Source organism: Xylanibacter ruminicola (assembly GCF_900142525.1).
Classification (GTDB): domain Bacteria; phylum Bacteroidota; class Bacteroidia; order Bacteroidales; family Bacteroidaceae; genus Prevotella; species Prevotella ruminicola_A.
Window position 1 is genome coordinate 57,672 of record NZ_FRBD01000004.1, and the last position, 183,186, is coordinate 240,857.

Genomic DNA, 183,186 nt, shown 5'->3' on the forward strand with positions numbered 1-183,186 from the left:
TCAGCATCTGTGCGTCTTCCTTCAGCACAACAGTAATGTTAGTCTTACCAGCAACCTTGATTGACTGTGGTACGTAACCAACATAAGAGATGTTCAGAGTAGCGTTTGAAGCTGCCTGAATTTGGAAATTACCATTGAAGTCGGTAATTGCACCAATATTAGTACCCTGTACTTTTACAGTAGCACCGATAACTGGTTCACCAGCTTCATCATTCACCGTTCCCTTAACCAAGCTCTGAGCCAGCGCTCCCATTGGGAACAAACAGAGCAGGAACAGTGCCATTAACGGCTTTTGCAGTGATTTAAAATTCCACATAATTAATTTAATTAGTTAGATAATTGTAATATATTTGGCTGAAATTTATCATATTTAAGCGTTAAGTTTCCACAAACTTGCGCGTTATTGGTTCGAAATCGGTTGCAAATATATTATAATTTTAACTTAAATACTTTATTTTTTGTAACGTAGAGTTTACCAAATCACCAAAAAGCCTTAAAATGTTACATATCGCAAACTCCTGGTTACATTTCGTAAACAATATTCTCTGAACGATTTATCTTTTTTTTAACTATGCTATGGTTTTACGCTCTATAACAACTACAACGTGGCGAAGGCATAACTTCTTTTTTTCATAAAATTATATTTCCCGATTAAACGTTTTGCAAATTAATCACTCTAATAAATGATATGTATGTACGAACTGACAGTATTACTATATTTATAATAAACCATCGCCAATGAAGAAGATTTATCTTTCATTACTCATGTCTGTGCCTCTGATATCGATGGCACAGAATCCGGTCATCCGCGATCAATTCTCGGCCGACCCGACAGCACGCGTTTTTAACGACCGTGTGTATCTCTACCCATCGCACGACATCGTACCTCCTGCCGGACAACGCCAGGACTGGTTCTGCATGGAAGACTATCATGTGTTCTCATCAGAGAATCTGACCGACTGGACAGACCACGGTGTCATCATTACCCAGAACAAAGTGCCCTGGGTGAGACCTAACTCCTACTCTATGTGGGCGCCCGACTGCGTTTACAGAAACGGAAAGTACTACTTCTATTTCCCATCTACTCCTGATGGACCAATGCGCGGCTTCGGAATCGGCGTTGCCATTGCCGACAGCCCAACAGGCCCCTTCATTCCAGAATCAGAACCTATCAAAGGCATCAACGGCATCGACCCATGCGTGCTTCAAGCATCCGACGGCAACGCATACATCTTCTGGGGTGCCGGCCGTTGTGCTAAACTCAAGCCCAACATGAAAGAGCTGGCCGACGACACACCAAAAGAAAAGGTGAAATGGGGCGACCGCGAATTTGAGATGTATGGCGTGAACTGTCTGAAAGACCTGCCTAACCGCCAAGCTGAAGGCCCATTCGCCTTCGAATACAACGGCAACTACTACCTTACTTATCCTTACGTACGTGAGAACACCGAAGTTCTGGGATACGCTATGAGTAAGAACCCTATGGGCCCCTACGAATACAAGGGTCTCATCATGGCCGAGCATGCTAACGGCTGCTGGACTAATCATCACAGCATCGTCAACTACAAGGGTCAGTGGTATCTGTTCTATCATCACAACGACTTCTCGCCACGCGATGACAAACGCCGCTCGGTATGCATCGAGAAGTTATACTTCAATGCCGACGGTACCATCAAAGAGGTGAAGCCCACCATGCGTGGCGTAGGTATCAACAAAGCTACAGAGCGCATTGAAATCGACCGCTACAGTGCAGCCAGCAACGATGTTACCACATCACTGATTGACACGGTTAACACCTTCCGCAGCTTCCAGGCCACACTGCCAGTGAAAGGCAGCTGGATTAAATACAACGACGTAGACTTCAACTGTCTGACAGAAGGTTACCTCATTGTAAATGCAAAAGCTACAGGAAATACCAAACTCTACATACGCGAGAAGAACGCCAAGGGAAAGATTCTGGCCAAGGTGGATATGACCGTTAAGCCAGAGACACCTGCAGGCATGCCGGCCATGTTCCGTCGCGACTTCAGCAACCAGTGGCTCACACTGACAGCGCCACTGGAGTACGCACTAAAGGGCGTTACCGATCTGGTTATCACCTGCGAGGGTGATGCAGGCGTTAGCGTAGACTGGATTCAGTTCAAGAACCGTCCTAAGTACTTCTCACCTGCCACAGCCACTCCTGCCAAGCCCGACGAGGAAGGATTTATCCGCCGCTGGATGCTGCTGGAGCCTATCGACAAGCCTAACAGCGGTAACACCGTATTTACCGACTCTTATCTGCGCGAGCACTTCAACATGCAGTACTTCAAGGGTCAGCAGACCATTCTGCCTAAGGACGGCCAGAAAGTAAAGGTATCATTCCAGCGCGAAGAGGTACCTGCCGGTTTCGGACGTAGCTTCGGTCAGCCTCAGGAGCCAGCTAAACCCAAAATAGTTACTGTAAATCAGACACTTACCTGGCATGCACTCGACAGCGAGAACATGAACGTCAAGCTGTTCCGCTTTGCCGAGAAATGGGGCCAGCAGGTTTATGGTGTGCTCTTCTGGGCAGTCACCATCATCGACTGCGACGAAGATATCGAGAACGTACGTCTGGCAGTAGGCTCTAACTCTGCCTCTATGTGGTGGCTCAATGGCCAGGAGGCACTTCTGCTCTCAGGCGACCGCCGTATGGTAAAGGATGATGCCATGTCACCACGTCTCACACTGAAGAAGGGACGTAACATCCTGCGTGGCGCCATCATCAACGGCCCAGGCATGAGCGACTTCTGCGTACGCTTCCTCGACGAGAACGGAAACCCTGTTACTAATTACAAAGTAGTCAAGAATTGATAATTATGAAAAAACTTCATACAATACTGGCGGCGCTTGCTGTTTCTGCAGCCGCTAACGCGCAGATTGGCGCACCATACATCCACGATCCCTCGACCATCGCCGAGTGTGATGGCAAATACTACACCTTCGGCACTGGTAGCGGAGGTCTTATCTCGGCAGACGGCTGGAGCTGGAACAGCGGTGCCGACCGTCCTGGTGGCGGTGCTGCCCCCGATGTTCTCAAGATAGGCGATCGCTACCTCTGTATCTATGGCGCCACGGGTGGTGGACTGGGCGGCGGACATGCTGGCCGCATCCTCACCATGTGGAACAAGACACTCGACCCTAAGTCGCCCGACTTCAAGTGGAGCGAGGCAGTAGAGGTTTGCGCATCCGACGGTATGGAAGACCAGGACGCCATCGACCCAGGTCTCTTGTTAGACCCGACAACAGGACGACTGTGGGTAAGCTACGGCACCTATTTCGGTACTATCCGCCTGATTGAGCTCGACCCCAAGACCGGATTCCGCAAGAAGGGCAACAAAGAGAAGGACATCGCCATCGACTGTGAGGCCAGCGACCTGATGTACCGCGATGGCTGGTACTATCTGCTGGGCACACACGGCACATGCTGCGATGGTGTGAACTCTACCTATAACATCGTGGTAGGCCGTTCACGTAGCGTAGAAGGCCCCTATCTCGACAATGTGGGACGCGACATGTTCCATGGCGGCGGAAAGATGGTTGTAGCCGCTGAAAAGCGCGCCTGCGGAGCCGGACACTTCGGACGCTTCATCATCGACGAGGGCGTAGAAGTGATGTCATTCCACTGGGAGGCTGACTTCGAGAAGAGCGGTCGCTCTGTATTGGCAGTACGTCCTATCGTTTGGAAGAACGGCTGGCCCGTAGCTGGCGACGACTTCAAGGGCGGCAACTTCGCTATTGAGTCAGAGCGCCGTGGCTATGCCTTGGAGCTCACCGTTGACTTTGTTCGCATGCAGCAGGAGCGCCAGGGATGGTTCAACCGCGAGCAGATGCAGCAGCCAGTAAAGCCTGTTGCCAACCAGACACTGGCCGAGGTTATCGACACATGGCCAAAGGGCAATATCCCAGCCCGTATCGGCGACTACATGTATCGTCCTCACCAGCGCTGGACCATCACACCTGTCGATGCAGCTGGCGGCTATCTCAGCAATCCGTACTTCAAGATTACCATCGAGGGTACTGAGCGCGCACTCGCTGCCACAGCCGACAAGGAGGTAACCACTGTTCCTGCCTACACCGGCGCCGACGAGCAGCTCTGGCGTATTGAGCAGCTGACAGACGGCACCTACCGTATCATGCCTAAGGCCATCCCTGGTCAGCAGGGTGTCAACAAGGAGCTGTGCCTCTATTCTGCAGGCGACTCTACCCCCACCCTCGCCAAATACGACTTCAACAGCGACAATTCCAAGTGGAATTTCAAAAAGCACTAAAATATCAAATCCCTGCCGCTTTTGGCAGGGATTATTTTTTTTTACCTTTCCTTCACCCAGTAAACCCAACCGCGGGTTTTGCGCTCGCTCTCGAAGCGGTATTCGGGACGGCTCAGGAACTGACCAATCTTTACCAGAGTGCCTTCGTCGGGCTGGTAGGCGCCTTTGAAGCTCTGCTTCAGGCGGTCGGAGATTTCCTTGACTGATAGCCATGTGCCGTTCTCCGGATTTTCCTTGGGATGGCCAAGTGGCTTCTCAAATAGCGATAGCAACATCTCGCCAAGTCCGTTCATCTTCTGATAGCGCTGGTTGTGACGCATCAGGGCAGCCTCTTCTTCCTTGGTCAGGAAATAGCGCTCGCGAAGCTGTTCCACCTCGTATTTCAGCTGGGCATACAGCTGATTGTAGTCGATAGGTGTCTCAAAGTCGATGTCGCCATCTACCATCACACAGATAAAACGTCGCGAACCCGTTGGGTCAACCAGTGGCATCAGCTCGTTGGTAGTACCGATAAACGACGCATAGCGGCGATGGCTGGAGTAGGCGGTGCCATAAGGCGGACGATACTTCAGTTCGCTCGTCGACACCAGGTATTTTAGCAGAATCTGCTGGCGCTGGGTAATCTTATCAAACTCGTCGAGGTTGATAAGGGCAAACGAGGTGAGACCCAGGTTCAGGTCGTGCTCGTTCTTGAAGTTGATGCGGTCGTTATAGTACTCACGCTGCTCCCTCGGTAGCAGGATGCGACAGAAGCTGGATTTGCCACAGCCCTGTCGGCCTATCAATAGCGGTACGAGCGCATTACCCGTCAACTGACCCTTTCCTTTCCACATGGCCACCATCGACCGCATCCAGATATGGAACAGATGAGGCCACTCCTCATAATCGGTCTTGATTCTACGAGCCAGCGCCTCTACGCGATCCTTGCCGTCCCAACGGGGCAGATGCTCCAGAAAATCGTCCATAGGGTCGTAGAGTGTGATGTCGTTGGAGTTGACATACCGCATGATGTCCTTGTCCCAACACTTGATACCTTGCGACAGAGCGTTGATGGTGATAGAGTTACGCGCTTCGGTAGTCAGATCCTGGAACGAGAATCCCAGTCCCGTCTTCATGCGATACTCAGCCACACCTCGCATCACATTCTTACGCAGTTCGTAATTGGTATTCAGGAAGATGTCTATCTTCATCATCAGTAACGTCTCCTGTGGGATGTTCTTCAGCGGACGGACCATGTTCTTGCGCTTGTAGTACTGTCGCTCGTGCTCCTCGCGATAGGCATTCTCAAAGATTTTCTTCACCACGTCGGGCTGTTTACCAAGCGACAGAGAGTACAGCGCCTGCCTCTGTGCGAAGGCCATATCCAGGCCCGACTCGCGGCAATAGCCTGCCAATCGCGTTAGTATCAGTTCATGGCGCCCTTCTTCTTCGGTTATTCCTTCTACGTCATCGTAGGCTTTGGATAGATTGTACTCGTAAATCAAGCACATCGAGTGGTAACGGTTGCGCCCTGGAACAATCTCGTCGGGCAACTCGTCCTTGGGTTGCAAGGGCTTCAATGCCTGCTCCACGCTGGTGGTATCGGTATAGAATGGCTGAGCAGCGGGATTATAAAACAGACCTGCATCGGCACCCAGATAGCAGGTACGCTCCAAGTGGGGCTCCAGCTTGTCGATGGTCACACCTAGTTGGGCGTTATACACCAGTCGGGCCTTTTCATATAGATTAAGGTGGAAGCGCTTGATGTCATCTTCGCCTTCAGGTAGGCCGCCGCCAAACAATTCCCCTCTACACACTATCTTCACACTCCGCCCACTGGCCCCGACAAAAGCCAGCAATGTCTGTGGCATCAATGCCGCACCCTGACGGATGGCCACTGCTTCGTCATAGCTCACCAGATTGTTGACTTCGAGTAGTACCATGCCGGTATACGACTTACGTATACGCTGATGATTGCGGTTCTCAAGTTCTGAGGCAAAGCACACACGTGGCAGCTTGTCGGTAAAGTTGTTGGCACCGTCTACACTGCCGTCGTCACGTCTTTTGAGTTCAGTGTATAGCGATATGTTGCTTACCTGTAGCACCTCATTTCTAAACTCACACCCTTGTATCATTCTTACGACTTCAGATAGTTCCAACCCTCTGAGCGTTTCAGAGTTGCGATAGTTCTTAACGATTGTAATCTTCTGCATTTTTTTGCGATCTTAATTGGTTTGTTTATTGCGACTGCAAAGATAATAAAAAAAAAGCCGAATTCCAAATTTTCTAATGAGAAAATCAATAAATTACGGCCAACTATTCATAAAAACGTTCTATGTTGTTGAGTATCAGCATTTTAACACTATGAATAGTTGGCACCAACTATTCATACACTATTCATGGTGATTGGTGAATATGTATTTTATATGACATAATTAGTATGAGTAAATAGCGATAAAATGGTTGTTTCCAACAGTTATATTAATGGGTTACATATCGTCACATCGGCGGTGACACTATGTCACGACCATGGTTACAGAGTGTCACTCCGAAAGTTACTACTACGTAACTGACTCATCTTCAATGCGATAATGACTATTGAACAGGTGCAAGATGACGTCTGAACGGCCGTTTATGAATAGTTATATGCTGAAAAGGAGGCACTATTCATATGCTAAACCATTGATAATAAGCTGTTTACACGTAATATGAATAGTTGAAGCACTTTTTTGTATTTTTTTTGAGAAGAAATTTTGTAATTTGATAAAAAATGAGTACATCCGTCAGGCCGCCCGCAAATGCGGTTGGAAAGAACCGTTGGAGTTCAATGGCTACGTTGACGATTACCTATGGTAAGAATCACGGGGCGTGAATCACAAAAAATCCTCCATATCGCTATGGAGGATTCAATCTTCTATTTTATTATTCAGAACTCAAGAATGAGCGTCTGGCGGGGCTTGAGCTCCTGATTCTTCGACAGGTCGAAATAGCGGTTGGTCAGGATGTCCTTGGCCTTGAGGGTCTTGCCAATGACCTCGGCATAGCGCGACACATCGAAGGTGGCGGGCTTTGAGGTGCCATTCAGAATGGTGAGCGCAGTCTTACCCTGATACTGGCGGGCGATGACATAGATGCCGTTGAACGGGGTGAACTGCGTTTGCTTGCCCTTGATGATGACATCGTTACCCTGGCGCCAGTGGAGCAGACGAGAGAGCCAAGAGAACATGGCCTGCTCTGACTTTGAGCGTCCTTCCTTGGTAAAGCAGTTGTGTGTATCGCCAGGGAATCCGCCTGGGAAGTCCTTACGCACGTTGCCATCGGTCTTCTCCTTAGTACCGTTCATCAACACCTCGGTACCATAATAGAGCTGAGGGATACGATTCACGGTGAGCAACAGGGCCAGCGCCTGCTTCAAGGCGAGTGTATCCTTGCCATTACCCAGGAAACGGTCGGTATCGTGATTCTCGATGAATGCCATCACACTCGATGGATTGGGATACAGATAATCGTAGACAAACGAGTTGTAGAGGCGATTGAGACCATTCCACCAGCCATCGGTCTCCTCGTTCTTAGCCTGATTGAGCTTGTCGAAGAAGCTGAAGTCCATGACGGTCTTAAGATAGGTGTTGGTTAATGGGTGTTGGGTGTTGGTGGATGGTGTGATTTTTGAATCCTTCTGCCAAGCAGCGGTATAGGCAGGTTCTGTAACCCAAGTTTCACCAACAGTGTTGAAGTTGGGATACTCCACATCAAGCTCCTTCATCCACTGAGCCATCGCATCGGCATAGGCATAAGGATAGGTATCCATGCGGATGCCGTCGATACCCACGGTCTCAATCCACCAGATAGAGTTCTGAATGAGATAGCGCATCAAGTGTGGATTATGCTGATTCAGGTCGGGCATAGAAGGCACAAACCATCCCTCAACAGTCTCTTTCAGATCAATCTCCGAAGCGTAAGGATCAACCACTGGAGTGAGTTTGTAGCTGGTCTGCAGATAAGCCGACTTTGCAGGCTCAGAACCATCGGCATTGGCTGTAAAGCCAGTCATAGGATCACGGCCGCTCTGCTTCTCTGTGAGCCATTCTGGCGTATTAAGCCAGTCTTTGCTGGGCATATCCTGAGTCCAAGGGTGCTCGAAACCACTGTGGTTGAAAATCATATCCATCACAATCTTCAGTCCCTTCTTATGAGCCTCATCGCAGAGCAGCTTATACTCCTCGTTTGAACCAAAGCGGGGGTCTACCTTATAATAATTGGTGGTAGCATAGCCGTGATAGGTTGAGAAGCCGTTCTTTGAGTCAGGCGAGTCGTTCTCGAGAACGGGGGTAAACCAGAGGGCTGTAACGCCCAGCTCCTTGAAGTAGTCGAGATGCTCGCGGATACCATTCAAATCGCCACCATGACGCAGACTGGGCTTTGAGCGATCCTCAACATAGTTACGCATACCCTTGATCTGCTTGGGGTGATTGGCACCCTGGGCAAAACGGTCGGGCATCAGCATATAGAGCACATCGGCATTGGTAAAGCCCATACGCTTGTCGCCGCTCATCTCGCGCAGCTTGAGCTGGTATTGTACCTTGGTTTTGCCAAAGTTCAGTGTCATAGTACCTGGCTGAGCACCACGCAGATTCATGTAAACGAGCAGATAGTTGGGCGAATCGAGGCGCACCAGACTGTCGATGACCACTCCGGGATAATCGGTTGTTACACTTGCAACATCGCGGATGCCTTTACCGTACACCATCAACTGCACCTGCGGATTTTTCATGCCTACATACCAGTCGGTGGGTTCGATACGGTCAATAACGGTCTTTTTTGCTGCACTCATTGATAAAACGTTTGCCATCAAGATGGCGGTTACTAATAAAATTCGTTTCATTTTTGTTCTTAGTTTATTCTCTGTTCTCTGCTGCAAAGGTAGGGATTTTTCTGACACGTTGTTCTCATCAGAAATGAAATCCCACCGATGGCAGTGGCAAACGATTGCACAATCCTATCCTTTGTACTCTGTAGGCGTAACACCAAACTGTTTCTTAAACACTACCGAGAAGTGGCTCTGCGTGCTGAATCCCGTCATATCGGCTATCTCGGCCACCGTATGCTTACCGCCCTTCAGCAGCTCGGCAGCACGATTCAGCTTATAAGTACGGAAGAAGCTACTTGGTGTCTCGCCCGTCAAGCCCTTGATCTTGTAATACAGCTTGGTGCGCGATATATAGAGCATCTTGGTGATGCGCGTCACATCCAGTTCAGAGTTAGACAGCTCTTCCTCCATCAGCTTATACAGTTCTTCCATAAAATGCTTATCCTGCTCCGACAGGGCATTATCCACACCTTCGTCTTCGGTAGTAGTGGCCTTGGCGAGCAACTTGCGCACACGGTCGCGATTCTTGAGCTGCGACTGGATAAGGGCAGAGAGCACGGCAGGCTCGAACGGCTTGGTAACGTAGGCATCGGCACCCACATTCAGACCCTCTACCTGATTCTCGGCTGTGATCTTTGCCGTTACCAGAATCACGGGGATATGACTCAGCTGGATATCCTGCTTGATCTCCTGACACAGCTGGTAGCCATCCTTACCAGGCATAGCCACATCGCTCAGCACAATGTTGGGTTCTTCGGCCCGCATCTCCTCTAAGGCCGTATCGGCATCGAGACAGGTTATCAGGCGATAGTCGTTCGAGAAGAGCAGACGCATGTAGTTGATGATTTCGGTATCGTCGTCGACGATGAGAATGGTGGGACGATTGTCGTCTGTTGGCAATTGAACATTCTTGGACAAGCCAAGCGGCGAAGCCGAGCGGACCATTGAACATTGAACATTCACTGCCTGCGGTGTGTCGATAATGCGGTAGTCGGCGATGCCGTCGCCTTCCAGTGGGCGGCGTTCTTCTTGGGTATAGGCCTGTTCATTCATTGGGTAGACCAGTGTGAACACGGCACCAGTACCTTCCTGGCGGTTGCCGGCTGTCAGACTGCCGTGATGCAGTTCGGCCAGTCGGCGCGAATAGTACAGGCCAATGCCTGTTCCCCAGTTCACAACAGCCTTGGTTTGATTATCCAGCTGGTAATAGCGTTTAAAGATATTCTCGCACTGCTCTTCAGGTATTCCCTTACCTGTATCTGCAACACTCACCTTTACCTTATTATCTACTACATCCAACTGCACATCAATCCTACCCCCGCGTGGTGTGAACTTCAGAGCATTCGACAACAGATTGGTTACTATCTTCTCCAGTTTGTCGCCATCAGTCCATGCCATCAGCTGGTCTTCCATACCAAAGCGGTTCAGCGTCAGTCCTTTCTCTTTGACATTAAACTCGAACGTATCACAGATGTCGTTCATCAGTTTCACCACATCTATCTGTTCCACACTTAGGCGTAGACTGTCGTTCTCCAGCTTATTAAAGTCCATCAACTGGTTCACAAGCTTAAACATGCGCTGGATGCTACGCTGGGCAATACTGAGCAGACTACGTTCTTCGCCATCAATAGAATCGCTCTTAGCCAACTGTCCCACAGGACCGGCAATCATCGTCAATGGTGTACGGAACTCATGCGCGATATTGGCAAAGAAACTCATATTCATCTGGTTGGTACGCAGTTCCTGTTCCTTCTCCATCTGTGCCTGACGGGCAGCACGGCGTGCAGCCACCACACGACGAGCATTGCGATAGAGATAGTAGGCAATAGCTGCTGCCAAAGTCAGATAGATGAGCCATGCCCACCACGAGAACGCCGGCGCTGGTTCAACAATCACACTTATCTTGCGCTCATCGCTGGTTGCTTCGTCACTGGCACTGTCGGATGTACGTACTCGGAACGTATAGTGCCCCGATGGCAGATTGGCATAGCCGGCAGCATGACGGCTGCCCGCATCTATCCAGTCACTGTCAAATCCATCAAGTTTATAATAATAATGTACACGCTCGTATTCGCCAAAGTCAAGGGCCGTATAAGAAATGCTGAAACTATTCTGACTATGTTCCAGGCGAATTTCACTACAACTGTCGAGCATGGCATCTATAGGACCGTCAGCCATAGGACGAACCAGCTGATTGTGGATCTTCAAATCACAAAACTTCAGTGGGAGCTTACGCAGCGTGTCTATCTCGGCAGGGTTGAACATGGTTACACCATCTGATCCGCCAAACACCAGACTACCGTTAGGCAATCGGCACGAAGCACGGTCGCAGAACTCATCGCCAGCCAGTCCGTCGGCCTTATACAGTGCCGTGATGCTACCTGTCTTAGCATCCAGTCGGTTCAGTCCTTTCATAGTGCTTATCCACAGATTGCCTTGCTGATCTTCCTCAATGGCCCCAACATCCGAACACGACAGTCCTGCTATGCGTTTCATCTGATTGGTCTGAAGGTTGTAGCACAGCAGACCGTTGCTTACTGTACCTATCCACACGTTGCCGTGCTTATCCTGATGCATGTCGGTAGGGATATACACACTCTTACGGATGCATCGCTGCATATCGGGAATCTCCTGCTGACTCAGTTTCCCTGTCTTCGGGTCCATTTTCATGATCTGCTGATAGAAAGCCGAAATGAGCATAGTGCCATCGTTAAGTTTCAGCAGCGATGGGATAAAAGTAAAGTCCACATTGAACGCCTGTTTAGCTTCAGGCTGATTAGCACCTGGTCGGAAGGCCACGATGTAGGTGGAACTGGTTGATGCCCACACTGTTCCATCGTCAGTCTGTTCAAAATCCATCGTTGCCCACACAGGCCACTGGCTCAATATGTTCAGTCGGGCACCATCGTACTGGCATTTCATCACGATGTTAGTGGTAGACAGCCACAACAGCCCATCGCGATCGCAGAACAGATGGGTAATAGCATTCTTCTTCTCACCAGCAGGCAGGCCAGCAATGTCTATCCGCTCGGCTTTCTGGGTGGTTGAGTGATACACAAACAGTCCTTTCCTCAGTGTTGATACCCATAGATTCTCTTGTTTGTCCATTGCTACAGCAAGAACCGATGAGTTCTCTATCACACGGTTAAGATAGTTGTCGCTGCCGCCGAATTTCTCTTTATAGTAATAATCGGCAAATATACCCTTATCGTATGTGCCTAACCATATATTCTTACGCGAATCCTGGAATATCTTAGTAACGTATGCATCGGGCACAGGCAATGTAAAATTGGCATCGTCCTGACCACGCAGCGTATGGGTCAGCAGATTCAATTCAAACAGACCGTTGCGCGATGTGCTCAGAAGTATGGTGTTGTTCTCTAGCAGACAGGCAGCCTGTAGCACACTGCCATGGGCTGTAAGCCTATCCATCATCTCGCTACTCAGTGGGATGGGCTGTTGCGATTTTGTATCAAACAGCAGCAGTGTACCATTACCCGATGCCAATATCAGCCCATTAGGCAACAGTTCAAAGAAGTATAATCCAAGGTGTTTATGATCCTTTATTTCCTTTTTGAGTTTAAACGTCTCACCACTATATATCAGCAGATTGTCAGAACCGGCCAACAGGATGTCGTCGGCAGCATCAATAAAACAGTCGCCCCACGACTGATTGGTCATGGTGCGGTTTATCTTAGACAGAAAAATGTTATGTTGCTCGTCATACTGAAGCAACTCCATCCCATTATATACAAACAAACGTCCTTTTTTATCCATCAACAGTTTCCGGACGTTGCGGTTACCCGTCTGCATAGGTACATTTTCAAAGTTGTCATACTTGGTATACCGGCACACACCATTGACAGTGGCCACCCACAAGCGCCCCTTCTTATCACACAACAGACTCTGTATCTGATTGTCGGGCAGTCCTAATGAGTCGTATGTACAGAAATATTGGTGATACTCATGTCCGTCGTATCGGTTCAGTCCACGGAACGTACCGATCCACAACTGTCCGGCAGCGTCCTCAGCCATACACTGCACACGGGAGTTCGACAATTCCTGAGCCACTACAAGATCATGTTCTTCGTCTTTATCACGGTTAGCTTTAGGTGTACCCTGATGATGACACGAGATAACCATCATAGCACAAACCACTGAAGCAAAGATTGATAAAAAAGGTTTCATTTTAGTCAATATTGTTGTAATTTGCTGCAAAGATAAGAAAAAAGTAAAAAAGTAAAGGAGTAAAAAGGTAAAAAAGTAAAAAGTATAAAGGCAAAAAGATAAAAAATGAACGAATAAGACAACTTTTAAACAAAATGAAAAACAACCATAGCGATTTGAACAAAGCGAAAAAACGAAAAACAGAATAAAAAAACATATTTTAATAATTAGTTATACTTTTGCAGCCGAGATTTTGAAACCAAATATTTATTCTAACATTAACTCAAAACAATTAAAACTCAATGAAAAAGAGCAGTATTCTATTGATGTTGATGGCATTGTTTATGTCACTTACATCTTTTGCCCAAGGAATTAAGGGCACTGTGATCGACGAAAACGGAGAGCCAGTCATTGGCGCCACCGTTGCCGAAAAGAGTAATCCAAAAAATGCTACCATCACCGACTTTGATGGTAACTTCACGGTTAACGTCAATGCGGGTAAGATTATTCAGATTACCTACATCGGTTACGAGACACAGGAAGCAGCCGCTAAAAACGGCATGACCATCAAACTTAGACCCGACAACAAGGTACTCGACGAAGTGGTTGTTGTAGGTTACGGTGTACAGAAGAAGAGTTCTGTTACTGGTGCCATCTCTCAGGTAAAGCCCGAGGATATGGAGAACCGCACCATTGCCAACGCACAACAGGCTTTGCAGGGTAAAACCTCTGGTGTGCAGATTATCCAGTCGAGTGCAGCCCCTGGTTCTTCACCAACCATACGCGTACGCGGTTATTCCTCTAATTCAAGCTCAGAACCACTGTTCGTTGTCGATGGTGTGCGTCTGGGTGATATCAGCGGTATCGACCCAAGCACCATCGCATCAATGGAAATCCTGAAGGATGCTGCCTCTGCCGCTATCTACGGTGCCGAGGCTGGTAACGGTGTAGTACTTATCACCACTAAGAAAGGTAAGCCCGGACAGGGAAAGATCTCTTACGATTTCATGTTTACCGACGAGAGTCTGGCTCGCATCCCAAAGATGCTGAACTCTGAGCAGTATATCCAGTACATGGACGAGGGTAACATCTTTACAAAGGATTATCTGCTTAAGAACTGGGACGGCGTGACCAATACAGCCTGGACCGATGTTGCTTTCAATCACGGTCACATGCAGAAGCACGCCCTTTCATTCACTGGTGGTAACGAACGTGGCAACTACTACCTCTCGCTCGCATACCTTAATAATAATGGTATTGTTAAGGGCGACGCTGATGTGTACAAACGCCTCACAGCTACCATTAACTCTGAATATAAGATTAAGGACTGGTTGAAGGTAGGAACCACCAACCAGATTGAGAAATACGATGTACGCTCTGTATCTTCAAACAACGAGTACGGATCACTGCTCACATCCATCCTGATGCTTGATCCTCTTACTCCCGACACATACACAGCCGAGAACCTGCCTTACCAGATGGTAAATGCACAGGCCAACGGCAAACAGTTGCTTCAGGACGAGAATGGAAACTACTATGCTGTTTCTAAGTTCTATGCCGGCGAACAGTATCACCCAATGATTATGCGTGACAACGGTCTGTCAAAGAATCAGGGATTCAATATCAACGGTTCTATCTATGGTGACTTCACACCTGCAAAGGGACTCACCATCACTTCTCGTTTCGGTTATCGCTTGGCAGGTTCAAACAATAGCAGTACCAGTCTGCCATTCTATGGCAACGGAGTACAGAGCCGCGATTTCCTCGACTTCAGCGCAGGTTCTTCTACCTCTATCTACTATCAGTGGGAGAACTTTGCAAACTATATGAAGACCTTTGGCGGACACACCGTTACAGCCATGGTTGGTATGTCGTTCCAGAAGTCAACAAGCAATAATGTAAATGGCTCACTGACTGCCAATGGCGAAGATGCCCTGAAGAAGAACGACCCACTGTTCTACTATCTGAACTATGCCAACGCATCGGCTACCAAGGGCGTAAGCGGTGAGACTAACGAGAGCACCAAATACTCATACTTCGGCCGTCTCTCTTACGACTTCATGGGCCGTTACCTGCTGCAGGCTTCGCTGCGTGCTGATGCTGCCGACCTGTCGAAGCTCTCTAAGAAAACCCGTTGGGGTTACTTCCCTGCTGTATCAGTAGGTTGGACTCTGAGCGAGGAGAAATTCTTTGCACCTCTCAAGAGCTGGTTCGACAGTCTGAAGTTCCGTGCCAGCTGGGGTCAGAATGGTAGTCTCTCTGCATTGGGCGGCTATAGCTACAGCACCGACATGGCACTGGGCGGACTCTATCCTTTCTCTTCAGGCATCAACTACACACAGGCCGCTGCCCCATCAACCATGGGTAACGACGATCTGAAGTGGGAGACCTCTGAGCAGCTGAACTTCGGTTTCGATGGCATTCTGCTGGGTGGTCGCATGACCTTCGGTGTCGACTACTTCATTAAGAAGACCAAGGACCTGCTGGTATGGGGTACCACACCTTCACTCATCATCGGCGGCAGCACTTCACCTATGAATGCCGGTAACGTAGAAAACAAGGGTTTCGAGTTTGAACTTGGCTGGCGCGACCACATCGGCGATTTCAACTACAGCATCCGTGGTAACCTCTCTACCCTGAGCAATAAGGTAACATACATCGATCCATCTATCACGCGTTTGAGCGGTAGCAACTTCCATACTTACACCATTACCTATTTCGAGAAGGGCTATCCTGTTTACTACTTCCGCGGCTATAAGTTTGCCGGTATCGACAGTGAAACCGGAAATCCTTTGTTCGAGGATCTGGATGACGACGGCAAAGTATCTGACGGCGACCTGACCTGCATTGGTGACGCCATCCCCGACTTCACCTATGGTATCACCCTCACAGCTGCCTATAAGGGCATCGACATGACTGTATTCGGAACAGGTTCATACGGCAATCAGATTTTCAACTGTATCAACCGTCCTGACTACGCAGCTTCAAACCGTCTGAAAGAAGTGTTCTACGATAACCGTTGGACTGCTGAGAACAAGAACGGTACAGTGCCTCGCGCAGGTGCTAACGATATGGACAAGTACGCTTGCTCAAGCGCCATGGTTTACGATGGCAGCTTCTTCAAGATCAAGCAGATTCAGCTGGGATACACACTGCCCAAGAGCCTGATCAATAAGGTCTTCCTGAGCCACGCCCGTATCTATGCTTCACTCGACGACTTCTTCACCTTCTCAAAGTATCCAGGCTTCGATCCTGAGGCTGCTACCAACGCTACCTCGGGTATGGGTATCGACAAGGGCGGCTATCCTACCTCGAAGAAAGTTGTACTTGGTTTGAACATCGAATTCTAAAGAAAGGGTAAAAAAGTAAAAAGGTAAAAAAGTAAAAGAATACAATTATGAAAAAGAATCTATTATATATCGCCATGTTGGCCATTTCATCGCTCAGCTTCAGCAGCTGCGACAGCGAGCTCGACATTGCCAAGCACGGCAACCTGGGAAGCATGGAAGACTTCTACACCAACGACGAAAACACCATGCAGGCCACCTCTTCACTCTATCTGCAGATGCGCAGTCTTCACTACAACTGGTTTATGACCAAGAACTGCCTGTCGGACGATGTCTGGACTGGTGGCGGTTCACGCGGCGACAATGCCGAAATGGAGAAACTCAACGAGTACACCTTCGGCACCGACCACGGCATGATCCAGGGACTTTACTCTGGTCTCTATGGCGTCATCTACAAAGCTAATCTGATTATCGACAGGACACAGGGCGATACACCTGTTATGAAACGTGCCATCAACGAGGCCAAGGTGTTCCGTGCATGGGCTTCGTTCGAGCTGGTAACACTCTTTGGCACAGCCCCTGTTGTGGATCACCTGCTGGAGCCAGGCGAGTATCGCTTAGCCAACAGCGACCCTGCTGAGATGTGGGCACTCATCGAGAGTGATCTGAACGATGCCATCAACAGTGGTACCCTGCCCTCAAAGAGCGACGTGAACGATGCCGAGGGTGGTATCCGTATCACCAAAGAGACTGCTCAGGCATTCTTAGGCAAGGCTTATCTCTTTGAAGGTAAGAACAGTGAGGCTGCTGCCATGCTCGACAATGTGATCAACTCTGGTAAATATGCCCTCTATCAGGGCGAGTACGATGCTCAGTTCCATGCTGCAGCCAATAACAACTGCGAGTCGGTATTCGAACTGCAGAAGCGTAATGATTCAGAGCAGATGTGGAACCAGTTTGATATGTACTTGCTGATGCAGGGCTGGCGTACCGACAAGGTGAACTACAGTGGTCAGGCTGCTGCTGTGATTGCTCAGGGTACCTACGGATTCATGAACCCACGCAAGTCGCTCTACGATGCTTTCGTGGCTTGGGAAGGTGCCAACGGCTACCGTCTCAACAAGACCATGATGACCTACGACCAGCTGAAGGCCTTTGGTGTTACTATCCAGACAGGTGCCTTGGTATATGGTTGCGAGGGATACTTTATGTGGAAAAACCAGTCGTTGAAGGAAGACTGCGTTGTTGACCAGTCGTTCTTCCAGGGTGTTCAGTTCACCAACCTGAAGATTATGCGCTATGCTGAGGTTCTGCTGTTGGCTGCCGAGGCTCATCTGCAGGCTGGCAACACCAGCAAGGCACTCGATTATATCAATCAGATCCGTACTCGCGCCAAGGAGACTCCTCTGACAAGCGTTTCACTGGATGATATCAAAACCGAGAAGCGTCTGGAGCTCTGCAATGAGAGCGTACGCTTCCAGGATCTGGTTCGCTGGGGCGATGCAGAGACAGCACTTGGTCAGCAGGGTAAGGAAGTGCCCGCCTTCGGCACCGAGGGTACACAGTGGCCTTACAAAAACCAGAACTACGGTTTCAAGAGCAAGCACAAGCTTCTACCTATCCCTCTGAAGGAGATTGAACTCAATCCTAACATGACTCAGAATGCAGAATGGTAATTCTACAAAGCAAAAATGTAAGAATGTAAAAATGTAATAATGAAGTAATTATGAAAAAGTTTAGATATATCATAATGTTGCTGGCGATTATCGGCTTCACTGCCTGCGACAGCGACTCAATCGAAGGTCTGAAGGGTGAATTCAGCGATATTACCTTCTGCAACTTCAACTCGGGCAATGTTCTGCCCACAGAGAAAATCGGCAAAGGCATCAAGGCCCTCAACGTCCAGTTGGCCGACGCAACAGGCAATAACCTTTCGCTCCGCTTCGGTAGCAAGGAGTGGATTCTTGGCGAAGGCACATTCCTGGCTGTTTCTGAAGTAAGTGCTGACGGCACATACTCTGGAACAATCAATGGCGCTGCTATCAACGAGGGTAACATAGACGTCAGCTTTGTTGACGGAACCTACTTCATCAGCGGCCTGGTTAAGACCGCCGACGGTAAGCAGTATAAGCCATACTACAAGGGCGAACTGACCTTCATCGTAGGCGAGGACGATCCAGAGCCAAGCGGCTATACCATGAGCATCCAGACCAGCACTGTTGAGATAATGGACTGGACAACATGGCAGACAACATCTTACCCAGACGTAACCAAGTACTCTATCACCATCTGTGATCCTAACGGCGCACAGGTAGCTTACTTCGATGTTATCAACGGCAACGACAAGAAGGCCGACCAGCTCACTGGTAATTACTCTATCGTTAGCGACGCTCACGATGCAATGCAGATAAGCGCTGGTTACTCACTGCCTGACTACGGTATGGCTGGAGGTTCAAGCTTTGTAGATGCAGCAGGAGCTACTCAGTACCTCACTGGTGGCGGTACTGTAGAGATTACCACAGCTACAGGTATCGACGGCAGCACACTCTACTCGTTCAAGGGCACAGGTGTTGGTACAACCGACATCACTGGTGCTACCGGTAGCGGTTCATTCAACATTATGTTCGTATCATTCGTTGATGTTAAGGGTACTATTGTAAGAGACATGGTTATTGACAGCCAGATTCTTGGCACTCAGATGAAGTATTCTATCTACCTGCCAGAGGGATGGGACGGTCAGACCACTATGCCAGTCATCTACCTGCTACATGGCGCTGGTGACGATCAGAACTCTTGGCTCGACAAAGGTAACATGGCTGCACTCACAAGTACTGCCATCGAGAATGGCGAACTTGGCAAGGTAGCAGTTGTAACTCCCGATGCTCAGCTTACATTCTACTGCAACGAGTACGAGAATTATTTCTTCGAGGAGCTTGTTCCTGCTATCGAGGGTATGTTCAACGTAGGTAAGGACAAGTCAAAGCGCGCTGTCGGCGGTTTGTCGATGGGTGGTTTCGGAACTCTCTACTATGCTGTTAAGCATCCTGAGATGTTCTGCTGCGCTTACGCTATGAGCCCAGCCGTTTATATCGACGGCATGCCAAACCTGTTCGAGCTCTATCCTGCTGCCAATATAGCAGAACTGCCCGACCTTACTCAAGAGGTAGGCACAGAGGACGCAGTTGTTTATTCTATGAATCCTTGGTTGGCAGGCACTATCCAGCCTCTCGGTCTGGCTAACTATGAGTACATCGAGCGCCCAGGTGTTCACGACTGGAAGTTCTGGAAGGAGTGCTATCCCAAATTTTTGACTAAACTTGGTAAATATTTTAAATAAATGTTGTATATTTGCAGCGGACAACAGGATTTATAGGGAAAAAATCCTTATGTCCTGTAGTCCGTTACTAAAAAAATAATAATAATGAAGAAACTAGTAGTGGTGGCTGCCCTCTGCCTGATGGGTATGGCAGCCCACGCTCAGCAGAACCTGAGCTGGGGACAGGGCCCACAGGTGGCCTCACCCGACATTCATGCCGACAACAGTGTAACATTCAACCTGATTGCCCCCGACGCAAAGAAGGTGCAGATAACCGGCGACATGCTGCCTACCAAGAAGGTAGAGTTTGCAGGTAACACCTACGACACTCCAGGCATCGTTGATTTGGTTAAGAACGATAAGGGTGTGTGGAGCTTTACCACAGAGCCACTGAAGCCCGAGCTTTATACCTATAATATGATTGTAGACGGTGTGAAGATCATCGACCCACTGAACGTTTACAACATCCGCGACATCAACAATCTATTCAGTGTACTGCTGATTGGTGGCGACCAGCGCACCGATCTGTACAAGGTAAACAAGGTGGCTCACGGCACCGTGAGCAAGGTGTGGTACGAGAGTCCTACAGCCGGACTTACCCGTCGACTCACCGTCTACACACCTGCTGGCTACGAGACCAGTGGTAAGGATTATCCCGTATTCTACCTGCTGCACGGTATCGGTGGCGACGAGAACGCTTGGAGCGAACTGGGTCGTGCTACACAGATTATGGACAACCTGATAGCTCAGGGTAAGGCCGAGCCTATGATCCTGGTGATGACCAACGGCAACATTTCGCAGGAGGCTTGCCCAGGCGAAACCAGCGAGGGCTTCAAGGTGCCAACCATGATGCTGCCAAAGACCATGGAGGGTAGCTTCGAGACAGCCTTCCCCGATGTGGTGAAGTTTATCGAGAAGACCTATCGCGTGAAGAAAGACAAGGCTCACCGCGCTATCGCAGGTCTGTCGATGGGTGGTTTCCACAGCCTCTTTATCAGCATCAACAATCCTGACATGTTCGGTTACGTAGGTCTGTTCTCAGCAGCTGTCGACCAGCAACAGCCTAACGGTGGATTCCCCAACATCTATGCCGACCGCAATGCTAAGATCGACAAGCTGTTCAGTAAGAACCCCAAGCTGTTCTGGATTGGTATCGGCAAGACCGACTTCCTGATCAAGAACAACAACGATCTGCGCGCTTATCTCGACTCTAAGAAGCACAAGTACACCTACATGGAGACCGATGGTGGTCACATCTGGCGCAACTGGCGTATCTATCTTTCAGAGTTCACTCCGTTATTATTTAAATAAGGAATGGAAAGGAAGTTAAAGGGAAGTTAAAAGGTAGTTAAAAGGACAATAGTCTGCTATCCCCCACCAGTAAAGGTAATGTCCCTTTAACTTCCCAATAACTTCTTTTTAACTTCCCTTTAACTTCTATAAAACAATGAAGAAATCTTTTATTTTATTAGCCTCAGCCGCACTCGTTGTTGGCTGCGCTACAGCCGACAAACAAGGCCCCAAGAACACCATCAACCAGGAAGAAGTGATGTCGAAGCTCACACTCGAAGACAAGGCTCACTTCGTGATTGGAACCGGCATGGCAGGCTTCTCGGGCAATGATGCCGTTATCGGTGCTACCCGCAGTCTGGTGCCTGGTGCCGCTGGTACCACCTACCCCCTCGACACACTGGGAATACCTGCCGTAGTGCTGGCCGACGGTCCTGCCGGACTACGTATCGACGCTAAGCGTCAGGGCGACTCAGCTACCTACTACTGCACCCACTTCCCCATAGGAACCTTGCTGGCCTCAACCTGGAACACCCAACTCATTGAGCAGGTGGGTCAGGCTATTGGTGAGGAGGTAAAGGAGTATGGTGCCGACGTGCTGCTGGCTCCTGCACTCAATATTATGCGTAACCCCTTGTGCGGACGTAACTTCGAGTACTACTCTGAGGATCCTGTTGTGGCAGGAAAGAGTGCTGCTGCCTACATCACCGGCGTTCAGAAGAACGACGTTGGTACCAGCATCAAGCACTTTGCTGCTAACAACCAGGAGACCAACCGCATGAACAACGATGCACACATCTCTCAGCGTGCGCTGCGCGAAATCTACCTGAAAGGTTTCGAGATTGCCATCAAGGAAAGCGCACCTTGGACCGTGATGACATCGTATAACTACATTAACGGTGTTTACACATCAGAGAGTAAAGACCTTGTTACCACCATCCTGCGCGATGAGTGGGGCTATCAGGGAACCGTGATGACCGACTGGTTTGGCGGTAAGGATGGCGCCAAGCAGATGTGGGCCGGTAACGACATGCTGCAGCCTGGTAAGGCCGAGCAATTCGACAGCATCGTTGCAGGCGTTAAGAGCGGCAAGTTGGCTGAGGCCGACCTCGACCGTAGCGTTCAGCGCATACTGAACCTTGTTGAGAAGAGCCCACGCTATCAGGGTTACAAGTACTCTAACAAGCCCGACCTCAAGGCTCACGCTGCCGTTACCCGCCAGAGTGCTGCCGAGGGTATGGTGCTGATGAAGAACAACCAGGCACTGCCATTTGCCAAGAACATCAAGAATGTGGCACTTTATGGCAACACCTCTTACGATTTCATTGCTGGCGGTACTGGTTCTGGTAATGTAAACCACGCTTACGTTGTTTCTCTGCTCGACGGACTGAAGAATGGTGGCTACACCGTGTCGGACGAACTGAAGAACGCTTATACCACCTACGCAGCCGACTGCAAGAAGGCCATCGAGGCCGAGATTGAGGCTGCCGCCAAGAAGGATCCCAAGAACGCCATGCTGCTGCGCTTCATGCCACGCCCACTGCCTGCCGAGAAGCAGTTCAGTGCCGACGAGCTGACCAAGCAGGCTGAGACAGCCGATGTGGCTGTGATTACCCTCGGCCGCATCTCGGGTGAGTTCATGGACCGTAAGGCTGCCGACTTCAACCTAAGCGATTCAGAGCGCCAGCTGCTGCAGCAGGTTTGCGATGTATATCACAAGGCAGGCAAGCAGGTAGTAGTACTGCTCAACATCGGCGGTGTCATCGAGACTGCCTCTTGGAAAGATCTGCCCGATGCCATCCTCTGTGCTTGGCAGGCAGGTCAGGAAGGCGGTAACAGCGTTGTCGACGTACTCAGCGGCAAGCAGTCGCCAAGCGGCAAGTTCACCATGACATGGCCCGTGAAGTTCACCGATGCCTACTCATCAAAGAACTTCCCCATCGACCAGGATCCAAAGATAGACATGACCAACCAGGGTCAGAAGGGTAACGTAAAGAACGTAGACTATACCGACTACGAGGAGGATATCTACGTAGGTTACCGCTACTTCGACTCGTTCGATGTGCCCGTCAGCTATCCATTCGGCTATGGTCTGAGCTACACCACATTCGAGTATAGCGATGCCAAGATTGCTGAGAAGGGCGATGCTTACGAGATCAGCGTTACCATTAAGAATACTGGTAAGCAGGAAGGCAAGGAGGTTGTAGAGCTCTACATCTCGGCTCCCGACAACAAGGCTGCCAACAAGCCCGCCAAGGAGCTGAAGGCCTACGCCAAGACCAAGCTGCTGGCTCCTGATGAGACTGAGACCGTGACTATGACTGTGAAGGCTGCCGACCTGGCATCGTTCGACGAAGCCGCTTCAGCCTGGGTTGTAGCCGCTGGCGAGTACCAGTTCCTGGTAGGAGCCTCAGCACAGGACATCAAGGCCACACTCAAGGCTAATGCCAAGACTCAGCAGACCAAGGTTAACAACGTGATGAAGCCACAGGTACAGATGAACCTGTTGAGCAGATAAAACCTTTTTTACCGAATTTGACTAACTAACCAACCGTCCCTTTTTTACACAAAAGTACACAAAAGGGACGGTTCTTTTTGTGTACTCGACAAAAAGTTGTAACTTTGCAGCCGTATGAAGATATTTGCTATTGGCATGAACTATGCCGCACACAACCAGGAGCTGCACGGAACAGTGAAACGTCCCGACGAGCCAGTAATATTTACCAAAGCTGATTCGGCCATTCTGAATCAGGGTAAACCGTTCTTTATCCCCGACCATCTGGGCCGTATCGACTACGAGACCGAGGTGGTGGTGCGCATCTGCCGACTGGGAAAGAATATCAGCGAGCGATTTGCTCACCGCTACTACGATGCCGTGACCGTGGGTATCGACTTTACCGCCCGCGACCTGCAGCGAAAGGCCAGCGAGGCCGGTCAGCCCTGGACCATCTGCAAGGGTTTCGACGGCTCGGCAGCCATCGGCGAGTGGGTGCCCAAGGAGAAATTCATCGACCTGCAGGCTCTGCACTTCCACCTGGACATCAACGGACAGACCGTACAGGAGGGGTGCACCAGCGACATGCTATACAAAATCGACGAAATCATAGCCTACATTTCTAAGTTCTTTACGCTGAAAACCGGCGACATACTATACACCGGCACCCCTGTCGGCGTAGGACCGGTAAAGATTGACGACCACCTGGAGGGCTGGCTCGAAGAGCGCAAAGTGCTGGAGTTTAATTGCAAATAGAGGTGAGAGATATGATGATACAATAATTCTCGAGTTTTTTCGTTTTAATGATGTGAGGATTATTGGTAGACTAATCATGGCTCTGCTCCTGATAACCTTTGGTCTGGCGGCCAAGGCTGAGGGGCGGTATGCGGAACACTCTGTGCTCCGCGAGGGGAATTGGGCTAAGATACGTGTGCCAGAGAGCGGATTCTATCAGCTATCAGACGCACTTATAAAGAAGGCCGGATTCAGTAATCCGAGCAAGGTTAAGATTTACGGCTACGGCGGCGCACTGCAACCCGAGAAGCTTACAGGCGATTATCTTACAGCTACCGACGACCTGAAGGAGGTTCCCACATGCACCATCGGCGGCAAGCGAATATTTTATGCACAAGGCCCAGTAACATGGAGCGACCAGACATCGATGGAACGCACACGCAACCCTTATTCTGACTACGGCTACTACTTCCTGACGGAGGCTGACGGCGAGCCGTTGACTACCGACAGCGCCACCATTGTAGGCGGGAACTATCCTGCCAACAACGACTATCACCACCTGTACGAGGTGGATAACTACTCGTGGTTCCACGGCGGGCGAAACCTGTTCGACAAAACGCTGTTCACCATCGGCACGCCACAGGTGTACACACTGAAAGCCAGCGGCACCAATGGTACCATAGGCATAGCCCTGACGGCCGATGCCGACTACGAGGCCACCATCGAAGTGAACGACTCTATTGTGGCCACCATCAGCAAGAAGGTGTCGCTCGATGCCTATACCAAGGCCGACGAAGAGCTATACCAATACCAGCTCACAGGAAAACTGAAAACTGAAAACTGCATCCGCATCACCCAGACAGCAGGCGGCAACATGCGTCTGGACTACATCGACCTACAACACGACACGCCCACACCGCTAGATTTCGGCACGCTACCCGAGCCCGAATACGTGTATCAGATAACCAACCAAGACCACCACGCCGACACAGCCGTCGACATGGTGATCATCATCCCCACATCGCAACAAACGCTGGCACAGGCCGAGCGACTGAAGGCACACCACGAGCAGCACGACGGGCTATCAGTAAGGATAGTACCTGCCGACGAGCTGTTCAACGAGTATAGCAGCGGAACGCCCGACGCCACAGCCTACCGCCGCTACATGAAGATGCTGTACGACCGCGCCAGCACCGACAGCGAGAAGCCGCGCTACCTGCTGCTGTTTGGCGACGGCGGATGGGACAACCGTATGAACACCAGCGACTGGAGCGGCTACAGCCCCGACGACTACCTGCTGTGCTACGAGAGCGAGAACTCGTTCAGCCAGGTAAACTGCTACGTGAGTGACGACTTCTATTGTCTGCTCGACGACGGAGAGATGATACAGGAAGGCAACAGCTACAAGGGACAGCCCGATGTAGCCGTGGGCCGACTGCCAATACGGACTGCCGACGATGCCGAGGCGCTGGTCAACAAGATTATCAGCTACGCGAACAACGAGTATGCCGGCAGCTGGCAGAACGAGATATGCATGATGGGCGACGACGGCAACCAGAACTCGCACATGAAGACTGCCAACAAGGTAGCCACCCTGATAGAACAGGACTATCCCAACTACAACGTGAAGAAGATATACTGGGATGCCTACCAGCGCACATCATCGTCGACAGGCTACAGCTATCCCGACGTGACACGCCTCATCAAGCAGCAGATGCAGAGCGGCGCCCTGATGATGAACTACTGCGGCCACGGTGCTGCCTACGCCATGAGTCATGAGCTGGTGATGAAAACAGCCGACTTCGAGACATCGCAGACCAACTATCTGCCACTGTGGATGACCGCCTCGTGCGACATCATGCCGTTTGACGGACAGGAAGACAACATCGGCGAAACGGTGATGCTGAACCGCAAAGGCGGCGGCATTGCCTTCTTCGGCACCACACGCACCGTCTACGCCACCTACAACGAGGTGATGAATCTGGCCTTTACCCGCTACGTGCTCACACCCGGCATAGCGATAGGTGAGGCTGTACGACTGGCCAAATGCGAACTGGTGAGCAAGAGCACCGACCTGACGCCCAACAAGTTGCAATACACGCTGCTGGGCGACCCTGCCCTGCAGTTGACCATACCCAGACAGGAGATTGTGGTAGACAGCATCAACGGCGTGTCGACTGCCCAGAACGTGAAGCTGGCAGCAGGATCGGTGGTAAGAATAGCCGGACATATTGTGAACAACGACGATGTTGATACCGATTTCAACGGTGTGGTTACGCTGTCGGTCCGCGATGCCGAAGAAACCATCACCTGCCGACAGAACGACACGTCGGAAACCGACGAGCCATTTGTGTATAAAGACCGCACCAAGACGCTGTTTCAAGGCTCCGACAGCGTGGCCGACGGCAGATTCAGCATCACCTTTGCCATTCCAAAGGATATCAGCTACACCGACGGCAGCGGACTGATGACGCTCTACGCTGTGAGCAGCGACAAGACGCTGACAGCCAGCGGCGAGAACGAGAGCTTTGAGCTGATAGGCAGTCAAGCGGCACTTACCGACTCCATCGGCCCATCCATCTACTGCTACCTGAACTCAAAATCGTTTAAGAACGGCGACAAGGTGAACCCAACACCCTATTTCAGGGCAGAACTCTACGACGATAGCGGCATCAACACATCGGGCAGCAGCATCGGTCACGATCTGGAGCTGGTTATCGATGGCGACCCAACCAAGACATACAACCTGAACGATTACTTTGAGTTCGACTTCGGCGACTATCGTTCGGGCAGCTTGGGATTCAGTATACCAGAGCTCAGCGTGGGCACTCACAAGCTACAGTTCAGGGCGTGGGATATCCTGAACAACTCGTCGACCGCCGAACTGGTGTTCGAGGTTACCGAGGAAGCCATCGCCGAGTTTAACGTGGTGTGCAGCAGCAATCCTGCACACGGCAACGCCCAGTTCGTCATCACCCACAACCGCATCGGCAGCGAGCTCAAGGTGATGCTGGATGTTTACGACACGGGCGGTCGTCAGGTATGGCGCCAGACGGAGACCGTGGTTCCCACCAGCGACACAGTAACCGTCGACTGGAATCTAAGTGTGGCTGGCGGCAGTAGACTGCACACGGGACTATATCTGTGCCGGTTCAGCCTGAACGATGGCAACACCAAAACCGTTAAATTACTGATTAAGAGCAATAATTAAAGCCCGAAAACGTTATAAGAATATGATGACAGAAAACAGTAAACATACGATCAGGTGGGCGATGGTGGTACTATTCACTATGCACTATTCACTATGCACTATCTCTGCCCAAGACGAAAAGACCATCATGTTCAACCCCGTAGAGCATGCAGTGATATCGCAGACCATAGCTCCCGATGCCCGTGGAGCCGGTATGGGCGATGTAGGTGTGGCCACCGATCCCGATGTGAACTCGCAGTACTGGAACCCAGCCAAATACCCGTTCTGCATCAGTCGTGCCGGCATAGCCTTGAACTACACGCCCTGGCTGCGACAATTGGTGAACGATATCGACCTGGCCTACCTGGCCGGTTACTACCGTATTGGCGACTATTCGGCCATCTCGGGTTCGCTGCGCTACTTCTCGCTGGGCGAGGTGATTGCCGATGAAGGCATGACAGTGAAACCCTACGAGATGTCGATAGACGTGGCCTACTCGATGATGCTGAGCGAGAAACTCTCGTTGGCAGCGGGACTGCGCTGGATTTACAGCGACCTGCGCTACGACTACAAAGAAGACTCGAAACCAGCCTCGGCCTTTGCCGCCGACCTGGCTATGTATTATAATAATTACGTGATGCTGGGCAGTCGTGAGTGCCAGTTGGGCATCGGTCTGAACCTGTCGAACATCGGTAGCAAGATTTCATTCTACGGCGACGACGAGAGCCAGTTCCTGCCTGCCAACATGCGACTGGGTGCATCGCTGATGGTGCCTATCGACGAGTACAACCGCTTTTCTATCTCGGCCGACGCCAACAAGCTGCTGGTGCCCACCGTGCCCCGACAGAATGAGGGCGAGTCGAATAGCGAATATCAGGATCGCGTTCGCCAGGAATATAGCGATATCAGCGCCATCAGCGGTATCTTTAAGAGTTTTACCGATGCACCTGGCGGATTCAGCGAGGAGCTAAAGGAGATACAGTGGAGCGTGGGAGCCGAGTACGTGTACCACGACCAGTTCTCGTTGCGCGCCGGCTATCACCATCAGGACGAGTCGAAGGGCAACCTGAAGTACTTTACCGTGGGTGGCGGCTTCAGGATGAACGTCTTTTCGCTCGATGTGGGTTACGTTATCTCAACAGCCCGCAGCAACCCGCTCGACCAGACACTGCGATTCTCGCTCACATTCGACATGGACGGCATTAAGGACCTGTTTAAGAGGTAGTTTCTTCGTGCTCAATTAAAAGCTAAAAAAGTTAAAAGGTAAAAATATGAAGATTAGAGTTGGAATGGGCTATGATGTCCATCAGTTAGTAGAGGGCCGCGACCTGTGGATGGGCGGCATTAAAATTGAACATAGTAAGGGACTGCTGGGCCACAGCGATGCCGACGTGCTATTGCACGCCATCTGCGATGCACTGCTGGGAGCTGCCAATATGCGCGATATAGGCTACCACTTTCCTGATACAGCCGAGTTTACCGACGGTATGGACAGCAAGGTGATACTGAAAAAGACCATCGAGCTGATAGCCGCCAAAGGCTACAAGCTGGTAAACATCGATGCCACCATCTGTGCCGAGCGCCCCAAGATGAATCCACACATTCCCGAAATGAAGGCTTGTATGGCAAAGGTCATCGGCTGCGACGAGGATGATATCTCTATCAAAGCCACTACTACCGAGAAACTCGGCTTCACCGGTCGCGAGGAAGGTATCTCGGCTTATGCTGTGGTGCTGATTGAAAAAGCATAGGACATAAAAGAGCAATGCCACAACCCTCACGAGCTGTGGCATTACAAAAGCCTATGTTTAACTAAAAATCCTTTTCATTAAAAAAGAAATTTTCAGCCCAACAGGACCAAAAATTTGAAAGTTTAAAAGGGAGCTTCACAGCGACCTCCAGTTATCCCACTGTTGAAAACTTTCTTTTACCAATAACTAAAAACCTAAAACTATAAATATTACTACTAACCTAAAACAATCTAATCTATTAACCTTTTGACGATGCAAAGGTACGACGATTTTCTGAATCCTCCAAATATTTTCGCAGAATAAGTGTATATTTTAACATTATTATTGACTTATATCAAACAGTTGTGGACGCACACAACAAATATTTACGTATTTTTACTTGGTTTTAACAAAACTTGTTGTACCTTTGGGCTACGCCCTAAAGTACTCCCGTTCGAGAAAACTCAAAGAATATTTGGTTTTCTTCTCACTTATTCGTACCTTTGCAGCATCAATAATAAACGATGAAGATACTCATAGTAAATACAAGCGAGCGAACAGGCGGTGCGGCCGTTGCAGCCAACCGTCTGATGAAAGCTCTGATCAATAACGGCGTCAAGGCTAAGATGCTGGTACGCGAAAAGGAGACCGACACGCTGACTGTGGCCGAACTGCCCAAGTCGCCCCTGAACCGCTGGCACTTTCTGTGGGAGCGCCTGGTGGTGTTCTGCCATCTGCACTTCAGCAAGCGCCACCTGTTTGAGATAGACATAGCCAATGCCGGCACCGACATCACCAAGCTGCGTGAGTTCGAAGAGGCCGACATCATACACCTGCATTGGATCAACCAAGGCATGCTGTCGCTCAGCAATATCCGCAAGATACTGCGCAGCGGCAAGCCCGTGGTATGGACCATGCACGACATCTGGCCCGCCACAGGCATCTGCCACGTTACGCTGAACTGCCGCCGGTTTACCAACGGCTGCAGCAACTGCCGACTGCTGCCGGGCAACGGCTCGAGCCACGATCTGGCCTACCAGACCTGGCAGAAGAAGCTGGCTATGGTGCGCGATGAGAACATCTACTACGTGGCCTGCAGCCGATGGCTGGAGCTGGAGGCTAAGAAGAGCGCCCTGCTCAGCGGACAGAAGATAACCAGCGTGCCCAACTGCATCGACACGCACGTATATAAGAAAGGTAACAAGCAGGAAGCGCGCCAGCGACTGGGACTGCCTGCCGACAAGAAACTGATACTCTTTGCCTCGCAACGCGTAACCAACGAGAACAAGGGCATGAGCTATCTGATAGAGGCCTGCCAGCAGCTGGCCAAGGCCGATAGCGAGAAGCCGGGCGTAGTCATCTTGGGCGGTCATGCCGAGGAGGTGGTGGCACAGTTGCCACTCGAGGCTTATCCTCTAGGCTACGTCAACGATGAGCACCGCATCGTAGATGTGTATAATGCTGTCGACGTGTTTGTGCTGCCGTCGCTATCCGAGAACCTACCCAACACCATTATGGAATCGATGGCCTGCGGTGTGCCTTGCGTGGGATTCAGAGTGGGCGGCATACCCGAGGAGATAGACCACAAGAAGAACGGCTATGTGGCCGAATATCGCGATGCAGCCGATTTGGCTCGCGGCATCAGTTGGATTCTGAGCGAGGCCGACTACCGCGCACTGAGCGAGGCTGCCATCCACAAGGTGGCGCACAGCTACTCGCAGCAGAGCGTGGCCATGAAGTATCTCGACGTGTATCACCAGGCTATGGCCTTTAAACACTACCACCTATGATACGCATCACCTACGTTACCATCACCTATAACGCCGCCCAGGTGCTGCAGCGCACACTCGACAGCGTGCTCAGCCAGGACTATCCTAACATTGTTCACCTGATCATCGACGGTGCATCGACCGACGACACACTGAAGCTGGTAGACGATTACATCGCCCGATCGAATGCGGCCGAGAACGGCCACCGCATACAGGTAACCTCAGAGCCCGACAAAGGCATCTACGATGCCATGAACAAGGGTCTGCGCTCGCTCGATGGCGACTACGTGTGCTACCTGAACGCCGGCGACTTCCTGCCCGCGCCCGACACCGTGAGCAAGATAGCACAGCAGGTTGAAAATGTTCAATGTCCCGCCGTGCTCTACGGCGATACCGACATCGTAGATGGCGAGGGCCGGTTCCTGCGCCACCGCCGTCTGGCTCCGCCCGAGAACCTCACGTGGCGCTCGTTCCGCCAAGGCATGCTGGTGTGTCATCAGGCCTTCTACGCCCGCACCGACTTTGCCATCGCCACACCCTACGATATGCAGTACCGCTACTCGGCCGATGTAGACTGGTGCATCCGCGTGATGAAAGCAGCCCAGAAGGAGAATGTGCCCCTGCTGAACCTACACATGGTAGTAGCCAACTATACCGAAGAGGGACAAACAACACTCCACCACCGCGAATCGCTCTGGGAGCGATATCGAGTGATGGAGCATCATTACGGACGCGTGCAAACCTTCCTACTACACTGTTGGTTTGCCGTCCGCTCTTTTCTTAAACACTAACTACTTACTAACCAACTAATTAACAACGTACTTTTGTTTGTCTACTATATACATGCCTTTGGCCAGACCGTCGAGGGCATCTTTTCCCCTCTTCACCGTGCGCACCAGTCGCCCGTCGATGGTATAAACCTTCACCACGTCATCCGCCTGCGGCATCATCTTAACAGGGCTGATACCAGTATGAGTCTTATTGATTTTGTTAACCGAGAACTTACCGTTCACCATATCGCCTATTTCGTAGAAGGTATCCTCGCTCAACGGACCGATATCTACCGTCTGGGGTTTACCATTACCCTGATTGAAGATGATGTTGAACGAATAGTCCTGGGTATTTACATCGAACTCATGATAATACCACATCTGTCCGTCAATCTCCTTGGTGGCAGTAATGACTGTGCCGGGCCAATTACCCAACAGCTGGGTGTTACTACCATCGTTAGCCCATGAGTAGAAATATACTGGTGTGCTCCAATTGGGATCCTTCAGATATATGGCAGCCTTGTGAGCCACAAACGGCTTGATGACATACTGACGACTGATGATGTTCTTAACCACGCCATCGATAAGCAAGCCCACCTTCAGGGTGCAGCTCTCGCTGATGGTGATGGCGGTAGCGCTGTTAACCTTGGTGCTGCTAGCCGTTGGATCACTGCCATCGAGAGTATACACCAGCTGTGCATTGGCATTTGCCGATACAGCTGTGAGCGTGTTTTCCTGAGCCTCGGTATAAGTGCCTTCTGCCAGGCTTACCCATGGCGTCTCGGTGCTCTTACTCAGATAGTAAGCATACTTTGTGCCGCTCAGTATCTTCACATAATTATCGTCCTCTAGTGTTCCACTTCCCAGTATCGCATAGAGTTTACCGTTGCTACCGGTGGTTTCTAGCTTGTAGAATGTGCTTGTGCTAGCCTTCTGCTCCCAACTGCTCTGATTGCTGATGCCAGCAGCCTTACGAGCTTTAATCATCTGCTTAATCTCGTTCTTATAACTCTTCCAGTGCAGCAGGAATACGCAGGGTGTGCCAGGCATAGCCATCAACCACGCATTGGCTGCCTCAACATTCTTTGTAATAGGGTCTTTGGTGTAACCGGTAACATTACCGCGATCCTGCATGTCGTGGTTCTCTACAAAGGTTACTGCATAGCGCGAATAGCCCGTCTCGGTGGCCAGTCCACCATTAGCCAGCTTGCTCCAGTTGTTGCCGTTACAAGCGTCGCGTGCCGAGTAGCGGAAGGCGAAGTCGAATGTAGCACTCTGCACCACATCGTTTTTCTTCTGCTGGTTAATCACGCTCTTAAGCGTCGACTTGTTGCCATCCCAGTATTCACCTACCGAGAATGTTGGGTTCGCATCGTAGTTATAATCAGCCAGATAACTGCGCTTAAAGCCCTTGGTCATATCGTAGCGGAAGCCTGCATAACCCAGGTCGTTGAGCAGATACTTAAGATACACCTTAATGATGTTCTGTACATTCTCGCTGCTGTGATCCAGATCTCGACATCCGCCCCAGTCTTCGCACGTATTATGATTCTCGTTATTTCCTAGCGTATATCCATTTTCAGCAGCCCATTCTGCTGTTGACTTCTGTTTATTTCCGTTTTTATCATATATATTATCATCATCGTTTCCACAGATGTCGGTAGACAGCATCTGGTAGGTCACGCCATTGTAGGTCTCAGCGGGATAGTCTACCCACGATCCGTTCACGCCTAGATTATTGCGATGGTTTACCACCACATCGGCAATAATGCCCACGTTTCTGTCCTTAAACGCCTTGATCATACTGCGCAACTGAGCTTCGGTACCAAACGAGCTGTTCTGGTCGAAGTAGTACACTGGGGTATAACCCATCTGATTGTACGTTGAGTTGCAGTTACCACTCTGTGGCACCCATATCAGGTCGAAATAGCCCGACAGCTCGTCGGCCTGACTCTCCAGGTTTGTCCACTGTGTGTCAACAAACGAGTCCCAAGAGAAACCTTGCAGCATAACGCCTTTGTAGTTTTCGGGCCAGCCCTGCGCCATCGATATGATAGTTACCAGGCAGAACATCAATGTGGAGTAAAATCTTCTCATACGCTTTTAGTTATCTATATTTATTTTGGTGCAAAGATACGTAAAAAGCCGTCTGGTTATTCTCCAAACGGCTTAAAATCTATATGCTATATTGCGCAATCGGTTGCATTTACGCTAAAACTTCTCTATGCGATACTCAAAAGGCTTGAGGGTGATGGTTTCTCCCAGTTTCTTCCAATCGCCAGGAACGGCAACAGTCTTAGCCTCGTTACGCACATTAACAAGAATCAGGAATCGCTCAGCATCATCAGCCTTCTCGAAAACAAGCACATCGTTGTCGGGATATGTAGTCAACTTGCCTTTGCGCAGGGCAGGATGCTCATTGTAGAGACTTATCAGATGCTGATGCAAGTTACTCTGTGTAATCGGTTGCATCAGCTCACTTACTATTTTATGTTTCCGGCCCTAGAACTTATGTTTACGCACCGTGTACATATGTTTTAGGACTGTGAACATATGTTTATCGCCCGTAAACATAAAATACATAATAGTCTAATAGCATTTTGTATATAGATAGAAAACAAAAAAACAAGCGGACCGCTATTATTAACGGCCCGTTTGAATTTTTTGTGTTATAGAAGTACTGATTACTCTACTGTGCAGTAAATCTTGTCTGAATTAGTGCGGCATGGATAGAGCTTGATGGTAGAACCAGCTACACCAATGTTCTTTCCACCTCCAACAAGATCGTTCAGGATTGTAGAAGGCTCTACAGAATCATTTGATCCGAGGTTGATGTCCCAAGCATTGTTTGCTGTGAACTTCCAACCATTGGCTGTTACAGCAACACCAGTAATGGTGTAGCATAAATTAGCAGCATCCCATGTCATCTGCATAGCATCGTCAGCATTGTTCCAACCATTGAAGTCGCCAACCAGATTCATGTTGTTGATCTTCTCGCCTGTAATTTTGCCAGATGCAGCATCTACAGTCAGATAATACAGACCAGGATCATCGCAATAGATGTTGGTATCTGTGCCAGCACCATTGTTCAGGAAATCAGGAACTTCGATAAAGTTACTCCAGTTGTACTCGCCACCATCCCAGCTACGCTCCTTGGTGAACTTGAAGCCGCCATCAAGATATACATAACCAGTGTAAATACCGTCGAAGTTTGGTGAGTGCAGAGCAGCAGCCGATGCTGGTGCCCAACCCTGAGCGTTACCTGGTACATAGATATACTCTGTGAAGTTGAGCTTCTCAATCTTATAGGTATACTCCATCATGTTGATGGTTATACGATAGATACCTTCTTCCTCAATTTTACCTGCCTGTGGGTTATCGGTGGTAAGGAGTCCTTCCATACTTGTATCGCCATCAACAGCAACACCAACAACACCGTCTTCGCCAGTCTTCCAGAAGTCACCTTCATAGTTATTCTTAGGAATAATCTTCCAATACTGGTTGGCAGCAGTTGTCTTTAATACAATCTGGAACTCAGGATTATCGTATACATTACCATCGCCAAGATGTGTGAGTGCAAGAGCACCCTCCTTATTCCAACCGGCAAAGTCGCCTGTAATATAATAAGCCTCATCGATGAATGGAGCAACTGGCAGAGCCTTTACCTGGAATACATCCGAAGTGGTCTTGACTGTAGTTGAACCATTGCTGAACCATGTGCTAACAGTTGCATCGAAAGCGCGCTCTGATGGAGCCTTACCATAAGTAGCGTATACATAGTTAACAAAATCGTCTTTCGAGATAGTACCGTCAGCAGCCAGATCGAAGGTCTTTCCGCCCAGGGTGATCACATAACGATCTTCACGTACAAATGAGGCATCTGTTGTGGTAGGAGCAGTGATACCGCAAACCTTAACTGTGGTTTGATCTTCGGCGAAATCAGCAAACTTGATGACGTCGACAGTCGAAATGCTTCCCTTACCAAAGCTTACCTGATCAGGTTGAGCAATAACCTGTGGAGATGCCCAGTCTTTGTAGTCGTCGGTACATGCTACTACCGACGCTACAAATGCTATTCCGAATAATATCTTCTTAATCATAATAATCTTCCTTAATAATTACTTTTTAATAAAGCGGATATAACCCGTGATATCGTTGAAGAGAATCAAATAGTTACCCTTCTCAGGAACCTTCAGGTTGGCACCACCGTTAACACCATAAGCATACATACCTTCTGAATACTCAACAAATGTACCACCCTTGTTGAACTCCCATGAGTCTATCTGCTTAATCTTCACTTCATCGCCAGCTTCGAATTCCTGCTCGATATACCAGTCGTGGTTCTCCCATCCAGTAGAACAAGGCTTCATTTCTGTATCGCCCCATTTGTTGAACGAACCAGCGATAGCCATTCCATCGAATACAGGAGCACTGCCTTCGTACTTCTTGATAGTGAGAGCAGTGGTATTAGCCTTATCTTCAACCCCAGCCAACTCATCGGTCTTCAGAGTTACTACATAAACACCTGGCTCATCGACTGTTATGTTACCAGAACCACCATCGTTCTTCACGAAACCACCATCGTTCTGTCCAATCTGAACGTCCCAAGAAGCAGGATCCTGCTTGAGTTTAAATCCATTGCCGCCCAGATAACCAATCCACTGGATGGTACCCTGACCAGTCTTCTTGTCGTACTTATTGTCCTCAATAGTCTGCAAAGGAATTATGCACTTACCATAATCGCCACCCCAAGAACCATCGGCAATATCGCCACCGATAAGCCACCAGATTTCAGGATCAGCTTCCTTCAACTGAATGTAATATGGAACGGTGCTGATGTTAATTACATTTGAGTAAATCTCGTTATACTCGCGGAAAGAGGCATCCTTGATAACAGACTTAACGCGGATAGAAAGATCGAGAATCGAAGGAACCGTAGTCTCTGACCAACCACAAAGCTGAACCAAAGAACGGTCGATAGTCTCTGTGCTCACTACCACATCAGCACCACTATTATAGGTCTGATCTAATGTAAAGAAGTCGGCACCGGTATTATCCTCGACATTGGCATCGAAAGCCTTTGTAAAGGCTCCTGTTGGCGAAATCTCAACAGTATAGATAGGAACCATAGCCGAATTGAAATTATTGTAAGGAGTGGGCTGCGACCAAGTAAGTGTCACAGACTTTGTATTCTCCAGCTCTACAGTGCCGTTGATATCAATATCATTGAGCACGAACTCCTGGGGCTGAGTGAGTGTTGGGTTCGACTCGTTATCATCCTTACAAGATGTAAGGAAGGTAAGTCCCAGAGCAGTCAGCAGTAATGTTGATTTGAATATTGTCTTCATAATCATATAATCATTTAAATATTCACTTTTATTTCTTTATCAATAGCCAGCATTCTGCACAAGATTTGGATTAGCATTCATATCCTCTGCAGGAATGGCAAAGAGATTAAGATATGCAGCAAAACCGGCACCATTCTGCGAACCAGCTTTCCAATCCCAAAGATACTGGCTGCTCTTATCGCCACCAAAGTATCCGTAGCGGATGAGGTCGGTACGACGGAATCCCTCGAAATAGAGCTCGCGTGAACGCTCGTCAAGCACCTGATCGGTAGTATAGCTGTTGCTAGTTGTAGTATTAGCACGCTCACGAAGTGCGTTGATATAACCAGTACCAGTAGCAGTGGTGGTACCACCATTAATACGTGCATCAGCCTCAGCTGCTATGAGGTAAGCCTCGGCAGAACGCATCAGGAAGAAATCTGTATCAATAAACTTAGAATTGTGTGCACTACCTCCACTCGCATAAGTATTGCGATACTTACCTACTGAGTAGCCAGAAGTAAACTCGGTTGGCTTATCAACAACGAGAGTACGGTCGATACCAAAGAAGAGTGCGCGGTCGTCGCCTGCAGCTTCAGCCATTTCGCTGATAGTAGCGGCAGGAGCATCGCCAGCAGGGAAGAACTTGGCAAGCAGCTGACTTCTTGCACGGTTACCAGCCCAGAACTCACTTGTTCCATAATCGGAATTAGTATCCATATCCGATTTCCAAGTAGATGCAACCAGGAACAAAGATGTACAATATGCTGTGGTCTTTTTACCATCCTGAAGCAGAGGAAGAATAGCCTCCTGCGATGCACCATTGCTACCATTATCGCCCATAAACAGCATCTGGTAAGCACTCCAGCCATTCATGCTAGAAGTCCAAAGTTTGTGAGGTCCATTGATGACCTTCTCGGCATAGGTCTTGGCATCAGCCCAACGAGCCGTACCTGTGTATACCTCAGCATTGAGATACAAACGAGCCAGCAGCAGATTAGCAGCATCCTGATCGGCACGGCCATAATTTGCATCAGTGTCCTTACGAGCAGCAGGAGTCATCATCTGATCCTTCACCTCAAGCAGTTCGCTCTCGATCCACTTGAACAGTTCGGCACGCTGAATCTGCTCAGGAGATGTTGCCATCAAAGCTGTAGCAAAAGGTACATTGCCAAAGCAGTCCATCAGGTGATAATAGAAGAGGGCGCGCAAGAAACGGATTTCGGCTACATGAGCAGCATCCGCATCGCCACAAACTTCCAGATAGTGGTTACAATAAGTAATACCTGTATACAAACGATAATAGAATCCTTGCAACATTGGATGAGAAGCATTCCACTGATTGAAATTGAATGCGGGGATACCGGGGTCACCCCATGCACAGATAGCTTCATCTGTAGTGAGTTCGTTTGCATTGAACAACTGGCGTACGAAACCGGCAGTACCACCATCGAGACCATCGATATCGCAGTCACCATCGGCACCAGTCTGTCCCTGCAAGGCCATTTGAGCATAGCACTTTGTGAAAAGAGCAGCCTCATCGGGAACCATAGTCTTACTAGGGTCGATTGGAGTCACATCCAGATCTTTTGTGCAAGAACTCAATCCTACTGCAGCAATCAAAGCTGCGGCTGGAATTATATTTTTAAAATATTTTAAGTTCATAATCTTAATCCTTTAAACTTTTTTTGTTTTAAACCCTGTTTGCTCTTTAGAAATTGAGGTTCAGACCCACCAGGAATGTAAGAGGACGAGGATACATATTGTTGTCAATACCACCTGAAACCTCAGGATCAATACCCTTGTACTTAGTAATGGTGAATACATTGGTAGCTGAAGCGTAAACACGTCCGCCAATACCAAAGAGTTTATCGAAAGAGTAACCCAGTGTAATGTTGTCACACTTCAGGAACGAAGCATTGTGAACAAAGTAGTCTGAGAGAGCATGGTCATAAGTAGTCCAGTTGCGCACGATAGCACCTGGTATAGTGTTCTGCAGATAACCGAACGAAGAGTCAAAGCGCTTAGCTGTGTTAGAATAGCCAGCCTCCTTATCCCAATATACATAGTTGTCGAAGCTTGCACGCAAACCGAAACCGAGGTCCCACTGCTTATACTGTACACGTGAGCTCAAACCAGCTATATAAGGTGCTGCAGGACTCTTGTAGAAATAACGGTCAGAGTCGTTGATAACACCATCGGCATTACGATCGACATAAACGCCCTCAAGAGGAATTCCGTTGGCATCGTAAACCTGCTGGTATACATAGAACGAGCTTGCGGGATGACCAACAGAATGAGCCTGACAGTCGTTACCTGTACCAGCAGAAATATGACCAGTCAGAACAATTGATGACTCGCCGGTAAGTTCTGTGATCTGATTCTTATTATATGTGAAGTTAGCGGTAACCTCCCACTGCCAATCCTTGCTTACGATTGGGCGAACGGTGACAGCTGCCTCAAAACCCTTATTCTCGAGAGAACCGATGTTAGAACGCACCTTATTGCGGAAGTTAGAACCTGCTGATACATATGCATCGTTAATCAGGTCGGTGGTCTTACGATAGTAGTAATCCAAGCTACCGCTCAAACGATTGTTGAATAAGCTAAAGTCAAGACCGATGTTTGAAGTTGTGGTTGTCTCCCACTTCAAATCTGAATTATAGGCATCTGGACGATACATCAGACCTTCGTCGTTAACACCAACGATTGGATAACGTCCATCCTTATTGGTAGTATTTACATTATAAGTAGCGAAATAGTTGTAGTCGCCAATACCTTCCTGCTGACCAGTCTTACCCCATCCGAGACGGAGCTTCAACTCGTCCATCCATTTTACGTTCTTCAGGAAAGCCTCCTCGTTGATCTTCCAACCCAGAGCTACTGATGGGAATGTTGCCCAATGCTCCTTGAAGCGGCTAGAACCATCACGACGAACGGTGAATGTCAACATGTAACGATCCCATGCAATATAGTTGGCACGGCCGAAGAAGCTGACAAGGTAGTTCTCTGACTTCCAGATACTTGTTTTAGCGTTGTAAGGCAGACCTGCTGCTGCAACTTGTGAACCATCCTCATTGGTGATAGTCTGACCGGTTGTCATTGGATAAAGGCCTGCATAGTAAGAGTCGCCCCAATATTTATTGTGACTCCACTCGTAACCAACCATGACATCGAAATGCTGAGTCTTCAGGAAGTCCTTATAGTACTGAGCATAGGCAGACAGAGTCAAATTGTACTTCTTCTCATATGAATAGCCACTGTTGCCATAGTAGAAATTAGATGGACCCCACTTCTCATAGTCGGTCTTCTGCTTACCGTTAGCCCAGTCACCGCTCAGATTGGCATGGAGGCGAAGATCTTCGAACCCATGAACCTGATAGTCAACCTCTACATTACCCATATAATCGTAAGAGTTTGCACGATCGTTCTTCTCATAAAGACGAGATAATGGGTTTGCTACAGATTTACTGTTCCACTGAGTAGGATAGGTATCGTCTATCAACGATGCACCTGAATCCAGCCACTGCCAATAACCACCATAGTTCTTATACTTTTCGTCAGAAGAGTAGATAGGCTGAGTTGGATCCATGCGTGTTGCGTCGCCAATAGCATCCCCATTAGCATAACGGTTGTGAGCATACATGAACTTACCATTGATATTGAACTTCAGGTGATCCTGTAAGAAAGAAGGATTCAATGTCAGGCTGGCAGTTGTACGCTGGAAGTTAGAGGTCTTCAGAATACCATTCTGGTTGGTATAACCTACGCTGAAGCGGTATGGCATATTCTTGAAGCCACCCTGAACAGTGATGTTGTGGTCGGTAGAAATAGCGCCACGGAACAACTCATCCTGCCAGTTGGTATTTGCAGTGCCAAGAAGAGATGCAGCCTCAGAATCCTCACCATAATATGACTTGATGAATGCACGGTATGCATCGCCATCAAGAACATCAATAGTCTTCTTCTTAACCGAATAAGAAACGTTACCATTGTAGCTTACCTGTGGAGCCATGTTGCCACGACCCTTCTTGGTAGTGATAATGATAACACCGTTAGAACCACGGCTACCATAAATAGCGGTGGCCGAAGCATCCTTCAGAACTGTAAACGACTCGATATCGTTAGGGTTAACCATGGTCAGAGGGTTAGCAGCACCCTTAATACCCTGGTTATCCATAGCAAGACCATCGATAACGATCAATGGGTCGTTACTTGCATTCAGTGACGAACCACCACGAATACGGATTGTAGCGCCACCACCAGGAATACCACCACCTGTGGTAACATTTACACCGGCAATCTTACCCTGGATCATGTCCTGAGCATTGGTAATCAAACCGTGGTTTTTCTCATCTGGTTTAATAGCTGTTACAGAACCCGTCAAGTCGGATTTCCTAGCGCGGCCGTAACCGATTACAACAACGTTCTCAAGAACCTGAGCATCGTCTTGCAGAGTTACAACTACATTTGGAGCAGCCTTCACCTTGGCATCTTGATAGCCAACGTAAGAAATAGTGATGCCTGCACCCTGATTTGCCTTCAGCGTGAAATTACCGTCGAAGTCAGTGATGGTAGCGGTCTGTGTGCCGTCTACGCGTACTGTTGCGCCGATAATGGGTTCGCCTGTAGCATCTTTCACATGGCCTTTAACGTCAATCTGAGCAAAGGCACTTACCGATAGGAACAAGCCCAAAATAAGGCCCAGCATCCTAAGCGGAAATTGAATGTTTACCTGCTTCATCATTACATTTTAAAATTAGAGTTAATTTGTTATTGTTATATCGTTTTAAGCTTTTATAGAGCTTGAATTTACAGTTTTATCGGTGCAAAGATAATTGAGTTTTTGTTACGTTATTCTATTTTTTGTTACTTTTTGTTTATTTAGCCATGCAAACGTTTGCACACCATTTAAGGGGCCACACATCAGAAAAAACAGAAAATATTTGGTACTTATTACAATTTGCACTATCTTTGCACACAGATAATTAAAGACCGATGGAAGAGAAAGCGCCAATGACAATGAAGGATATAGCACGGGAGTTCGGTATTTCCGTGGCTACGGTGTCGCGTGCACTCAAGGATTCGCCCCGCATCAGCGAAGAGCGCAGAAAGGCTATCCAGCAGTACGCGCGCGAACATAACTTTTATCCCAACGCCATTGGCGAGGCGCTACGCCACAGCCGCGTGATGCCACAAAGACTGATAGGCGTGATAGTGCCCGAGTTTACGCACTACTATTTTTCATCTATCCTAACCGGCATTGAGGAAACAGCCAGAGCCCGAGGCTTCCACATCATGGTGGCGCTGAGCGGCGAGCAGTATGAGCGCGAGGCACAGATATGCGAGAACTTCCACCGATACAAGGTGTGCGGCGTGATTGTATCGCAAGCCAAGGACACCAAGAACTACGATCACTATCAGAAGCTGATAGACGCAGGCATACCCATGGTGTTCTACGATAGAATATGTACGGGCGTGAATGCCAGCCGAGTGGTGGTAGACGACTACATGGGTGCCATGAACGCCGTGAACTACCTGATAGAGTCGGGCTGCAAACGCATTGCCTTCTACGGCAGTCCGATGCAGCTGGAGATATCGAAAAACCGATTTAACGGATACAAGGATGCGCTGCTGAAACACGGCATGAAGATAGACGAGAGCATAGTGACGGTATGCGACAATCGCGACGCAGCCGAAGAGCTGACACCCAAGCTGATGGCGACCGACAATCCGCCCGACGGATACTTTGCCGTGAACGACGATACAGCCATCGGCATACTATACACGCTGAAGCATGCTGGCATCAAAGTGCCCGAAGAGGTGCAGATATGCGGATTTACCAACGGACAGCGCGCCGTGGCCTGCGACCCGATGCTGACCACCGTAGAACAGCGAGGCCACAAAGTGGGCGAAGAGGCAGCCACCATCCTGATGGATAAGGTAGAAGGGCTGTCGCCACTCGAAAAGATAGAGAAACGAGTGGTGAGAACGAGGCTTGTGGTTCGTGGAACAACGAAGTAGTTAAGAGTTAAGAGTTAAGAATTAAGAAAATAATAGAACTATGAAACAAAAACCGGATTTATCGTTTTGGAGTTTATGGAATCTGAGTTTCGGATTCTTTGGCGTACAGATAGCCTACGCCCTTCAGAGTGCTAACATTTCACGTATATTCCGTACGCTGGGTGCCGACCCCCACTCGCTGAGTTTCTTCTGGATTCTGCCACCGCTGATGGGAATCCTGGTGCAGCCCATCGTGGGAACACTGAGCGACAGAACATGGACGCGCTTCGGCCGACGTATACCTTACTTATTTATAGGAGCACTGACGGCTGTGGCTGTGATGTGCCTGCTGCCCAATGCGGGATCGCTGGGACTGAGCATATCGATGGTGATGATATTCGGCCTCATCATGCTGATGCTGCTCGACACCAGTATCAACATGGCCATGCAGCCATTCAAGATGATGGTGGGCGACATGGTGAACGAGAAGCAGAAGGGTAAGGCCTACTCTATCCAGTCGTTTCTGTGTAATGCAGGTAGCGTGGCAGGATTCCTGTTCCCGTTTATCTTTGCATGGATAGGACTGAAGAACGTGGCTCCCGAGGGCGTAGTGCCCGACACGGTGATCTGGTCGTTCTACATTGGCGCAGCCATCCTGATACTCTGCGTGATCTACACCACCATGAAGGTGAAGGAATGGCCACCACAGGAGTATGCCGAATATAACCCCGTATCGGAAGAGAAAGACGACTCGGCCAACTGGTTCGTACTGCTCAAGAACGCCCCATCGGCCTTCTGGCGCATCGGACTCGTGCAGTTCTTCTGCTGGGCTGCATTCCTCTATATGTGGACCTATGTGGTTGACGCCGTATCGCTGACCGTATGGGATACAGCCGATTCGACCACTGCCGAATATCAGGAGGCAGGCAACTGGACCGGTGTGCTCTATGCCATACAGGCCATGAGCGCAGTAGCGTGGGCAGCACTGATACCTAGATTCAAGAACATCAAGACTGCCTACACCATCAGCTTGCTTATCGGCGGTCTGGGCTTTGCGCTCGTTCCGTTCTGTCCTGGACAGTATCTGCAAATCATCCCATTCCTGCTGATAGGTTGTGCCTGGGCTGCCATGCTGGCATGTCCGTTCACACTGGTTACCAACGCGCTGCAGGGCTACGGACACATGGGCGCCTATCTGGGACTCTTCAACGGCACCATCTGCGTGCCACAGATAGTAGCAGCCTTGCTGGGTGGCACCGTACTCACCCTCGTAGGCAGTAACCAGGCATACATGATGATTGTGGCAGGCGTCCTACTTGTAGCAGGTGCTTTCTGTGTATTTGGAATCAAAACTAAAGAGTGAATCTATTTACGACGGATCCCTACCTTGATATGGGCTGGCGACGCTGATAGTCGTAGAGAGTCAGGCGGCGCAGATGGTAGTAAGCCAGCCAGTAGTTCTGCAAAGAGGCTATCTGGTTCTGGCGAGCCGTCTGCCAATGACTCTGGGCTATCGACAGGCTATAGGCATCGGCCTGGGCCTTGATAAAGCGCTGCAGCGTCTGAGCATAGGCGTCCTCGGCGATGGTGAGGGCCTTACCGGCAGTCTCCACGATATCCTGACGCTCGTTGAAATCGGCTACGGTAAGAGCTACATCAAGCTCAGTATCGCGAGCAGCCTCCTGTTCGGCACGCTCTGTGGCCTCAACAGTGCTACGAGCAGCCAGATAAGCATTCTTACGCTTACCCCAGTCTTTCAAAGGAACAGACAGGGTGAGGGTAGCCATATCCTGAGACAGCAGATGACGATAGGCATCGGCAAAACGATCGGCCACCTGGTTAAGACCAATGCTGGCATCCAGACTTACACTGAAGTTCTTCTCGACACGGGCGCGTTCGGCATCACGACGGGCCTCAGCCACTGCCTCGCGTGAGCTGAGGTATTGCGGATTATTCTCACGAGCATACTGAATGGCTTCTTTGGCGTCGATTTGAAGATTCTGCATAACGGCAGGAATAATCAGTTCGATAACAGTATTACGTTCCATCCCCAAGTAAGTAGCCAGATCCTGAGAAGCACGGCTACGACCAATACGGGCATTGGCAAGTGTGGTTCGGGCGTTAGTCTTTTGTAGCTCCAGGATGCTGAGCTCGGCCTTTGAGATACTAGCGATGCGGTATCGGCGTTCGGCGATAGAATAGATGGTATCACATGAGGAAAGATACTCCTCGGCCATACGCAGCTGCTCCTGAGCCAAAGCAAGGGTAAAGAACTTTTCGACAACCTCCTCGCTGGTTGTCTCAACATTATATACCAAGCTCTTTTCGGCCAGCGTCAGCTTCATGGGCTCTATCTGGCGGTCCCACTTCAGCGGGTTGAAGAACAACAAATCCTGCTTATAACCTACCTTGATAGGCACACTCATAAACTGTGTCTGGTTGTCATCGCCAAAAGTGCGCAGATAGCCCAATTGGGTTGATCCATAGAACTCTCCACCCCAGCTCTCCATGATCTGAGTGGCATGGATGCCTGCCTGAGAGTAGAACATGCGCTGCTGGCGATACACATCAAGGTCTTCGTCGGAGATGTAACGCTGAGTCATATATCGCTGATACGACACAGGCGTTGACTCCAACGAGAACTGAGGCTTGCGCGAAGCCTGCCATGAGAGATACTGATAGCGCGAAGCATCGTAAACGCTCTGGTACTTCTGCGCCGCCAACGAACTGTCGGTAGCCAACTGCACCGTACGATCAAGATCGAGCACAACGCGCTGCTGGGCCATTGATAATTCTTCGCCTTGCGAAGCGGCATAGCCGAGCGGACAATTGACAATTGACAATTGAACAGCCGCCAGAAGAATAAGGAATCGCTTAGTCATCATATCGCCAAGAATTCTTATTTTTTTAACTGAATTGTAACGTTCATACCATCGAACAGTGTGGTGGCATTGGCTATACGGGCACGCAGCGTAACGGCACCCTGCTGATCAACTACAGGATTGATCTCGCTGACAGAAGCCTCGTAGCGGGCATTGTTATCAGCCACAGGTACCACTACTACTCCTGTACCTATCTTATATTTAGAAAGGTCGGCCTCCATCACGCGGAACTCAACGGCCATGTTGCCCGATGCAATAACGCGACACACTGGCTGACCTGCCTGAGCCAATTGGTGAGCCTGCACAGCAACATTGGCTACAACACCATCGAATGGGGCTGTCAGCACACCGCTACGCAACTCATGCTGTGCAGCAGCAAGTTGGTTCTTGGCTGATGCCAACTGGCTTATTGACAGGGCATGGCCCGATTTAACATCAGCATTATGCTTTACACTGGCAGGAATAGAGGCATCTTTATCAGGATCGTATCCCTGAGAGATGATGACATCCTGCATCTGCAAACGCGCCTGCTCTATCTGCAACTGTGCCTGTTCGATGGCACGCTGCTGCTGAGCAATGGCATTGCGAAGTTTAAACTGGTCTAACTGTGCCAAGACTTGTCCACGACGAACCTGCTGACCATTCTTTACCAACACGCGTTCGATGGGCAGAGCCGTCTCGAAAGCAAGGTCGGCATAACGCTCTGCAACAACCTTTCCCATCACATTAGTTCCTCCCGACAACGGAGTAGCCAAGGTTGCCTGTATAGAATCGGCAGTTTTTGCTGAATCAACAACATTACTTGCTACAGATGCTTCTGAGGCAGTCTGCTCAGACTGGTTGTTATGGCAGCCCAACAAAATGGCCGATGCAGCCAATATCATTATTGTTTGTCTATTCATATTCATCATGATTGTCTTCTAAATATTTATTCTAAATCTGTCTCTGGGCCATCTCAAAGAAAATGCCCTTGCGCTCCATCAGTTCTTCGAAAGTACCTTCCTCGGCAATATGCCCCTTATCAAGCACGATGATGCGGTCGCAATGGCGGATGGTGCTCAGTCGGTGGGCAATGACCACACGGGTACACTTAAGACTATCGAGATTATCACTAACAGCTTTCTGCGAGATGTTATCGAGTGCCGACGTAGCTTCATCGAAGAAGATGATGCTAGGCTTAGAAATGAGCGCCCTCGCAATAAGGATACGCTGTTTCTGTCCGCCACTGAATCCGCCGCCACCTTCGCTCACCACAGTATGGAGGCCCATTGGCATGCGCTTAACATCTTCCTCCAGACAGGCCATACGCAATGCATCCCAGGCATCATCGTGGGTGGCCCATGGCGCGGTGATGGTAATGTTATGGAACAAGTCGCCAGTAAACAGACTACCACTCTGCAAACAGCAACCGATCTTTCGACGGAGCGAAGCCTTATCGACCTTCGACAAATCGAAGTTGTCGTAATAGATACCACCACTAAGAGGCTCCTCGAATCCTAGCATCAATCGCATCAGGGTACTTTTACCACAGCCCGACTTTCCAACTATTCCCACATATTCACCAGGTTTAATCTTTAGCGAAAGATCGTTAAGAATCAGCGGTCCGTCTTCCTGATAGCGGAATGAGAGACCAGACACCTCGATGCTACCGAACAGATTGACTACCTGCGGCGCCTTTTCTTCCATCTCAGGCACAGCCTCGAGTATTGGTCTCACACTCTCCAAGAGAGGTTTAATCTGCGCCAAGCTAGGAATAGCAAGATTAAGCTGAGCCATTGAAGCTATTATCATGCCAAAGGCAGAACTAAAAGCGATATAATCGGAGGTTGACACCCCGTTAGAAAGCGTACTCCAGAATATCAGCATAGAACCACCTAATCCCAGGAATGCAGTCAACGCAGGATATAGACGGCCCTTGAAATGAGGATTATATATATAACGCGTTGCATCGCCGTAGAAGTCGAGCCAGCGGGCAAAGGCGCGGTTCTCACTGCCAGTAAGCTTCAGTTTCTGTATGCCTGCAAAAAGGTTATACTCCAAACCACTTAGTCCAGCCGTTTTCCGGATATACTTCTGAAGTACGTCTACAGTGCGACGATAATTAAGAAATAACACCACCCCCTGAGCAATGATGATGCCCAAGGCCGGCCAAAGAAGTTTGCCACCATAGATATACACCTGTATAAGGTAGATGACGCTAAGCGCTGCAGACAGCAGTGGACCAACCATAGTCTCGTTGACCAACGAACATAATACGGAAACATTATTGAGTTTGGCCGTTAGCTCACCACTTGAGTTCTTACTGAAAAACGTTGGAGAAAGCAGGAACGTGCGAGCCATGATTGCATTCTGAACATGCATCTCAACGATATGCTGTATTCTTATAATATATAGGTTACGAGTAAGCGTAAGCAGCAATGTACCGATAGTGGCACCAATTAGCAAACCTGTGATAGGCAACAAATCGGCAGCATCGCCAGTAGGAATCACGGTATCAAATATAAGTTTGTTTGCCATAGGCGTAAACATACCGAGCAGAATTACTACCAAGGCACACGCACCAAGCAACAAGGCATTAGGACCAGAGACCACACTCCATGTAAAGGAAATAAGGTCTTTCAGCTTCAAAGGCTTCAGCGGTAATGCCTTTGTAAAGGTGATAGCCTTAGGCTTCAGTTCTTCGGCCATCTCGCGATGACCAACCCTACGTATGGTACCATCCTGCATTCGATACTGGTAGCCAAGACCAGTCTTTGTAGGAGTAAGTGCCACAAGGCGCCCATCCTTAGCATAGCCTAAAAGCGGACCTACACACTCACGCCACCATTCACCAGTAAGATGAATGTCGCGCATCATGATGCCACGTGGACGGAGAATACCTGTGAGTTGCTCTTCGGGCGTCAGAAGATCATATTCATCCAACTCATAGTCGGTGATACCAAGAGCCTCCAGCACCTGACGCAGCGCACTCTCATTGTCCTGAGGCACAACACGCTTACCACCCAGCAATCCAAGTCGTTGGGAGGTTTTCTCGTTAACCTCGGCCAATGCAGCGCTCTCAGCTGCACGTCGTTTATTTATCTGGTTGAGATATATTGCCATAGATTATCAATATTCGTTATTCACTCCTCATCAAATCTCTGTAGAATCCTTCCACATTAATGAGTTCCTCATGACGGCCTCGCTGTAGAATCTTACCCTGATCCATCACGATAATCTCATCACAATCGCGTATGGTAGAGAGGCGGTGAGCCACAATAATCTGAGTGGGCCCCATGCCGCGTATACGCTTCATTACCTCATCTTCGGTCTTTGGGTCAAGGGCACTGGTTGCCTCGTCCATGATGAGCACAGCTGGCTCCTTAGCTAATGCAGTGGCTATTTCCATGCGTTGTCTCTGTCCGCCAGAGAAGTTCTGACCGCCTTTGACTATCTTGGTAGCAAAGCCCTCGGGACGAGTAACGATGTCGGCACGTATCTGAGCATCATTACAAGCCATCATGATAGCAAATTCTTCGATACTTGTATCCCACATTCGAATGTTCTGTGCCACGGTATCGTCGAAAAGCACAACATTCTGGTCGATGACAGCTACAGAGTTGGTGAGTTCCTCGCTCGAAATGCTCTCAATAGGACGACCATCGAATAGGATTTCGCCACTCCAAGGCTTATACAAGCCTGAGATAAGTTTTGCCAATGTACTCTTACCACAACCCGAAGTACCTACAAAGGCTACACTATGGCCTGGCTCGATTTTAAGATTGAAATCCTCAATAAGAGGCGGTTGCAATGGAGAGTAACCAAAAGTAACATTCTTCAGCTCCAACAATCCGGTTAGCTTTCCTTTCATCACTTCTCCTTTATGATCTCTATGATCCTCAGGATATTTCATCACGTCTTCTACACGCTCCATCTGAGAGCGCATCTCGACAATCGTCTGCGATGCATTCACAATGGCATTTACAGGTTCAAGGAATGAGCCCATAAATCCTTGGAACGCCATCAGCATACCAACAGTCAGTTCGCCTTGCAATATAAAATAAGCACCAAGCACCAGCACTGCCATATTAACCAATCCTGTAGCCAGGACAGGAAGCAGAGCCATCTTAGTCTGTTCCTTGTCGGCATTGCCGTTCACATTGAACTTGTGAGCCCACAAACCACTCCAATATTTAAAGAAACCCGTTTCGGCTCCAGCAGCCTTAATGCTTTCCATGTTGTCGATACAAGATATCGTAGCAGAAAAGTACCGACCCTCACTCTGCTCCATCGATCGGACAAGATTGATACGCTTGGTTGAAAAATATTGTACCAAACCAAGGTTTACCATAGCAGCTACTATACCTATAATCGTGAGCCAACATGAGTAACTGAACATCAGGAAAAGGTAAAGTACCAAAAGACCTACATTGATGATCTGTGGGGCAAGCACTTCAACAAGCGAGTGGGTAATCTTTTCGTTAAGATGCATACGTTGCTGAAGGTCGCCTACATTTCGCATCGCAAAAAATGACATCGGCAGACGCAACAGATGATGCAGGTATTCTCTATTTCCCTTCAAGGCCAAAGCACCAGCCACACGCTTAACATAACGGCTCTGCAACAGTACTACAATGAACTGATAGATGGCCAGAGTAGCCATTCCTGTAAAGAACCAACTAGCCCAGTCGGCATTCTTTCCTGAAAGAATTTCGTCGAGGAAGATACGGGTGAACAATGGTGTGAGAAGTGCCACGAAGGCCGCCATCAGGGCAAAAGTGAAAGAAAGCCAGAAAGCCTCACCAGCTCCCATGAGATTACGACGGATGTATGAAAGAATGCTTGTATGCTCGCCGCCCTTCTCAAAGTTTTCAGAAGGCTCGAAGGTGAGACAAACACCTGTAAAATGCTTACGGAACTCCTCCATAGGCCACTTTACAGGACCTACACCTGGATCGTTAATACATGCACGGCCCTTACGGTCAAAACCACGGAACACCACAAAATGTTCAAAATTCCAATGGATGATGGCCGGCTGCTTACCATCAAGGGCTTCAGGACTCATGCGGAAACCCTTAGCATTGAGACCATAATTCCTTGCTGCACGGAGTATCGATTTAGCCGACGATCCATCGCGACTTACGCCACACGCAGCACGTACCTGCTCCAGGGGCAGCCACTTGCCGAAGTGCGCCAATATCATGGTAAGTGAAGCTGCTCCACACTCCACCGCCTCCATCTGCATTACCTGTGGTACCTTGGCAACTTTGTTTCTACTCATAGTCGATCAATTTCCACTGATAGTTTCTATGGCATTATCTACTGCTCCTACAAGCACTCGCCATACGGCTTTCTTACGTGTTATTATCTGGATATTACAAAGGGCTCCATTACCTACTGTAATTTCACGACTCTTCTCACGGCTCCATACAAGGCCACCATCCTGATCTTCAAGCACAACACGCACCTCATACATCGGTTGTCCATCGGGAACGAACGATGCCAAAGGATCGAGCTTGATACGGCTGATGATTTCCTGACGAGTGGTGGGATAGTATTCGATACCTACAACCTTACCATAGGCATAACCCCAGTTCTCACGCTCCAAATTGGCAGGAGTGGCCTGAACCTGCTGACCTATCTTCAGTTTGTGCAGGTCGTTGTAGGTAACATAGCAAAGCATCTCACGTCCTGTCATCTGCCTATCTTGTGGCAACAGCCATGCCAAAGGTTGACCGGCCTTAAACTCTGTACCTAACGGAAGCGTCTGGATAACAACACCATTACGGGGAACCTGAACGGAGGTTGTAGACAGGGTATTGCGAATCTCCATAATAGGCGTACCATTTGAAACTGTGGTACCATGAGTAAGCAACACTCTACTTACGACCCCATCGTAAGGAACGCTAACAGGTGCAGCTTCGCCAAATGGGAAAACCACGCCTTGGGCCGTTACTTTATAATTGATGGTACCAAACACACACCAATAGCCAACGACTACTATCATTGCCACCATGGCGCCAAGTACCAAACGGAGTTTAGGAGATGCCACGCGGGGCATCTCTTCGGCCTCACTGTGATCATCCAGTGCCTCAAGGGCCTCCTTATTGAATATTTCTGCCATTATTATCTATTAAAATCGGTGCTTACGAATTTGGATCTCAAAATTTTCTAGTATTTGGTCCTCTTTTTCCACCAGTCACTACTTCAAGTTCATCGGAAAGCTCTCTATTCTCCTTTTCCAGCGAATGATTCTCACGCTTCAGTCGATCGTTCTCGACTGCAGATTCGGTAATACGATTGTGCAACAAACTGTTATACACGATTAGCACAAGTACCACTATAGCCACTAGGCCTGTGATAATAATGATAAGCAACGTATCCATTTTGAATTATTTAGGTATAAAGAGTTAATAAATTCCTGCACGGCGCATTTTATTGCGCAATCTCTCATTCTCATCAATAAACTTGCCAAGCGCGGCATTTTTATCGCTAAGTCGCCATCTGAGATAGATGATGACTGCTACCAACACCAACACAACCACTATGATAGCGGCTGCAAGGGCTACGGTGATGATCAGGTTTACTTCCATAAGTTTCTAATTTTGGTGCAAATATACAGTAAATATTTATAATTAATGTGCCATAGATACAATTCTTTGTGCCAATTTTGCAAAAATTGCTAAATAATGAGGCTACTTTAGGTATTGCAGGCCACTTTTCGATAGTCGGAGGGTGACATGCTATAGGTATCGTTAAACAGTCGATAGAATGTGCGACGCGACAAACCGCACAGTTCAGCGATAAGTGCCACAGAGTGATCTGTAGTGGCCAATAGGTTAGCAGCATGACGCAAACGATAACCATTGATGAAATCGGCAGGCGTCAGATTTGAACACTCACGCAGAGCATCGTAAATATAGGTACGATTGGTACCAATCAGGCTGGCCAACGTATCCTGGTTCATCTCAGGATCTGTAAAGATATCTGGATTCTTCATCAAGTCACATATCTGGCGATAGAGCTGCTGGTTGAAAGAAAGGACAGACTCGGGCGTTGCCTCCAGCTTCTCAATCACCTGCTGTTTCTCGTGTTCACGCTGCTCAATTTCTTCATATAGTTTCCTGTTCTTAGCCGTCAACATCTTGTTATAGCTGTATGCCCGATAGAGCAACACAGCAAACAAAGCAATGATGAGCAAAGCAGAAATCAATAAGATTCTATGAACACGCGTCTCGACCATCGACTTTTCTAAAGCCAACTCATTTTCATGTGTCTGATAAATAATGGCCAATTCGGCTGCGTCGTTCTTTTTCTGCCAAACCAAAGCCGAATCAATAGCCTCACACATATCTACGCCCAACTTCAACGCCTTGTCATGACGCCCGGCCTTTACATTTGCCATATAACGTGAAGCAAGACGATAACTGATATTATCGAAATTCATTTTCACGTTGTCATCTGATGCGTAAGAGCTATCCACCTGTTCATAACAGTCGGCAGCCTCGCTGTAACGGCCAGCTGCCATTAGGTAATCAATAGCCTCTTCTATACCAAAGAGGTTTATGATGCGACTTTGGGGGATGGCATTGTAGATAGCAGCAGCCTCAACCGAATGTCCTGTTGACTGCAAGAGCATGGCCTGCTGCAGAGCCAGGTGACCTTTATATTCTTCGATAAGAGCCGAATCGCCATGCTGCTCATAGATGGCAAACTCCCGTTTGGATCGTTCAAACCAAGTACGGGCTTCGTCATACTTCTTCTGTTCTAAGAAATAAGAGAAGATATTTCCATCGATAATCACCAGATTTAATTCGCCACATCCCTCACCACCATAAGCCTTACTTGCAACCTCATAAGCTTTATAATAGGTTTTCGTGGCCTCTTTATGCTGATGAAGTTCTGCATGGCAAAATGCAATCTGCATCAAAACAGACCATTTATATTCAGCAGGGAAATCCTTGTTGAGGTCAGCCACTTTCATCATGTCTGTGCATACCAACAATGATCCTTCCATATCCAAACGCATTCCCAGCAGAGCAGAATAACGGTAACCAGCTTCAGCATAGGTATTCCAATCCTGAGCCGGATTCGACTTTAACGCCTCGTATGATTTCTTATAATAGAGTTCTCCTAAACGTTTCTTATCTGTGGAGAAGTCGTATGCATTTCCGCGTAATAGATCTGCACGGGCCGTGGTGATAGCACCTACATGTTCCAGGCTATCGGTCAACGCTAGAGCACGCTCTTTGTTGTGAGCTTTAATAGCAGAGTAGACGGCATCCGCAACATCATTGTCATTCTTACCAGAGCTGCTATCTGTACAAGCAACAATGGAAAGTAGAGTAGTAATAATCAGATAGTTAATGTATTGTTTCATGTTTCTAATATAGTAGTAACAAACCTGCTCCCCCCGCATAACATATCATACGAATGGGATTAATCTTAAGGTAGCCCGTGCCAAAGGCGGTGGCAATCAGAAGAGCACAGCTGATAAAGAACTGCCAGGGATTCTCAAAAGGAGTTGAGAAATTCTCCTTGTTACAGAGCAACAGTGTAGCAGCTGCAAGAAGACCAACGACAGCAGGACGCAAACCAGTAAATATGGATTGTACTAACGGGGTGTTCATGTACTTCATAAACATCCGGCTAATAAGTATCATCAGTATCAATGATGGCAGTACCAAGGCAAAAGTAGCTGTAACCGAACCAAGAACAGCCATCAGATGTCCATAGCCGGCATTGTGGATAGCAGTATAACCACAGTAAGTAGCAGAGTTGATACCGATAGGTCCTGGAGTCATCTGCGAGATAGCCACAATGTCGGTAAATTCAGAGGTAGAAAGCCAATGATGTGCCTCAACCGTCTCGTGCTGAATCAGCGACAGCATGCCATAGCCACCTCCAAAACCAAAGAGGCCTATCTCGAAGAACGTAACAAATAGACTCAGGAATATCATGACTCTGTGGGTTTAATATACATACCGTAGAGATAGCCAGCAAGACCAGCTACCAATATAATATAAATAGGTGAAACGCCGAGTGCCCAAATAGCTATGGCACAAACAAGAGGAATCCAGACTGTGTACCTGTTAAGTTTGGCCCGTTGACCCAAACGGAACGTTGGTACAGCAATCAGAGCCACCACCGCAGGACGAATGCCTCGGAAGATGGCTGCAACTATTTTGTTTTCCTTAAACTGACTGAAGAAGATAGCGATGGCCAGGATAATCAAGAACGATGGCAGGGCTGTGCCAAGCGTGGTACAGATGGCACCACGCGTCTTGCGCAGCTTATAGCCGATAAAGGTAGCAATATTGATGGCGAATACACCAGGACAACTCTGGGCAATGGCAATCAGGTCGAGCATCTCGTCCTTCGATACCCATTGTTTCCTATTTACCACCTCTTCCTCTATCAAAGGTATCATGGCATATCCACCACCAAGGGTGAATATGCCAATCTTAAAGAATGTCTTAAATGAATCCCAATAGATATTCATTTTCTCATTCTTTCATTATTTCATTTTTTCCTCAACCCACTTACGTGCATTAACAAATGCCTCAATCCAAGGAGTTACCTCATCCTGACGACGGTCAGCAGGATACCAAGCATTCTGCCAAGGGAATACGGCACGCTCCAAGTGAGGCATCATGCAGAGATGACGACCATCCTGAGAGCAGATACCAGCTACGTTGTAGTCAGAACCGTTAGGATTAGCAGGATAGCCTGCGTAGTTGTACTTGGCAATCACGTTGTAAGCGCTCTCAGCCTCAGGCAATGAGAACTTGCCCTCTCCGTGAGCTACCCACAGACCGAGCTTGTTGCCGCTCAGCGAGCCGAACATCACGCTGTTGTTCTGAGGAATGCTCAGAGAGATGAACTCACTCTCGAACTTGTGCGAATCGTTGTGCAGCATCTTAGCACCCTTAGCACCAGTCAGACCGAGCTCAACCATCAGCTGACAACCGTTACAGATACCCAGTGAGAGGGTGTCCTTGCGGGCATAGAACTTATCGAGGGCCTCCTTAGCCTTAGGATTGAAGAGGAAAGCACCAGCCCAACCCTTAGCAGAGCCAAGTACGTCGGAGTTAGAGAATCCACCGCAGAACACAATCATGTTGATGTCCTCGAGGGTCTCACGACCAGAAATCAGGTCGGTCATCATCACATCCTTCACGTCGAAGCCGGCCAGGTAGAGGCAGTAAGCCATCTCGCGCTCACCATTGGTACCCTTCTCACGGATGATGGCAGCCTTGGGAGATTGACCATTGACCATTGACGATTGACCATTCTTCCAGCGGTCTGGGTTGAGACCATACTGGGCCAACTTACCAGTGAAGTCCTTGTTGAACTTCATCTCCAGAGGCTGCTTCTTATAGTTCTCGAAACGCTCCTTAGCCTTGCCATTGAAGCTCTGCTTGCGATCCAGCAGATAAGAAGTCTTGTACCAAACATCGCGGAGGGCGTCGATGTCGAAGCTAGTAGAACAAGTCTCACTAGTCTGACTAGACGTACTAGGATAAACAACCACGATTTCGCGGCTGTCCTCCACGGGATAACCAATCTTGGCAAAGCCAACACCCTGTTCCTCCATGAAGTCCTTGAACTCCTGCTTGTGCTCGTCGCTCACCTCGATGACAACGCCTGGGTTCTCAGCGAAGAGAGCCTTCACAACATCGCCATCCTTGCAGATGTCGTGCAGGTTGATATGCATACCGCCTTTCTGGTTGGCGAAGCACATCTCGAGCAGAGTAGTAATCAAACCACCAGCCGAGATATCGTGACCAGCCATAATCCAGCCCTTCTCAATCATCTGCTGAACAGCCATAAAGGCATCAGCGAAGTACTCAGCATTCTTAACTGTAGGCACATCGTCGCCCACCTTACCCAGACTCTGGGCAAAGGCAGAACCACCGAGGTGCTGCTCGTCGAACGAGAAGTCGATATGATAGAGTGATGCGTTCTTATCGTTAACCAATACTGGTGATACCACCTTCTTGATATCAGAAACCTCACCACCAGCAGATACAATCACAGTTCCTGGAGAGATAATCTTCTCTCCGTTAGGATACTGCTGACTCAAAGACAGCGAGTCCTTACCTGTAGGCACGTTGATGTGCAGGTCGCAACAGAAGTCACTCAGAGCCTTCACACCAGCATAGAGACGGGCATCCTCACCCTCCTGAGAGCGGCAAGGCCACATCCAGTTGGCAGAGAGACTCAGAGAATCCATACCCTCAGCCAATGGAGCCCATACAATATTAGTAAGAGCCTCAGCTACAGAGAGTACAGAACCAGCAGCAGGATCAGCCAGACCAGCCTGAGGCGCATGACCCAGAGCAGTGGCGATACCCTTCTTGCCACGATAGTCGAGAGCTACAACACCACAGTCGCTCAAAGGCAACTGGATCTCACCCTGGCACTGCTGACGGGCAATTTTTCCGGTTACAGAACGGTCGACCTTGTTGGTGAGCCAGTCCTTACAAGCTACTGCCTCCAATTGGAGAACTCTTTCTAGATATCCTAGAATGTCTAGATTATCTAGAGAATATTCTACATTCTTATAATGACGCTCTACAGTATTATCCTTCATGATGGTCTTTGGCGAGTGACCAAACATCTGAGCCACATCGAGGTCGAATGGCTTCACACCATCGCCCTGCTTGAACGAGAAGTGAGCATCACCAGTAGTCTCACCTACTACATATAGTGGAGCACGCTCACGCTCGGCAATCTTACGTACATGTTCGATATGCTTTTCGTCGATAAGCAGACCCATACGCTCCTGACTTTCATTGGCAATAATCTCCTTACTTGAAAGAGTCTTGTCGCCAATAGGCAGCTTGGTCATATCAATCTCACCACCACACTCCTCAACAAGCTCTGATAGACAGTTAAGGTGACCAGCTGAACCATGGTCGTGGATAGAAACAACAGGGTTTACATCCTCCTCGCAAAGCGCACGAACCAAGTTGTAGGCACGCTTCTGCATCTCAGGGTTGGCACGCTGAACAGCGTTCAGCTCGATACCATTGCTATAACGACCAGTATCTACTGATGATACAGAACCACCACCAAGACCGATGCGGTAGTTATCACCACCTACAACGACTACCTTGTTACCCTTCTGAGGCTCCTTCTTCAGACAGTCGCGCTTAGTGCCGTAACCTACGCCACCAGCCAACATGATCACCTTATCGTAAGCATACTTGGTATCGTTGGGCTCCTGATGCTCGAAGGTCAGTACAGAACCACAGATCAGTGGCTGACCGAACTTGTTTCCGAAGTCTGATGCACCATTAGAAGCCTTAATCAGGATCTGCTCTGGTGTCTGATACAGCCACTGGCGAACGGGCAGGATATCCTCCCAATCACGAGTCAGCTTATCGTCGTCGGTCAGACGTGGATAAGCTGTCATATAGACAGCAGTACCAGCGATAGGCCATGAACCTACGCCACCACCCATACGGTCACGGATCTCACCACCAGTACCTGTTGCAGCACCATTGAAAGGCTCTACGGTAGTTGGGAAGTTATGTGTCTCAGCCTTCAGCGAGATAACACTCTCGATATCCTTTATCTGGAAATAATCACTTGTGCTCTGATCCTTTGGAGCAAACTGCTCTACAACAGGACCCTGTGCAAAGGCTACATTATCCTTATAGGCAGAAAGAATCTTGTTCTGGTTCTCCTGTGTAGTCTTTTTAATCATAGCGAAGAGCGAACTCTCCATCTCCTTACCATCGATGATGAAAGTACCACCGAAGATCTTGTGACGGCAGTGCTCAGAGTTAATCTGTGCAAAACCGAAGATTTCAGAATCAGTAAGAGGACGTCCGTTCTTCTTCTCAAGTCCGTGCAGATATTCTATCTCCTCAGGACTCAGTGCAAGACCCTCCTTTTCATTATACTCTTCCAGATTATCCACATACTTGATAGGTTCAGGCTTGATGTTAATAGTAAAAATATCCTGGTTCAAACCTGTATACATGCGCTGTAGCATCTCGTCGTGCTCAGCATCCTTACTAGCAGCGGGAAAGTATTCTTCAATACGCAAGATGCCGCTGAGTCCCATATTCTGAGTTATCTCAACGGCATTTGTCGACCAAGGGGTCACCATTTCGCGGCGTGGGCCAACGAAGAATCCGTCTAACGTCTGGGCATCCAGCAGTGTAGCACCGCCGTAAAGCCAGCTTAACTCATTAATTTCCTGTTCACTAAGTGTGTGATCAACCTCAGTGGCAATCACCGATTTCTGTGGGGTCTGAAAGAAGCGTATCATACCTTATTTATTTTATATTTCCAATTTTGCGTGCAAAGGTACTATTTTTTATCTTAACTAACAAATATAATTACCAAAACATTTGGAACTTAATAACTTTAATAAAAAAGAAGTTACGTTTCTCAGGTGTTGAAACGTAACTTCTTCGGGAAATTCTCAAGAGAATTTATGCAAGAGGAATAACTACCTTCTCCTCCTGGTAGTAGTCTTCTTCTTTGTAGCAGTAGTTGCAGGCTTTGGTGTATTGTCAACGTATGGAATCTGATTCATCAGAACCCACGCCGACTCATATACGAAGTTCTTAAGACTTGCAGGATAATCAGCAGACTCATTAAGGAACTTCTTCACCTCGATCTTTGCCTCTTCACTCCTGTGCGGAGTAATAAGCGTATGCGTCCAACGTTGCGGGAATGCAAGACTGTTAGTCTTCTGAATCTCAGGCAAAGCCTTAAGTCCCTCAACGATATACACATTGCTCTGTGGCTCGAACACGTCTGAGTTCAACAGACGCAAGGCATTAAGAGCCCAAGACTCATTAACACGGTTCTCAGCCTTCAGCAAACTACGGAACACCTCTTCACGCGCATTGGCATTCGGATGAGTAGCCTTACTAACGAAATCGAATTCCTGTCGCAATTCATCGTTACCAGAAGTAATCAGGCGATTACGCTCTTTTTCAAGAATTTGGTCACGACGTTCAGGACGTGTGACAGCCAGACGATAGGCAATGGCCATATAGTCGTGCTCATCCAGCACCTCCTCGTTATGGCGATCAAGTATGGTCTGCAGTTTATCCAATACCTCGGGTGAAATGGCACTTGTACCAAGCTTGCGCAGGACAAACTGGCGGCACTCTTTTGTCCTATTCTCACCCAGCAGGTCCATAATAACCAGTTCAAGGGTATATCTCTGCTGCAAAGTAAGATCAGAGGCAATCTTATGCATCTGGTTGATGGCTGTTTCCATAATCAGAGGATTCTTTTCCCTACCCAAGAAGCGGAACAGCTCACCAAAGTGCGAAGGCGCCAACTTGCCCTGCAGATAGTTATCATGAATCAGATTAAGCAATGTATAACGATTAATATCGTTGCGAGTGGTAATCAATTTTGTTGGCAGATTCTTAACGTAACTGTCAGCAAGTGTGAAACGTCCGTAACCACGACCATCCTGATTAGGAATAATAAAATCAGGGACGCCACCCTTATACTTGAATGTCATGGTGGGTTGCTGCATATCCACCTTCATAATCTGTGCAATACCCATATTATTAATCACCTTCAGTTCAAACTTCTGGCGCCAGCATAGTCCACGACCATATGGGTCACTCTGAGAGACAATTACCTGACCGTCTTTATATGTGCAAGTGATAACGGGCATACCCTTTTGCTTTACCCACACATCACTAAACTGACGAATACCAGCAGCGGGGGCCTGTTTGTCAAGGATATCAACAATCTGATTCCAGCTAATGTTACCCATATAATGGTCGCGCAAACACTGCTGAAGACCTTTTTGCATAGCCTCGGCACCCATCTCGTCTTCCATCATACGCATCATGACAGGGCCTTTGCAATAGTTGATATTATCGTACCACAGAATAGGATCGCGAGGATTGTCAACCTCCCATGCTATGGGATGAGTCCCCTCGGTGCGGTCCAAGGCAATAGCATTCTGCATATAGCTGTTCATAAAGCTCACTTCAACCTCCTCCTTCTTATATTGGCTGCGCGTAATCTTCGATGCCATGAAGTTAGCCAGCACCTCCTTAGCCCAAGGCTCGTCAATAGCGGTAATATTACCAAACCAGATATGCGATGTCTCGTGGGAAATAACCTCTGTACGCTTCAGGAGTTCTTCTTTCAGAGGCTTCTTACCAAGGAAAATAGTCTTATCGCTAAAAGCAATCGTGCCACGACGCTCAACTCCACCAAGATCAAGACTTGGCAGAATAAATATCACACACTCTTTCTCATATGGATTTCCTATTCCTGTGTAGCCCTCCATCCACTTCATAGCCTTTGCCACCTCTGTGAACACCTCATCAATCTGGGCCACTTTGTTAGGATCAGTCTCAGAATATAGCACGCGCAAATTGCGCCCATCAGTATTCGATGTCTTTTCGAACAGCTTACCAGTAACAAAACAATAATCGATAGGAGCTAGCTTTTCTGCCATGTCAACTGTTACAGACTTCCACCCCGCAGGAGTGTTGATAGTTGTCTGATATTGTCCGCGCATTTCATTATCATCGAAACATGGGAAGAGCGCACGTCCTTCATCTGCCTGAACCTGAGTAAAAACAACATCTCCGCTATGGGTCAATGCCTTATCCTGACTTGTAAAGTTGACAGAGATTCTGTTTGTTCCCAGCTTAAACATCTTGCCAGGAATAATAATCTGATCGTTTTCAATTTTCACCTTAGCTTTCTTGCCTTTGCCTTTATTAGCTTTATAGACCAGCACATCACCAGGAGTTCCCTGAAAATCAAGTACAACATTCTGTTTTGTCTTGATATCGAAGGTAATAGTAGCATTTCCTGTAACTTTCTCCGATTGCTTTTCTGGAATATTAAATGTCAGTTGATATAATATTCCACTAATATTTCCTTTGCGGTTATCATTCTGAGCATTTATACCAAGCGCAACTAAACTTAAAATCAATACAAATATACCTTTGGCTGTTTTCATGAGACACATAATTAATTGTTTCCGCTTGCAAATATAGCAAAATTTCTGTAAACAGCCATCATTATCGCCATATTTTTATGTTTGGAGGGCAAAAAAGATGCATGCGTTTACCTGTTGACGGATGAACGAAAGCTATTGATTCTGCCTGAAGATACAGTCTGTCTGCCTTATGACCATAGAGTTCATCGCCTACAATAGGGCATCCCAATCCCTTCTGATGTGCGCAATGCATTCTGAGCTGATGAGTGCGACCAGTGTGAGGATAAAGTGCCAACAAGGTGACGCTCCGCCCCTCCCACTCTGCAGTTTGCTGAACTCTGTATTCAGTTATAGCACGCTTTCCACCTTCAAAGTCGACAATCTGACGCGGACGGTTGAGCGGGTCGCTGCTAAGCGGCAAGTCGATAACGCCATGTTCGTTTTCAACTTTCCCCTCAACCACAGCCAGATATTTCTTTTTAATGGTACGAGCAGCAAACTGGTCTTGCAGATGATGATACGCCTCAGCATGCTTTGCCACAAGCATCATACCAGATGTAAGCAGATCCAATCGATGAGGAAGCATGGATTCGGGCCATCGTTCCTTTGCCCAAGTAGCCACAGAGTAATCATCTGCTTTACCAGGAACACTCAGCATCCCAGAAGGTTTATATACTGCAGCAATGGCATCATCCTCATAAATGATTTCCACGCCTTGATGCAAGAAACCATGGGTTTCCGGATCAGGATCTACATCCAATCCTTGCAGCATCCATGTAAGTACGGGCTTACATTTCCCCCTGCATGCCGGGTAAAACTCACCGTGATGACGTATCTCACTTTGCGGAGATGGTCCCCACCAGAACTCGGCCATACACACAGGCTTCAGATGGTTCTGATAGGCATATTGCAAGAGTTTAGGAGCACAGCAATCGCCAGTACCACCAGGTGGTAATGGAAATTTCTTCTGTATCTTGGGACTTTGATGATAGTCGTGCCAGATTTCAACAAGATCCCGCTCTTCGCCATTACCATTCAGCATGCGATACTGCCTAAACAGCCACAATTGAAGATCCTGCGACATTTGGCGGGGAAGGTGTTGTGTGGTAGGTGTTAAGTGATGGTTAATTTCAGAAATTTCTCTTTCCTTCTGCTTGAAATAGCCATCTGGTTGTTGTGCATCAAATACTGGAGGCACAAAATACTCCCAATCGTTCCGCCCTTCAAGTAATCCCGAATAAGCTGCCAGAAATCCCAACTTTGCTATTGTTGTGTCGGATTTGCCGCTCGGCTCTGCCGCTTGGCTTGTCCAAGAATCCGACTCAACCACAAGTACCCCAAACATTTTTCCCTCTGAAGGATTTATCCGCTCAATCTCGTGTTTCAACTCCTCACAAGCCAAGAGGCAGAGTGGATGTGGCTCATAGCAGAAAGGCCAGGTAAACCATTCTGGTTTAGCTATGTCGGTATGCAGTGGGTGAAGCCTCATAGAAGATCGAGGCATTTCTCTACTGGGATGCCACGATTCTTATCGTCGGTATCCTTATAGCGTTCAATCATGCGGAACACGGTATCCATAGCTGTACGAGTGCAAACCTTAAGACTCTCGCCATTCAGCAGATGACCAATCAATACGGCAGAGAAGATGTCGCCAGTTCCATGAAACAGTCCTGGAATCTCGTGGTATTCCAAATGGAAATAGCTATCATCAAAGTGGTTATAACCTACTACAGCATTTCGTCCATCTACCTTACAACTGGTTATCAAGGCCGACTTGGTGCCTATCTTACGCAGACAATCCAGCAAGTCACCAGCCTCTTCCCAACTAATGCCCTCCATCTTTATCGGAGTATTTGTAAGATAGCAAGCCTCAGTATAGTTCGGGAACGTAAGATGTGCCACAGATACCATCTCGCGCATCAGTTCTACCTGGCGTTCAGTCATGCCATTATACAGGCGGCCACCATCTCCAAGAATAGGATCTACAAAAACCGTTGTTCCCTGTTCGCCCTGTTCTCTGCAGTAGCCAGCCACCAGTTTGGCTTGTTCTTCGCTGAACATCAAACCCGTACAGATGGCATCGAAACCAAATCCCAGCTCTTTCCATACAGGCAGGGTACCGCGGATGTATTCGGTGGTGTCTTGGATGTTAAACTTACCGTAGTCAAGGGTATTAGACACAAGTGCTGTAGGCAGACTATATGTAGGAATGCCCAAGTAAGACAGGATAGGCAACATGGCTCCCATGCCCACTTTGCCGTAGCCTGCAATGTCGTTAATTAACAATATCTGTTTCATTTCGGCTGCAAAGTTACTACTTTTTTATATAAGGTGGTAAGAGTTTCGAAGTTTTTTTGTAATTTTGCCGCTGTTTATGGAAAAACTGCAGGATTCGCCTATATTGGCGCTACAAAAACAACGGCAGTTACTTCAGATTGAGTACGAAGCCGAGAAGGAAGCCTTCCGCCAGCAGACAGAGAACATGGGACTGCAACGGAAGGTGAAACGTGGTGACGTATGGTACCCCTTAACCATAGGAAAGAGCTATTTTAATTCTCTGAACCAAAGGGTGATAGAGGTCTTCCGCGAAACCGATGAAGAGATAGAGCATAATTTTGAATATGGCAAGCCCGTCGTTTTTTTTAGTGTTGATGGCGATAAAATCAGCTATTTCAAGATGACGGCCAGCGTGAGCTATGTGGATGGTAACAGGATGGTGATAAGCGTGCCCGATAACGGCCTTATCGACGTACAGACAGCCGCTAATGTCGGTGTACAGCTATTCTTCGACGAGACGAGCTATAAGATGATGTTCAACGCCCTCGACAAGGTAATTAATGCCAAAGGACGTTTGGGTTATCTGCGCGACTTGTTCTACAATAGGGTCAAGGCAGAGACATTTAGTTTCAGCTCGCTCCATTTCCCCTACCTCAATGCCACACAAGAGGATGCCGTGAACAAGGTGTTGAGAGCCAAAGATGTGGCCATCGTTCACGGACCTCCAGGAACAGGCAAGACTACAACACTCGTTGAAGCCATATACGAAACACTACGACGTGAAAGTCAGGTACTAGTTTGTGCACAGAGCAACATGGCTGTCGACTGGATATCAGAAAAGCTGGTCGACCGTGGAGTTAACGTGTTAAGAATAGGTAACCCTACACGTGTAAACGACAAAATGCTATCGTTTACCTACGAACGCCGTTTCGAAGCCCATCCCGACTACGAGATGCTTTGGGCATTAAGAAAGGCCATCCGTGAGGTCAGGGCTAACCGCAAAAAGGGCGATCAGAAGTTCCACCAAAAGGTAGAACGACTGAAAGAACGCGCCACCGAATTAGAGTTACGTATCAAGAACGAACTATTTAGTGAGGCGCGTGTCATCGCCTGTACACTTGTGGGCTCAGCTAACCGACTGCTTGACGGGCAGAGGTTCAGCACCTTATTTATCGACGAGGCTGCACAAGCACTCGAAGCAGCATGCTGGATACCTATTCGCAGGGTTTCGAGAGTAATTCTGGCTGGCGACCATTGTCAGCTGCCCCCTACCGTTAAGAGCTACGAAGCCTTGAAGGCCGGTCTTGGCAAGACGCTGATGGAACGTATCGTAGAGAATAAGCCCGAGGTGGTAACACTACTCAAGATGCAGTATCGTATGAACGAGGATATTATGCGATTCTCGAGCGACTGGTTCTACAATAACCAGGTAGAGAGTTCGCCAGATGTAAAGTTCCGCAGCATTCTTGACCTTGACGTGCCAATGACATGGATTGACACATCACAGTTTGTCTTCCCCGAGGACAGTGGTATCTCATTCAAAGAGGAGTTTATAGGCGAAAGCTTTGGTCGCATCAACAAGGCCGAGGCCGAACTCACATTGCTGGCCCTGCAGCAGTATTTCGAGAAGATAGGCAAGGAGCGTATCCTTGAAGAGCGCATCGACGTGGGCGTCATCTCACCATACAGAGCACAAGTGCAGTATCTGCGCCAACAGCTTAAGAAACGTGAGTTTTTCAAACCCTTCAAAGGCCTCATCAGCATCAATACCGTCGACGGTTTCCAAGGACAGGAACGCGACATCATCATGATTTCGCTGGTGCGTGCCAACGACGACGGACAGATAGGATTCCTACGAGATCTGCGACGTATGAATGTGGCTATCACTCGTGCCAAAATGAAACTCATCATTCTTGGCGATGCTTCCACACTTACCCGACATCCATTCTATAAGAAGCTGTACGAATACATCGACGCTCTTTAAAAAAACTTAATAAATGTTTGTGAGTTTCGTTTTTTTGTCGTAATTTTGCACCATGATAAAGATAAAAAGAGTAGAGACCAAACGAGAACTGAAACAGTTTATACAGTTCTATTACGACCTTTACAGAGGTTGCGACAGTGCTGTACCATTTATCTTTTTAGACGAGATGGCAACTCTGCGTCGCGACAAGAACCCTTCATTCGAATGCTGTGAAGCAGAATATTTCCTTGCCTTTAAGGACGGTAAGATAGCTGGACGCGTGGCAGCTATCATCAACCACCGTGCCAACGAACGTTGGAATTGCAGACAGGTAAGATTCGGATGGTTCGACTTTATCGATGATCCGGAAGTAAGTAAAGCCTTGATTAAGGCAGTTGAAGATTGGGGCAAAGCCAAAAGCATGACCGAGATTGCTGGTCCTTTAGGCTTTATCGATACCGATCGCGAAGGCATGCTTATTGATGGGTTCGACCAGTTGGCCACCATGTACATCAACTACAACTATCCTTACTACCCCCAGCACATGGAGCAGATGGGCGGATTCTACAAGGATAACGACTATGTGGAGTGCAAAGTAAAAGTGCCCGAACAGGTTCCTGAAAAGTTTGCAAAGATAACCCAGATGGTTCGCGACCGTTATGGTCTGAGAGTGCATAAGTTCACCCGCAAGGAACTTGTAAGCGATGGTTGGGGCCGCGAGGTGTTCCACCTGCTCAATGCCACCTATAAGGATCTGTACGGATTCTCAGAACTATCTCAGCGCCAGATAGATAAACTTGTTAACGATTATATTAAGATAGCCGACCTGAATCTTGTTACCGGTATCATGGATGGCGACAAGATGGTGGGTTTTGGCGTAACCTTCCCTTCGTTCTCTCGCACGCTGCAACGCACTCGCGACGGCAGATTCCTGCCCTTTGGCTGGTGGGAATTGCTCAAGACGCTTAAATGGCATAATACCGATACTGTCGATTTGTTGCTGATTGGCGTTCTGCCCGAATATCGCGGCAAGGGTGCTAATGCTCTTATCTTCGACGATTTGATCCGCCAGTTCCAGCGCTACGGTTTTAAATGGGCAGAAACAGGACCACAGATGGAGTCGAACGAAGGCGTACTCTCACAATGGCAATATTTAGATGCCACTATTCATCGCCGTCATCGTTGTTATCGTAAAAAGCTTTGATTATGGATATGACTTGGGAATTTGTATTGCGCATCTTTGTGGCAGCCCTTCTTGGTGGTGCCATCGGTCTTGAACGTGAGTATCGCGCCAAGGAAGCTGGATTGCGCACCCACTTCCTTGTGGCCTTAGGCTCAGCCCTGTTTATGGTAGTATCTGCCTATGGTTTCGAAGGAGCCATGCACACCCCAGAGCACCGTTGGGATGTATCGCGTGTAGCCGCCCAAGTCGTTTCAGGTATCGGTTTCATTGGTGCCGGTACCATCATCTTCCATAAGAGTGAGAATGTGGTGCGCGGACTTACCACAGCAGCAGGCCTTTGGGTTACTGCTGCCATCGGACTGGCCTGCGGAGGTGGAATGTATATCCTCTCCATCGCATCTACATTTCTGGTTCTTGTAGGCTTAGAGGCCTTCAACTTCATCCTTCGCAAGTTCGACCGCCATCGCGGAGCCAATAACATTTAAAAACTTATAACTATGAAACGAATCTTATTTATCTGTATCGCAGTATTGTGTGCAGTTAATATCCGCGCACAGGTAAAAATCAATGTTGACTCTTTCAATGAAGCCATTGAACAGTTCAACCAGACCAAGGACAACAACAAGAAAAAGTGGGGCAAGAACCTGCTTGATCTGAACAAGAAGTCTCCTACAATCACATACAAGTTCGAATTCCCAATCGAACCAGAAGGCACCAAACTCGACATAGAAAAGGTAAAGACAGCTATAGCCGCCTTTATTGAGGCCAAGCCCTATCAGCGCCAGATTGCAGTAGACTGGACCGATAATCAGATAACACTTGTCGATGCTTTTGGTGAAGTAGCATCACGTAAGGGTTATGGCGGCAAGACCTTCGATATGTACGTTCAGGCCGCAGCACGCATTGATATCACAGCAGAAGCCAACAAGTTTACACTTGCAATGACTATTGATAGGTATTACTATTCAAACACCTTCAAGAGCATTGAGGATTGCTATTGGACATACATCAATCGCACAGCCCCATTTGTTTCTGTAAACAAACAAGAAGACGCCATCTACACCGATGCCTACATCTCAACCTGTTCAAGATGTTTCAACGAAGTTTCTGAGTTCATCACCCTCCTGATGCTAGCCTACGACGAAACCCCAGAAGAGGAGGGTTGATATTCAAGCAAAAGTTGTTTTTATAATATAGGAAAGCCATAGACATCGTAGTCTATGGCTTTTTCGTTGGGAGTATAATAATGTGCATTGAAATTTATTCCCAGTAGGGGAATCAATTGTTCTTCGACAAGCGAAGCGGCAAAGCCGAGCGCCCTTACTAGGAACATTTCTGTTCCTTCTGATGTAGTTTCTTTGGTATTAAAAATATGTTTTTAAAAAGTTTGATAGAAAAATCCCTCCATCTCTCAAGAAATTGTTCGAAACGCCTGTATTTAAAGGCATTTCGAGAGATTTCTTGAGAGATGAGAGTTTTTCTGTTAATTTCTTTTTTTATTATAGACCTATGCATCTTTATGCATTACAAATGCACATATTAGATGTTGTCGCATTGCAAATGCGACAGAACGGGAAAGTAATAACCCCTCGCGATTGGCGAGGGGTTATTACTTTTTACTTGAAAATCTTCTGGGCGAACATGGTGAGGTAGATACGCCAGTTGCGCCAGATGTGGCCGCCATCGGTCTCTACATACTCGTACTTGTAACCCTTGCTGTCCCAGTAGTTGCGCAGGTCAACTGTGCTCTGATAAAGGAAGTCGGTCTTACCCATACCCATCCAATAGAGCTTGGGCTTGCTGCCAAACAGTTTGGCACTCTGCTGTGCGAAGTTAGGATCCTTCTTAATCTGCTCAGCAAACGAATCCTGATAACCGCCATTAGACAGGTGCAGACCAGCTGAGAACAGTCCGAAGTAGTCGAACTTGTTAGGATAGAGCAGACTTACGTGGAAGGTGTGACCACCACCCATTGACAGACCGCAGATGGCACGATGAGAGCGATCCTTGAGCGTGCGGTAGTTGGCATCAACATAGTTTACGATGTCCATGAAGCTCTCTGGAATAGAGGCTGCAGCAGGAGCTGTAGGTCCAGTACCGCCATCGCGGAAACCAGGAGTGTACATACCCCATGACCACTCGCCAGGAGCAGCCTGACAGTTAGGATTACCATTAGGCATAACCACGATCATAGGCTTAGCCTTACCTGTAGCAATCAGGTTGTCGAGAATCTGTGCAGCGCGTCCGAGCTCGCTCCAAGCGTTCTCATCGCCACCAGCACCATGAAGCAGATACAATACAGGATACTTACCACCCTTGTCGTAACCAGCAGGTGTATAGATGGTCATACGACGCTGCATCTTGAGCGTTGGGCTGTTGTACCAAACCTTAGAAAGGTTTCCGTGAGGCACCTCGTTTACCTTATACAGGTCGCCCTTATCGCCCTTCTGATCGCTAACAATAAAGATATTGGTAAAAGAAACGATATCACGGTTTACATAAATGTTAGCAGGATCCTTTACACCTGTCATACCATCGATATTAAAGGTGTAGCTGTACATCTCAGGAGCCAACTTATCGGTAGTATAGCTCCATACGCCATTCTTACCCTCCTTGAGCTGGGCTACTCCTGGAGCATCGTACTTGCCATAACCAGGAATCTCGATGGGCTGAGTAGGCAGGAAGTCGCCAGTAACCTCAACCTTTACTGCCTTAGGAGCAAAGAGGTTGAATGTAACGGTACCGTCTTTGTTAATAACAGGAGATTGAACACTGGCACTATTGAAGAGTTTCTCCTGTGCCTGAGCGCCAGCACAGCACATAGCTGCGAGCGCCAAAGTCATAATAGTTTTTTTCATAAAATATTGGTATAAATAATTATTATTACTTGAATAATCGTTGAGCCAATTGATGCAGGTTGTTACGCCATGTGTACCAAGTATGTCCGCCTGGAGCGGTATAGTACTCGTATTTGATGCCAGCTGCATCGAAGAGTTTCAGGGTGGCCAACCCATTCTGGTAGGCAATATCCTCAGGATCGCCCTGAGTGAACACCAGTTGGCGGACATTCTTCTTAATGCCTGGAGCAGCCTTGTTCAGGCGCTGGCGATAGCCCTCGAACTGCTCTTTCTGAGCGGGGAACCAACCTGCGCTGAGCACCCAGAAGTACTCGAACTTATCGTTATCGTTCAGGATGGCCTCCATGGTTTCCATACCTCCCATAGAGAGTCCGGCCATAGCGCGATGAGCCTTACCTGTGAGCACACGATAATTATCCTCGATATAAGGAATAATGCTGGTAACCAAGTCCTGCTCAAACAGGGGAACTTCGTCCATCATATTCTTTACAGGAATAGAGCCGTTGGGCATCACAACCACCATGGGTTTCATCTTGCCTTCAGCCAGTAGATTGTCAAGAATATTACAAGCGCAGCCTACTCCTGGCCAAGAGGCATCGTTATCGCCACCACCATGAATCAGATAGAGCACGGGCAGTTTATCGGCACTTTTCTCATAGCCTGCAGGCGTCCAAACATGCAGGCGGCGCAGGGCATTAAGAGGTTTGCTGAAATAATAGCGCTGAGCCAGTGCTCCATGGGGAACATCCTGACGCATATCGTAGAACTGCTTACCATCGCCGATATTGGCGAGAGCTGATGTCTCGGCAGAGAGCGCACCCTTTGGATCCTGCACTTTTACGCCATCAACGGTGAAGTTATAGCGATAAACGCCATCCTTCAGGTCGCTGATAACTGCAGTCCACACACCGTTATCGGCCTTAGTAAACTGCAGAGGCTTGCCCCAAGGCATAGCGTCGCCACCAAAGCCCACCTGCTTGGCGTTAGGCGCATAGATACTGAAAGCAACCTTACCACCACCTAGATTACGAACTGGCTGGAGTGTGTCATTTGGAGTTGGCTGCATCTGCCACTGTGCCATCATAGGCACAGAGCAGCATGCAAGCACTAATATCGAAAAAAATTGTTTCATTATCGCTTAAGCAAATTAAGTTTTACATTGGGTTTCATCACGTTGTTCACCTTCTTGGTCCAGGCCTTTACTTTAGCAGTAGCCTTGGCCTCAACATCGTTGGCTGATGAACAAATCATGAAGGTATAGACACCAGCATCGGTCTTCCAGGCAGAAGCCTTCTCGTTGAACGAAGCAAGATCTTCAGTCTTTACCTGCATGGTGATGGTCTCTGTCTGACCAGGCTGCAACAGCTTGGTCTTAGCATAGTTGCGGAGCTCTTTTTCGGGCTTATTTGCCTTCTTGCTGTTTGGTGCAGCAACAAACAGCTCAACTACATTGCGACCAGCCTTGCTACCAGTATTCTTCACATCAACCTTAACTGTGAACACGCCATTGGCCTCAGTAACCTTCAGGTTATCGTAACCAAAAGTGGTATAACTGAGTCCGAAGCCAAATGGATATGCAACAGACTTACCGAAGCTATCGAAATAGCGGTAACCTACATAGATATCCTCCTCGTAGTTGGTATAGTCGATATTGGCCTGTGGCTTGCGCTCCTTAGGAGCCTGATCCTTGTTATAACCCCACATGAACATAGCACCAAGTGTCTTGTCATCAACATTGCTGGGGAAGTTCTTATCAGCATAGGCATCGCCATATTTATTCTGGAAGGTCATAGGCAATTTTCCACTTGGGTTCACCTTGCCTGAGAGTACATCAGCCAAGCTGAAACCACTCTCCTGACCGCCCTGCCAAGTACAAACCAAAGCGTCAATCTGATTCTGCCAAGAGGCCACATCGATAGGACTGCAGATGTCGAGCAACACAACTACCTGCTTGCCCTTAGCATGATAAGCCTCGCTAACGGCCTTAATCAACTGCTTCTCACCTTCCTTCAGATAGAAGTCGGCCTCACTACGATCGGCAGCCTCACCGCTCTTACGACCCAATGAGATGATAGCTACATCGCTACCCTCAATAGCTGCATTGAGCTCATCGGCAGTAAACTGCTTCTCGTCAGCACGTGCTGGTGGCATCAATGAGAATGGGGGTCGCCCATTGGGGAACAGACGCTTCTCCTCAGCAGCTATATGCTGGGTATAGGTACGAATCAAGGGCTTGTACACCTCGTAACCAGCAGAGCGCATTCCCTCAACCAGAGATACGGTATAGTGGCCAACTGATGTTCCACCAAAACCAGAACCACCTGAGATCCAATCGTAGCTGGTGCATCCAAACAGAGCAACGCGTTTACCTGCGAGAGGCAGAATGCCACTATTCTTCAGCAGTACGATACCATCGGCACCAACCTCGCGCACCACCTGAGCATGAGCTTTCAGGTCAGGCTCGTTGCTATACTTATAACCCTTGAAATTATGAGTCTTTACTACATATTCCAATATACGCTTCACATTGGCATCGAGCACCTCCATGGGCAATTTGCCGCTTTTGGCAGCCTCGTAGATAGCCTTATACTGCTTGTCCTGACCAGGCTGCAGCATATCGTTACCAGCCAACATAGCTGCAACGGCATCATCGCCTGCATTCCAGTCGCTAACAAACATACCCTTCCATCCCCACTCGTCGCGAACGATAGTGGTAAGCAGCTCACCATTCTGAACTGCATAAGGGCCATTCAGCTTGTTATACGATGTCATGATGGTCCAAGGATCACTCTCCTTCACCATAATCTCGAAAGCCTTGAGATAAATCTCACGCAGCGCACGCTGAGAGACCTGCGAGATATTGTTATTACGGTTTGTTTCCTGGTTGTTAGCCACAAAGTGCTTGGGGCATGCTGCCGTACCTTCGCTCTGCACACCTTTTACATAGTCTGCAGCAATAGTTCCTGAGAGATATGGATCTTCAGAGTAATACTCGTGGTTACGGCCACACAGCGGATTACGGATCAGGTTCATGGCTGGAGAAAGAATCCAGTCGAGTCCGAATTCTCGAACCTCATTACCAATGCCCTTACCCACCTTGAAAGCAGCCTCGCGATCCCATGTTGAAGCCAGCGTCATAGAAGCCACGAAATCAGTAGGATAATAATCATGATGATCCCACGCACGTGTAGCACTCATACGCAAGCCCTGCTGAGAGTCAGCACAATAGGTTTCAGGAATACCAAGGCGATTAACAGAGAAAGTACTGCCTGCAGTACCAGGAAATTTAGCTTCATCGTTAAAATGCATGCCGCGTCCCAGCACCATATGACATTTTTCTTCGAGGGTCATCGCCTTAACCACCTCGTCGATATTTTCTGCCCTAAGCTGCTGGGCCGACACGCCAAGGCTGCAGCTGAACGACATTGCCACAGCCATTACAACCAAACTAATCTGATGAAACGAAATCTTCATTGTTTAAATTATACTTTTTAGTTATTACAAATTCTGGTTTGTGGGTGCAAAATTACGCATACCACATCAAACCTTCTTTCTGCTGTGTTCGTTTAATTTTCGCTGTTGTTCAAAAAAAACGCCCCGTTTTCCGATTCGTTCAAAACCTTTCCAATATGTTCAAGAAAGCAGGGATTTAAGCTCCCTGCCTTCTATATTAAACATGCATAAATTTCAAGGTCTTGGCATGCTCCAGCATATTATCTGCAAGAGCCATATTCGACTCGCTTTCGCCATTAATGGTATCGTAGACAAACCATAAGCCAGCACGTCCACCTCCACTTTTCAAAACATGAACCAGGCTAAGATACAACAAGCCAATTGTTTCAGAGAGGATGTCCAGATCGGTTACTGCCAATTGCGACAAAGCCAATTGATAGGCATCTTCACTATTCTCGTCGATAAAGCGCTGAACATCGCCAAGAGTCTGCAGCCTGAATGTCTCAAGAATAGGAAGGTAAGGCATTAACGATACTGGGAACAATTCGGCCTGATTCACTGCAGCAATACGCTGATTGAGGCGATCGAACGGATGCAACTCCAAATAACTGCGGAAGGAATCTGTTGACAAGGGTACATCGTCCAGTTTTCCGTCCTTGACTAATGTCTGAACCTGTCGGCGATATTCAGCCATCGTTGTACGCAGACGACTGAACTCATCGTCAGCAAGTTCAAGCATACCTGCCAGTCTGCTGAACTGTCGTCTGTATTCAGGTGGCAGTTTTACCGCCCCCTTATATCCAATATCGTGCTCAATAGCCGACCAGACATGTTGCAATGCTGTACGTACCTGTATCTCAAAGGGGATACCACAAAGTGGACCCTCCTTTAAATGACAGATAAAGTGTATCGAGTTATAACCAAAACTGGTTAACTCGTGCAGTTTTCGTTTGTCTACAGAATTACCCCAATCTATAACAAACTGCCTCTTCATGATGGCAGCCACCTTGTCAACATCATCGGTATAGAAAGTGATAATGCGCAGGCCTACCAAATCGGTGATATCCTCCAGACTCTGATATTTCTCACCTTTGCGCTCTAACTTTCCAATGAGCGATTGCTCTGTTTTTACACGGTGCTCGATAGAATTCAACTCTATCCCCTGTTTATGAAGGACTTCGCACAACTGGTCATAGACCTTAAGCTGAAGTTCCTCCAACTGAGGGAGGTATTTCTGGTACTCCCTCACCAGCTCCTGGCAATGTGGTGACAGGTGGTTCATGTTATTGGGTATTTTATTTATAATAGTTTTTTGATTTCTGCCTCAACATCCTTTATCTGCGCAGCACGCTTTACAAGATTGTTGCCGCGGTCGATAATAAAGAAATCAGGAACAGCCTGGATATTATACATCACAAGGCGTGAAGAGTTGATACCATCCTCATCGCGAACGCTAATCCAAGGCAGAGCAGCAGTCTGTTGCTTCCAGAAGTGCTCGTCTGAATCCAGACTAACCTGGAAGATTTCAAGTCCCAGAGAGTGATATTTGTTATAAAGCTCACGCAGAGTGATAATACGAGCAGGAGAATCGTCCATAGCAAAAACATGGAAGTCGAGCAATACCACCTGACCCTTCAAGTCGGTAAGATGACGCTGAACACCCTTATTATCAAGCAGGGCGATATCAAGTACGCCTGCCTCATTGACTTTGCTGGCATCTACCTGAATATCAGCATTCTGCGCTGCAACAATACGCTGATTCTTCATGCCCTCGATAGCAATGTTATGCAGGTTCTGTCCACGCTCAGCATGTGGGTAATAGGTATCCCAGCTGGTAGCAACGGCAGCAAACGCTTTGATATCCTCCTTGTTATTACGAGGATTAAAGATCAGATAGTTGCCAATAGCCTGGAACAGAGCAAAATATGCGTATGCCTTATAAGGCTCTTTGTAGATATAATTACGCTTAACCTCATCCTTATATGCATCGATAAGGGTCTGTATGCTGTCATTAGCCTTCACAATACCCAGTTCGGTGTTGCCCTGCAAAGCAATAGCCTTAGCCTGAAGATCCATCTGCTTAAGAGCCAACTCACGAATCTTATCGCAGTTGTCTGAACCACTTACAGTATAGTTCGACGCCATACCTGGATACTGGCCCTTAATCTGAACTGTTTCAGTAGAATCAATACTTACATTGATAATCTGATCAGCGATACGAAGGCGATAGAATTCAGGAGCCAGATTAGCGGCCTCACTGAATGAGAAATCACCATCATCATCCAACTTCACAGAGTCTAAAACATTTATGCCTTCGAGACCTACATTCTCGAAATAAAGCACAGAATCCTTGGCGCCAGAAATCTGGCCCTCAACGGTAAACTTATTGTTGTTGCACGAGGCAACTGATAATGCAGCAAAGACTACGGCTGCGGCTTTATAGATATGTTTCATTTTTAATTAGAATTTACGTTTTGCGGGTGCAAAGATATAACTTTTTTCATAAAAAACGAAAAATATTCACTATTTCTTCGTTTATTAATATAATTATGTGTAACTTTGCGCCTGTTTTTTATATATTAGATGTTTTATACAAGATGAACGTAATTACGAAGACCCTTCAATTGGCTGATGGAAGAACCATCACCATTGAAACCGGGAAAGTGGCAAAACAGACCGATGGTGCTGTCATGTTGAAGATGAACAACACCGTACTACTAGCCACTGTTTGTGCCGCAAAAGATGCAGTTCCCGGAACAGATTTTATGCCTTTGCAGGTAGATTATCGTGAACAGTACAGCGCAGCCGGACGTTTCCCCGGCGGATTTACCAAGCGTGAAGGCAAAGCCAGTGACAACGAAATCCTGACATCAAGATTGGTGGACCGTGTACTCCGTCCACTCTTCCCCTCAAACTATCACGCAGAGGTTTTTGTTAACGTCATGCTGTTCTCAGCAGATGGTGTTGACCAGCCCGATGCTTTGGCAGGTTTTGCTGCCTCTGCAGCTTTGGCTTGCTCAGACATTCCTTTCGAGTGTCCTATCAGTGAGGTTCGTGTAGCTCGTATCAACGGTGAGTACGTTATCGATCCTACCTTCGAGCAGATGAAGGAGGCCGATATGGACATCATGGTTGGTGCTTCGGCAGAGAACATCATGATGGTAGAGGGTGAGATGAAAGAGGTGTCAGAACAGGATATGATTGGCGCCCTCAAGGCTGCTATGGAGGCTATCAAGCCTATGTGCGAACTCCAGGCCGAGCTCTCAAAGGAGCTGGGTAAGGACGTTAAGCGTGAGTACGATCACGAGGTTAACGACGAGGAGCTGCGCGAGCAGATGAACAAGGAGCTGTATCAGCCCGCCTATGATGTTACAAAGCAGGCTCTCGAGAAGCAGCAGCGTGCTGAGGCTTTCGAGAAAATCCTGACCGACTTCAAGGAGAAGTATGCTGCTGAGCATGCTGACCTGACTGAGGACGAGATGGAAGAGAAGTATGCTATGATGGATCGCTACTACCACGATGTAGAGCGTGACGCTATGCGTCGTTGCATCCTCGACGAGGGTATCCGCCTCGATGGTCGTAAGACTGACGAGATCCGTCCTATCTGGTGCGAGGTTTCTCCTCTGCCAATGCCTCACGGAAGCTCTATCTTCACTCGTGGTGAGACACAGTCACTCTCTACATGTACCCTTGGTACTAAGCTTGACGAGAAGCTGGTTGACGACGTGCTTGAGCACGGATATCAGCGCTTCCTGTTGCACTATAACTTCCCACCATTCTGTACTGGTGAGGCTAAGGCTCAGCGCGGCGTAGGCCGTCGTGAGATTGGTCACGGTCACCTGGCATGGCGCGGTCTGAAGGGTCAGATTCCTGAGGACTTCCCTTACACCGTACGTCTGGTTTCTCAGATCCTCGAGTCTAACGGTTCTTCTTCAATGGCTACTGTATGTGCTGGTACACTCGCCCTGATGGACGCTGGTGTTCCTATGAAGAAGCCTGTTTCAGGTATTGCAATGGGTCTGATTAAGAATCCTGGTGAAGATAAGTATGCAGTATTGAGCGATATCCTTGGCGACGAGGACCACCTGGGTGATATGGACTTCAAGACCACTGGTACTAAGGACGGTCTGACAGCTACACAGATGGATATCAAGTGCGACGGTCTGAGCTTCGACATTCTAGAGAAGGCTCTGATGCAGGCTAAGGCTGGTCGTGAGCACATCCTGAAGTGCCTCACCGATACTATCGCTGAGCCACGTGCAGAGATGAAGCCACAGGTTCCACGTATCGTACAGCTCGAGATTCCTAAGGAGTTCATCGGCGCTGTGATTGGCCCTGGCGGTAAGATTATCCAGCAGATGCAGGAGGATACTGGTGCTACCATCACTATCGACGAGGTTGACGGTGTAGGTAAGGTTCAGGTATCAGCTCCTAACAAGGACAGCATCGATGCAGCTATCGGCAAGATCAAGGCTATCGTAGCTATTCCTGAGGTTGGCGAGGTTTACGACGGTGTAGTTCGCTCTATCATGCCTTATGGCTGCTTCGTAGAGATCATGCCTGGCAAGGATGGACTGCTGCACATCTCTGAGATTGACTGGAAGCGCCTTGAAACTGTCGAGGAGGCTGGCATCAAGGAGGGCGACCATATCCAGGTTAAGCTGCTCGAGATCGATCCAAAGACAGGTAAGTACAAGCTCTCTCATCGTGTACTGATTGAGAAGCCAGCTGATTATGTTGAGCGTCCAGCTCGTGGTGAGCGTCGTGAGCGCCCTGAGCGTAATGGCGAGCGCCGTGACCGTCGTCCAGACCGTGGCGATCGTCGCAATGGTGAGCGTCGTGAGCGCCCTGAGCGTGGCGAGCATCGTCCACGTCCTGAGCAGCAGGAAGCTCCAAAAGAGAACCAGGAGCCTAAGGACTTCAGCGACTCATTAGACAACATGGATTTCTAAGAAAGAAATCTTAAAAATAAAGAAAAGCGTTAAATTTCTCTAAATTTAGCGCTTTTTCTTTTGCGCGTACATTATATAATAAAAATAGTTAGTACCTTTGCACACCGATTTAGGGGAGAGACTTAGAATCCCCGTGAAATGTTGTGTGAATAGCGGTGTCTTTGGCCGGGCATGGCGGTTCGTGAATCAGCGTTTCTGCGCAAGTTAGACTGACAACCGGGAGTTAGACCCTGGGAGTGAGTTTATGCGCTTACATATTATATAATAAGTTAAACTGTTTTTTAGTAGTAAAATTTAAAAATGAACACTTTGAGTTACAAGACACTTTCTGTAAACAAGGAAACAGCAAAGAAGGAGTGGGTGGTAATCGATGCCACAGACCAGGTTGTTGGTCGTCTCGCTTCAAAGGTAGCTAAGCTGATCCGCGGAAAGTACAAGCCAACTTTCACTCCACACGTTGATTGTGGTGACAATGTAATCCTTATCAACGCCGATAAGGTAGTTTTCACTGGTAAGAAAGAGACCGATAAGGTTTATACCCGCTACACAGGTTATCCTGGTGGCCAGCGCTTCAACACTCCAGCTGAGCTTCGCAAGAAGAACGGTGGTGTTGACAAGATGCTTCGTCACGCCGTTAAGGGTATGCTGCCAAAGGGTCCTCTGGGCCGCAGCCTGCTGAACAACCTCTTCATCTACGAGGGAACCGAGCATCCACATGCCGCTCAGCAGCCAAAGACTATTGATATTAACCAGTATAAATAATAAGGAAAGATGGAAGTAATTAACGCAATAGGTCGTCGTAAGAGCTCTGTAGCCCGTGTATATGTAACTGAGGGTACTGGCAAGATTACGATCAACAAGAAAGATTTAGAGGTATATTTCCCATCAGCAATCCTGCAGTACGTGGTTAAGCAGCCACTTGCACTGCTCGAAGTAGCTGAGAAGTATGACATCAAGGCAAACCTCGACGGTGGTGGTTTCACTGGTCAGAGCCAGGCTCTGCGTCTCGCAATCGCTCGCGCTCTCGTGAAGATCAACGAAGAGGATAAGAAGAAGCTGAAGGATGCAGGATTCATGACACGTGATAGCCGTGAGGTTGAGCGTAAGAAGCCAGGTCGTCCAAAGGCACGTCGTCGCTTCCAGTTCAGTAAGCGTTAATTCCATTGAACATTGACCATTGAACATTATATAGTGAGATGTTTATGGTTAATTCATGGAAAACTGAACAGTTTAGTATCTAAACCGAGAAGATTCTTGAGGGACTATTTGAATGGTCAATGTTCAATGACTACCTCTCGGCTGATTCTAACAAAAAGAATTAAAAAGAAAGTAAACAATTTAAAGGAATTAAGAAAATGTCAAGAACAAATTTTGAACAGTTGCTGCAGGCTGGCTGTCATTTCGGTCACCTGAAGCGCAAGTGGAACCCAGCAATGGCTCCATACATCTATACCGAGCGTAACGGTATTCATATCATCGACCTGCATAAGACAGTAGCCAAGGTTGACGAGGCTGCCGATGCACTGAAGCAGATTGCCAAGAGTGGCAAGAAAATTCTGTTCGTCGCTACTAAAAAACAGACAAAGGAAGTGATTGCTGAGAAGGCTGCAAGCATCAACATGCCATACGTTATCGAGCGTTGGCCAGGTGGTATGCTTACCAACTTCCCTACAATCCGTAAGGCCGTTAAGAAAATGGCGAACATCGATCGTCTGATGCAGGATGGTACCTACTCTAACCTCTCTAAGCGCGAGCTGCTGCAGATCACACGTCAGCGTGCTAAGCTGGAGAAGAACCTGGGTTCTATCGCTGATCTGACCCGTCTGCCAAGCGCACTCTTCGTTGTAGACGTAATGAAGGAGAACATTGCCGTTCGCGAGGCTAACCGTCTGGGTATCCCCGTATTCGGAATCGTTGACACCAACTCTGATCCTAACAATATCGACTTCGTTATCCCTGCTAACGACGATGCTAAGGACTCTGTAGAGGCTATCCTGAATGCCTGCTGCACCGCTATCGCCGAGGGTATCGAGGAGCGTAAGGTAGAGAAGGCAGACGAGAAGGCTGCTGATGCTCAGGCTGAGGGCGAAGAGGCTAAGCCAAAGCGTGCTCCACGCAAGGCTCGCAAGGACGCTGAGCCAAAGGCTGAAGAGGCTGCCGCTGAGTAATTAAGAATTAATAATTAAGAATTAAGAAATAATTATGGCAATTTCAATTGACGATATCAAGAAGCTTCGCGCTATGACTGGTGCTGGTCTGGCTGACGTAAAGAAGGCTCTGACCGAGGCTGAGGGCGACTTCGACAAGGCCAAGGAGCTTCTCCGTGAGCGTGGCCTCGCTATCGCTGCTAAGCGTAGCGACCGTGAGACATCTAATGGTTGTGTACTCGTAAAGAGCGTTGATGGCTTCGCTGCTATGATCGCCCTGAAGTGCGAGACCGACTTCGTAGCTAACGGTGCCGATTTCATCGCTCTTACTCAGAGCATCCTCGACGCTGCTATCGCTGCTAAGGCTAAGGATGTTGAGGCTGTTAAGGAGCTCACTCTGGCTGACGGTCAGAAGGTTCAGGATGCTGTTACACAGCGCTCTGGTATCACTGGTGAGAAGATGGAGCTTGATGGCTACCTGACTCTCGAGGGTGAGAACATCGAGGTTTACGACCACATGGGTAAGCACACTCTGTGCACCATGGTTCAGACCAACAAGCCCGCTGCTGAGGAGGGTCACAAGGTTGCTATGCAGGTAGCTGCCATGAAGCCAGTAGCTCTGAACGCAGAGAGCGTTGACCAGAAGATTCTGGACGAGGAGTACAAGACAGCTGTTGAGAAGTCTAAGCTCGAGCAGGTTGAGAAGTACGTTGAGGTAGTTCTGAAGAAGGCTGGTATCAATCCTAACCTCGTTGACTCTGAGGATCACATCGAAAGCAACATGGCTAAGGGCTGGCTGACACAGGAGCAGGCCGACGAGGCTCGCAAGCTGAAGGAGCAGGCAGCTGCTGAGAAGGCTGCTACTCTGAACATGAACATGATCGAGAACATCGCTAAGGGTCGTGTTCAGAAGTTCCTGAAGGAGAACTGTCTGGTTGATCAGGAGTTCCAGTTCGGTGATGGCGACAAGGCTACTGTTTCTCAGTGGCTCGCTAAGCAGGACAAGGATCTGAAGATCGTTGCTTTCCAGCGCTTCACACTCGTAGCTGATTAATACAAAGCTATATAGTTAAGGTCGGCATTGCGCAAGCAGTGCCGATTTTTTTGTGCCAACATGCTATAGTTACAATTCTTTTTCGTATATTTGCAGCGTAAAATCCAAAACAAATGAGAAAAGTAATAGGAATAGGAGAAACAATCCTTGACATCATCTTCAGAGACGAGCAGCCCGTAGGAGCCGTTCCTGGAGGTTCTATGTTCAATGGGCTCATCTCGCTGGGTCGCACAGGCCTGAACGCCTCGTTTATCAGCGAGACGGGCGATGACCGTGTGGGCAAGCGCATTATCAGTTTTATGGAAGAGAACCATGTTGATGCATCGAACATCAGTGTATATCCAGAGGCGAAATCGCCTATATCACTGGCTTTCCTGAACGAGAAAAACGATGCCGAATACATATTCTATAAAGACCATCCGCACGACCGTCTGGAGTTTGTTACTCCTGATATCAATCCTGATGATATCGTGATGTTTGGCTCGTTCTATGCCATCAATCCCGTTATCCGTCCACAGATGCAGGCATTCCTTGAGTATGCCCATCAGAAGGGGGCTATACTCTACTACGATGTCAACTATCGTGCATCGCACAAGAACGAGGTGGTAAAGGTTACAGCCAATATCCTTGAGAACTTTGAGCTGGCCGATATCATTCGTGGTAGTTCGGAGGACTTTGAAGTGCTGTTCAATAAGAAAGATGCAGATAGTGTATATCGTGCACAGATCGACTTCTACTGCAAGAATTTCATCTACACTCAGGGTGGAGAACCTATTGAGTTCAGAGCCAAGGGCGGCCTTGCCAAGCAGTATGCCGTACCTGACACCAAGACCGTTAGCACCATTGGTGCTGGCGACAATTTTAATGCCGGCTTTGTATATGGCCTCATCAAGTATGGCGTAACGCGCGATATGCTCGACGAGGGCGTAGCCGAGGACGTTTGGGATGCTGTTATCGGCGAGGCCAACCAGTATGCAGCCAATGTGTGTGCCAGCATTAACAACAGCGTTGACCTTGACTTTGCAGGGCAGAAGCAGCATGAACTGGAGGTGGCCCTGAAGAATATGGAAGAGAACAATTAATATCTATAAATATGATAAGTGATACCATTAAGTACATCGGTGTCGACGATCTTGACATTGATCTGTTTGAGAGTCAGTATGTGGTGCCTGAGGGCATGAGTTATAATTCTTATCTCATTGAAGATGAGAAGATTGCAGTCATGGATACTGCCGACCGCCGTAAGGGCGAAGAGTGGAAGGCTAACCTGAAGGCCGCACTCAATGGACGCCAGCCTGATTATCTGGTGGCACACCACATGGAGCCAGACCACTCGGCACTTATTGCCTGGATGTTGGAGACCTATCCTAACCTGCAGCTGGTATGTAGCGCCCAGGCAGTGAAGATGCTGTCAAACTTCTTCGAGGGTTTCAACTTCGAAGGTCGTGTGCTGACTGTCAAGGAGGGCGATACTCTCTCGCTGGGACATCATGAATTGAAGTTTATTGGGGCTGCGATGATACACTGGCCAGAGGTCATCATGAGCTACGACAGCTTGGACAAAGTACTCTTCTCTGCTGATGCATTCGGCAAATTCGGAGCCTTGGTCAATGAGACTGACGACTGGGCCTGCGAGGCACGTCGCTACTATTTTAATATCTGCGGCAAGTATGGCACACAGGTACAGATGGTAATGAAGAAGTTGGCTGCACTTGATGTTCAGGCCATTTGTCCGCTACACGGTCCTGTGCTCAAGGGCGAACAGTTGGCTGCTGCCATCAAACTATACGATACTTGGAGCAAGTACGAGCCTGAGAGCGAGGGTATCCTGATAGCCTACGCCAGCATTCATGGTGGCACAGCTGCTGCTGCTGAGCGTCTGGGTGAGATACTGCGCGAGAAAGGCGCTCCAAAAGTAGTGGTAAGCGACCTGAGCCGCGACGATATGGCCGAAGTCATCGAAGATGCTTTCCGCTATCCTACCGTCGTAGTGGCTGCATCGAGCTACGATGCAGGTGTATTCCCTGTGATGCACGATTTCCTCTATCACCTGCAGATCAAAAACTATCAGAAGCGCCGCTTCGGTATCGTTGAGAACGGCAGTTGGGCACCAACAGCAGGCAAGGTGATGCGCTCGATGATAGAGGGACTGAAGGACTGCGAAATCGTGGAGCCGATGGTAACTATCCGCTCTCGAATGAAGGCTGCCGACGAAGTCATGCTGGAGCAGCTGGCCGACAGTCTGCTAAAATAAATATATGATTATATCAGACGGCTGATTTCTTCCAAGGAATCAGCCGTTTTTATATATTGCTGCCACTCACCACGAATCATCCCTTTCTGCTGCAAATCGTTAAGCAGCGCAATCAGCTGATTCCAGCATCCCCCCATATTATAAAGAATGACAGACTTGTGGTGATAGCCAATAGTGGCTGAAGCCGCAACAGTAAACACCTCGTCGAGCGTTCCAAGACCACCTGGCAGGGCGATAAACACATCGCTCTGGTCCATCATCAGCTGCTTACGGTCAGTCAAGTTATCGCAAGGGATCTCCACATCCACATAATCACTCATGCGCCCACTCTCCTCAACCTTCATCGGAACAACACCTATCGTATGTCCACCTGCTCCTTTCGTAGCCTTAGCTAAACACTCCATCAAACCCTGGTTCACACCACCATACACGATGGTGTGACCATTTTCAACCGCCCACTTACCAAGTTCTTCAGTCAAAGCGAAAAACTCAGGGTCAATCTGATTATTGGCGGAACAAAAAACACATATCTTCATACTGATTGCAAAGATAGCAAATAAAATAGAAATACCAAGAAAAAAACAAAAAAGCAGATAAGGAACGTCTCACGACGCCCCTTATCCTATCCATTATATTATCTAACTTAAATATGAATTTTGTCCAAATCTCCTATTCTACAATGATCCCTCTAGGATTAACATCAATAATATACTTTTCATATTTCTAGTTCTTATTTACATCTGCTAGGGATGTAATCTTCAATTGTTTAGCTATTTCATCTTCTTTAAAAGGTGTTCGGATATGCACAACCTTCTCTCTAAATGGTAGCAGATCGAAATAGTTGTCTGTGAAATCATTATCGATTCCATCTAAAGAAAGGAAAACGCCCCTTGCGACTTTATCGGTCTTTAGTACAACATCATACCCATCACCTACTTTGACAATTTGTGAAGATATTGATGGCTTAAAGAAGTTAACATCTTTGGGTGGGCAAAGATAATAGACATTCTTATACACTTTATCACAAGTAAAAGATGCTTCAATTACCACATCTTTTCTATCCAAAGCCATTAAAGTCCCATCAACGGGAAAGTTCAGAACATCTTGAGAGGCATTAGCAGAAACACAAACATTTTTCTCTATTCTATTTACCTCATTACCATTCATATCAAGTATCATTATAGAAACTTTTCCATTTAGAGCTTTAAGTCTATCGTTGACAATATAGACATGCAACTGTCCGTCGGGCTTTTCAATAGGTGATATCAACACATCATTAAACGCATTACGACTCATATAATGTGCTGCTTTCCAACGGCCATAGTAGTCACGTGTAGACCAAGAGGCAACTGGCCAACAATCATTTATCTGCCAGAACAGAGTTCCCCAACAATAGCCTTTTTCTCTGCGATGAGACTCTATGGCGGTCTTCATTGCATCTCCTTGCATCAGTTGTCCAACATATAAAAGAGACTCAAAATTTTTAGGACGATGATATTCGTTCAACAGATAGGTCTCTATCAAATGATTAGCATGAGAACCACCTCGCTGATGAGACATCATCACTTCCGAATAAATATCCCAATCGGAACTTTTTCCCGCAAACAATTTGACTGATTCAAATTCAGGAAAACTTTGCATGCCATATTCACTGCAAAAGCGGAAACGAGTATTATTATACTCTGTAATTGGTTTCTTTGCATGCCAAACAGACCAATAATGATAGTCTCCATTCGTTTCGTTGCTACCATGCCCATATCCTCCGAAAGGTGACGAAGGCCAATAACATGTTTCTGGTGAATACTGTTCCACAACGTCCGGAAGCGTTTTATAAAACAAATCCTCAAACTCTTTCCATATCTTTTCTGCGTACTTTGGATTCTGGCTTTCATAGTTACGCTTCCACCCCCAATTATACCATCCGTCCTGACACTCATTATTGCCACACCACAATGCAATACAAGAATGATTTCTAAGACGCTTCACATTATCTATGGCCTCTTGTCTGACATTCTCAAGAAAATCCCCTGAAGCTGGATAAAGACTACATGCAAACATAAAATCCTGCCAAACCAAAATACCATTAGCATCACAAAGATCATAAAAACGATCATCTTCATACACGCCTCCACCCCATACACGGAGCATATTCATATTAACATTCACAGCATCATTGATGACTTTCTGATAGACATCATCTGTAACACGAGGAAGAAAATTATCATTTGGTATATAATTAGCTCCCTTAGCAAACACACGTATTCCATTCAGTTCAAAACAGAATTCCTGCCCTATGCTGTCGTTAGCTGTTAACAGTCTCAGGGAACGTACTCCTATTTTCTGTATTTTATAATCACTTGTAACATCAGTTCTGACTTCTGTCTTAAAACCGTAAAGATGAGGATCGCCTAGACCATTACTCCACCATAGTTTAGGATTCTTAATTGAAAAATCCAACTGTATTCTATTCAAGCCTTTTCTGAGCGAAACCTTCTTATTTATATACTTTTTATTTGTGTCGGTATCTATCGTTCGTACAGCAGCGACATAGTCTGAATCAGAAATCACCTCAATAGTTTGTCGTATCTGTGCTACATATTTGTTAACCTTAAGTTGCTGTGTATGAACATCGGTAATCCTAACTCCATCCCAAGCCTGCAAATAAACTTTTCGCCAAATACCTGAAGTAACCAGACGAGGCCCCCAGTCCCATCCATAATGATAGCCAGCTTTACGGGCAAAAACGCTAATTTTTCTATCCATAAGGCCACCATTCTGTGATTGATCATTCATGGCTTCATAGTGATATGGAATTGCCTCCCATTTGGGCATATCCACCTTGACTGGCGAGTGGAAGTAAACCCTAAGCAGATTATTCTCTAAACGCAACAAACTACGCACATCAGCGTTCCAGCGTCTGAACATATTATCGGCCTTTATTATCAAAGAGTCATTCAAATATACATCGGCATAAGTATCAAGCCCTTCGAACTCAATCTGAATGTTAGTCTTCTTGAGAATTTTTTCATCCACGTTAAAGGTTGTCTGATAAACCCAGTCTTCCTTGTCTACCCATTGTACACCTCTTTCATTTAAACCAACAAAAGGGTCCTCGATAATACCATTTGCCAACAAATCTGTATGCACAGTACCAGGGACTGTCGCAGGATACCAGTTTTCTCCTCTTGCTTGTTTAAATTGCCACCCATGACAGATCTCTATGGAATGTGCAAAGATACTGTTTACTGTCATCGTCATAAACGATAGGAATAGTATTTTTAATAAATCATTCATTTCTTAGAACATTAATAATCAAAATCAGTAAATACAAAGAGTGACTCGCCTGGCATATCGAGATCCGTGCCATTTGCAAAATACAACTCGGGTATAACCTTTGCAGGTTCGAGCACACATTCATCCTTGATATTCAGTTTGTGCTCAGCAAAAACGAACTGCTTACACGGAGCCAAATAATCAAAACCTTGAATATGAACTGTTTGTGCTTTTTTTGTAGGATTGAGCACGGCTAGCATTGTTTTGCCATCGTGCTTTACTTTGAGAGCCTTCACCATGGTGTTGCCTTTGACAGACGAAGCATAGACATCACATCCTGTTGGCATGTATCGGCAGAGAAGGCTCCACGCAAAGAACCATGGACGGATGGCTTCACCGTCGGCGCCGAAATACTCCTCACCAAGAATGTTCCAAAATCCCCACATCTTCAGTTGATCACCTTTATCACCAGCAGCATGCATGGCATCATCGAGCATCCATGCCACTGAGCCCGAATAACCAGCATTGGCAGTCTGTATGACAGCATCTGCCATATCTGTTCCATACATATAGTCGAAGATAAACATTTGCGAGTCTTCGGTTGATGCAAACGGACGGGCTGCAGCCCGACGTAGCATCTCCTGCTGATAGAGAGAATCTTGAGGTTCAACGAACTTCAGTCCAATTTCGCCCATGATAATCTTTCGGCCAGAAGGAGTGGCATCTCTGTAAGCCTTGATGATCTGGCTATACTCACCACTATTCACAGTACATTTTGAAGGATAGGTATGGATGTCGAAGAGTCCAAATTCGAGCTCTCTGTTGGCCCTCTCAAGCCATGTAACCTCATCTGGAGTCCATATGGCAACGTCTGGACCGACGAGAGTGACCTTAGACAGCATCTTATTTTTCTTCAAACGGTTGTAGAAACATAGGGTGATGTCATGCCAGAGCGCATAGTTGCCCTCGGTAGTTGACCAGAAGCCATTTGGCTCGTTAATCATATTGTAATACTTGATGCAAGTGTAGCCCTTTTCCTCGATGAGCCAAGTAACATAGTCGGCAGCCAATTCCACTTTCTTTTTGTCATACTCAGGGATTTTTGCATCAGCCAGTCCCCATCCCCAATCACCGAACACAACTATCACTCCACGACTCTGGCAATAATCGAGGATATGTTTAATCTGGTCGAAGTTGCCTTCAGGAAAGAGTTGGTTGTCGAGTATAAGACTTGACGTATTATGGACCACACGCATGAGTTGTGGACGCATAAAATCCAAACGGCGATATATTTTCTGCCAATCTTGTTCGCTAATCTGCAGTTTCACGCTGCCATAATCCAACTGATACGGATCCCACTGTACACCATTACCTATATAACCAGAATTGGTTACCTCCTGGCTAAAGGTCACTGTAGTGACTTTATCTTCAGGTTGTACCGCCAAAAGATAATTGCATGTGAAAATCAGAGATGCTACCAAACAAAACATTTTTTTCTTCATAAACATATTACATTCTATTTGTCAGAACAAGAGACTGTTATTTTGTATTCATCTGAAAAAAGAAATCAAAGAAGAAGTGATGCCGAAGCAGTGGATTATTTTAATGAAACAAAGCCGTTGCAAAGTCACGCAATTGCTCTCTCCAGAATTGCCATTCATGACCATGCTCACTATGATGGAACACATAGTTGATGCCTTTCCTGTCGAGCAGTTGACAGAACTCCTTGTGCCCTTCCCACCGTGTGTCCTTTGTGCCACACGAAATCCAAAGCAGTGAAAGCATAGAATTCACTCTTGCAGAGTCATCAATACTTACCACACCATATTTAGAATAGTCCCAAGAAGAGTCGCTCAGTAGACCAGAACAGAATTCACCTATCGCGGAGAACAACTCAAGATGACGCATACCAATGACAAAAGCCTGTCCGCCACCCATTGAAAGACCAGCTATAGCACGCCACTTGCGGTCGGTAAGTACACGATAGCGGTTTTCAACGAGCGGTATAACATCTTTGAGGAGTTCTTCCTCCAATGCCGCCATACCCTCTACATTACTCCCGCCTGCCCAGGAACCGTCGGTAAGACCATTGGTCATAACAACAATCATCGGCCGAGCCTTACCCTCTATAATAAGGTTGTCCATAATTGCATCAGCCGATGCAGAACGAATCCAACTACTCTCGTCGTCACCTCCACCATGCCGGAGATACAGTACCGGCAGTCTAATTTCCGGATTTTCATAATACGCAGCAGGGATGTATACATATATCTTTCTACGCTGAGAAAGTGGGGTCGAAATATAACTGATTACATCGACCTCACTGCCCGCATAGACATACTGATCGAAACGAGGAACAGATGCACATACTTCAACAATGCTTCCATACACTTCTGTGCCAAATTTAACTTTAGGATTCTTATAATCTAATACCTTCAAACCATCTATCTCGAACTTGTATTCATAGATGCCCGGAGACACAGGACCGATTGTTGTTTCCCAGTCACCTTCAGCGTTCTTGTGCATATTGACAATCTTTGCATCCCACTCACCAAATACAAGTTTTACTTCCTTGGCATTGGGGGCGGGTGTACGAAAAGTAATGTGTCCATCTGCAGTCACCACAGGCGAATAATTCTGCGTTTCAGGCGACCACCAACCTTCTGTTGAGAATGCCTGTCCATTTATTGAGACATATGAAAACAGAAAAAGTAAAAGGACGAAAAGTTTTTTTTCCATTTTTTTAACGCTTTGAATATTATCACTTTGACTATTTGTTCCATTCCAATGTCACGACACTGCCACTCTCCACCGGAATCTCGCAGTACTTACCATGATATCTAACCCATACCGATTCAGAAAAAGAATGGGTGTTGGCAACAACAAGAACGATTCTTCCGTCGGGAGTTTCAAATGCCACATTAGGCAACACCCCCGAATGCTCGTACTCGACAGCACGCATTGTTCCTACCGACTGTTCGTCCTCAAAAAGGATGGTACCTTTGTCGGTTGGTGACGTACTTGAGATGCGATAGGAACCTGCAGGCACAAACTCAGAGGCGTGGGCCAAACCGTAGAATGCAATGTTCCTGTGCCACTTGTCGCCTGCTATGGTAACAGCACCATGACAGAAAGGACAACCACCATTATCAGTATGCGGACCAGCATCAGTGTCAGCTGCAAGATTCCAAAGAATAACGTTGGTCGACCAATTGCGCACAACATTCACCACTACTCTCTCTACCACAGGCGCTATAGTGGCAGTAGCACTGCCAGAACGATCTATAATCATTTGTTCTGTGAAGAAGATGTCTTTGTCGGGACGCATCTCATGAACAGTTGTCATGCCAGAGTGGTCGCCCATGTATTGATGGAAAGCAACACCAGAGGCATACTGCGATGCTTTCGAATTACTGAGTATGGTGAGAGGATAGTCGGGACGGTCACAGTTATGGTCGAACAATACAATATCAGTTGTGATACCATTTTTGCGAAACTGAGGCCCGAGATAGTCAGCAATAAACTCGGCCTGTTCCTGAGGAGTCCATGCCATACTGGGAGTGTTGCGAGAATTAAGAGGTTCGTTCTGAATTGTAAGTGCAGAAATCGTTATGCCATGCTTAGCCATTTCCTGAATGTATCTGACGAAATAACGGGCATAGACATCGTAGCATTCCTTTCGCAGCTTGCCACCCTGCACTTCGTTATTTGTCTTCATCCATGTTGGGGCAGACCATGGTGATGCCAATATTTCGATGTCAGGGTTGACAGCCAGTATCTCCTTCATAACAGGAACAACATCATTCAAGTCCTGAGCCAGCGAGAAATTCTTTAGCTTCCAGTCACTCTTGTCACGAGGCATATCGTCGTAAGAGAATACAAACGAGTTCATATCAGAGGCTCCAATTGTCAAACGAATATAACTGATGCCAGCCTGCCCCACTCCATTGCCAAAGAGCGAGAGGATAAGATCGTGACGGGCTTCGGCACTCATTGCCATCATCAGTTCAGCACTGCCGCCAGTGAGAGCATATCCGAAACCACGCATTTTCTGGAAGTGCAGTCGTTCATCGACGGTGATGGGTACACATCGGTCGGTCGACTTGTCAGAGAATGAATATACCTGAGGTCTAGGAGCAACACATGACCGACCGTCAGGAGTTGTCTCCCAAACTTTCAAGTTTTGAGCGATTGCTACTGCTGACAGTTGTAAGCAACCTGTCAAACAAAGTATCTTTACCAAAGTTTTCTTCATGAATATATTTTTACTAAACTATTCAATAACAAAGACTTTCTCTGCATAAGGTTTTACGTAAGTGCTGATTGTGCCTTCAAACTTTCTTCCCTTACCCCATACAGCCTTCTCGATATTTAATTCGCGAAGTGTACCACAGGCTTCAACCTGTACCTTCTTCATGGCACGCTTTGAGTCATTGAAGAGATAAACATAAGTCTTCGTTCCACACTTTACGGCAAATGCCTGACCATTGTCAGCACATACCTCGCAGGGCACAAAACGACCTTTACCGCTTTCTATCATTTCCTTATTGACCAAGGCTGGAGCACGGAAAAAGCGCTGCATATTGCGATTGTCGAAATATTCCCACCACCAGCTCATAGGGGTTACTGGGGTTGGCGAAAACAAGCCATACCACAGACCACGACGGAAATCCACATCCATACCATCTGCAAAATCATCGAAATTCTTCGACCAGTCCCACTCGTAACCAAATTCGCCTATAATATAAGGTTTTCCAAATTTCTGAGTATAGTCCTTGATAGTAGTTGGGATGACTGATGTTTGGTTATAGATATGCTTCTGGTTAATATCCATATCTGTAATGGAGTTAAGCCCTTCCAGATCACGGTGTGAGATTGACGTTGTGACAATATGTTTGAAAGCATCAATGCTCTTGATATAACGAGCCATTTGAGCATGCCAGTCAACAATATCCTTTGCAGGGATAGGATGTTTACTATCGCGATACTGGATGTTGTCAATTTCATTAAAAAACTCCCACATTGCTATGGCCTCACTGTAGCCCCAACGAGCTACGATGTAGCGCAGACGGTTACGATGAGCGGCCATTGCTTTTTCGCTTACAAAGAATTCGCTATTGGTGTGTGCTTCGCCGGCTCCGATGCAGAGCATAATCTTTATACCGAGTTTTTCACATAACTCAATAGTCTCGTCCATACGTTTAACTGCGCTAGGGTTGATGTAACCATCACATACCTCATAGCGAATATTGTTGAAGTGGTCTTTCCTGTCTATCGGGAAATTCCAACTACACATCCATATACGAGCAAAATTTCCACCGTTTTCAGCGAACTTCGGTAGCATTGCCGGATAGTTAAACCTGTCGTGCTGTTCGTGCAACTTTTTGAAATACTTAGAGTCATCATTCGCTCTTGACTCCCAACAGAGATTCTCACCTATACCACGGAAAGGTGTTCCATCATCATAACGCAGGCTCCAATTGTCGGCAATATGTAGAATACCGTGACCATTACTTTCTTTCACATTAAGTTTGTAAGATTGTGAGACAGATTCCATCCCCGGCTGAGTATAACGCATTATATAGGTGTGCTGGCCTGCGGCTTGTGGCGTGTATCTTACAGCCCAATGGCTCGTCTTGCCAGATTCACCTTCTACAAAAAATGCAGGCACTACACTGTTTTTGCCATTCGGTGCAGTCACAATCATATCAAGACGTGCCTCTTCCTGTCTGTAAGGATTGGCCCACTCACCTTTCAACTCCACGTCTATATCCATACGCTCATAGAGAGCGCAGGACATAGATTGCGGATTTACCTTTATAATCTGGGCATCGGTTGTCAGAAACGTAAGAAGACAAACAGTCAACAATAATATATATCTCATCATAACAGACTATCAATATTTAGGATTTTGTTCCAATGTGCCGTTAGAGTTCTCTATCTCTGAACGGAGCAGTGGCAAATAATAATTTCTCTCATAGAACACACGTGAGGCAACATCGACAACAGAATACGAGTATACTTCACCCGATTTATTGATCTTCACACCTTTCACTGGCTGATTCAATATGGTCATCGCGTCATTCCAGCGCAATAAGTCCCAATAACGATGATCCTCAAAGGCAAGTTCTATCTGTCGTTCATGCTTGACTGCTTGGCGGAATGCCTCGATGGACGATACGTCGACTGCAGGAAGACTAACTGAAGCCCTGTCGCGCACCTTCTGCAGTGCATCCTTTGCCGACATAACATATCCGTCAGGAGCATTCATAGGACCAAAAGCCTCATTCATGGCCTCAGCATAATTGAGAAGGATTTCTGCATAGCGGAAAGCCACCCAGTTATGCTGGGCTGTTTGCCCCTGAATCAGATTCAACCCATCAGTAAGAAACTTCTTAAGGTAGTAACCTGTAGGACTTGCGTTGGCATTAGCCATATCATCGGTTTCACCAGGAGCCTGTGATATGGTTCGTCCGTTCCACAAGCTACCATTGACTACAACAGAAGCTGCAAGGCGTGGGTCACGGTTTGCATAAGGATTGCTTGGATCAGGCTCGCCTATGTATTCATACTGGCTTACGAGGTTCTCTGTCGGACAAACACCACTCTTACCACCAGGGGTGGCGATTGGATAGTTAGCCTGTTCAAGACTGTTTGATGCAGCTCTGCGAACCAGATAGATTGTTTCCGGACTTGTGAGCGATGTTTCACCATTGAAATAGTTCTCATAACTTGAGTCCAGTTCATAGTGGATATCACTATTTGCAAGAAATTCATTAGCAGCCTGTGCGGCACGCATCCATTTAACATTGTCGCCTGTAGGATTATGCAATGGACTAGCAGCATAGAGCAATACGCGTGACTTTATAGCCAATGCTGCCCCCAAAGTGAAACGACCTTCACGGTCGGCATAGTTATTCCAATCTTTAGCCAGTTTATCCTTCCAAGTGTCAATCTCTTTTACAATATACTCGACACACTCATCGTACGAAGAACGGCTGATCATCTGACGATCATTTTGTGACATAGTCTGCTCGACGATAGGCATACCCCCATACATCTTTATTAGTTCGGCATAATAGTAGGCTCTTGCAATATGCGCCTCTGCTATATACCAATCGAGTGAGAGCAAATCGCGTTTGTAATTTTCCGCGTCAGTCACTAAGTTACGGTTCAGTTCAAGTAATGCTTTACCTTTGCCATCAGCTACATAATCGAGGAAGTAATTCGCAGCACGTATACCTTCATAGCAATTGGTATAGAAATAGGACAGAGGATTAACATTGGTATTGACCATTCCTTTGTTAAAGTAGATGACATTCGAAGCGGCTGATGCCTGCTGAGCCTCGTCAGAGGCTGATGCAAAAATATTACCGTCAATTGCTGAATAGCCATAGTGTATTGGTGAATAGAATGCATTGGCAAAAGCCCAGATGCTACCTCTGTCAGTAGCCAAAGTCTCATTGGTTTGGTTTGTATCAAGACTTGTGTCGAGGAAGTCTTCACACGACGACATTGAGAAAATCAATGCAATCGCAATAATAATATGATGTTTCATCTTTTTCATAATAGTTTTAGAATGTTATACTTACTCCTGCATTAAATGACTTCATCATAGGATAACAACTTGCTACATTCTCAGGATCGATGTTATAGTCTTTTAATAGCGAACTGATCGTAAAAAGATTGTTTGCGTTAAAATAAACACGCAGGTTTCCGATACCAACTTTTTTCAACATCTCTGAACTGAAGTTATATCCAAGTTCTACTGTACGAAGTTTGAGATAAGAAGCATCTTTCACCCAGAATGAACTGAGTTGGTAGTTGTTCTCATTGCTCTGTGTTGTCAGACGAGGATAGGTGGCATTTGCACGGTTATCGATACCCTCAGTAGGATAATATGCCCATGCACCCTTTGCTATGTCAAAGGCATTGCCATTGTCCACAAATGCCACGACCTGATCCCAGTTGTCAAGCAGGTTGGCAGATACACCGGCAGTTCCTTGAAACAGGACTTCAAGGTCGAAACCTTTATAACCCACCTTGCCACCAAAACTGTAATACCACTCAGGATATTCTGAACGGCCTATTGCCGTAACATCATTCTGGTCTATCACGTTGTTGCCATCAAGGTCCTTGTACTTGAGATCACCAGGCTGTACTGCTCCAAACGCAGGAGTAATACCTCCAAGGAGATTGCCATTTGCATCGAAATCGGTAATGTCGTAGAATCCATCTGCAACAAGACCAATGAGAGTACCATAGGCACGGCCAGTCTTTGCACTGAAGGCATTGGCTGTAGGTACCTCCTGCATATCATCTATTCGATTCTTGTTGTACGACATCATACCATTTACACGATAGTCCACATCTCCACATTTACCGGTATAGACTGCAGAAAGATCAACACCATAGCTTGTCATCTTGCCGAGATTTGAGAAATAGTATTGTTTGCCATAGTACCCCATGAGGGAGTTGTCAATGGTCAGAATGTCGTAGCGCTTGTCAAGATAAGCATCTACAGTGAGTTCGAGTCCATGAAACAACGTTGCATCAATGCCAAAATTATACTTCATACTCTTTTCCGCATGTGCCTTCTCGTTAGGAATGAACATTGGCACGTACGTAGTCTGCCAGTTGCCCTGGTTCTTTCCTGTGTAGAATGAGCCGATGAAACTGTATGTAAAGAAGTCCTTGAAGAGGTAGCGACCTGATGTATTGAAACTTGAGAGGGCCTCTGTAGTAGACGACTCTGACGAGCCAGTAAGACCTGCTGATGCACGTATCTTTAGATAATTGACAACATCATTATCCTTAAGACTATTCTCTTCACTGGCAACCCATGCAAGCGATAGTGCAGGATATGTACTCCAACGATTGCCCTTAGCATAAGCATCATTACCAAAACGAGAGAAAGCCAATTCTACAATATATCGGTGATCGTATTCATAATGAGCAAAACCATATAGATTCAGCGTGTTGTACTTGTAACGGTACGAGTCGTGACTTTCGCCTTTGTATGAAGACACATTCCAATTAAGCATTGCTGAGAAAGCATGTTTGGCGAATGTACGGTCATAACCGGCTGTGAATTGATACTGCTTCCAGTCTTGCAATCCGTTCGAGCCATAACCGCTGGCTGTGAGAGATGTCGTTTCGTCAGTAGTAGTAGTGGCACCTTGATACCAACGAGCATAGTTGCGTGTCTTGCTATAGGCGCTGAGCGTGTAGTTATAGAATGAAACCGACTGCTTCAGATACAAGCCCGGCGTCACCATATCCAAACGCTCACGTACCGAGAAGTTAGTCTGCAGCGTACGGGCTTTGGATGACTGCCATCCCAAGGCATTTATTGAGCCATATGGGTTGTTTGGATAGATAGCTGTACCTGAATAGTTACCTTCCTCCACATTATCGTATATCTGGTATATGTTTGAAGGATATCGTGAGAGGTCGGTAAAGAGCTGAGATATGGAGTAGTTGGGACGTTTTATATTCTCAATACGTCCACCCATATCAAGTTTCACGTCAAATATGTCAAGGACATTAAAATCAAGGTTAGCACGAACATTATATTTCGCATATCCCAGATTCTTAGTCTGGTCTGTATTCGGAACATTCAGTATACCTGAATTGTTCAGGTATCCCAAATCGATATTGTAGCGTGCATTCTTCGAACCTCCATTGAATACGATATCACCTTCCAGAAACTGACCACTACTTTTCAGCGCCTCGTCATACCAGTCAATATTTATGCCATTCCCATTCTTATAAGCAGCCAACTGATCAACAGAGTAGACTGGTGACCATATCATTCCATTGTCGTTTGATACTGCTTGGTTATAGAGCGAAGCATAGTCGTAGGAATTAAGTGGCTTATTGGTCTGCGTAGGCATTTGTACCCCCATGCGTAGACGTGCGTTGATGGTTGCCATACCAATCTTTCCACGCTTGGTCTTGATTTCAATCACACCATTGGCACCTTTCTCACCATAAATGGCAAGTGCAGCAGCATCCTTGAGTACAGAGACACTTTCTATCTCTGAAGGAGAAAGCCCCGACAAATACTGGGTGGTAACCTCAAATCCATCAACAAAGACTTTTGCTGTATTCCAACTGCCAATGCCAAAGCTACCCATGCCACGTACCAGATACTGAGCATTGTTCGCTCCTATTTCTCCTGTACCTTCCTTAACGATCAACCCCGATAGTTTACCCACTAGGGTATTAGTGAAGTTTGATGTAACGGTTTTATATAGATCGTCACCAGTCACGGAAGATGTTGAAGTGGTCGTGACATTCTCAGCCTTCGACTCTTCTGATGGAGTGTCGTTTTGGGCTTTGAGAGTTACTGGGGCAAATGGCAGCAAACCTATGGCAACAGTTATAATTTTCTTTTTCATATCATTTGACTTTTTTTTATTTCAAATTTCCAATTCTCAATTTGAATTAATATCCAGGGTTCTGAGTAATTGTTCCCTTATTGATTTCCGACTGGGGGAATGGTTCCAGATACATGGCAGGACTCCAGAAAGATGTATATGCCACCGCATCCCAATAGGTCTCAATCCAACTTGCGGCGTAAGGCCATATTGCTTCATCAGTGTCCTTGATGTTGAACTGAAGCATACGCATCTCACCACCACAGATGCCTTTGTCGATGTCAGCGCGTTTCCAGTGCTTCACATCGAAGTAACGATGATTCTCTTGGAAGAATTCTATGGCATCTTCACGCTGAATAATCGAACGAAGCTTGATTTGATTTGTTTCTGTAATTGCAGGCAAACCTGCACGGTTGTGCACTGCATTGAGATACTTCAGAGCATTCTGCGAGTCGTCAATCTCGTTGTAGGCCTCAGCAAGATTCATGTAGGTTTCTGCCAGACGAAAGATAGGGACCTCCAGCCAAAGTCGTGAACCAGCTTTGTAATAAAACTTTGTTCTCTCACCACAACCTTTATCACCATCAATGGCATTTGGGAACACATCACCTTTTCCCTTGTCGGCAGCATAACCACCACGGTTCCAACCTTGATTCTGCCAGTTGTACTCGCCAGGGTTGTTCATAGCATCGTGTCCTCCCCACTTGATATCAGCCAATGCACGGGCTTCAAGTTTGGCTACATTACTCATCCAATCAGAACCACTACGTGGCGAAGATTCACCCACCTTTGGCCAATCTATATCGGTGCCATCAGCAGCATAGTAATTCTCGATAAAATTTGTCAGGACACCACTACAGTCAGTGTCGTAACGGTTAGAAGTCTGATAGTTTGAACAGTTCATGAAATTCACCATAGGGTCATTACCAGCATTTCTGTCATTTTTGTATGCTAAAATAATCTCACGGTTTCCTGGTGTTGACGCAGCTGTAGCATAGTCATCGAAAGCATTTGGATTTGGATGTCCTTCTCCAGCACCACCAGTATTGATGAGTTCCACACCATTCGATTTAGCCCAGTTAAGCACGGCGAGGTTAGCCTCAATAGCCTGCTGCCAACGCTGTTTGTCGGCACTCCCAAAGCAAATGAGGTTATTCAAATCGCCATTGTCAAGATAAGGAGTGCTGCTGTTGAACAATGGACGGGCTGCGAAAAGTAATGCACGAGCCTTGATGGCGAGAACAGCTCCTTTTGTCATACGGCCAGTGTTGGCTCCGTCCCACTTATCCGGAACAAGAGCGTAAGCCTCGTCGCAGAGTTCGAGAATGTAATCGAGCGTACCCTGCAATGACTCACGACCTGCAGTAAGATCATCGCTTGCCACGAACGATTTCTCAACGCGGGGCACACCACCATAGCGGTAAAACATTCCCATGTAACGGTAAGCGATAAGAGCAGTTACCTCACCTTTGATGCTTGCCTTCTCTGCATCACTCATGTCAGGTACGTTATCGATATTCTCTTTTACAAGGAAACACTGGCGGATGAACTTCCAGTTATTGCCATAGTGGTCAGCACCGGCATCCGAACCGTCTGTGCCATTCACCGACAGACCTTGCTGCACGATATTGTAACTGCCATGCCAACTGTAACCACGACCTACCTCTCCAGAAATAGCTCCCAAAGTACAGTGGCCTATGCCCATACCACCAGGCCAACCATGACGCAGCACATTGTCGTAGCATGTCATCAAGGCAGAAAAAGCATTCTTACTCGAACCATAAACGGCCTCTTGGTCTACGGTTCCTGTAGTATCAGGCTTTTCTAAAAACTCACTGCATGAGGTAAACACCAAAGTTGAAACAATGAGTAGACTTTTTATATTTATTTTCATATTTTGAATCTCCTATTTTTTAGAAACGGAAGCTAAGACCTATAGTGACCACCTTTGTCAGAGGATAGATGTAAGCACTTCCATCAGTTGTTTCTGGATCAATACCATAATCAGAAAGGGCATTCTTGAATGTGTATACGTTATTAGCATTAGCATATACACGCAAACCTTCTATTATCCGAGTCTTCTTTGAAAGATCGAACGTGTAGCCGACCTCAATATTCTTCAATTTGAAGTGGTTTGTTGACTTCACCCAGTAGTCACTCTGCAGGTAGTTGTTGTGACCGGATGTTGCGTCGTAGGTAGCACGTGGATAAGTTATCTCCTCACCTGCAAGATATTTCTCTTGCGTCCAACGCCCATCATACTGCCACTTCCAGGCATTACCTGCCGATTTGAAGAATGGGATGGTGTAACCGCTGCTCAAATAGTACGAACCATTAAGACTACCAGTGAAAAGCAAACGCAGGTCAAAGCCCTTGTATGCTATTTGCGCCTTGAAACCGAAGTGATACTCCGCATAGTTTGGTTTGCCGATAGGTGCACGGTCGTTCTGATCTATCTTACCATCACCGTCGAGATCCTTGTAACGAATGTCACCAAGGGTTGCCGCATTACCTGTATAGGTGTTGTAAGGACGGGCATCGAGTTCTTCTTGAGTGTTGAAGAGTCCATCGCTCTGCAGACCGAAACGCTGACCGATAGCATGGCCTGTCTCGTTCATCCATGGGTAAGGGTTGGAAGCCTCAGCCTTGTAGATAATCTTATTTTTAGCATAGCTGATGTTACCACTGATAGTGTAGAGCAGTTTGCCTCTGCTCTCCGTCCAGTTGACAACAGCCTCGAAACCATGGTTCTCGGTGATTCCCACATTTGCAGGAGGAACATCGCCCATTGACACACCATATATGGCTGGGATGGTTCCGAGAGTAGTAAGGATGTTGTCACGCTTCTCGTAGAACCAGTCATAGTCAATAGAGAGGCGGTTCTTGAAGAACTTTGTCTCTACACCTACATCATACTTGCGGGCGCGTTCCCATGTGATATCAGGATTACCCAGACTACCTTCAACAGCTCCAGCGAAATATGTATTTTGTACCGAACCATTGCTATTGCCAAGGTAATATCCGTTTTGGTTCAGGTTATAGGTATTAGGCAGATAGTAGTAGCGACGACTTCCGCCTAGTTGGTCGTTACCCACCTCTCCGTAAGAAGCACGAATCTTCATGAAGGTGAGGATGTCGTTTTCAGGGAAGAACTTCTCAGCTGTTGGTACCCAACCGATAGACAGCGCAGGGAAAAGGCCGAATCGCTTACCTTCACGAAACTGCTCTGTTCCGTTGTAACCGGCGTTTATCTCTGCCATATATTTATTGTCATAGTTATAAGTTACACGTCCCACAAAACCCATGATTCCAGATGGCACATGGTAGGAATCGTTTGGCATGGTATATTTTGAAGCCTTGCCAAGGAACAATGCTCCTACATTGTGCTTGCCAAACGAGCCTGACCAGTCTACACTAGCATCGACATATATCTTATTCCAGTTGGAATATCCGTAAGACTCGAAATTGCCACCTCCCATTGATCCTCCAAAGAAGTCGAAGATATTTGGATTTTCTGCATTACGCTGAATAGTGTATGAAGGAATGGACGGGGTGAATTTCACCAATCGGTTGTAGTTGTCCTGGTATGACACTGTGGCGTGCGCATTCAGTCCTGGCAGCAGGTAGTCCATGTTGTAGTTCAGACGGATGCTGTTGTCGAGCAAGCTATTAAAGATTGTATGCGAACCGCTGACAAGCAAGTTGTAGACAGCATTCTGGTTGCCGATGCTGCTATTCGTCTTTGATGCAAGAGGATTCTGTTCCGAACCAGCAATACCAGAGAAACCATTGATAAGATGATTGTCTACAATACCTGGACAGGTAAATGGGGTGCTGTCGTAGATGTACTGCATAATAATCTTATAGCGGCCCGACATATCATAAGGTTCGGCATTGTTGCCGGGGCCTGTGGTCTCACCAAACTGCCCAGCAGAATTTATGGAGAGAGTAAGGTTCTTGGCAATGTTAATATCAAAGTTACTACGGAAATTGTAGCGGTTGAAGACAGACTGCGTGCTTGCTCCATAATAAGATACTGAATTGGTTATACCCTCCTGACGGAAATAACCGAACGATACGAAGTACTTCACTCTGTCCGTACCACCCGACACGTTAATGTTGGCCTGATACTGAGGTGCAGCCCTGTTGAACTGCTCCTTATACAGATCGTGCGAACCATAGTAGATGGCTGGCGATGCATTGAGCGCAGCCTTCTGCTCAGGTGTGAGATTCATGGCCTCTACCTCCTGAGGGGTGAAGTCACGATTGTTTTTGAATTTCCACAGGTCATAGTCATCATATATATAAGCTGAGAGCGACTCCTTGCCAGGGAAACCATTCTGCTCATTGCGGATAGCTTCATTACGGAAGAGTGCATACTCGTATGATGTCACTCCCTTCTGGAGTGTTGTTGCCTTTGTCACACCGTAACTGGCTGAGAAATTGATACTCGGCTTGCCTGTTGTACCACGCTTTGTGGTGACGATAATTACACCATTAGCACCACGCACACCGTATACTGCAGTAGAAGAGGCATCCTTCAGAATACTGATACCCTGGATTTCATTGGCATCCATCGCGTTGAACTCGGCCATGGCTTGCTCCGATGACTGTTCCACCCCATCGATGATTATGAGTGGTGCACTCGAACCATAGGTCGAAATACCACGGATATGCAGGTTTGCATCGTTGCGACCAGGCTCACCAGAGCTCTGCAGACCCGATACGCCTGCCGCAACACCAAGAAGTGCTGTAGACACGTTTGCTACAGGCGAAGCAAGCACTTCGCTACCATTGATAGACGAGATGGCACCTGTCACATTCACCTTCTTCTGTTTGGCAAAGGCAGTGACAACAACCTCGTCCATCAGATTTGCATCAGGAAGAAGAGTTACATTGACTATCTGCTGCTTGGCTGTAACAGACTTCTCAGTAGTCTTATAGCCAACATAGCTAAACTCCAACACAATAGTTGATTCTGGAACACTAAGGTTATAGCGTCCATCCAAATCAGTTATCGAAGCATTAGTCGTTCCTTTCTGGATGACGGTAGCACCAATAAGAGGCTCTCCGTTCTCATCCAGAACAAGACCACTGACAGCCCTTGTTTGCGCCATAATTGCCGAAGACAAAGTTCCCAAAAATAAAAGAACTATTGTCGGCAGGATTGTCTTAAGTGTTTTGTTCATAATGTTATTTTGTTTTTATTTTATTCTTATATTTTCTGGTAATGAGTACATATCAGACAGATCATTGCTGAAGAACGTGCGTTTGTCCGAATACATCTTTCTGAAGTTGTCTTCTGAAGGATGACTTGGATAGACACTGAAGTAGTGCTTGTCAGACTCATTATTTCCAACATACTTATTACGCCACATTACAACCATCGAGATGCGTTTGTCTTGTGCCGGCTCAAGTATTGAATAGGTCCAATAGTCAGCACGGGTGAACGACTCTACGCCGTCTTCTGTCACACCACATGGTTTACGCTTCATCAAAGAAATCTCAGTGGCAATACGAAGGTAATTCGAGAATGCAGCCGGATTCTCGCCATGATAGCAGTCCATGCCTATGAAGTCCACGAATTCATCGCCTGGCCAACGGTAGAGCAAACGGTTGCGAATAGTCTGGTCATCATACCAGCTGTCCAACTGTGGCGATACTGCATAGAGAAGGTTATGCACTCCCTTTGTGTCACGCAGGTATTTCACCATCATCTGCCAGAGCTCTATGAACTCGGTCTCCGTGGTGCACGACGACCCCCACCATGACCATCCCTGAGTGTGCTCGTGGAGCGGACGAAAAATCACTGGCACGAGGTCTCCCTTGGAGTCTTTGAGGTTCAAACAGAAATCAGCTAATCGGTCGAGCCATGTAAGGAACTTCTCACGTGTGGGGTTGGCAGGGGTCAGAATGCTCTTCACCACATCCTTGCGAGAATTATCCCAAGAGTCTCCGCCAGTAAGCGGGTTGTTCAGGTGAGCACAAGCCATGATGACTTCTCCTCGTTCTCTTGCTTCAAGGATCACTCTGCGTCTGATGGCATTTTCTTCACTTCCGTGACGGTCGTCCATGATAGAAGCAAAATCTACGCTGAACACTCCCGGATAGTCTCCGCAAACGGCTTTCGTGTCTGAACCGCCTGGTTCGTTGTACCAGTAGCGACCATACCACAAATCGTCGTGATGTCCAAACATAAAACCTTTGTCTGCAATGGTCCAGAGGTTGGCAAACAGAGCCTTGGTCTGTATTGTGGCTTGCTTGTCCACTATCGACAGTTCTTCTACTGGATTCGGATTTCCATTCTGAACAATTTGCACAGATTTCGTATAATAGCGATCATTTTTGTCACTTACAGTTATAGTTGCCGAACGTGAGTTTTTTGTCAGGTTGGTTTCCACATCAAACGGAACCATTGTAGCCTTTGGTGCAACGCCTTCCCTTTGCTTCAGCCAGTCAGCATCGACCGTAACAATATAATCGAAGTTGGTTTCAACCTTTAGCTCTATCTGCGTCGCACTTGCATCAAGGGGTATGGCTGGACTGACAGAAAGATTCAGGAAACGTGTATCAGAAGGCTCAGGCGCCAGACTTGAATCGCTTGCACAACTGCAACTGCCTATACCAAGCATTACTATGACAAGCGATATCATAATACTAAACAAGAAATGTTTCATATCCTGTTATTTTGCCAATTCACCATGCCCTTCTACTGGATTATCCGAACTTTTATGCATCATCCAGAAAGTATTGTGGATGTTGTCGACCATCCAACGAGTGTCTGGCCAGTTCCAGTCAATCACTTCCTCCGTCACATGTTCACGCATAAATGCACAGTCACCAATTGTGATATCCTTAGTACTGAAGGTATAGGTGCCAGCTGGAAGGAACTTCACCACATACAATTCATTGGCATAGTCGGTGTCGTCAATCGCATACACATGAATGTTTCCATCTGAATCCTTTGCCCAGCGGCTTGCGCCAGCAGGGAAGATACGGTAGAAGGCATTCACATCATTCGTATTGTTGTAGACATAGTTGGCATACGCTCCATTATCACCAGCAAGGTTCACAGTCGTGCCACGAGTCAGACCTGTCTCTGGGTCAGCGTCTGTCAGCATGAAACTGAGTGTGTTGTCCATCTCGTCGTTGTGAGTATAGCCCTCTCCCCAGTGCCAGCTCTTATCCATATCAGTCGACATGACGATAGCGTCAGTCCATCCACCAATGATAACCATTGAACTTTGAGGCGCACTTGCATCCAGAATTCCTGGAATAGGAGCGTGGATATAGGTACCTTCCAATGGGTCGGTAAATTGCTCATAATCCACTGTGTAAACACGTGTCTCACCATTGTAGGCGGTAACAGTTAGCTTAGCGCTACCACTGCTCAGATCGATATAGTCTCCTGCGTTAACAGACGATTCTGGGCAGAATTCGCTCTGTGGGAACTTGAAATCTACAGCATCGACCTTCACCTTCGACATGTCAAGTCCACCAGTGATCAGACTCACATGGATAGTTCCTACCCCATCATCACGCCTATCATTAGTAATGACGGCATTACCTATTTGTGACTCAAGACGGAAATTCACTGGCGTTCGTTCCCTTGTCCATGGATCGACCAATGACTCCGTGTTGCGTTCATCTTCCGAGCATGCCGTAAACGCACATACCCCCAAGAACACATACACAAACAATTTTAGTCTTTTTCTTGACAAAATCGACTCCATTGTTAGGTTTTTAATTCTTTTCATTTTAAATTGTTTTACGTTTATATTTTAATTGGTCAAGTGCCCCTCACCCGGGTTTTGAGTTGGCAAACTTTCACGATGCAAAGGTATATATATCTTTGCACAATTTGATGATAATAATTGTTCTTTGATTATACTTTTTTGAATGCTACATAATTTAACATTCCTTCCAGGACTCAAAGCCTGCATTCATCAGATTTCAGGTAATCCAAAAGGTCATTTAACGGACAGGTTGCTAAACCAATATTCATATCGGCAGCACCATAATAAACATACAACATGCCATCTACCACAACGTTTCCTGTAGGGAAAACACATCCGTTATACAGTCCATGTAGCTCATAATCACACTCTGGCTCCAAGATAGGCTGTGGAGTTCTCGCAATCATCCTCAAAGGATTATTGGCATCAAGCAGTACTGCTCCTACACGATAATATCCGCATCCACCATGTTCAACACCATGATAGAGCATCAGCCAACCATCTTCTGTTAAAATAGGAGGGGTGCTACCTCCTATCTTCTCCTCCCAAGCCCCCTCTTTTCCTGTCATCAAGAGATGACTCTCTTTGGTTTCCCAATCAAGGAGATCGTCAGAGAACTTAACCCAGATAGAGGGATACTTAACGCCATATTTTTCGCCAACATATTGCTTGGGGCGATGCAGCATGACATATTGTCCATTTACTTTATCAGGAAACAATATGACGTCGCGATCATCCAATACTGGCGAAGTGAGTCGACCTAAACGTCTATAAGTTACAAAATCGCTGGTAACGGCGAGGGCTGTACCTCCTAAATTCTGAGATATAGCAAGAGGAGCATGACGTCCACACTCTGGAAGCAGAACGACATCGTGAGCAAATTTCCAGTATTGTCCTGGCGAATAAGGACGAAAAGCATAAGTGATGTAGAAATCATCATCAAACTTCACAATACGCGGATCTTCTACGCAGCCACTATCATAGCCATCATTGCTGGGGCCAAAGGCATAATAATCAGAAACACGCTGAAAATTAACACCATCTTTACTGGTAGCAAGCCCAAAACGGATGACATGTTGCTCGTCGTTTCCTGCTGCTCGATACAGCATATAGAATGTACCCTTATCATATATCACGCCAGGGTTACAAGTTATTAGCGACTCCCAATCATTGTGCGCATCAGGTGTCAAAATAGGGTTCTTATCTGATTTTCTCAGTTTCATACTTCGTTTTTTTTAATTGAGTTATGCAAAAATAATCAGGATAGCAATACAGCTTACCACCAACAGTAATGCTATATTAAAATAATTAATATACCAGGGCTTGGAATATGCCACAGAAAGTTCATGTCGAAAATCCTGCAGAGAAAAAGTAGTATCCTGCAGTTTGGCGCTATCAGGTTTGGCAAAGCATAAGCTTGACAGATAAGTGACTAAAGCACTCGACACAAAAAGGAATGGAACAATCAACAGGAAATGCAGGTCTCCAAATATGTCTTTTTTAAACACAAGCATCAAGACTGCAATAGCCAAGCCAGCCAACAGACCGATAAAGGCACCTGTGCCATTAGTCCGCTTGCTGAAGATTCCTAAAAGGAATGTAGCAACAATAGGAGGGGCTATATACGACAGCATCTCTTGATAGTATTTCAGCAGAGAGCCGAACTTGCCAATTTGCGGAGCCCATAATGCAGCAATCAATACTATAACACAAGCTACAATCTTTCCAACAGCCACAAGTTGTCTGGACGAAGCACCCGTTCTGACCTTGGCATAGAAATCCATCGTAAAAAGTGTAGATGTGGAATTAAGGATTGCACTCAAAGTTGAGGTGAGGGCAGATAGAAGGGCGGCCAACATCATGCCAAGCAATCCTGTGGGCACCAGCTGCATCACCATATTCGGATAAACCATATCAGGCTTCTCTAAACCAGGAAACAGGTCACGAGAAATCAAGCCGGGAACAGCTATGATAAAGAGCGTTGACAACGTAAGAAAACCTGCAAAGAATACTCCTTTGCGCCCCTGATCAATTGTTCTGGAACTCAACACACGCTGAACCAACGTCTGATTGTTTGCCCAGAAATAGAGTCCGAGTATTGGCATTCCAACAATAAGTCCAGGCCATGGTGTCGAATTGTCATCAATCGGACGGATCAGCTTTGCTAACATATCGTTGCTGGCATACAACTGATATAGATAATCACTTCCACGCTCAAAGCAGAAAAATGTCAGCATGATTGATCCCAAGATAAGGATAACGGCCTGAATCAATTCTGTGTTAATAGCAGAAGACAATCCTCCAGGAATTGTATACGATGCACAAATCAGGGCAAAAACGATAATAATCATCTGCAAATCGGCATCTGGAAAGATCAACTTGATGATAAGAGCTGCTGCATAAAGCGCCCCTGCGGCATCAAGGAATATATTGCCGATGATGCATATCGCTGAAAAATAATATCTGGAACGACTGTCAAAACGCTTCTCAAGAAACTCGGGTATGGTAAATATGTGAGATTTGATATAGAGTGGCAACAAGAAAATGGCAAAGAACACCATAACCAATACGCCTGTAAGATTATAGTTGAAGACAGCAAGTCCTGTTGAATACGAATCACCAGACTGCCCAATCAACGTGTTGCTGGAGATACTTGCAGCAAACAAGGAGAGACCAACAACCCACCAAGGCATACTTCTGCCTGCCAAGAAGTATGATTGCGAATCGTTGCTTTTAGCATTTTTGAGGCCCCACCATACAATGGCTGCCATATAACATACAACGATGATGATATCTATCCAACTAATTGTAAAATGATTCACGTTCTACTAACAAAATTATAGTTATTCACTTATTCGGTTGCAAAATTAGGTATTAATTTGCAATTCTTGATATTAATTCCTGCTCAATAGTTGTACTTTTTTGAACTAATTATTGTTTTATCGCAGATAATTCATAAATTTGCAACAGAAAATTCAAAAAACTATCATCATATGCTGAAAGATTTCCAAAAAGAGATTATCCCTATTGCCGATGAAGACTTATTCATAGTTCTGAATCATCCTGACGCACAATTCGATTATCCTGTACATTATCATTCTGAATATGAAATCAATTTAGTAATGTACACGCGAGGCGAAAGAGTTATTGGCGACTCTGTCTGCCCATTTGGCAATATGGACCTGGTGATGACTGGCCCCAATGTGCTCCATGCATGGAGAGGCGAAATTATTGAGGGTAACCACGTCATAACCATACAGTTTACAGAAGGACTTCTTAATATGCCTATTATGGACAAACGACTCTTTTCGCCCATCAAGCAACTACTGGTAGACTCGAAACGAGGCATCTGCTTTTCAGAGAAATCAACGATGCTGATCAAAGAAAAGATTATCCATCTTACTCAGACCAAGGGTTTTCAGAGCGTTCTGGAGTTCTTTTCCATTCTATACGAACTGGCTGTTGCAGAGTACACCATACTTACTACAAACCAATACAACACAGCAGATGTGGTTATGACCTCAAAAAGCAGAAGAATTGCAAAAGTATGCGATTATATCGAAAAGAAATGCTATGATTCCATCTCGCTTGCTGAGGTGTCATCACTTGTGGGTATGTCAGAATCTGCATTCAGCCACTTTTTCAAGAAAAAAACTGGTGGTACATTTATCGACTACCTTAACAATCTGCGCATAGCCAAAGCCTGCCAGCTATTGGCAGAAACAAGCAACACGATTGCCGAGATATGCTATTCAAGTGGTTTTAATAATATATCCAACTTCATCAGGATGTTCAAGAAGAGGAAGGGTATTACCCCCAACGAATATCGCACCATGATGAATCAAATGCTGATAAAATATTAGAACAGCAAATAATCCATACAAACAGAAAAGAACCCTTGCAATTACTTGGCCTTTTTGAAAGTTTTTCGTATTTTTGCCACGTGATTTTAAACATTCATCTCTTATGAAGAAACCTCATTGGCTTGAGAAAGAAAAACTCTACAATATCATGTTCGAGTCGGATACCCGACTTGGACGCATGTTCGACATCGCCCTGATCATAGCCATCTCGCTGAGCATCCTCATCTCATTCGTTGAGACCGTGCCCTCGTTGGCTCGTACTTTTAAGCTGGTACTGGAGATACTGGAATATGCGCTCACCTTCTTCTTTACACTCGAGTATATTGCCCGTGTTTACTGCTCGCCCAAACCTCGCGACTATGTGCTGAGCTTTTTTGGTGTCATCGACCTATTGTCAATCCTGCCACCTTATCTCTCTTATTTCCTGCCCAATGCACGCTACATGATTCTGCTGCGTTCGTTCCGCTTCATCCGTATCTTCCGCATCTTCAAGCTGTTCAGCTTCATCAACGAGGGATACCTACTGATGCGCTCGCTCAATAAGAGTCTTACCAAGATAGCCGTCTACTTTTTGTTCGTACTGATACTCGACATCTGTCTGGGCACACTGATGTATATGGTTGAGAGTGGCCAACCCAATACCCAATTCACCGATTTGGCCACATCAGTCTATTGGGCCATAGTCACTATGACCACAGTAGGCTATGGCGATATCACACCTATTACAGCCATAGGCCGATTGCTTTCTGCATTCGTCATGCTGTTGGGTTACACCATCATTGCCGTACCTACAGGTATTGTTACAGCCAACATCATCGACGAGGTTAAAGATAAACCAAAAGACGGCCGCTGTCCCCGTTGTGGCGACAAAGTGCGCGACAAAGACCGCTATTGCTCACATTGCGGCGAGAAGCTATAACTTATCATCCATTTTTGTCTTTCTCGAAGGTGATGCCTTGGTAGAGGGCCTGGGTGCCCTCGTAGCTTTCTGGCAGGAAGTGGAGACGGACACCTCGGATATGTTTCTTAGCTTTGAAATCCTTGAGATTGTCGCCTCTTTCAACGGTTTGATAATGTACTGCTACTGCCTTATATTTGCCATAAGTTGGTAGCGTAGGTTTGGTTTCCTGTTTGATTCTGTACTTCATAATACGTTTGCTCAAATTTTGTGCAAATATACAAATTTTCTAGAGAATAACAAACATTTTCTTTAAAATAACTATTTTGATAATCAAAAATATTTCTCTGAATTCAAAATTTGCGAAACTACCTACATACCTACATAAATCTAAACTAACTATCTAATTTTTAACGGTTTACAAATCAGCACACATACATTGAAACTACATATAACTACATTCTACCTACATAGTTTTGGCCGCTTACAGGCTATTAAGAAAGTAGAACTGCCTGATTTGCAAGTTTTATCCTTAATACTCATTGTCAAATTCTCTCGAGAATTTTGCTACTACCTTACTTGTCAGTCATCAATAGTACGTTACTTAGCAAAAAATTCTCGAGAGAATTTTCTTACTATCCATAATAGTAGCGATTGTAGATACACGTATTTATTACTGAAACTACGTTATAGAGGTGTTTTGATGTAGGTAGAATGTAGTTATGTGTAGGTAAAATGTAGTTTCGATGTAGGTAAAAACTTTCCAAGATGCCTGTATATATGCGGTTTGCAGGTAAATTTATGTAGGTATGTAGGTAACTTAGCGAAAAAATGTCTCATATATGTTTTGCAGTTTAGCATTTTTGTATTACCTTTGCAAACCGGAACCATTAATCAAAATAATTATATGAATATTACATTACTTAAAAAAACAGGCTCTAAAGAAGTCATCAACCGTATTGAACTGGCAGAATTAGCTGCTGCGATTAAAAGCGGGGTGTTTAAGAATGCTGTTACCAGAACTCGCGAGGTGTATCATCTGATGAATCCACACCGATTGGAGGATGGACAGATAGACACGCAATGGGAGGGCGGCATCAAGCTGCCCAGAATCTGCTTTGCAGCTGATTATCTTAAGCGCAAAGGTGAATGGGCAATGATTAGCTATAACGGCTTGGCGATGCTGGAGGTTAACGATCTGCAGACGTATGAGAAAGCTGTAGAAATCAGGGAATTGGCAAAGAAACTGCCTGAAACCATGATGTGTTTCCTGGGTGGATCGGGCCGTAGCGTAAAGATTGTGTGTCGAGGCCAGATGTTTGGAGAATACAAATCCGCTACAAAGGCACTACCTACTGAGCCAGATAACATCAAGCAGTTCCACCTCAATCTTTATAACACAGCCAGAAGGGCCTATCAGAATCAGTTTGGTTTTGACATCGAGTTTTTGGATCCTCGACTGGATCGCACCATCTATATGAGTGCCGATCCTGAGATGTGGTTCAACCCAGAGGCGCGTCCGTTCTATGCCGACACAGAAAACCATGAGTTGCCTCAGCCTGTAGTCATCACTCGCGAGGAGGATCATCTGATGCCTGGTCGCACCGTTACTCGCACCTATCACCTGAACTGGACTTTTATCGTTGAGACCGTGATGGGGCACACTATTTCGAACTGCCCGATGAAAATAAAGAGGCCACTTTGCTGATGCAGATAGCCTCGATGTGTCTCGACCAGGGTATTCCCCAAGCCCATGCCAAGGGGTTGACGTTGCTGCATCCCGTGCTTAATCGCGACAAGATGCTGGTAGAAAAAATCTTCCAATGCGTTTACAGCGTATTGGAGCAGGAGGACTATTGCGAAAAGCATAAGTTCCATCCGCTAAAAAGCGTTCCTGATGACACTATCCAGGCGATGAAGACAGAGATATTCTTGAACTCCAACTTCGATATGCGCAAGAATCTGTTGACAGGTGTGGCTGAATATCGCGAAAAATTCAGCGACGACCAGCGATTCAAGCCACTTACTGACGAGGTGCGCAACGATATGACGCTGAGAGCCACCGAGTTAGGCCTGAAAGCGTGGGACAGAAACGTGAACCGTTTTATCGATTCAACCCGTATCGAGCAATTCGATCCTGTGAACTCCTGGCTCGACAAGCTGCCTGCTTGGGACGGGCACGACTATATCGCTGAGCTGGCAGCCCGCGTACCAACCTCTCAGCCCCATTGGCCTAAGTATCTGAAGTTCTGGTTGACAGGTATGGTTGGCCAATGGCGCGAGAGTGATAAGCAGTTGACAGGCAATGCGTTAACGCCACTTTTGATTGGTCGTCAAGGTTGCGGAAAGACGCGATTCTGCAAGATTATCCTGCCCCCAGAACTACGCGATTATTATAACGACAAACTGAACTTCAAGAACGAGTTCGACTTGAACATCGCCCTGACCAGCTTTGCGCTCATCAATATCGACGAGTTTGATAAGACCACCAACTCTCAGCAGATTGTGCTGAAATACCTATTGTCGTCAAGCGATGTAAAGTTCCGTCCACCATACGGTAAGACCATCAAACTCTATCGCCGCTATACCTCTTTCATTGGTACTACCAATCAGTTGAAACCACTTGTGGATCCTACTGGTTCGCGACGATTCGTATGCGTTGGAGTTAATGGCAACATCAACTTCGAGGACAACCTCTACCATGAGCAACTCTTTGCCCAAGCCCTACACCTATTTAATAGTGGCGAACGATTCTGGCTGAACGACGATGAAATCAAGACGCTGATAGCCGAAAACGAGCCCTATCAGCACCTGAACGACTTGGTAGAGATGATTGGCGAGACCTTCAGCGCTCCCAAGGATAATGAATCAGGCAAGTGGTGGAGCTTAGGCGACATCAGCGCCCTACTCGCCTCGCGCTATCCCAACTTCGACTCAGAAACCCCATTCAAGAAAATTGGCAACGCCCTCAACGACATCCAGTTCAATTTCAAGAGCAAGCGCACCACCAAGCACATGGAGTACTGGCTGATGGAGAAATAATAGAAGTATTAAGGCTAACATTTAAGTATAAAACAGGATCAAAAAGTCTCTAATTTTACGCTTGAATAACGATAGCGAATATCGTATTTATCACAGAATGTTTTATTCCCAAGATGGGAATAATTTCTATAAAGTTAGTTTATGTGCATAAGTTTTTGTACTTTTGTACCATAATTAGATTGTTAAGTGGACGATAAGCGTTATATCCAAAGCCTCATTAAAGAGGGTGAGCATCAGCAGCAGGACTTCAAGTATCGAGTATCCAATGCAATAAAGTTGGCCAAATCGGTATCGGCATTTGCCAATACTGATGGGGGACGACTGCTGATTGGTGTTCGCGACGATGGACACATGTCTGGCGTTCGCGATGAGGAGGAAATCTACATGATGCACCAGGCAGCTTATCGTTACTGTCGCCCACAAGCAAGTATCAAATTTGATACCTATCATGTTGAGGGCAGAACCATTGTTATTGCTACCGTTCCTCCCTCAGATAAACGCCCTATCTGCGCTATCGATGATGAAGGCCACCAGCGTGCTTATATCCGTATTGCTGACGAGAACATCGTGGCTTCTCCTGTACACCTTGCTATCTGGCGGGAGGCCCAAAAGCCTCAAGGCGCTATGATGACCTACACGGATACCGTCCGCAAGCTTATCGATACCTTGCAAAATCAACAGATCACTCTGAACCAAGTAGTGCGACTTTCAAAAATCCCTCGTCATAAGGTCATTACCCTTCTGGCTCGCCTCATCCGCTTCCACGTTGCCAAATGGGAATACATCAATCAACAATTCCTGTTTAGCAATGATTAACAGCCATAAGCGAAATAATCACCCAATTTGAGCGTATATATTAATAAGAGTGCCACATTCCATTACAGCCCATGCATCTACGTCTTTGGCATTACGATAAAGAAGACTTAATAAGAAAATTTAAAGACAAGAAACAGAAGGAGTTTCAGGGCTCGGTATATCTTGACATATATCGAGCCCTGCGTTTTTTTGGCAAATTACTTGCATTATCCAATAAAAAAAGGTAACTTTGCAGCAAAAATAGAATAGGTATACATTTTTAGACATAACGACTTATGAAAAAACTATTTTTATCAATGGCAATGATTACTTGTGTGGCAACATCGTTTGCACAAAAGAAACTGGTTCTCTATTTTTCAGAGAATGGTACAACCAAGACCGTAGCAGAAGAAATTCAGAAGCAGGTAGGTGCTGACATCGAGGCTGTGGAGGCTATTGAGGCCTATACAGGCGATTTTCAGGCTACTGTTCAGCGTGGAAATAAGGAGCGCGAGAGCGGCCAGTGGCCTGCTATCAAGCCCCTCAAGAAGAAGATTGCAGACTATGATGTGATTTTCTTAGGATACCCCATCTGGTATGGCACATATGCCAACCCGATGGTTACTCTCATAAAAGAGCAGGATTTTGCAGGAAAGACCATCGTGCCTTTCTGCACTTTCGGAAGCGGTGGTCTGAATACATCGTCTGCCGACCTGAAGAAGGCCCTGCCCAAAGCAAAAATCGAGAAGGGGTACGGCATACGTACAGCCAGGGTGGCTAAGGCTGCTAAGGAGCTGAACCGCTTCTTGATAGAGAATGGATATAAGAAAGGTAGCGTAGAGAAGTTGGCCGATTACTCAGAACAGAAGCCTGTAACTGCTGCTGAGAAGGCGCTGTTTGATGAGGCTTGCTCAAGCTACCAGTTCCCCTTAGGCACCCCCGAGACGGTGGGTAAGCGCGCGACTGCCGACGGCACTGACTATAAGTTCAGCGTGAAGAGTCGCGGCATGGACGGCAAAGAGGCAACCTCGACTATCTACGTGACGGTAGAGAAGGGCGCCAAAGCCGAATTTACTGAAGTTGTAAGATAAAATTAATGAAGACATTCGAAGAATTAGGTGTTTGTGAATCGATACGCAAGGCTATCGATGAGTTAGGTTTTGTACATCCCATGCCAGTTCAGGAGGCGGTGATTCCGTATCTGCTGGCTAACGAAAATGATGTGATAGCCCTGGCCCAGACGGGTACAGGAAAAACAGCCGCATTCGGCATACCCCTGCTGGAGCGCATAGATACATCGCGCCGCGAGACCCAGGCGTTGGTGCTATCGCCAACACGTGAGCTCTGCTTGCAGATTGCCGACGACCTGCGCGACTTTGCCAAATATATGGATGGTGTGCATGTAGAGGCTGTTTATGGTGGTGCTGCGATAGAACCACAGATGAGAGCCCTGAAGAAGGGCGTAGAGATTATTGTGGCCACTCCAGGACGACTGGTAGACTTGATGCATCGTGGCTATGCCAAACTGGAGCAGGTAACGAATATCGTGCTCGACGAGGCCGACGAGATGCTGAACATGGGCTTCTCGGATAGCATCAACGAGATATTCGAATCGCTATCAGAGGATCATCACACGCTGATGTTCTCGGCCACCATGAGCAAAGAGGTGGAGCGTGTGGCAAAGAAATACCTGCACGACTACAAGGAGATAGTGGTGGGTAGCCGCAACGAGGGCGCTGAGAGCGTAAACCACATCTATTATATGGTGAACGCCAAGGATAAGTATCTGGCGCTGAAACGTATCGTTGACTACTATCCACGCATTTTTGCCATCATCTTCTGTCGCACCAAGGTAGAGACGCAGGAGGTGGCTGACAAGCTGATAAAGGATGGCTATAATGCCGAATCGCTGCATGGCGACCTGAGTCAGCAACAACGCGACCTGACGATGCAGAAGTTCCGTAACCACCTGACACAGTTGCTGGTGGCAACAGATGTGGCTGCACGAGGACTGGATGTAGACGATCTGACACACGTCATCAACTTCGGATTGCCTGATGATATCGAGAGCTATACCCATCGCTCTGGTCGTACAGGACGAGCAGGAAAGAAGGGTACATCAATCTCTATTGTACATAGTCGCGAGAAGTTCAAAATCCGCAATATCGAGAAGATTATCTGTAAGGAGTTTGTAAAGGCAGAGATTCCATCGGCTGAGGAAATCTGCAAGAAGCAGCTCTACAAGGTGATGGACCAAATAGTGAAGACGGATGTGGACGATGAGGAGATTGCTCCATTCATGCAGGATATCAATCGCTACTTTGAGTATATCGACAAAGAGGAGCTGATCAAGAAGATTGTATCGCTTGAGTTTGGAAAGTTCCTGGCTTACTATGCCGAGGCTCCTGAGATTGAGGCAGTTGTGCCCGACAAGAAGGAGAAGAGGCCCCAGAGCGACAAGCAGAAGCTGCAGAATAAGGCCCAGAAGGGCTATCGCCGATTATTTATCAATCTTGGTAAGCGCGATGGTTTCTACCCTGGCGAGCTGATGCAGACACTGAATCGCTTTGTTGGCGGACGTCAGGAAGTAGGTCACATCGACCTGCTGGACTCTATCTCATATTTCGAAGTGCCTGAGAAGGATGCCAAGAAGGTGATGATTCAGCTGACAGGTATCAGGCATAAGGGTAAAACGGTGCGTTGTAACGATGCTGACGAAGGCGGGAAGGCACCTGAAGGCAAGAAGCAGTCAAAGCAGCGCCGCCCTAAGAAGGATAACTGGCGCGAGTTGATGAATAAGGTTCCAAGAGACCTGAAAGGTTCTGAGCCCGACTTCAGCGAAGAGGGTTGGGCTATGCGCAAACCTCGTAAAAAGAAGAAATAGAAAAGAAAAAGCCTCGCGATTTGCGAGGCTTTACTTTTTTATTTTGCGTTAATCTCTTTAATCAGACGATCGGCTTTACCCCAAGTCTCCATCATATAGAGTACGTAGCGGATGTCGACGCCGATACAACGAGCCAGCTGCTTGTCGAAGAAGATATCTGAACTCAGGCTATCCCAGTTGCCATCGAAGGCCAGACCAATCAGCTCGCCCTTACCGTTGAACATAGGTGATCCAGAGTTACCACCAGTAATATCGTTGTTCGACAGGAAGCAGAGGTGCATCTTGCCTGTGGTCTTATCGGTATACTTACCAAAGTCCTTCTTAGAGAGCAGCTCCTTCATGATAGGCTCAGCCTCATAGTCGATAACACCCTTCTCGCCCTGCTCCATCTTCTCAACGATGCTCTCAGCTGTTGTATAGTAACCTGAAGGCTTGCCAGCCAGCAGATACTCGCCTACCTGACCGTAGCTGAGACGCATAGTGAAGTTGGCATCGCTATAGTTAGGCATATCCTCTTCCATACGCAGCTTGGCAGCACAGAGGTAACGCTCCTGAACAGCTATAGAATCATAAACCTCAGTAGCTTCACCTATGATAGTATACAAGACATTTTGCAGACTTTCACCAAAGGCCACACCAGGATCCTTCTGGAAGCTCTTCTTGTTGATATAGATCTTCTTTCCGTTCTTCATCAGCTTAGACTTCTTGAACAGATAGTCAATATACTTCTGATAGTCACCTCCAAAGTCACGGTCAACTACCTGATAGAAATCGGGCAGATATTTCTCCTCAACCTGTTTGCGATAGAACTTCATCGCTGCAGCCTGAACCTCCTTGTCAGTAGCCTCGTCCCACTCATTGCTGTTATCTTCGAACTCGATATACTGGCTCTTTGGCTTATCCTTATCACCCTTCACTACAGAACCATTATGAGCACGATAAGCACGACGTGTCAACTCGTCAGCACTACGCCCGCCAAAGGTCTCAGTGAAGTAAGTCAACGCTCTAACAGCCTTGAACTGCTTGGCATACAAACGCTCCAAAAGATCAAAATCGAGTTTGTCTTTCAGGAATCCTGTTGAATCCTGCCACTGGCGAATCTTCTGCTCAAACTGAGCTTTCTGCTGGATAAGACCGATAGAATCGATACACTTGTTCATACCGATAGAGTTCTTCCAGTAGTTAGAGCTCTGAGCGTATTTAGAATCGTACTTGATACGTACGGCCTCATCAGCACGCATGTGGCGAATCATCACATTCTGCTTTACCTCGCGAGTCTTGTACATAGGCTCATTCTGAGCATCACGACGCTCGCGGATACCATAGCTTGACAGATAGCGATTGGTAGAACCAGGATATCCGATGGTCATTGAGAACGAACCTGGCACATAGCCCTGAAGCGATACAGGTGCCCACTTTTTGGGGTGATAAGGCACGTTGTCCTTAGAGTACTTGGCTGGAGCACCAGTCTTGGGGTCGACATAGATACGGAATACAGAGAAGTCACAAGTCTGGCGAGGCCACATCCAGTTGTCAGTCTCGCCACCGAACTTACCCATAGACTTAGGTAAGGCAAATACCAAACGGACATCCTTGTAGTCGCGATAGGTGGTCATGTAATACTGGTTACCCTCATAGAAAGGCTTAATCTCAACGCGGAGTGTAGAGTCCTGCTTACGAATCTCCTTGCTCATAGCGTTCTCTACAGAATCAACGAAATGAGAGCGCTTGCCCTGTGCCAAATTATTCAGACCTAATGAGTCGAGATAAGAGGTTACATCTTTCTGCTCAATCATAAAGCTAACAAAAAGGCGCTCGTTTGGCAATTCCTCTTCATAAGAATTAGCAACAAATCCATTCAGCATATAGTCATGCTCAACAGTAGAGTGACTACGGATGGCCTCAAAACCACAGTGGTGGTTGGTAAACACCAGTCCATCAGGCGAAACAACAACACCTGAGCAATAGCCGCCAAAGTTAACTACGCAGTTCTTTACAGCATCGTCGCCATAATAGAGTGCTCCATAAGGCAGCTGATAATTCTCCTGCTTCATGGTTTCATAAACCGCATTTGGCAGGTTGTACAATGTCCACATACCCTCATCGGCCTTAGCTGATGTAAGGGCACATGCGGCAAGTAAAGTAATAAAAAGTTTTTTCATAATCTTATCTAGTTTTTCTTAAATTTCTTTCCAATAACTGGCAAGCTGCTCAATGGCATATCGCACTTGATGATTCTGTAAACGAAGCCACAGATCAGGAAGTTGTTGATAAGGAACAATGCCCACTCAGGCCAATCGGTTTTAATGGCAAACCACTTCATCATGCCGAAGAGAGTCATAGAGGCGATAAAATAGTATACGATATCCCTTATAGGATATGGGATAGGATTCTTTTTCTGTCCAACGACGTAGCTCAGCACCATAGCTGTGCCATAGCCGGCAAGACCTCCCCAAGCACAAGCCCAATAACCCATCTTAGGGATGAAGATGATGTTTACAGCCAGAAGTACGATACAGCCAGCCAGCGAGAACCAAGCACCATAGATGGTCTTGTCGATGAGCTTATACCAGAACGACAGATTGAAATAGATGCCCATAAAAATTTCAGCCATCATCACAATAGGTACTACACCAAGGCCTTCGCGATAGTCGGCACCAATGATAAGTTTTAATACAGGCATCCAACCCATCACACAGAGGAAGGCCAGAAGCGTAAAGATAATAAAGTACTTCATGGCCGAAGCATAATACTGTGTCTTATCAGAATCCTTGCTCTTTGCAAACACGATGGGCTCGTAAGCATAGCGGAAAGCCTGGGTAATCATAGCCATAATCATCGCTATCTTTACACACGAGCCATAGATACCCAACTGTACATTGGCATCGGCCTCGTCAGGATAAACCAATGGGAAGATAATCTTATCAGCCACCTGGTTCAGAATACCAGCAATACCCAGAATCAAAATGGGCCATGAATAACCCAGCATCTCACTCAGCAACTTCCCATCGAACTTCCACTTGATGCGGAACAAATCAGGCAGGAAGAAGAAGGTGATGAGACCCGTACACAACAGGTTGATAAAGAATACATAGAATACTGATGTCTTACCCAACAATACAAAGTAGATAACGTTCAAGGCGATATTTATCACGATGAACAGCATCTTGAGCGATGCAAAGCGGATGGGACGTTTTTGGTATCGCAGGTAGCTGAAAGGTAGGGCCTGAATGGCATCGAGTGCCACAACCACAGCCATCATCAACAGATAGTCTGGATGCTCGGTATAGCCCAAAGCATGACTGATAGGACTGATAAAGCCGAATATCAACAGCAGGAAAACTGCTGTGAGCGAACCAACGGTAGCAAAGGCTGTTGAAAAAACGGTATCTGATTTATACTTCTCGTCGTTGGCAAAACGAAACAACGTTGTCTCCATGCCGAATGTCAGTATCACCAAAATCAGAGCAGTATAGGCATACACATTGGTGCTAATGCCATAGTCGCCAGAATCTTTGGGCATATAGTGGGTATACAGCGGTACCAGCAGATAGTTCAAAAATCTGCCAACGATACTCGAAAGGCCATAGATAGCCGTGTCTTTTGCTAATGATTTCAGATTTGCCATAGTTTATCCAAAGAATAAGTATGCTATTGCGATAGCTGCAATGATACCTGCCAAGTCGGCAAGCAGTCCGCAAGCCACAGCGTGACGAGTCTTCACGATGCCCACGCTACCAAAATAAACTGCTAATATATAAAAGGTGGTATCAGTAGAGCCCTGGAAAATACAACTCAGTCGACCTACGAATGAGTCAGCGCCATAGGTGGTCATCGCATCCACCATCATGCCTCGTGCACCACTTCCTGATAGCGGTTTCATTAGCGCTGTAGGTAGAGCACCTACAAAATCGGTATTGCCGCCACAAGCCTCAACACCGTATTTGATGCCATCAATCAGCATATCCATAGCTCCTGAAGCACGGAATACGCCAATGCCAACAAGTATAGCTACCAGATATGGGATGATGCGAACGGCTGTAGTGAATCCCTCTTTGGCACCCTCAATAAAGGCATCATACACGTTTATCTTCTTGCGCACTCCAGCCAGAATAAAGGCTATGATTATCAGCATCAGCATAATGTTAGCTGCGCTAGTACTTACCTTGTTCATCAGTATAGAATCCATCTGTCCGAATCCCCAGATAACTGCAGCCACTACCAATGCTGCTCCACCAAGAGTAAGCAGGATGGTGCGATTAAACAGATTGATTTTCTGGAAGATACTTGTGATGGTAATACCTGCAATGGTCGAGAAGAAAGTGGCCAACAAGATAGGGATAAAGATATCCGTAGGCTGTGCAGCTCCCATCTGAGCGCGATACACTAATATAGAAATAGGTATTAGCGTGAGTCCGCTGGTATTCAGCACCAAGAACATAATCATTGGATTGGAGGCCGTATCCTTTTTCTGGTTCAGCTCCTGCAGTTGCTCCATAGCCTTCAGTCCTAATGGGGTTGCAGCATTATCAAGCCCCAACATGTTGGCTGCTATGTTCATAAATATCGAACCTGTAACAGGATGCCCCTTGGGAATGTCAGGAAACAGTTTGGTAAAGATAGGACTAAGTGCTTTGGCCAACACATTTACCACACCGCCCTTTTCACCTATCTTCATGATGCCAAGCCATAGAGACAGAACACCAGTTAATCCCAATGATATTTCAAAGGCAGTTTTAGATGATGAGAATGTAGAATCCATCATAGCTGGGAATACATCGAAGTCGCCCCAGAATATCAATTTTACCAAAGCTATAACGAAAGCTATGATAAAAAATCCTACCCAAATCCAATTTAGTACCATATCAGCGTGCAAAGTTACATCATTTTTCTGATATAAACAAGCAATTAAGGCAATAATAAAAAAAGTAAGCGTTTACTCACGTAGACGCTCACTCCCTTAATTTAGCTCGTTTAAGTATTTGATGCAAAGTATTTGGTAAAAAACCAAATCACTCATTTTCACGTTGCAAAAATACGAAAAATAGTTTGCCATTAACGAATATTACTGTTAATAATCCTTAATTGCGCGATTTTTATCCCAAACAAGAAGGACATCTGCTCCCGCAGATGCCCTCCCCAACAATTTATTAAAGTCTTATTTTGAATTTGAAGTTTAAATTTTTAAGGAATAAGAGTTATCTTATTTAAGATAAACTTCTCGCCTTGTATTTGCAGACTAGAACTTGGAGTCCAACCTAAATTCTTCTCCATAGCGAGAACTTGTGCATCATCGCTGGTCAGTACATAATCGAAGTAACCTTTACTTATATCAGTATTATAACCATTCTTATCACAATCATTCATTGTCCAACCTTGTTCGTAGCCGGTAAATATCTTAAAGTTCCAGTCATTTACAGAACCATTATAGCTTGTTGCACTACTTTGCATATAGAAACGAATAATACTGCCAGCTTTTAGTCCCTTATTCATGAATGCGCCATAAGCAAGGGAAATCTTGTTGCTCCATCCGAAATCCAACGGACCGGTCCATAGGGTTTCTTCTGCAGCAGGAGTTGGCTGATTACTATTATCATAGGTAACACTGAGAAGCTTAAAATTGTTGCCATATACACGCATTCCTTGACTCTTGAATCTTTCAGCAGTAGTGGCATTAAGTTTCAACTCAATATAGCTATTTAGTGCGGTGTTTTCATAATTACACTTATCATTTCCTGTTACCCAACGAGTATCGCCCAAATCAACATCTGTCCAAGTATTGGCTAAATAGATTGCTTTTACATTGAATGAACTATTTGCCACGCCATAGAAGCGCACAATGGTTCCATCGCCAACTTCTGCGAAATTACTAGCAGCTATTTCAACAGAATTACTATAATTTACAAAATTAGTTTCACCAGTCCAGATAGATGTCTCACTCGCTGACGGTGTAACGGTATAGGTTGTATTCTCTGTACTATTTGCACTATCCTTTATATAGAAATACTGACCATACTGATCTATTTTCAAGCTATCAGGTACTCCATCGAGTGGATAAAGGTTTGCCTCAACACCATCATTCCATGGATCAATTCTGTTCACTACATAATCTGAAAAGCCTGTATAAGCCTCCTTGATATCAGTACGTTCGTAAGCCCAGCGTGTACCTGGTGGAACACAAAGCTTATGAGGTGCTTCACCCTCCTCGGCAGTAAGATCATAGGTAGAAGAAGAATATCTCACAAAGATTGTAATATTGTTAATCGTTGCATCATTAAGCGAATTGAAGTTATATATGAAAGTCTTAGCAGAAAGACCCTCCATATGCGACATACTGATTTCCTGATCAGGATTGCAAGTATTAATCAATACATTGTTAGCTACGCCATAAGCAAAGAGTGAGTGAACAGGAGTGTTATCCTGATCGAACCACATAGCAAGTTCACCTCCCGCTGCCAGCGGAGTAATTTTGGCATAGTACTTATGAGTATTATCACCAGGATAATCGCTCTCGGTACCATCTGCATTCTTGATTACCTTATATTCGTCTACAATTCGAGCATCAAAGACTAAGTCATTGTAGTCGTAATCCTTCCTATTTGATGAGCTTCCAAGGTCCTCACAGAACACCCACTTGTGTACCAGCACATGCTGCTTAGTATAAACCTCGGTTCCATCAGTGTCTGTACTAATACCTCCACCAGTACTACTGCCTGAGCCAGAAGATGTAGCAGGACTGATTCTCACAATCCAGTCGTTATAAATCCAATCACGACCCACGTACATATTCTTATTATTCGCCTGTTCTGCAGAAGGAGAGGCACAGAAGTCGAAACCAACATAATAGTAACCAGCAAGCGATGCATCGATATCTGCACCAGCAATAATATAATACTCAAAGTGATCTTTACTATCACGGGTATTATGATATCCAAACTGATTTGTATTAGATGCATTAGTTCCCATATCAAGCATCAACGTGGTACCAATGTACTGCTGTTTCGTTTCATCATCAGTATAAACGGTTGTATTGGTGCCATTATTGAAGTTGTTTACATGCTCATAATAATAACTGCTTCCACTTGTATTATAAGCAATGATTTTATTCATACTTGCATGGATATCGCCCGTACTCTGACCAAAACCATCATAATATGAATTATTACTCTGATGAACCTGATGTACCCAATAATTATTCCAATTGATAGTGATAGTATTGGTCTGGTTCTCGCGTTTTTTGCTGAACTCTGCTAATACCTTAGCAGCCTCATCAGCGGTAACATTTACAGGACGATTCCAATTTTGATACCATAGATTACCATTCACATTCACAGAACGTGTTTTGGCATGTACAGCAGAAAGTGCTGCATCACCAAATCCCCAATCCTGGGTAGAACTAATCTGACCATAGAACTTTTCGAAATTCTGTGCGAATTGGGCTTTCTTTTCTTCTTCAAGGGAATTGTAATTCCCCAGATCCTCACCGCAACTACTCATAAAAACGTTGCAGATAAGAACCAATGCCCCTGCTATCAAATACTTCTTCATATAGACTTTAATAAAATTGTTACGTAACTATATAGATTTTCGGGTGCAAAGTTACCACTTTTTTCGAATTCTTGTATGAATTTTATGGTTAAAATCTGTAAATATTTAGAAAATATGCATCACTTATCAGATTATTTTGTAATTTTGGCCACAAAAACAGAAAAGAAATGCATAAAAGTCTGATTACTACCATCATAGCAGGCATCGCCATCACCTTAGGAATGATGGCATGCAACAAGAATGTTTACGATGAAAAGATACATGAAGAGTTAATACATTATTATTCTAAGGTAGATAGTGTAGACCAGCAACACATGTGGCAACTCTCACAAGATAAAACCCTGCGCTTTCAGGTTCCTTCGGGCTCAAGTTATAAACAGTTACGTGTTTATACAGCCAACCCTCTAACCGATTCAAATGCAGAATTGATGAGTCAGATTTATGTTTCCTCAGGAAAGTCGGGTTCACTAACTGTCAATGTACCTTATCAGTTGTCAACTATTTATGCAGCGCTGGTTGATGCAAGCGGCCTTCTCTATGTATCATCCCTGCCTACGTCTTCATCACCACTTTCAATAGATTTCACTGATGTTACAAAAGGCGTGGCAATCACATCACATAAACCTCAGACCTATACTTACCTTTTTGAAGAAAATTATCCAGAAGCTGGCGACTACGATTATAATGATATAGTTCTACGTGTATCTCAGCAGCGTACAGCCGAAAACGAAATAACCGTCAATGTTACTATTTCGGCGATTGGAGCCGATAAGCAGATTGCAGGCTGTATCCGACTAGTAGGTTATCTTTACGAGAACATCGACTCGGTATATACAACAAATGGAGATTCGTTTAATGAAGGCTTCAATCCCCAGAAACAGTATTACTTCCATAAAGACACCACCCTTCTTATTGAAGGCCAGAACCATGAGGCAGTGTTGAATATGTTTTGTGATGCGCATTGGGCAATGGCATTTAATATGAGTCTCGACTACGGGCTCTTCCAGCGTAAGAAATACAATGTTTTGACTTCTGTTGGCGATAACTACCAGATACGTACTCCACGTACTATCAGCTACGTAATAAGATTTAAGGACGGTTTCAGTTCAGTACTAGATAACTTTACTCTCGACACGCTTGATCCATTTATCCTTACCGAGTACAATGGCGGTGTTTGGGAGACTCACACCGAGCAGTTCAAATCAGCCAAAGTGCTCCACGAGTATTTCGTACCATCCTTTAAGGATCTACCCTGGGCACTAATGGTTCCCGAAGCAGATTTCCTGTATCCGCTTGAGGGTCATGAAATAGGATATCGGAAAAAGACAGAAGATGGCAAGGTCGCTATGTATGGCGCATACGCCACAGTAGGTCACTCATTCGGAGAGTGGGCTGAGGATCATAACAATTATCTTGACTGGTATCTCTATCCCAACAAACAGCTTACGTATTAACCCAATATAGCTAAACAGAAAACGGAGGGGCATTCACATCACGCGAACACCCCTCCTAAATTTAACTATAATAGAGTATTAAAAAATCTTATTCACCATAAACAAGTCCTGATGTAGGATTCTCATACCAGCCACTCAATTCTGGTCTGAGTGTAAGATCAGCTTCCTTACCCCAACTTGTAAACTCAGGATAAGCATAGTTAACAGTATAGCGCTCCTTTGGCCATTTCCATCTGCCAGGAATAGCAAGACCTAATGGTCCCCAAAGGCCATCTGTATTACCAGCTTTCTGAATGGTGATATATCCATCAACAGCTCCTGTCTCCTCATCTGGATTCGAACCGATTCTGAATGGACGAATCTTGAAGTCGGCACTTTGGAAATCGAAATTCGAGGGCTTATCAATAGTCACGGATACAGGAGTAGCATCAACGCCCTTACCATTGCCCGTATTAATCATGACGCCAGAAGACTGACCTAAGGCTGCGTGTACCTCAGATCCATTTGCCCATGCAATGCGAGTGTCACCTAGATAAACATAGTTATCGTATTCACAACCAGCAGCAACCAAGGTTACAATAAGCTTAGAAGCATCGGCATCACTCTCTCTAACCTGGATAACCACATCGTTCAAATCAAAGTCGCAACGCGTCTTGTTATCCTCGAAAGCGTATGTCCAGCTCTGATTCTCCTCCACAATACTTGGTTCGCCGGGAATAGTCCATGTAGCAGCACACTGACCACTCTTAGTCTCGACTTTAACGTTAGCAAAATCATCACCAGTTACAAACTTGGTAACATTATGAGTATTCCATGTTTTATCGCCATCTTGGTTGGCTGCCAACTGTTCGGCAGTTGTCTCACTCCAATAACTTACATTGCTATAAGTGCTATACATATCAATACTATTAAAACCTTTATAGAACTTAATGCTATTGTAGGCAAGAGTCAGATTAGCTCCTTGAACATTGAATGCATATCCGGTATAGACAGGAACCTGCGTCTCACCACCAAGACGAACAAAACACTTAGCATTATCGTCTGATGCAACAAATCCCTGCATCAGGTTCTTACCAATAAAGTCAGCACCCTGACGCCCCCACTTAGAACCATTCTTCACATTAAAGCCAGAGTTATTAGCCATGTTTACACGGAAGTTATTAAATACGGCAGTATTCAATTCTGCATAACTGTTCTGCATCATATTAAACGATCCATCGGTAAAATTGCATTGCTCTGTAACAATAAGCTGGCAATAATTATAGAAAGTTCCGTTGTGAGCACTAAACACCATCGTTCTGGTTGTATAATGACCATTGTTAATCCATGTTATACCTGCTTGCGTTACCTTGGTTTCGCCAGCAATGTTCACTGTTCCATCGCTATAGAAATTACAAGTAGAGTTCATTGTCATTGATGGTGCAGTAAGTTCACAACCATCACCCATATTCATAAAGTAAGATGTATTGCTAGAACCAGCACTATAGCTTAATGGCCCCGTAACTGCAAATGCACCTTCATTATAAACAGCAGCATTATTGCCTATATCATAGCCCCCCGCATTTTGGGCATTTACCGTACCTCTGTTATAAAGCCTAATACCGCCATTGTGTGCGATGTGGTCACGTTTATCATTCAATGTGGCACCTGCTGCTACAGAAATAAGACCTCCGCATTCTCCATAATTACTATCAAGGGTTACATTTCCTCTCAATATATAAATATTAGCAAACTCCATTCCATCACGTTTAATGGTGACATCGCCATCTACATCAACGTATATATTATTAGCTTTTGACTTATTATAATCATTACTCCATGTTCCGCCGATTGTCACTTCGCCAGATCTGGTTACTTTATAATTTCGGCCAGTACTATTGTCCTTGTATACAAAATACAAATTTCCGGTCAAATCGGCAACCTCTAATGCTGTAGAAGGAATTGATGTGGGAAAAGCATCTGCTATTTCAGAAGAAGTAGGTGCAGTAAATGCACTATAAGTATCACCATTAACCGTAATAGAACGTGTTCTTGATGCACTTACTTCCACCTCATCGTATACTATTTCTTTATCCTCGTTAAACTCCTTTAATTCTCCATCTTCAATATTTGCCGAGCGATATACTGTTTCCCCCTCGTTATTGGTCAAACCGAAAAAATAAACATGTTTATACGATGGGGCACGGAATGTTGCCGTAAAATTCTGTCCATTATTCACAACATCTGTTGCCAACACATAGCCAACACCATCCATTAAAGGATCGTTAGAGTACACTTTCACCGTATAAACCTCACCATCCTTAATATCAACAGGAATATTTGCAGTAATCATTGCAGACATCACCCAATCTTGGTTCTCTGGGATATAGAAACCAAGTGTTTGTTGAGCATTGTTGAGGGAGGCTTCTTGTTCCTGCTGCTCGTAATTAAAATCCTGTGTACAGGCTGTCATTGCACAACCCATAGCAAGGGCTGCAACTCCATTCAAAAGGCATTTTCTCATACTCTATAAATAGTTAAATTTCAGCTAAACGAATTAATTCTGCTGCAAAATTACATATTTTATCAGAATAAACCAAATACTTTTGCAAATATTATACGTTTTTGTGTATAGTTTTAACAAATAAATATCAATACTTCCTCTTAGGATTCTTGGGAAACCAACCTTTCTCCACTCTCTTTTTCTGTGCAAAGAGTTCTCCTATCCCCCAAAGGGCAGAAGCTCCAAACACTCCTACTATTGAAGAAAGGATAGCATCCTCAATAAAAAGTGCGCCAAACACACAAGCCAAACCTATGATGAGATATAGTATCCAAGGACGAGTGCCCCAATAATATTCAGTTTTTATAACAATAGGATGCCAAATACCTATGGCAAGAAAAGTGCAGACAGCAATTATAATTCCAGTAAAATACATATTCAAATTTTAAAAACTTTTCAACCATGCTTTAAGTTCAAAAACCATTTGATAGTGATATTCAAATGTTTCACGATATCCCCATCCGTGCCCACCTGTAGGATAGATATGAATAGAGGCAGGAACATCGTGTTTATACAACTGCTGATAATAGCTAAAGCCATTGCAGGCAGGCACCGCTTTATCATCGTCACTCAAGGCAAGGAATGCTCGAGGAGTAACACGATTGACCTGAAGGTCATTACTAAATTCAACTTCAAGTTTTTTCAGTTCCTTTTTACTCTCTATCACACCTAAAAAATTATCATGCGACCCTTTATGGGTAAAACCAGGATCCATCGTAATCACTGGATAGAAGAGAATCTGGAAGTTTGGCGCAGCATCGCCTTTGGAATGAGTAGCGATGGTAGAAGCCAGATGACCGCCAGCCGAGAAGCCCATAATACCTACATCATTGGGGTTAATATGCCACTCTGCTGCATGGCGACGAACAATCTTTACTGCCTCTTCGGCATCAGATATGGGCACTAAACGATTACCATGAGGCATACGATACTTAAGCACAATGAGTGCAATACCCTGAGTATTGAAAAACGGGGCCCACTGATGCCCCTCATGATCCATAGCCAGATGACTATATCCACCACCAGGGCAACATACCACAGCTCTACCTGTTGCTTTCTTAGCATCTGGTAGATATACTGTTATTTCTGCCTGATCTTTCTCATCAGCGCTCACCACCTCGGGAGCATTTGGCCATAATTTCATTGTTGTACCTTTTTGTGCAAAAGCTGTGGCTGTGAAGGCCAACAGCAGGGTAGATAATATCGTTTTCAAACTTTTCATTGCTTTAAATATGTTAATCGCGGTGCAAAGGTAATATTTTTATTTTTATTTTTGTATCTTTGTCGCCATAAACTTGAAATTATCAACAAAAAATGAAGAGAAACCTAATTTTAGCTGCAATTGTTGCAATATCACTTGGAACCCAGGCAAAGGTTAAGTTACCACATCTGATTGGCGACAACATGGTGATACAACAACAGACAGAAGCTCGTCTGTGGGGCTGGGCCAAACCTGGTCAAACAGTAAAGATATCCAATTCCTGGAGCAATGAAGTAAAAACAACCAAAGCCAACAAGCAAGGTGAGTGGTTGATAAAAGTAAGAACCCCGAAAGCCAGTTACACCCCACTATCTATCACTTTCGACGATGGTGAGAAAGTAACCATCAACAATATTCTTGCGGGCGAAGTATGGGTATGTGCAGGACAGTCGAATATGGAGATGCCTGTTAAGGGGTTCTGGATGTGTCCTGTAAAAGACTACAATCAAGTAGTCATCGATTCAAAAAAACACGAAGGAGTACGTTCTGTAAAAATTCCCAGCATCATGTCGGCAAAGCCACTTAACGATGCTCAGTGCGAATGGCGTGTTTGCTCTCCGAAAACGGTTGGAGATTTCTCGGCCACAGGATATTTCTTTGCTCGCACCATGCACCAAGCACTCGACATCCCCATCGGTCTGATTGAGGCCAACAAAGGCGGTTCGCGTGTAGAAAGCTGGCTCACAAAGGATAATTTAGAGAAATACACCAGCGATCCTACTGATTCTATTGAGATCTGCAAGAAATGGTCAGAGTACGATTATCATCGATCACTGCTATGGGGCAACGGAACGTTTAATCCTATACTTAATTTCACCGTCAAAGGTATTCTTTACTATCAGGGATGCTCAAACGTAGGCGACCCAGGCGATCAGTATTCTAAGCGCCTAAAACTATTGGTTGAACAATGGCGCAGCCAGTTTGGTCTTGGCGAGATTCCTTTCTACTTTGTACAGATAGCCCCCTATCGCTATGACGACGACAACAACGCCATCAGTGGTGCTTTGCTTCGTGAACAGCAGTTTAAGGCCCAAAAGATCATTCCAAACAGCTCGTTGGTATGTATCAACGATTTGGTATACCCATACGAGTTCAGCCAGATTCACCCCACTCAGAAGCAGCAGGTTGGCGAGCGATTGGCATATACAGCACTAAACCGCGACTATGGATTCGAGAACGTGCTCTATCAGAGTTCAACTTATAAAGATATGAATATTAAAGGCGATGCCGTTTATATCCATCTTGACAACAACTATCACACCGATGCACCATTCGAGGACATACAAGGTTTCGAGATTGCAGGCGAAGACAAGGTTTTTTATCCCGCAAAAGCAGTACACTTCTGGCAGCCAGGAGGCGGCTATTGGGACGAGGCTATCAAACTTACCTCGCCCGATGTCAAAAAGCCTGTAGCTGTACGTTACTGCTTCCGCAACTTCCAGATAGGCAATGTTAAGAACGGAGCCAATCTGCCGTTATTCCCATTTAGAACTGATAACTGGTAATTTCTATTGCCCTATGACCGAACATCCATTAGAGATATTCCGATTCTGCCCCAAATGTGGCAGTCAGGACTTTGAGATTCACAATGCACTGAGCCGTCATTGCTCTCAGTGTGGTTTCACATTCTATCAGAACCCGCGTGCGTCAACAGCAGCATTCATTCTGAACTCTAAAGATGAGCTTCTTGTTGCCACACGAGGCAAGGAGCCTGCTATAGGCACACTAGATTTGCCTGGCGGTTTTGTTGATAACGACGAGAACGCCGAAGAAGGCATGGTAAGAGAGATCAAAGAGGAAACGGGACTGATTATCGACCCCAAAACCGTCGAGTATCAATTCTCCATTCCCAATGTATATCGCTACTCGAGCATGGATATCCATACACTCGATTTCTTCTTCTTATGCCGTGTTGACGAAAATGTTGAAGTGAAGGCTGCCGACGATGCTGCAAATCTGCAATGGATTCCATTAAATGAAGTATACGTAGAGCGTTTCGGACTTCGCTCCATACGCGAGGCAGTACACCGTTTCTTGGCTCAAAACTGTTAATAAAACAAAAAACTTCTATATTAATAAGGTGAAAGAGAGTTTTTTGCTTACTTTTGCAGCCCGAAAGAAATATAATGCGACAGAAATATGCAAAAGAACTTAGTGATAGTGGAGTCGCCCGCAAAGGCAAAGACAATTGAGAAATTCTTAGGAAAAGATTTCAAGGTAATGTCAAGTTACGGACACATCCGCGATTTGAAGAAGAAAGAAATCAGCATCGACGACAAGACTCTGGAACCAGAATACGAGATTCCAGAAGAGAAGAAAAAACTAGTAGAAGATCTGAGAGAGAAAGCTGCTAATTCAAAAACTGTATGGCTGGCATCCGATGAAGACCGTGAAGGAGAAGCTATATCATGGCATCTTTGTGAGGTGCTAGGACTAGACAAGGACAAGACCAATCGTATTGTTTTCCACGAGATTACTCCAACAGCCATATTGGATGCTATTGAGCACCCACGCCATATTAATATGGATCTGGTTAATGCCCAGCAGGCCCGCCGCGTGCTCGACCGTCTGGTAGGTTTCAAGCTTTCTCCAGTCCTCTGGCGTAAGGTTAAGCCCGCACTCTCAGCCGGTCGCGTACAAAGTGTTGCAGTAAGACTGATAGTAGAACGCGAGCGCGAGATTCAGAACTTCACTTCCGAGCCATATTATAGTGTTAATGGTGTGTTTGCCATTGCCAATCCCGATGGATCGGCATCAGAGGTTAAGGCACAGCTGAGCACACGTTTCAAGACCGAAGCCGAAGTGCTGGCATTCCTAGAGAAGTGCAAGACGGCTACATTTACCGTCGAGACCATCTCTAAGAAGCCCATGAAGCGTACACCAGCTCCCCCATTCACCACATCAACACTTCAGCAGGAGGCTGCCCGCAAACTTGGATACTCTGTTAGTCAGACCATGATGATTGCCCAGCACCTGTACGAAAGCGGACGTATCACCTATATGCGTACAGACTCTGTAAATCTGTCGCAGCTCTGCTTGAATGCAAGTAAGAAGGAGATTATCGACCTGTATGGCGAGAACTATAGCAAGACCCGTAAGTATCATACAAACTCCAAGGGTGCTCAAGAGGCTCACGAAGCCATCCGCCCTTCGTATATGGACAAGAGTAATATCGAAGGCAGCGCCCAAGAGAAACGCTTGTACGAGCTGATCTGGAAACGCACCATTGCCAGCCAGATGGCTGATGCTGAGATTGAGAAGACCACCATCACCATCAAGAGTGATGATATCGATGAGGTATTCACTGCTCAGGGCGAGGTTGTTAAGTTCGATGGATTCATCAAGGTTTATCGCGAGTCATCCGACGATGATGAGTCATCAGAGGACTACAGCCACTCTCTCCCTACCATGAAGAAGGGCCAGGAGCTGGTGCGCCGCGAGATACTTGCTACCGAGCGTTTCAGTGCCGGCCCACAGCGTTATACTGAGGCTAGTCTGGTACACAAGATGGAGGAGCTTGGCATCGGTCGTCCTTCAACCTATGCACCAACCATTTCTACCATCCAGCAGCGCGAATATGTGATGAAGGGCGATCGCAAGGGCGAAGAGCGCTTCTATTCTATCTACCAGCTCAAGGGCAAGCAGGTTACTCAGAAGACCCGCAAGGAGATGGCTGGTTCAGATAAAGGCAAGCTTATTCCTACCGACATCGGTACTGTGGTTAATGATTTCCTGATGGAAAACTTCAGCGAGATCATGGACTACAACTTTACAGCCAAGGTTGAGCAGGACTTCGATAAGATTGCCGAGGGCGACGAGCAGTGGAAGGACATGATGAAGCAGTTCTACAAGAGTTTTGAGCCTACAGTAGAAGAAACCATGAACAGCCGCCAGAAGTTCAAGGCCGGCGAGCGTGTATTGGGTGACGACCCCAAGACCGGCCGCCCAGTGTTTGTAAAGATCGGCCGATTCGGGCCAGTGGTACAGATTGGTTCATCAGAAGATAAAGAGAAGCCTCTGTTTGCCCAGCTGCCAAAGGAACTGAGCATGGAAACCATCACACTCGAAGAGGCTATGGAGCTATTTAAGCTGCCTCGCGAGCTTGGCGACTTCGAGGGTTCGCCCGTAAGCGTTGGTGCAGGCCGATTCGGTCCTTATGTAAAACATGAGAACCTGTTTGCATCGCTGCCCAAGGATGCCGACCCGATGGCCATCACACTCGATGAAGCTATTGCCCTGATCCAGGATAAGCGCAGAGCCGAGGCTGCCAAGCACCTGAAGTTCTTCCTCGAGGATCCCAAGCTTGAGATCATGAATGGCCTGTATGGTCCATATCTGTCGTACGATGGCAAGAACTACCGCCTGCCCAAGACCATGCACGAGAATGCCAAGGAGCTTACATATGCCGAGTGTATGAAGGTTATCCAAGATATGGAGGCACTGAAGGGTGATGATAAAGGTGGCAAGAAAACCAGAAAGGGCGCCACTAGAAAGACTACCAAAAAGGCAACAGCATAAGGCATGAATCGTATTATCCTGATAGGCTATATGGGGGCCGGTAAGACCACTATCGGCAAAGCGCTCTCAAAAGAGTTAGGGGCCACTTTCTACGACCTCGATTGGTACATTGAAAGCCGCATGCGCAAAACGGTGGCACAGATATTTGCCGAGAAGGGCGAAGAGGGTTTCCGAAAGATGGAGTACAACATGCTGCACGAGGTGGCTGAGTTCGAGAATGTCATCATCAGCTGTGGTGGCGGCACGCCCTGCTTCTTTGATAACATGGACTACCTAAACCAGCAAGGCAAGACGGTGTATCTTAAAGCCACCCCCGAGGTGCTTTACAACCACCTGCTGATGGGAAAGGTAGAACGTCCGCTCATCAAGGGCAAGAGTCCCGAAGAGCTGATAACCTTTATCCGCGAACAGCTTGACAAGCGCGAGCCATACTACACCAAGGCTAAGTACACGCTAGATGTAAGCCTAATGGACAATTACGAGAAAATAAAAATCAGCGTTGATAAGATAAAAGAAATACTTGATATATGAAGAAATGGACGATTGAGGATTCGAAGGAACTCTACAACATCAATGGTTGGGGTACTTCCTATTTTGGCATCAACGAGAAGGGCGATGTCTACGTCACACCTTGCAAGAACAACACGCAGATTGACCTGCGTGAGGTGATGGACGAACTGGCACTGCGTGATGTCACACCACCAGTACTGCTGCGTTTCCCCGACATTCTCGACAATCGTATCGAGAAGACCTGGAGCTGCTTTAAGAAGGCTGCTCAGGAGTACGATTACAAAGGCGAGAACTACGTAGTCTACCCCATCAAGGTAAACCAGATACAGCCCGTTGTCGAGGAGATTATATCGCACGGCAAGAAGTTCAATCTTGGTGTCGAAGCCGGTTCTAAACCCGAGCTGCATGCCGTGATTGCCGTACAGTGCCAAAGCGATTCCATCATCGTCTGCAACGGCTATAAAGACCAGAGCTACATCGAGCTGGCTTTGCTGGCCCAGAAGATGGGTAAACGCATCTTCATCGTGGTCGAGAAGCTGAACGAGCTCGAAATCATTGCCAGGGTAGCCAAGAAGATGGGTATCCGTCCTAATATAGGTATCCGCATAAAACTGGCTTCGAGCGGTTCAGGCAAATGGGAAGAGAGTGGCGGCGATGCCTCAAAGTTCGGACTCACCAGTGCCGAACTGCTGGATGCTCTGGAGATGCTGGATAAGAAGGATATGCGCGACTGTCTGCGCCTGATTCACTTCCACATCGGTTCTCAGATCACCAAGATACGTCGTATACAGACTGCCCTGCGCGAGGCTTCGCAGTTCTACATCCAGCTGCACAAGATGGGCTACAATGTTGACTTTGTAGACTGTGGTGGTGGACTTGGTGTCGACTACGACGGCACTCGCTCACCTTCAAGCGAAAGTTCGGTCAACTACTCTATTCAGGAGTATGTGAACGACTGTATCTATACCTTCGTAGATGCTGCCAACAAAAATAATCTGCCTCATCCCAACATCATTACCGAGAGCGGCCGTTCGCTGGCAGCACACCATTCGGTGCTGGTAATCGATGTACTTGAGACAGCCTCACTGCCCGAGATGCCCGAGGAGTACGAGCCCGATGAGAACGCCCACCAGCTGGTAAAGGATCTGTATGAGATCTGGGATAACCTCTCGCCTCGCAACGTACTCGAAGACTGGCACGATGCCGAGCAGATACGCGAAGAGGTACTCGACCTGTTTGCCCACGGCATCGTAGACCTGAAGACGCGCGCTGAGATCGAGGCCATGTACTGGAGTGTTTGTCATGAGATTAACATCCTTACCAAGGGCCTCAAGCACATCCCCGAGGAGCTGATGAATATCGATAAATTACTGGCCGACAAGTACTTCTGCAACTTCTCATTGTTCCAGAGTCTGCCCGATAGCTGGGCTATCGACCAGCTGTTCCCCATCATGCCCATCCAGCGTCTTGATGAGCGCCCCACCCGAAATGCCACACTTCAGGACATCACCTGCGACAGCGATGGTAAAGTGGCTAATTTTGTTACCAATCGCAACAATTCGCACTCACTACCTGTACATGCACTCAAAAAGAGCGAGCCCTACTATCTGGGCGTGTTCCTGGTAGGTGCTTATCAGGAGATTCTGGGTGATATGCACAACCTGTTTGGCGATACCAATGCCGTTCATATCTCAGAGAAGGATGGCAGCTACCACATCGACCAGATTATCGATGGTGAGACCGTGGCCGAGGTACTCGACTACGTTCAGTACGACCCCAAGAAGCTGGTCCGCCAGCTCGAGGTGTGGGTAGCTAAAAGTGTCAAGCAGGGTAAAATCTCTCTCGAAGAGGGCAAGGAGTTTCTATCAAACTACCGCTCTGGCCTATACGGATATACATATCTAGAATAATAACTTAAAAATAAAACCTAACATGCAGTACCAACGTCATATTACTCTACCTAACGACGTGCAGGCTACAACCGAGCTCGGAATGTTCGTCGATGAAGTCTGCGAGAACGTTGGATTCGACATGAGCACAGCGCTTAAGCTGAACCTCGCTATCGAGGAAGCTGTGGTCAATGTCATGAGCTACGCCTATCCCGCAGGCACAAAGGGCGATGTAGACATCGATGCCGAGGCAACCAATGAACAGCTGAAGTTTGTAATCAGCGATAGCGGCACCCCCTTCGATCCAACCACCAAGGGCGAGGTTGACACCACCCTCTCGGCCGAGGAGCGCGGAATAGGAGGATTGGGTATTCACCTGATCCGACAGATAATGGATACAATTAATTACGAGCGTGTGGACGGCAAGAACGTGCTTACGCTCAGCAAAAATCTCACTAAAAACTTATAGCATTATGAAGACAACATTTAAAGAAGAAGACAATTATTTTGTAATGTACTTCGAGGGCCGTCTTGACACGGCAGCATCAGCTCAGACAGAAGAGGACATGAAGCCACTCTACGACTGCTCTGGCCACGACATCATTCTCGACTGCACCAATCTTGAGTACATCTCTTCAAGTGGTCTGCGCCTGTTCCTTGCACTGCTTAAGACAGCCAAACCAAAGGGCAGCCATATCTACATCCGTGGCATCAACGAGGATCTGCGTCAGGTATTTGCAATGACAGGATTCATCAATCTGTTCGAGTTTAAATAAATGAAACAGAAGCTCACTATTGTAAAAGTAGGAGGAGCCGTAGTCGAAGACGAGACTCAGCTCACCCTGCTTTTAAGGGATTTTAGCGCCATAAGTGGGCACAAGGTATTGATTCATGGTGGTGGTCGCCGTGCTACTCAGGTAGCAGCCAACTTAGGCATAGAGTCGAAGATGGTGGGTGGCCGCCGCATTACCGATGCCGATATGCTCAGCGTGGTAACGATGGTATATGGCGGACTGGTAAACAAGAACCTTGTGGCCCGTCTGCAGGCCAACGGTGTTAATGCGCTCGGACTAACTGGTGCCGACATCAATGTCATCCGCAGCCACATGCGCCCCATTAAGGACGGTATCGACTTTGGTTTTGTAGGCGATGTGGATCAGGCCGACGGCGAGATGCTCTCAAAGCTCATTGAGGCAGGCATCACCCCCGTTATGGCTCCGCTCACTCACGACGGCCAAGGCCATATACTCAACACCAATGCCGACACCATCGCCAGCGAAACAGCCAAGGCTTTGGCCCCCTACTATGATGTAACACTTATCTATAGTTTCGAGAAGAAAGGTGTGCTTAGCAACCCCGATGACGACGACTCTGTCATCCCCTCCATCACCCGCGCCGACTTTGAGCGCTACAAGGCCGATGGCACCATCAGCGGCGGCATGCTACCTAAAATCGAGAATGCTCTAAGTGCCATCGATGCAGGTGTAAATAGAGTGATTATTACCCTTGCCACAGCCATCGACGGCCAAAGTGGCACAATTATTTCATAATTTTTTTGTTTTACTTGTAACATTTGCCCCAGGCTATTCGTCATATAATAAGAAGAGGATGAAAAAGATTAGTTTCCAAAACGACATCTTGCCCCTGAAGAACGAGCTCTATAGGCTTGCACTTCGAGTCACCCTCAACCCTGCAGAGGCAGAGGATGTAGTACAAGACACGATGATCAAGGTGTGGAACCGCCGCGAACAGTGGGACGAGATAGAATCCATCGAAGCTTTCTGCCTCACCATCTGCCGAAACCTATCTCTGGATAGGATGCGCAAGCTGGAAAACCAGAACCAGAGCCTTGAGGAGGGCGAGCATGATTCGCCCGACCACAGCTACTCCTCCAATCCTGAGGAACAGGCTATGCAGCGCGACCGAGTTGAGCTGATACGCCGATTAATAAGCGAGCTGCCCGAGAAACAACGTAGTGCCATGCACCTGCGAGAATTTGAAGGCAAAAGTTACAAAGAAATAGCGTCGATCATGGCTATAAGCGAAGAACAGGTGAAAGTAAACATCTTCCGAGCCCGACAAGCCATCCGACAAAAATATATAAAATCAGAGAAATATGGACTATAAGTACATCGAACAGTTGCTGGAGCGTTATTGGCAGTGTGAAACCACACTCCAGGAAGAGGCTATCTTGCGCACATTCTTCAGCCAGGAGGATGTTCCTGCCCAGCTAGAGCAGTACAAGGCTCTGTTTGCTGCCCAGCAGCATCAGGAGGTTCTTGGCGATGACTTCGATGCCCGTATTCTAGCAATGGTGGGTCAGGAGGAGGAAGAATCCAAGGCCAAGGTTGTAACCCTTACCTCGCGCCTCATGCCTCTGTTCCGTGCTGCTGCCGTAGTAGCCATCGTCCTCACCCTTGGCAATGCCGCTCAGGCACCATGGGATCGTGGATGGGACGACCCGAAGGATGCTTATGCTAAGTTCCAGCAGATGCACGAGGCCGACTCTGTCAACTCTCTCGGAACCATTCAGGCCGAGAACTTTGCCGACACAGTGAAGGTAACGAAAGATGCTCCCACCATTATTGAGTAAGATATTTTTTTCTATGCTTTCTTTATAATAAAACAAGTAAAACAAAAAACGAAGAAACTGTGAAGTTTCGTTTCTCTCAAATTTTCAGGAAATACTAACGCTGAAGTAAAGGCTGCCTCCGAACGCATCGGGAGCAGCCTTCTTCAATTCTATTCCCCCAATATTTCCCCTCCTGAGGTAGGAGGGGACAGGGGTGGTCTAATCAAGGGCTATGCCTTTTTCATCCTCAAATTCAACTGATAAATCGCCGGCACGAACATCAACAGCGAGCACCCTATCGCCATCATCACGCGGGCATCGCTGCCAAACATCTGCAACAAGGTAATGTCGCCCTTGCTGGCAGGGTCGATAGCCATCATCACATGACCGACACCAAAGGCCACCGAGTTGTTCACCCAGTGCACCATCACGCCAGGCAGAATGCTGCCACTGCGATAATAGAGCCAACCCAGCAGCAGGCCTGCCAGGAAAGCATGCGGCATCTGAGCCGGATTAGCATGTATCAGCGCAAACAGTACAGCCGATATAGTGATACCCACCCAGTGATTCTCGTTCCACTTCAGCAGCTCGCGTAGCACGGCGCCGCGTATGGCCAGCTCCTCTACAAACGGGGCAGCCAGTCCTATCACCACGTAGCCCCATGGATTCTTCATCAGCCCAACAAACAAGTCCTCAGCCCAGTTGGGCAGTTCGGGCATCGACTCCTGTAGCCACTGCGATGGCACCAGCATGCCAATAGAAGCCACGCAACACCAAAGCAGCACCGACCAGGGGCGCGTACGTATCCAATTAGGCGAAACCACGCTCCACTTCAGTTTCAGGAACAATGCGATAACCACGATATCTGTTACCACCGATGCTACTATCAGGCAGGGCACGCTGCTTTGAGGCTCTTCGTGCGTTACAATCTTCCAAACGGCCATCACAATAGCCCCTATCACCATCTGGATGGCGGCGAAAATGATGGTATAAAATAATGCTTTCTTCATTTCATATTGAGTATTTGTTCTACTTGTTTCTTGTCTTCCTCTAGCTGAGCCTTCAGCGTCTCCGGATTGTCAAATCGGCGTTCCTCGCGTATTCTTTCAATAAAGAACACCACTATCTCATGGCCGTACAGGTCGCCCTCAAAGTCAAAAATGTTCACCTCCAGCGTCTGTTTCTTGCCATTAAACGTGGGCCTTGTGCCTATGTTCATCATGCCATTCCTTATAACTCCGTAGCCCAGTATAGCCCTCACTGCATAAACGCCCGATGCTGGTATCAGCTGATTGGGGTCCGAAGGCTCCAGGTTAGCCGTTGGGAATCCCAGTGTGCTTCCTATGTGCTCACCAGGTTTCACTACGCCAAACACGCTATATTCACGCTTGAGTAAAGTTCCAGCAACTCTCACATCACCCTCTTCGGCTAGCAGCCGGCGTATCAGCGATGAGCTCACAGGCTCGTCAAAACCTTCCACCTGCAGCGACGAGCCTTGTAGCACCTCTATACCCATCTCGCGGCCATACTCCACGTAATCATCGAATGTATCTGTGCGGCCGCGGCCAAACCTATTATCGTAGCCTAGTCGCAACAGCTTCACGTTCAGTTTGTCCTTCAATATCTGCTGCATAAAGTCGCGTGCTGACAGCTGTGCCAGTTCCATAGTAAACGGCAGCACAACCAAATAGTCTATGTCACAGTCCGAAAGAAGTAATTCTTTATCCTCCTGCCTGGTAAGCAGCTGCGGCTTATAGTTGGCATCAAACAATTGGCGTGGTTGACGATCGAATGTAATCACCATCGATTTATACCCTGCCTGCTGGGCATCTATTATCATCTGCTGTATGATATGTCGATGGCCTACATGCACCCCATCGAAGACGCCTATGGTAGCTGCGCACTCCGATGGTATACTTATCTGATTAATATCGTATATTTTCTCCATTTGGGGTGCAAAGTTAGCCAAAAATCTGCAATTCTGCCCCGCGATACAAACATTTTTAGTTATTTCCTCTTAAAAATTTGGATATTTAAAGAATTCTGTTTACCTTTGCAGCCGCAAAACGTAAATTGCATCGGACTTGTAGCTCAGTTGGTTAGAGCAACAGACTCATAATCTGGAGGTCCCTGGTTCAAGCCCAGGCTGGTCCACCACGAAGTCTCAAGGTTAAACTTGAGGCTTTTTTGTTTTTAATGATTCCCAAACTCTTTCTCTCCAAACTCAGATGCTATCGGATACACGATGGACATGTGGCGGACATACGATGGACATTTGAGGGACATTTGAGGGACATTTACTAAAATGGCCCGTGTCCCATGCAGCTCGTAGTGCCCAATGCAGCATCAATAGCCGAAGCAATAGCCGCAATCATCTGCACGATAAAATTATAGGTTTCACTCTAAAGTAAAACTTTGTTAAAAATTTCGTTTCTCATACAGTATTTTAGTATTTTTGCATTCTCTATATGTGTACCTGACCATAAAAAGTTAGAGTTTTATTGAAGATATGAAAAAATATTTGTTGGTATTGGTCTGTATGATGGCAATCGTACGGAGTGTTAGGGCGCAGGAATATTTCTCTGCAGCTGCTGACTTTGCCCGACTGTATCAAGGTGTTGTCGAGCCACAGTATCCATTAGGACTGTGGCACGACATGCCTTATTACAAAGGTAGCACCGACTTGTGTAAGGGGCGCGTGAGCTATCATGGCGTGGTTTACGAAAACGTAGAGCTACGTTTCGACCTGTTTGCACAGAGGGTGGTGGTGTTATCGCCCATTGGCAACTACCTCTGTGTGCCCGAAAAGCAGCACATCGACTGGTTTGAGATGGACGGTCACCGATACGTGCACGATCCGGAGGACAGTCTGCGCTTTGCAGCCCTGCTGAGCGATGGCAGCACCAACGGCGTACGCCTGTATCACTGCGAGTGGAAGGACTACAACGGCGAAAAGGTGATTGACGGAAAGATATACCTGAAGACGCTGCTTACCAACGATTACTACACGCTTGTTACTCCCGACGGCGAGATGCATCATGTGAAGCGCGCATCGGATGTGGCCAAGCTGTTTCCCGAACAGAAAAAGCAAATCAAGAGGTTTGCCCGCAAGAATCACCTCTCGTTCATGAAGAGCCATCGCGAGCGCAGTCTGGCCACACTGGCTGGCAGCATCGAGGGCAAGCCGATAGCCGAGAACAAGCCTGCTACAGCTGCACAGCAAGCCACCCCAAGCACCACACAGCCTGCTGCACCCGCCCAACTCATCGACGAGAAGTCGCTCATAGCCGGCATCCCCGTTCTCGACAACGACTCGGTGGCCACATCGGTTACATCGTCGAGAACAAAGGTATATATCGTGCCAGGCGTGAAGAAGGCAAAGGCAAGCATTGCCGACGACCAAGAGCTGGCCGAGATTGTGGTTGTGGGCGGCCGACAGAGTGCCGTGAACAACATGATGATAGGCTCGGAGAAGTTCAAGCCCCAGATACTGAAGAACATCCCATCGGCCTTTGGTGAATCGGACATCATGAAGATAGCCCTCACCCTGCCGGGTGTTACCAGCGTGGGCGAGGCATCGAGCGGATATAATGTGCGCGGCGGTGCTACCGATCAGAACCTGATACTATTTAACGGCGGCACGGTTTACAACCCCTCGCACCTGTTCGGACTATTCACATCGTTCAACTCGGATGCCGTAGAGGATGTGGAGCTGTTCAAGTCGAGCATCCCGGTAGAATACGGCGGCCGCATCAGCAGCGTACTGAAGGTGAACTCGAAAGAGGCCAACATGCAGAAGCTGACGGGCTCGGCCAGCATAGGCGCCCTGACCAGCAAGGCCAATCTGGAGATACCTATCGTGAAGGACCACGTATCGCTGCTACTGAACGGACGAACCACGTATAGCGACTGGATTCTGAAGCAGCTGCCCGAAGATAGTGGCTACAAGAACGGTAATGCCAACTTCTATGATTTCGGTGGCGTGCTGACGTGGAAGATAAACAGCATGCACCGCCTGAAGGTGTTCGGCTATTGGAGCTACGACAAGTTCTCGTTCAGCTCGGACGACAACTACGGCTACAAAAACCGCAACATATCGGCCGAGTGGCGATCGATACTGAACGAAAAGATAACTGCCACATTCTCGGCCGGGCTCGACCACTACGACTATTTTAACGAAGACAGATACGTGCCCTCGATGGCCGCCCGACTGAGTTTCGGCATCGACCAGCTGTGGGCCAAGCTGAATATACGTCACCGCCTGTCGGAAAAAGAGGTGCTTACCTACGGACTCTCAACGCAGCACTACAATGTGCAGGCTGGTAAATACGAGCCCGTGGGCGAAGAGTCGTGCATCACCACCGACCAGCTTGAAAAGGAGAAGGCTCTGGAGAGTGCAGCATATATCGACTACGAGCATCAGTTTAACGAGAAGCTGTCTGTATCAGCCGGACTGCGCTATTCTATGTTCAATGCCCTCGGTCCGCGCAACGTGAACTATTACGACGCCAACGAGTTGCCATCGGAAAAGACGCTGCTGGAAACACGCCACGAATCGGGCATCATCAAAACCTATCACGCCCCCGAAATCCGTCTGTCGGCCAAGTATTTGCTGCAGGACAACCTCTCGCTGAAGGCTGGTTTCAACACCATGCACCAATATATCCACAAAGTGTCGAACACCTTAATTATGTCGCCTACCGACATCTGGAAGCTGTCAGACCTCAACATCAAGCCCCAGACTGGTTGGCAGGCTGCTGCAGGTATCTATCACGAAACAGCCAATAAGAACTACGAGTTCTCGGCTGAGGTGTACTACAAGCACATTAGCGACTACCTGAACTATCGCAGCTCGGCTGTACTCCTGATGAACCACCACCTAGAAACAGACGTCATCTCGACCAAGGGAAAGGCCTACGGTATAGAACTGCAGGCCAAGAAACCACTGGGCAAGCTGAACGGATGGGTGAACTACACCTACTCGCGCTCGTTGCTGAAACAGGATGACAGCCGAGTGGCCATGCCTCTGAACAACGGAGAATGGTATCCAGCCGAATATGACCGGCCGCACGAGGTGAAGGCTGTGCTGAACTACAAGTTTACCGAGAGATACAGTTTCTCGAGCAACTTCAACTACGCCACAGGCCGCCCCACCACGGTGCCTGCCGGCAAATACTACGACACGTATAATCACAGATACATGCCATACTATACCGACCGCAACAAATTCCGCATACCCGACTATATGCGCCTGGACCTTGCGTTCAATATTGAGCCTACCCACAAGCTTACAAGCTTCTTCCACACATCGTTCTCAATAGGTGTATACAACGCCCTTGCACGCAAGAATGCATATACCATCTATTATGTGTCCGACGGGAATAAGATACAGGGTTACAAGCTCTCGGTGTTTGGCACAGCTATCCCTTATGTTTCACTTAACATTCGATTCAACTAAGATATGATGAAACTGAGAAAAACGCTATATACCGCGCTATGCCTCATGGCTGGCTTATGCACGCTGTCGGGCTGTATCGAGGAATTCAATGCCGAAATTCCTTCAGACGAGACCAATCTGCTGGTTGTAGAAGGCTCCATACGCGCTAATGACTATAATACCTTCATTCTGTCGCGTACACAGACATTAGATGATTCGGATGACCGTGTGATTGAAAACAACGCCAGTGTATCCGTTCGCGGCACCGACGGCAGCGAGATTACGGCCTATTTAGTACCATATTCTGATTGTTACGGATGCTGGATCGACGCTCTGAACTCGAATGTGGAGTATTATCTGCATATTGAGGTAGACGGTGAGGTGTACGAATCGGAGCCTCAGAAACCTATGCCAACCGAAGGAATATCAGATGTAGCATGTGTGCAGAACACGCCCGAGAGTGACCTCGACATTCTGGTAACGCCTGAAAGCCCCGACGACCCCAGCACCATTCATTACTACCAGTGGACATACGAGGAAACCTGGGAGGTTCATCCTGACTATACCACCAACATGTATTATGATGTCAATCTGGGAAAGGGCATCTTTAAGATGCACCAGTTTCCTGAGCGCGGATGGATAAACGACACCGGTTCGACCATCATGGTGGGCTCAAGCCGTAATTACGAAAGTCAGCACATTGAGAAACTCAAACTGTACGACATAGATCGCAGCGACGAGCGCGTACATCACCGCTATAGCGGACTGATTCATCAGCGCGCCATCAGCAAGGCTGAGTACGAATACGAGCTGGCTCGCCGTCAGGCTGGCGACGAGATGGGCGGCCTGTTCACACCTATGCCATCGGCCCTGCCCACCAATATCCATTGTCTCACATCGAGCAAGCGCGTGATAGGATATATAGGCTGCTCGCTGAATACGAGCGCATATCGGTTCTTTATCAATGCCGACGATTACAACATCTACTATCCCTACAAACCAGATATGCGCTATTGGGCCATCAACCCCAGCAATGCCCTGTGCTTGCGATTAGTAAACGATGGCATGTACCTGTGTATATGGAAAGACGAGAGACTATCGGGGGGCGAACTGGAAACCGCCTGGGCATACGAATACCAGCTGGATGTAAGATATAGAGGTGCATACATTTATGAGCCGGATTTCTGGAAACTTGAAGAAAACGTAAGTTACTAAAATGAGAAACAAGATATTATCACTGATAGCCGCAATGGTGCTCGCTACAGGAGCCCTTGCAGAGAGTGTAAAGACCGACCGCACATGGTATCTGGCCGGCGAGGCCATGAAAGTGAGCATTACTGCCCACGACGCCACAGTAGCATACGCCGAACTGTGCGACACGTACGGGATGGCTGTTGGCATCGCCATCGATCTCAAAGAGGGATCAGGCGAGGGAGTCATCGAGCTGCCTTCCGATCTGCATAGCGGTTACTACGTGTTGTCGGCCTATACCCGCAACAACGCTAAGGTAGCCAACCAACTGGTAGCCATCGTTAACACACTGCATAAGAGTAAGGAAGACGACATCAAGTGGCTGCCAACCGACAGCTCGTCGTGCGCGATAAGCAACGGGACAGCCGAGCTGATAAGCCAGAAGGGCATAGAGGTTCGTGAAAGCGAAGGCCATATCATCAAAGCCCTGGTTAAGAATGCATATAACGGCAAGACCTTCAAAGGCAATCAGATTCGTCCATCGCTCAGTATCGTGGGCAAGCAGATACACTACTTTGAGGGCGATATGGTAAACGATTCCATCGCCGTGTTCTACACTTACGGCATCCATGGCAAGCAGCCATTGGTACTGTCGGCCATGTCGTACACAGGTGTCAGCCTGCCCATCGAGATGATAAGCCCGTTTGCCACCCTGCTCCCTAAGCAGTTGCCACATCTGGTGTTCCACTACAATCGACATGAGGTAGAAGCCCGCTCGCTCGACATGCAGAAGCATCAGATAGCGATTGCCCCGGCCAAACGCGAACTGCGTTTAGGCGATTTTGCCGACGACACAGCCGAAGAAGGTGTGCCACTGGATTATGATGAGAAAGTGTTCGGCATCAAGCCTGAGCAGACCTATAACCTCGATGAGTACCGACAGTTTTTCACCATCAGAGAGGTGCTGCTTGAATACGTGAAGCACGTCAGAAAAATCAAGAACAACGGTGTAACGCAGCTCATTGTTCGCAAAGAGCAAGAGTTCTATAACACCTCACTGCCTACGCTGGTACTGATTGACGGTATGCCCGTAACCGATGTAGAGCGACTGCTGAGGTATGATGCCCGTCGTATTCACTATATCAATATCTATGGTGGTCAGTACACGTTTGGCAATGGTGTTTACAATGGCATACTGTCGTTTATCACACGCTCAGGACGACTCACAAACTATCCCACCGAGCCCAACGTGCAATATCTGGTATACAATTTCCCTGAATAATATGACTAACTACAATACATATACACTCCAGAATGGACTCAGAATTATTCATAAGCCTTCGGTGGCGCAGGTGGTGTACTGCGGCTATCAGATAGCAGCGGGCACACGCGACGAGCTGTCTGGCGAAGAGGGTATGGCCCACTTCTGCGAGCACATGACGTTTAAAGGCACTCGCACCCGCAATGCCCTCCAGATCATAAACGGTCTGGAGCAGCTGGGAGGCGACCTGAACGCATTTACCAACAAGGAGGACACCACCTTCTATGCCGCCATCCAGAAGGAGCATATAGCCAAGGCGGTAAGTCTGCTCACCGACATCGTGTTTAACAGCACCTATCCACAGCATGAAATCGACAAGGAGGTTGAAGTGATATGCGACGAGATAGAGAGCTACAACGACTCACCAGCCGAACTGATATACGATGAGTTCGAGAACATGCTGTTTGAAGGTCATCCGCTGGGCCACAACATCCTAGGTCAGGCCGAGCAGCTACGCACCTTCAAGACCGAGGATGCCCTGCGTTTCGTGCGACGTAACTATCTGCCCGAAAAGGCTGTGTTCTTTATCTATGGTAATGTTAGCTTTAAATGGGTGGTGAAGCAACTGGAAAAAGAGTTTAAACAGAGTTCGGGTGCATTTGCAATGCCGAGCGGCAATCCCCTCGGCATTGCAAATGCCGATATTACCTCCAGCCTAATTACAAATTCGGCTGAACAAGGGGGAGCAGCTGAACAAATCATTAAAGAAATCGGCTCGCACCAGGCACATGTCATGATCGGAACCAAGGGTTACGACATCCACCACCCCATGCGCATACCTCTGTATCTGCTTAATAACATACTGGGCGGCCCAAGCATGAACGCCCGACTGAACCTGGCTCTACGTGAACGCAACGGACTGGTATACACCGTTGAGAGCACCATGGTGAGCTACAGCGATACCGGCATGTGGAGCATCTACTTTGGCTGCGACCCACACGACGTGAACAAATGTCTGCGACTGGTACGTCGTGAGCTCGACAAGGTGATGCAGAAACCACTGAGTGCCCATGCACTACGAACAGCCAAACAGCAGCTGAAAGGTCAGATTGCCATCGCATGCGATAACCGAGAGCAGTTTGCACTCGACTTCGGAAAGAGCTATCTGCACTACGGCTGGGAGAAAAACGTAGACAAGCTGTTTGAAAGCATCGACAAGGTGACTGCCGGCGACATACAAAAAGTAGCAAACGAGCTGTTTGCCACCGACAAATTGAAAGTGCTGATTTTCAGATAGCTTGCAGATAACTCCTTACCACCTTGCGGGCTGTGCCCAGGCGATACTCAACACTCTTGTAGTTATCGCCCAGAAAGTCGGATATCTCGCTTACCTTCATGCCATCGTAGATGTGCAGGCGATAAACCTCACGGAAGTTCTCGGGCAAACGAGCCAATCCCTGTTCCATCTGCTCAATCACCTCATGCATGGAATAAACCGAATCGGCCGAAAGCTCATCACTACAAACCTTACGGATGTAATGCTCGTAATCGTTGGCATTGGCAAGACGACGATTGATATCGAATATGATGTTGCGGGCTGTGGTATACACCAAAGCAGGCAGTGTGACCTCTGAAATAAGTTTGGTGGATGTGAGCAGACGCAGAAAAACGTTTTGTACCACGTCTTCTGCCTCTGCTCGTCCACTCAGGCGAGCACTTACATAATTAAGCAACTCGCCGCGGTGAGTAATGTAATAGTTGGTTATTAGGTCTAAATCTTTATTCATTCACAACCTTTTGAATCGTTCCATCCTCGTTATAGAACAGGCGCTGAACCTTAAGTGAACGCAGATGGGTGATATCATTCGAAGGAACGCAATCATGATAGAACAAGAACCACTCGCCCTTATACTGTACGATAGAGTGATGGGTAGTCCAACCTACTACAGGATCAAGGATAACACCCTGATAGGTGAATGGTCCGTATGGGTTATCGCCGATAGCATAGCAAAGCATATGGCTGTCGCCGGTAGAATAGCTGAAGTAATACTTGCCGTTATACTTGTGCATCCACGAAGCCTCGAAGAAACGATGAGGATCGCCAGCCTTCAGTGGCTGTCCGTCCTTATCAAGAACTACCACGCTACGTGGAGCCTCAGCAAACTGCAACACATCGTCGCTCATCTTAACAACAAAGCTCGACAATGCAGGCACATCGGCAGGAGCAAAGAGCTGAGTCTTCTTATCGGCAGCAGGTCCAAGGTCAACACCGCCCTCTTTCAGAAGCTTCTCTGGAGCCTGGTACCACTGTAACTGACCGCCCCACAGACCACCGAAGTAGCAGTATATCTGGCCGTCCTCATCCTTAAACACGCTAGGGTCAATAGAGAACGAGCCACGGATGGGGTGCTCCTGAGGCACGAATGGGCCCTCGGGCTTATCGGCGATAGCCACACCAAGGTGGAACACGCCGTTATAATCCTTAGCCGAGAAGATAAGATAGTACTTACCATCCTTCTCAACTACATCGTTATCCCACATCTGCTTCTCAGCCCACTTCACCTGGTCTACATGCAGAATCATACCATGATCGGTAATCTCACCGTTCTCAACATCCTCCATCGAGATAACGTGATAGTCTTTCATCTGGAAGTGACCACCATCATCATCGAAGGCAGCACCTGCCTCCCAGTCGTGCGAGGGATAAACATAAAGTTTGCCGTTAAACACATTAGCAGATGGATCTGCATAATAATCTTTGGGATAAAGATAACGTGGTTTCATATAACAAATTTCCTTTTTAGATATTAAACATTATTCTGGTTAGCAAACCTGCGGCGCGCTGCCAGCTCGGCCTGCATATTCTCATTATATTCTTTAGTAATAGGATAGTAATGCAGAGCAACCACCCCAACCATGAACAGTACAGCAGGCACAATGCTCGAAACAAGTCGGATACCCATCATGGCACTCTCGTTCTGGATAGTGGCCTCGCCACCTGATACATAACCGAACATAGAGATAAAGATACCCGCAATAGCTCCACCAAAGCCTAGACCCAGCTTAAGAGCCAAAACGATACCCGAGAAACAGAAACCCGTAGCACGACGATGATTCTCGTATTCTATATGGTCGGCCACATCGCCTATCATAGCCCATAACAACGGTATGGTAGGAGCGTAAGCCAGCGATCTTAGGAAGTTAATCAGGAAAAGCAGTCCCACGTCGGTAGGCTCCGGAATGCAGAACAGAGCAGTTAGGAAGGCAGTCATAGAGAGACATACCTTGAATGTATTGCGCTTGCCAAACTTATTGGCCAGATACTGCGAGAAGCAGATAACACCCACAAACTGCACGATAGCACCCATCATATTGAATACCGAGAAGCCTACAGAATAGGCATTATCGGGATGAAGCGTCATAAAATGTGACAGAAAATCGTAAAGCGACTTCTGATCAACATTATACTGGAAATAGAAGTTCATGGCCGATCCCCACATAGCTAATGTAACAAACAGTGAGAATGTAAGCAATGCCATCGAGTTCCACGATACGCTAGAGAATGTATTCTTGATATCCTCGCGCACGCTTATCTGCTGGCGTGGAGGCGGCTGTATGCGTTCTTTGGTTACAGCAAACGTTATAATAAAGAATATAAATGCTATGCATGCAAAGATGGCAATGGTACAAGTCCAGCCGTGCTGCAAGGTACTATCCTCGGAGAAATGATTGACCATAGGCAGCGTTAAGCCCTGAACAACAAACTGAACTATGGTAACGACAACAAACCTGACGGTGGTGATACTGGTGCGCTCGCGTATATCACTCGTCATCACACCGCCCAAAGAAGTATAAGGAATGTTATTGAACGAATAAGCCGTCATCAGAAGCACATAGCTGGCTGTGGCATACATAGCTACATGCGACTTTTCATGAATCCCAGGATTATAGAAGGCCAGTACATAGAACAAGCAGAACGGGATGACAGTCCAAAGCATCCAAGGACGGAACTTTCCCCATCTGGTATGAGTACGATCAGTAAGCAGGCCTATGCTAGGATCAACAATGATGGCCGACAAACTGGCTATCATCAATATCGAACCAGCAATCGCACCATTGAGTCCAAACACATCTGTATAAAACTTCAGTTGGAATATCATCATCATTTGGAACACAAGGTTTGCGGCGGCATCTCCTAACGAGTAGCCCACCTTTTCGCCTAATGAAACCTGCTGTGATGCAAACTTATTCATATACTGTTGTGTAAAAAACTGCTGCAAAGGTAGTGAAAAAATAACCATCCGACATTCTAAATTGTTACAGATGCTTTTCAAAATGTGTCATTGGGCAAGAAAATGGGTATTTTTGACATGTTCAACAAAGATTTTTGTTACTTTTGCAACATCAAAGCAACATTTTATGAAGAAATTATTATTTTTTTGCGCAACATTGTTTTGCCTTACTACTGCCGATGCAAAAATATCTATGCCCCAACTTTTCCAGTCGGGCATGGTTATGCAGCGCGGCAAAGCCATCCCTATATGGGGTAAAGCTGATGCAGGCGAGGCTGTAACCATACGATTCAATAAAAAGGAACACACCACCACGGCCGATGCCAACGGAAAATGGAGAATTGACCTCCCCAAGATGAAAGCAGGTGGTCCTTATAAACTAGAGGTGAGAGGTAAGAATGGAGAAGTGAGAGAAATCTCTGATATATTAATCGGTGACGTATGGCTATTGTCGGGCCAGTCGAACATCGATGTACATATTGAGCGTGTATATCCACAATATACTACCGAGATTGATAACTACGAGAACTCCAACATTCGTTTGTTCCGCGTACAGAACGAGACAAGCACGCATGGCGTGAAAGACGACATACGCCCCACCAGTATCAACTGGAAACCACTGAACAAGCAGAATGCATGGCCATTCTCAGCCGTTGGATACTTCCTGGGCAAAAAGATGTTCGAGAAAAACAAGGTAGCACAGGGCATCATCGTTAACAGCTGGGGAGGCACGCCCATTGAGGCTTGGATTAGCGAAGATTCGCTTAAGGCCGACTATCCCATGCTGATAAAGAAGACACAGATGTACCAGAGCGATGACTACATACGAGCCCAAATGCAAGCCAATGGTGCCGCTAATCGTCAATGGGATGCCATTTTGAATCAGAACGACCCTGGATATGCTGATGCAGCATGCGACGACAGCCAATGGACCACGATAAACCAAAACAACTGGGCATGGCGAGGCACAGGCAGCGTTTGGCTGCGCCAACATATAAATATAGATAAGGAACACGCGGGTAAACCTGCACGATTGTTACTTGGCACCCTATTCGACCAAGATATTACTTATCTTAATGGCAAGGAGATAGGACACACCTATTATCAGTATCCTCCACGCCGATATGATATACCTGAAGGCATGCTGCACGAGGGCGACAACGTGATAGCCGTAAGATTCATCAACAAATACGGTGCCGTTCACTTCATCCCCCAGAAGCCATATATGCTTTGCTTCGGCGACGACCGCATGTCGCAGAATCCCATGCCAAAAGATGTTATTCCCTTGGATGCGAATTGGAAGATGCACGTTGGTGCCGAGATGCCACAATGTCCAGGAGGTGATGTGTCGCTACAGAATCTGCCCACCACACTCTATAATGCAGTACTCTACCCGTTGGCACCCTATGCCATCAACGGAGTTGTGTGGTATCAGGGAGAATCAAACACAGGCAATCCCGCTCCATACGCCGACTATCTGAAGAAACTTCTGGGGTGCTGGCGTGATCGCTGGAACGACCAGCAGATGCCATTTGTCATAGTACAGTTGGCTAACTACGACGGACGCCAGCAGACAGCCTTTCCAAGACCGATAACAGCACAGCCAGAGCCTGTAAATAGCGGTTGGGCACAATTGCGCGAAGCACAGCGCACTGTAGCCAAAGCCGACGCAAGAGCCGAACTGGCAGTTATTAATGATTTGGGCGAGACCGTCGACATACATCCACTACGTAAGAAAGAAGTTTCCGAGCGCATCAGTCTTTGTTTCGATCGTCTATTATATAATAATAAGGTGAAATTATCGCCCGAGGTTGTATCAACTGAGGTTAAAGACAACGAGATAATACTTACCCTCGACCAGCCCATACAGTCGGGCAAGATTGAAACAATAGAGGTAGCAGGCACAGATGGCAAGTTTGTTAATGCAACAGCCACTGCCGAAGGAAACAGAATAACTATCCTCTCACCTCTAACTTCTCCGCTCTCACCTCTAAGCATCCGCTATGCTTGGAAAGACAACCCCCTGCAGGCAAACATCCGCTCACTAAGCGGTCTGCCCATGAGTTCATTCGAAATAACAATTAAATAACAATAGTAATTATGAGTACAACTAATGAAACCAAAGGCTTCTACAAGCTCTCATGGCTCCAGCGCATCGGCTTTGGCTCGGGCGACCTGGCGCAGAATCTGATTTTCCAGACGGTAGCATGCTACCTGATGATTTACCTCACAACAGTCTTGAAACTGAACCCGGCTTTTGTCAGCGGATTGATTCTTGCCGTTCGACTCATCGACTGTTTCTGGAGTCCAGTAGTAGGACGATATATTGATAACCGCAATCCCAAGCTAGGTAAGTACCGCTCTTACCTGCTGTATGGAGGTATTCCCCTTACAGTTGCAGCCTGCTTACTGATGCTTCCTCAGGTAGCCACTTGGTCAATGAGCCTGAAGATAGCCTATGCCACCATCAGCTATACCGTACTGAGCATGATCTATTCAGTAGTCAACATACCTTACGGCTCGATTATGGCCAGTATGACTCGCGATAACGATGAAGTTCTGATTCTTACTTCAACACGTATGGTATGCGCCAACATTGGTCAGATTGTTGTTCAGGCCGGCTTCCCCATCGGACTCGCCATGTGTGTACATGCAGCTATCGACTGGAATCAGGCCACATTTATGGCTATCGGTACCATCCCTGCATTCGTCATCCTTCCTGCTATGCCTATGCTGAAGAGACTGTTGGGCAAAAAAGGCCTTTATTATACACTTCTCTGCATTGGATTGGTTGGATTTGCCATCTTATTCACCATTGGTAAATTCTTTGATGTAGCAGATAATAATGCACTTGTTCAGACTGCAAAGGTTATGACTGGTGTCGGTCTTCTTGTAGGTTCTCTGATGTGGGCATTGGTACCTGAGGTTATCACCGAGGCTGAGTACCGTACAGGCAACCGTCCCGCAGCTACTGTCAATGCCCTTGCCGGTGTTGCTTTCAAGGCAGGTTTCTCAATTGCAGGTTGGATTACACCATTGGTAATGGGTATGATCGGCTTTAACTTTGCCAGCGAAGAGTCTGCACTACCTATCGAGCCAAGTGCTTGGTTTACGGTTACATGTGTATTCGCACTCGTAGGTTTTGTTCTCCTGATGCTTTGCTTCATGGGTAGCAAGGAGAATATCACCACCACCCCCGAAAAGCCTGTATCATTCGGCGAGATGTGGCAGGAGTTCAAGGCCAACAAGTGTCTCCAGCTGGTACTCAGCATCTTTGTTGTAGTATTCCTGGCATCATTCATCAGCGCTCCTGTAAATGCCTATTATACCAAGTTGGCCAACTATTCTGAGACCGCACAGAATGCAATTCTGCTGTTCACCACCATTATCCCCGCCATTCTTCTTATCATTGTAGGTTACCTTATTTATAAGTATCCTCTTACTGATGAGAGGCTTGATGAAATCAATCGTGAGATTGAGGCTCGCGGATAAAAGAGCAATTTTACGCAATATTTTGATAGAATAACTTGCAAGTTTCAAACTTTTTCCGTATCTTTGCCCACAAGAAATAATAATCGGGCAAAAGAATGAGCCAAAGAGCTATTAGACTACTAGCTTGTTTCTCATTGGTTATCATGCTTATAGTAGCATGCGGCGAACGGAAAGAGACAAGACTTGAGAAAAATACAGCCGACGGATTAGTCCTTAATGCTTACAAGCAGAAGGACTATCCGTTGTTGTTGGCTTTGGCCGATAGTCTGGAAAAGATAGGAGCGCTCTCTCCTGTAAAATCGTACTATTGGCGCGGCTATGCCAGCGATCATATGGGCAAGAAGCGTGCGGCAGAGTATTATTGGAAGAAATCAGGTAGTTCTATAACCGACTTCAAGAATCCGGAAGAGGTAGAATACTACGCCAAGTCAGCAAGCCGTTTAGCAAACCTTAAATGCGTGAAGGGCGACTATGAAGGAACACTGCAGTTTGCCATCCCTGTTGTTGAGAAACTGGAAGAGCTACACTGCGATACCACAAGCGATTACATCAACCTGTTGATATTCATAGGTTGCGGTCAGTCGCGCTTTGCCAATTTAGGCGAGGGTAACACCAACATCTTTGAACGTGCATATACAAAACATCTTGAGCACTTAAAGAACAATCCGTCGCAGGACGAATATAAATCAGCAATTGCAGGTATTGTCAATATTGCCTACAACTGCCTCACCATCCACCAATATGAAAAGACAGTGTATTGGTGCAAACGCTATGAAGAGCTATTAGACAAATACGAACAGCTTCCTGGTGCCAGTAGTTCTTATCTTGATAAGCAGCGAGCCCGCCAGAACATTTACAGTGCCACCGCATTGGCCAACCTCGACCAAGAGTTAGATGCGTACATTGCTTACAGCGAATTCAAAAAGACAGAGTTCAGCAAGAGTATAGAGGGTATATATGATGAAGGCGAATATCTGATTGATACAGAGAAATGGAGCGAGGCAGCCGACTGTTTTCAGCATCTTAACAAGTTGTTAGACCTCTACCATATGGAGTTTACATTCGACAATATTCAGAACTTTCTACTGAAGAAATACGAAGCCAACCGTATGGCAGGCCGCAAAGACACGGTTTATGCTGTGAGCACTTATATATGCGACTCGCTGAGTGCAGCTATCGACAGATATAAACATGAAGATGCGGCTGAGTTGGCCACCATATACGATACGCAGAAGAAAGAAAGTAAGATTGCCGAGCAGAAGGCATCCATGCTTCGCGAGCGCCAATTAGCTGCTCTGATAACTATCATACTCATATCAGCATTCTTCATTGCCTACATGCTCTACAAGCACAAATCTACCATCAAGCTTACCAAAGCTCACGAAGAACTGAAGGAGGCCTACAACCAACTTGAAGAGACAACATCGGCAAAGGAGAAGATTGAGAGCGAACTACGTATTGCCCGCCACATCCAGGAGTCTATTGTGCCCAACGAATTCCCACAGCGTGACGACTTTGAGCTTTATGCCTCTATGACTCCGGCCAAGGAAGTGGGTGGCGATTTATACGACTACTTGATTATCGGTGATTATCTGCACTTCTGCGTGGGCGACGTTTCAGGCAAGGGAGTGCCCTCGGCCTTGTTCATGGCACAGGCAATACGACTGTTCCGCGCCATGGCTAAGCGTGGCTACACGCCTGTAAAGATTGCCACCGAACTGAATGCCGAGCTGGTGGAGCACAATGACGATGGTATGTTCGTAACCATGTTCATTGGTATGGTACACCTGCCAACAGGAAAGCTCGACTTCTGTAATGCCGGTCATAATCCTCCTGTTTTGGGCAACGGTAACGAGAGTAAGTTTATCCCAATGGAATCTAATGCTCCTATCGGACTATGGGAAGGACTCCAGTTTACTGGCGAGGTCATAGAAGACATCCGCGGCCGACTGCTGTTTGTATATACCGACGGACTGAATGAAGCCGAGAATCCCCAGCAAGTTCAGTTTGGTGATGAGAAACTGCTTGACATTGTTAAGCGCACTAGCCAGATGAGTCCACGTGATGTGATAAAGACAATGAAGAGCGAGGTTAAGCACCATCGTAACGGCGCCGATCCTAACGACGACCTCAGCATGCTCTGCCTGCGCATAAAATAAATACTTTACTTTTTATATAACTGTATGATAAACGTTAAACACCTGTCGTTGCTACTTGTTATGGCCTTTACTGCCGTAACAATCAGTGCACAGGAACTTATTAAGAATGGTGATTTTGAACTAAACCCAAGAGTACAGCGCGGTACCAGCGCCACCACAGGCTGGGATAGCCGCAAGCCAGTAGTCGTTACACATGTTGATCCCATAAGTGCCAACAATCCCCACTATGCCGTTATTTGCTGCGATACACTCTATAACAGTGGTGTCGACGGCATAGATGTGGCCGAGGGTACTAAATACGACCTGTCGATAGCTCTGAGAAACATCCCTGCTGTCAAGGCCGAAAACCGCACTGAAGGCAACAAACTGGTCATCGTACAGTTAATTGACGAGCAATGCAAGCCCATTGCCGAGACAACCATCAGAGTTGAAGGCCAAGGATGGCAACAGTTCGACAGACAGTTCGCAGCCATCGCCACATGCAGCAAAGCCCGTCTGGCCATTATCGGCATTGGCTGTGCCAAGATTGCCATCGACAAAGTAAGTCTCAAGAAACATTAATACCATGTTACAAATTCGCTGTAAAAACAACAACGTTACAAAGAGTTTTCCAGAGGGCACATCGCTGGTAGATGTCTATCAGGAGTTTGCCCCCGATCTTAATATGACCTTCCCTGTGGTGTCGGCCAAGGTTAACAATGCCTCACAGGGACTCAAATTCCGTTTGTATCAGAATCGCGACGTCGAGTTTATCGATGCCCGCGATGGCTCAGGCCGCCGAGTATATGTTCGCTCACTGTGTTTCGTGCTCTACAAGGCTTCTTGCGATGTTTTCCCTGGCAGCAAGCTGTTTATCGAGCACCCGCTGTCAGGCGGATACTATTGCAACTTCAAGAAGCGCGGCAATGAGCCACTTACCGACAATGATATTGAGCGCATCTGCCAACGCATGCAGGAAATCATAGTCCAGGATATGCCTTTCCGCCGCACCGAGGCTACTACCGAAGAGGCCGTACGTGTGTTCAGCGAACGTGGCTTCTCTGATAAGGTCAAGCTGATTGAGACCAGCGGACAGATATATACCGATTACTATATGCTGGGCGATACTGTCGACTATTATTATGGTCCGCTTGTGCCCTCGGCTGGCTATCTGAAAGTATGGGGACTTGAGCGTCTGAACGATGGTTTGCTGCTACGTGTACCCGACAAGAACAACCCACTGAAACTATCAGAGAGGGTAAACATGCCTCGTACCTTCGAGATGTTTGCCGAAAAGGTACGTTGGGACATCATCATGCGCCTTTCGAATGCAGGCGATGTAAACAAAGCCATACTTCGAGGCCATGCATCTGAACTGATTCAGGTGAGCGAGGCTCTACAGGAAAAGAAAATCGTAAAGATTGCCGAAGAGATCGACCGCCGATTCCACGACGAGGAGAATCCCATCCGATTGGTACTCATCACCGGTCCTTCAAGTTCTGGCAAGTCAACCTTCTGCAAGCGTCTGTCGGTACAATTACTGGCCTGCGGACTGCGACCCTACTCATTCTCAACCGACGATTACTTTGTAAATCGTATCGACACTCCCAAGTTGCCCAATGGCCAGTACGACTTTGACAATATCGAAACCGTCGACTATAAGTTGTTAGGCGAGCATCTGGAGCGATTGATGAAGGGTGAAGTAGTAGAAGTGCCCGAGTATAACTTTGTGACCGGCAAACGTGAGTGGAACGGCAAGAAGTTCAAACTCAGCAACGACAGTGTACTCATCATCGAAGGCATCCACGCCCTGAACCCGCTGCTCACCAGCCAGATTGACAACTCTAAGAAATACAAGATCTATATCTCAGCCCTTACCAGCATCTCGCTCGACGACCACAACTGGATTCCCACACAGGACAACCGATTGTTACGTCGTATCATCCGCGATTACAACAAAGGCGCCTTCTCTGCCCGTGAAACCATCAGTCAGTGGAAGAGTGTTTGCGAGGCCGAGGACCAATGGATCTTCCCCTTCCAGGAGACGGCCGATGTCATGTTCAACTCGGCTCTTAACATCGAATTTGCCGTACTGCGCACCCATGCCGAGCTTATCTTGTCGTCAGTACAGAAGAACTGTCCCGAGTATTCCGAAGCCCACAGATTACTGAAGTTCCTGCGCTATTTTATCCCCATCAGCGATAAAGAAATACCGCCCACGAGCATCATGAGAGAGTTCGTAGGCGGCAGTAGCTTCAAGTACTGATAATTATAGCGAGTACTCAAACATAACCATAGAATAAGGTTCCAGAGTGAGGTTGAACTTCTTCTGGGCCTTAATTGTTTCTTTCTTTGGAGCGATGGGCTGAGCATCGTAGTTATTCTCGTCGTTAGGCTGACCAGCGAGAACTGTCTTAACAGCAGCCTTCTTCAAACCAAAGCGACTCAGGTTCACCTTGGCCTCCTTAGCCTTGTCAGAAGCATTTACCAGCTTAACATAGAGCTTACGGGTCTTGGCATTCAGCACAACACTCTGTCCCTGCAGGAAGCCGCTTTCCTGTCCTTCGGGCAGTCCCTTCCATCGTGGGGCTACATCAGGATTCTCAATATTAACACAGTCGCCATAGTAATACTGACCTGCACTCTGTCCAAACATCTGCTGAACATAATAACTGCATGTGAGGAAAGGACGCTCGTTGTCGAAGTAGATCAAATCTGGATTCCAGTTGGTTGCATTCTTCTTTGCGAAGAGAGGTGCATAAGAGGTCATAGACACTACATCGCCGTTTCGCTCAACATGAAGCAGATACAAACCCTCGGCCAGTGCATCAATCAGTTTCTTGTCCTTAGCAGCATACTCACCCAGATAAACCTTGGTCTTGCGATCACGTGGGTAGTAATCATACTGGCGTGAAGAGAGGAAGTAGTCGCGTGGCTCATAGTAGTGCTCATCGATAACTGGCATAGCAGTCTCATCTGCCAGCTTCCATCCATTCTCCAGATCAGGGTTGCCAGGATGAGAACCAGGACCAGCTGTACCTACGATGACAATCTCAGGATGAGCCTTGGTTACGCGATCATAGATATACTTGAAACGCTCTGCAAACTCTGGAGATATACGCTCCTCGTTACCAAGTCCAAGGTATTTGAGGTTGAATGGTTTGGGATGACCAGCATCGGCACGCATCTTAGCCCACTTGTTGGTAGCAGGATCGCCATTGGCCCACTCAATCAGGTCGATAGCCTCGTCAACCCACTCGTCCATCTCGCTCATAGGCACCACATCCTGAGCCTGATTCTTCATGCCCCAACCACCATTGGCGCCCTGACAGCTAACACCACAAGGCAGGATTGGCAGAGGCTCCATACCAGCATCTTCACAGAACTGGAAGTACTCGAAATAGCCGAGACCTACACTCTGATGATAACCCCAAGTGTTTTTAATCTGACGGCGCTGCTCCTTCGGACCGATAGTGGTCTTCCAACGATAGGTATTCCAGAAACCGTCGCCACCACCATGGACTACGCAACCACCAGGAAAGCGCATGAACTTTGGCTGGAGGTCGACCAATGCCTGAGCCAGATCCTTACGCAGGCCGTGGCCCTTATAGGTATCTTCGGGTATCAGAGACACAACGTCTACATCCATATCACCAGGAGTGAGAACTAACATCTGCAGAGCAGCCTTCTTACTGTCAGCAGTAGATGTGAACACAGCCTCATACTTGGTCCAATCCTTATTGCTTACTCTGATAGTGGTCTCGGCCAACAGTTTAGGATCCTTGGGTGGCCATCCTGGCTGTGGCTCAACCAGCACGATACGTACATTCTTGGCATCACCACTCACATTGCGCATAAATACAGAGAAGTTGTACTTCTCGCCTGCCTTTACTGAGATACCGCTGAAACCGTCGTTCTGAATACCAAAGCCAGTCCAACCAGTGTAGTCGTAATACTGCTTGGCACGCTCAGTATGCAGACGCATATAGGTTGCATTGTTAGCATGAACAGGATTATCCATACGTGGCTCAATCCATCCAGTAGAGTGGCCTGGGCGGATCATCTTCCAGGCGGTACCTGGGCCCCAACCGTCTTTCTCAACAGGACTATACTCGAACGAGCCGTTCTGTAATAACTCGGCATAGAGTCCACCATCGGCCGAGCTGCTGATGTCCTCGAAGAAAATGCCAATCAATTCGTCGCTGATAGCCTTACCGCCTATTGGGGCTTTCATTGGCTTTTGGGCATTCATACCCATCGTGGCTGCCACGAGGACAGCACTAAGCATTGTTCGTTTGTACATAGTTTATTTATTGATTGTTACTAATGAGTCTCACTTCGTAAATCTCGCCAACCTGCTTGTGGGGCTTGGCTACGAACTTGATGCGTACCTGCTTCTTACCCTTCAGCAGCTCAGCTGGGATGGGATACTCCTCGAACTTGAACTGCGAGGTGCGATACTTGCCCACAAGGTTAACCGTTGTCACCAGTGCATCATCTACAAAGATGTCGAACTCTGGGTTCTTCCAGTCGCCTACGCCCCAATACTTCAGACGCAGACTCAAATTGGTCTTTCCGCCAGTCTGCATCAGATAGCTGAAGTAATGACCATCGCGAGCATCACGGAAGAATACGTCGTTGGTGTTTCCTACCGTCGAGTTGTCGGTCTCCATAAAGTGGTCGCTCTCAGGCTGCTGTTCGCCTGGCTGAACCTTATCGGTGGTGCGAGCCTCGAGAGCCTGTCGCTCCTGTTCCTGCTTGGCCAGGTTATCAAGATAGCCCTTATAGCTATCCTCAGAGAGGGCCAGCCAATACATCATATAGCGTGAATCATGAAGCTCAAAGAATGGCATCAGCTCGTTTCTAATTTCGTTTACCATCTTGGTAGATAGTGTGAAGTGCAGAGGCTTACCAGCTACGGGCTGCAACTGATTGGCAATGCTCTCGATATCGTTATTAATTAAGATAGGTGCCTGGTCGATAGGCAGTTTCTTACCAACAGCCAACTGTCCGAATCGGCTGTCATCAGCTATCAGCATAGCCAGATCCTCAGTACCTGTCTTCATGGCCAGCATGATAGGACCATGCATCAAGGCAATATACTGCGAAAGGTTAGGCATGTATCTCACACTGTTATGCATGGGGAACTGAATATCAACCACATCACCCTTCTTCCACTGGCGGTCGATGGTGACATACGACGAAGGGCCAGTAACGATGCTGACGGGTTTTCCATTCACCTTTACCTCGAACTTTCCTGGCTTTACCCAACCTGGATAACGAACCTGAAGAGCAAACTTACCCTTGCCTTGAGTAATAGTGATGCGACTTGACTCGCTATAAGGGAAGCCTGTTTCCTGACGAAGTTGGATACCCTTGGCCTTCCAGTTCAACTCTGAAGCCACAAAGAGATTCACAAACAGGGCATCGCCATTGTGGGTATATACAAACTGACCATATTTGCCATGATTCTCCATACCTGTACCCACGCAGCACCACATGGCCTCGTTTGGCGCAGAGTAGTTGCGATAATGACGGGGACGAGCTGAGGTGAAGTAAACATAGCCTCCATGCTCAGGATGCTGGGTTGACAGGATATGATTAAAAGTAGCCAACTCGTAGAAATCGGCAAAACGAGCCTCAGGGTTACGACGATGCAGATCCTCAGTCAGCTTCAGCATATTATTGGTGTTACAGCTTTCTGGACCATCGATATCCTGAACAAAGTCCTGACAAGCCTCCTTGCTGGGGAAGTGTTCGCGACGGCTATTACCACCAAAGGCCAACGAACGCTCGCCAGTAACAATCTCCCAGAAGTAAGCACCTGCAGTATGATAGGCCTCATCACCACCCAATTCTGCAATGCGCTCGAAACCAATCACCTTGGGCACCTGGGTGTTAGCATGCATGTTGTCCAGACAATCGCGACGCTGCATCAGCGGGTTGAGCAATCGGCGATGTGAGAACCTGCGGGCCACATCCAAGTATTTCTGCTCGCCTGTGATGGCATAAGCATCAGCCAGCACCTCGTTCATGCCTCCATGCTCAGTGTCGAGCACACGCTCCATCTGAGCATCGGTAAGTCCTGCTGTCAGGTCGATAGCCCAATCGCAGAATCCCAGGAAGAGCTGCTTGGCCTGTTCGTTGCCACAATACACCCAGGCATCGCGCAGTCCGGCATACATCTTGTGTATATTATAGAAAGGTACCCACGCGCTATAGTAGGCTCCAAAGTCACCCTTCTTGAAGTTACCCCACACACGATCACTACCAGGCACGCCACCTACATAGCCTTTTCCCCATGCAGGATGGTTTTTGGCATTGGCATCGGCACAGGCCTGCAATTCGCTGATAAAATATTCCATTCGCTGGCGGCATTCCTCGCTACCAGTAGCAGCATTGATAGCCATAGCCGTGAGATAGTGTCCACCCACATGTCCATCCAAGCCATCCCAGTTAGGATACGATTTGCCTTTAGGTGTTAGTCCTGCTTCCTTCAGATAAGGCGCCAACAAGCGGTCGCAATCATACTTGAGTAGCGTACTGATATTCAAGTCGCGAGCCTTCTTTAACGGCCCGTCAAGCAGAGTTACATCTCCCAAAGGGAATTCATCGGCATAGAGTCTGTCTTGCGCTTGGACACTCATTGCGGCCACCGCAAGCATTACTGTTAGAATTGATCGTTTGTTCATACTCAGGTTTCAAATAAATGCAATTTGGTGCAAAGATAGTCAGAAAAAACCAAACGACCAACAATATACCCTTAAAAGCAACAAATCCTATAATATTTGATACATTTTCAACTATTTTTCTTTATGACTTGGTACACATCTTCTATATGATGAGCAAAGGGTCCTGTATGCTCAAGTTTCAGCGTACACATGGCAGCGGCAAACTGTCCACTCTCGGCATAGCCCATACCCTTAGCACGGGCATACAGATAACCAGCACTATAGGTGTCGCCACATCCCGTAGCATCCACCAGTTTAGCTGGCGGAAAAGCAGGAGTCTCATAGAACTTACCGTCGGCCAGAATCATAGAGCCGCCACCTCCTAATGTTACTATCACCTCACGTACTCCCCAATCATGTATCTGCTGGGCAGCCTCACGAGGATTGGTAATGCCCGTAAGTGTCAGGCACTCCCACTCGTTAACCTTCAGGATAGCCGTATGCTTCAGCAATCTCAGCTTGTCAGTCCACTCCACAGCTTTTACCTGTTCGCCATCCACCTTGCGCAGATAACCCTGAACGTCTATGCTCACATCACCCTTACTGGCCAGATACTCTACTATCTCTGGTGCAAAGTCATCTGCCAGCAAAGTACCCAGATGATACACGCGAGCCTGTTCATCTTTTAACTGATCGAGCGTAAATGGTGCCGACTTTGCCAAAACCCGCTGGGTTCGGTTGTCCATATTTTCACCATACTTATTCTCGAAGAACACATTTGTAGGACTTTCAAAGGCTGTTACCCGAATACCTGCCTTACGTAGTTTATCGACTTCCGGCATCACCTCCTGGCTCACCGAAGTAATCATATGGAATGACGGAGATTGAGATTCTTCTCCTTCCGAATTCTTCAACTTTTCTATAGCCCAAGCCATATAATACGCCGATCCGCCAGCACAATGGGCTGTCATTGGCGGATTTTGTGTGATAATCCTATCACGAGTTATATGCCCTATACAACAAATATCTGTCATAATATCGACTTTTAATTGAATAAAATCTTCTTTTTGGATGCAAAGATAACATTTTTTTGCTAAAAATTTTGTTTTATTCAGAAAATATACTATATTTGCAGCGAATTATTCGTTACTACTAATATTGTTAATGACCAAAAGAACGTTGTTGCAGTTTATTCTGCTTTGGGCGACAATCATGTCATCAGCGGCACAGACGATTTACGATGTGACGGTTGCAGGAGCTATTGGCGATGGTATCACAGACGATGCCGTGGCCATTCAGCGCGTTATCGATCGCTGTTCGCAGGAGGGAGGCGGCAGAGTATTACTGCCACGTAACCACACTTTCCTGGCTGGCCCCATCGAGCTTAAGAGCAACGTCGAATTATACATCGAAGCTACAGCCACACTGAAAGCCAATCCCGATGAGAGCATTTACCACCTGAGTGCCTTTGGCGAGAACCGAGGCGAAGGTATGTTGTGGCTCTGGGCCAACCACGCCGAGAATATCAGCATTTGCGGTAAGGGCACCATCCACGGAAATGGTATCGCTTTTATGGGAGCTGAGTTGAGCGACAGCTACGAGCTGAAGCCTCTGGCCGACCAGGCTTTCGATCCACGCCCTCATGTACTGACACTTACTGATGTCAAGAACCTCACCATCCGCGATGTAACCATCAAAGAGGGTGCTTATTGGACAGTACACCTGATTGGATGCAACGAGGCAGTCATCGAGGGGATCAATCTGCTGAACAACCTGAAGATCCGCAATGGAGATGGTATCGACATCGACCATTCAAAGAATGTTCGCATCGCTAACTGCCACATTACTAGTGGCGACGACTGCATCTGCCTGAAGAACCGTCGCGAGTTCGAGCAATACGGCTCTTGTCACGACATCACCGTCACCAACTGTGTCATGTCATCTCGTTCTTGCGCCATCAAGATTGGTAGCGAGAACATGGATTCTATATATAATGTAGTATTCGACAACTGCATCATCACTGGTTCAAACCGTGGTCTAGGTATCCAGAATCGCGACGAGGGTACTGTGACCGATGTGGTTTTCTCGAATATCCAACTGGATTGCCACCTGTGGAGCGACGTATGGTGGGGAAAGGCTGAGCCAATCTATGTAACCAGCTACCCACGCGCCAACGGCAACCACAAGGATGCCAACTGGCGATTCCCCAAGGGACAGATTGAAGGCCGTTGCGGCGAGGTGAGCCGTATCTACTTCAATAACATCACCGCTACCAGCGAGAACGGCTGCTTTGTAGGTGGCGACGTAGCTGGTAAAGTGAAGGATATCTTTTTTAATAATGTACGCGTAAGACTTCTTGGCGAAGGCAGCCGCAGCATGGACAAACGACCATGCAAAGGCGAAGGTTTTATCAAGGCCAACCTGAAAGCCATGAAGAGCATGAAGGTTCCTCTGATAACCGAAAACGCTACAGTTGTGATTGAATAACAATTTAAATAATTTCTTTTATACTAACTTTTATTAATAATTATGCAAAAGATCCTAAATCTCAAGCAAGGAACTCAGAAGGCCATGTTCTTCGTGTTCTTTCTGTTGTGCAGTACAGTGATGCTGGCACAGAACAAGGTGTCGGGAACTGTACTGGACGCTACCGGTGAGCCTCTGATTGGCGTAAGCGTTCTGGAGGCAGGAACCAACAATGGTGTAGTTACTGATTATGATGGTAACTTCGCACTCACAGTTAAACAAGGCGCCAGACTTACATTCTCGTATGTAGGCTACAATTCTCAGACTCTCCCTGCCCAGAACGGCATGAAGGTTACTCTCGAGGAGGACAACAAGGTGCTGAACGAAGTTGTAGTAGTAGGTTATGGTACTATGCGCCGTAAGGACGTTACCTCATCTATTACCACAGTTAAAGCAGAGGACTTGAACCGAGGTGTATTTACCGATCCAGGTCAGATGCTGCAGGGTAAGGTGCCCGGACTGGTTGTTTCTTCAACAGCCGACCCAAATGGTTCACCAACCATCACGTTGCGTGGTGCTTCTACACTGCGTACAGGTGCTATGTCGCCATACTATGTTGTAGATGGTATTCCTGGTGTTGATATCTCTATTGTATCTCCTGATGATATCGAGAGCATCGACGTACTGCGTGACGCTACTGCTACCGCTATCTATGGTTCTAAGGCTGCCAACGGTGTTATCATCATCACAACCAAGAAGGGTGGTGAGGATAAAACCAATGTTACCTATAATGGTTATGTGGCATTCGACAATATCCTGAAGAAGTACGATGTGGCTACTGCTGCAGAATTGCGTGAGTACGCCTCGAAGAATGGTGTTACTCTTAAGGATGGAGGCGCTAATGTTGATTGGCAGAAGGAAGTGCTGCGTACAGGTATTAGCCATAATCATAACTTAGGTATTACTGGTGGAAATGGTCGTACCAACTATATGATTAGTGGTAACCTGATGAAGCGTGAAGGTGTTATTAAGATGACAGGTATGGATCGTTTCAATTTACGTTCACTTGTTTCTACTAAGACGCTGAAGGATCGCCTTACTCTGTCGATGAGTTTGAATGCTATGTATGGTAAGCACTTTGGTGTGCCTACAGGTGACAAGGGTGCTTCTGTTCTCGATGCGATGAACTACTACTCGCCAACCAATCCTATCAGAGAAGCTGATGGAACTTGGTCAATTGGTAAGGGATCAAAGAACTACAACCCACTGGCTCTGATGGAGGAGAATATCTCTGAGACCATCTGGAAGCGTAACCAGTTTATCGGTAAGGCCACACTTGAGATTCTGAAGGGCCTCCTTTGGAATGTAAACTATTCTTGGAGCAACTATCAGAGCACATATAGTGCATACAATACTCGCGATTCTCAGATTGAGGGTGTTGGTAATAAGAATGGTCAGGCCAGCCGCAATACCTATTTTGGCTACGAGCAGACCTTCGAGACCTATCTGAACTACGGCTTTACAACAGGTAAGCACAAGATTGACCTGATGGCTGGTTACACTTGGGAAAAGAAGAAGAACAATGATGGCTTTGGTCTGAGTGTTGAGGGGTACTATAATGATGACCTGACATGGTATAATATGTCGTATGCACAGACTATTCTCGGCGTTCAGAACTCTGTATCAAGCGGCTATGTTGAGAATGTAAAGAACATCTCGTTCTACGGACGTGCCAACTACTCGTTCGATAGCCGCTACATGCTGCAGGCTACTATTCGTCGTGATGGTTCTTCAGTATTCGGTAAGAATAACCGTTGGGGTACCTTCCCATCAGTATCAGCTGCATGGAACATCACAGAGGAGAGCTTCATGAAGAATCAGAAGATTTTTGATAACCTGAAGTTGCGTGCTGGTTATGGTGTATCAGGTAATGCTATGGGATTCGATATTTATTCTTCATACGAAACTTATGGAGCTTCTGGTACATTTAAATACGATGGCAAGACCTATCGTACTTATGGTGCTACCAAGAATGCTAACCCTGACTTGAAGTGGGAGACCACATCAATGCTGAATATCGGTCTTGACTTCGCATTCTTGCGTGGTCGTATCAACGGTACTGTTGAGGTTTATAACAAGAAAACTAAGGATCTGATTTGGGGCTATCCTGTTTCTACTACACAGTATGTATATGGTTGGATGGATGCTAACGTTGGTGAGATGACCAATAAGGGTATTGAGTTCTCGATTAATGCCGTTCCTGTTCGCACTAAGAACTTTACATGGAGCACCACTATCAACCTGTCGCATAATAAGAACAGAGTTGACAAAATGCAGAACGAGACTTATCATACAACTAACCTGTCTCAGGGTGATCCTGACGTAGCTGGTGTTTCTTCTGATGGATGGACCCAGCGTATTATGGAGGGTGAGCCTATTGGTACATTCTATACCTATCAGTATGCAGGTACAGTTAATGGCCGTTCAGAGTATTATGTATTGGACGAGAATGGTAATCGTACAGGCGAAACCACAAATAACCCAAGTCTGAAGGATCGTTCTATTACAGGTTGTGCACAGCCTAAGCTGAATGCAGGTTGGAACAATACCCTGACTTATAAGGATTGGAGTTTGAACGCCTTTATTACTGGCGTATTCGGCAATGATGTTTACAACAGCCCACGTGCTCACTACACCAGTGCACAGTTGTTCTCTGATGGAAAGAACGTGCTGAAGGAGTTCCTGTCGTTCCCAGCTGGTGATGCTTCTGGTTCACTCCCATCTGACCGTTGGATTGAAAAGGGTACCTATGTTCGTCTGCAGTCTCTCTCTCTGAGCTACACATTCCGTAACTGTTTCAACAACTGGATTCAGGATCTTACCCTCTATGGTACAGCTAACAACCTTCTTACTATCACCAACTACAAGGGACTTGATCCTGAGGTTAACCTCGGTGGTATCGACCCTGGTATTGACTATCGTTGGAGCCGCTTCCCACACGCTCGTACCTTCATGGTTGGTGTGAAGATTAACTTTGGCGATGGCAAGAAGAAATAAAGTTATTATCATTTAATAAGATTCAAGTATTATGAAACTAAATAAAGTATTCCTTGCAGCTGGCATGTTTGCCGTAGCGTTAACCAGCTGTACCAACTTGGACGTAAATCCAAGTTCACAATATACTGAGGACCCCAGTAAGAATTCTGGTGTAGATCCTATGATTATGGTAGAAGCAAAGATGGCTGACGTTTATTTCCATCTTTCAGGAACACTTGGTCGTCGTTATATGGAGGCTCAGTGTCTTGCATCAGATGAGTTTACACCTCTTGCTTTCGATGGAGGTTATTATGATAGTGGTACTTACGCTCATCAGGCACTTCATGACAGTAGAGCTACTGATGCTTCACTTGATTGGTATGATGATGTTACTTCTGGTATCACAAAGGCAAATACTGTACTTGAGGAATTGGGTAGTAGTGCTTCGGCACAGATGACAGCTCCAGCTCGCGCCATGCGTGCTTACTTTACATGGGTGTTGATGGATAGTTTTGGTGATGCACCTATTCTTGAGAAGGTGCCTGCCGAAGGTGAGGTTGTTGCCCGTTCTCCACGTAAGGAAGTTGCCGAATGGATTGAAAGTGAGCTTATTGAAATCATTCCTTCGCTGACAGATGAGTTAACAGAGAATACATACGGTAAGCCAACAAAATACATGGCTCAGGCATTATTGGCTAAGCTTTACATCAACTGGGCTGTTTATACAGCAGAGTCGGTTGACCAGTATGATGCAGCAACTGCTGCCAATCCAAAGCTTGATGCTTGTGTTGAGGTTTGTGATGAGATTATCAATAGCGGTAAATTCAATCTCGGTTCTGTTGACTATCTTCACAAGTTCTCTTATGATAATGGTTCTCATGTAGAAGACTTTATCTATGTTATGCCTTATGATGTACTTACCCTTCCTGGTATGCAGTACGCTCGTCCTCGCTCGTTTAAGCAGATGAAGGGATTACTCCCCAACTATTATGGCTCAACCGAAAAATTCACTAATTCGTTTGGTGGAAACATGGTTGTGACACCTGAGTTTGCTAAGTTGTTCTGTCTCGATGGTGACATCCGTAACCTCTGTATTCTGCGTGGCGATGTTTACAATCGTGATCCCAAGACTCTGCAGCCAACTTCTGAGCCTTTCATGTATAATAATAAGCAGGTGCACTTTACAGAAGACATCACACTCATTAAGGAGGATAATACTATCGATGTTGGTAATGACGATAATGCTCTTCAGCAGGGTTGCCACTCAATCAAGTGGTTCCTCATCCCAGGTGACTACAATGTAAAATACGAGCCTGGTAATAAAGATGGACGTAGCCAGTCTAATGACCTTCCAATATTCCGTTATGCTGATATCCTGCTGATGAAGGCTGAGGCCCTTGCACGTATAGGTAAGACTGGTGCTAAGGATCTCTTCAATCAGATTCGTGCTTACGCTGGTGCACCTCAGATTACTGCTGAGCCTACACTGGAGGAAATCTACGAGGAGCGTGGTCGTGAGTTCTTCGATGAGAACTGGCGTCGTAACGATATGATTCGCTTTGGTCACTTCGAGGATGAGTTCTTCCCTCATTATCAAGGATTCCCCGATGCAAACTTCGACAAGCGTCATCGTATCTTCCCTGTAAAGCAGTCAGTGCTTGACCTGAACCCAGGTTGGGAGCAGAACCCAGGTTACTAATCTTTTATAGATAATAACCCTATTAATAAATGCTGGGCAGTCACCACGGTGGCTGCCCAGAATATTGAGATAGTGGTTCATCGTGGAGCCAATGCCCTGGCGCCCGAGAACACCATTGCCTCTACCGACTCTGCGCTGAAATATGGTGCAACATGGATAGAGCTGGACATACGCAAGTCGAAAGACGGCGTGCTTTTCAACCTGCACGACGAGACACTCGACCGTACCACCAACGGTAAAGGAAGACTTGCCGATATGCTTGCTAAGGATGTCGGCAAACTCGATGCCAGCAGCTGGTTTAGCCTATTGTATCAAGGCGAACCCGTTCCTACCATAGCCTATATGCTTGACTACCTGAAGGGCAAGGCCAAAGTTTTTTTCGACGTGAAGCGTGGAACACCCATTCCTGCCTTGATTCACTTAGTGCGAGAGAAAGGCTTTGCAGATAACAGCTTCTTTTGGTTTGCCGACGAGGGCATGCTCCGTGAGTTTATTACACTGGCCCCAGAAATGAAGATCAAGGTAAATGCAGGGGATATTGACCGTCTGAAGTATTGGCAAGCCATCTGTAAGCCATCCTTTGTAGAGATAGCACCAGAAAAGATTACAGATAAATTCCGTAAATACTGCCACAAGCATGGTATAAAGGTAATGGCAGCATGTCAGGAAGATGACACTTCGCAGTTCCAACTGGTCATCGACAAACAAGCCGATATGGTCAACCTCGACCGCCCTGAAGTATTCCAACCTTTACTCACAAAAAAGCAGAACGCTGGTTATTAATCTCTTGTAGATAATGCAAACTCTAAATATCTAGGCAGTCACCGCAAGGTAGCTGCCTAGAGTTTTTTATAGTCCTCTGCCTAAAGGACTCGAGTCCTTTAACCAAAGGATTGCAGTCCTCTAGGCAGAGGACTGCAATCCTGATTACGTAAGGACTGAGCTTACTATTAGTCTGTCCAGTTCAAATGCTTCTCATAGGCATCGAACTCCAAGTGTTCGAGACCTATTTCCTTTTGTACCTCTTTTACCTCTTTGGATACATCTACAAAGATACAACAAATATTCAAAAATCAACAGGAATAACGCAAAAAAGAGACGCAACCCAGATAAGAGCCGCGCCTCATTTAATTATAGAGAGAGGAAACTATTTCTTTTCTACTGTCAGCACACCATTGGCGATGCCGTTTGTCAGGTCGATAGTGAAGACGAAGGTATCGCCATCGTTCAGCGTAGCACCATCCTTCAGGAAGATGTTGCCGTTGTCGCTATCGGCTGCATTCACACGGAACCACTCGTTGTCGCTGTCCAGGTGGTAGTTGCCACCCTGACCGTTGAACTCAATACCCCATGATGGCTGGCCGAAGAACTTGAAGTTGATATCTGATGCTGCAAGCTGCTGACCAACTGTCAAGGTCATGCGATACTTCTTGGCGGCGATAGGCGCCATACACTGATCCCAGTCAGGATCGGTCCACCAACTCTTGTTATTGTCTGAAGTCAGGTAAGGCTTGTTCACGCAGTTAGAACCAATCACCCAGATAGAGCCAGTACCGTCTTCCTGCATAGTAGCAGCCGAGCCATCTTCGTTAGCAGGATAAACCTGCAGATACTTATAATCAGCGTAGGCCTTCAGGTTGTAGGTTCCATTGATACAGAGGAAGGTGTAAGTACCATCGTCGTTCTTCTTGAAGAAGTCGTTATCAACAAACCAGTCGTCAGCTACGATGCCACCAAACTCGAAGGTCATACCCTTCTTGATAGTCATAGTCTGGATGGCCTTATCCTCAAGCTCTACAGTCTGCACGCCAGCACCAGCGCCCTTCTTAACGATGAGCTTACCGTTAGCGCAACCGGCAGTCAGATCGACGGTAAAGATATAGGTATCGCCTTCGTTCAGAGTAACACCATCCTTGAGGTAGATATTTCCGTTGTCGTGACCGTTACCATCGCCCACGCCGAAGATCTCGCTGTCGCAGGTGAGTGAGTGGTCGCTGCCATCGCCCTTGAACTCTGTACCCCAGTTAGGCTGGCCGAAGAACTTGAAGTTAACATCGGTAGCAGAGAGCTGCTTGCCAACAGTCAGCGTTAACTGATATACCTTGTTACGAATCTGCGATGTTGCCTGATCCCACTCTGTACCTGTCCACCAGCCGTTATTATTAGAGGTGGTGAGATATGGCTTGTTGATGCCATTGCCACCAATCACCCAAAGGGCGCCAGAGCCATCTGCCTGAAGTGTAGCAGGTGCATCCTTGGTACCAGCATAAACCTGCAGGAACTGATAATTAGGATAAGCAGTCAGCGTATAAGTACCATCGATAGCGAGGAAAGTATAGGTATCATCGTCGTTCTTCTCGAAGAAGTCGTTGTCGATGAAATAAGAATCGTCTACAATACCCTGGAAGGTGTACTGGCGGCCCTGAACCATCTCACGGGTCAGCACGTTGTCGCTCTCGGTAAACATCAGCGGAGCTACAGTAATCTCCTCAAGAGGTCCATAGGTATAGTCGCGAGTGTTGAATGTTACCTCAACATCGCCCGATGAAACGGTCTGGAAGTCGATATTACCCTTCTGACCAAGAACAATCTCAGAACCGTTGCTACCAAACACCCACTCACCGTCGCTGGTCTCAAAGTGACCCTTGAAAGCTGTCTGAACTGTATTGAAGGTAACAGAGTAGTTATAGTCATCACCCTCGGTCATAGGATAAACCTCATCATCAGAGGTAACGAACTGCAGATTGCTGAAGTGTGGGCGCTCTACCTGAACAGGCACCTCGACAATGGTCTTTGAGGTGGTAACGTTCTGCAGTGTCAAGCGTACGATAGCCTCACCATTAGGGATATACTGCAGGAAAGGCACATTCAGGCTCACGTTATAGTCGCCCTCGGTCTTAGTGCGGATAGTTTTCTGGTCAACTACCTCGCCGCTGAAACAGAGTTCAGCTTTGAGGGTTGAGAGAGCAGTATGGGTTTTATCAGAACAGTTAACGTTGAAACTGCACTCCTGGCCCATCTGGGTGCTGCCAATAGAAGAGGCATTGATCAATGGGTCGCCCTGAAGCACGATATTCTGATAATCTTCGTCGATACAAGCCGTCAGGAATGGGAGAACGGCTAACATTGCGATGATAATTCTAATTGATTTCATAATCCTTACTTATTAATGATTACCAATTGCATGACACAACAGACTGAGCAGGAATCAGGGCCTTGAAGTGGCGCTGACCATCGCTGATAGTGGCATTGATGGCTTCATCGCCATTATTCAGAACCACTACAGCATAAGTACCATCGTTGTTGCGGAAAGCAGAATAAACCAAGCCGTTCTTTACCAGCGATCTCTGAGCAGCACCAATACGCATAGCATTAGGACGCACTACGCTCGACATGTGAGAGATGACATAGTAGTGAGAGTTGCGGGTGATGGTCTTATAGTCGAGGGCGATATCAACGGCACCATAGCAAGTCTGACAACCACCATCGAGGTTGGGGCCCATATTCACGTCGAGCATCAGGTTCCACACCAGCACAGCCTTACACCACTGGTTAACGGTACCCAGTGTTACGTTCTTCATATCCTCCATGAGGCGCTTCGACAGGTTGCGACCATCGTTCCAAGTACCGATACTTGACTCAGAGAAGATAAGCTCCTTGTCTGAAGCCTGATTGTGGATATCGGTCAGCTCACTGTTGCTGCCACCATAGTCGTGATAGGCCGAACCTACTACCAGCTCGCTACCCTCGAACTCGTTACCAAGCGCGTTGTAAACCTTTACAGGATAATCCTCCTGATCGGCTACGTTGTCGTAGTTGTAGTTGTGGTCGAACAGATAGATCTTGGTATTGATACCAGCCTGCTTGAAGGCGCTGGCCAGCTCGGCTACGAATGGAGCTTCCTCCTGCCAAGGCATGTAGAGCGAAGCACAGTTGGCCTTGTTCAATGGCTCGTTCTGTGGCGATACAGCATAGATCTTGATATTCTCTTTAGCCATAGCCTGGATGAACTTCACGAAGTACTGGGCATAGTCCTTACGATAGTCTGGGTTCAGATGACCATCGGTCCAAGAGTCGAAAGGTGTCTTGGTCTCGATATTGCTCACCTTCATCCATTTGGGGCAGGTCCAAGGAGCAGCAATAATCTTCAAGTCAGGATTGATAGCCAGGATCTCCTTCAATACAGGAATCACATATTGTGTCTCGTCAGAGTAAAGACGGAAGTTCTCCAAACCTTTCTCGTCGCAAAGCGAATACTCTGTGCTCGAGAAGTCGTTACATCCGATGGAGATACGAGCGTAGCTCACACCGTAACCCTCGCTCACGCTGTAAGTCTGCTTCAGGAAGGCAGCACGATCCTCGGCCGACATCTTCAACAGATTATAACAGGTAGAATAGGTGATGGCAAAGCCAAAGCCATCCATAGTCTGGAACTGCTGAGTGGGATCAACCAGAATGGTAGAAGGTGCCATATTGGTTGATGTAAAAATCTCGGCTGCGCTCTTGGTGAGCTGGTTGGTACCAGAACCTGTGGTGGTATAGATAGTAGCTACATCGCCCGTTGGAGCTGGAGTTTCACTATTGTTTGCTGGACGGGCAGCACCGTCGATTGATTCTATTGAGCACGATGACACAGAGAGCATCACGGCTGTTGCTATGCTGAATATAGACATTTTAGTTTTCATTGTTCTTTAAATTAATAACCGGGGTTTTGTTCTAGATTTATATTTTCGTCGAGGGCTGTCTGTGGCAGAGGCAACAGATAGCTGTTCTCGTCGTACAGGCGCTTCTGCTCCAGACGGCCAGCATCCTTGGCATATACAGCGTTCATGTACTGCTCTACCTTACCGTTACGGCATAGGTCGAACCAGCGCTGACCCTCGAAGGCAAGCTCCAGACGGCGCTCGTGCAGCACCTTCTCAACCATATCGCCAGAAGCATCGATATCCTTCAGGTTGACACGCTGACGAATCTGGTTTACCAGCGATGCAGCCTGCTGGGCATTGCCCTGATGAGCGTAGGCCTCAGCCTCCATCAACAGGATATCAGCCAGACGCAGTTTGTAGCGGTTGCTATAGCTGGAGCGGCACTTATACATGAATGGATAGTGCGAAGCGGGATAGTAGTTAGACCATGTGCACTCGTAGTAAACCACGCTCTCGTTGAAGCGGATCTCATCACCCTCTGCAGTAAAGTCGCTAATCAGGTCGCGCGATGGAGTAATCCACTTGGCCCAAGTAAAGTAGTACTCATAATCGTCCAACTGGCGGCCATACATCCATGTCTCCCAGTTACCGTTACCAGTAGTATAATGTACCTCGAGGATTCCCTCGGTAGTGTTACGCTTCACGCAATCTTTCTTGTCGGCATCATAGCCCCAAAGTGTAGCATAGTCGGGCTCGAGTTCCAGACCAGCTGTATTGCGTACCTTCTCGGCATACTCAATCACCTTGGCGTAGTTCTGCACAGGGCGCTCGGCATAAACCTTTGCCAGCATAGCCTGCGCTACAGTCTTGGTGAGCAGGGTGCGATCAGACTGACTGAAATCGGGTGCATTCTGAACACCATCCTCCAGGTCGCTGATAACCTGCTGATAGCACTCTTCGCTTGTCATCTTTGGAGGGAAATAAGTAGGATAGACCTCCTCTACATTATCAGATGTAATGGTCTTGGCAATGCTGGTGATAACAGGGAATGAGCCCCAAAGACGAGCCATGTCAAACATCACCAACGCACGGAAGATGCGACCCTCGGCCTGCCACTGGCGATACTCTGCATCGCTTACCTGGTTCTTGGCCTTCAGTTCGTCGAGTCCGTTAATCAGCACGTTAGCCTGAGCAATATCTGCCAGATAACGGCTCCAGTCACGACTAAGCACAGAGTTGCTGGCGTCGATAGAGTTGGTCTCGTAAGGCACTACCTCGGCACCTGTGGTACCTGCATAGGCATTATCAGAGTGCGACTCGGCTATGAGCAGCATGTCGAGCGACCAGTGCTCCTGACGGTTACGAAGCAGTTCATAGAGATTCTTACGCTGGTCGATAGCAGCCTGCTTGTCCTTCAGTACAGCAGCCACCGAGTCGTTCAGCACACCCTCAGTCAGCTCAGTAGGATCTGAGATAGGGTCTTGGTCGAGCGAACAGCCAACCATCATGGCTGCCACCAGTGACATATATAATATTTTGATTGCTTTCATTGCTTATTGATTTTTAGAATTCAACTTTAAGTCCGATTGAGAATGACTTGCACAGAGGATATGTACCCCAGTCGAGTCCCTGTACTGAGCCGCTGTTACCATTCTGGTTCACCTCTGGGTCCATACCCATGTACTTGGTGAGGGTAATCAGGTTGGTAGCCGACATATATGGCTGCAGCTTAGTGATATGAAGCTTGCGCAGGAAGTTGCGAGGTACATCGTAAGAGAGTGATACGTCTTTCAGACGGATATATGAACCATCTTCGAGGAAGTAGGTTGAGTTATGCATCTCGAATCCGGCCTTTGGCACGTCGGTAATCTGACCAGGCACACGCCAGCGCTCCAAGACGCGGGTGGTCTGGTTCTTACCGTCGTACATTCCCTCAGTATCCATGCGGCCTACGTTATAGACATCGTTACCATACGATCCTTGGATAAGCACGCTCAGATTGAGGCCTTTATATGAGAAAGTGTTGGTTAATCCGAAAGTGAAGTCGGGGTTAGGATCACCAATGTAGGTACGGTCAGAAGCCGATACCATACCATCGCCATTTACATCGCGATACATCAGTTCACCTGTTTCAGGATCTACACCGTCACTGATATAACCCCAGAATGAACCCAGAGGACGACCAGGTGTATTGCGAACCACATACTCGTTTACAAAGTCGGTAGTCTTGGCAGCATAGTAGATCTGTGTCAGCTTCAGGCTCTTCAGCTCGTTGCGGTTGAACGAGATATTGAAGTCGGTATTCCACTTGAAGTTCTTGCCAACAATGTTCTTTGAACTGATGGTGAACTCAAAACCCTTGTTCACTACCTCACCACCATTGTAAGGCAGAGAGTTAGCTGCGGCCGAACCTGAGGGCAGAGTGATCCACATCAGCATATCGCTGGTCTTCTTGTAATAATAGTCTGCATAAAGAGTCAGACGGTTCTTCAGAACAGTCACGTCGATACCGATATCGGTCTGGGTTGTGGTCTCCCAAGTGAGCTCAGGATTCGACAGCGACGACTGACTGCGAGTTGGGGTGGCGTTGGCATCGTTACCCTCGCCAAACCACTGGATGCGGTTGATGTTGTACGAAGCCAGATAGCTGTTGTTGCCCAGTCCGCTCTGGTTACCGGTCTGCCCCCAGCCACCGCGAATCTTCAGGTCGTCAATCCAGGTTACATTCTTCATAAACTTCTCGCTGGTTACGCGCCAAGCGGCTGAGAATGAGGGAAAGTAGCCCCAACGATGACCAGGAGCCAGCTTCGACGAACCATCGGCACGCAGATTGGCAGTAAACAGATAGGTATCGTTGTAGTTGTAGTTGAAACGTGCAAAGAACGACTGCATAGCCCAGTGACCAGCCCATGAGCCAGTACCTGTCCACGAAATCTTGTTGGCACCGTTCAGGGTCTTGATATCGGCATTAGCGTAGTTCGAACCGTTAATCCAGTTGTTAGAGCTCTTATCTGTTGTACCAGATGAACCTAACATCAGGTCAACGCCGTGAACACCGAAGTTCTTCTTGTAGTTCAGGATGTTATCAAAAGTCATGGTAGTGCGGATGCTACGTGCATCGTAGCCTGTACCATAAGTATCGCGACCATACTGAATCTCATGAGGATCAAGGAAGTTCATGGTTGTTCCCTGTGTGCGCTCCATCGAGAGACTAGAGGTCAGCTGCAGCTCGGGCAGGAATGTAATGGTAGCCTTGCCCGTAGCTATCAGCTTATTGTAGTTAGTGCGATTATCTTTTGAACGGGCGATATTCTCCAGCGGGCTGGTGATGTTTACGCCATAGAAGCTGTTGTTATACTGCTCGGGCTTCTCTGGGTTCCAGATGGATGCATAGGTTGGGGTGTTAATAACCGACAACAGCACACCACCGCGGTTGGCACCTGTACCAGAGGTAATGCCGCCACGATATGTATAGTCTGAATAGGTAACGCTGGCATTCAGGCGGAGCCAAGAACGCAGATCGTTCTCAACAGCAGCACGGAAGTTATAACGCTCAAAGTCGGTATCATGAATCACACCATCCTCCTTGGTATAACCACCCGACAGGAAGTAACGCAGCTTATCGGTACCGTTGGTTACCTGCAACTGATAGTTCTGCACGGCACCTGTACGGAAAGTCTCCTTCATCCAGTCGGTCTGGTCGGTCAGTCCGTCAGGGATATTCACCAGGCCTATCTCGTCCTGCAGTTCCTTATACTCCCAGGCATTCAGCACCTTTGGCGTATGGTTAACCTGGCTGAATGAATAATGTGCATTAAACGAAACTTTAGCAACGCCCTGCTTGCCCTGCTTGGTACCGATGATGATAACACCATTGGCAGCACGGCTACCATAGATAGCTGCCGAAGAGGCATCCTTCAGAATCTGGATGTCGTCGATATCATCAGCCGAAAGGAAATCGATATCCTCGAAAGGCACACCATCTACTACATAAAGCGGGTTATTTGAGCCATTCAATGAAGTAGTACCACGCACGCGAACGGTAGGCGCAGAACCTGGCTGACCGTTAGCCTGCGAAATCTGCAATCCGGCAGCCTTACCCTGCATACCCTGTGCGGCACTTACAATGGGGCGGTTCTCCAAGTCCTTGGTAGATACGCTACTTACGGCTGTTGTAACGTCCTTACGCTTCACAGCACCATAACCAATGGCAACTACCTCATCAAGCAGGTTGTTGTCTTCCTTCAACACAACCTTCATCTGAGCAGCAGCCTTTACATTCTGGGTTACGTAACCAATGTAGCTGAATTGCAAAGTGGCGCCCTTTTCAACCTGCATGTTGAAATGGCCGTCGAGATCGGTAACTGCACCGTTTGAGGTGCCCTTTTCAAAAACTGACGCGCCAATAACAGGGTTGTTCTGGTCGTCGATAACTTCTCCAGTGACTTTCAGCTTCTGCGCTGATACCGTCAAAGAAAGAAGCATTGCAAATAAGACAAAGACTATTCGTCTCATTGCGTTCAGGTTTTTTCTTTTCTTCATAAATTCTTTTTTATCAGACATTATTTTAAAAAACGTTTTCTTCTGTAATTTATTCTCTTAAATGTTCCCTTACAACAATCTTAATTACCTTATTAAAACTAATGCCTACCGATTATCAGGTTATAAACCTAATCAACTAACTATTCATTACTAACTTAACTAACCAATTAACTCTATATGAAATTCCTTCGCCAAGTTTTCGGTTGCAAAATTACAGCAAATGTAGGCACTATCCTATAACATCAAGACTAAAATATGGATGTTTTAAAGACCATAAAAAAGTGATATAGCTGATTATTAACGAGTTAGCTTTTTTCTACCTCATCAGGAAATATGGACAGTATCAAGAGAAATATGATAGTTTTTTTACCTGAAAATGAACAAAAAACGACTAAAAATGATGCTCGTTAAGAATAAATGACTATCTTTGCAGGCACAAACATCAAAATAACTAAAATGATACGATTCATATTCTTATTGGCAGTATTGGGCCTTGGCCGCATCGCATCGGCCGCCGAAAAGCCTGATTTAGACTCGTTGTATCATCAACTAGACAAAGCTATCGAGCAGCTGGACGATCGTTTGGCCGAACGTCAGGAACAGATCAACTCGCTGAAAGCACAATACGCCAAAGCCCACGAGCCCATGAGGCGCTACCTGTTGGCAGAAGATTTGTATGAGGCCTATCGCAAACTGATGAACGACTCGGCTTTGGTTTATGGCAAACAATGTATCAAATTGGCCGATAACATGGGGCGCCCCGACCTGAAGGCAGAGAGCTATATCCGCTTGGCACATCAATATGGCGAAAGTGGCGCTTACGGCGAAGCACAGAAGTATTTCCAGCTGGTTGACGTCAAACAGCTGAGTACTGATGCTGCCAAGATAGCCTACTACGAAGGCCTGAACCATCTGTATGGCGAGATAGCAACCTATACCAACGACACAGAATATAAGTACCAGACCTATAAGCTCTCGGATGCCTATCGCGACTCCATCATGAATATAGCCGATACCACATCTATCCTATGGCTATCCAAAAAGGTATCGCTGCTGTATACACACGACCAGTTTGAAGAGGCCAAGCGCTATAGCGACATCTGGATGACCAAGGTAGAGCCCATCACCCCCGACTACGCCTATATGGCCTATATACGCTCTGAGATATATGGAAAATTGGGCCATCAGGATATGGAGCGCTATTGGTTGGCTTCATCGGCCATCAGCGACCTGCGATGCAGCATTATGGACCAGGCTTCGCTCTGGATGCTGGCCGGACGACTGAGTGCCGAAGGCGACATGGAGCGAGCCTACCGCTATGTAGAGTGCTCTTGGCGATGTGCCACCATGTTTAATGCTCATCTGCGCAGTTGGCAGATATCGCCTGTACTCACCGTGATCAACGATAACTACAAGAGTCAGCTTCGCAACACCAACCACATGCTGTCTATCATGGTGGGGGCCGTTAGCATCCTGGCTTTGTTCCTGTTTGGGTCATACATCTATGTGATGCGCAAGCGCCGCCAGTTGGCTGCAGCCCGAAACGAACTGAAGGAGGCTAACAACGAGCTGGTATCGCTCAACGAGCAGCTGTCAGACAAAAACCAGAAGCTGCAAACCACCAATATCCTGCTGTCGGATGCCAATCGCGTAAAAGACGAATACATCGGCAAGTTCCTCAGTATCTGTTCTGATTATATCGATAAACTAGACAACTATCGCATCAAAGTACATCGCAAACTCAAGGCCAACCAACATGCCGACCTGTTGCGAATGACGGGCTCAGAGCAACTCAAGGAGGATGAGCTGAAGGAGCTGTTCGACAACTTCGACGCTGTTTTCCTGCGATTGTTCCCCACGTTTGTCGACGACTTCAACAGCCTGCTTAGGCCCGAGGAGCACATCATCCCTTCGAGCAAAAGCCGACTGAACACCGACCTGCGCATCTTCGCCCTCATCCGACTGGGCATCGACGAGAGTTCAAAGATTGCCGAGTTCCTCCACTACTCGCCCAACAGCATCTACGCCTACCGTGCCCGCATCAAAAACAAAGCCGCCGGCAACCGCGACGACTTCGAACAACGCGTAAAAGAAATAGGCATACAAGGATAACGTTTTATGATGTCTATCGGTCGTAAACAACTGTTTTAAACCAATCTCTCATCACACCACGATTGACCCATCATCAAGAGCCGCCAATCCGCTAACTCCCAAGATACTGCGCCCTTTACACTTGCGAATCACCGTCGAGTCCGTTTCATACCAATACTGTTCCTTGGGCTGCAAGTCGTCGCCAAACGACTGCAAGCGCAGACGATTCCTGATCTTTCTCACCACTCACAAAGATTGTCTGTGACTGAGGCATATAGCAGACGCCCTCCTCATCGCGGTTAGGCAGGCCGCTGGTAAGAAAGGAGTCTTCATGAACAGACAGCAAGTCGCCTGTGATACTATCCGTCTCTATCGTCATCAGATAAAAACCTGCTGTTGGCGACTTGTCATTCGCCACAGCATATTTTGAACCTCCTAGCCACGCAATGCCACTATAGTTGCCTGCAGAGACCGTTTTTGGGAAAGCCCTCTGCTTATGTAAAGTCACCTTCTGCGCCATCAGCGTCAGTGGTGCCAGAACCAAACTAATCCATATCCACCTCATATCTTTATTCTCACCGAAAGTTATTTCTTCATGCTTGCAAATAAGCAATCACAGGGTCTTCTGATCATCTTTATTGAATCACAACTTTTGTATAACACCAAACGAAACTCCCGTAAGTCTAGATAACTGACGGAGACCAGTCCCGCTTTTCTTTCTAATACGTTTTGCCATTATTACCGATGGTTTATTAATTCGATTACAAAGATACAAACTTATTTGTAATCCGCAAAAGAAATAACGAGAAAATGATCAAAAGAACCGACCCCGTGACTGATTCATTTGTTTATAGAAATCTTATTGGGAAATTCGTAATAATATTCTT

At 47.0% G+C, this 183,186-nt stretch carries 121 protein-coding genes, 1 tRNA gene and 2 pseudogenes (1 of these 124 cut by a window edge); 60 read left to right on the forward strand and 64 right to left on the reverse strand.

What is annotated here, in order from left to right:
• Positions 1 to 316, reverse strand: the start of a protein-coding gene (locus tag BUB86_RS03565) for a SusC/RagA family TonB-linked outer membrane protein (RefSeq protein WP_081373072.1). 2,996 nt of this gene lie to the left of the window's left edge; only the first 316 of its 3,312 coding nucleotides appear in the window; it begins with the start codon at positions 314 to 316; its stop codon lies off the left edge, out of view.
• A gap of 470 nt (positions 317 to 786) precedes the next feature.
• Between BUB86_RS03565 and BUB86_RS18220 the strand changes: the two are divergent.
• The 3 genes and pseudogenes from BUB86_RS18220 to BUB86_RS03575 all read left to right on the forward strand — a co-directional run.
• Positions 787 to 1,662, forward strand: a pseudogene (locus BUB86_RS18220) (family 43 glycosylhydrolase); the annotation flags it as partial.
• Positions 1,663 to 2,133: 471 nt separating this feature from the next.
• A complete protein-coding gene (locus tag BUB86_RS18225; RefSeq protein WP_410543926.1) occupies positions 2,134 to 2,835 on the forward strand; it encodes an acetylxylan esterase in 702 nt (233 codons plus the stop codon).
• 5 nt (positions 2,836 to 2,840) lie between these two features.
• Positions 2,841 to 4,292 carry a family 43 glycosylhydrolase gene (locus tag BUB86_RS03575; RefSeq protein WP_073205568.1) on the forward strand — a complete coding sequence of 484 codons (1,452 nt, stop codon included), beginning with the start codon at positions 2,841 to 2,843 and terminating at the stop codon, positions 4,290 to 4,292.
• 41 nt (positions 4,293 to 4,333) lie between these two features.
• On the opposite strand, the gene BUB86_RS03580 is transcribed toward BUB86_RS03575, so the two are convergent.
• The 3 genes from BUB86_RS03580 to BUB86_RS03590 form a co-directional block, all read right to left on the reverse strand.
• Positions 4,334 to 6,484, reverse strand: coding sequence for a BT4734/BF3469 family protein (locus tag BUB86_RS03580; protein ID WP_081373073.1), 2,151 nt, complete (start codon positions 6,482 to 6,484; stop codon positions 4,334 to 4,336).
• Positions 6,485 to 7,197: 713 nt separating this feature from the next.
• A complete protein-coding gene (locus tag BUB86_RS03585) occupies positions 7,198 to 9,153 on the reverse strand; it encodes an alpha-amylase family glycosyl hydrolase (RefSeq protein ID WP_073205576.1) in 1,956 nt (651 codons plus the stop codon).
• A gap of 114 nt (positions 9,154 to 9,267) precedes the next feature.
• Positions 9,268 to 13,326: a two-component regulator propeller domain-containing protein gene (locus BUB86_RS03590; RefSeq protein ID WP_073205579.1), complete on the reverse strand. Its 4,059-nt coding sequence runs from the start codon at positions 13,324 to 13,326 to the stop codon at positions 9,268 to 9,270.
• A gap of 281 nt (positions 13,327 to 13,607) precedes the next feature.
• On the opposite strand from BUB86_RS03590, the gene BUB86_RS03595 reads away from it, so the two are divergent.
• The 11 genes from BUB86_RS03595 (at position 13,608) to BUB86_RS03645 (ending at position 31,907) form a co-directional block, all read left to right on the forward strand.
• A complete protein-coding gene (locus tag BUB86_RS03595) occupies positions 13,608 to 16,655 on the forward strand; it encodes a SusC/RagA family TonB-linked outer membrane protein (RefSeq protein ID WP_073205581.1) in 3,048 nt (1,015 codons plus the stop codon).
• Positions 16,656 to 16,702: 47 nt separating this feature from the next.
• The gene (locus tag BUB86_RS03600; RefSeq protein ID WP_073205584.1) at positions 16,703 to 18,268 is read left to right on the forward strand and encodes a RagB/SusD family nutrient uptake outer membrane protein; all 1,566 of its coding nucleotides are present in this window, start codon (positions 16,703 to 16,705) and stop codon (positions 18,266 to 18,268) included.
• A gap of 50 nt (positions 18,269 to 18,318) precedes the next feature.
• On the forward strand, positions 18,319 to 19,929 hold the full coding sequence (locus BUB86_RS03605; RefSeq protein WP_081373074.1) for an alpha/beta hydrolase: 1,611 nt from the start codon (positions 18,319 to 18,321) through the stop codon (positions 19,927 to 19,929).
• Positions 19,930 to 20,013: 84 nt separating this feature from the next.
• Complete coding sequence (locus BUB86_RS03610; RefSeq protein ID WP_073205590.1) at positions 20,014 to 21,219, forward strand: esterase; 1,206 nt, start codon at positions 20,014 to 20,016, stop codon at positions 21,217 to 21,219.
• 136 nt (positions 21,220 to 21,355) lie between these two features.
• Positions 21,356 to 23,716, forward strand: coding sequence for a beta-glucosidase family protein (locus BUB86_RS03615; protein WP_073205593.1), 2,361 nt, complete (start codon positions 21,356 to 21,358; stop codon positions 23,714 to 23,716).
• Positions 23,717 to 23,830: 114 nt separating this feature from the next.
• Entirely contained in the window at positions 23,831 to 24,448 is a 618-nt protein-coding gene (locus BUB86_RS03620; protein WP_073205595.1) for a fumarylacetoacetate hydrolase family protein, read from the forward strand.
• A 52-nt stretch (positions 24,449 to 24,500) separates the two neighbouring features.
• Entirely contained in the window at positions 24,501 to 27,638 is a 3,138-nt protein-coding gene (gene porU / locus BUB86_RS03625) for a type IX secretion system sortase PorU (RefSeq protein WP_073205599.1), read from the forward strand.
• 61 nt (positions 27,639 to 27,699) lie between these two features.
• Positions 27,700 to 28,842: a type IX secretion system outer membrane channel protein PorV gene (gene porV / locus BUB86_RS03630; RefSeq protein ID WP_073205602.1), complete on the forward strand. Its 1,143-nt coding sequence runs from the start codon at positions 27,700 to 27,702 to the stop codon at positions 28,840 to 28,842.
• 46 nt (positions 28,843 to 28,888) lie between these two features.
• On the forward strand, positions 28,889 to 29,368 hold the full coding sequence (gene ispF / locus BUB86_RS03635) for a 2-C-methyl-D-erythritol 2,4-cyclodiphosphate synthase (protein WP_073205605.1): 480 nt from the start codon (positions 28,889 to 28,891) through the stop codon (positions 29,366 to 29,368).
• A 503-nt stretch (positions 29,369 to 29,871) separates the two neighbouring features.
• Positions 29,872 to 31,137 carry a glycosyltransferase family 4 protein gene (locus tag BUB86_RS03640; RefSeq protein ID WP_073205609.1) on the forward strand — a complete coding sequence of 422 codons (1,266 nt, stop codon included), beginning with the start codon at positions 29,872 to 29,874 and terminating at the stop codon, positions 31,135 to 31,137.
• Positions 31,134 to 31,907, forward strand: a complete 774-nt coding sequence (locus tag BUB86_RS03645) for a glycosyltransferase family 2 protein (RefSeq protein WP_073205612.1) — start codon at positions 31,134 to 31,136, stop codon at positions 31,905 to 31,907. The genes BUB86_RS03640 and BUB86_RS03645 overlap by 4 nt, the downstream gene beginning before the upstream one ends.
• 15 nt (positions 31,908 to 31,922) lie before the next feature.
• On the opposite strand, the gene BUB86_RS03650 is transcribed toward BUB86_RS03645, so the two are convergent.
• From BUB86_RS03650 to BUB86_RS03675, 6 genes are all read right to left on the reverse strand, one after another.
• Positions 31,923 to 33,983 (reverse strand): alpha-amylase family glycosyl hydrolase, encoded by a 2,061-nt coding sequence (locus BUB86_RS03650; RefSeq protein ID WP_073205615.1) that lies wholly within the window; start codon positions 33,981 to 33,983, stop codon positions 31,923 to 31,925.
• Between the two features lie 114 nt (positions 33,984 to 34,097).
• Positions 34,098 to 34,358 (reverse strand): DUF3459 domain-containing protein, encoded by a 261-nt coding sequence (locus BUB86_RS03655; protein ID WP_139261383.1) that lies wholly within the window; start codon positions 34,356 to 34,358, stop codon positions 34,098 to 34,100.
• 212 nt (positions 34,359 to 34,570) lie between these two features.
• Positions 34,571 to 35,986 (reverse strand): DUF5115 domain-containing protein, encoded by a 1,416-nt coding sequence (locus tag BUB86_RS03660; protein ID WP_073205621.1) that lies wholly within the window; start codon positions 35,984 to 35,986, stop codon positions 34,571 to 34,573.
• Between the two features lie 18 nt (positions 35,987 to 36,004).
• On the reverse strand, positions 36,005 to 37,234 hold the full coding sequence (locus BUB86_RS03665; protein ID WP_175549396.1) for a SusF/SusE family outer membrane protein: 1,230 nt from the start codon (positions 37,232 to 37,234) through the stop codon (positions 36,005 to 36,007).
• Positions 37,235 to 37,273: 39 nt separating this feature from the next.
• Entirely contained in the window at positions 37,274 to 38,878 is a 1,605-nt protein-coding gene (locus tag BUB86_RS03670) for a RagB/SusD family nutrient uptake outer membrane protein (protein WP_073205627.1), read from the reverse strand.
• A 46-nt stretch (positions 38,879 to 38,924) separates the two neighbouring features.
• Complete coding sequence (locus tag BUB86_RS03675) at positions 38,925 to 41,960, reverse strand: SusC/RagA family TonB-linked outer membrane protein (protein ID WP_073205630.1); 3,036 nt, start codon at positions 41,958 to 41,960, stop codon at positions 38,925 to 38,927.
• Between the two features lie 251 nt (positions 41,961 to 42,211).
• Here BUB86_RS03675 and BUB86_RS03680 point away from each other — a divergent pair, with 251 nt between their 5' ends.
• Both BUB86_RS03680 and BUB86_RS03685 read left to right on the forward strand, forming a co-directional pair.
• On the forward strand, positions 42,212 to 43,237 hold the full coding sequence (locus BUB86_RS03680) for a LacI family DNA-binding transcriptional regulator (protein ID WP_073205632.1): 1,026 nt from the start codon (positions 42,212 to 42,214) through the stop codon (positions 43,235 to 43,237).
• A gap of 40 nt (positions 43,238 to 43,277) precedes the next feature.
• Entirely contained in the window at positions 43,278 to 44,579 is a 1,302-nt protein-coding gene (locus BUB86_RS03685; RefSeq protein ID WP_073205636.1) for an MFS transporter, read from the forward strand.
• A 19-nt stretch (positions 44,580 to 44,598) separates the two neighbouring features.
• On the opposite strand, the gene BUB86_RS03690 is transcribed toward BUB86_RS03685, so the two are convergent.
• The 13 genes from BUB86_RS03690 to BUB86_RS03755 form a co-directional block, all read right to left on the reverse strand.
• On the reverse strand, positions 44,599 to 46,101 hold the full coding sequence (locus BUB86_RS03690) for a TolC family protein (protein WP_081373075.1): 1,503 nt from the start codon (positions 46,099 to 46,101) through the stop codon (positions 44,599 to 44,601).
• A gap of 14 nt (positions 46,102 to 46,115) precedes the next feature.
• The gene (locus BUB86_RS03695) at positions 46,116 to 47,000 is read right to left on the reverse strand and encodes an efflux RND transporter periplasmic adaptor subunit (RefSeq protein ID WP_175549397.1); all 885 of its coding nucleotides are present in this window, start codon (positions 46,998 to 47,000) and stop codon (positions 46,116 to 46,118) included.
• Positions 47,001 to 47,031: 31 nt separating this feature from the next.
• Complete coding sequence (locus BUB86_RS03700) at positions 47,032 to 49,200, reverse strand: ATP-binding cassette domain-containing protein (RefSeq protein ID WP_073205643.1); 2,169 nt, start codon at positions 49,198 to 49,200, stop codon at positions 47,032 to 47,034.
• Between the two features lie 16 nt (positions 49,201 to 49,216).
• Positions 49,217 to 51,358, reverse strand: a complete 2,142-nt coding sequence (locus BUB86_RS03705; RefSeq protein ID WP_073205647.1) for an NHLP family bacteriocin export ABC transporter peptidase/permease/ATPase subunit — start codon at positions 51,356 to 51,358, stop codon at positions 49,217 to 49,219.
• 6 nt (positions 51,359 to 51,364) lie between these two features.
• Positions 51,365 to 52,201 carry a hypothetical protein gene (locus BUB86_RS03710; protein ID WP_073205652.1) on the reverse strand — a complete coding sequence of 279 codons (837 nt, stop codon included), beginning with the start codon at positions 52,199 to 52,201 and terminating at the stop codon, positions 51,365 to 51,367.
• A gap of 286 nt (positions 52,202 to 52,487) precedes the next feature.
• Entirely contained in the window at positions 52,488 to 52,670 is a 183-nt protein-coding gene (locus BUB86_RS03720) for a hypothetical protein (protein ID WP_073205659.1), read from the reverse strand.
• 107 nt (positions 52,671 to 52,777) lie between these two features.
• Positions 52,778 to 54,457 carry a helix-turn-helix domain-containing protein gene (locus tag BUB86_RS03725; protein ID WP_073205661.1) on the reverse strand — a complete coding sequence of 560 codons (1,680 nt, stop codon included), beginning with the start codon at positions 54,455 to 54,457 and terminating at the stop codon, positions 52,778 to 52,780.
• A gap of 4 nt (positions 54,458 to 54,461) precedes the next feature.
• Positions 54,462 to 55,037 carry a chromate transporter gene (locus BUB86_RS03730; protein WP_073205664.1) on the reverse strand — a complete coding sequence of 192 codons (576 nt, stop codon included), beginning with the start codon at positions 55,035 to 55,037 and terminating at the stop codon, positions 54,462 to 54,464.
• Positions 55,034 to 55,579 carry a chromate transporter gene (locus tag BUB86_RS03735; protein ID WP_073205666.1) on the reverse strand — a complete coding sequence of 182 codons (546 nt, stop codon included), beginning with the start codon at positions 55,577 to 55,579 and terminating at the stop codon, positions 55,034 to 55,036. The genes BUB86_RS03730 and BUB86_RS03735 overlap by 4 nt, the downstream gene beginning before the upstream one ends.
• A 15-nt stretch (positions 55,580 to 55,594) precedes the next feature.
• On the reverse strand, positions 55,595 to 59,362 hold the full coding sequence (purL, locus tag BUB86_RS03740) for a phosphoribosylformylglycinamidine synthase (RefSeq protein WP_073205668.1): 3,768 nt from the start codon (positions 59,360 to 59,362) through the stop codon (positions 55,595 to 55,597).
• 183 nt (positions 59,363 to 59,545) lie between these two features.
• Positions 59,546 to 62,023 carry a M1 family metallopeptidase gene (locus BUB86_RS03745; RefSeq protein ID WP_175549398.1) on the reverse strand — a complete coding sequence of 826 codons (2,478 nt, stop codon included), beginning with the start codon at positions 62,021 to 62,023 and terminating at the stop codon, positions 59,546 to 59,548.
• Positions 62,024 to 62,111: 88 nt separating this feature from the next.
• A complete protein-coding gene (locus tag BUB86_RS03750; RefSeq protein WP_410543924.1) occupies positions 62,112 to 63,533 on the reverse strand; it encodes an RluA family pseudouridine synthase in 1,422 nt (473 codons plus the stop codon).
• On the reverse strand, positions 63,515 to 64,327 hold the full coding sequence (locus BUB86_RS03755) for a bifunctional hydroxymethylpyrimidine kinase/phosphomethylpyrimidine kinase (RefSeq protein WP_073205677.1): 813 nt from the start codon (positions 64,325 to 64,327) through the stop codon (positions 63,515 to 63,517). The genes BUB86_RS03750 and BUB86_RS03755 overlap by 19 nt, the downstream gene beginning before the upstream one ends.
• A 76-nt stretch (positions 64,328 to 64,403) precedes the next feature.
• Here BUB86_RS03755 and BUB86_RS03760 point away from each other — a divergent pair, with 76 nt between their 5' ends.
• From BUB86_RS03760 to BUB86_RS03775, 4 genes are read left to right on the forward strand one after another with little or no spacing between them, the layout of a single operon-like run.
• A complete protein-coding gene (locus BUB86_RS03760) occupies positions 64,404 to 66,290 on the forward strand; it encodes an AAA domain-containing protein (protein WP_073205680.1) in 1,887 nt (628 codons plus the stop codon).
• A gap of 52 nt (positions 66,291 to 66,342) precedes the next feature.
• The gene (locus BUB86_RS03765; protein WP_073205683.1) at positions 66,343 to 67,473 is read left to right on the forward strand and encodes an N-acetyltransferase; all 1,131 of its coding nucleotides are present in this window, start codon (positions 66,343 to 66,345) and stop codon (positions 67,471 to 67,473) included.
• A gap of 8 nt (positions 67,474 to 67,481) precedes the next feature.
• A complete protein-coding gene (locus BUB86_RS03770) occupies positions 67,482 to 67,937 on the forward strand; it encodes an MgtC/SapB family protein (RefSeq protein WP_073205951.1) in 456 nt (151 codons plus the stop codon).
• A gap of 12 nt (positions 67,938 to 67,949) precedes the next feature.
• Entirely contained in the window at positions 67,950 to 68,618 is a 669-nt protein-coding gene (locus BUB86_RS03775; RefSeq protein WP_139261385.1) for a hypothetical protein, read from the forward strand.
• A gap of 450 nt (positions 68,619 to 69,068) precedes the next feature.
• Here the strand turns inward: BUB86_RS03775 and BUB86_RS03785 are convergent, their stop codons facing one another.
• The 5 genes from BUB86_RS03785 to BUB86_RS03805 form a co-directional block, all read right to left on the reverse strand.
• The gene (locus tag BUB86_RS03785) at positions 69,069 to 70,310 is read right to left on the reverse strand and encodes an esterase (protein ID WP_073205694.1); all 1,242 of its coding nucleotides are present in this window, start codon (positions 70,308 to 70,310) and stop codon (positions 69,069 to 69,071) included.
• 25 nt (positions 70,311 to 70,335) lie between these two features.
• Positions 70,336 to 71,442 carry an alpha/beta hydrolase gene (locus BUB86_RS03790; protein ID WP_073205698.1) on the reverse strand — a complete coding sequence of 369 codons (1,107 nt, stop codon included), beginning with the start codon at positions 71,440 to 71,442 and terminating at the stop codon, positions 70,336 to 70,338.
• Positions 71,442 to 73,784 carry a beta-glucosidase gene (locus BUB86_RS03795; protein WP_081373080.1) on the reverse strand — a complete coding sequence of 781 codons (2,343 nt, stop codon included), beginning with the start codon at positions 73,782 to 73,784 and terminating at the stop codon, positions 71,442 to 71,444. The genes BUB86_RS03790 and BUB86_RS03795 overlap by 1 nt, the downstream gene beginning before the upstream one ends.
• A gap of 196 nt (positions 73,785 to 73,980) precedes the next feature.
• Positions 73,981 to 75,045 (reverse strand): GTP pyrophosphokinase family protein, encoded by a 1,065-nt coding sequence (locus tag BUB86_RS03800; protein WP_073205701.1) that lies wholly within the window; start codon positions 75,043 to 75,045, stop codon positions 73,981 to 73,983.
• Positions 75,046 to 75,062: 17 nt separating this feature from the next.
• On the reverse strand, positions 75,063 to 76,217 hold the full coding sequence (locus tag BUB86_RS03805; protein WP_073205704.1) for a thioredoxin-like domain-containing protein: 1,155 nt from the start codon (positions 76,215 to 76,217) through the stop codon (positions 75,063 to 75,065).
• A 143-nt stretch (positions 76,218 to 76,360) separates the two neighbouring features.
• Between BUB86_RS03805 and pnp the strand changes: the two genes are divergently transcribed.
• From pnp to BUB86_RS03840, 7 genes are all read left to right on the forward strand, one after another.
• Positions 76,361 to 78,715 (forward strand): polyribonucleotide nucleotidyltransferase, encoded by a 2,355-nt coding sequence (gene pnp / locus BUB86_RS03810; protein WP_073205706.1) that lies wholly within the window; start codon positions 76,361 to 76,363, stop codon positions 78,713 to 78,715.
• Positions 78,716 to 79,015: 300 nt separating this feature from the next.
• On the forward strand, positions 79,016 to 79,477 hold the full coding sequence (rplM, locus tag BUB86_RS03815; protein WP_013063360.1) for a 50S ribosomal protein L13: 462 nt from the start codon (positions 79,016 to 79,018) through the stop codon (positions 79,475 to 79,477).
• A 9-nt stretch (positions 79,478 to 79,486) separates the two neighbouring features.
• Entirely contained in the window at positions 79,487 to 79,873 is a 387-nt protein-coding gene (gene rpsI / locus BUB86_RS03820; RefSeq protein ID WP_013063558.1) for a 30S ribosomal protein S9, read from the forward strand.
• 197 nt (positions 79,874 to 80,070) lie between these two features.
• Positions 80,071 to 80,883, forward strand: coding sequence for a 30S ribosomal protein S2 (rpsB, locus tag BUB86_RS03825; RefSeq protein WP_073205709.1), 813 nt, complete (start codon positions 80,071 to 80,073; stop codon positions 80,881 to 80,883).
• A gap of 34 nt (positions 80,884 to 80,917) precedes the next feature.
• Positions 80,918 to 81,916: a translation elongation factor Ts gene (tsf, locus tag BUB86_RS03830; protein WP_073205712.1), complete on the forward strand. Its 999-nt coding sequence runs from the start codon at positions 80,918 to 80,920 to the stop codon at positions 81,914 to 81,916.
• Between the two features lie 113 nt (positions 81,917 to 82,029).
• On the forward strand, positions 82,030 to 82,998 hold the full coding sequence (locus BUB86_RS03835; RefSeq protein ID WP_073205716.1) for a carbohydrate kinase family protein: 969 nt from the start codon (positions 82,030 to 82,032) through the stop codon (positions 82,996 to 82,998).
• 11 nt (positions 82,999 to 83,009) lie between these two features.
• Positions 83,010 to 84,170, forward strand: a complete 1,161-nt coding sequence (locus BUB86_RS03840; RefSeq protein ID WP_073205719.1) for an FprA family A-type flavoprotein — start codon at positions 83,010 to 83,012, stop codon at positions 84,168 to 84,170.
• An 8-nt stretch (positions 84,171 to 84,178) separates the two neighbouring features.
• Here the strand turns inward: BUB86_RS03840 and BUB86_RS03845 are convergent, their stop codons facing one another.
• The 14 genes from BUB86_RS03845 to BUB86_RS03910 form a co-directional block, all read right to left on the reverse strand.
• Positions 84,179 to 84,706 (reverse strand): TIGR00730 family Rossman fold protein, encoded by a 528-nt coding sequence (locus tag BUB86_RS03845; RefSeq protein ID WP_073205721.1) that lies wholly within the window; start codon positions 84,704 to 84,706, stop codon positions 84,179 to 84,181.
• A 187-nt stretch (positions 84,707 to 84,893) separates the two neighbouring features.
• A complete protein-coding gene (locus BUB86_RS03850) occupies positions 84,894 to 87,464 on the reverse strand; it encodes a beta-mannosidase (RefSeq protein WP_073205723.1) in 2,571 nt (856 codons plus the stop codon).
• Between the two features lie 11 nt (positions 87,465 to 87,475).
• A complete protein-coding gene (locus BUB86_RS03855; protein ID WP_073205725.1) occupies positions 87,476 to 88,945 on the reverse strand; it encodes a hypothetical protein in 1,470 nt (489 codons plus the stop codon).
• 100 nt (positions 88,946 to 89,045) lie between these two features.
• Positions 89,046 to 90,182, reverse strand: a complete 1,137-nt coding sequence (locus BUB86_RS03860; RefSeq protein ID WP_073205728.1) for an esterase — start codon at positions 90,180 to 90,182, stop codon at positions 89,046 to 89,048.
• A 31-nt stretch (positions 90,183 to 90,213) separates the two neighbouring features.
• Entirely contained in the window at positions 90,214 to 91,698 is a 1,485-nt protein-coding gene (locus BUB86_RS03865; protein WP_073205732.1) for a glycoside hydrolase family 30 protein, read from the reverse strand.
• Positions 91,699 to 91,716: 18 nt separating this feature from the next.
• Positions 91,717 to 93,330, reverse strand: coding sequence for a DUF5060 domain-containing protein (locus tag BUB86_RS03870; RefSeq protein ID WP_081373081.1), 1,614 nt, complete (start codon positions 93,328 to 93,330; stop codon positions 91,717 to 91,719).
• Positions 93,331 to 93,339: 9 nt separating this feature from the next.
• Complete coding sequence (locus tag BUB86_RS03875) at positions 93,340 to 95,001, reverse strand: RagB/SusD family nutrient uptake outer membrane protein (protein ID WP_217653211.1); 1,662 nt, start codon at positions 94,999 to 95,001, stop codon at positions 93,340 to 93,342.
• Positions 95,002 to 95,017: 16 nt separating this feature from the next.
• Positions 95,018 to 97,846 (reverse strand): SusC/RagA family TonB-linked outer membrane protein, encoded by a 2,829-nt coding sequence (locus tag BUB86_RS03880; RefSeq protein WP_073205742.1) that lies wholly within the window; start codon positions 97,844 to 97,846, stop codon positions 95,018 to 95,020.
• A gap of 46 nt (positions 97,847 to 97,892) precedes the next feature.
• The gene (locus BUB86_RS03885; protein WP_081373082.1) at positions 97,893 to 99,719 is read right to left on the reverse strand and encodes a RagB/SusD family nutrient uptake outer membrane protein; all 1,827 of its coding nucleotides are present in this window, start codon (positions 99,717 to 99,719) and stop codon (positions 97,893 to 97,895) included.
• Between the two features lie 19 nt (positions 99,720 to 99,738).
• Positions 99,739 to 102,942 (reverse strand): SusC/RagA family TonB-linked outer membrane protein, encoded by a 3,204-nt coding sequence (locus BUB86_RS03890; protein ID WP_175549399.1) that lies wholly within the window; start codon positions 102,940 to 102,942, stop codon positions 99,739 to 99,741.
• Between the two features lie 87 nt (positions 102,943 to 103,029).
• A complete protein-coding gene (locus tag BUB86_RS03895) occupies positions 103,030 to 104,502 on the reverse strand; it encodes a glycosyl hydrolase (protein WP_254795088.1) in 1,473 nt (490 codons plus the stop codon).
• A 6-nt stretch (positions 104,503 to 104,508) separates the two neighbouring features.
• Positions 104,509 to 105,582, reverse strand: a complete 1,074-nt coding sequence (locus tag BUB86_RS03900) for a hypothetical protein (RefSeq protein ID WP_139261387.1) — start codon at positions 105,580 to 105,582, stop codon at positions 104,509 to 104,511.
• Positions 105,583 to 105,755: 173 nt separating this feature from the next.
• A complete protein-coding gene (locus BUB86_RS03905) occupies positions 105,756 to 106,784 on the reverse strand; it encodes a glycosidase (protein WP_073205757.1) in 1,029 nt (342 codons plus the stop codon).
• Positions 106,785 to 106,805: 21 nt separating this feature from the next.
• On the reverse strand, positions 106,806 to 108,383 hold the full coding sequence (locus BUB86_RS03910; protein ID WP_073205760.1) for a sodium:solute symporter: 1,578 nt from the start codon (positions 108,381 to 108,383) through the stop codon (positions 106,806 to 106,808).
• Positions 108,384 to 108,557: 174 nt separating this feature from the next.
• On the opposite strand from BUB86_RS03910, the gene BUB86_RS03915 reads away from it, so the two are divergent.
• Complete coding sequence (locus BUB86_RS03915) at positions 108,558 to 109,424, forward strand: AraC family transcriptional regulator (protein ID WP_073205956.1); 867 nt, start codon at positions 108,558 to 108,560, stop codon at positions 109,422 to 109,424.
• A 103-nt stretch (positions 109,425 to 109,527) separates the two neighbouring features.
• Positions 109,528 to 110,343 (forward strand): ion transporter, encoded by an 816-nt coding sequence (locus BUB86_RS03920; protein WP_073205764.1) that lies wholly within the window; start codon positions 109,528 to 109,530, stop codon positions 110,341 to 110,343.
• Between the two features lie 4 nt (positions 110,344 to 110,347).
• On the opposite strand, the gene BUB86_RS03925 is transcribed toward BUB86_RS03920, so the two are convergent.
• A complete protein-coding gene (locus tag BUB86_RS03925; RefSeq protein WP_073205768.1) occupies positions 110,348 to 110,572 on the reverse strand; it encodes a hypothetical protein in 225 nt (74 codons plus the stop codon).
• A gap of 657 nt (positions 110,573 to 111,229) precedes the next feature.
• On the opposite strand from BUB86_RS03925, the gene BUB86_RS03930 reads away from it, so the two are divergent.
• The 5 genes from BUB86_RS03930 (at position 111,230) to BUB86_RS03950 (ending at position 117,043) form a co-directional block, all read left to right on the forward strand.
• Entirely contained in the window at positions 111,230 to 112,030 is an 801-nt protein-coding gene (locus BUB86_RS03930; protein ID WP_073205771.1) for a BT4734/BF3469 family protein, read from the forward strand.
• Positions 112,030 to 113,364: a VapE domain-containing protein gene (locus tag BUB86_RS03935; protein ID WP_073205775.1), complete on the forward strand. Its 1,335-nt coding sequence runs from the start codon at positions 112,030 to 112,032 to the stop codon at positions 113,362 to 113,364. The genes BUB86_RS03930 and BUB86_RS03935 overlap by 1 nt, the downstream gene beginning before the upstream one ends.
• Before the next feature lie 186 nt (positions 113,365 to 113,550).
• Entirely contained in the window at positions 113,551 to 114,180 is a 630-nt protein-coding gene (locus BUB86_RS03940) for a helix-turn-helix domain-containing protein (protein ID WP_073205779.1), read from the forward strand.
• Between the two features lie 275 nt (positions 114,181 to 114,455).
• Positions 114,456 to 115,250 (forward strand): flavodoxin, encoded by a 795-nt coding sequence (locus BUB86_RS03945; protein ID WP_081373083.1) that lies wholly within the window; start codon positions 114,456 to 114,458, stop codon positions 115,248 to 115,250.
• Positions 115,251 to 115,255: 5 nt separating this feature from the next.
• Entirely contained in the window at positions 115,256 to 117,043 is a 1,788-nt protein-coding gene (locus BUB86_RS03950; RefSeq protein ID WP_073205784.1) for a DEAD/DEAH box helicase, read from the forward strand.
• A 38-nt stretch (positions 117,044 to 117,081) separates the two neighbouring features.
• On the opposite strand, the gene BUB86_RS03955 is transcribed toward BUB86_RS03950, so the two are convergent.
• The 4 genes from BUB86_RS03955 to BUB86_RS03970 form a co-directional block, all read right to left on the reverse strand.
• Complete coding sequence (locus tag BUB86_RS03955; RefSeq protein WP_073205788.1) at positions 117,082 to 119,205, reverse strand: S46 family peptidase; 2,124 nt, start codon at positions 119,203 to 119,205, stop codon at positions 117,082 to 117,084.
• Positions 119,206 to 119,213: 8 nt separating this feature from the next.
• Positions 119,214 to 120,671: a lipopolysaccharide biosynthesis protein gene (locus tag BUB86_RS03960; RefSeq protein WP_073205791.1), complete on the reverse strand. Its 1,458-nt coding sequence runs from the start codon at positions 120,669 to 120,671 to the stop codon at positions 119,214 to 119,216.
• Positions 120,672 to 120,674: 3 nt separating this feature from the next.
• The gene (locus BUB86_RS03965) at positions 120,675 to 121,907 is read right to left on the reverse strand and encodes a nucleoside recognition domain-containing protein (RefSeq protein ID WP_073205794.1); all 1,233 of its coding nucleotides are present in this window, start codon (positions 121,905 to 121,907) and stop codon (positions 120,675 to 120,677) included.
• Positions 121,908 to 122,227: 320 nt separating this feature from the next.
• Positions 122,228 to 124,591, reverse strand: coding sequence for a hypothetical protein (locus BUB86_RS03970; protein ID WP_139261389.1), 2,364 nt, complete (start codon positions 124,589 to 124,591; stop codon positions 122,228 to 122,230).
• Between the two features lie 167 nt (positions 124,592 to 124,758).
• Here BUB86_RS03970 and BUB86_RS03975 point away from each other — a divergent pair, with 167 nt between their 5' ends.
• Positions 124,759 to 126,045 (forward strand): LruC domain-containing protein, encoded by a 1,287-nt coding sequence (locus tag BUB86_RS03975; protein ID WP_073205800.1) that lies wholly within the window; start codon positions 124,759 to 124,761, stop codon positions 126,043 to 126,045.
• Positions 126,046 to 126,133: 88 nt separating this feature from the next.
• Here BUB86_RS03975 and BUB86_RS03980 read toward each other — a convergent pair whose 3' ends face one another.
• The 3 genes from BUB86_RS03980 to BUB86_RS03990 form a co-directional block, all read right to left on the reverse strand.
• Complete coding sequence (locus tag BUB86_RS03980; protein WP_139261391.1) at positions 126,134 to 128,548, reverse strand: DUF4842 domain-containing protein; 2,415 nt, start codon at positions 128,546 to 128,548, stop codon at positions 126,134 to 126,136.
• 127 nt (positions 128,549 to 128,675) lie between these two features.
• The gene (locus BUB86_RS03985) at positions 128,676 to 128,963 is read right to left on the reverse strand and encodes a DUF4491 family protein (RefSeq protein WP_073205806.1); all 288 of its coding nucleotides are present in this window, start codon (positions 128,961 to 128,963) and stop codon (positions 128,676 to 128,678) included.
• A 9-nt stretch (positions 128,964 to 128,972) separates the two neighbouring features.
• Positions 128,973 to 129,809 (reverse strand): alpha/beta hydrolase, encoded by an 837-nt coding sequence (locus tag BUB86_RS03990; protein WP_073205809.1) that lies wholly within the window; start codon positions 129,807 to 129,809, stop codon positions 128,973 to 128,975.
• 92 nt (positions 129,810 to 129,901) lie between these two features.
• Between BUB86_RS03990 and BUB86_RS03995 the strand changes: the two genes are divergently transcribed.
• The 10 genes from BUB86_RS03995 to BUB86_RS04040 all read left to right on the forward strand — a co-directional run bounded on the left by BUB86_RS03995 (position 129,902) and on the right by BUB86_RS04040 (position 139,358).
• Positions 129,902 to 131,353: a sialate O-acetylesterase gene (locus BUB86_RS03995; RefSeq protein ID WP_073205811.1), complete on the forward strand. Its 1,452-nt coding sequence runs from the start codon at positions 129,902 to 129,904 to the stop codon at positions 131,351 to 131,353.
• Positions 131,354 to 131,366: 13 nt separating this feature from the next.
• Entirely contained in the window at positions 131,367 to 131,900 is a 534-nt protein-coding gene (locus BUB86_RS04000; RefSeq protein WP_073205814.1) for an NUDIX domain-containing protein, read from the forward strand.
• A gap of 87 nt (positions 131,901 to 131,987) precedes the next feature.
• On the forward strand, positions 131,988 to 134,366 hold the full coding sequence (gene topA / locus BUB86_RS04005; protein ID WP_073205817.1) for a type I DNA topoisomerase: 2,379 nt from the start codon (positions 131,988 to 131,990) through the stop codon (positions 134,364 to 134,366).
• Positions 134,367 to 134,369: 3 nt separating this feature from the next.
• The gene (locus BUB86_RS04010) at positions 134,370 to 134,897 is read left to right on the forward strand and encodes a shikimate kinase (protein WP_073205820.1); all 528 of its coding nucleotides are present in this window, start codon (positions 134,370 to 134,372) and stop codon (positions 134,895 to 134,897) included.
• Entirely contained in the window at positions 134,894 to 136,786 is a 1,893-nt protein-coding gene (gene speA / locus BUB86_RS04015; protein ID WP_073205824.1) for a biosynthetic arginine decarboxylase, read from the forward strand. The genes BUB86_RS04010 and speA overlap by 4 nt, the downstream gene beginning before the upstream one ends.
• 22 nt (positions 136,787 to 136,808) lie before the next feature.
• On the forward strand, positions 136,809 to 137,234 hold the full coding sequence (locus BUB86_RS04020; protein ID WP_073205827.1) for an ATP-binding protein: 426 nt from the start codon (positions 136,809 to 136,811) through the stop codon (positions 137,232 to 137,234).
• Positions 137,235 to 137,238: 4 nt separating this feature from the next.
• Positions 137,239 to 137,541: an STAS domain-containing protein gene (locus tag BUB86_RS04025; protein WP_073205831.1), complete on the forward strand. Its 303-nt coding sequence runs from the start codon at positions 137,239 to 137,241 to the stop codon at positions 137,539 to 137,541.
• Positions 137,542 to 138,315 carry an acetylglutamate kinase gene (gene argB / locus BUB86_RS04030; protein ID WP_073205834.1) on the forward strand — a complete coding sequence of 258 codons (774 nt, stop codon included), beginning with the start codon at positions 137,542 to 137,544 and terminating at the stop codon, positions 138,313 to 138,315.
• Positions 138,316 to 138,373: 58 nt separating this feature from the next.
• On the forward strand, positions 138,374 to 138,892 hold the full coding sequence (locus BUB86_RS04035; RefSeq protein ID WP_073205836.1) for an RNA polymerase sigma factor: 519 nt from the start codon (positions 138,374 to 138,376) through the stop codon (positions 138,890 to 138,892).
• Complete coding sequence (locus BUB86_RS04040) at positions 138,882 to 139,358, forward strand: hypothetical protein (protein WP_073205838.1); 477 nt, start codon at positions 138,882 to 138,884, stop codon at positions 139,356 to 139,358. The genes BUB86_RS04035 and BUB86_RS04040 overlap by 11 nt, the downstream gene beginning before the upstream one ends.
• A 209-nt stretch (positions 139,359 to 139,567) precedes the next feature.
• Here BUB86_RS04040 and BUB86_RS04045 read toward each other — a convergent pair whose 3' ends face one another.
• Positions 139,568 to 140,347, reverse strand: a complete 780-nt coding sequence (locus tag BUB86_RS04045) for a CPBP family intramembrane glutamic endopeptidase (RefSeq protein ID WP_073205840.1) — start codon at positions 140,345 to 140,347, stop codon at positions 139,568 to 139,570.
• Complete coding sequence (locus tag BUB86_RS04050; protein WP_073205844.1) at positions 140,344 to 141,285, reverse strand: bifunctional riboflavin kinase/FAD synthetase; 942 nt, start codon at positions 141,283 to 141,285, stop codon at positions 140,344 to 140,346. The genes BUB86_RS04045 and BUB86_RS04050 overlap by 4 nt, the downstream gene beginning before the upstream one ends.
• 132 nt (positions 141,286 to 141,417) lie before the next feature.
• Here BUB86_RS04050 and BUB86_RS04055 point away from each other — a divergent pair.
• Positions 141,418 to 141,494: transfer RNA gene (locus BUB86_RS04055), tRNA-Ile, on the forward strand.
• A gap of 143 nt (positions 141,495 to 141,637) precedes the next feature.
• Here the strand turns inward: BUB86_RS04055 and BUB86_RS18105 are convergent.
• Positions 141,638 to 141,724: pseudogene (locus BUB86_RS18105) on the reverse strand (smalltalk protein); the annotation flags it as partial.
• Between the two features lie 122 nt (positions 141,725 to 141,846).
• Here BUB86_RS18105 and BUB86_RS04060 point away from each other — a divergent pair.
• From BUB86_RS04060 to BUB86_RS04075, 4 genes are read left to right on the forward strand one after another with little or no spacing between them, the layout of a single operon-like run.
• On the forward strand, positions 141,847 to 144,795 hold the full coding sequence (locus BUB86_RS04060; RefSeq protein ID WP_081373084.1) for a TonB-dependent receptor plug domain-containing protein: 2,949 nt from the start codon (positions 141,847 to 141,849) through the stop codon (positions 144,793 to 144,795).
• 3 nt (positions 144,796 to 144,798) lie between these two features.
• A complete protein-coding gene (locus BUB86_RS04065) occupies positions 144,799 to 145,989 on the forward strand; it encodes a DUF4249 domain-containing protein (protein ID WP_081373085.1) in 1,191 nt (396 codons plus the stop codon).
• Between the two features lies 1 nt (position 145,990).
• Positions 145,991 to 147,247, forward strand: coding sequence for a hypothetical protein (locus BUB86_RS04070; RefSeq protein ID WP_073205869.1), 1,257 nt, complete (start codon positions 145,991 to 145,993; stop codon positions 147,245 to 147,247).
• Position 147,248: 1 nt separating this feature from the next.
• Complete coding sequence (locus BUB86_RS04075) at positions 147,249 to 148,523, forward strand: M16 family metallopeptidase (RefSeq protein ID WP_073205872.1); 1,275 nt, start codon at positions 147,249 to 147,251, stop codon at positions 148,521 to 148,523.
• On the opposite strand, the gene BUB86_RS04080 is transcribed toward BUB86_RS04075, so the two are convergent.
• From BUB86_RS04080 to BUB86_RS04090, 3 genes are read right to left on the reverse strand one after another with little or no spacing between them, the layout of a single operon-like run.
• Positions 148,516 to 149,013: an RNA polymerase sigma factor gene (locus BUB86_RS04080; RefSeq protein WP_073205877.1), complete on the reverse strand. Its 498-nt coding sequence runs from the start codon at positions 149,011 to 149,013 to the stop codon at positions 148,516 to 148,518. The genes BUB86_RS04075 and BUB86_RS04080 overlap by 8 nt on opposite strands.
• Positions 149,006 to 150,010, reverse strand: a complete 1,005-nt coding sequence (locus tag BUB86_RS04085; protein WP_073205880.1) for a glycoside hydrolase family 43 protein — start codon at positions 150,008 to 150,010, stop codon at positions 149,006 to 149,008. Before BUB86_RS04085 ends, BUB86_RS04080 begins: the two co-directional genes overlap by 8 nt.
• Positions 150,011 to 150,033: 23 nt before the next feature.
• On the reverse strand, positions 150,034 to 151,479 hold the full coding sequence (locus BUB86_RS04090; protein ID WP_073205884.1) for an MFS transporter: 1,446 nt from the start codon (positions 151,477 to 151,479) through the stop codon (positions 150,034 to 150,036).
• 232 nt (positions 151,480 to 151,711) lie between these two features.
• On the opposite strand from BUB86_RS04090, the gene BUB86_RS04095 reads away from it, so the two are divergent.
• The 5 genes from BUB86_RS04095 (at position 151,712) to BUB86_RS04115 (ending at position 159,414) form a co-directional block, all read left to right on the forward strand.
• The gene (locus BUB86_RS04095) at positions 151,712 to 153,607 is read left to right on the forward strand and encodes a sialate O-acetylesterase (protein ID WP_175549400.1); all 1,896 of its coding nucleotides are present in this window, start codon (positions 151,712 to 151,714) and stop codon (positions 153,605 to 153,607) included.
• 11 nt (positions 153,608 to 153,618) lie between these two features.
• A complete protein-coding gene (locus BUB86_RS04100; RefSeq protein ID WP_073205891.1) occupies positions 153,619 to 155,010 on the forward strand; it encodes an MFS transporter in 1,392 nt (463 codons plus the stop codon).
• A gap of 95 nt (positions 155,011 to 155,105) precedes the next feature.
• Positions 155,106 to 157,169, forward strand: coding sequence for a PP2C family protein-serine/threonine phosphatase (locus tag BUB86_RS16970; RefSeq protein WP_081373087.1), 2,064 nt, complete (start codon positions 155,106 to 155,108; stop codon positions 157,167 to 157,169).
• A gap of 24 nt (positions 157,170 to 157,193) precedes the next feature.
• Complete coding sequence (locus tag BUB86_RS04110; protein WP_073205894.1) at positions 157,194 to 157,730, forward strand: hypothetical protein; 537 nt, start codon at positions 157,194 to 157,196, stop codon at positions 157,728 to 157,730.
• Positions 157,726 to 159,414 (forward strand): nucleoside kinase, encoded by a 1,689-nt coding sequence (locus BUB86_RS04115; RefSeq protein ID WP_175549403.1) that lies wholly within the window; start codon positions 157,726 to 157,728, stop codon positions 159,412 to 159,414. The genes BUB86_RS04110 and BUB86_RS04115 overlap by 5 nt, the downstream gene beginning before the upstream one ends.
• 3 nt (positions 159,415 to 159,417) lie before the next feature.
• Here BUB86_RS04115 and BUB86_RS04120 read toward each other — a convergent pair whose 3' ends face one another.
• From BUB86_RS04120 to BUB86_RS04130, 3 genes are all read right to left on the reverse strand, one after another.
• Positions 159,418 to 161,451: an alpha-L-arabinofuranosidase C-terminal domain-containing protein gene (locus tag BUB86_RS04120; RefSeq protein WP_073205899.1), complete on the reverse strand. Its 2,034-nt coding sequence runs from the start codon at positions 161,449 to 161,451 to the stop codon at positions 159,418 to 159,420.
• Positions 161,452 to 161,458: 7 nt separating this feature from the next.
• Positions 161,459 to 163,795, reverse strand: a complete 2,337-nt coding sequence (locus BUB86_RS04125; protein ID WP_254795089.1) for a beta-L-arabinofuranosidase domain-containing protein — start codon at positions 163,793 to 163,795, stop codon at positions 161,459 to 161,461.
• 152 nt (positions 163,796 to 163,947) lie between these two features.
• Positions 163,948 to 164,853 (reverse strand): PfkB family carbohydrate kinase, encoded by a 906-nt coding sequence (locus tag BUB86_RS04130; protein WP_073205905.1) that lies wholly within the window; start codon positions 164,851 to 164,853, stop codon positions 163,948 to 163,950.
• A 130-nt stretch (positions 164,854 to 164,983) separates the two neighbouring features.
• On the opposite strand from BUB86_RS04130, the gene BUB86_RS04135 reads away from it, so the two are divergent.
• The 4 genes from BUB86_RS04135 to BUB86_RS04150 are packed head-to-tail and all read left to right on the forward strand — an operon-like array spanning position 164,984 to position 171,803.
• Entirely contained in the window at positions 164,984 to 166,306 is a 1,323-nt protein-coding gene (locus BUB86_RS04135) for a glycoside hydrolase family 28 protein (RefSeq protein WP_073205908.1), read from the forward strand.
• A gap of 42 nt (positions 166,307 to 166,348) precedes the next feature.
• Complete coding sequence (locus BUB86_RS04140; protein WP_073205911.1) at positions 166,349 to 169,342, forward strand: SusC/RagA family TonB-linked outer membrane protein; 2,994 nt, start codon at positions 166,349 to 166,351, stop codon at positions 169,340 to 169,342.
• Positions 169,343 to 169,373: 31 nt separating this feature from the next.
• Positions 169,374 to 171,020 (forward strand): RagB/SusD family nutrient uptake outer membrane protein, encoded by a 1,647-nt coding sequence (locus BUB86_RS04145; RefSeq protein WP_073205916.1) that lies wholly within the window; start codon positions 169,374 to 169,376, stop codon positions 171,018 to 171,020.
• 48 nt (positions 171,021 to 171,068) lie between these two features.
• A complete protein-coding gene (locus BUB86_RS04150) occupies positions 171,069 to 171,803 on the forward strand; it encodes a glycerophosphodiester phosphodiesterase family protein (RefSeq protein ID WP_139261393.1) in 735 nt (244 codons plus the stop codon).
• Positions 171,804 to 172,167: 364 nt separating this feature from the next.
• Here BUB86_RS04150 and BUB86_RS04155 read toward each other — a convergent pair whose 3' ends face one another.
• The 4 genes from BUB86_RS04155 to BUB86_RS04170 are packed head-to-tail and all read right to left on the reverse strand — an operon-like array spanning position 172,168 to position 180,208.
• Complete coding sequence (locus BUB86_RS04155; RefSeq protein WP_073205924.1) at positions 172,168 to 174,174, reverse strand: DUF5121 domain-containing protein; 2,007 nt, start codon at positions 174,172 to 174,174, stop codon at positions 172,168 to 172,170.
• A gap of 19 nt (positions 174,175 to 174,193) precedes the next feature.
• Positions 174,194 to 175,705 carry a glycoside hydrolase family 30 protein gene (locus BUB86_RS04160; protein ID WP_073205926.1) on the reverse strand — a complete coding sequence of 504 codons (1,512 nt, stop codon included), beginning with the start codon at positions 175,703 to 175,705 and terminating at the stop codon, positions 174,194 to 174,196.
• An 11-nt stretch (positions 175,706 to 175,716) separates the two neighbouring features.
• The gene (locus BUB86_RS04165) at positions 175,717 to 177,216 is read right to left on the reverse strand and encodes a RagB/SusD family nutrient uptake outer membrane protein (protein ID WP_073205929.1); all 1,500 of its coding nucleotides are present in this window, start codon (positions 177,214 to 177,216) and stop codon (positions 175,717 to 175,719) included.
• A 13-nt stretch (positions 177,217 to 177,229) separates the two neighbouring features.
• Positions 177,230 to 180,208: a SusC/RagA family TonB-linked outer membrane protein gene (locus BUB86_RS04170; RefSeq protein ID WP_073205932.1), complete on the reverse strand. Its 2,979-nt coding sequence runs from the start codon at positions 180,206 to 180,208 to the stop codon at positions 177,230 to 177,232.
• A gap of 456 nt (positions 180,209 to 180,664) precedes the next feature.
• On the opposite strand from BUB86_RS04170, the gene BUB86_RS17925 reads away from it, so the two are divergent.
• Positions 180,665 to 182,320 (forward strand): DUF6377 domain-containing protein, encoded by a 1,656-nt coding sequence (locus BUB86_RS17925; RefSeq protein ID WP_254795090.1) that lies wholly within the window; start codon positions 180,665 to 180,667, stop codon positions 182,318 to 182,320.
• Positions 182,321 to 182,465: 145 nt separating this feature from the next.
• On the opposite strand, the gene BUB86_RS04180 is transcribed toward BUB86_RS17925, so the two are convergent.
• Complete coding sequence (locus tag BUB86_RS04180; protein ID WP_139261395.1) at positions 182,466 to 182,864, reverse strand: hypothetical protein; 399 nt, start codon at positions 182,862 to 182,864, stop codon at positions 182,466 to 182,468.
• Positions 182,865 to 183,186 lie beyond the last annotated feature (322 nt).

Excerpts from the sequence above, each read along its gene's own strand:
- rplM (WP_013063360.1), top strand. The coding sequence starts at position 79,016 with ATGAACACTTTGAGTTACAAGACACTTTCTGTAAACAAGGAAACAGCA.
- BUB86_RS04125 (WP_254795089.1), bottom strand. The coding sequence starts at position 163,795 with ATGAGTGTCCAAGCGCAAGACAGACTCTATGCCGATGAATTCCCTTTG.
- purL (WP_073205668.1), bottom strand. The coding sequence starts at position 59,362 with ATGATACGCTTCTTTCAGACCCCACAGAAATCGGTGATTGCCACTGAG.
- BUB86_RS04165 (WP_073205929.1), bottom strand. The coding sequence starts at position 177,216 with ATGAAAGCAATCAAAATATTATATATGTCACTGGTGGCAGCCATGATG.
- BUB86_RS03975 (WP_073205800.1), top strand. The coding sequence starts at position 124,759 with ATGCATAAAAGTCTGATTACTACCATCATAGCAGGCATCGCCATCACC.
- BUB86_RS03645 (WP_073205612.1), top strand. The coding sequence starts at position 31,134 with ATGATACGCATCACCTACGTTACCATCACCTATAACGCCGCCCAGGTG.
- BUB86_RS03700 (WP_073205643.1), bottom strand. The coding sequence starts at position 49,200 with ATGGCAATATATCTCAACCAGATAAATAAACGACGTGCAGCTGAGAGC.
- BUB86_RS04080 (WP_073205877.1), bottom strand. The coding sequence starts at position 149,013 with ATGAATAAAGATTTAGACCTAATAACCAACTATTACATTACTCACCGC.
- BUB86_RS03605 (WP_081373074.1), top strand. The coding sequence starts at position 18,319 with ATGAAAAAGTTTAGATATATCATAATGTTGCTGGCGATTATCGGCTTC.
- ispF (WP_073205605.1), top strand. The coding sequence starts at position 28,889 with ATGAAGATTAGAGTTGGAATGGGCTATGATGTCCATCAGTTAGTAGAG.
- BUB86_RS03925 (WP_073205768.1), bottom strand. The coding sequence starts at position 110,572 with ATGAAGTACAGAATCAAACAGGAAACCAAACCTACGCTACCAACTTAT.
- BUB86_RS04020 (WP_073205827.1), top strand. The coding sequence starts at position 136,809 with ATGCAGTACCAACGTCATATTACTCTACCTAACGACGTGCAGGCTACA.
- BUB86_RS03610 (WP_073205590.1), top strand. The coding sequence starts at position 20,014 with ATGAAGAAACTAGTAGTGGTGGCTGCCCTCTGCCTGATGGGTATGGCA.
- BUB86_RS04075 (WP_073205872.1), top strand. The coding sequence starts at position 147,249 with ATGACTAACTACAATACATATACACTCCAGAATGGACTCAGAATTATT.
- BUB86_RS04035 (WP_073205836.1), top strand. The coding sequence starts at position 138,374 with ATGAAAAAGATTAGTTTCCAAAACGACATCTTGCCCCTGAAGAACGAG.
- BUB86_RS03840 (WP_073205719.1), top strand. The coding sequence starts at position 83,010 with ATGATAAGTGATACCATTAAGTACATCGGTGTCGACGATCTTGACATT.
- BUB86_RS03775 (WP_139261385.1), top strand. The coding sequence starts at position 67,950 with ATGAAACGAATCTTATTTATCTGTATCGCAGTATTGTGTGCAGTTAAT.
- BUB86_RS04145 (WP_073205916.1), top strand. The coding sequence starts at position 169,374 with ATGAAACTAAATAAAGTATTCCTTGCAGCTGGCATGTTTGCCGTAGCG.
- BUB86_RS03690 (WP_081373075.1), bottom strand. The coding sequence starts at position 46,101 with ATGATGACTAAGCGATTCCTTATTCTTCTGGCGGCTGTTCAATTGTCA.
- BUB86_RS03985 (WP_073205806.1), bottom strand. The coding sequence starts at position 128,963 with ATGTATTTTACTGGAATTATAATTGCTGTCTGCACTTTTCTTGCCATA.
- BUB86_RS03585 (WP_073205576.1), bottom strand. The coding sequence starts at position 9,153 with ATGAAACGAATTTTATTAGTAACCGCCATCTTGATGGCAAACGTTTTA.
- BUB86_RS17925 (WP_254795090.1), top strand. The coding sequence starts at position 180,665 with ATGATACGATTCATATTCTTATTGGCAGTATTGGGCCTTGGCCGCATC.
- BUB86_RS03755 (WP_073205677.1), bottom strand. The coding sequence starts at position 64,327 with ATGAAACAGATATTGTTAATTAACGACATTGCAGGCTACGGCAAAGTG.
- BUB86_RS03945 (WP_081373083.1), top strand. The coding sequence starts at position 114,456 with ATGAAAAAACTATTTTTATCAATGGCAATGATTACTTGTGTGGCAACA.
- BUB86_RS04170 (WP_073205932.1), bottom strand. The coding sequence starts at position 180,208 with ATGAAGAAAAGAAAAAACCTGAACGCAATGAGACGAATAGTCTTTGTC.
- BUB86_RS03870 (WP_081373081.1), bottom strand. The coding sequence starts at position 93,330 with ATGATGAGATATATATTATTGTTGACTGTTTGTCTTCTTACGTTTCTG.
- BUB86_RS04045 (WP_073205840.1), bottom strand. The coding sequence starts at position 140,347 with ATGAAGAAAGCATTATTTTATACCATCATTTTCGCCGCCATCCAGATG.
- BUB86_RS03955 (WP_073205788.1), bottom strand. The coding sequence starts at position 119,205 with ATGAAAAAACTTTTTATTACTTTACTTGCCGCATGTGCCCTTACATCA.
- BUB86_RS03950 (WP_073205784.1), top strand. The coding sequence starts at position 115,256 with ATGAAGACATTCGAAGAATTAGGTGTTTGTGAATCGATACGCAAGGCT.
- BUB86_RS03765 (WP_073205683.1), top strand. The coding sequence starts at position 66,343 with ATGATAAAGATAAAAAGAGTAGAGACCAAACGAGAACTGAAACAGTTT.
- topA (WP_073205817.1), top strand. The coding sequence starts at position 131,988 with ATGCAAAAGAACTTAGTGATAGTGGAGTCGCCCGCAAAGGCAAAGACA.
- BUB86_RS03760 (WP_073205680.1), top strand. The coding sequence starts at position 64,404 with ATGGAAAAACTGCAGGATTCGCCTATATTGGCGCTACAAAAACAACGG.
- BUB86_RS03675 (WP_073205630.1), bottom strand. The coding sequence starts at position 41,960 with ATGATGAAGCAGGTAAACATTCAATTTCCGCTTAGGATGCTGGGCCTT.
- BUB86_RS04090 (WP_073205884.1), bottom strand. The coding sequence starts at position 151,479 with ATGAATAAGTTTGCATCACAGCAGGTTTCATTAGGCGAAAAGGTGGGC.
- BUB86_RS03620 (WP_073205595.1), top strand. The coding sequence starts at position 23,831 with ATGAAGATATTTGCTATTGGCATGAACTATGCCGCACACAACCAGGAG.
- BUB86_RS03990 (WP_073205809.1), bottom strand. The coding sequence starts at position 129,809 with ATGAAAAGTTTGAAAACGATATTATCTACCCTGCTGTTGGCCTTCACA.
- BUB86_RS04140 (WP_073205911.1), top strand. The coding sequence starts at position 166,349 with ATGCAAAAGATCCTAAATCTCAAGCAAGGAACTCAGAAGGCCATGTTC.
- BUB86_RS03720 (WP_073205659.1), bottom strand. The coding sequence starts at position 52,670 with ATGGAAGTAAACCTGATCATCACCGTAGCCCTTGCAGCCGCTATCATA.
- BUB86_RS04120 (WP_073205899.1), bottom strand. The coding sequence starts at position 161,451 with ATGTACAAACGAACAATGCTTAGTGCTGTCCTCGTGGCAGCCACGATG.
- BUB86_RS03735 (WP_073205666.1), bottom strand. The coding sequence starts at position 55,579 with ATGAATATCTATTGGGATTCATTTAAGACATTCTTTAAGATTGGCATA.
- BUB86_RS03615 (WP_073205593.1), top strand. The coding sequence starts at position 21,356 with ATGAAGAAATCTTTTATTTTATTAGCCTCAGCCGCACTCGTTGTTGGC.
- BUB86_RS03670 (WP_073205627.1), bottom strand. The coding sequence starts at position 38,878 with ATGAACTTAAAATATTTTAAAAATATAATTCCAGCCGCAGCTTTGATT.
- BUB86_RS04000 (WP_073205814.1), top strand. The coding sequence starts at position 131,367 with ATGACCGAACATCCATTAGAGATATTCCGATTCTGCCCCAAATGTGGC.
- BUB86_RS04095 (WP_175549400.1), top strand. The coding sequence starts at position 151,712 with ATGCCCCAACTTTTCCAGTCGGGCATGGTTATGCAGCGCGGCAAAGCC.
- BUB86_RS04040 (WP_073205838.1), top strand. The coding sequence starts at position 138,882 with ATGGACTATAAGTACATCGAACAGTTGCTGGAGCGTTATTGGCAGTGT.
- BUB86_RS03845 (WP_073205721.1), bottom strand. The coding sequence starts at position 84,706 with ATGAAGATATGTGTTTTTTGTTCCGCCAATAATCAGATTGACCCTGAG.
- BUB86_RS03895 (WP_254795088.1), bottom strand. The coding sequence starts at position 104,502 with ATGAAACATTTCTTGTTTAGTATTATGATATCGCTTGTCATAGTAATG.
- BUB86_RS03640 (WP_073205609.1), top strand. The coding sequence starts at position 29,872 with ATGAAGATACTCATAGTAAATACAAGCGAGCGAACAGGCGGTGCGGCC.
- BUB86_RS03920 (WP_073205764.1), top strand. The coding sequence starts at position 109,528 with ATGAAGAAACCTCATTGGCTTGAGAAAGAAAAACTCTACAATATCATG.
- BUB86_RS03805 (WP_073205704.1), bottom strand. The coding sequence starts at position 76,217 with ATGAAACATATCTATAAAGCCGCAGCCGTAGTCTTTGCTGCATTATCA.
- BUB86_RS04085 (WP_073205880.1), bottom strand. The coding sequence starts at position 150,010 with ATGAAACCACGTTATCTTTATCCCAAAGATTATTATGCAGATCCATCT.
- BUB86_RS03800 (WP_073205701.1), bottom strand. The coding sequence starts at position 75,045 with ATGAACCACCTGTCACCACATTGCCAGGAGCTGGTGAGGGAGTACCAG.
- BUB86_RS03730 (WP_073205664.1), bottom strand. The coding sequence starts at position 55,037 with ATGATATTCCTGAGTCTATTTGTTACGTTCTTCGAGATAGGCCTCTTT.
- BUB86_RS03790 (WP_073205698.1), bottom strand. The coding sequence starts at position 71,442 with ATGAAACAATTTTTTTCGATATTAGTGCTTGCATGCTGCTCTGTGCCT.
- BUB86_RS03960 (WP_073205791.1), bottom strand. The coding sequence starts at position 120,671 with ATGGCAAATCTGAAATCATTAGCAAAAGACACGGCTATCTATGGCCTT.
- BUB86_RS03770 (WP_073205951.1), top strand. The coding sequence starts at position 67,482 with ATGACTTGGGAATTTGTATTGCGCATCTTTGTGGCAGCCCTTCTTGGT.
- BUB86_RS03980 (WP_139261391.1), bottom strand. The coding sequence starts at position 128,548 with ATGAGAAAATGCCTTTTGAATGGAGTTGCAGCCCTTGCTATGGGTTGT.
- rpsB (WP_073205709.1), top strand. The coding sequence starts at position 80,071 with ATGTCAAGAACAAATTTTGAACAGTTGCTGCAGGCTGGCTGTCATTTC.
- BUB86_RS03785 (WP_073205694.1), bottom strand. The coding sequence starts at position 70,310 with ATGAAAAAAACTATTATGACTTTGGCGCTCGCAGCTATGTGCTGTGCT.
- BUB86_RS04060 (WP_081373084.1), top strand. The coding sequence starts at position 141,847 with ATGAAAAAATATTTGTTGGTATTGGTCTGTATGATGGCAATCGTACGG.
- BUB86_RS04070 (WP_073205869.1), top strand. The coding sequence starts at position 145,991 with ATGAGAAACAAGATATTATCACTGATAGCCGCAATGGTGCTCGCTACA.
- BUB86_RS16970 (WP_081373087.1), top strand. The coding sequence starts at position 155,106 with ATGAGCCAAAGAGCTATTAGACTACTAGCTTGTTTCTCATTGGTTATC.
- argB (WP_073205834.1), top strand. The coding sequence starts at position 137,542 with ATGAAACAGAAGCTCACTATTGTAAAAGTAGGAGGAGCCGTAGTCGAA.
- BUB86_RS03935 (WP_073205775.1), top strand. The coding sequence starts at position 112,030 with ATGCAGATAGCCTCGATGTGTCTCGACCAGGGTATTCCCCAAGCCCAT.
- BUB86_RS04130 (WP_073205905.1), bottom strand. The coding sequence starts at position 164,853 with ATGACAGATATTTGTTGTATAGGGCATATAACTCGTGATAGGATTATC.
- BUB86_RS04180 (WP_139261395.1), bottom strand. The coding sequence starts at position 182,864 with ATGAGGTGGATATGGATTAGTTTGGTTCTGGCACCACTGACGCTGATG.
- BUB86_RS03795 (WP_081373080.1), bottom strand. The coding sequence starts at position 73,784 with ATGAAGATTTCGTTTCATCAGATTAGTTTGGTTGTAATGGCTGTGGCA.
- BUB86_RS03655 (WP_139261383.1), bottom strand. The coding sequence starts at position 34,358 with ATGCAACCGATTACACAGAGTAACTTGCATCAGCATCTGATAAGTCTC.
- BUB86_RS03695 (WP_175549397.1), bottom strand. The coding sequence starts at position 47,000 with ATGAATAGACAAACAATAATGATATTGGCTGCATCGGCCATTTTGTTG.
- BUB86_RS03875 (WP_217653211.1), bottom strand. The coding sequence starts at position 95,001 with ATGAAACATCATATTATTATTGCGATTGCATTGATTTTCTCAATGTCG.
- BUB86_RS04135 (WP_073205908.1), top strand. The coding sequence starts at position 164,984 with ATGACCAAAAGAACGTTGTTGCAGTTTATTCTGCTTTGGGCGACAATC.
- BUB86_RS03680 (WP_073205632.1), top strand. The coding sequence starts at position 42,212 with ATGGAAGAGAAAGCGCCAATGACAATGAAGGATATAGCACGGGAGTTC.
- BUB86_RS03860 (WP_073205728.1), bottom strand. The coding sequence starts at position 90,182 with ATGGAAAAAAAACTTTTCGTCCTTTTACTTTTTCTGTTTTCATATGTC.
- BUB86_RS03590 (WP_073205579.1), bottom strand. The coding sequence starts at position 13,326 with ATGAAACCTTTTTTATCAATCTTTGCTTCAGTGGTTTGTGCTATGATG.
- BUB86_RS03580 (WP_081373073.1), bottom strand. The coding sequence starts at position 6,484 with ATGCAGAAGATTACAATCGTTAAGAACTATCGCAACTCTGAAACGCTC.
- BUB86_RS03725 (WP_073205661.1), bottom strand. The coding sequence starts at position 54,457 with ATGAAACAATACATTAACTATCTGATTATTACTACTCTACTTTCCATT.
- BUB86_RS03705 (WP_073205647.1), bottom strand. The coding sequence starts at position 51,358 with ATGAGTAGAAACAAAGTTGCCAAGGTACCACAGGTAATGCAGATGGAG.
- BUB86_RS03930 (WP_073205771.1), top strand. The coding sequence starts at position 111,230 with ATGAATATTACATTACTTAAAAAAACAGGCTCTAAAGAAGTCATCAAC.
- BUB86_RS03855 (WP_073205725.1), bottom strand. The coding sequence starts at position 88,945 with ATGAAGAAAAAAATGTTTTGTTTGGTAGCATCTCTGATTTTCACATGC.
- BUB86_RS03665 (WP_175549396.1), bottom strand. The coding sequence starts at position 37,234 with ATGAAGACAATATTCAAATCAACATTACTGCTGACTGCTCTGGGACTT.
- tsf (WP_073205712.1), top strand. The coding sequence starts at position 80,918 with ATGGCAATTTCAATTGACGATATCAAGAAGCTTCGCGCTATGACTGGT.
- BUB86_RS03835 (WP_073205716.1), top strand. The coding sequence starts at position 82,030 with ATGAGAAAAGTAATAGGAATAGGAGAAACAATCCTTGACATCATCTTC.
- BUB86_RS04160 (WP_073205926.1), bottom strand. The coding sequence starts at position 175,705 with ATGAAAACTAAAATGTCTATATTCAGCATAGCAACAGCCGTGATGCTC.
- BUB86_RS03600 (WP_073205584.1), top strand. The coding sequence starts at position 16,703 with ATGAAAAAGAATCTATTATATATCGCCATGTTGGCCATTTCATCGCTC.
- BUB86_RS04100 (WP_073205891.1), top strand. The coding sequence starts at position 153,619 with ATGAGTACAACTAATGAAACCAAAGGCTTCTACAAGCTCTCATGGCTC.
- BUB86_RS03995 (WP_073205811.1), top strand. The coding sequence starts at position 129,902 with ATGAAGAGAAACCTAATTTTAGCTGCAATTGTTGCAATATCACTTGGA.
- BUB86_RS04065 (WP_081373085.1), top strand. The coding sequence starts at position 144,799 with ATGATGAAACTGAGAAAAACGCTATATACCGCGCTATGCCTCATGGCT.
- BUB86_RS03970 (WP_139261389.1), bottom strand. The coding sequence starts at position 124,591 with ATGAAGAAGTATTTGATAGCAGGGGCATTGGTTCTTATCTGCAACGTT.
- BUB86_RS03900 (WP_139261387.1), bottom strand. The coding sequence starts at position 105,582 with ATGAAAAGAATTAAAAACCTAACAATGGAGTCGATTTTGTCAAGAAAA.
- BUB86_RS03650 (WP_073205615.1), bottom strand. The coding sequence starts at position 33,983 with ATGAGAAGATTTTACTCCACATTGATGTTCTGCCTGGTAACTATCATA.
- BUB86_RS04050 (WP_073205844.1), bottom strand. The coding sequence starts at position 141,285 with ATGGAGAAAATATACGATATTAATCAGATAAGTATACCATCGGAGTGC.
- BUB86_RS04110 (WP_073205894.1), top strand. The coding sequence starts at position 157,194 with ATGATAAACGTTAAACACCTGTCGTTGCTACTTGTTATGGCCTTTACT.
- BUB86_RS04010 (WP_073205820.1), top strand. The coding sequence starts at position 134,370 with ATGAATCGTATTATCCTGATAGGCTATATGGGGGCCGGTAAGACCACT.
- BUB86_RS03880 (WP_073205742.1), bottom strand. The coding sequence starts at position 97,846 with ATGAAAAAGAAAATTATAACTGTTGCCATAGGTTTGCTGCCATTTGCC.
- BUB86_RS03905 (WP_073205757.1), bottom strand. The coding sequence starts at position 106,784 with ATGAAACTGAGAAAATCAGATAAGAACCCTATTTTGACACCTGATGCG.
- BUB86_RS03660 (WP_073205621.1), bottom strand. The coding sequence starts at position 35,986 with ATGATTAAGAAGATATTATTCGGAATAGCATTTGTAGCGTCGGTAGTA.
- BUB86_RS03885 (WP_081373082.1), bottom strand. The coding sequence starts at position 99,719 with ATGAAAATAAATATAAAAAGTCTACTCATTGTTTCAACTTTGGTGTTT.
- porV (WP_073205602.1), top strand. The coding sequence starts at position 27,700 with ATGGTGGTACTATTCACTATGCACTATTCACTATGCACTATCTCTGCC.
- BUB86_RS03575 (WP_073205568.1), top strand. The coding sequence starts at position 2,841 with ATGAAAAAACTTCATACAATACTGGCGGCGCTTGCTGTTTCTGCAGCC.
- BUB86_RS04025 (WP_073205831.1), top strand. The coding sequence starts at position 137,239 with ATGAAGACAACATTTAAAGAAGAAGACAATTATTTTGTAATGTACTTC.
- BUB86_RS04155 (WP_073205924.1), bottom strand. The coding sequence starts at position 174,174 with ATGAAATCAATTAGAATTATCATCGCAATGTTAGCCGTTCTCCCATTC.
- BUB86_RS03685 (WP_073205636.1), top strand. The coding sequence starts at position 43,278 with ATGAAACAAAAACCGGATTTATCGTTTTGGAGTTTATGGAATCTGAGT.
- pnp (WP_073205706.1), top strand. The coding sequence starts at position 76,361 with ATGAACGTAATTACGAAGACCCTTCAATTGGCTGATGGAAGAACCATC.
- BUB86_RS03750 (WP_410543924.1), bottom strand. The coding sequence starts at position 63,533 with ATGCCTCGATCTTCTATGAGGCTTCACCCACTGCATACCGACATAGCT.
- BUB86_RS03965 (WP_073205794.1), bottom strand. The coding sequence starts at position 121,907 with ATGGTACTAAATTGGATTTGGGTAGGATTTTTTATCATAGCTTTCGTT.
- BUB86_RS03595 (WP_073205581.1), top strand. The coding sequence starts at position 13,608 with ATGAAAAAGAGCAGTATTCTATTGATGTTGATGGCATTGTTTATGTCA.
- BUB86_RS03865 (WP_073205732.1), bottom strand. The coding sequence starts at position 91,698 with ATGAAGAAAACTTTGGTAAAGATACTTTGTTTGACAGGTTGCTTACAA.
- BUB86_RS03850 (WP_073205723.1), bottom strand. The coding sequence starts at position 87,464 with ATGAATGATTTATTAAAAATACTATTCCTATCGTTTATGACGATGACA.
- rpsI (WP_013063558.1), top strand. The coding sequence starts at position 79,487 with ATGGAAGTAATTAACGCAATAGGTCGTCGTAAGAGCTCTGTAGCCCGT.
- BUB86_RS03710 (WP_073205652.1), bottom strand. The coding sequence starts at position 52,201 with ATGGCAGAAATATTCAATAAGGAGGCCCTTGAGGCACTGGATGATCAC.
- BUB86_RS03890 (WP_175549399.1), bottom strand. The coding sequence starts at position 102,942 with ATGGCGCAAACAAGGGCTGTCAGTGGTCTTGTTCTGGATGAGAACGGA.
- speA (WP_073205824.1), top strand. The coding sequence starts at position 134,894 with ATGAAGAAATGGACGATTGAGGATTCGAAGGAACTCTACAACATCAAT.